The 165,633-nt window shown below is 72.1% G+C and carries 160 protein-coding genes and 3 pseudogenes (1 of these 163 running past the window's edge); 86 read left to right on the top strand and 77 right to left on the bottom strand.

All coding sequences use genetic code 11. The annotated features are described in order from the left end of the window. Nucleotides 1-311 (top strand): YkvA family protein (locus DIZ27_RS48430; RefSeq protein WP_109378735.1); only part of this gene is annotated, 311 nt, incomplete at its 5' end. 177 nt (nt 312-488) lie between these two features. On the opposite strand, the gene DIZ27_RS47040 is transcribed toward DIZ27_RS48430, so the two are convergent. The 3 genes from DIZ27_RS47040 to DIZ27_RS14195 form a co-directional block, all read right to left on the bottom strand. Continuing rightward, entirely contained in the window at nt 489-704 is a 216-nt protein-coding gene (locus tag DIZ27_RS47040; protein ID WP_258308359.1) for a hypothetical protein, read from the bottom strand. A gap of 390 nt (nt 705-1,094) precedes the next feature. Continuing rightward, complete coding sequence (locus DIZ27_RS45695; protein WP_181383517.1) at nt 1,095-1,247, bottom strand: hypothetical protein; 153 nt, start codon at nt 1,245-1,247, stop codon at nt 1,095-1,097. Between the two features lie 2 nt (nt 1,248-1,249). Continuing rightward, nucleotides 1,250-1,585 carry a helix-turn-helix transcriptional regulator gene (locus DIZ27_RS14195; protein ID WP_109378734.1) on the bottom strand — a complete coding sequence of 112 codons (336 nt, stop codon included), beginning with the start codon at nt 1,583-1,585 and terminating at the stop codon, nt 1,250-1,252. 331 nt (nt 1,586-1,916) lie between these two features. Between DIZ27_RS14195 and DIZ27_RS14190 the strand changes: the two genes are divergently transcribed. The 4 genes from DIZ27_RS14190 to DIZ27_RS14175 all read left to right on the top strand — a co-directional run bounded on the left by DIZ27_RS14190 (nt 1,917) and on the right by DIZ27_RS14175 (nt 5,313). Continuing rightward, nucleotides 1,917-2,312 carry a PepSY domain-containing protein gene (locus DIZ27_RS14190; RefSeq protein ID WP_109378733.1) on the top strand — a complete coding sequence of 132 codons (396 nt, stop codon included), beginning with the start codon at nt 1,917-1,919 and terminating at the stop codon, nt 2,310-2,312. Between the two features lie 314 nt (nt 2,313-2,626). Further along, a complete protein-coding gene (locus tag DIZ27_RS14185) occupies nt 2,627-2,956 on the top strand; it encodes a hypothetical protein (RefSeq protein ID WP_109378732.1) in 330 nt (109 codons plus the stop codon). Between the two features lie 174 nt (nt 2,957-3,130). Next, nucleotides 3,131-3,865, top strand: a complete 735-nt coding sequence (locus DIZ27_RS14180; protein ID WP_109378731.1) for a response regulator transcription factor — start codon at nt 3,131-3,133, stop codon at nt 3,863-3,865. Further along, a complete protein-coding gene (locus DIZ27_RS14175; RefSeq protein ID WP_109378730.1) occupies nt 3,862-5,313 on the top strand; it encodes a HAMP domain-containing sensor histidine kinase in 1,452 nt (483 codons plus the stop codon). The genes DIZ27_RS14180 and DIZ27_RS14175 overlap by 4 nt, the downstream gene beginning before the upstream one ends. Before the next feature lie 374 nt (nt 5,314-5,687). Here the strand turns inward: DIZ27_RS14175 and DIZ27_RS14165 are convergent, their stop codons facing one another. The 4 genes and pseudogenes from DIZ27_RS14165 to DIZ27_RS14150 form a co-directional block, all read right to left on the bottom strand. Then, nucleotides 5,688-6,149 carry a recombinase family protein gene (locus DIZ27_RS14165; protein ID WP_309074859.1) on the bottom strand — a complete coding sequence of 154 codons (462 nt, stop codon included), beginning with the start codon at nt 6,147-6,149 and terminating at the stop codon, nt 5,688-5,690. 1,097 nt (nt 6,150-7,246) lie between these two features. Then, nucleotides 7,247-7,828 carry a TMEM165/GDT1 family protein gene (locus DIZ27_RS14160; RefSeq protein WP_109378729.1) on the bottom strand — a complete coding sequence of 194 codons (582 nt, stop codon included), beginning with the start codon at nt 7,826-7,828 and terminating at the stop codon, nt 7,247-7,249. Nucleotides 7,829-8,251: 423 nt separating this feature from the next. Beyond that, a pseudogene (locus DIZ27_RS47030) lies at nt 8,252-8,531 on the bottom strand (lamin tail domain-containing protein); the annotation flags it as partial. Then, on the bottom strand, nt 8,498-8,716 hold the full coding sequence (locus DIZ27_RS14150) for a DUF2231 domain-containing protein (RefSeq protein WP_109378728.1): 219 nt from the start codon (nt 8,714-8,716) through the stop codon (nt 8,498-8,500). The gene DIZ27_RS14150 and the pseudogene DIZ27_RS47030, both read right to left, overlap by 34 nt. A 120-nt stretch (nt 8,717-8,836) precedes the next feature. On the opposite strand from DIZ27_RS14150, the gene DIZ27_RS14145 reads away from it, so the two are divergent. Together DIZ27_RS14145 and DIZ27_RS14140 are read left to right on the top strand one after the other, a co-directional pair. Continuing rightward, complete coding sequence (locus DIZ27_RS14145; RefSeq protein ID WP_109378727.1) at nt 8,837-9,589, top strand: metalloregulator ArsR/SmtB family transcription factor; 753 nt, start codon at nt 8,837-8,839, stop codon at nt 9,587-9,589. A 193-nt stretch (nt 9,590-9,782) separates the two neighbouring features. Next, nucleotides 9,783-10,331 (top strand): DoxX family membrane protein, encoded by a 549-nt coding sequence (locus tag DIZ27_RS14140; RefSeq protein WP_375231967.1) that lies wholly within the window; start codon nt 9,783-9,785, stop codon nt 10,329-10,331. A 562-nt stretch (nt 10,332-10,893) separates the two neighbouring features. Here the strand turns inward: DIZ27_RS14140 and DIZ27_RS14130 are convergent. Next, nucleotides 10,894-11,700 (bottom strand): aminoglycoside adenylyltransferase family protein, encoded by an 807-nt coding sequence (locus tag DIZ27_RS14130; protein ID WP_109378725.1) that lies wholly within the window; start codon nt 11,698-11,700, stop codon nt 10,894-10,896. Nucleotides 11,701-12,608: 908 nt separating this feature from the next. On the opposite strand from DIZ27_RS14130, the gene DIZ27_RS14120 reads away from it, so the two are divergent. Then, entirely contained in the window at nt 12,609-12,893 is a 285-nt protein-coding gene (locus DIZ27_RS14120; protein ID WP_109378723.1) for a hypothetical protein, read from the top strand. Between the two features lie 233 nt (nt 12,894-13,126). Here the strand turns inward: DIZ27_RS14120 and DIZ27_RS14115 are convergent, their stop codons facing one another. The 6 genes from DIZ27_RS14115 to DIZ27_RS14095 all read right to left on the bottom strand — a co-directional run bounded on the left by DIZ27_RS14115 (nt 13,127) and on the right by DIZ27_RS14095 (nt 19,098). Further along, nucleotides 13,127-14,869: a VanW family protein gene (locus DIZ27_RS14115; protein ID WP_109378722.1), complete on the bottom strand. Its 1,743-nt coding sequence runs from the start codon at nt 14,867-14,869 to the stop codon at nt 13,127-13,129. A gap of 217 nt (nt 14,870-15,086) precedes the next feature. After that, on the bottom strand, nt 15,087-15,224 hold the full coding sequence (locus DIZ27_RS45690) for a hypothetical protein (protein WP_181383516.1): 138 nt from the start codon (nt 15,222-15,224) through the stop codon (nt 15,087-15,089). A 111-nt stretch (nt 15,225-15,335) separates the two neighbouring features. Next, nucleotides 15,336-16,994 carry a hypothetical protein gene (locus DIZ27_RS14110; protein WP_109378721.1) on the bottom strand — a complete coding sequence of 553 codons (1,659 nt, stop codon included), beginning with the start codon at nt 16,992-16,994 and terminating at the stop codon, nt 15,336-15,338. Between the two features lie 208 nt (nt 16,995-17,202). After that, nucleotides 17,203-17,895 (bottom strand): DUF305 domain-containing protein, encoded by a 693-nt coding sequence (locus DIZ27_RS14105; protein WP_109378720.1) that lies wholly within the window; start codon nt 17,893-17,895, stop codon nt 17,203-17,205. Then, entirely contained in the window at nt 17,892-18,548 is a 657-nt protein-coding gene (locus tag DIZ27_RS14100) for a DUF3105 domain-containing protein (RefSeq protein ID WP_109378719.1), read from the bottom strand. The genes DIZ27_RS14105 and DIZ27_RS14100 overlap by 4 nt, the downstream gene beginning before the upstream one ends. A 106-nt stretch (nt 18,549-18,654) precedes the next feature. Further along, nucleotides 18,655-19,098, bottom strand: a complete 444-nt coding sequence (locus DIZ27_RS14095; RefSeq protein ID WP_258308357.1) for a hypothetical protein — start codon at nt 19,096-19,098, stop codon at nt 18,655-18,657. Nucleotides 19,099-19,379: 281 nt separating this feature from the next. Here DIZ27_RS14095 and DIZ27_RS14090 point away from each other — a divergent pair, with 281 nt between their 5' ends. From DIZ27_RS14090 to DIZ27_RS14085, 3 genes are all read left to right on the top strand, one after another. Further along, on the top strand, nt 19,380-20,747 hold the full coding sequence (locus DIZ27_RS14090) for an MBL fold metallo-hydrolase (RefSeq protein ID WP_109378717.1): 1,368 nt from the start codon (nt 19,380-19,382) through the stop codon (nt 20,745-20,747). A gap of 82 nt (nt 20,748-20,829) precedes the next feature. Beyond that, entirely contained in the window at nt 20,830-20,994 is a 165-nt protein-coding gene (locus DIZ27_RS45685; RefSeq protein WP_181383515.1) for a hypothetical protein, read from the top strand. Next, nucleotides 20,991-21,740, top strand: coding sequence for a sulfite exporter TauE/SafE family protein (locus tag DIZ27_RS14085; protein ID WP_109378716.1), 750 nt, complete (start codon nt 20,991-20,993; stop codon nt 21,738-21,740). The genes DIZ27_RS45685 and DIZ27_RS14085 overlap by 4 nt, the downstream gene beginning before the upstream one ends. Nucleotides 21,741-21,791: 51 nt before the next feature. Here the strand turns inward: DIZ27_RS14085 and DIZ27_RS14080 are convergent, their stop codons facing one another. Continuing rightward, a complete protein-coding gene (locus tag DIZ27_RS14080) occupies nt 21,792-22,079 on the bottom strand; it encodes a metal-sensitive transcriptional regulator (RefSeq protein ID WP_109378715.1) in 288 nt (95 codons plus the stop codon). Between the two features lie 81 nt (nt 22,080-22,160). On the opposite strand from DIZ27_RS14080, the gene DIZ27_RS14075 reads away from it, so the two are divergent. The 5 genes from DIZ27_RS14075 (at nt 22,161) to DIZ27_RS14055 (ending at nt 26,037) form a co-directional block, all read left to right on the top strand. Beyond that, entirely contained in the window at nt 22,161-22,748 is a 588-nt protein-coding gene (locus DIZ27_RS14075; RefSeq protein WP_109378714.1) for a rhodanese-like domain-containing protein, read from the top strand. 181 nt (nt 22,749-22,929) lie between these two features. Then, nucleotides 22,930-24,000, top strand: coding sequence for a zinc-dependent alcohol dehydrogenase family protein (locus tag DIZ27_RS14070; protein WP_109378713.1), 1,071 nt, complete (start codon nt 22,930-22,932; stop codon nt 23,998-24,000). Nucleotides 24,001-24,067: 67 nt separating this feature from the next. Next, a complete protein-coding gene (locus tag DIZ27_RS14065; protein ID WP_109378712.1) occupies nt 24,068-24,565 on the top strand; it encodes a flavodoxin domain-containing protein in 498 nt (165 codons plus the stop codon). Between the two features lie 251 nt (nt 24,566-24,816). Beyond that, a complete protein-coding gene (locus tag DIZ27_RS14060; RefSeq protein WP_109378711.1) occupies nt 24,817-25,266 on the top strand; it encodes a pyridoxamine 5'-phosphate oxidase family protein in 450 nt (149 codons plus the stop codon). Nucleotides 25,267-25,413: 147 nt separating this feature from the next. After that, nucleotides 25,414-26,037 carry a DoxX family membrane protein gene (locus tag DIZ27_RS14055; RefSeq protein ID WP_109378771.1) on the top strand — a complete coding sequence of 208 codons (624 nt, stop codon included), beginning with the start codon at nt 25,414-25,416 and terminating at the stop codon, nt 26,035-26,037. A gap of 119 nt (nt 26,038-26,156) precedes the next feature. Here the strand turns inward: DIZ27_RS14055 and DIZ27_RS14050 are convergent. The 8 genes and pseudogenes from DIZ27_RS14050 to DIZ27_RS14015 form a co-directional block, all read right to left on the bottom strand. Continuing rightward, a pseudogene (locus tag DIZ27_RS14050) lies at nt 26,157-26,399 on the bottom strand (putative PEP-binding protein); the annotation flags it as partial. A 49-nt stretch (nt 26,400-26,448) separates the two neighbouring features. Further along, entirely contained in the window at nt 26,449-27,324 is an 876-nt protein-coding gene (locus tag DIZ27_RS14045; RefSeq protein ID WP_109378710.1) for a universal stress protein, read from the bottom strand. 117 nt (nt 27,325-27,441) lie between these two features. Continuing rightward, nucleotides 27,442-28,434: an Acg family FMN-binding oxidoreductase gene (locus DIZ27_RS14040; protein ID WP_375231966.1), complete on the bottom strand. Its 993-nt coding sequence runs from the start codon at nt 28,432-28,434 to the stop codon at nt 27,442-27,444. Nucleotides 28,435-28,486: 52 nt separating this feature from the next. Further along, nucleotides 28,487-29,368 (bottom strand): DUF1918 domain-containing protein, encoded by an 882-nt coding sequence (locus DIZ27_RS14035; protein ID WP_109378769.1) that lies wholly within the window; start codon nt 29,366-29,368, stop codon nt 28,487-28,489. Nucleotides 29,369-29,379: 11 nt separating this feature from the next. Further along, nucleotides 29,380-29,853, bottom strand: coding sequence for an Hsp20/alpha crystallin family protein (locus DIZ27_RS14030; protein WP_109378709.1), 474 nt, complete (start codon nt 29,851-29,853; stop codon nt 29,380-29,382). 130 nt (nt 29,854-29,983) lie between these two features. Next, nucleotides 29,984-30,268 (bottom strand): DUF1876 domain-containing protein, encoded by a 285-nt coding sequence (locus DIZ27_RS14025; protein ID WP_109378708.1) that lies wholly within the window; start codon nt 30,266-30,268, stop codon nt 29,984-29,986. Nucleotides 30,269-30,447: 179 nt separating this feature from the next. Further along, nucleotides 30,448-30,669, bottom strand: a pseudogene (locus DIZ27_RS47025) (nicotinate phosphoribosyltransferase); the annotation flags it as partial. Nucleotides 30,670-30,865: 196 nt separating this feature from the next. Further along, nucleotides 30,866-31,744 (bottom strand): universal stress protein, encoded by an 879-nt coding sequence (locus tag DIZ27_RS14015; RefSeq protein WP_109378707.1) that lies wholly within the window; start codon nt 31,742-31,744, stop codon nt 30,866-30,868. 440 nt (nt 31,745-32,184) lie between these two features. On the opposite strand from DIZ27_RS14015, the gene DIZ27_RS14005 reads away from it, so the two are divergent. Both DIZ27_RS14005 and DIZ27_RS14000 read left to right on the top strand, forming a co-directional pair. After that, nucleotides 32,185-32,646 (top strand): Crp/Fnr family transcriptional regulator, encoded by a 462-nt coding sequence (locus DIZ27_RS14005; RefSeq protein WP_109378705.1) that lies wholly within the window; start codon nt 32,185-32,187, stop codon nt 32,644-32,646. A gap of 82 nt (nt 32,647-32,728) precedes the next feature. Beyond that, nucleotides 32,729-33,391, top strand: coding sequence for a CBS domain-containing protein (locus tag DIZ27_RS14000; protein ID WP_109378704.1), 663 nt, complete (start codon nt 32,729-32,731; stop codon nt 33,389-33,391). A gap of 30 nt (nt 33,392-33,421) precedes the next feature. Here DIZ27_RS14000 and DIZ27_RS13995 read toward each other — a convergent pair whose 3' ends face one another. Further along, entirely contained in the window at nt 33,422-34,468 is a 1,047-nt protein-coding gene (locus DIZ27_RS13995) for an alcohol dehydrogenase catalytic domain-containing protein (RefSeq protein WP_109378703.1), read from the bottom strand. Between the two features lie 604 nt (nt 34,469-35,072). On the opposite strand from DIZ27_RS13995, the gene DIZ27_RS13990 reads away from it, so the two are divergent. After that, nucleotides 35,073-35,897 carry a response regulator transcription factor gene (locus DIZ27_RS13990; protein WP_258308356.1) on the top strand — a complete coding sequence of 275 codons (825 nt, stop codon included), beginning with the start codon at nt 35,073-35,075 and terminating at the stop codon, nt 35,895-35,897. Next, nucleotides 35,894-37,423, top strand: a complete 1,530-nt coding sequence (locus tag DIZ27_RS13985) for a HAMP domain-containing sensor histidine kinase (protein WP_109378702.1) — start codon at nt 35,894-35,896, stop codon at nt 37,421-37,423. Before DIZ27_RS13990 ends, DIZ27_RS13985 begins: the two co-directional genes overlap by 4 nt. Nucleotides 37,424-37,462: 39 nt before the next feature. Here the strand turns inward: DIZ27_RS13985 and DIZ27_RS13980 are convergent, their stop codons facing one another. Next, complete coding sequence (locus tag DIZ27_RS13980) at nt 37,463-37,873, bottom strand: PepSY domain-containing protein (RefSeq protein ID WP_109378701.1); 411 nt, start codon at nt 37,871-37,873, stop codon at nt 37,463-37,465. Between the two features lie 273 nt (nt 37,874-38,146). Between DIZ27_RS13980 and DIZ27_RS13975 the strand changes: the two genes are divergently transcribed. Further along, a complete protein-coding gene (locus tag DIZ27_RS13975; RefSeq protein WP_109378700.1) occupies nt 38,147-39,289 on the top strand; it encodes a Vms1/Ankzf1 family peptidyl-tRNA hydrolase in 1,143 nt (380 codons plus the stop codon). 82 nt (nt 39,290-39,371) lie between these two features. Here DIZ27_RS13975 and DIZ27_RS13970 read toward each other — a convergent pair whose 3' ends face one another. The 3 genes from DIZ27_RS13970 to ppk2 all read right to left on the bottom strand — a co-directional run bounded on the left by DIZ27_RS13970 (nt 39,372) and on the right by ppk2 (nt 42,351). Further along, nucleotides 39,372-40,520 carry an aromatic ring-hydroxylating dioxygenase subunit alpha gene (locus DIZ27_RS13970; protein WP_109378699.1) on the bottom strand — a complete coding sequence of 383 codons (1,149 nt, stop codon included), beginning with the start codon at nt 40,518-40,520 and terminating at the stop codon, nt 39,372-39,374. Nucleotides 40,521-40,676: 156 nt separating this feature from the next. Continuing rightward, nucleotides 40,677-41,444, bottom strand: coding sequence for a sulfite exporter TauE/SafE family protein (locus tag DIZ27_RS13965; protein WP_109378698.1), 768 nt, complete (start codon nt 41,442-41,444; stop codon nt 40,677-40,679). Between the two features lie 103 nt (nt 41,445-41,547). Further along, nucleotides 41,548-42,351: a polyphosphate kinase 2 gene (gene ppk2 / locus DIZ27_RS13960; RefSeq protein WP_109378697.1), complete on the bottom strand. Its 804-nt coding sequence runs from the start codon at nt 42,349-42,351 to the stop codon at nt 41,548-41,550. 371 nt (nt 42,352-42,722) lie between these two features. On the opposite strand from ppk2, the gene DIZ27_RS13955 reads away from it, so the two are divergent. Then, nucleotides 42,723-43,361 (top strand): DUF6629 family protein, encoded by a 639-nt coding sequence (locus DIZ27_RS13955; RefSeq protein WP_109378696.1) that lies wholly within the window; start codon nt 42,723-42,725, stop codon nt 43,359-43,361. 61 nt (nt 43,362-43,422) lie between these two features. Continuing rightward, nucleotides 43,423-44,400 (top strand): pyridoxal-phosphate dependent enzyme, encoded by a 978-nt coding sequence (locus DIZ27_RS13950; RefSeq protein WP_109378695.1) that lies wholly within the window; start codon nt 43,423-43,425, stop codon nt 44,398-44,400. Between the two features lie 31 nt (nt 44,401-44,431). Here DIZ27_RS13950 and DIZ27_RS13945 read toward each other — a convergent pair whose 3' ends face one another. The 6 genes from DIZ27_RS13945 to rhaI form a co-directional block, all read right to left on the bottom strand. Further along, nucleotides 44,432-45,070: a lactate utilization protein C gene (locus DIZ27_RS13945; RefSeq protein WP_109378694.1), complete on the bottom strand. Its 639-nt coding sequence runs from the start codon at nt 45,068-45,070 to the stop codon at nt 44,432-44,434. Then, a complete protein-coding gene (locus DIZ27_RS13940) occupies nt 45,067-46,563 on the bottom strand; it encodes a LutB/LldF family L-lactate oxidation iron-sulfur protein (protein WP_109378693.1) in 1,497 nt (498 codons plus the stop codon). Before DIZ27_RS13940 ends, DIZ27_RS13945 begins: the two co-directional genes overlap by 4 nt. Next, nucleotides 46,560-47,315 carry a (Fe-S)-binding protein gene (locus DIZ27_RS13935; RefSeq protein ID WP_109378692.1) on the bottom strand — a complete coding sequence of 252 codons (756 nt, stop codon included), beginning with the start codon at nt 47,313-47,315 and terminating at the stop codon, nt 46,560-46,562. Before DIZ27_RS13935 ends, DIZ27_RS13940 begins: the two co-directional genes overlap by 4 nt. Before the next feature lie 73 nt (nt 47,316-47,388). Further along, nucleotides 47,389-48,840 (bottom strand): rhamnulokinase family protein, encoded by a 1,452-nt coding sequence (locus DIZ27_RS13930; RefSeq protein WP_109378691.1) that lies wholly within the window; start codon nt 48,838-48,840, stop codon nt 47,389-47,391. Then, a complete protein-coding gene (locus tag DIZ27_RS13925; RefSeq protein ID WP_109378690.1) occupies nt 48,837-50,876 on the bottom strand; it encodes a bifunctional aldolase/short-chain dehydrogenase in 2,040 nt (679 codons plus the stop codon). Before DIZ27_RS13925 ends, DIZ27_RS13930 begins: the two co-directional genes overlap by 4 nt. A 142-nt stretch (nt 50,877-51,018) precedes the next feature. Then, on the bottom strand, nt 51,019-52,179 hold the full coding sequence (rhaI, locus tag DIZ27_RS13920; protein ID WP_109378689.1) for an L-rhamnose isomerase: 1,161 nt from the start codon (nt 52,177-52,179) through the stop codon (nt 51,019-51,021). A 262-nt stretch (nt 52,180-52,441) separates the two neighbouring features. Between rhaI and DIZ27_RS13915 the strand changes: the two genes are divergently transcribed. From DIZ27_RS13915 to DIZ27_RS13865, 11 genes are all read left to right on the top strand, one after another. After that, complete coding sequence (locus DIZ27_RS13915; protein ID WP_109378688.1) at nt 52,442-53,956, top strand: sugar ABC transporter ATP-binding protein; 1,515 nt, start codon at nt 52,442-52,444, stop codon at nt 53,954-53,956. Continuing rightward, a complete protein-coding gene (locus tag DIZ27_RS13910) occupies nt 53,953-54,993 on the top strand; it encodes an ABC transporter permease (protein ID WP_109378687.1) in 1,041 nt (346 codons plus the stop codon). The genes DIZ27_RS13915 and DIZ27_RS13910 overlap by 4 nt, the downstream gene beginning before the upstream one ends. Then, a complete protein-coding gene (locus DIZ27_RS13905) occupies nt 54,986-56,023 on the top strand; it encodes an ABC transporter permease (RefSeq protein ID WP_109378686.1) in 1,038 nt (345 codons plus the stop codon). Before DIZ27_RS13910 ends, DIZ27_RS13905 begins: the two co-directional genes overlap by 8 nt. Nucleotides 56,024-56,059: 36 nt before the next feature. Next, nucleotides 56,060-57,145, top strand: coding sequence for a rhamnose ABC transporter substrate-binding protein (gene rhaS, locus DIZ27_RS13900; protein WP_109378685.1), 1,086 nt, complete (start codon nt 56,060-56,062; stop codon nt 57,143-57,145). Nucleotides 57,146-57,176: 31 nt separating this feature from the next. Then, nucleotides 57,177-57,497 carry an L-rhamnose mutarotase gene (locus DIZ27_RS13895; RefSeq protein WP_109378684.1) on the top strand — a complete coding sequence of 107 codons (321 nt, stop codon included), beginning with the start codon at nt 57,177-57,179 and terminating at the stop codon, nt 57,495-57,497. A gap of 17 nt (nt 57,498-57,514) precedes the next feature. Beyond that, nucleotides 57,515-57,694 (top strand): hypothetical protein, encoded by a 180-nt coding sequence (locus DIZ27_RS13890; protein ID WP_109378683.1) that lies wholly within the window; start codon nt 57,515-57,517, stop codon nt 57,692-57,694. Nucleotides 57,695-57,785: 91 nt separating this feature from the next. After that, nucleotides 57,786-58,811, top strand: coding sequence for a LacI family DNA-binding transcriptional regulator (locus tag DIZ27_RS13885; protein WP_109378682.1), 1,026 nt, complete (start codon nt 57,786-57,788; stop codon nt 58,809-58,811). A gap of 111 nt (nt 58,812-58,922) precedes the next feature. Beyond that, a complete protein-coding gene (locus DIZ27_RS13880) occupies nt 58,923-60,224 on the top strand; it encodes an alpha/beta fold hydrolase (RefSeq protein WP_109378681.1) in 1,302 nt (433 codons plus the stop codon). A 78-nt stretch (nt 60,225-60,302) separates the two neighbouring features. Continuing rightward, nucleotides 60,303-61,046: a PIG-L deacetylase family protein gene (locus DIZ27_RS13875; protein WP_109378680.1), complete on the top strand. Its 744-nt coding sequence runs from the start codon at nt 60,303-60,305 to the stop codon at nt 61,044-61,046. Nucleotides 61,047-61,057: 11 nt separating this feature from the next. Then, nucleotides 61,058-62,017, top strand: coding sequence for a sigma-70 family RNA polymerase sigma factor (locus DIZ27_RS13870; RefSeq protein ID WP_109378767.1), 960 nt, complete (start codon nt 61,058-61,060; stop codon nt 62,015-62,017). A 43-nt stretch (nt 62,018-62,060) separates the two neighbouring features. Beyond that, nucleotides 62,061-62,891: a pentapeptide repeat-containing protein gene (locus tag DIZ27_RS13865; protein ID WP_109378766.1), complete on the top strand. Its 831-nt coding sequence runs from the start codon at nt 62,061-62,063 to the stop codon at nt 62,889-62,891. Here the strand turns inward: DIZ27_RS13865 and DIZ27_RS13860 are convergent. After that, the gene (locus DIZ27_RS13860; protein ID WP_109378679.1) at nt 62,853-64,388 is read right to left on the bottom strand and encodes a cytochrome P450; all 1,536 of its coding nucleotides are present in this window, start codon (nt 64,386-64,388) and stop codon (nt 62,853-62,855) included. The genes DIZ27_RS13865 and DIZ27_RS13860 overlap by 39 nt on opposite strands. Nucleotides 64,389-64,571: 183 nt before the next feature. On the opposite strand from DIZ27_RS13860, the gene DIZ27_RS13855 reads away from it, so the two are divergent. Both DIZ27_RS13855 and DIZ27_RS13850 read left to right on the top strand, forming a co-directional pair. After that, entirely contained in the window at nt 64,572-65,186 is a 615-nt protein-coding gene (locus DIZ27_RS13855; RefSeq protein ID WP_109378678.1) for a TetR/AcrR family transcriptional regulator, read from the top strand. Between the two features lie 99 nt (nt 65,187-65,285). After that, entirely contained in the window at nt 65,286-66,014 is a 729-nt protein-coding gene (locus DIZ27_RS13850; RefSeq protein WP_109378677.1) for a DUF2470 domain-containing protein, read from the top strand. Nucleotides 66,015-66,035: 21 nt separating this feature from the next. Here the strand turns inward: DIZ27_RS13850 and DIZ27_RS13845 are convergent, their stop codons facing one another. The 3 genes from DIZ27_RS13845 to DIZ27_RS13835 form a co-directional block, all read right to left on the bottom strand. Beyond that, the gene (locus DIZ27_RS13845; RefSeq protein ID WP_109378765.1) at nt 66,036-67,094 is read right to left on the bottom strand and encodes a hypothetical protein; all 1,059 of its coding nucleotides are present in this window, start codon (nt 67,092-67,094) and stop codon (nt 66,036-66,038) included. A 56-nt stretch (nt 67,095-67,150) separates the two neighbouring features. Beyond that, the gene (locus DIZ27_RS13840) at nt 67,151-68,404 is read right to left on the bottom strand and encodes an aromatic acid exporter family protein (protein WP_109378676.1); all 1,254 of its coding nucleotides are present in this window, start codon (nt 68,402-68,404) and stop codon (nt 67,151-67,153) included. Between the two features lie 115 nt (nt 68,405-68,519). After that, nucleotides 68,520-69,014 carry an FBP domain-containing protein gene (locus DIZ27_RS13835; protein ID WP_109378675.1) on the bottom strand — a complete coding sequence of 165 codons (495 nt, stop codon included), beginning with the start codon at nt 69,012-69,014 and terminating at the stop codon, nt 68,520-68,522. Between the two features lie 260 nt (nt 69,015-69,274). On the opposite strand from DIZ27_RS13835, the gene DIZ27_RS13830 reads away from it, so the two are divergent. From DIZ27_RS13830 to DIZ27_RS13820, 3 genes are all read left to right on the top strand, one after another. Further along, the gene (locus DIZ27_RS13830; protein WP_109378674.1) at nt 69,275-70,564 is read left to right on the top strand and encodes an ROK family protein; all 1,290 of its coding nucleotides are present in this window, start codon (nt 69,275-69,277) and stop codon (nt 70,562-70,564) included. A gap of 112 nt (nt 70,565-70,676) precedes the next feature. Continuing rightward, a complete protein-coding gene (locus tag DIZ27_RS13825; RefSeq protein ID WP_109378673.1) occupies nt 70,677-70,940 on the top strand; it encodes a hypothetical protein in 264 nt (87 codons plus the stop codon). Nucleotides 70,941-71,402: 462 nt separating this feature from the next. Next, complete coding sequence (locus tag DIZ27_RS13820) at nt 71,403-71,642, top strand: hypothetical protein (protein WP_109378672.1); 240 nt, start codon at nt 71,403-71,405, stop codon at nt 71,640-71,642. Nucleotides 71,643-71,694: 52 nt separating this feature from the next. Here DIZ27_RS13820 and DIZ27_RS13815 read toward each other — a convergent pair whose 3' ends face one another. Together DIZ27_RS13815 and DIZ27_RS13810 are read right to left on the bottom strand one after the other, a co-directional pair. Continuing rightward, nucleotides 71,695-72,318: a VanZ family protein gene (locus tag DIZ27_RS13815; protein ID WP_109378671.1), complete on the bottom strand. Its 624-nt coding sequence runs from the start codon at nt 72,316-72,318 to the stop codon at nt 71,695-71,697. An 85-nt stretch (nt 72,319-72,403) separates the two neighbouring features. Then, nucleotides 72,404-73,066, bottom strand: coding sequence for a DUF4230 domain-containing protein (locus DIZ27_RS13810; RefSeq protein WP_109378670.1), 663 nt, complete (start codon nt 73,064-73,066; stop codon nt 72,404-72,406). 185 nt (nt 73,067-73,251) lie between these two features. On the opposite strand from DIZ27_RS13810, the gene DIZ27_RS13805 reads away from it, so the two are divergent. Continuing rightward, nucleotides 73,252-74,205 (top strand): ribose-phosphate pyrophosphokinase, encoded by a 954-nt coding sequence (locus DIZ27_RS13805; RefSeq protein ID WP_109378669.1) that lies wholly within the window; start codon nt 73,252-73,254, stop codon nt 74,203-74,205. A 12-nt stretch (nt 74,206-74,217) separates the two neighbouring features. On the opposite strand, the gene DIZ27_RS13800 is transcribed toward DIZ27_RS13805, so the two are convergent. Beyond that, nucleotides 74,218-74,625 carry an anti-sigma factor antagonist gene (locus DIZ27_RS13800; RefSeq protein WP_258308355.1) on the bottom strand — a complete coding sequence of 136 codons (408 nt, stop codon included), beginning with the start codon at nt 74,623-74,625 and terminating at the stop codon, nt 74,218-74,220. Between the two features lie 364 nt (nt 74,626-74,989). On the opposite strand from DIZ27_RS13800, the gene DIZ27_RS13795 reads away from it, so the two are divergent. Genes DIZ27_RS13795 through DIZ27_RS13775 form a run of 5 tightly spaced genes read left to right on the top strand, consistent with a single transcriptional unit; the run spans nt 74,990 to nt 79,400 of the window. Next, complete coding sequence (locus tag DIZ27_RS13795; protein ID WP_109378667.1) at nt 74,990-76,792, top strand: ATP-binding protein; 1,803 nt, start codon at nt 74,990-74,992, stop codon at nt 76,790-76,792. Beyond that, nucleotides 76,789-77,199, top strand: coding sequence for a roadblock/LC7 domain-containing protein (locus tag DIZ27_RS13790; protein ID WP_109378666.1), 411 nt, complete (start codon nt 76,789-76,791; stop codon nt 77,197-77,199). Before DIZ27_RS13795 ends, DIZ27_RS13790 begins: the two co-directional genes overlap by 4 nt. Next, the gene (locus DIZ27_RS13785) at nt 77,196-77,567 is read left to right on the top strand and encodes a DUF742 domain-containing protein (RefSeq protein ID WP_109378665.1); all 372 of its coding nucleotides are present in this window, start codon (nt 77,196-77,198) and stop codon (nt 77,565-77,567) included. The genes DIZ27_RS13790 and DIZ27_RS13785 overlap by 4 nt, the downstream gene beginning before the upstream one ends. After that, nucleotides 77,548-78,153 (top strand): ATP/GTP-binding protein, encoded by a 606-nt coding sequence (locus DIZ27_RS13780; protein WP_109378664.1) that lies wholly within the window; start codon nt 77,548-77,550, stop codon nt 78,151-78,153. The genes DIZ27_RS13785 and DIZ27_RS13780 overlap by 20 nt, the downstream gene beginning before the upstream one ends. Then, nucleotides 78,150-79,400: a cytochrome P450 gene (locus DIZ27_RS13775; RefSeq protein WP_109378663.1), complete on the top strand. Its 1,251-nt coding sequence runs from the start codon at nt 78,150-78,152 to the stop codon at nt 79,398-79,400. The genes DIZ27_RS13780 and DIZ27_RS13775 overlap by 4 nt, the downstream gene beginning before the upstream one ends. 99 nt (nt 79,401-79,499) lie before the next feature. On the opposite strand, the gene DIZ27_RS13770 is transcribed toward DIZ27_RS13775, so the two are convergent. Next, nucleotides 79,500-80,531: a 7-epi-alpha-eudesmol synthase gene (locus DIZ27_RS13770; protein ID WP_109378662.1), complete on the bottom strand. Its 1,032-nt coding sequence runs from the start codon at nt 80,529-80,531 to the stop codon at nt 79,500-79,502. A 329-nt stretch (nt 80,532-80,860) separates the two neighbouring features. On the opposite strand from DIZ27_RS13770, the gene DIZ27_RS13765 reads away from it, so the two are divergent. Continuing rightward, nucleotides 80,861-81,253 (top strand): VOC family protein, encoded by a 393-nt coding sequence (locus DIZ27_RS13765; protein WP_109378661.1) that lies wholly within the window; start codon nt 80,861-80,863, stop codon nt 81,251-81,253. Between the two features lie 96 nt (nt 81,254-81,349). Here DIZ27_RS13765 and DIZ27_RS13760 read toward each other — a convergent pair whose 3' ends face one another. Next, a complete protein-coding gene (locus tag DIZ27_RS13760) occupies nt 81,350-81,655 on the bottom strand; it encodes a DUF4235 domain-containing protein (protein ID WP_109378660.1) in 306 nt (101 codons plus the stop codon). A 733-nt stretch (nt 81,656-82,388) separates the two neighbouring features. Here DIZ27_RS13760 and DIZ27_RS13755 point away from each other — a divergent pair. Beyond that, nucleotides 82,389-84,224: a ricin-type beta-trefoil lectin domain protein gene (locus DIZ27_RS13755; protein WP_258308354.1), complete on the top strand. Its 1,836-nt coding sequence runs from the start codon at nt 82,389-82,391 to the stop codon at nt 84,222-84,224. 33 nt (nt 84,225-84,257) lie between these two features. On the opposite strand, the gene DIZ27_RS13750 is transcribed toward DIZ27_RS13755, so the two are convergent. Further along, nucleotides 84,258-84,872: a DUF4232 domain-containing protein gene (locus DIZ27_RS13750; protein WP_258308353.1), complete on the bottom strand. Its 615-nt coding sequence runs from the start codon at nt 84,870-84,872 to the stop codon at nt 84,258-84,260. After that, nucleotides 84,869-87,289: a SpoIIE family protein phosphatase gene (locus DIZ27_RS13745; protein WP_109378659.1), complete on the bottom strand. Its 2,421-nt coding sequence runs from the start codon at nt 87,287-87,289 to the stop codon at nt 84,869-84,871. Before DIZ27_RS13745 ends, DIZ27_RS13750 begins: the two co-directional genes overlap by 4 nt. Nucleotides 87,290-87,652: 363 nt before the next feature. Here DIZ27_RS13745 and DIZ27_RS13740 point away from each other — a divergent pair, with 363 nt between their 5' ends. From DIZ27_RS13740 to DIZ27_RS13720, 5 genes are all read left to right on the top strand, one after another. After that, a complete protein-coding gene (locus tag DIZ27_RS13740) occupies nt 87,653-89,896 on the top strand; it encodes a glycoside hydrolase family 9 protein (protein WP_109378658.1) in 2,244 nt (747 codons plus the stop codon). A gap of 175 nt (nt 89,897-90,071) precedes the next feature. Further along, nucleotides 90,072-90,317, top strand: coding sequence for a hypothetical protein (locus DIZ27_RS13735; RefSeq protein ID WP_109378762.1), 246 nt, complete (start codon nt 90,072-90,074; stop codon nt 90,315-90,317). 3 nt (nt 90,318-90,320) lie between these two features. After that, nucleotides 90,321-90,698, top strand: coding sequence for a toxin Doc (locus tag DIZ27_RS13730; RefSeq protein WP_109378657.1), 378 nt, complete (start codon nt 90,321-90,323; stop codon nt 90,696-90,698). Between the two features lie 341 nt (nt 90,699-91,039). Then, nucleotides 91,040-92,620: an RICIN domain-containing protein gene (locus tag DIZ27_RS13725; protein WP_109378656.1), complete on the top strand. Its 1,581-nt coding sequence runs from the start codon at nt 91,040-91,042 to the stop codon at nt 92,618-92,620. Between the two features lie 408 nt (nt 92,621-93,028). Then, entirely contained in the window at nt 93,029-93,463 is a 435-nt protein-coding gene (locus tag DIZ27_RS13720; protein ID WP_109378655.1) for a subtilase-type protease inhibitor, read from the top strand. 232 nt (nt 93,464-93,695) lie between these two features. Here DIZ27_RS13720 and DIZ27_RS13715 read toward each other — a convergent pair whose 3' ends face one another. The 4 genes from DIZ27_RS13715 to DIZ27_RS13700 form a co-directional block, all read right to left on the bottom strand. Then, entirely contained in the window at nt 93,696-96,524 is a 2,829-nt protein-coding gene (locus DIZ27_RS13715) for an NHLP bacteriocin export ABC transporter permease/ATPase subunit (RefSeq protein WP_109378654.1), read from the bottom strand. A 1-nt stretch (nt 96,525) separates the two neighbouring features. After that, a complete protein-coding gene (locus DIZ27_RS13710; RefSeq protein WP_109378653.1) occupies nt 96,526-98,748 on the bottom strand; it encodes an NHLP family bacteriocin export ABC transporter peptidase/permease/ATPase subunit in 2,223 nt (740 codons plus the stop codon). Then, entirely contained in the window at nt 98,745-99,551 is an 807-nt protein-coding gene (locus DIZ27_RS13705) for an HlyD family efflux transporter periplasmic adaptor subunit (RefSeq protein ID WP_109378652.1), read from the bottom strand. The genes DIZ27_RS13710 and DIZ27_RS13705 overlap by 4 nt, the downstream gene beginning before the upstream one ends. A 189-nt stretch (nt 99,552-99,740) precedes the next feature. Then, a complete protein-coding gene (locus DIZ27_RS13700) occupies nt 99,741-99,956 on the bottom strand; it encodes a type A2 lantipeptide (RefSeq protein ID WP_109378651.1) in 216 nt (71 codons plus the stop codon). A gap of 637 nt (nt 99,957-100,593) precedes the next feature. Between DIZ27_RS13700 and DIZ27_RS13695 the strand changes: the two genes are divergently transcribed. Further along, entirely contained in the window at nt 100,594-101,940 is a 1,347-nt protein-coding gene (locus DIZ27_RS13695; RefSeq protein WP_109378650.1) for a S1 family peptidase, read from the top strand. Between the two features lie 132 nt (nt 101,941-102,072). On the opposite strand, the gene DIZ27_RS13690 is transcribed toward DIZ27_RS13695, so the two are convergent. Beyond that, nucleotides 102,073-104,217 (bottom strand): SpoIIE family protein phosphatase, encoded by a 2,145-nt coding sequence (locus tag DIZ27_RS13690; protein ID WP_109378761.1) that lies wholly within the window; start codon nt 104,215-104,217, stop codon nt 102,073-102,075. A 201-nt stretch (nt 104,218-104,418) separates the two neighbouring features. Between DIZ27_RS13690 and DIZ27_RS13685 the strand changes: the two genes are divergently transcribed. The 5 genes from DIZ27_RS13685 to DIZ27_RS13665 all read left to right on the top strand — a co-directional run bounded on the left by DIZ27_RS13685 (nt 104,419) and on the right by DIZ27_RS13665 (nt 110,791). Then, entirely contained in the window at nt 104,419-106,863 is a 2,445-nt protein-coding gene (locus tag DIZ27_RS13685; protein WP_109378649.1) for a SpoIIE family protein phosphatase, read from the top strand. Between the two features lie 203 nt (nt 106,864-107,066). Further along, the gene (locus tag DIZ27_RS13680; RefSeq protein WP_109378760.1) at nt 107,067-108,134 is read left to right on the top strand and encodes a glucose-1-phosphate thymidylyltransferase; all 1,068 of its coding nucleotides are present in this window, start codon (nt 107,067-107,069) and stop codon (nt 108,132-108,134) included. Further along, the gene (gene rfbB, locus DIZ27_RS13675) at nt 108,131-109,117 is read left to right on the top strand and encodes a dTDP-glucose 4,6-dehydratase (protein WP_109378648.1); all 987 of its coding nucleotides are present in this window, start codon (nt 108,131-108,133) and stop codon (nt 109,115-109,117) included. The genes DIZ27_RS13680 and rfbB overlap by 4 nt, the downstream gene beginning before the upstream one ends. Further along, nucleotides 109,114-110,001 (top strand): dTDP-4-dehydrorhamnose reductase, encoded by an 888-nt coding sequence (rfbD, locus tag DIZ27_RS13670; protein ID WP_109378647.1) that lies wholly within the window; start codon nt 109,114-109,116, stop codon nt 109,999-110,001. The genes rfbB and rfbD overlap by 4 nt, the downstream gene beginning before the upstream one ends. Further along, nucleotides 109,988-110,791 (top strand): methyltransferase type 11, encoded by an 804-nt coding sequence (locus DIZ27_RS13665; RefSeq protein ID WP_109378646.1) that lies wholly within the window; start codon nt 109,988-109,990, stop codon nt 110,789-110,791. Before rfbD ends, DIZ27_RS13665 begins: the two co-directional genes overlap by 14 nt. Here DIZ27_RS13665 and rfbC read toward each other — a convergent pair. Continuing rightward, nucleotides 110,781-111,389: a dTDP-4-dehydrorhamnose 3,5-epimerase gene (rfbC, locus tag DIZ27_RS13660; RefSeq protein ID WP_109378759.1), complete on the bottom strand. Its 609-nt coding sequence runs from the start codon at nt 111,387-111,389 to the stop codon at nt 110,781-110,783. The genes DIZ27_RS13665 and rfbC overlap by 11 nt on opposite strands. A 2-nt stretch (nt 111,390-111,391) precedes the next feature. Then, nucleotides 111,392-113,329, bottom strand: a complete 1,938-nt coding sequence (locus DIZ27_RS13655) for a glycosyltransferase family A protein (RefSeq protein WP_109378645.1) — start codon at nt 113,327-113,329, stop codon at nt 111,392-111,394. Between the two features lie 214 nt (nt 113,330-113,543). On the opposite strand from DIZ27_RS13655, the gene DIZ27_RS13650 reads away from it, so the two are divergent. After that, nucleotides 113,544-114,047, top strand: a complete 504-nt coding sequence (locus tag DIZ27_RS13650) for a metallophosphoesterase (RefSeq protein WP_109378758.1) — start codon at nt 113,544-113,546, stop codon at nt 114,045-114,047. 240 nt (nt 114,048-114,287) lie between these two features. Here DIZ27_RS13650 and DIZ27_RS13645 read toward each other — a convergent pair whose 3' ends face one another. After that, nucleotides 114,288-114,653 carry a nuclear transport factor 2 family protein gene (locus DIZ27_RS13645; protein ID WP_109378644.1) on the bottom strand — a complete coding sequence of 122 codons (366 nt, stop codon included), beginning with the start codon at nt 114,651-114,653 and terminating at the stop codon, nt 114,288-114,290. Between the two features lie 123 nt (nt 114,654-114,776). Next, the gene (locus DIZ27_RS13640; protein ID WP_109378643.1) at nt 114,777-116,531 is read right to left on the bottom strand and encodes an ABC transporter ATP-binding protein; all 1,755 of its coding nucleotides are present in this window, start codon (nt 116,529-116,531) and stop codon (nt 114,777-114,779) included. Between the two features lie 174 nt (nt 116,532-116,705). Between DIZ27_RS13640 and DIZ27_RS13635 the strand changes: the two genes are divergently transcribed. From DIZ27_RS13635 to DIZ27_RS13620, 4 genes are all read left to right on the top strand, one after another. After that, complete coding sequence (locus tag DIZ27_RS13635; protein WP_109378642.1) at nt 116,706-117,794, top strand: S-(hydroxymethyl)mycothiol dehydrogenase; 1,089 nt, start codon at nt 116,706-116,708, stop codon at nt 117,792-117,794. Continuing rightward, on the top strand, nt 117,794-118,423 hold the full coding sequence (locus DIZ27_RS13630) for an MBL fold metallo-hydrolase (RefSeq protein WP_109378641.1): 630 nt from the start codon (nt 117,794-117,796) through the stop codon (nt 118,421-118,423). The genes DIZ27_RS13635 and DIZ27_RS13630 overlap by 1 nt, the downstream gene beginning before the upstream one ends. A 129-nt stretch (nt 118,424-118,552) precedes the next feature. Further along, complete coding sequence (locus DIZ27_RS13625) at nt 118,553-119,479, top strand: SDR family oxidoreductase (RefSeq protein WP_109378640.1); 927 nt, start codon at nt 118,553-118,555, stop codon at nt 119,477-119,479. A gap of 47 nt (nt 119,480-119,526) precedes the next feature. Beyond that, a complete protein-coding gene (locus DIZ27_RS13620) occupies nt 119,527-120,324 on the top strand; it encodes an SDR family NAD(P)-dependent oxidoreductase (RefSeq protein ID WP_109378639.1) in 798 nt (265 codons plus the stop codon). A 52-nt stretch (nt 120,325-120,376) separates the two neighbouring features. Here the strand turns inward: DIZ27_RS13620 and DIZ27_RS13615 are convergent, their stop codons facing one another. Next, nucleotides 120,377-121,579: a Gfo/Idh/MocA family protein gene (locus tag DIZ27_RS13615; RefSeq protein WP_109378757.1), complete on the bottom strand. Its 1,203-nt coding sequence runs from the start codon at nt 121,577-121,579 to the stop codon at nt 120,377-120,379. 323 nt (nt 121,580-121,902) lie between these two features. Here DIZ27_RS13615 and DIZ27_RS13610 point away from each other — a divergent pair, with 323 nt between their 5' ends. After that, entirely contained in the window at nt 121,903-122,088 is a 186-nt protein-coding gene (locus DIZ27_RS13610) for a hypothetical protein (RefSeq protein ID WP_109378756.1), read from the top strand. Between the two features lie 52 nt (nt 122,089-122,140). Here the strand turns inward: DIZ27_RS13610 and DIZ27_RS13605 are convergent, their stop codons facing one another. Beyond that, on the bottom strand, nt 122,141-123,496 hold the full coding sequence (locus DIZ27_RS13605; protein WP_109378638.1) for a S1 family peptidase: 1,356 nt from the start codon (nt 123,494-123,496) through the stop codon (nt 122,141-122,143). 203 nt (nt 123,497-123,699) lie between these two features. On the opposite strand from DIZ27_RS13605, the gene DIZ27_RS13600 reads away from it, so the two are divergent. Then, nucleotides 123,700-124,086 (top strand): PPOX class F420-dependent oxidoreductase, encoded by a 387-nt coding sequence (locus DIZ27_RS13600; protein ID WP_109378637.1) that lies wholly within the window; start codon nt 123,700-123,702, stop codon nt 124,084-124,086. Nucleotides 124,087-124,114: 28 nt separating this feature from the next. Here DIZ27_RS13600 and DIZ27_RS13595 read toward each other — a convergent pair whose 3' ends face one another. Beyond that, nucleotides 124,115-124,537 (bottom strand): Zn-ribbon domain-containing OB-fold protein, encoded by a 423-nt coding sequence (locus tag DIZ27_RS13595; protein WP_109378636.1) that lies wholly within the window; start codon nt 124,535-124,537, stop codon nt 124,115-124,117. Nucleotides 124,538-124,772: 235 nt separating this feature from the next. On the opposite strand from DIZ27_RS13595, the gene DIZ27_RS13590 reads away from it, so the two are divergent. Next, nucleotides 124,773-125,624, top strand: a complete 852-nt coding sequence (locus DIZ27_RS13590; RefSeq protein WP_109378635.1) for a hypothetical protein — start codon at nt 124,773-124,775, stop codon at nt 125,622-125,624. A gap of 73 nt (nt 125,625-125,697) precedes the next feature. After that, nucleotides 125,698-126,432, top strand: coding sequence for a peptidoglycan-binding protein (locus tag DIZ27_RS13585; protein WP_109378634.1), 735 nt, complete (start codon nt 125,698-125,700; stop codon nt 126,430-126,432). Nucleotides 126,433-126,465: 33 nt separating this feature from the next. Here DIZ27_RS13585 and DIZ27_RS13580 read toward each other — a convergent pair whose 3' ends face one another. The 5 genes from DIZ27_RS13580 to DIZ27_RS13560 form a co-directional block, all read right to left on the bottom strand. Further along, nucleotides 126,466-126,843 carry a hypothetical protein gene (locus DIZ27_RS13580; protein ID WP_181383512.1) on the bottom strand — a complete coding sequence of 126 codons (378 nt, stop codon included), beginning with the start codon at nt 126,841-126,843 and terminating at the stop codon, nt 126,466-126,468. 329 nt (nt 126,844-127,172) lie between these two features. Continuing rightward, on the bottom strand, nt 127,173-128,090 hold the full coding sequence (locus tag DIZ27_RS13575; RefSeq protein ID WP_181383511.1) for a MurR/RpiR family transcriptional regulator: 918 nt from the start codon (nt 128,088-128,090) through the stop codon (nt 127,173-127,175). A 142-nt stretch (nt 128,091-128,232) separates the two neighbouring features. Continuing rightward, entirely contained in the window at nt 128,233-129,792 is a 1,560-nt protein-coding gene (locus DIZ27_RS13570; protein ID WP_258308362.1) for a phospholipid carrier-dependent glycosyltransferase, read from the bottom strand. 230 nt (nt 129,793-130,022) lie between these two features. Further along, nucleotides 130,023-130,526, bottom strand: a complete 504-nt coding sequence (locus DIZ27_RS13565; RefSeq protein ID WP_109378631.1) for a GNAT family N-acetyltransferase — start codon at nt 130,524-130,526, stop codon at nt 130,023-130,025. Nucleotides 130,527-130,612: 86 nt separating this feature from the next. Further along, nucleotides 130,613-131,275, bottom strand: a complete 663-nt coding sequence (locus DIZ27_RS13560) for a nucleoside/nucleotide kinase family protein (protein WP_109378630.1) — start codon at nt 131,273-131,275, stop codon at nt 130,613-130,615. Nucleotides 131,276-131,335: 60 nt separating this feature from the next. On the opposite strand from DIZ27_RS13560, the gene DIZ27_RS13555 reads away from it, so the two are divergent. From DIZ27_RS13555 to DIZ27_RS13545, 3 genes are all read left to right on the top strand, one after another. Next, nucleotides 131,336-132,106 carry a beta-phosphoglucomutase family hydrolase gene (locus tag DIZ27_RS13555; protein ID WP_109378629.1) on the top strand — a complete coding sequence of 257 codons (771 nt, stop codon included), beginning with the start codon at nt 131,336-131,338 and terminating at the stop codon, nt 132,104-132,106. A gap of 113 nt (nt 132,107-132,219) precedes the next feature. Next, nucleotides 132,220-133,731 (top strand): hypothetical protein, encoded by a 1,512-nt coding sequence (locus tag DIZ27_RS13550; RefSeq protein WP_109378628.1) that lies wholly within the window; start codon nt 132,220-132,222, stop codon nt 133,729-133,731. 124 nt (nt 133,732-133,855) lie between these two features. After that, nucleotides 133,856-134,368, top strand: a complete 513-nt coding sequence (locus tag DIZ27_RS13545; protein ID WP_109378627.1) for a DUF5709 domain-containing protein — start codon at nt 133,856-133,858, stop codon at nt 134,366-134,368. 87 nt (nt 134,369-134,455) lie between these two features. Here the strand turns inward: DIZ27_RS13545 and DIZ27_RS13540 are convergent, their stop codons facing one another. The 3 genes from DIZ27_RS13540 to DIZ27_RS13530 all read right to left on the bottom strand — a co-directional run bounded on the left by DIZ27_RS13540 (nt 134,456) and on the right by DIZ27_RS13530 (nt 137,227). Next, a complete protein-coding gene (locus DIZ27_RS13540; RefSeq protein WP_109378626.1) occupies nt 134,456-134,662 on the bottom strand; it encodes a hypothetical protein in 207 nt (68 codons plus the stop codon). Between the two features lie 200 nt (nt 134,663-134,862). Beyond that, the gene (locus tag DIZ27_RS13535) at nt 134,863-136,059 is read right to left on the bottom strand and encodes a glycoside hydrolase family 64 protein (RefSeq protein WP_109378625.1); all 1,197 of its coding nucleotides are present in this window, start codon (nt 136,057-136,059) and stop codon (nt 134,863-134,865) included. A gap of 265 nt (nt 136,060-136,324) precedes the next feature. Continuing rightward, on the bottom strand, nt 136,325-137,227 hold the full coding sequence (locus tag DIZ27_RS13530; RefSeq protein WP_109378624.1) for a Gfo/Idh/MocA family protein: 903 nt from the start codon (nt 137,225-137,227) through the stop codon (nt 136,325-136,327). A gap of 200 nt (nt 137,228-137,427) precedes the next feature. Here DIZ27_RS13530 and DIZ27_RS13525 point away from each other — a divergent pair, with 200 nt between their 5' ends. After that, entirely contained in the window at nt 137,428-137,688 is a 261-nt protein-coding gene (locus DIZ27_RS13525) for a DUF5133 domain-containing protein (RefSeq protein ID WP_109378623.1), read from the top strand. A 50-nt stretch (nt 137,689-137,738) separates the two neighbouring features. On the opposite strand, the gene DIZ27_RS13520 is transcribed toward DIZ27_RS13525, so the two are convergent. Beyond that, on the bottom strand, nt 137,739-138,710 hold the full coding sequence (locus DIZ27_RS13520; protein ID WP_109378754.1) for a GlxA family transcriptional regulator: 972 nt from the start codon (nt 138,708-138,710) through the stop codon (nt 137,739-137,741). 188 nt (nt 138,711-138,898) lie between these two features. Here DIZ27_RS13520 and DIZ27_RS13515 point away from each other — a divergent pair, with 188 nt between their 5' ends. After that, nucleotides 138,899-139,381 carry a hypothetical protein gene (locus tag DIZ27_RS13515; protein WP_109378622.1) on the top strand — a complete coding sequence of 161 codons (483 nt, stop codon included), beginning with the start codon at nt 138,899-138,901 and terminating at the stop codon, nt 139,379-139,381. 172 nt (nt 139,382-139,553) lie between these two features. Then, complete coding sequence (locus DIZ27_RS13510; RefSeq protein WP_109378621.1) at nt 139,554-139,769, top strand: hypothetical protein; 216 nt, start codon at nt 139,554-139,556, stop codon at nt 139,767-139,769. A 48-nt stretch (nt 139,770-139,817) separates the two neighbouring features. Here the strand turns inward: DIZ27_RS13510 and tgmB are convergent, their stop codons facing one another. From tgmB to DIZ27_RS13495, 3 genes are all read right to left on the bottom strand, one after another. Continuing rightward, on the bottom strand, nt 139,818-140,801 hold the full coding sequence (tgmB, locus tag DIZ27_RS13505) for an ATP-grasp ribosomal peptide maturase (RefSeq protein ID WP_109378620.1): 984 nt from the start codon (nt 140,799-140,801) through the stop codon (nt 139,818-139,820). A 16-nt stretch (nt 140,802-140,817) separates the two neighbouring features. Then, complete coding sequence (gene tgmA / locus DIZ27_RS13500) at nt 140,818-141,009, bottom strand: putative ATP-grasp-modified RiPP (RefSeq protein ID WP_109378619.1); 192 nt, start codon at nt 141,007-141,009, stop codon at nt 140,818-140,820. 119 nt (nt 141,010-141,128) lie between these two features. Next, the gene (locus DIZ27_RS13495) at nt 141,129-141,452 is read right to left on the bottom strand and encodes a YkvA family protein (protein ID WP_181383510.1); all 324 of its coding nucleotides are present in this window, start codon (nt 141,450-141,452) and stop codon (nt 141,129-141,131) included. Nucleotides 141,453-141,676: 224 nt separating this feature from the next. Here DIZ27_RS13495 and DIZ27_RS13490 point away from each other — a divergent pair, with 224 nt between their 5' ends. Next, nucleotides 141,677-143,026, top strand: a complete 1,350-nt coding sequence (locus DIZ27_RS13490) for a hypothetical protein (protein ID WP_146228940.1) — start codon at nt 141,677-141,679, stop codon at nt 143,024-143,026. Between the two features lie 56 nt (nt 143,027-143,082). Here DIZ27_RS13490 and DIZ27_RS13485 read toward each other — a convergent pair whose 3' ends face one another. Beyond that, nucleotides 143,083-144,291, bottom strand: coding sequence for a hypothetical protein (locus DIZ27_RS13485; RefSeq protein ID WP_258308352.1), 1,209 nt, complete (start codon nt 144,289-144,291; stop codon nt 143,083-143,085). Nucleotides 144,292-144,741: 450 nt separating this feature from the next. On the opposite strand from DIZ27_RS13485, the gene DIZ27_RS13480 reads away from it, so the two are divergent. The 4 genes from DIZ27_RS13480 to DIZ27_RS13465 all read left to right on the top strand — a co-directional run bounded on the left by DIZ27_RS13480 (nt 144,742) and on the right by DIZ27_RS13465 (nt 146,972). After that, complete coding sequence (locus DIZ27_RS13480; protein ID WP_109378616.1) at nt 144,742-145,155, top strand: hypothetical protein; 414 nt, start codon at nt 144,742-144,744, stop codon at nt 145,153-145,155. Beyond that, the gene (locus DIZ27_RS13475) at nt 145,152-145,955 is read left to right on the top strand and encodes a hypothetical protein (RefSeq protein ID WP_109378615.1); all 804 of its coding nucleotides are present in this window, start codon (nt 145,152-145,154) and stop codon (nt 145,953-145,955) included. Before DIZ27_RS13480 ends, DIZ27_RS13475 begins: the two co-directional genes overlap by 4 nt. 38 nt (nt 145,956-145,993) lie before the next feature. Further along, entirely contained in the window at nt 145,994-146,512 is a 519-nt protein-coding gene (locus DIZ27_RS13470) for a roadblock/LC7 domain-containing protein (RefSeq protein ID WP_109378614.1), read from the top strand. 85 nt (nt 146,513-146,597) lie between these two features. After that, nucleotides 146,598-146,972: a hypothetical protein gene (locus tag DIZ27_RS13465; RefSeq protein ID WP_109378613.1), complete on the top strand. Its 375-nt coding sequence runs from the start codon at nt 146,598-146,600 to the stop codon at nt 146,970-146,972. Nucleotides 146,973-147,073: 101 nt separating this feature from the next. Here DIZ27_RS13465 and DIZ27_RS13460 read toward each other — a convergent pair whose 3' ends face one another. Together DIZ27_RS13460 and DIZ27_RS13455 are read right to left on the bottom strand one after the other, a co-directional pair. Then, nucleotides 147,074-148,276 (bottom strand): globin domain-containing protein, encoded by a 1,203-nt coding sequence (locus DIZ27_RS13460; protein WP_109378612.1) that lies wholly within the window; start codon nt 148,274-148,276, stop codon nt 147,074-147,076. Nucleotides 148,277-148,494: 218 nt separating this feature from the next. Further along, nucleotides 148,495-148,878 (bottom strand): STAS domain-containing protein, encoded by a 384-nt coding sequence (locus DIZ27_RS13455; RefSeq protein ID WP_109378611.1) that lies wholly within the window; start codon nt 148,876-148,878, stop codon nt 148,495-148,497. 481 nt (nt 148,879-149,359) lie between these two features. Here DIZ27_RS13455 and DIZ27_RS13450 point away from each other — a divergent pair, with 481 nt between their 5' ends. The 3 genes from DIZ27_RS13450 to DIZ27_RS13440 all read left to right on the top strand — a co-directional run bounded on the left by DIZ27_RS13450 (nt 149,360) and on the right by DIZ27_RS13440 (nt 154,347). Further along, nucleotides 149,360-150,055, top strand: a complete 696-nt coding sequence (locus DIZ27_RS13450) for a response regulator transcription factor (RefSeq protein WP_109378610.1) — start codon at nt 149,360-149,362, stop codon at nt 150,053-150,055. A 102-nt stretch (nt 150,056-150,157) separates the two neighbouring features. Then, nucleotides 150,158-151,882 (top strand): GAF domain-containing sensor histidine kinase, encoded by a 1,725-nt coding sequence (locus tag DIZ27_RS13445; RefSeq protein WP_109378609.1) that lies wholly within the window; start codon nt 150,158-150,160, stop codon nt 151,880-151,882. 95 nt (nt 151,883-151,977) lie between these two features. Next, complete coding sequence (locus tag DIZ27_RS13440) at nt 151,978-154,347, top strand: glycoside hydrolase family 65 protein (RefSeq protein ID WP_109378608.1); 2,370 nt, start codon at nt 151,978-151,980, stop codon at nt 154,345-154,347. Nucleotides 154,348-154,365: 18 nt separating this feature from the next. On the opposite strand, the gene DIZ27_RS13435 is transcribed toward DIZ27_RS13440, so the two are convergent. From DIZ27_RS13435 to DIZ27_RS13420, 4 genes are all read right to left on the bottom strand, one after another. Then, complete coding sequence (locus DIZ27_RS13435; protein WP_109378607.1) at nt 154,366-154,863, bottom strand: lamin tail domain-containing protein; 498 nt, start codon at nt 154,861-154,863, stop codon at nt 154,366-154,368. A gap of 218 nt (nt 154,864-155,081) precedes the next feature. Continuing rightward, complete coding sequence (locus DIZ27_RS13430; protein ID WP_109378606.1) at nt 155,082-156,446, bottom strand: FAD-dependent oxidoreductase; 1,365 nt, start codon at nt 156,444-156,446, stop codon at nt 155,082-155,084. Between the two features lie 151 nt (nt 156,447-156,597). After that, nucleotides 156,598-159,336 (bottom strand): SpoIIE family protein phosphatase/ATP-binding protein, encoded by a 2,739-nt coding sequence (locus DIZ27_RS13425; RefSeq protein WP_181383509.1) that lies wholly within the window; start codon nt 159,334-159,336, stop codon nt 156,598-156,600. Between the two features lie 254 nt (nt 159,337-159,590). Next, entirely contained in the window at nt 159,591-160,136 is a 546-nt protein-coding gene (locus tag DIZ27_RS13420; protein WP_181383508.1) for a hypothetical protein, read from the bottom strand. A 446-nt stretch (nt 160,137-160,582) separates the two neighbouring features. On the opposite strand from DIZ27_RS13420, the gene DIZ27_RS13415 reads away from it, so the two are divergent. Together DIZ27_RS13415 and DIZ27_RS13410 are read left to right on the top strand one after the other, a co-directional pair. Next, nucleotides 160,583-160,843, top strand: coding sequence for a DUF397 domain-containing protein (locus tag DIZ27_RS13415; protein ID WP_109378604.1), 261 nt, complete (start codon nt 160,583-160,585; stop codon nt 160,841-160,843). 108 nt (nt 160,844-160,951) lie between these two features. Next, on the top strand, nt 160,952-161,896 hold the full coding sequence (locus DIZ27_RS13410) for a helix-turn-helix transcriptional regulator (RefSeq protein ID WP_109378603.1): 945 nt from the start codon (nt 160,952-160,954) through the stop codon (nt 161,894-161,896). A gap of 108 nt (nt 161,897-162,004) precedes the next feature. On the opposite strand, the gene DIZ27_RS13405 is transcribed toward DIZ27_RS13410, so the two are convergent. Next, nucleotides 162,005-162,826: an SAM-dependent methyltransferase gene (locus tag DIZ27_RS13405; RefSeq protein WP_109378602.1), complete on the bottom strand. Its 822-nt coding sequence runs from the start codon at nt 162,824-162,826 to the stop codon at nt 162,005-162,007. 311 nt (nt 162,827-163,137) lie between these two features. Here DIZ27_RS13405 and DIZ27_RS13400 point away from each other — a divergent pair, with 311 nt between their 5' ends. The 3 genes in view from DIZ27_RS13400 to DIZ27_RS13390 are tightly spaced (each overlapping or abutting the next) and all read left to right on the top strand, a layout consistent with a single transcriptional unit that may run on beyond the window. Next, nucleotides 163,138-164,310: a cytochrome P450 gene (locus DIZ27_RS13400; protein ID WP_109378601.1), complete on the top strand. Its 1,173-nt coding sequence runs from the start codon at nt 163,138-163,140 to the stop codon at nt 164,308-164,310. Then, on the top strand, nt 164,307-164,495 hold the full coding sequence (locus DIZ27_RS13395) for a ferredoxin (protein WP_109378600.1): 189 nt from the start codon (nt 164,307-164,309) through the stop codon (nt 164,493-164,495). The genes DIZ27_RS13400 and DIZ27_RS13395 overlap by 4 nt, the downstream gene beginning before the upstream one ends. Next, on the top strand, nt 164,492-165,633 hold the 5' portion of the coding sequence (locus tag DIZ27_RS13390) for an NAD(P)/FAD-dependent oxidoreductase (protein WP_109378599.1). The gene runs 1 nt beyond the window's last position; the window shows 1,142 of its 1,143 coding nt (coding positions 1-1,142); the start codon lies at nt 164,492-164,494; the stop codon is cut by the window's right edge — 2 of its three bases fall inside, at nt 165,632-165,633. The genes DIZ27_RS13395 and DIZ27_RS13390 overlap by 4 nt, the downstream gene beginning before the upstream one ends.

The following is a 165,633-nucleotide window of genomic DNA, read 5'->3' as shown; positions in this document are numbered from 1 at the left end:
CCGAGGCGATCCGGCTGCTGCCCGACCTGCTGCGGCTCATCCCCCGCCTCGCCCGCGACCGGACCCTGCCGCGCGGGGTACGGGTACGGCTGTGGCTGCTGCTGGCCTACCTGGCGATGCCCATCGACCTGGTACCCGACTTCATCCCCGTCCTCGGCTACGCCGACGACGCCATCGTGGTCGCCGCCGTCCTGCGCTCCGTGGTCCGCCACGCCGGAGCCGATGCTCTGGCCCGGCACTGGCCCGGCACCGACGACGGGCTCATTGCCGTCCGCCGCCTGACCGGCCTGCCCGCCACCTCGAACCCATGAGCACAGCCGTAAAGGGTGTTCCTGACCCTCCTGGTTCTGTCCATGAGAGCGAGCAGCGTTTCGACAGCGGTGTGGGAGGCAGTCGGGCGTCAGTGTGGGCTCGAGTGTTCACGAGTTGCGACAGCGTCGAGGCGGTGGATCGTTTGCAACCGAAGGCCGGTCGTACCTCGTGGCCCCTCAGGCTGCCCGTCTCCCGATGCCTGGCAGGAAGCGTCCGGCGCGGGCCGTGTAGGCGGCGTAGTCGTCTCCGTGGGTGTTCAGCAGGTAGGGCTCTTCGACGACTCGGACCTGGAGCTGGACTGCGGCCACCAGGGCCGCCAACGCGAGGACGGCGACCAGGTTGGGCACCATCAGCGCAAGCCCGGCGCCGGTGACGATCATGGCGGTGAACACGGGGGTTGCGTGCGTGGGCGAAGAGTCCGGCGGTGACCAAGGCGGTGCGCTCACCGGCGTCCACCCCGACCCGCCAGGAGGCGCCCATGGCCAGCTGAGCGGCCGTGGTGAGTGCCATCCCGGCCAGGGTGAGGGCCAGGCCGGTGCCGTGCAGCGCCGCGCTGCTCTCCAGCGTGGGAAGCCCGGCGAGCGGAGCCGCCGGGGCGGCGGCTCCGCCCAGCAGGGCGGCAGCGAACAGCACACCGGCCCACCAGGAGGCTTCGCCGGGGCGGCCGGAGATGCCGCGAAAGCCCGCGTCGCCGGTACGGCGGCGCTGGAGTGCGGCGCGGATGCCAAAGGCGAACCCCGCCCATCCCAGGTAGAGGGCGAGCGCTGCCCAGGCCCAGGCGTTCACCGGCCGCCCTCCGCCTCTGCGGTGCAGCGGGCGCGTCCCGGGCGGCAGCCGCACACAGCGGCGCCGGTGGGCGCCGACGCCGGGGCGGCGGTGGGCGCATCGCGGCGGGCCAGGCTGGGGCCGAGGGACAGGGATCTCTCCGCGGTCATGGTCAGCAGCAGCCCTTCTCGTCGGCGTCCGGGCATGTCCGGTCGGTCTCGACGGCGACCACAGCGGTACGCAGGTCGTCCAGCGCGTGGCCTAGGCGTTCGTCGGCAAGTTCGTAGCGGGTGCGGCGCCCGTCCGGGACGGTGACCACCAGGCCACAGTCGCGCAGGCACGCCAGGTGGTTCGACAGCCGCGTGCGGGAGACACCGAGGGCGTCGGCAAGGTCGGCGGGGTAGGCGGGGGCTTCGCGCAGGGCGAGCAGGATGCGGCAGCGGATCGGGTCGGCGAGCGCACGGCCGAACCGGGCCAGCACCTCGATGTCGGAAGTAACAGTCAGCACACGACGACAGTACAGCAATAAATGAATCCACGAAACCTTGAACTATCCAGTTGCTCGAGCGACCGAGGGAAGCAGGTGCCGTCCGTTCCCGTAAACATCGAGTTGCCGACAAACCGGGTGCTGTCCAACACCGTGAACAAAGCCATGCCGTCCAGGGTGGTTCACCGCCTGCTGGCATCGGTGGCGAAACCTTGGTCGTCTGCTGGGTTCCTGCTCTCCGTTTGCTGGGCTGTCTCTAGGGGGCGTCTTTCTAGGGTCGTTGCCGTCCCCCGGAGGTCCGGCCGACGGACTTTCGAACCGCCAGCGAACTCCCCAGTGTTTGGAGACCTCGATGCGTGCACTGCCCCGCCGCGCCGCCCTCGCCGCTCCCGCCGCCGTCCTGATGTTCGCCCTCGCCGCCTGCGGTGGCGGCTCCGACTCCAGCTCCGGCAGCTCCAAGTCGGACACCCAGCAGGCCCAGAACGCGGGAGGCGCCGAGGCCGCCGGCGACACCGACGACAAGGAGGAGCCGCCGCTGACCGGTGACATCAAGCAGAAGGCCGAGGCCGCCGCGCTCGCCGCGTACCCGGGCACCGTCGTGAAGTCCGAGGAGGACGCGGAGAAGCCCGGCATGTACGGGGTGGAGGTGAAGCAGGCGGACGGCACCACGGTCGAGGTCTACCTCGACAAGTCCTTCAAGGTCACCGACACCAAGCAGGAGGGCACCGAGGAGGAGGACGCCGGCTGACGGCCGCGGGTCAATGCGCCGGAAGGGAGAAACAGGTGCCGCGCGAGCATGAGAAGGCCACCGGGTCACCCTCGGACGTCGAGGCGACGGCAATTCTGGATTCCTCGGCCTCCGCATCGTTGCGAGGAGGGTACGGGGGCCGCTTCGAGGAGGAGGCCTTCGACTATCCCTCCCCCTCTGCCTCCCACGCCTGGTCTTCCGACGAAACGCTGACCGGATCCCCCGAGGCCGCAGTCCCTGAGCCGGAGGCGTCCAGGACGCGCGGAGGTCGTCGGGGGCACTCGCGGGATGAGGGCGGCTGGCAGCAGGCGGCCGTGCGGCACAGGCCGGCCCTGCTGATCGCTGCCGCGCTGGTCCTCCTCGCAGGCTTCGGCCTGGCTCTGTCCACGGTCAGCGAGACCGTGTCCTCCACCCCCGGTCCCGGCGGCACCGCCCCGGTCTCCGCCCCGAAAACACCGGCCCTCCCACCGGACGCGACGGTCCCCGCGAAGCCGCCCGGCAACGCAGCCGGCACAAGCGCCTGGCCGGCGCAGACGTCCCCGTCGCCCAGCAGCGATGATCACCGGGACGACGAACGCGGGCAGGACGACGAGCACGGGCAGGAGGACCAGGGACGCGAGGACGATGACCGCTCCGACGGCTGACTCCCCGCAGTCGGTGCCGTCACCGCCCCGCCGCCGTCCGGCCGATCCTCACTCCCGCGCTGATCGGCCGGACGGCACCCCGTGCCCGCTCACCGTCCCGTACGCCCCCCAGGTCCCAGGCGGCTTCCCGTGAACACCCCAACTCCCCCGGCACAGCTGTGCGAACCTGTCGCCATGCGGCTTCTGCTCATCGAAGACGACGACCGGATCGCCGGGCCCCTCACCGAGGGGCTGGGACGCTACGGCTTCACCGTGGACCACGTCCGCACCGGTGCCGCGGGCCTGGCCGGCACGGCCGACTCCCCGGACCTGGTCCTGCTCGACCTCGGCCTGCCCGACATGGACGGCCTGGACGTCTGCCGCAGCCTGCGCGCCCGCTCCGCCGTCCCGATCATCATGATCACCGCGCGGGGCGAGGAGGCCGACCGCGTCGTGGGCCTGGAGCTCGGTGCCGACGACTACCTCGCCAAGCCCTTCGGCGTACGGGAGTTGATCGCCCGTATCCGCGCGGTCACCCGCCGCACCGGCGCCTCTCCCTTCCCCTCGCCGGGGCCGGCAGCCGCGCCCGAGGTTGCTCAGCCGGCGCCCGGACCCCAGCTGCTCGGCCCGCTGGAGATCAACCGCCGCACCCGCCAGGTCCGCCTGGAGGGCAGTGAAATAGCTGTTACGCCGCGGGAGTTCGATCTGCTGGCCTACCTCGCACAGGACCCCGGTACGGTCTACTCCCGGCAGCAGATCATGGACTCGGTGTGGGACCCGCACTTCTTCGGCCCCACCAAGACCCTCGACGCCCACGTCGCCGCCCTGCGCCGCAAGCTCGGCGATGCCGCGTGGATCACCACCGCCCGCGGCGTCGGCTTCCGCCTGACCATCCCCGGCGAAGACACCGCCTCCGAGAGGGCCGGATGACCCGACGCCTGCTGCTCAGCTATCTCGCCCTGGCCCTGCTGGTGCTGGCCGGCCTGGAGCTGCCGCTCGGCTACATCTACGCCCGCGGAGAGATCTCCCGCGCCTCCCAGAGCGTGGAACGCGACGCCTCCATGCTCGCCGAGGTCACCGAGGAGAACATCGAAAAAGGCAACCTCGAGGCACTGCCCGACGTGGTCGGCGACTACGCCACCCGCACCGGCGGCCGCGTCGTCGTCACCGACAAGCAGGGCATCGTCCTGGCCGACTCCCACCCGGCCGGCCGCACCGGCGGCGACCTGTCCGCCCAGCCGGACATCGCCCGCGCCCTGCGCAACCAGCCCACCGTCACCACCACCACGGACCCCGACGGCAGCGAAGTGCTCTCCGCCACCATGCCCGGCTCCTCGGGCACCACGATCCGCGGCGCCCTCCGCCTGACCTACCCCATGGCCGAGGTGACCGGCCGCATCCACCGCATCTGGGGCGCCCTCGCCCTCGCCGGAGCCTGCATCCTGGCCGCCGTCGCGCTGGCCGCCTTCACCCTCGCCCGCTGGATCACCCGCCCCCTGCGCACCCTGGAGCAGGCCACCACCCAGCTCGCCGACGGGCACCTGGCCAACCCGCCCGACAGCACCACCGGACCGCCCGAACTGCGCAGCCTCGCCGCCTCCTTCACCCGCACCGCCACCCGGCTGCAGCACCTGCTCACCTCCCAGCAGGCGTTCGCCTCGGAAGCCTCCCACCAGCTGAAAACCCCGCTGACCGCACTCCGTCTGCGCCTGGAGAACTTCGAGCCCTACCTCGACCCGCGCGCCCACGGCAGCCTGGAGGAGGCCGTCGGCGAGGTCGAACGCCTCAACCGCATGCTCCACGGCCTGCTCGCCCTGGCCCGCCTGGAGAACACCGCCACCACCCCCGAACCGGTCGACCTGGACGCCGTCATCGCCGACCGCGTCGCCGTGTGGGAGCCATTGGCGGCGGAACAGTACGTCACGCTGGCCGTCACCGGCCTCCCGGCCGGCCGGGTGTGGGCGATCCCCGGGGCTCCCGAGCAGATCATCGACAACCTCCTCGCCAACGCCCTGCGCGTCTCCCCACCCGGCACCACCATCACCCTCCACCGCGCCCCCGGCGCCGAACTGCACGTCATCGACCAGGGCCCCGGCATGACCGAGGCCGACCGGGCCCGCGCCTTCGACCGCTTCTGGCGCGCCTCCGACACCCACCACGACGGCACCGGCCTCGGCCTGCCCATCGTCCGCCACCTGGTGCACGCCTCCGGCGGCGGCATCACCCTCCACCCCGCACCCGGCATGGGCCTGGACGCCCGTGTGCGGCTGCGCCCGGCGGCCGAAACCGGAGGCTTGAGCGCCAAGGCGGCCATCACGGTGCTTCCGCAGTCAGCGCCAAGCCATGGATCGCAAAGTGGAGCTGCACGTCGTCCGTAGACTCCGCCCCAAGGTCCTCGGCGTCGAGTACCGGCGCTGCGACCATCCGTGCCTCGGCGACGAGTTCAGGGTGGTAGTTGAAGCCAGGCCACGGCAGGACGGGAAAGTCGTTCGCCTCTCCGGAGTACGGGACAGCCAGAGCGCCGACGGCGCGGCAGGTGACCGGCCGGCTCACTCGCCATCCCACGGCCCTGAGCGAGGAAGAGCGCGCCGCGCTGAAGGATGTCCTGGCCCGCTGTCCCGAACTGGACACCGCCGCCGAACATCTCCGCGACTTCGGCAAGATACTCACGGTGACCAGCGGGAAGACGGCCGGCAGTGGCCGACTACTCCCCGAGCCCCGACGCCGCATGGGAGCTGTCGACAAGACAGGGTCAGCGAGCGGGCAGTGCGACGGGCGCGTCGCTCGGCACCAGGGAGTCGCGGTCGGCGGCCGACAGCTCCGGTACGTACTTGTACAGCGTCGTACGGGAGACGCCCAGCAGCTTCGCGATCGATGTGATGGTGTTCTCCGGTTGGGCGAGCAGCGCGCGGGCGTGCCGGACCTGTTCCTCCGTCATGGCCGGCGGCCGCCCGACGCGCTCCCCGCGGGCCCGGGCCGCCACCAGGCCCTCGTGGGTGCCCTGCACGATGAGTTCCCGGATGAACTCCGCGAGCGCGGCGAACACGTGGAAGACGAGCCGGCCGCCCGGGGTCGTGGTGTCCAGCGCCTCGTGCAGCGACTGGAAGCCGATGCCGCGCTTACGCAGGTCGGCGACGATGGCGATCAAGTCTTGGATCGAGCGCCCGAGGCGGTCGAGGGAGGGCACCACGAGGGTGTCGCCGGGCTGGGGCAGAGGTCGGCTTGCCGGGGGATCGAACGGTCTGTTGCTTGGTTGCGCGTCGGCGGGGCCGCCGCGCTCACCCGGCCGGTGAGGTGCCCGGAAGGCGGGGAGGGGTGGGGCCGGTGCCCAGGGTGCGGCGTCCGGCCGGACGCCGGGGTACGGGTGCCGGCTTTGTGGTGGCCGGGACGGCGGCGGAAAGGCGTTCTGCGGTGAGTTGGGCGCGCGGCGCCGGGGGCGGGCTGTCGTCCGCGTGAGGCGGCTCGGTAGGGGCGGGTCCGGTGCCCAGCGGGCGGCGGTCGGTCATCGCCCGATTCTCCCCGCCGCCCGGAGTTTCTTCACCGCTCGGTCGGCTGCTCCGGCCCGGCCCACGGTGCGCGCGTGTCGCGGGTGTGCGAGGCGGTGAACTCCGGGCAGCGCCGGGCAGCGCCGGGCAGCGCCGCCGGGGCCCCGTACCGGGGTCTCCCAGGAAGTGGTCGGCGCGCCCGGCCCTCCTTGACCACGCCGGTGAGGTGCGGGTTTTCCCGTCCGGGCCGGGATTGGTGAGGCGCCCTGCGGAACACCCTGTGGGGCTCCCCGGAGAGTGCCGTGCCGGGCGCCTTGGGCGGCGCCTTGGCGGACGCCCTCACCGCCGGCCTCGCGCTACGCGCTCCCGGCGGCCGTGCGTTCCGCACGGATAGTCACGGATGGTAGTGGTGCAGCGGCGCGAGGCGCCGGCAGAACCCCTTGACCCCCCTGCCGGAGCCCGGGTCAAGGAGTTTCGCCGGCGCCTCGCCGCTACGGTCGGTGACGGCTGCGTGAGGGCAGTGTCCGGCGGCGGGGTGGGCAGGCACGAGGGGCCCGGCGGCACCTCCGGGCAGCCCAGCGGTTCCTGTCCGAGTTCAGTCGGATCCCACCCCCACTTCCGGCCCCGCCTCCATCTGATGGCCGCCACCGAGTACCGCACCGAGACGACCGTCCGCTTCGCCACCTGGAACGAGGTCACCGGCGCCACCGTCATGCCCACCACGGTCTGCCCCAGGGCTGGCAACCGCCCTCACCACACCCCGCCACCCGCTCAGCCAGCCATCCTCCAGGCAACTTGGCGATGCTCTGCCACGTGCCTGTATCGGTCAGCCGGTGAAGGCTTCGATCAGGGTCCAGACGGCAAGGGCCGCCATGCAGAGCGCTCCGATGCGCTGCACGGTCTTGAGCGGGACGCGCTGGGCGATGAACCGGCCCACCAGCAGGGCCAGAGCCGAGACGGACATCAGGGCGGCGGCGGAGCCGATCGCGGTCGGCAGCCAGCCGTTGGTGGCGGCCAGGTTGGCGGTGGTGATCTGGGTGAGATCGCCCCACTCGCTGATGAAGACGGTCATGAAGGCGGTGGTGTAGACGGGCCAGAACCCGGTGACCGTGCGGGCGGCCCCGTCCTCGTCGTCATCGTCTCCGCCGCGCAGCAGGACGACGGCTCCGAACGCGAACAGGGCTGCGGAGACGAGTTTGACGGCTATGTCCGGCAGCAGGCCGAGGAGGCTTCCGGCGCCCACCGCGATCGCGACGTGCACGATGAACGCAGTGGACGTGCCGAACCATACGTACAGCGGGCGCATGCGGGTGCCCATGGCCAGCGAGGCGAACATGGTCTTGTCGGGGAGTTCGGCGAGGAAGATCAGCCCGAAGGCGGTGATGATCGCCAGGGGGTCGAATGTCATTCCGGGACGGTGCTTTCTGCTGGGGCCGGGCCGCGGACTCGTACGGCACCCAGGCGGGCGACGGGAGGAACCCTTTCGGCCCGGCACGACGGAGCCGCCCGCACGGTGTGCGGGCAGGGTCATGCCTTGGCCGAAGGTCTCGTCCGCCCCGCATCGTGCGGCGGCCCGGTGGCCGGGACATCCTCGGACGTCCAGTGTGTCGACCAGCGGTTCTCGGGACTACTCCCCTTCGCGGCCCTCATGCTACACAGGCCGCCGCTTCCACAAACTCCATGGCCGGCATCCCCGCTCTCCCAGGGGCCGCCTGCTCCAGGTGCACCACGTCATCCGGCGCGCCGCCCCTCGCGGGGTGGCGCGCCGTCTTGGTGTGGCCGGCTGTACCGGTCCTGCGGGGCCTGGATCACCGGCCCGGCCGGTGCGGTGTCAGCGGTGGTCTGCGTGGCGGTGGTGGCCCCAGGAGTAGTCGTCGATGAAGCGGTTGCGCTGGTTGTGCAGGGTGGCGGTGTCGGAGCGGTTGTCCCAGCCGGAGTGGCGGCGGTCCTGGTAGCGGTCATGGCGGTTGTCGCGGTCGGTTCCAGTGTGGACGCGGACCGTGGAGCGGCCGTCCAGGCGGTAGTGGTGGAAGGTGTAGGTGGCCGTCCTCGTCCGTCAGGGTCCAGCCGTCCAGGTTCACCGCGCGGCGGGTGTCGTTGGCGGTCTCCACCGGTCCGAGGGCTGGGTCGGGAAACCCGGACGGCTGACGACGTGGGAAGCGATGTCGAACACCAGGCTGGTCACCCAGGCACCGATCGGCACCGTGACCAGGATCGGGTGGAACGGGTGGCCGTACGGGCCGGCGAGCCAGGCGCTGACCGGGCGCTTCGCCTGAAACTGTGCCTCATCAGCCATCGCGGCCTCCTCTAATTTCACCAATAAAGCTTGGTCTTATTGAGGGAGGGCGTCAAGAGATGCAGGACAAAGGGTTATGAGAACACTTGCGCCCACGCAGACGAGCGTTACCGTGGTCTTGTGGCTTCCGATCAGACAACGCAGGCCGACACGGCCGGCAGCGCCATCGACTCCGTCAGCGTCCTGAGCGAGGACTCACGGCGGCGCATGTTCGCCTTCGTCCGCCGTGCGGGCCGCGCCGTCACCCGCGACGAGGCCGCCGCCAGCGTCGGCATCTCCCGCAAGCTCGCCGCCTTCCACCTCGACAAGCTCGTCGACGCCGGCCTGCTGCGCGCCCGGTACGAGACGCCCGGCGGGATCCGCAAGGTCGGCAGGCGGCCGAAGGTGTACGAGCCCACCGACGCCCAGATCACCGTGAGCATCCCCGACCGGCGCCACGAACTCCTGGCGGACCTTCTCCTGGACGCCGTCCTGACCGAGGAGGCCGACGAAAACGCCGCGCAGGCGGCGGTGCGGACCGCCGAACAGCGCGGCCGGCAGATGGGCGAAGCCGCGCGGGAGGAAATCCGTCCAGGGCGCCTGGGCCCCGAGCGGGGGCTGACCGTCTGTGAGCGGCTGCTGGACGGGTACGGCTACGAGCCCGTCCGGGAAGGCCCGACCCGGCTCCGGCTGCGCAACTGCCCGTTCCATCCGCTGGCCGCGAAGGCCCCCGACCTGGTGTGCGGCATGAACCAGGCCTTCCTCAGCGGCTACCTCACCGGCCTGCAGGTCAACGGGGTCCAGGCTGTCCTGGCTCCCGAGCCCGGCGAATGCTGCGTGCGGCTGGGCCCGAACGACACCGATCACGATGACCCCATGGCGCGAGACCGCTGACCGGACGCTGCCCTGCCCGCGCGGGCCGCCGCCCGTGCCCGCCCCTGTCCGCCGCGCAGGGATCGGGTGAGAAGGGGCGCGCTCCGCGACCCTGTGCAGGGCTCGCTCACCCGTGACCGTCGCTCGGCGTCTGTCCGCCGAGCTGGGGGAAACGCCCGTTCCGGCTTCCTACCGGAGCATTGCCATGTTGACCATGCGTATCCTGAACCGTCCTGTTCCCTCCACCGAATCGGCAGCACCTGCGGCCGCCGTGCCGGTCGTGACCGCCGCCGACTGCGGCCTGCTGCTCCTCAGGCTGACCTTCGGGCTGCTGATGGCCGGGCACGGTGCCCAGAAAGTCTTCGGGCTGTTCGGGGGCCAGGGCCTGACGGCGACCGGCAAGGGGTTYGCGGCCCTGGGCTACCACCCGGGACAGCTGTTCGCCGCGATCGGGGGGCTGTCCGAGCTGCTGGGCGGCCTCGGCCTGGCCCTCGGCCTGCTGACGCCGCTGGCGGCCGCCGCCCTGATCGGCGTCATGATCAATGCGATGGCCACGGTCACCGGCGCCCACGGCCTGTGGGAGACGGACGGCGGCGTGGAGTACAGCGTGTGCATCGCCGTCGTCGCCCTGGCCGTCGCGGCCATCGGCCCGGGCCGGCTGGCCGTCGACCGTTTCTTCCGCTGGGGCACCGGCGGTTGGAAAGAGGCCGCCTTCGCCCTGAGCCTGGGCGGCGTCGCCGCCGCGATCACGCTCGCCCTGTAGGCGCAAAGCGCCCACCCGCGGCTCTCGCTGCGCGCCGTCGAGGGCCGCGCGCCAGGCGCTCCTGCGCCCGGCCGTGCCGTCCCCGCTGAGTGAGCAGGCCACCGGGGCACCGCGCCTGTATTGATCACGAGCGTTGTCGACATGGGCCGGGCTTGATCATGGTGAAGACCTCCGGTGCGGTGGAGGCGTCGAGTCTTCACCGCACCGGAGGTCGGGTCTTTTCCCAAGGCCGGGTGGTCAACGATCTCCGCGCTCTGTCATCCGAGCATTGACCGGACCGCAGGAACTGGCCGAGTGGTGGGGTTCTGGCGGTCTTGCCATCCCGAGTGCGGAAAGCGACCTTCGGCCGGGCGCTCGTCACTGAGTTCGGCGCTTTGAGGTGACGACGGTGGGCCGAGGGAGACGCGCGTGGCACGGCGTTCACCCCGCCATGACCTGGCCGAGGGCTGGGCGCCTTGCGACGGGTGCCGGACCAGCCTGGTCGCGTGCGGTGTGCAACGCCGTCGTCGCCGGGCTGCTCATTCCCTGCTGGAGGGTCCGGCAGGGCGCAGGTGGACCACCGTCAGGTTTGACACCCGGGACTTGAGACAGCGGCCCTCACACCCGCGGAACTGCGGGTGCGCAGCCGGTCGATCTCAGTGAGCACGCGGTCCACATGCGGACGCACCTGCGCCTGCAACGCATCGCTCCAGTTCTCTTTGGAGTAGGGGCAGTTGAGATAGAGATGCCTGGCGTGGGCGAGGGGGGCGCGGTGCTCGGGCGGGAGCTGGGCGAGGGCCCAGTCGGCGGCGGCGTCTTTCGACTCGATCCGGCCAGTGGCGAGCGTGGTCCAGATGCGGGCGAAGGTCAGCAGGACGTTGCGGGTGTCGCTGTCCAGGTCGTCGAGCAGGCCGGGGATACCCGCCAGGCTCGCCCGGACCAGGTCGGCCTGCGGGACCGGGTCGAGGACCTGTGCCGGGCGTGGGCCGACGAGGGGGTGGTCGCCGGTCAGCGCCATGGTGATCAGCAGGGCCAGATCGGACATCGGCTCCGGCCGGGGGACCTCCCCGGTCTCGTACTCGGCACGCAGCCACTCGCCGTAGAGGAAGTCGCAGGTCGGCGGGTACCGCCACGGCCGCACCTCGGACTGGACGACCACGGTGACCTCGACCGGGCGGGCCTTGTTCCGGGAGCCGGAGATCCGGAGCAGCCCACCGAGGAGCGTCCGTCGATCCTGCTCGTCCATTCGCCGCCGGGAGACGACCAGCACGTCCACGTCGCTGGCCGGCCTGAGGCCGTCGAGCACGGAGGAGCCGTGGAGGTAGGTGCCGGTGACATCTTGGCCCAGCACACCGCCGACCAGCCCCACGATCTCCTGAATCTGATGCACTGCCTCAGCGTCTCCTGTCGTCCGGCGGACTGCACAGCATTATTTGATTCCGTCTGTTCAGGGCGATGTGGGGATGTGCAGGGCGAGGCCGGTTCCGGGGACACGCGGGTGTTCAGGCGGTCTCACACCAGCACGATCGGCGCCTTGAGGAGCTGGTGGTGCCGTCGATCAGCGCGTCGAAGTCGCGTTCGCCCATACTGCGGCGCTTGCCCCTGCCCTGAAGGCCCTGTTCGCCGAGGTTGCCCGGCCGTCGGCGACGGAGCCGGAGCCGGGCGCCTTCTGCCGTCGATGGCGAGTGATGGCCATCGACGGCACGGTCTTCGACGTACCGGACAGCGAGGAGAACGCCGCGCACTTCGGGCATCCCAAGACGCACCGCACCGAACGGTGTGCGTTCCCGCAGGTTCGGGTGGTGGAGCCTGCCGAGTGCGGCACCCGTGCCATCACCTCCGCCCCCTGGGGCCGCGGACCGTGTCCGAACCCGTGCTGGTCCGGGAGGTGTCCGAGGCTCTGGGCGAGGGCGATCTCCTGCTCGCCGACCGCGGCCGCAGAGGCACAGGAGTCGGCAGCGTCCGGCCGCTCCTCCGCGACCGGGACGCAGACCTGTTGCGGCGGATCGCAAGGCCGGCGCGGCCTCTGAGGGGGGTGTACGGCTCCGGGGCCGGAGCCCCTGATCCCGGATGTCCGTCAAAGCGGATCAAGCCCATGCGGATGCTGTGCGGACAGGACGAGCACACAACTGCGAGGGGGCCCGTGTGCAGGGCCGTGTGTCCGGGCCGGAAGCCGCCGTTCGGACCACCTGTGGGGCCCTTCGGGTGATGGCCGGACGCCTCATGGGCCAGGCGGTTGCCGCAGGGGTACGAGGTCTCAGCAGAGGACGAACCCAGAACCCCGCGAGGAGTTTGACGATGTACGCAGCGGTCCGGCGGTACGAAGGAGTGACCGATCCGGCAGAGGCGGGACGCCTCGTGAATGAGGGCTTCGTGCCGCTCATGCGCCAGGTCTCCGGCTTCGTGGCCTACTACTGGGTCGATGCCGGGGACGGAGTGATGGTCTCGACCAGTGTCTTCCAGGACCGGGCCGGTGCCGAGGAATCGATCTCGAGGGCGGCGGACTTCGTGCGGGACAACCTTGCGTCCCTGCTTCCCAACCCTCCCCAGGTCACGGCCGGAGAGGTGCTGGCTTCCGCGTAGCAGCGTTCGGACCGGCCTTCTGGGTTCCCCGTGACGGGGAGCGAGGAGCGGACGTGGCGGGGAGGGCGGGGCCCGCCCCGGCGTTCGGTTTCGACGGTGTTCCTCCTGCGGGTTCGCCGCAGTCTGTCCGGCGGGCGTGAGCCGGGCGAGCCGCACGCTCGTGGTGAACGGGAGACCTGTTGTCCAAGGCCGTGGTACGGCGGCTTGTCACTGTCACCCCGACGGGGATGTCCTCAGGACTGACGCTCGTTCGGTGTCTCTGCGCAGGTGACCTCGTCACGCGGGGTGTAGTGCGTGCGGAACGGTTCCCGCCTCACTTCCCGGCCGTCGTCGTGGAAGACCCGCTCCACGGTGACGTCGAAGCCCTCGAGCGGGGTCTGCGGCACGCACTTCTCAGCGGTGCTCACCTTCTTCGCCGGCTGCTGCACGTTGGTGCGCGGCCCCTTGACCGACGTGATCTCGTCGTACTTCTTCGTGCCGAGGAAGGTGATGGTCACCGAGGTGTCTGTGGACTCGGCCTGGATGTAGACGGCCTTGCCGGAGTCGTTGGTGAACCTCAGGTCGAGGCTGCCCCAGGCGACCGTCGCCTCACGGCCCTCGGGGTAGCGCTCGATGTAGAAGGAGTGGGCGCCGTACTCGACGGGCTTGACCCCGGCGAAGAACATCGCGTTGAAGACGGTCGTGGCCACGGCGGAGACACCGCCGCCGGACGCCTTGGTGTACTGGTTGTCGAAGATCATGATGCCGTCGACGAACCCATTGGCCCGGGTGCGCTCGCCGACGGTCCGGTTGAAGCTCCAGGTCTCGTCCGGCATGACGACAGAGCCGTTGATGAGTTCCACGGCCCGGCCGATGTTCGTCGTGCGGTAGGCGGCCGGCTCGAAGGCGACGGTGAAGGAGGACATCTTCTCCGTCAGCCCCAGACGTGCCGCGTTCTCGCGGGTGACCTCCGGCTGGATCTGCTGTGTGGCCACCTCACCGGTGCGGGCGGCGCCCGACTCGGTGAGCAGGGGCAGGACGGCCTTGCTCAGGGCCTTGTCGGTGACCCTCACGCCGGGTCTGGCGTCGGCGGCCACCACGACCTTCTCGCCCTCGAGCCCCAGCCGGGCGTTCTGGGGCGTGGTGGGGAGGCCGTTCAGGGCACCGGCCACCGCGGGGGCGGCGCGCAGACCCTTACTGTCGAGCTTCGGTGTGAGCCTGCCGGTGTCGTCCGGCCGCATCGTCAGGTACTCGCCCAGCACGGCCGGGGTGATCGTGAACCGCTTGCCGCCCGCGGTGAGCGTGACCGGTGCCGACATCGCCGGCCGCGCGAACTCGCGCACGGCCCGCCGTACCTCTTCCGCCGTGACCTTCGGCCTGGTCTCACGTGCGGGCAGCACCGTGACCGGGTCCGCCGTGCCGCGCAGGAAGGGGGCGCGCAGGGCACCGGTCGCGGCGTCCACGTCCAGCGCGTACCCGGTGCGCGGGGCGACCTGCTCGACACGGCCGTCGGCGAAGGAGACGGCGCCGTCTCGGGCCTTCTGGTCGAGCGTCTTCGCGAGCTTCTCGAGGGTGGCACGGGCCTTGTCCTCGTCGATCCGCACGACCGGTTCGATGTCACCGCCCGAGCGGAACAGCCCGCCGATCACGCTGACCGGATCGGCGCCGGTGGACACCGCCCGGTCAAGGGTCTCCCGGACGTCGAAGGTGAGCCCCGCCTGCCGCGGATCGATCGTGCTCCTGCGGTCGCCGACCTGCACTGCCAGCTTCCGCGGGCCGGCCGCCGCCAGGTGCTGCTCCAGCTTCCGGGCGGCTTCCTCACGGGCCAGGCCCCCGATGTCCAGGCCGCGCACCGTCGTACCCGCCTCGATCTCACCGCCGGTGAGCAGCAGCCCGGCGAGATACAGGCCGCCGATGCCGACGGTCAGCGCACCGCCCGCCAGGGCGACGGGCGGGGACGAGGCTTTTCGAAGGACGGAGGGTATTCGGGGGTGCATGGGTCTCCTGAGCGATCGATGTATCGTACACCCGATACCTCGGCGCTGTGTGCGAGAGCAGTCGGTCAAGCTACGGGCAACCGGGCACCAAGGGTATGTCCCAGTTCGCACCGGGCGTCCCCGCTCAGCGGTCTGAGTGACGAGCGCAACGGCGCCCGGCATGCTCGGCGCCCGGCTCTTCTCCACGAGCGGGCGGCCACTTCGGGCCGTCCCTGCCTCAGTCCTTCAGCGCCTCGACTTCGACATCGATGACTTCGCCGAAGCCGAAGCCGAAGCCGAAGTTGAGGCCCGGCTGCTGTCCCGGGGCGCCCCCGCCCGGAACCCCGGCCGGACCCGACTGCTTCCTGGTCCTCACGGACCCCGCGGGCCGTCCCTTCCGCCCGGGCCCGCGGAAGCCGCACAAGAAGCCTCCGGAAGGGTCGGACGACCCGGGCCGGAATTCTCGCCCTTCAGGGCGGGGAGCACGTCAAAGCAGTCCTCCCAGCGGCAGGACCCGCTCGGTGAGTTGTCCGCGCAGCCTTCCTCCGGTGGTGTCGGCTTCGGCGAGCCAGTCGGCGGCGATCAGCAGTTCGGCGTGCCCGGTGATTTCCTCGGGCTGCAGGGCGCAGAACGCGGCGGCCTTGTCCAGATCCAGTCCGTCGTCCTCGGCGTGTCCGAGGCGGCCGTCGGGGCGGGTATGGGCGGCGCTGTACAGGGCGAGGAGCCGGGTGGCGGCGCCCAGTTTCTTCTTGCGGATCTTCCGGTCGCCCACGGCTTTCTGGGCCCAACCGGAGATCTTCGAGTGGGTGGTCTTGCCGAAGACGAACGGGCGGGGCTGTTCGGGCAGCAGCGTGGGGACGGTGACCGCGGTGGGGTCCTCGGGCCGGGAGGCCAGCGCCTCGGTGACGGTACCGGGCAGGCGCAGCCAGTCGGCGGCGACCAGCTGTTCCAGCACTCGCTCGGCATCGCCCTGCAACCAGGCGGTGAGGTCTTGTCCGGTGATGTTTCCGATGCCGGCGCGCGCGGCACGCAGGGTGAGCAGGAGCACCGCGAGGTGCACCTCGGCCTCGGGGTGCGGGGCGTGGTCCTGGACGTGGCCCAGCACGGTACGGGCGTGCACCGCCTGTTGCCGGGTCAGGAGCCGTTCCACCACCGGGCCGTTCCCGCTCGCCGTGCCGATGGGCCCGCCGACCCGGTTCTCGTGCATCTCGAGGGTGGTCTGCGCCGCCTTGCGGGCCCGGTGCGCCTCATGACGCAGGGTTCCGTCGCCGGTGACATCGGCCCACAGGGCGAACGCACGAGCCTTGCGCTCGTGGAGTTCGGCAAGGACGACGAGGTCGGGCTCGGCGCGCTGCTGATAGGCACGGAACGCATCCCCGAGCTCGGTGAGTTCCACACGCAGTACGTCGGGCTGAAGGTCGTGCGGCACGGTCCGCTGCGCGATCTTCCCCCACCGCTTCGCCCGCTGGGGCGCTCCCCCCGGTGAGGCGGTGCGGGCGCCGGGCGTCACGGCGGATCCGGCGGCCGGGGAAGAAGCGTCGGCAGAAGCAGAAGCAGAAGCAGAAGGGGGCAGAGGGGAAGGGGCGTGGTCGGAGAACACCGCCGCCACATTCCCGCCTGTCGGCTCCCGGCCCGTCTCCGGCTTTCCCGCCGCTTCCCGTCCCGCCCCGATCGGGGCCGGAGCGGGGCGTGGCGGCGGGGCGGTGTCCAGGACGCGGCAGTCGGGAATGGCGGCCGCGCAGCGCACGCACGTTTCCGCGATGCGCCACAGCCGCCCGGCACGGTTCGCGTGCACCATCAGGACCACCGGTCCCCCGCATCGCACCGTCCCCTCCGCCGGTCGCGCCCCGTCACGCCTGCCGGTGAGGACGTCGGAGGTGTGCCACGCACAGTCGGCGGCGCGGCAGCCGCACCATGCCTCGCCGCGCGGCCCGCCGTCCGCCCGGATGCGGGCCAGATGCATGTTGACGTGTTCGACCGCGGCCTTGCGTCCTGCGGGAGTGCTGGAGAAGTGCTGGTCGGCGCAGGCCGGGCGGGAGCAGGAGAGCCGGACCGTGCCGGCGGAGGGGCGGCCGTGGGCATCCAGGCGCACCGCCCACACCCTCCCCGCGACGCGCTCCTGCTGCGTACCGGCTTCCACCGTCATGTGCGTACTCCCAGCGTTGCCTGATCCGTCGTCCCGGGCGGTCCCCATCATCGGGGAAACCGGCTGACCAGTCGCTGCGAAACGGAAATTTCACCCCGGCGTGCCCTGTCCCCGTGCCGGATCGTCGGTCCACCGGACTCCGGTGCGGGAGCCGTCGCCGCGCATGCGGTCGGGCGCCGCCGCTGGGCGGCACCCGACCGGAGAGGAGTCACCTCCGGGGCGCGGCCCCGCGCTCCTTCAGCAAGGCGGTCATCAACTCCACCTCCGACTGCTGGCCCTCGACCATGCTCTGCGCCAGCTTCTGCTCGGTGTCCACCTCGCACTGCGAGACGCAGGCGCGGGCCATGTCGACGCCGCTGATGTGGTGGTCGATCATGAGCTGGAGGTAGAGGATCTCCGCCTGATCGTCCTCGAGCTCACCGAGCCGGTCGAGTTCCGCGGCCGTGGCCATGCCCGGCATCAGGGACCCGTCCTTCGACTCGTGGTTCTCGTGGCCACCGTGCATCCACGCCATGTACCCGTCGGGCGAGATCTTCGGCAGCTCCCACAGATCGAGCCAGCCGAGCATCATGCCGCGCTGGTTGGCCTGAGTCTGCGCGATGTCGTACGCGAGACGCCGGATGTCCTCGTCGGCCGTACGGTCACGGACGATGTACGACATCTCCACCGCCTGCTGGTGGTGGACGGCCATGTCGCGAGCGAACCCCGCATCGGCGGAGTCCGCGGCCGGAACGCCGACCGTCCGCTCGCTTTCCCTGCTCACCATGACCAGGACCGACAGGGCCACGACCACGGCGACGAGGGCCGCCGCGCCGACGGTCAGCCAGCGGGCGAGGCCGGGCCGCGGGCCGGGTGCCTCTCCCGGATCCGTGGCTCGTTCCGCCATGAGCGTGCCGGTCATGACGCCATCAAGCCGCCCGAGCAGGCGGCACCCGGCTCAGGGGTCTGGGGCCCCTGGACGTACTTGGTGAAGAACTGGTCGATCCGCGGATCCGATGCCTTGTCCACGGTGAGCTGGCGCCCCCAGGCCGACAGCATGATCGCTCCGGACTGGTCCGTGACCGGGCTCATCAGGCTGTACGGGGTCCTGGAAACCTTGTCCCCGAGAGCCTTGACGTCGGCGTCGGCGGCCTTGTCGTTGTAGGTGACCCAGACTGCGCCGTGCTCGAGAGAGTGGACGGCGTTCTCGTTCGGTATCGCCTCGGTGTAGACGGTGCCCTCGCAGGTCATCCACGCCTGGCTGTGGTCGCCGCCGACCGGTGGGCTCATCGCGTACTTCACGGCGCCCTGGACGTGGTTCCGGGTGAGCTTCTTCGCCTCCCAGGTCCTCTCGCCCTGTACGGGCTTCTTCGCCTCGGCCGCCTGCTGCTCGCTCTTCTCGTTGGCGCTGTTGAGGGCGTACCCGCCCCACCCGACCAGCCCCGCGACGATGACCGTGCTGAGCGTGATGGTGATGATGCGGCGACGGCGCTCCCGCGCTCTCTCGACGCGACGCATCTCTTCGACGCGGGCCTTGCGGGCAGCCGCGGCTTCCTTCTTGCTGATCTTGCTCATGACTGAGTGAGTCCTTCTCCCGCCGTTCGGCGGTGGGTGCAGGGGTGATGGACGGATACCGCTCGGCACCTGCGCGAACGTGAGCGCGGGGCGCGGCAGGGCACCGTCAGGTCCGTTGCACCTGGAGGACGTGGAGGTCGGGAGCGCTGTGCGCCGGCGGGGGCTGTGCGAGGACCGCTGGGTGCTGCGCGTGACACGGGAAGCCCGGCATGCGGGTCAGGACCAGGGGCGGAGTCTGCGGGGGCGCGCCGAGCACGACCGGTACGTCGTGGGCGACGGGGGAGCAGCAGGGATCGCCGGGGGAACAGTCGCCCTGCCGGACGAGGGACATGACGGGGTGCTCGGCCGGGGTCCCCACCGCCACCGTCTTGCCCGCGGACAGGGCAGTCGGGGGAGCGGCGTCGCCCTCGGCGCCGCTGTGCCCCGCGTACCCCAGGCACACCACCAGGGCGGCGAGCAGGACGGCAAGGGCAGGGCAGAGGACCGCGGCGCGAACAGTCCACCGCGGGCCGTGTCCTCTGTCCTGCGCCGACCGCGCACAGCTCCTCATCAAGGGTGATGTTAAGCGGTCCCTGCGGGAGACCTGACGGCCGGTCCCGGACTGTCAGTGATCGTGCCCGTTTGTGCGGAGCGGGCGGACGGAGGCGCGGGATGCCCCGTGGTGCGAACGGTCGGCGCTGCGGTCGCTCTCGAGGTGTGCGGGCCGTGCGCGAGGTACCCGTGAGGTGTGTGCGCAGGGTTTACTCCCTTCTCGAAAATACCCCCGGGGGTACCTGTGTTACTGTCGATTACATACCCCCAGGGGTAATTCTTCGCTGAAGGGAGTACCTCGTGTTCTTCGTCGACACGATCGAGGTGCAGGGGCTCGGCAACCGCGGTTATCTGGCAGGAGGCGAGCAGACGGCGGTGGCGGTCGACCCGCCGCGCGACGTCGACCGGGTGGTCGCGGCGGCCGTGCGGCGCGGGGTGCGGATCTCGCACGTCGTCGAGACGCACCTCCACAACGACTACGTCACCGGTGGTCCGGAGCTGGCCCGGATCACGGGCGCCGCCTACCTCGTGCCCGCCGGGGCCCGTGTCGCCTTCGCGCGCGTACCGGTGCACGACGGCGACCACGCGGACATCGACGCCGCTGCCGGTCTGACCCTGCGCGCCCTGGCCACGCCCGGTCACACCCCGCACCACACCTCCTACGTGCTGGAGGAGAACGACACGGCACGCGCGGTCTTCACCGGCGGCTCGCTGCTGATCGGTACCGTCGGGCGCCCGGACCTCGTGGAGCCGCGCCTGACCGAGCACCTGGCCAGGGCACAGCACGCCTCCGTGCGCCGGCTCGCCGCCGAACTGCCCGAGGAGACGGCGGTACTCCCCACGCACGGCTTCGGCAGCTTCTGCTCGTCCACCCAGGCTGAGGGCGACAGCACGACGATCGGCAAGGAGAAGGCTTCCAACGAGGCCCTCACCCGGGACGTGGACACCTTCGTCGCCGACCTGCTGGCCGGTCTGGAGGACATACCCGCCTACTACGCGCACATGGGACCGGTCAACGCCACGGGCCCCGCGCCCGTCGACCTGACCCGGCCCGCCCTCGCCGACGCCGAGGAGATCGCCGCCCGGCTGGCGGCGGGGGAGTGGGTGGTGGACCTGCGCAACCGCGTCGCCTTCGCCGACGGACACGTCTCCGGCTCGTTCAACTTCGAGGCCGAAGGGCAGCTCGCCACCTACCTGGCCTGGCTGATCCCCTGGGGCAAGCCCGTCACACTGCTCGCCGAGTCGTCCGAGCAACTCGCCGTCGCCCAGCGCGAGCTGGTTCGCGTGGGCATCGACCGCCCGGCCGCCGCGGCCACCGGAGGGCCGGCCGACTGGGTGCGCGAGGACGAGGAGCCGGCCTCCTTCCCGCGGGCGACCTTCGCCGACCTCGCCGGCCGGCACCCCGCGGAGGGCGTCGTCGTCCTCGATGTCCGGCGTGCCGCGGAGCGGGCCGGCGGACACGTCCGGGGATCGGTGCACATTCCGATACACACCCTGCACAGGCGCCTCGACGAGGTTCCCGAGGGTGAGGTGTGGGTGCACTGCGCGGGCGGTATGCGTGCCGCCGTCGCCGCCTCCCTCCTGGATGCCGCGGGGCGCGAGGTCGTCGCCGTGGACGACTCCTTCGACGCGGCCGGGCGGGCCGGACTCACCGTCCGCAGGGGCTGACGGCTGCTGACGGCACGGACGCCGCAGCGGGCCGCGCCGGCCCTTCGCGCCGGCATGGGAAACACAGGAACAGGAAACCGACATGAGCATCTTCCGGCGAGGCCGCAGCCGCCCGGACCGCGTGACCGTGCGGCAGGCGGAGCCCGCTCCCCGAGCCGTCCACCCGCCGCTGTCCACGCCGGCCGCCCGGGCCGCGGCGGGGCTGCCGGTGACGGACCCGCACGGCGCGAACGGCGCCCTCACGTGAGCGCTCTCGTCCTCGCCCTGGTGGCCGGGGCCGCGATCGGTCTGGCACTCGGTGCGCTCGGAGGCGGCGGCAGCGTGCTGGCCGTCCCGGCCCTGATCTACCTGCTCGGCTTCACCCCGGTAGAGGCCACCACCGCGAGTCTGGTCGTCGTCGCGTTCACCTCGGTCGCCGCATTGCCCGCGCACGCCCGTGACGGCCGGGTGCGGTGGTGGACGGGGATGCTGTTCGCGGCGGCCGGGACCGGCCCGGCGATGCTGGGCGGTGCGCTCGCCGGGCGCCTTCCGGAGACGGCGCTGACGGCGGGGTTCGCCGTGGTGGCGGCAGCGGCCGCGCTGCGCATGCTGCGGGCCCGGCCGCTCGCGGACACCGTCGTGCCGGTCCGGCCGGGCCGCGCGGCGGCGGCCGGCGCCGGGCTCGGCGCCGTCACCGGCGTGCTCGGCGTCGGGGGCGGCTTCCTCGCCGTACCGGCGCTGACGGGCGTGCTCGGCCTGCGCATGCGTGAGGCGGTGGGCACCAGCCTGCTGGTCATCACCGTCAACTCCCTGGCCGCGCTGGCGATGCGCGCCGGCACGCTCGACACGTTGGACTGGGCGGTCGTCGGGCCCTTCGCCGGAGCGGCGATCCTCGGCGCGTGGGACGGGAAGCGGCTGGCCGCGAAGGTATCCGGAGGCACACTCCAGCGGATCTTCGCCGTGGTGCTGTCGGCCGTGGCCGCCCTCATGCTGCTCGACGCGGTGATGACGTGACGCGCCGCGGCCCCCACACCCCGGCGAGTCCTGCGCCGGGAAGGCGAGCCCCTACGCCAGGGACAGGAACAGCTTCTCCAACCGGGCGCGCATCTGCTCGGTGTCCTCCCCGTTCTTACGACCGGACTCCATGTCCACCACGCACTGCTGCAGGCCCGTCGCGATGATCGCGAAGCCGGCCCGGTCGAGCGCGCGGGAGGCCGCGGCGAGCTGCATGACGACCTCCTCGCAGTCGCGCCCCTCCTCGATCATCCGGATCACCCCGGAGATCTGACCCTGCGCCCGGCGCAGCCGGTTCAGCACGGCCTTCAGGTCCGCACCCTCGAGCTCCAGTTCCACGACCACTCCTCGAAAAATACCCCTAGGGGTACTGTACGTCCCGATTCGGGACCACGTCGACCACCAAGGATCACACCTGACATGACCAACCCCCTCACCCCGGTCACCCTCGGCACCGACCAGGCCCGGACCCGCCTCGACGAACTCACCGTCATCGACGTGCGCACGCCCGCCGAGTACGCCTCCGGCCATCTGCCCGGCGCCCTGAACATCCCCCTGGACCAGGTCCGACGCGCCCTGCCCGAGATCCGGCACGCCGCCGAGCGGGGAGACGTGCTTCTCGTGTGCGCCTCCGGGGCCCGCTCCGGGAACGCCTGCGAAATGCTGGCCGAACAGGGCGTCCCCGCCGCCACGCTCGCCGGAGGCACCGGCGCCTGGGCCGCCGAGGGCCACGATCTGCACCGTCCCGCCGCCTGCGCCACCCAGGCCGGATGGAGCATGGAGCGCCAGGTCCGTTTCACGGCCGGCACCCTGGTGCTCCTCGGCCTCGTGCTCGGCCTGCTCGTGCACCCGGCGTTCCAGCTCCTCTCGGCCGGTGTCGCGGGCGGCCTGGTCTTCTCCGCGCTCACCGACACCTGCGGCATGGCGGTCGTGCTGGCCAGGCTGCCCCACAACCGCCCCCGCGCGGCCGACCTCGACGCCGCGCTCGCCGCCCTGCGCGGCCGCTGAGCCTTCCGGCCGCTTGGGCCGGCCGCCTCCAAGGGGCCGACCGGCCCAAGCGGATGTCCCGGTCGTCGAACAGACTGGAGGTGCGGGACCCCGGCATTGCGCCGGTGCTCGGCACACACCTTGCTGACGGCGCGCCGCCGGGTTCCTCACCCCACCGGCGAGCAAGAGAGCGAGGATCGTCATGAAGGGCTACGTCTTCCGCGGTCCCGGGCAGGCTTCCTGGGAAGAGGTCCCGGACCCCGGCATCAAGGAACCCACCGACGCGATCGTCCGGGTCGACGCCGTGACCATCTGCGGAACGGACCTGCACATCCTCAAGGGGGACGTGCCCGAAGTGCAGCCCGGCACGGTGCTGGGGCACGAGGCGGTCGGCGAGATCGTCGAGGCGGGAAGCGACGTGCGCACGGTGCGCCCCGGGGACCGGGTGCTGGTCTCCTGCATCAGCGCCTGCGGACGGTGCCGGTACTGCCGCGAGGGCATGTACGGCCAGTGCCGGGACGGCGGGGGCTGGATCCTCGGGCACCTGATCGACGGAACCCAGGCCGAGTACGTCCGTGTGCCGTACGCCGACCTGTCCGTACACCCGCTGCCCGGAGCTCTGGCCGGTCAGGACGCCGTGCTGCTGGCCGACATCTTCCCCACCGCCTACGAGGTGGGCGTGCTCAACGGAAGGGTGAGGCCCGGGGACACCGTCGTGGTCGTCGGGGCCGGCCCCATCGGGCTGGCGGCCATTGCCACCGCCCGGCTTTTCGCACCCGAGCGGATCGTCGCGGTCGACCTGGCCGACGCCCGGCTCGAGGCCGCCAGGAGCCTCGGCGCCGACGCCGTGGCCGACGCGGGGGAAGCCCCCGAGCAGCTGATCACCGACCTCACGGACGGGCTCGGCGCGGACGTCGTCATCGAGGCGGTCGGTGTGCCGGAGACCTTCGAGATGTGCACGCGCATGGTCCGGCCCGGCGGGCACGTGGCCAATGTCGGCGTGCACGGCAAGCCCGCGGCACTGCATCTGGAAGACCTGTGGATCAAGAACGTGACCATCACCACGGGCCTGGTCGACACCCGTTCCACACCGACGCTGCTGCGGATGGCGTCCGCCGGAAGGCTCCCGACCTCGCAACTGGTCACTCACACCTTCTCCCTGGACCAGATGGAGGAGGCCTACGACGTTTTCGGCAACGCCGCCGAGACCGGCGCCCTCAAGGTCGTGCTCGGCGAACCACGGCACGACGTCGTCGCCACGCGGACAACCTGACAGCCGGCAGGCCGACACGGCGTGGCCGGCGACTGGCCGCGCCGGCTGTGGGAGGAGGTGAAACGCCATGACCGGCACCGTGTTGGTCACCTACGGAACCACGAACGGATCGACGGCACGGATCGCCGAAACCGTCGCCGACGTCCTGCGAAAGGACGGGTTGACGGTCGAGACCCTGCCCGCCCGGTCCGTCGCGAGTGTGACGTCGTACGACGCCGTGGTGGTCGGCGGTGGGCTGTACGCCGGACGCTGGCACAAGGACGCCCGTCGGTTCGTCCGCCGGTACCGCCGCGACCTGGCGAAGCGCCCGGTGTGGCTGTTCAGCAGCGGCCCGCTGGACGCCACGGCCTCGGAACGGGACATCCCGCCCGTACCCGGTGTGAAGAAGGCCGTCGCCGAAATCGACGCCAGGGAGCACGTCACCTTCGGTGGTTGTCTTGAGGAGGGCGCGAAGGGATGGGTCGCCCGGATGATCCTCCGCAGCGGAAAGGGCGGGGACTTCCGCGACTTCACGGCGATCCAGACGTGGGCGGCGCACGTCGCCGACGATCTGACGCACACCTGAGAACGGGCTGGAGGACTGTGCCTGATCCCGACCCCGGTGCCCGGCACCGGGGTCGCCGCGGTACCTGTGCCGGCTACCTGTCGCCGCGCTGCCACCAGGCCGTTTTCCGGTGTGAAGGGGGACTGTTGGCCCTCACCTTCCAGCCTCGTCCCGCTCAGGGTGGAAGACGCGGAAGACGCGGAAGACGCGGAAGGCGTGAAAGACGCGGAAAGACGCAGTACCCGCTGTACCAGGAGGAGGACGGGCTGACGATGTACCCCAATGACGGTTTCCGTGAACTCGGTCGGCAGGAGTGCCTGCGGCTGATGGCCGAGGCGCCCGTCGGCCGCATCGTCTTCACGCGCCTGGCCCTGCCCGCCGTGCTGCCGGTCAACTTCTGCCTGGACGCCGACGGTGCGGTGCTGCTGCGTACCGCCGAGGCTTCGGAACTGGTCCGCGCGATCGACGGCGCGGTGGTCGCCTTCGAGGCCGACGACGTCGATGCGGCCCGGCAGGCCGGCTGGAGCGTGGTCGTCACGGGCCCGGCCGCGGTGGTGACCGACCCGGCCGAGCACGCGCGCCTGTCCCGCACCGGTCCGGTCTCCTGGGCGCCCGCGACGCGGGAGGTCTTCGTCCGTATCGAGCCCGAGCTGGTCACCGGACGTGAACTCGTCGGCGGACGCACCCTGTACGGGGTGAGCCTGGCGGCAAAGAGCGGCTGACGGTCGCCAACCAGGCTCGTACCGTGGGACGTTCGGCCCGCCCGCCGGGCCCTTCAGTCCCTCCGCAGGACGCCGGCGGCGCGGGACATTGAAGGAGCAACGAGAGTCGTCCACCTCCTGCGCCACCCTCTGGAAGGGATGAGCACCATGGCAGTTCACGACCACCCCCACCGGCGTCCGGGATTCCGCTTCCCGTCCCCGCACCGGGCCGGGACGGCTCCCGTGTCCGCCGAGCCGGTGACCGCGGCGGCGACCGAGACCCGCGCGTACGTGCTCGCCGGGCTCCGCCTGCTGACGGGTTTCGTCTTCCTGTGGGCGTTCCTGGACAAGACGTTCGGCCTCGGCTACGCGACCCCCTCCGGCAAGGGGTGGATCGACGGCGGGTCGCCGACCAGGGGATTCCTCAGCGGCGTCGCCGTCGGGCCGATGGAGTCCACCTTCCACGCCTGGGCCGGGGACGCCTGGGCCGACTGGCTGTTCATGCTCGGTCTGCTCGGCGTCGGCCTCGCGCTGATCGTAGGCATCGGCCTGCGGCTCGCCGCGGTCGCGGGCACCGTCATGACGGCGCTGATGTGGGTCGCGGAATGGCCGCCGGCCCGACACCTGTCGGACGGGTCGCCGAGCATGTCGACGAACCCGTTCGCCGATTACCACCTGGTCTACGCCGTGATCCTCGTCGCACTCGCCGCCGCGGGCGCCGGCGCCACCTGGGGCCTGGGCGAGGTCTGGGCGCGGCTCCCCTTCGTCAGCCGCAACCGCTGGCTGCTCTGACGGGCGCGGAATCGTCGGACCGGGGCACCTCCGCTCGTCGGCGGGGGTGCCCTCTCGTCCGTGTCCCCGCCGACGCCCGTACGGTGAGGCTCCGCGCGACCGGGCCCGAGGGCCTCCGGTCACCCGCTGTCGCTGACTCCGGTCCCGAGGAGCGCGGCCCGCCCGGCCTCCAGGCGGGCCACCGGGACACGGAACGGGGAGCACGAGACGGAGTCGATGCCGGCGGTGTGGAAGAAGCGCACCGGCTCCGGGGCGCCGCCGTGTCCGCCGCAGACGCCGTTCTTCAGCTCGGACCGGGCCGCGCAACCCTCGGCGACGGCGATCCCCACCAGGCGCCCCACACCGTCGCGGTCGATCGCCTTTGCCCCTCCCTGCACGACACGCGCCCGCGTGACGCCCGCACGACGGGGTTCAGGTTCGCCGGGGGACGACGGCGACCGGGCACGTGGAGTAGTGCAGCAGGGCGTGGGCGACGCGGCCGAGCTGCAGACCGAAGTGGCCGTGGCGCCGCAGAGCGCCGACGACGATCAGGTCGGCTTCGGCCGATGCGTGCAACAGGACCCGGTGGGCGGGACCTTCCACCGGCCTGCGCCGCACCTCGACCTCGGGGTGCTCCCGCATCGCCTGGTCCAGCGCGTCGGTGAGGTTGGTCGTGACGCGCTCCTCGTGGGCACTGGCGGCGTCATCGGCGAGGAGGGGACGGTCCACGCGCTCGTGAGCCGGGCTGCGCCAGGCCCGTACGGCGTCGAGGGCGGAGCCGCGCGCCTCGGCCGCACGGAAGGCGAACCGTACGACGCCCGTGCTCGTGGCCGGGTCGCCGACCCCCACCACCACCCGCCCGAAGAGGCCCTGTCGGTTCTGATCCGCACCACGGACCACGATCACCGGGCACACGGCACGGGCCGCCACGGTGAGGCTGACCGATCCCAGCAGCAGTCCGGCTATTCCGCCACGGCCGCGTGAGCCCGTGACCAAGGCGTACGACTCGCTTCCCGCCTGCAGCAGCGCGGACACGGCATCGTCGGGCTGCACGTCGCCCGACACCTTCACCTCGGGATTGCGGAGCCGGGCACGTTCGATGCCGGACGCGATGATGTGCTCCGCCATGACCTCCTCGGCGGGGCGATCGGTCCTGAGGGAGGGGCGGGCCGCCTCGTAGCGCTCCCACAGGGAGGCATGGACCAGGCGCACCGGCAACCCGTGGCGTGCCGCTTCGTCCACCGCCCAGTCCAGTGCCTGGAGGCTGGAATCCGATCCGTCGACGCCCACGACCAGCGGGAGTTGCATGGGTTCCCTCACTTTCCTACGTGGCCACTGACAGACCTCATGCCCGTACCGTCGCACTGTCCGGGGCCCGCCGCGACATGCGGACCGCACCACCGGCGCCTGGGGGCCCGCGGCGGCTCAGGGGTGGATGTCGAGTACGTCCGGCACCGGGCGTCGCGGGGTGCTGGGGCCCTTGGGGCCGTATCCCAGGCGCAGCACGATCTGGATGTGCCCGGCCCCGGACACCGGGTCGCGCAGCGGCCAGCGAAGGTCACTCCACTCCAGGGCCTGAGTGGCGAAGGAACTGGACAGGCCCTCGAGGGTGGCCAGCAGCAGGACCCGTTCCATGGCCTGGCCGGCGCGCAGCCAGTCCTCCGGGCGGTCGCGGGAGGTGCTGAGGACGACCAGCTGGGGGGTCCGTTCGAACTCGGCGGTGCCGCGGCCGGGCACCGGCCTGCTTCCGGCGAAGTCGCGCATGGGCGCCTTGCCGCCGTGCTTGCGCGGCCCGAAGGCGTAGTCGGGCACTCCGTCCGGGGCCGTGTTCCCCGCCGGAGCATCGATACGGGTCCACTCCGCCAGGTCCTTGCCGCTGCCCCGGTCCGTGAGATTGCGTGCCTCGGCCTCCTCCAGCAGTTCCAGCACCTGTTGCAGGTGCCAGGAGGACGGGAAGGTCAGTGTCGCTCCCTCACTGCGGGCGGCGTCGGCCAGGGCCGTGCGCAGCTCCTGGGGGATCTCCGTCTCCTCGAACGGGAAACGGCTGCTGTGCCGCTGGTGGATCGCCGGATACAGCGCGGGGAGGTCGCTCTGACCGCTCCCGGGAGCGGTCAGCTGTACGGCGGCGAGCAGCGCCGGGTCGGCCGGGTCGGGCAGCAGCCGGACTGCCGGGTACCACCCCTCGTGGGCCAGCGCGACCCGCAGATTCAGCAGAGCGGCGCCGCCGCCGAGGTGCAGGGCGCGATTGTCCGGGTCGACGTGCGGCAGGACGCGGTCGAGGTCCGCACGCACCTGGAAGGTACGGCTGCCCCGGAAGTAGCGGAAGTGCCACGGCTGTGCGTTGTGCATGGACGGGGCGGCGGCGGCGTCGTGCGCAAGGGCCGCCACCCGCTCGTCCGGCAGGGTCTGCTGGTTCACAGGGGCTCCTTTCGTGAAGCGGCGGAGCGCAGTGGGCACGAGCCGTGGCCGCTCACTGACCGGCCGGGGTGATGCGGCGTCCGGTCAGGCGGGTGGGCCGGATCGACACCCACATCTCGCGTTCGCCCCCGGCCCACGGCGCGGTGTGGGCGCGTTCGGTCAGCCGCCGCACCTCGTCGGGTTCGGTGGCCACCCGGGCGGGGCCGACGGCGAGCACGCTCCAGCCCCGGCTCATGGCCTCGTCCACGTGGTCGACCTCGAAGGCGATCTCCGATCCCACGGCGGCCGCGGGCACGGAGTCGGGAGCGGTCCGGAACGCGATCGCGTCGTCGACGACCTCGTAGTTCACCGGGACCACCGCCGGCCCTTCGGGCGTGGTCACCGCGATGCGCCCCACACCGTGGGTGGACAGCAGGGCGCGGCACTCCTCCGGTTTGAGGTCCCGCAGCTCGGGGTGCAGCAGCGCGGTGCCCCGGCCGGGCGGCAGATCGGCGCCGCTGCCGCGCAGTGCCTGGACGCTGGTGCCCAGCGCCGCGGCCAGCCGGATGAGGGTCGCCAGGCTCGGATCGGCCGGGTGTTCCTCGAGATAGGAGAGGTAGTCCGGCGCCATCCTGGCGCGGCGGGCCGTCTCTTCCCGGCTCAGGCCCCGCCGGGTGCGTTCGGTGGCCACCCGCCGGCCGATGTCGCCGGGGTCGGGCAGGCCGGCGGGCGGAGGCGCGCCGGCCCCGGTATCGGTCTCGGGTTCGTGTCCGAGGTGCTTGATGTGGGCGTCGGGGCCGGGGAAGACGAGGGTCACCTCCTGCGTGTCCGACCAGCGCACGTCGTAGGGAGGGGTGCCGTCCTCGTGGTGGAGCCCGACGATCTCGCCGTCGCGCCGGGGGGTGCCGGTCGCCGGGCCTTCGATGACAAGCTGATCGCCGAGGTGAGCTCGCATGATCGCCGCCCTCATCCCGTGATCTCGATACGACGCGGCTTGGCCTCCTGGGTCTTGGGAACGCGCACCGTGAGGACTCCGCCGGTCAGCTCCGCGGTGATGTGCTCGGTGTCGACGTTCGGGGGCAGACTCGTGCGGTAGTCGAACCGTCCGACGTGCCGGGTCTGCCGACGGAGCACACCCGTACGCTCCTTCTCCTTGATCTCGCCGCGGATGTCGAGCTCGCCGTCGCTGACCTCCACGCTGATCTGCTCCTTGTCCACGCCGGGAAGTTCCAGCTCCATCAGGTAGGCGTCCTGGGTGTCCTCGACGTCGGCCAACGGCGCCCATGCCCCTTCCTCGGTCCCGGCCTCGGGAAAACCGCGGCCGGGGAAGGGGAAGGTGGAGTGCATGAGCTGTTCCATGCGGGTGCGCAGCTCCTCGAGTTCCCGGAGGGGGTCCCACCCGGGGAGCGAGCCCCTGCCGCGGTGTGCTGGAAGCGTCATCGGTCGTCCTCCTTGACTCCTGGACCGGCAGTGAGCCCGCCGGTGGAGACGGATGTGCTGCCCACGGGGCCGGGTTCCCCGGCAGGTGCCGGGCTCACGAGGTTGCCCCCGGCCGGGACGCGGTCTGCGGTCACGTCGGCCAGCCGACGGGCGGGCGGGGGCGCGGCCCGGCCGCGCCCGTGCCCTCGATGTCGCGCTCGGCGATGTCCACCAGTTGTCGGCCCAGGTCCTGCAGGGCCCGGCCTGCGGCCAGTTCGTCACCGATCTCCGGCACCTCCGCGTCGGCCGGATTCCGGCGCGTGGCCCCGTGGCCGGTGAGCACCGTGGTCCCGGTGTCGACCACCGCACGGGCCCTCGTCACTCTCCCGTCCTCGAAGAGGTAGAGGCGGACCTTCCATTCCACGGTGTGCGGCATCGCTTCCTCCTCAGCTCGGTACGGACCGGTACGGCCCGGACGCGGCGCGTCCGGACATCCAGTGCCGTGCGGCGGGTGCCGCCGTCTGCTGTGCGATACGGCGCCGGACCCGGTCGGCGAGGGCGTGCAGCCGCTCGTAGCGCCCGGGGCGCTACGGGGGCCCGGATCCGGCGGGCTGTCGGCGGCAGCGCGGCGGCGAAGGCGTGGACGTCCTGGGGGCCGACCCGCCGGCCGGACAGGTGGTCCCGGGCGGACTCCGGCCCCGCCGCGACCAGGAAGCCCCGCTCGGCGGGCAGATCGCGGACGAACAGGCTGAACGTCGCCGGGCCGGTCATCTTCTCCCGCAGACAGGACACGGCCATCGTCACTTCGTACAGGTCGGTGGTCGTCGCATCGGACATCAGCGCCACCTTCTCGGTCCCGCCGGACGCGCGGTGAACTGCGCGGACTCGTCGCCGGGCCTCCAGCGGATCGCCCGCTGCTTCTCCTCCCACCATCGAACGGCGGCAGGCCTCGGGCACAGGGCCGAAGGTCCCTGATGAGCGGTTCTTCAGGTCATGGGAGCCGGCCCCCGGCGCGGTTCCCGCGGACGCACCGTCAGTCGTGCGGCACGATCGCGACCGGGCAGCCGACCCGGTGGATCACGGCATGGGTGACCGGGCCGGTGCGAGGCATCCCCCGGCGGTCGGTGAGCCGGTCTCCGACGACCAGCAGTTCCGCCCCGGACGCCGCCTTCAGCAGGGCGCCTGCGGGCTTGCCCTCGACCACGGTCTGAAGGACCTCGACCTCGGGGTACTTCTCGCGCCACACCTGGAGCACGGCGGAAAGGAAGCCCAGCCATTCCTCGGCCCGCTGCGGAGCGCCCGTCAGGCCGACTTCGCCGGGGCCCAGGGTGAGCCGGTCGGGCGCGCGCCAGGCGTGCAGGACCCTCAGCCGCGCGTGCCGCAGGCGGGCCGCCTCGAAGGCGAACGCGAGCACCTCGCCGCACGGTTCCGTGACGTCGACGCCGAGGACCACGTCCCGCCGGCCGGTGCTCTCCGCGTCCGCTTCCTCCCCGGCGGTGTCGGCCCGTACCAGGACGACGGGCCGCGTGGCCCTGGCCACGACGCCGAGCGCGACCGACCCCACGACCAGTGAGCTGAGGCGACCCAGCCCGCGCGAGCCCAGCACCAGCAGGCCGGCGTCGTCTGCCGCCCTCGCCAGGGCGGCGGTCGCCGGTCCCGCGACCTGCTGGTCGTACAGCGGCACGCCGGGGCACGCGGCGCGGACGCGTGCCGCGGCGTGCCGCAGGACGCGCCGCGCCAGGTGCCGCTCGCCCGCGGGCACGACCTCCGTTCGGTCCTGGCGCGGGTGCCAGTTGCGCGCGTGCAGCAGCCGCAGGGCCCGCCCGCGACGCACGGCCTCGTGGGCCGCCCACTCGGCGGCTGCCAGGCTTTCGGCGGAACCGTCGACGCCGACGACAACGGGCGACACCATGACATGCACCTCCAGAACAGGGCTTTCTCCCCGCTACCAGCGTCCCCCGGCGGCAGCGTGTGCGCAGGGGCTGGCCGGTCCTCACCCGGGGGCCATCAGGCCCCGTCCGGGAACGGCGGGCGGGACGGTTGCTCCGTCACCCCCGCTGCGGCACGACCGCCACCGGGCACCGACGACCGCCAGATCGGCGGCGGCCGACCGGAGCACGAGGACCTTCGGGGCCGGGCCTTCGACCGTCGCCCGGGGACTTCGACCCGCTGCGGACGCCTGGTGCCGTGGTTGCGCGCCCGGGTGGCCGATGTTTCCACCCGGTCGGGCCGAAGGGCCCTCGGACGGGGCCTGGCCGGCCCGTGGCGTCCCGCGCCGGTCGGGTACACGCTGTCTTACGGCCGACGAAGTCGCCGTTCGACTGCGGGGGCAGGCGTGAAGGGGACAAAAGGATGGCAACCGCGACGACCACCACTCTGGCCGCCGGTCTTCCGGCCGAACACCGCGAGCGGCTGATGCGGCACGCCCACGAGGTCTCCTTCGACATCGGAGCCCGTCTGTTCGAGGAGGGGCGGCGGGTCGGCCGGTTCTGGATCATCCGGACCGGGACCGTCGCCCTCGATCTGCAGGTCCCCGGCAGTCGTGCGGCCGTGATCGATTCGCTGGGCCATGGTGAACTGGTCGGCTGTTCCTGGCGCTTCCCGCCCCACCCGTGGCTCCTGGGCGCCGAGACCACCAGCCCGGTGCGGGCCTGGGAGTTCGACGCCGAGGCCGTACGGGCACTGTGCGCCGAGGACCCCGGGTTCGGCCGCGCGATCGCCGTGTGGGTCGGCCGGGTGGTCGCCCGGCGCCTGCACGCGACCCGCGTCCGGCTGCTCGATCTGTACGCCCCGTACGGCAGCGGGAGCAGGTGACGACCGGGTTCCCCGTGCCGTGTGCCCCGGCCCCAGCGGCCACGAGCTGACCCACGTACCTGACAACCCGAGAGGGAGACCCATGAACGGCAGCCCGCACACCGTGAGCGACGTGATGTCGCATACCGTCGTGGCCGTCGGTCGCGACGCCCCGTTCAAGGAGATCGTTCGGCTCATCGATCAGTGGAAGGTGAGTGCCCTGCCGGTGCTGGAAGGCGAGGGCCGGGTCGTCGGCGTCGTCTCCGAGGCCGATCTGCTGCCCAAGGAGGAGTTCCGCGACAGCGACCCCGACCGGTTCATGCAGCAGCGCCGCCTGCCCGATCTGGCCAAGGCGGGGGCACTGACCGCCGGAGAGCTGATGAGCACCCCGGCCGTCACCGTCCACGCCGACGCCCCCGTCGCGCAGGCGGCCCGCATCATGGCTCAGCGCAAGGTCAAGCGGCTGCCCGTCGTGAGCCGGAAAGGGCTGCTCGAAGGCATCGTCAGCCGGGTCGACCTGTTGAAGGTCTTTCTGCGGACGGACGAGGAGCTCGCCCAAGAAGTCCGCAGGGAGATCGTCGCTCCCCTCTTCCCGGCCCCGCTCGAGGCCATAGAGGTGGAGGTCTCCGACGGTGTCGTCACCCTCACCGGCCGTATGCGGGACACCTCGCTGGTGCCCGTCGTCGCCCGCGCGGTGCGCGCCGTCGAAGGGGTGGTGGACGTCACCTTCCAGCTGGCGAACGGGTCGTCGGGCGAACCGCGGTGAGGGAGGGGGAGCGGGACTGTCGGCCTTGCGCTACCGGGGTGGTGTCGGCGGCTCGCGGTGCAGCACGACCTTGAGGGCGCCGGTGTCCGGGCCGTGCGCGAAGACCTCGTAGGCGTCCTCCACGCGGTCGAGGCGGAACCGGTGGGTGACCAGCGGGGAGACCGCCAGGCGTTCGAAGGCCAGCAGGTCGAGCAGCCACGGCGTGGAGAAGGTGTCGACCTGCCCGGTGCTGATCGTCACGTTCTTGCGCCACAGGGCCTCCAGATGCAGGGCGGCCGGCTTGCCGTGCGTGCCGATGTTGGCGATGTGCCCGCCCGCGCGCACCACGCGGGTGGCCAGGAGGAAGCCGTCCGGGTCGCCCGCGGCCTCGATGACCACGTCGGCTCCGGGCCCCTCGGACAGCTCGGCCACCAGCCGCCCGGGCAGTTCGGCGGCGTCGGCGCCCAGCCGGGCGGCGGCGGCCAGCCGGGGGTGGGACAGGTCCACCGCGACGATCCGGCGCGGTGCGTAGAGCCGGGCGACGAGGACGGCGGCCAGCCCCACGGGGCCCGCGCCCACCACCACGACGGTGTCTCCCGGGCCCACGTGTCCGTTGCGCACCCCGACCTCGTAGGCGGTGGGCAGCAGCTCGGCGAGCAGGACCGCCTCGTCCAGCGGGAGGTCCGGGGGGCGCCGGTGCGTGGAGTGGTCGGCGAAGGGGACGCGGACGAACTCGGCCTGCGTCCCGTGGATGGTGTTGCCCAGGATCCACCCGCCGCCCCCGCGGCACTGTCCGTACAGGGTGTCGCGGCAGGGCGGGCAGTGGGCGCAGGCCGAGACGGACGACACGATCACCTGTTGTCCGGGGCGCCGGGTGTGCACGTCGCTGCCGACGGCCACCACTTCGCCGACGGCCTCGTGGCCGAGGACCGTTCCCGGCTTCACCTCGGGGAGCTCGCCCCGCCGGATGTGCAGGTCGCTTCCGCAGACGGTGGTCGCGTCGACGCGGACGAGCGCGTCGGTGCCGGCCTCGATCACGGGGTCCGGCACCGTGTCCCAGGAGGTCTGTGCAGGACCGTGGTAGACGAGTCCTCGCATGCCCGCTCCCTTTCTCGCCGTCTCCTGTCCACCGTCACCCCGGACGGGCTGCCCGGCAACACGGAACGCCCGCACCGCCCCGGCTCGTCCGGCTCAGTCATGGGGGACGGCGGCGACAGGGCAGCGTGCGTGAGGGGTGGCCGCCCGGGCGACGGGGCCCGGGCGGGATGCCGGAGCGCGGCGGTGCCGACGCCGGCCGACGATCGCGAGCGGTGGCAGGGGTGGTCGGTGGCCGAGGAGCGTCGATCACGACGGCTTCGACGGTGTTCCGGTCCCAGCATCGTGGAACCGCCCTCGACGGGCAGGGCCGAGCGGGCACCGCATCGGGCCGACCGGCCCTCAGCACCGGCACGGGGACTTCTCCTTCGGCGAAGTGGGGTGACGAATGACCCCGGTCTCGTACCGTCACGGGGCACGGTGTCCGATCGATGATCGAAGGAGCCTGAACGCGGAGCCCCCGCGGTACGTACGTGACGGTGGAAACGTCGCCCGAGGCCCGGGCCCGCCGTGCGAGTGGCTGACGGAAAGCGGCTACCCGGACGAAGGGGCGTGGCGCTGGGCAACTCTGCAAGGTCGTGTGGGGATGCACAGAGAGACAAGACGCATGGGGATGCAGGCGCTGCTCATCGAAGACGACGAGACGATCGCCGAGCCGTTGATCGAGGGGCTGCGGAACTACGGCCTGTCGGTCACCTGGGTCGCCACGGGTACGGAGGGGCTCTCGGGGCCGTTCGGGGATTCGGACCCTTTCGGGGATGTCGTCCTGCTCGACCTGGGGCTGCCGGACATGGACGGCATCGACGTCTGCCGCGGGATCCGGCAGGTCTCGGACGTTCCCGTCATCATTCTCACCGCACGCGGCGCGGAGAGCGACAAGGTGCTCGGGCTGGAGCTGGGCGCGGACGACTATCTGGCGAAACCGTTCAGCCTTCGGGAGCTGGTCGCCCGTATCCGCGCCGTCTCCCGCCGCACCGGAACCACGCCGGGAACCACGGCCGGGGCTGCCCCCGCTCGCGGCTACTCCGTCTCCGGGCCCCCCGGCCCGGCAGCGGCGGCCGAAGCCCTTCCCGCAGCCGGTGACGTGCCCGGCACGCTGGTGGTGGACCGCCGTACACGGCAGGTGTGGGTGGGCCGGTCGCAGGTCGCGCTGACCCCGAAGGAGTTCGAGCTGCTGGCGCTGCTGTGCGAGGACCCTGGGGCGGTCTGCTCGCGCCGGCGGATCCTGGAACACGTCTGGGACCCCTACTACGAGGGCGCCACCAAGACACTCGATGTCCACGTGGCCACGCTGCGCCGGAAACTGGGCCACCCGGGCTGGATCCAGACGTTGCGCGGTGTGGGGTTCCGGCTCGCGGTGCAGGCACCTCCTCCCGGGCCGACCGGCCGTTCGCGGGGTCACGCGGGTGCCTTTGAAGGTGCCTCTCCGTGACTCGCCGGCTGCTGCTCACCTACCTGAGCATCGCCGCCCTGGTGCTGCTCTGCCTGGAAATACCTCTGGGCTTCGTGTACTCCCGCGCCGAGCGGGACCGCATGATCAACGCTGCCCGTGAGGAAGCGGCTTCGTTGTCGGCCTTCGCCGAACTGTCCTTGGCTTCCGGCAGGGAGGAGCAGGACCTGCCCCGACGCGTCACGGAATGCGCCGGGCGCATCGGCGGCCAGATCGCCGTGATCAGCAGCTCCGGCAGCCTCATCGCCGCCTCCCATCCTCTGTCCGAGCAGGAGGCACGTGAGCTGATGGGGCGGCCGGACGTCGCCGCGGCCCTGAACGGCACCGGCTCCGCCGACGTGCGCACCTCCGGGATCGGCGGCGTGCAGTACCTGTCCGTCGCCGCGCCCGTCGGTCATGCCACCCCGCCCGAGGCCGCCGTCCGCATCTCCGTGCCCACCGACACCGTGCACGGCCGCGTCCACCAGGTGTGGCTGCTGCTCGCCCTGGCCGGGCTCGCCGTGCTGGCCGTCGTGGCCGGGTTCGCGTTCGCCGTCGCCCGGTGGGCCGCACGCCCCATCCGCGAACTGCAGCGGGCCACCGTTCACCTCGCCGACGGCAGCCTGCCCGGGCCGGTCGCCGTGACCGACGGGCCACCGGAGATACGCAGTCTGGCCGCCACCTTCAACCAGACCGCCGCCCGCCTGGAACACCTCCTGGCCTCCCAACGTGCGTTCGCCGGCGAAGCCTCCCACCAGCTCAAGACCCCGCTCGCCGCCCTGCGGCTGCGCCTGGACAACCTCGAGCCGGCCGTCGCGCCCTTCGGCCGGGCGTCCCTGACCGCGGCGCTCACCGAGACCGACCGCCTGGCGCGTCTGGTGGAGGGCCTGCTCACGATGGCCGGCCTGGAGGAGAAGTCCGCCACCCGGGACGTGGTCGATCCGCAACGCGTCTGCGCCGAACGGCGCCAGACGTGGGCCCCGGTCTTCGAACAGCGGAATGTGCTGCTGGCCCTCACCGGGGAGCGCACCGGGCCCGTCCTCGTCCTGCCCGGCGCCCTCGAGCAGATCCTCGACAACCTGCTCTCCAACGCGCTGTGTCACTCACCGCCCGGCAGCACCGTGACCGTTCACCTGCACGGCCGCCGTGCGTCCGAGCGCCGGCGCGCCGCTGCCGACGGCCGTATGTCGTTCGTGGACCTGCACGTCATCGACCAGGGAACCGGCCTGACGGAGGAGCAACGCCTCCGCGCCTTCGACCGTTTCTGGCGCGCCCCCGACGCCCCCAAGGGCGGCACGGGCCTCGGCCTGGCCCTGGTCCAGCGCCTCGCGCACGCCGGCGGCGGCAACGTCGCCCTGCGTGCCGCACCCCAGGGAGGACTGGACGTCGTGGTCGGCCTGCCCTACGCAGGCTCCGCCTGCCCTGGTCCCGGCCACTTTCCCGCCCCGCCGGGCGCCCGCCGTGCAGGCGGTCGCAGAATCTCTCTTCCTGCCGTCCCCGCCACGGACGACGAGTCCGCCCCGGCCTGAACGCGCCGCGTCGCGTTCAGGCCGGGGCGGGTGGCCGGATCAGTCGTCCTCGTCTTCGTCCTCATCCCCCGTCTGCTCCGAGTCCTGGCCGACGATCCGGCCGGTGAAGGCGTCGACGAGGGCCTCGAAGCCACCGCCACCGTCCCGGGCCTCCACCTCCCACACGGCCCTGCCGTCCTCCTCGTCCAGCTCCACCTTGACCACACGGGCACCGGGGCGGCTGTCGGTGACGATTCCGGCGGCCTGGACGGCGTTGACCGGTCGCGGTCCGAACCGGGCGTCCAGTTCCGGGTCGATCTCGATCTCGAAGCCGGCGGACGCGGCACGGACGGTCACCTGCTCGCCGCTCGACGCCCGCTCGGACTGCCCCGCCGAAGCAAAGGCGGCCCCCACGGTCACGGACAGCAGCACCCCGCCACCGGCCAGGGCGATCAGTTTGGCCTTGCGCATCGGTTCCTCCCTCGGAATGCGACCCGGGCGACCCGGACCGCCACAAGGAACCGCAGCACTGCGTTGCGGTTCCCGGCGGCACCGGTCTCCCCTGCATGCACCAGGACGCTAGCGAGTCGTGCGCCAAGGAAAGGTTTGAGAACCAACCCGGTCAGGCCAGGGGAACCCTAAATTTCCGGGTCCGCGGTGCGCGGTCCGGCGGAGCCTGCCGGGTGTCCCCGCCGGTCCTCCGGGCACCCGGTCCGAGAACAGGGACGAATGAGGAGAGAGAGCATGCAGTTGTCATTCCTGGCACCGCTTTTCGACCGCCCCGGCCCCTGGGCCACGGTGTACTTCGACGCCGCTCAGAACGACGAAGCGGGGGCGAAGCGGCGTGAGCTGTCCGTACGGGAAGCCTGCCGGACCCTGGAGGAGGAGGGCGCCGACACGGCCACCGTCCAGGCGGTGCGCGAGGCCCTGACCGACATCGGGCCCGCGGAGGACCCGGCGGGCCGAGTGGTCTTCGCCGCCGGAGGGGAGGTGGTGCTCAGCCATCGTCTCTCCCGGTCGCCGCAGAGCCAGATCGCCTGCTGGGCCGCGCTGCCCCGGCTGACACCGCTGCTGGAGCTGGCCGGCCAGGATCCGGACTGCCTGGTGGCCTACATCGACCGGACCGGCGCCGACTTCCAGCTGCGCGGGGACACCGGAGCACAGGATGCCGGGCAGACCGAGGGGCGGCAGTGGCCGGTTCACCGTACGGCCTCCTCGGACTGGTCCGAGCGGCACTTCCAGCTCAAGGTCGAGAACACCTGGGAGCACAACGCCGGGGAGATCGCCGAAACGCTGACCTCGGCGTACGAGGAGTGCGGCGCCGACCTGGTGGTGCTGGTCGGTGACCCCCGTGAGCGGCCCGCGGTGCACGAAAAGCTCCCTGAGGCGGTCCGCGAGGTCACGGTGGAGACGGAGCACGGCGGCAGGGCCGCCGGTTCGTCCTCCCCCGTTCTGGAGGAGGCCATCGAGCGGGCACGGCGGCAGTACACACGCCATCGCCTGGACGAGGCACTCGACCGCTTCCACGCCGGACGGGTGGGCACCGACCGGCCGACGGACGCGGTCGAAGGTGTCCCGGCCCTGGTCGAAGCCGCCCGGGAGCATCGCATCGACACACTGCTGATCCGGCCCGACGGGCCGGAGCTGGGCCGTGAGACGTGGGTGGGCGATGAGCCCGACCAGCTGGCGGTACGCCGGACCGACGCGCGCAGCCTGGGCGAGGACGCCCCGATCCCCGTACGCGCCGACGACGCGCTGCTGCGGTCGGCCGCCGTCACGGCCGCCGACGTACTGATCGTCCCGCCCTCGGACGAGGACGGCCCCGACGTACCGGCAGGCGGCCTCGGCGCCCTGTTGCGCTGGACGTACGAGCCGACCCCGGCCTGACGAGGGCCAGAGTGCCCCGGGACCCGGAGGCGTCCCGCAGGGCCGGTGTCCGCCCTTTCGCCGCCGGCTGCGTTCATCCGGTTCACCCTCCCGGGGCCGGGCCGTCGTCGGGGCGGGGCCCGCATGCGGCGGGCCGGGGCCGGAGCGGGACGCCGTTGGCGCGCAGCACCTCGCGGACGTCCAGGATCAGGGGGAAGACCTCGTGGTTGCGGTCCTCGCCCTGTTCGTCCCACGCCCGCTGCTCGGCTTCGACGGCCATGCGGTCCTCGGCGAAGACGCGTTCGGTGAAGCGCCTGATGAACGGCCAGGCCAGGTGGAGCGCGCCGGGAATCCCGGGCTTCTCGATCATGAGCAGGCCGTAGGCGTGACACGTGCGCTGCGCGGCGTCCTCGGGCACGTACGCGACCCAGAGGCGGAAGGACGGCCGCTCGGCGTCCTCCGGGACCAGGTCGAGCGTCTGGTACGGGTACTCGGTGCGGATGGTCATGAGGTCGCAGGAGTCGCGACCCGTGAAGCCCTCGGCGGCCAGCAGGTTGGCACCCCGGTTCCGCTTCCCCCCGGCGTGGCTGAACAGGTACCTGGCCTCCACCGAGCGCGCATCGGTCCGGTGGTCCAGCAGCTCGGGGCGGAGCCTGCCGACGACTCCGCGGTGGAGGAACTGGTGGTTCATGTCGAGCAGGTTCTCGTGCATGAACGAGTAGTGGCAGCGCACGGTCCGGGAGAAGGTCATGGTCCGGTACCGCGGTGAGCCGAAGGCCGGCAGCTCGGGCACCGGAGTGGCCGCCGCTTTCTCCGGGCTGCCGGGGAAGACGAACACCAGGCCGTACGCCTCGCGGACGGGGTAGCCGCGCACGCCGCGCGGCGGCCGGCCGTCACCCTTCGACAGGTACGGGATCTGCGAGATGCGGCCGTCGCCACGGTAGGCCCACGCGTGGTAGCAGCAGCGGAGTGTCTCGCCCTCCACGACGCCCATGCTCAGCGGCACCTGCCGGTGGGCGCACCGGTCCTCCAACGCGTAGACGGCACCGCTTTGCCCGCGGTAGAGCGCGATGCGCTCACCGGCGAACGAGGTCGCGGCCACCCGTCCGGCGCGCACCTTCCTGGAGAGCGCGACGGGATACCAGAAATCCGGGTTCGCCCCGACCCGCCGGAGGTCGCTCGCACCGGAGCGTGGATCGCGGTGCCCCGCGGACCGGTCGCTCCCAGCCCTGTCGAAGCCGGTGTCGGTCATACCTCTCCCTCGGACTTGGGCCATGCCATGGGGCAGCACCTCCATCCTGGTGGCGGGCCCACCCTCGGGCCCCGCCCGGCGCGTCCGGACGGGTGAGGAGGCCGACGGTCCCGGAAGAGGTGCGGGAGGCTGGCGAAGGTGCCGATGGTGGAGGGCTCAGCGCAGAAGCAGTTGGGCGATGGCGAAGGTGCCGACGACGACGATGAAGGTCCGCAGGGCGGGTGCGGGGAGCCGGCGCCCGACCTTCGCACCGATCTGCCCGCCGATCGCCGAGCCCACGGCGATGAGGAGGACGGCCGTCCAGTCGTAGTCGGCGACGAAGAGGAAGAACAGGGCCGCGATGCTGTTGACGACGGCGGCGAGGACGTTCTTGACGGCGTTCAGACGCTGGAGGGAGTCATCGAGCAGCATGCCCATCAGGGAGAGATAGATGATCCCCTGAGCCGCCGTGAAGTAGCCGCCGTAGACACTGGCGAGGAGGATCCCGCCGAGGAGGACGGAACCGCCGTCGGTCTTGGTGATCGTGCCCGTGCGCGCACGGCGCCGTTGGACGACGGCGGATATGCGGGGCTGCAGCACCACGAGGACCAGCGCCAGCGCGACGAGAACGGGGACGATCGTCTCGAAGGCGGTCGCGGGGAGGGTGAGCAGCAACACCGCTCCGGTGAACCCGCCGACCGACGCGGCGACGCCCAGCCTCAGCACGAGGCGGCGCTGGCCCTCGAGCTCCCTCCGGTAGCCTATGGCGCCGCTGATGGACCCGGGGATCAGCCCGAGGGCGTTGGACACGGTGGCGGTCACCGGTGGCAGCCCGGTGGCGAGCAGCACCGGGAACGTGATCAACGTTCCCGAGCCGACGATCGTGTTGATGGTGCCGGCGCCGACCCCGGCGACGAAGACCGCCAGCGCCTCCCAGATGGACAAGGCCGTCTCCTTCACGATCGGCGAGCCGCCTCCCCGCCCGGAAGGTCGAGGGGCCACACCGATCATGCACGAAGGGCACCCGCCCCCGGCCTACGGGGGCGGGTCAAAGGCCCGCCGCGTGATCGGGGACGTAGATCTGGAGGTCACGTGGCGGGCGTTGGTATCCGGTGGACGGCGGGCGCTCCGGCAGCTCGATGACCGGGGGCGCCACCTCCTGGTAGGGCACGGTGCTCAGCAGGTGGGCGATCATGTTCAGCCGCGCGCTGCGCTTGTCGTCGCTCTCCACGATGTACCACGGAGCCTCGGCGATGTCGGTGTGCACCAGCATCGTGTCCTTGGCACGGGAATAGGCCTCCCAGCGGGTGAGCGACTCCAGGTCCATGGGAGACAGCTTCCAGCGCCGCAGCGGATCCTCCAGCCGTTTGCGGAAGCGCGCCTGCTGCTCGGTGTCGCTCACCGAGAACCAGTACTTGCGCAGCAGGATCCCGTCCTCCACCAGCATCCGCTCGAAGATCGGGCACTGGCGGAGGAAGAGCCGGTACTCCTGCTCCGTGCAGAAGCCCATGACGTGCTCGACGCCGGCGCGGTTGTACCAGGACCGGTCGAACAGAGCGATCTCGCCGGCGGCCGGCAGATGTTCGACGTAGCGCTGGAAGTACCACTGGCCGCGCTGGCGTTCGGTCGGTTTGGGCAGGGCCGCGATCCGCGCCACGCGCGGGTTGAGGTGCTCCGATATCCGTTTGATGGTGCCGCCCTTGCCCGCCGCGTCCCGCCCCTCGAAGACGACGACCAGCCGGGCACCTTCCGCCCGCACCCACTCCTGGAGCTTGACCAGTTCCGTCTGCAGCCGCAGCAGCTCGCTCTCGTACACCGCACGGGACAGCTTCACCGTCTTCTTGTCGGCCATGCCGCCTCCACCGTCCGGTGACCCGTGCCGCCGACGGCCAGGTCACCTCGTCCAGGTCGAGCACCGGAGAACCAGAGCGCCAGAGCGCCACCGTACTGACCGTCGACGGAGCGTGCATCCGGCAGGCCGGCCCGGCTGTGGGCCGCGCCCCGTCCGGCCCGGCGTTCCCGCGCACGCGACCCGCAAGGGCTGCCGCGCTCGCGGTCCCCAGCACCGAACAGCCGCCCTCGGCACCCGCACACCACGCCGGGGCTGGGAGCGCACCGGGTAGACGTGGGCACGGGGAACGCGCACCGGTCCGTGTCGTTGCCCTCCGGTCGTTCCGGGCCCGCGAAGATGGGTTCTCCGGCGGGTGACCCGAGGGCGGAGCGATGTGCTGGAGTGCGGAGGCCGACCTCGTGGCGGGCGTCGGTGTCGCGGCGGTCGGCGCGGCCTGCGTGGCGCGGGCGGACCGCGGCCGTGACCTTCCGCTGGCCGCGCTGCCGCTGCTGCTGGGTGTGCACCAGATGATCGAGGCGGCGGTCTGGGTCTCGGAGGGAGGGACGGGTCCGGCCGTCCTGCTCTGGGCGGTCGTCGCCCTGCCGCTCCTGGCGCTCTGGGTACCGGTGGGCGTGTGGTGTGCCGCCCCGCGCCCCGCGCGGCGCGCACTGATCGTGCCGCTCGCCGCCGGTGCGGTGACGGCGCCGGCCCTCGGGTACGTACTCGTCACGCGCCCGGTGCGGGCGGAGGTCCGCGGGCACACCATCGGATACGTCCTGGACCTGCCGCACGCTCCACTGCTGTCAGTGGGCTACCTGGTGGCCACGGTCGGCGCGCTGCTGCTGTCCGGCGACCGCGGCCTGCGGATGCTGGGCGCTCTGGCCGCCGCGGGCGCGCTCGTCTGCTGGGCCCTGTGGCGGCTGGAGTTCGTCTCGACCTGGTGCGCGTTCGCCGCCCTGTGCTCGCTGGCCCTCTTCGGCTGGGTACGCGGACGCCACCCGGCGCGGACCGGCCCGGGCGGGGCCCGGTGAAGCCCACCGCGCCCGACCCCGCCCCCTCCCGTTCGACGGCGGCGGGACGTACAGTCACCGCGTGACGACCACCACCCCGCCGGTCACCCTCGACGACGTCCGTGCCGCCGCCGAACGGCTCGAAGGCGTCGCCCACCGCACGCCGGTCCTGCGCTCCCGCACCCTGGACGCGCTCGTCGGCGCCGAGGTCCACCTGAAGTGCGAGAACTTCCAGCGGGTGGGCGCCTTCAAGTTCCGCGGCGCCTACAACGCGGCCTCCCGCCTCACCCCCGAGCAGTTGTCCCGGGGCATCGCCGCCTACTCCTCGGGCAACCACGCCCAGGCCGTCGCCCTGGCAGCCCGGGAACTCGGCACCACCGCCGTCATCGTCATGCCCGAGGACGCCCCGCCCTCGAAGCGGGCGGCCACCGAGGCGTACGGCGCTCGGATCGTCACGTACGACCGGTACACCGGCGACCGTGTCGCCGTCGCCGAAGCCCTGGCCGCGGAGCGCGGCCTGGCGATCGTCCCGCCCTACGACCACCCGCACGTCATCGCGGGACAGGGCACAGCTGCACTCGAACTCATCGAAGAAGTGGGGGAGTTGGATGTGCTGCTCACGCCGGTCGGTGGCGGCGGGCTGATCGCCGGAAGCGCCACCGCACTCAAGGGCCTGTACCCCGAGGCGCGGGTGATCGGCGTGGAGCCGGAGGCGGGGGACGACACCAAGCGGTCCCTGGAGGCGGGACATCGCGTGAGCGTCCCGGTACCGCGCACCATCGCCGACGGCCAGGCGCTGCACACACCGGGTGAACTGACCTTCTCCGTCAACCGGCGGCTCCTCGACGGAATCGTCCTGGTCGACGACGACGAGATCAGGGACGCCATGCGGTTCGCCTTCGAGCGCCTGAAGATCGTTCTCGAGCCGAGCGGCGCCACCCCCCTGGCCGCACTGCTCACCGGCCGCGCGGGCCCCCTCCCGCACCGGGTCGGCCTGATCCTCTCCGGCGGAAACGTCGACACCGCGCGCTTCGCCCGGCTCTGCGGCCCTCACGCCTGACCCTCGGCGCCCGCGACCTGCCACACCGGCCTCACTCGACCAGGACGACCTCCAGGGTGCGCGGGCCGTGGACGCCCTCCACCCGGTCGAGTTCGATGTCGCTGGTCGCCGACGGGCCGGAGATCCAGGTGAGCGGGCGGGTCGGGTCGAGGCGTCCGAGGGCGTACGGGACGGAGGGGACGACCTGGGTGGCGCGGACGACGCAGATGTGGTGGTCGGGGACGAGGGTGATACGGCGACGGCCCTGGTCGGGCGAGCCGTCCAGCACGATCGTGCCGGTCTCGGCGACGGCGACCGCGCAGGCGGTGATCACGCTGTCGACCCGGTCCAGCTCGTGCGGGGTGCTCTCCGCCCGGTCCGCGACCCGCGTCACGCCGGTCCGCGCGAGCCAGGCCTCGTCCAGTCCCGGCGGGACGAGGACCGACGACGCGCCGCGCGAGGACAGGAGTCCGGCGACGACCCCGGCCAGACCGGCGGCGTCGGTGCGGTGCACGACCGCCCGGTAGTCGGCCAGGTTCTCGGCGAGGAGGTCCAGCGTCTCCGCGACGGTCCGCTGCCCGTGCTCGCGCAGATACTCCCGGGCGACCGCCTGCTCGTACGGGGTGTCGTCCTTCGGTACGTCCGCGAGGGCGCGCCGCACCCGGCCCAGAATCCGTTCCCTGCTGCTCATTCGGCGGCTCCCTTCACGTCGTTCCCGCCCCGCGTACGCTGCCACCAGTCCCGGAACGGCTCGGCGGGGACCGGTGGAAGGTCCCGTGTCCCGCTCCACGCCCGGCCGGGGCCCGGGAGGGTGCGCGGGTGGAGGCGGCGGGTGCGGGAGGCGAGGCGCTGGCCGGTGCGCAGCGCACCCGGATACGTGAACGCCCAGCGCGCCGCGCGCATCGCCGCACGCTCGGCGGCGTGCCCCTTCGCGGGCCTGAGCACCACCTTGTTGCCGCTCCGGGTGGCCTCGCCGCCCTCCACGACCCGTTCCCGCAGATGCACCAGCACCTCGGGGAGGTCGATGGCGACCGGGCACACCTCGTAGCAGGCCCCGCACAGCGACGAGGCGTACGGCAGGGACGCGTCGATCTCGCTCGCCGTGCCCCGCAGCTGGGGGCTGAGGATGGCACCGATCGGACCCGGATAGACGGAGCCGTAGGCGTGGCCGCCGGCCCGCTCGTAGACCGGGCAGACGTTGAGGCAGGCCGAGCAGCGGATGCAGCGCAGGGCCTGGCGGCCGACCTCGTCGGCGAGGGCGTCGGTGCGGCCGTTGTCCAGCAGCACCAGGTGGAAGGCGCGCGGGCCGTCCGCGTCGGTGGTACCGGTCCACATGGACGTGTACGGGTTCATCCGCTCGGCGGTCGAGGAGCGCGGGAGGGTCTGCAGGAACACCTCCAGGTCCCGCCAGGTCGGCACGACCTTCTCGATGCCGACGACCGAGATCAGCGTCTCGGGCAGGGTCAGGCACATCCGCCCGTTGCCCTCGGACTCGACCACCACCAGGGTGCCGGTCTCGGCGACCAGGAAGTTGGCGCCGGAGATGCCGACCTTGGCGCGCAGGAACTTCTCCCGCAGGTGCAGCCGCGCGGCCTCGGCCAGCTCGGCGGGTGCGTCGGTGAGGCCCTCGGGCGCCGGGCGGCCCCAGCCGCCCATCTCACGGGCGAAGACGTCCCGGATCTCACCGCGGTTGCGGTGGATCGCCGGGACGAGGATGTGCGAGGGCCGGTCCCTGCCCAACTGCACGATCAGCTCGGCCAGGTCGGTCTCGTAGGCGCGGATGCCCGCGGCCTCGAGGGCCTCGTTGAGCTCGATCTCCTGGGTGGCCATCGACTTGACCTTGACGACCTCCGACTCGCCCGTCTCCTTGACGAGTCCGGTCACGATCCGGTTGGCCTCGTCGGCGTCGGCGGCCCAGTGGACGGTGCCGCCCGCGGCGGTCACCGACTCCTCCAACCGCACGAGATGGTGGTCGAGGTGACGGAGCGTGTGGTCCTTGATCCGCTTGCCGGCCTCCCGCAGCTCCGCCCAGTCGGACACCTCCGCGACGGCCTTGGCCCGCTTGGCGCGGATGGTGTGCGTGGCGTGCCGGAGATTGCCGCGCAGGGTGGTGTCGCGCACGGCCTCCCGGGCGGCGCTCGGAAACGCGGGAAACGCGGGCATTCCGACGAACGTTCCACTCATACGGCCGGTTCCTCCTCCGTGCTCGCCAGGATCTCCGCGAGGTGCACCGGCCGCATACCGGTGCGCAGCCTGGTCATCGTCCCCCCGATGTGCATCAGGCAGGAGTTGTCCGCCGCGCACAGCACCTCGGCGCCCGTCGACTCGGCGTTGCGCACCTTGTCGGCGCCCATCGCCGCGGAGACGTCGGGGTTCTTCAGCGCGAACGTGCCGCCGAAGCCGCAGCACTCCTCCGCTCCCGGCAGCTCGACCAGCTCCAGCCCCCGTACGGCCTCCAGGAGGCGCCGGGGCCGCTCGCCGAGCCCCAGGGAGCGCAGCCCGTGGCAGGTGGGGTGATAGGTCACCGTGTGCGGGTAGTACGCGCCGACATCCGTCACATCCAGCACGTCCACGAGGAACTCCGTGAGTTCGTACGTCTTCGGCACCACGGGCGCCAGCATGGCCGCGAGGGCGTCCCCACGTCCCTCCGCACGGGCCCGCTCACCCATCCGCGGATACAGCTCCCGCACCATCGCCCCGCACGACCCGGACGGCGTCACGATCGCCTCGTAGTCCCGGAAGACGTCGGAGAAGTGCTCGGCGAGGGGTTCCGCCTCATGCCGGTATCCGGTGTTGTAGTGCGCCTGTCCGCAACAGGTCTGCGCCATCGGGAAGTCGACCTCGACGCCCAGCCTGGTCAGCAGTTTCACGACGGCGCGCCCGGTGTCCGGATACAGCGTGTCGTTGACGCAGGTCAGGAACAGGGCGACACGCATCGCGGCTCCTTGTGGATCGATCATCGGGTGGATGCAGGGTAGTGCGCGGGCACCGCTCGGGGGAGACCCCCGGTCAGCCCCGGGCGAGCCGGGCGCGAGCGGCCTCCCACCGCCGCGTTCCGCCGCGCGGTTCGTACCGCGTCAGCAGCTGGGTACGGGTGAGCAGGCGCCGCATCCCGGCCAGGTCGCCGGCCGGTCCGCGCACACCGGCCTGGACGAGGACGTTGCCCAGCGCGGCCGCCTCGGTCGGGCCGGCCACCACCGGCAGCCCGCAGGCGTCGGAGGTCAGTTGGCACAGCAGGGCGTTGCGGGTCCCGCCGCCCACGATGTGCACGACGTCGACCGACCGCCCGGCGAGCCGCTGGGCGTCCTCGACCGCGCCGCGGTGCGCGAGGGCGAGCGAGTCGAGGATGCAGCGGGTGATCTCGGCGGGGGAGCCGGGCACCGGCTGCCCCGAGACACGGCAGGCCTCGGCGATCCGCTCCGGCATCCGGCCCGGCGCCAGGAACGCCGCGTCCCCCGCGTCCACCACGGACCGCAGCGCCGGTATCTTCGCCGCTTCCAGGAGCAGAGCCCCCAGGTCCGGATCGCCCCAGGCCTGTACGCACTCCTGGAGCAGCCACAGGCCCATGATGTTGCGCAGGTACCGGACGGTGCCGTCCAGCCCCAGCTCGTTGGTGAAGTTGGCGGCGCGGCTCTTCTCGGTCAGGACCGGCGCGTCCAGTTCGAGACCGGCCAGCGACCAGGTGCCCGTGCAGATGTAGGCGAACCGCTCACCGGTGGCGGGCACGGCGGCCACCGCGGAGGCGGTGTCGTGCGAGCCGACCGCCGTCACCGGGACGGGGCCGGCCAGCCCGGTCTCCTCCAGTACCTCGGGCCGCAGCACTCCTGCTGGATCGCCGGGTTGACGCAGCGGGGCGAACAGGGAGAGATCGACACCCAGCCGCTGTGCGACTCCGTGGGACCAGTCGCGGGTGCGCGGGTCGACCAGCTGCGTGGTCGAGGCGTTGGTCAGCTCCGTGCCCTGCTCACCGGTGAGCCAGTACGTCAGCAGGTCCGGGATCAGCAACAGCCGTCTGGCCTGTGCCAGTTGGGCCGTACCGCGGGCCGCCGTCAGCTGGTACAGGGTGTTGAACGGCGCGTACTGCAGACCGGTCGCCGCGTACAGCTCCTCGGCGGGCACGCTCGCCCACACCTTCTCCGCGACCCCCTCCGTACGGCGGTCGCGGTAGTGCACCGGGTTGCCCAGCAGCGCCCCGTCCGCGTCGAGCAGGCCGTAGTCCACGGCCCAGCTGTCGATGCCGACGGACGCCGGCCCGTCGCCCGCCGCCCGCAGCCCGTCCAGCACTCCGGCGTACAGCCCGAGGATGTCCCAGCGCAGCCCCTCGGGCATACGCACGGGCCGGTTGGGGAAGCGGTGGACCTCGGTCAGCTCCAGGCTGTCGGGGCCGACGCGGCCGACCATGACACGCCCGCTGGACGCGCCGAGGTCGACCGCCGCGTACGGCCGCACGGCGGCGCTCATCGCAGGAACGCGGCGGCGACGCCGGCGTCGACCGGGACGTGCAGGCCCGTGGTGTGCGTGAGGTCCCCACCGGTCAACGCGAAGACGGCGGCCGCGACATGCTCGGGCAGCACCTCCCGCTTCAGCAGTGTGCGCTGTGCGTAGAACTCGCCCAGCTTCTCCTCGGGCACCCCGTACACGGCCGCCCGCTGTGCGCCCCAGCCGCCGGCGAAGATGCCCGAGCCGCGCACCACACCGTCCGGGTTGACCCCGTTGACGCGGATGCCGTGCTCGCCCAACTCGGCGGCGAGGAGCCGTACCTGATGGGCCTGGTCGGCCTTGGTGGCCGCATAGGCGATGTTGTTCGGACCGGCGAACACGGCGTTCTTGGACGCGATGTAGACGATGTCCCCGCCCAGCCCCTGCGCGATCATCACCCGGGCCGCCTCACGGGAGACGAGGAAGGAACCGCGGGCCATGATGTCGTGCTGGAGGTCCCAGTCGCTCGCGGACGTCTCCAGCAGCGGTTTGGAGATGGAGATCCCGGCGTTGTTCACCACCAGGTCGACTCCGCCGAAGGCGAGCACCGCCGCCCGGAAGGCCTCGGCGATCCGCTCCTCCGACGTGACGTCGACGGTCACGGCGACGGCCTTGTCGGATCCGCCCAACTCCTCTGCCACCGCAGCCGCGTTGTCCCCGTTCAGGTCCGCCACGACGACACAGGCTCCCTCGGCCGCCAGGCGTCGCGCGATCGCCTTCCCGATGCCGCTGCCGGCGCCGGTCACCAGCGCCACCCGGGTGGCGAGCGGCTTCGGCTTCGGCATCCGCCGCAACTTGGCCTCCTCCAGGGCCCAGTACTCGATGCGGAACTTCTCCGACTCCTCGATCGGCGCGTAGGCGGAGACCGCCTCGGCGCCGCGCATCACGTTGATCGCGTTGACGTAGAACTCGCCGGCCACGCGCGCGGTCTGCTTGTCCTTGCCGAAGCTGAACATGCCCACGCCGGGAACCAGCACGATCGCCGGGTCGGCCCCGCGCATGGCGGGGGAGTCGGGCAGGGCGTGGCGCGCGTAGTAGGCGGCGTACTCCTCGCGGTAGGCGGCGTGCAGTTCCGCCAGCCGGGCCACGGCCTCGTCCAGGGGGGCCGCCGGCGGCAGATCGAGGACGAGCGGCCGGACCTTGGTGCGCAGGAAGTGGTCGGGGCAGGAGGTGCCCAGCGCGGCCAGCCGCGGGTGCTCGGCACGGGCCAGGAAGTCCAGTACGGCCTCGGAGTCGTCGAAGTGCCCGACCTGCGGCCGGTCCTGCGAGGCGACGGCACGGACGTACGGCGCGAGGGCGGCGGCCCGCTCCCGCCGTTCCCCCTCGGGCAGGGCCTCGTACCCGTCGAGCACCGGCCCGAACGGCTCCGGCCCGCCACGCTCGGCGAGGAACCGTTCGGCGGTGCGGATGATGTGCAGTGAGTTGCGCTCGCACTCCTCGGAGGAGTCGCCCCACGCGGTGATCCCGTGTCCGCCGAGCACGCATCCGACGGCCTGCGGGTTGGCCTCCTTCACGGCGGCGATGTCCAGCCCGAGCTGGAAACCGGGCCGCCGCCACGGCACCCATACGACGGTGTCGCCGAAGCACTCGGCGGTCAGCTTCTCCCCGTCGGCGGCGCAGGCGAGCGCGATCCCGGAGTCGGGATGCAGATGGTCCACGTGCGGGGCCTTCACCAGTCCGTGCATCGCGGTGTCGATGGAGGGAGCCGCACCGCCCTTGCCGTGCAGGCAGTAGTCGAACGCGGCGACCATCTCGTCCTCGCGCTCGACCCCGGGGTAGACGTCGGCGAGCGCCCGCAGCCGGTCCAGCCGCAGCACGGCCAGCCCTTCCGCGGTCAGCGTCCCGAGATCCCCGCCGGACCCCTTGACCCACATCAGCTCCACATCACCCCCGGTGACGGGATCGGTTCCCGTGCCCTTGGCGGAGGTGTTCCCGCCGGCGTAGTTGGTGTTCCGAGGATCGGCACCGAGGCGGTGGGAACGGGAGAGGAGGGCGGCGGCTTCGGGATGGGGAGACATAAATCATCAGTCCTTATCGAACGAGGGGAGGCGGAGCGCCCCGACAGGGGCGCGGGGCTGTGTCGATGTGCGGCTACCGCCGCGCGGGCGCGCTCAACCACATACGGCCCGCAGTCCGCGACGCGCAGGACCAGGCGGACGCCTACGCCCCCCACCCGGCCTGCTGTCCACCAACCCGCTCGGCCACAATCCTCTCCGCCCACCCGGACCGGCGATAGGCGGAAACAGGGTCGGGGTCCAACCCCATCTCCTCCCGCACCTCACGAAGCAACGGCCGCACATCCGTGTTGTACGCGTCCATCAACACGGCATTGGCACCCAGCACATCGCCGGAGGACTGCGCCGCGGCCAACGCCCCCCGATCCACCAGCAGTGCCTTCGCCGTGGCCTCCTGGACGTTCATGACGGAACGAATGATCGCCGGGATCTTCGCCTCGATGTTGTGGCACTGGTCGAGCATGAACGCGGTCTCGGGCGTGAACCCGCCCCCGCGCACCACCTCGTACATGATCCGGAACAGCTGGAAGGGGTCGGCGGAGCCCGCCATCAGGTCGTCGTCGGCGTAGAAGCGCGAGTTGAAGTCGAACCCGCCGAGCTTCCGCTCCCGCAGCAGCGTCGTGACGATGAACTCGATGTTGGTCCCGGGCGCGTGGTGCCCCGTGTCCACCACGACCTGTGCCTTCGGTCCGAGCTTCAGGCAGTGCGCGTACGCGGTGCCCCAGTCCGGGACGTCCGTCGTGTAGAACGCCGGCTCGAAGAACTTGTACTCCAGCAGCATCCGCTGGCCCTCGCCGAGCCGCTCGTAGACCTCCGCGAGCCCCTCGGCGAGCCGGTCCTGCCGGGCACGGATGTCGTCCTGGCCCGGGTAGTTCGTACCGTCGGCGAACCACAGCTTCAGGTCCTTCGACCCGGTCGCGTCCATGATGTCGACGCACTCCAGCAGATGGTCCACGGCCTTGCGGCGCACCGACGCCCGCGGATGGCAGATGCTGCCGAGCCGGTAGTCGTCGTCCTGGAAGGTGTTGGAGTTGATCGTGCCGAGCCGCACACCGCGGTCCTCGGCGTGCTCGGCCAGCGCGGTGTAGTCGTCGACCTTGTCCCACGGGATGTGCAGTGCCACCAAGGGCGCGGCCCCCGTGAACTCGTGCACCTTGGCAGCGTCGTCCAGCTTCTCCTGCGGGGTGCGGGGCACGCCCTGCTGCGCGAACACCTTGAAGCGGGTTCCCGAGTTGCCGTACGCCCATGACGGTGTCTCGACGGCCTGTGTCTTGAGAGCGGCCTTCGCCGCGGCGAGCTCGGTCACGTCAGGGCTCCTGTGACATCGGGTCGTATCGACCACTGAGTGAAACGATTCAGGACGGGAAGCTATGACTCTCCCGAAGGGGTGTCAACCCCTGCGGCCAAGACCGTAATCAGTGATCAGGGTGTGACCTGAGGCTGTCAAAACTTTTTCGATCGGGACCCATTGACGTGACATGCGCCGCACGCCTAACGTCCCGGCAACCCAGTTGAAACCTTTCACGACGTCGCCAGGGCCGTCCCGCCGACGTCGTCGAGGAGCCCTCATGACCCACCCGTCCGACACGGGTCCGGCCCCGGTTCTCGCACTGAGGGACATCTCCAAGTCCTTCGGCGCGGTCCGCGCGCTGCGGGACGTCTCCCTGGAACTGTTCCCCGGCGAGGTGCACGCCCTCGCCGGCGAGAACGGCGCCGGAAAGTCGACCCTCATCAAGACGCTCGCCGGAGTGCACCGGCCGGACGCCGGCCAGGTGCTGCTCGACGGCGAGCCCGTCGTCTTCCACGGTCCGGGCGACGCCCGCGACGCCGGAATCGCCGTGATCTACCAGGAGCCCACGCTCTTCCCCGACCTGTCGATCGCCGAGAACATCTACATGGGCCGGCAGCCCCGACGGGCCCTCGGCCGGATCGACCACAAGGCCACCCGCACCGCGACAGCCGCCCTCATGCGGCGGCTCGGCGTCGAACTCGACCCCGACCGGCCGGCCCGCGGCCTGTCCATCGCCGACCAGCAGATCGTCGAGATCGCCAAGGCCCTCTCCTTCGACGCCCGCGTCCTGATCATGGACGAGCCGACCGCCGCCCTCACCGGCAGCGAGGTCGCCCGTCTCTTCGGCGTCGTGCGCACCCTGCGTGAACAGGGTGCGGCGGTGCTGTTCATCTCCCACCGGCTGGAGGAGATCTTCGAGATCTGCGGGCGGGTCACCACCCTGCGCGACGGCGCCTGGATCGCCAGTGAGCCGCTGGACGGCATGACCGAGGACGACCTGGTGCGCCGCATGGTCGGCCGCGACCTCGAGGAGCTGTACCCCAAGCAGGAGGTGCGCCCCGGCGAGATCGCCCTGAGCGTGCGCCGGCTGACCCGCGAGGGGGTCTTCACCGACGTCTCCTTCGACGTGCGGCGCGGTGAGATCGTCGGCCTCGCCGGACTCGTCGGCGCCGGGCGCACCGAGGTGGCCCGCGCCGTGTTCGGCGTCGACCGCTGGGACGCCGGCGAGGTCGAGGTCGACGGACGCGCGCTCACCAACGGCGCTCCGTCCACCGCCATGGCCGCGGGCCTCGCCCTGGTCCCCGAGGACCGGCGTGCCCAAGGACTGGTGATGGACATGTCCATCGAGCGCAACATCGGCCTCACCGGACTCCGTACGACGGTACGGGCCGGCCTGATGGACCGGGGCGCCGAACGCGACCGCTCCCTGGACTGGGCGGTCAGACTGCACGTCAAGTACGCCCGGATCGCCGACACCGTCAACACCCTCTCCGGCGGCAACCAGCAGAAGGTCGTCCTCGCCAAGTGGCTCGCCACCGGCCCCAAGGTGCTGATCGTGGACGAACCCACCCGCGGTATCGACGTCGGCACCAAGGCCGAGGTCCACCGCCTGCTGTCCCGACTGGCCGCCGACGGCGTCGCCGTGCTGATGATCTCCTCCGACCTGCCCGAGATCCTCGGCATGGCCGACCGCGTGCTGGTGATGCACGAGGGCCGGCTCACCGCCGAGATCCCCCGCACCGACGCCACCGAGGAAACCGTGATGGCCGCAGCCACGGGGAGGGCCGCATGACGGTCGTCAGCCCCGATCCCGCCCCCGTCGCCGAGGCGCCCAGGTCGAGCGGCACCCGGCTGGTCGACCGCGTGTTCAAGATGCGCGAACTCGCCATCCTGCTCGTCTTCCTGGTGATGATCGCCGTCACCCAGGCCGGTAACAGCGAGTTCCTGTCCGAACAGGGCGTCAAGGACCTGCTGCTGAACGCGACCATCCTGGTCTTGGTCGCCACCGGCCAGGCCCTGGTCGTCATCACGCGCAACGTCGACCTGTCCGTCGGCTCCACGCTCGGCATCAGCGCCTTCGCCGCCGGGGCCCACCTCCAGGGCGGCGGGAACCCGGTCGTCGCCGTCGCGCTGGCGGTGCTGCTCGGCATCGGCTTCGGACTGCTCAACGGGCTGCTCGTCAGCCTCGGCCAGGTGCCCGCCCTCGTCGTCACCCTCGGCACGCTCTACATCATCCGCGGCATCGACTCCGTCTGGGTCGGCTCACGCCAGATCACCGCGGCCGATCTCCCGGGCGGATTCGTCGACTTCGGCTCCGGCGGCATCTCGGCCGTGCCCTACCTGGCGCTGATCGCGCTCGCGGTGCTCGTGGCCACGGCGTACTACCTGAAGCACTTCGGCAGCGGACACGAGCTGTACGCGCTCGGCTCCAACCCCGAGGCCGCCCGGCTGGCCGGCATCCCCGTACGCAAGCGGATCCTCGCCGCGTACACCTTCTGCGGAGCCCTCGCCGGACTCGCGGGCGCCCTGTACCTGGCCCGGTTCGGCAACGTCGACTCCGGCACCGGCAGCGGTTACGAACTCACCGTCGTCAGCGCCGTCGTGGTCGGCGGCGTGGTCTTCACCGGCGGTTCCGGCAGCGTCTACGGCGCGGCGCTCGGCGCGCTGCTGCTGACCTCCGTCAACAGTGTGCTGCCCGCCCTCGGCGTCAGCTCCGTGTGGGTGCTCGCCATCAACGGCATCCTGCTCATCCTCGCCATCGCGGTCGACCGGATCGTCGCGCTGCGCGTGGCCACCGCCCTGAAGAAGAGGAACGCCCGCCATGGCTGACTCCGCTCTCGCGCGCGCCGTCCGCCGGTCCCCGTCCGTGCGGTGGGACACGGTCGTGGGCGCCCTGCTCGTCGTGGTCCTGCTGCTGTCCTTCGCGACCGTCGACGGCTTCGGCAACGCGCTCAACCTGTCGTTCCTGATCGGCAACACCCTGCCGATCGCGCTGATCGCCCTGCCCATGACCCTGCTCGTCGTCTCCGGTGAGATCGACCTCTCCGTCGCCTCCACCGCCGGCCTGTCCGGCGCGGTGATGGGTGCCCTGTGGAACCAGGGACTGGCCATCGAGACGATCATCCCGATCTGCCTGCTCATCGGCGTGGTCTGCGGACTGGTCAACGGTCTGCTCGTGACCCGGCTCGGGCTGCCCTCCCTCGCCGTCACCATCGGTACCCTCGCCGCCTACCGCGGCATCGCGCAGATCGTGCTCGGCTCCGACGCGGTGACCGACTTCCCCGCGCAGTACCTGGACTTCGCCGCCGGACGCGTCGGCGACACCTTCGTCCCGTACGCCTTCCTGCCGTTCCTGGTGCTGCTCGCGATCGCCGTGGTCGCGCTGCACGCCACCCCGTTCGGGCGGTCGCTGTTCGCCATCGGGGCCAGTGAGGAGGCCGCCCGGTTCGCCGGCATCCGGGTCAGGCGGCAGAAGCTGCTCCTGTTCACACTGACCGGCCTGATGGCCTCCCTCACCGGGGTCTTCTGGGCCCTGCACTACGCCAGCGCCCGCTACGACAACGCCACCGGCCTCGAACTCTCCGTCGTCGCGGCCGTGTTGCTCGGCGGCATCGACTTCGACGGCGGCAAGGGCACCCTCGGCGGCGCGATCGCGGGCGTCTTCCTGCTCGGCGCGCTGCAGAACGTGATGAGCCTCGTCAACGTCTCCGCCCAGTCGCAGATCGTCGTCACCGGGGTCCTGCTCGTCGTCTCCGTGCTCGGCCCGCGCGTCGCACGGCAGCTCTCCGCCGCTCGCGCCGGACGCCGGGCGGCATCCACCCCACCACCGGTGTCCAGGACACCGACTTCGGCCCCGTGAATCCCCCTCGCCCGTCTCGCCCGTAAGGAATCCACCATGCGCAAGACCTCCCTCAGCCGGACCTGCGCGGTCCTCGCCGCCGTCACCTCCCTCGCCCTGGCCGCCACCGCCTGCGGCGGCACCACCAAGGACGACGTCAAGAACCAGGGCGGCGGCTCGGCGGCCACCGCCGGCAAGGCCGACCCCGACGCGCCCACCAAGAAGGGCCTGACCGTCGGTTTCCTCCCCAAGCAGGTCAACAACCCCTACTTCACCACCGCCGACAAGGGCGGCGAGAAGGCCGTGAGGGAACTGGGCTCCACCTACAAGGAGGTCGGCCCCTCCAGCGCCACCGACACCGCCGGCCAGGTCTCCTACGTCAACACGCTCACCCAGCAGCAGGTCGACGCCATGGCCGTCTCCGCGCAGGACCCCGGCGCGCTGTGCACCGCGCTCAAGCAGGCCATGAAGAACGGCATCAAGGTCGTCACCTACGACTCCGACACCACCGCCGACTGCCGCAACGCCTTCGTCTCGCAGGCCAGCGGCGAGGACCTGGGCCGGACCGAGGTGCAACTGCTCGCCGAACAGATCGACTACAAGGGCGAGATCGCGATCCTGTCCGCCGCGCAGACCGCCACGAACCAGAACGCCTGGATCGAGTTCATGAAGGACGAACTCGAGGACCTCAAGTACAAGGACATCAAGCTGGTCAAGGTCGCCTACGGCAACGACGACGCCCAGCAGTCCTTCCAGCAGACCCAGGGACTGCTCCAGGAGTACCCGGACCTGAAGGGGATCATCTCCCCGACCACCGTCGGCATCAAGGCCGCCGCCCAGTACCTCTCCGGCTCCAAGTACAAGGGCAAGGTCAAGCTGACCGGCCTCGGCACCCCCAACGACATGCGCAAGTACGTCAAGAACGGCACCGTCGAGGCGTTCGAGCTCTGGGACCCGGCGAAGCTCGGCGAACTCGCCGCGCGCACCGCCGTCGCCCTGGCCTCCGGCCAGATCACCGGCAAGGAGGGCGAGACCTTCGAGGCCGGCGCGATGGGCGAGTACACCATCGGCAAGGACGGCGTGATCAACCTCGGCAAGCCCACCGTCTTCAACGCCGAGAACATCGACCAGTTCGACTTCTGATCAGCAACACGTAGGGAAGGAGCGGTACTTCATGCAGCGCGTCTGTTTCCTGCTCAAGGTCCGCCAAGGCAAGCTCGCCGAGTACCGCGAACGCCATGCCGCCGTGTGGCCCGAGATGCGCGAGGCGCTCTCGGCCACCGGCTGGCACAACTACTCGCTCTTCCTGCGCGACGACGGCCTCCTCGTCGGCTACCTCGAGACGGAGGACTTCGAGACCGCCAAGGCCGGCATGGAGGCCACCGACGTCAACGCCCGCTGGCAGACCGAGATGGCCCCCTTCTTCGAATCCCTCGACGGTGCCCGCCCCGACGAGGCGATGCGACCGCTCACCGAAGTCTTCCACCTCGCCTGAGAACGGAGTCCTCCGCGATGAGACGCCGCACCCTGCTGACCGGAGCCGCCCTCAGCGCCGTGACCGGCCCCTTTCCGGCCGGCGCCTTCGCGGCCTTCGGACACATCGACCGGGGGCCGCCGCACGTCGCCGGCTTCCGGCTGCCCGCCCGACCCCGCCCCGACGGCGGCCGCCGCCGGGGCGGGGTCGGGCGGTAATGTGAAGTCCCACCCGCCGCCCTGTGAAGACCCACCCGCCGCCCTGTGAATACCCACCCGCCGCCCACGTTTCCTCGGAGGTTTCTGCCCGATGGCCCAGTCGGTGGGTATCAAGGACGTCGCCCGCGTCGCCGGAGTCTCCGTCGGCACGGTCTCCAACGTGATCAACCGCCCGGACACGGTCGCCGTCGAGACCCGGGCACGGGTGCTGTCCGCCATAGACCGGCTGGGCTACGTCCGCAGCGAGTCGGCGCGGCAACTGCGTGCGGGCCGCAGCCGGATCATGGGCCTGCTCGTCCTCGACATGGGCAACCCCTTCTTCGTCGACGTGGCACGCGGCGCCGAGCGCGCCGCGCGTGCGGCCGGACTCGGCGTGATGGTCTGCAACAGCGACCAGAACGCGAGCGAGGAGGCCGAGTACCTCTCCCTGTTCGCCGAGCAGCGGGTGCGGGGCGTGCTGCTCACCCCGGCCGACGCCACCGGCCGCACCATCGAGGCCTTCCGCCGGCACGGCATCCCCTTCGTGCTGGTCGACCGGGTCGCCGAGGGCACCACCGAGTGCTCCGTCTCCGTGGACGACGTGGCGGGCGGCGCGCTGGCCGTGCGCCACCTCGTCGACGCGGGACACCGGTCCCTCGCCTACGTCAGCGGGCCGCCCGGCCTGAACCAGGTCCGGGACCGGCGCACCGGTGCCCTGAACGCCCTCGCCGAGGCCGGACTAGGCCCGGAGCGACTGCGCGAGCTGCCCACCGACCGCCTCGACGTCGCCGCCGGACGGGACGCGGGCGCCAGGCTGCTCGGCCTCGCCGACCGCCCCACCGCCGTGTTCTGCGCCAACGACCTGCTCGCCCTCGGCGTGCTCCAGGCCATGTACGCGGCCGGCGTCGGCGTCCCGGACGACCTGGCGATCGTGGGCTACGACGACATCGAGTTCGCCGCCGCCGCGGCCGTCCCCCTCACCTCGGTACGGCAGCCCGCCGTCACCATGGGCGCCCTGGCGGCGGAGCTGCTGCTGGAGGAGACGGAGGCCGGGACCGCAGCCGCGCCCCACGAGCACCGGAGGGTCGTCCTGCGCCCGGAACTCGTGGTCCGGCGTTCCAGCCTGTCGGCGCGTTGACCGATGCACGGAAAGGCGCGGAAAGAACTGCCTGATCCCGGGCTCGAAGGCCGGGCGGACATATGTTGGACTGGGTCGCGAACCGACCATTCGTTCGTCCCGGGAGTCCCGTTGACCGTCAGCTACCGCCAGCCCGGCGTCGTCCTCACCGACCGCCGCTTCACCGTGCCCCTCGATCACGACGCCCCCTCCGGGGAGACGATCGAGCTGTACGCGCGTGAGGCCGTCGCCGCGGACAAGGCGGGCCAGGACCTGCCGTGGCTGATCTACCTCCAGGGCGGCCCCGGCTTCGGGGCGAACCGTTTCATCGGGCAGCAGGCATGGCTCGGCCGGGCCCTGAAGGACTACCGCGTCCTGCTGCTCGACCAGCGCGGCACCGGCCGCTCCACCCCCGCCAACCGGCAGACGCTCCCGCTGCGCGGCGGACCCGCCGAGCAGGCCGACTACCTGGCCCGTTTCCGCGCCGACTCGATCGTCCGCGACTGCGAGGCGATCCGCCCCCAGGTCACCGGCGGCGCCCCCTGGACCGTCCTCGGCCAGAGCTTCGGCGGCTTCTGCACGGTCGCCTACCTGTCCACCGCTCCCGAGGGCCTCGCCACCGCCGTGATCACCGGCGGCCTGCCCTCTCTGGACGCCCGTCCCGAGGACGTCTACCGGGCCGCCTACCCGCGCATCGAGCGCAAGGTCGCCGCCCATTACGCCCGCTACCCGCAGGACGTCGAGCGCGCCCGCCGGATCGCCGACCACCTCCTCACCCACGAGGTCGTCCTCCCGAACGGCTACCGGCTCACCGTCGAGGCGTTCCAGTCCCTCGGCATCCTCCTCGGCAGCGGCGACGGCAGCCACCGACTGCACTACCTCCTGGAGGACGCCTTCGTCCGCACCCCGGCGGGCCCCGCGCTCTCCGACGCGTTCCAGGAGCAGGTGCAGGGACTGCTGTCGTACGCGGGGCACCCGCTGTACGCGCTCGTCCACGAGTCGATCTACGGTCAGGACGGCCGGGCCACCGCCTGGTCGGCCGATCGGGTGCGGGCCGAGTTCCCGCAGTTCGACGCGGCGAAGGCGCTCGCGGGCGACGGACCGCTGCTGTTCACCGGCGAGACCGTCCACCCCTGGATGTTCGACTGCGACCCCGCGCTGCGCCCGCTGCGCGAGACCGCCGAACTGCTCGCCGCCCGCACCGGCTGGACGCCGCTGTACGACCCGGCCCGCCTCGCCGCCAACGAGGTCCCGGTCGCGGCGGCCGTCTACCACGACGACATGTACGTCGACACGAACCACTCCCTGCGCACCGCGCGGGCGATCCGCGGCCTGCGCACCTGGGTCACCGACGAGTTCGAGCACGACGGCGTACGCGCGGGCGGCCCCCGCGTGCTGGACCGGCTCCTGGCACTGGCCCGGGGCGAGGTGTGAGCGCGGGGTGAGACGCGCCCCCGGTGCTCCCGCGTGGGCCCCGGGGGCGATGTCGGTGGTACGGGTTAGTCTGCGGACATGACCGAGGTGACGTTCGCTCAACTCGAGCCCATGCCCGACGACTGGCAGCGCGCGCTGGCGGTGGTCGCCCACCCCGACGATCTCGAGTACGGCTGCGCCGCCGCGATCGCGACCTGGACCGACGCCGGCCGTGAGGTCGCCTATGTGCTGGCGACCCGCGGCGAGGCGGGCATCGAGACCCTGGAGCCCGCCGAGGCCGGCCCGATCCGCGAGCGGGAGCAGAGGGCGGGCGCGGCCGTGGTCGGCGTGTCGACCGTGGAGTTCCTGGACCACCGGGACGGCGTCATCGAGTACGGCACCGCCCTGCGCCGGGACATCGCCGCCGCCATTCGCCGCCACCGCCCCGAACTGGTGATCACCCTGAACCACCGGGAGACCTGGGGCGAGACGTTCTGGAACACCCCGGACCACGTGGCGGTCGGCCGCGCGGTGCTCGACGCGGCCGGAGACGCCGGCAACCGGTGGATCTTCCCGGAACTGACCGAGCAGGGCCTCGAACCCTGGAACGGGGTCCGCTGGGTCGCCGTGGCAGGCTCCAGCATGCCCACCCACGCCGTGGACGCGGCCGCCGGCCGGGAGCGGGCGGTGCGCTCCCTGCTCGAACACCGCACCTACCTCGAGGCGTTGACCGACGAGGATCCCGAGGCGTATGTACGCGGCTTCCTGACGGGGGACGCCCGGGAGTCGGGCAAGCGGTTCGGGGGCCGGCCGGCGGTCACCTTCGAACTGTTCCCCCGGTGACGGGCGGCGCCATGGACGACGGAAACGCAGGGGGAGAAAAGGACGAGAAGGACGCGAAGGACGCCGAGAAGGGCGGGTTCGCCCCGGACGCGCTGGCCGGGCGCTTCGAGGTGCACCGCGGACACCTCAAGGCGGTCGCCTACCGGATGCTCGGCTCGCAGACCGAGGCGGACGACGCGGTCCAGGAGACCTGGCTGAGGCTGAGCCGGACGGAGGACGCCGCCGCCATCGGCAACCTCGGCGGCTGGCTGACCACCGTGACCGGCCGGATCTGCCTGGACCTGCTGCGGTCGCGCACCGCCCGCCGCGAGCAGCCCATCGACGAGACCTTCGTCCCGGACCCGGTGGTCAGGCCCGTCGCACCGACCGACCCGGAACAGGAGGCGCTGCGGGCCGACTCCGTCGGTGTGGCCCTGCTGGTGGTGCTCGAGTACCTGGAACCCGACGAACGCCTCGCGTTCGTGCTGCACGACATGTTCGCCGTGCCCTTCGACGACATCGCCCCGGTGGTGGAGCGCAGTCCGGCCGCCACCCGGCAGCTCGCCAGCCGCGCCCGCCGCCGGGTGCGGGACGCCGCCCCGTCGTCCGAGCCCGACCTCGGTCGGCAGAAGCAGGTCCTCGACGCCTTCATGGCGGCGGCACGCGGCGGTGACTTCGAGGCGCTCGTCGCCGTCCTGCACCCGGAGGTGACCCTCAGGGCGGACGCGGGCACCCTGGTCCGTGGCGCCGCGGGGTCGAAGGCCCTCCGAGGCGCGCGGACGGTGGCCGAGTCGGCGCTGATGTTCGCCCGGCACACCGCGGCGGCGCGTCAGGTCATGGTCAACGACTCACTGGGCCTGATCAGCGTCGTCGACGGCATACCCCGGTCGGTCATGGCCGTCACCATCACCGACGGCCGTATCACCGGCATGTACATCCTGGCCGACCCGGAGCGGCTCGACCGACTGGAGGTGCCCGGTCTCGGAGGGTGACCGCCGCACCGGCGCCGGTCTCTCGTTCCGTATGCTGAACGGCATGCCAGAGGAGAAGACCGGCCCGCCGGGACTGCGCGGCGACTGCGGGGAGTGTTTCGGGCTGTGCTGTGTCGCCCTGCCGTTCACCGCGTCCGCCGACTTCGCGGTGGACAAGCAGGCCGGCGAGCCCTGCCGGAACCTGCGGGCGGACCACCGCTGCGGCATCCACGCGCGGCTGCGGCAGGAGGGATTCAGCGGCTGCACGGTCTACGACTGCTTCGGCGCCGGTCAGAAGGTCTCGCAGGTCACCTTCGGTGGACAGGACTGGCGCACCGGGCCGCCGGAGCGGGCCCGCCGCATGTTCGACGTGTTCCCGGTCGTCCGGCAGCTGCACGAGCTGCTCTGGTACCTGACCGAGGCGCTCACCCTGCCCGCGGCGCGTCCGGTCCACGCCGAGCTGCGCCGGGCGCTGGAGAAGACCGAGCGGCTCACCCGCGGGGCCCCTGACGAACTGGGCGCGCTGGACGTGGGCGCCCACCGGCAGGACGTCAACGTGCTGCTGCTGAGGGCGAGCGAACTGGCGCGGGCCGGGGCGCGCGGGCGCAGGAAGGACCGCCGGGGCGCGGATCTGATGGGTGCCCGTCTCAAGGGGGCCGATCTGCGCGGGATCAGTCTGCGGGGCGCCTACCTCATCGCCGCCGACCTCACCGGCGCCGATCTGCGGGACGCGGACCTGATCGGCGCCGACCTGCGCGACACCGACCTCACGGACGCCGATCTGACCGGGGCGTTCTTCCTCACCCAGCCCCAGCTGAACGCGGCCCGGGGGAGCGCCGGCACCAGACTGCCCGGGTCACTCACCCGTCCCGCGCACTGGACGGCGGTGCGCTGACGGCGCGCCGGCGGAGCCGGGCGTCCCTGCCGCGTTCGACGCCCCGGACGGCGGCGCCGTCCGCCGCTCCGGGCGCAGCCGCAGTCCCTCCGGCATCAGCGTGAGCCGCTCGGTCACGCGCAGCCGGTAGTCCGGATCGGGCCGCAGTTCGTAGCGGCGCAGCAGCAGTCCGAGCACCAGCGTCGCCTCGTGCAGCGCGAACTGCCGCCCGATGCAGGCCCGCGCCCCCGTGCCGAACGGCTTGAAGGTGTGCGGGGGCCGGGACCGTACGGCCGGTGCGTCGAACCGGTCCGGGTCGAACCGCTCGGCGTCGGGTCCCCACACCCCGGGGTCCCGGTGCAGCATCGGGGTCAGCACCAGCGTCCAGGCTCCTTGCCGCATCGGGTGCTCCCCGGCCAGCACCGTGTCCGCGCGGGCCTCCCGGGCGAAGGCGGGCGCGGTGGGCCACAGCCGCAGCGACTCGTCGAGCACCCGGCGGACGTACCGCAGCCTGGCCACCTGCTCGTAGCCCGGCGCGGCCGCGGAGCCCCAGACACGGTCCACCTCGGCGCGGGCACGGGCCGCGACGTCGGGGTGCCGGGAGAGATGGTGCAGGGCGAAGGAGAGCGCGCCCGAGGTGGTCTCGTGACCGGCGATCAGGAAGGTGATGACCTGACGGCGGACGTTCTCGGGCGACAGCCGCTCGCCGGACTCAGGGTGCGCGGTGTCCAGCATCCGGTCGAGCAGATCGCCCTCCCCGCCGCCGGCGGCGCGCCTGGCCCGTACCACGTCGTCGACGATGCGGTTGAGGTGGACGATGTCGGCGGCGTTGCGCCGGCTCGCGCTCCGCAGCAGTAGCGGGGCCAGCGGCGTGGGCACGGAGTTCTGCCGCTGCGCGTAGGCGAGCGTGCCGACCATCGCGGTGACGAAGGGGTGTGGACGGGACCGTTCGAACGAGCCGAAGTCGTGCCCGAACCCGGTGCGCGCGATCGTCTCCAGCGTCAGCCTGGTCATGTCGCCGGGCACGTCCACGGTCCGGCCCGCACCGGCCGCGCGGTCCCAGTGGTCGGTCAGCCGCTCCGCCACGGCCAGCATCATCGTGTGATAGCGCGCCATGGCCTCGCGGTTGAACCCGGGGGCGAGTACGTCATGGGCGAGTTGCCAGTTGGGTTCGTGGTTGTACGCGGTGAACAGGCCGTCGCCCGCGACCGGCCGCAGATTGGCCACGCCCAGTCCCACGTGCTTGGCGAAGCGCGCCTCGTCGGCCAGATCGGCCACCAGGTCCGCGCCCCACACGAACACGAACTCCTTGCCGAAGGCGTTCCGCCGGAAGACCGGTCCCAGTCGGCGGGCGTGGCGCATCGAGTCCTGCAGAGGAGTGCGCCGGTTCGAGCCGAGGACGTCCCCGAGGAGGGGGACCCGGTGGGGAGGACGGGGGATGCGGTGCAGTTCGGGCCAGCCCCGCTCGGCGCTGCGAAACCCCTTCGGCAGTCCGGTCGGTGTCGTCGTTTCCGCCATGCGGTCTCCTTCGATCCGGCGAACGCCTGCGACGCGGCGTGGCGTGGTGCGTCGCGTCGTCCGAGGGACGGCGCGGTGCGGCGCGCCGGGAGGTGCGGGAAGCGCGAGACGTGTTGTACGCGGGTTCAATAGGACGTCCCAGTCTGGTCCGGCGGTTGAACCGGCGTCAAGTAAGGTGCGGGGATGGCCGCGAACGAGGGCGAGGGCGGGCGCACGCGCCGCCGGCTCAGCACCGAGGAGCGTCGCGAGCAGCTTCTGTCGGTCGGGGCGCGGCTGTTCTCGGAGAGTCCGTACGACGACGTATGGATCGAGCAGGTGGCCGAGATAGCCGGGGTCTCGCGCGGGCTGCTGTACCACTACTTCCCCACCAAGCGGGACTTCTTCGCGGCGGTCGTCGAGCGCGAGAGCGAGCGGATGCTGCGCATGACGGCGGCGGTGCCCGGCGCCCCGGTGCGCGGGCAGCTCGCCTCGGGACTCGACACATACCTGGAGTACGTCCAGGAGCACGCGCACGGCTACCGCGCCTTCCACCGTGCCGACGCGGCGGGGGACCAGGCGGTACGCCGGGTCTACCGGCGCGCTCTGGCCGCGCAGGAGCGGCAGATCCTTCAGGCGCTGGCGGGGGACCCCGAGTTCGGTCCGCTGCTGAGAGGGCGGCCGGACACGCGCCTGGCCGTGTGCGGCTGGCTGGCCTTCACCACGGCGGTGTGCCTGGAGTGGCTGCGCGGTTCCGAGTTGAGCCGCGAGGAGGTGCGCGATCTGTGTGCCCGCGCGCTGCTCGGTGTCCTCACGTCCTGAGAAGGTGCTGAAAGGTCTCGCACAGGTCACGCCGCCCGGTTGGCGTGCGCCTTGATCTTCGCTAGGTTAGGAAAGGCTTACCTAATGGGAGGTTCGAGGATGGGTGACGACAGGCACGTCTGGACGGCCGAGCCCGGCGCGGCGGAACGGGCCCGCTCCGTGCTCGCCGCCGCATGGTCCTGCGCGGTGACCGCGGAGGGCTTCCGGGAGGAGTTCGTCGGTGCGCACGGGGTGAGCGACGACGGCCGCGTCCTGCTGGAGGTGCCCGAGGAGAGCGCACTGCTCACCGCCGCGATCTGCGCGCCCCGCGGCGAACCGTCCGCCGTGCTGGAGTTCGCCGACCTCGCACCCGTCCCGGTACGGAAGAGGATCCGTGCCAGGCTGTGGCTCGCGGGCTGGTTCACCGCCGAGGACGGCCGGCTCGCCTTCCGGGCCACGCGTGTGGTGCTGCGGCAGGCGTCCGGAGCCGTCGTCGTCGACCCGGACGAGTTCGCCGCGGCACGCCCCGACCCGCTCGCCACCGCCGAGGCCCGGCTGCTGACCCACCTCGCCGACTGCCACGGCGACGCGGTCGAACGGCTCACCCGTCTGGTCGACCCGGGCAGTCTGCACGGCGCGGTCCGCGTGCAGCCACTCGCCGTCGACCGGCACGGACTCACGCTGCGCATCGAACGCGTCCGCACCGGCGGCGACGTACGGCTGCCGTTCCACCGGCCCGCCGACGACCTCGGCCAGCTCACCGAGCGCATGCGGGTACTCCTTGCCCAGGCGAGCGCGGTGTCCTGCCCCCGCCCGCTGCAACGACGGCGTGCCGACGGGGACGGCTGAGGAGGGCCCCCGGCCCGGCGCCTACCAGTCGCCGTCCTCGACCGGCTCGCCCTGCGCGTCCCCGAGCGGTTTCACCTGGTGCGGCGACGGGGGCTGCCAGGGCTCGTGGTCGTCCCCGAGCCAGTCGCCGACCGGTTTCACCGACCGGAGCGTGTCGGTCGGCTCGAGGTCCCGCGCGTCCTGGTCGTAGTAGTCGAACCAGGGCAGCCCCGCCCGGGTGTAGGCGGCCCGGTCCACCGGGGACGGCGGCGGTGCCTCACCCGTGATGCTCCGCCACTGAGGAGGCGTCACCAGGTGGACGAACACCCGGCCGGCGGGCCGCTCGGACCAGTCCGACAGCGGCCGGTCGTCCTGGTAGACCTCCTGCCGCATCGAACCGCCGACGCCGAGCCCCATGGCCGCGGCGGCCCGGGGTGCGCCGCCGGACGCCGCGGGGGCCGCGCCCGGCGCGGGCGGCGCCGCCATCGCCGGCGCGGCACCGAAGCCGGCGGTGTGGGCCGAGAACCGCGCCCGCTCCGCCCGCAGGCGCTCCCGCTCCCGCTCCTCCTCGCGCCACCGGGCCAGCGCCTCCGGGTTCAGCGGGAAGGACTGCAACTGGACACCGCCCCACACCTCCTCGCCGGTGACCTGGCCCTCGACGGTCGCGCCCAGACCCAGCGGCACGGCCACGAACTGGCGGACCGTGCCCTTTCCGGAGTTGATGCCGTCCAGCCAGGGCTGCCGGGGCAGCACCAGGTAGTTCTGCGGGTCGCGAGCCGGCCGGTCGCTCCACGGGCGGCCGGAGACCGCGCACACCTTGCCGACCCCCACCTGCAGCGCGGCCGGCTCCTTGGTGCCCGCGAAGCTCAGCCACATGGCCTCCCGCAGATACACCGGGAGCATCACACCTCCGCGCGCCCGCCAGGCTTCCGGCACCGACTCCGCGTAGTCCGCGACCCGCCGTACCGGGAACTCGCCCAGGCCCGGCGGCAGGGCGTGTGTTCCGGTCTCCGGCAGCCGCAGCGTACGGATGAACCGCACCGCCGTACCGCCAGGCAGCCGCAAGGTGTTCCCGTCGATCCGCACGGTGGTGTCGGTCATCCGCGCGCCCCCTTCGTCTCCGTGGCCGACGGCACGCACACCGTCGGCCGGTCCCGTCACGGAGAACGCCCGGCGGTACCCCGCTGGTTCCGGCGCAGCCGGTTCGGCACGCGCAGCCGCTCCCGCATCCGGGTGAGCCGCGGCAGGCGTTCACGCTGCTCGCGTGCGTGCCGGTCCAGCTCCTCCAGCAGCCGTTTCGAACGGTGCTCGATGTCCATCTCGTCGAGGATGCGGTTGACCTCGGTCAGCAGCGCGCCGTGCAACTGCCACTGACGGGCGTCCCGCCGCACCTCCTCCAGCAGCAGTCGGGCCAGCCGGTCGCGGGTCGTGGCGGCCTGTCGCAGTCCCGCGATGAGCCGCTCCTCCGCGGACTCCGCGCTCTCGCTGACACTCGAGGTGACCAGCACCGAGAAGCTGACCACCGCGTCGGAGATCTCTGCCAGCAGCTGTTCGACAACGGTACCTGTCTCCGGCGGGAACAGGGGGTCCGGCTCGCGTTCCTTCGCGAGGTCGGTGAAGGTGCGCGCCAGTACCCGCAGGACGACCGTGCAGATCTCCAGGGTGTCCAGGCCGGTGCGCAGCACGACCCGGTGCAGCAGACCCTCCCGCACCCGCGGGTTCAGCCGCAGGCTGTCCTCGGCCTGCCGGAGGTCCGCGTCCACCTCGGAGATGTCGTGATCGAGCTGGCGGGCCTCGTGCAGCCGGGCCGCCGCGCGGTGGTGGGGGGTGTGCTCGGAGGCCTGCTCGCCCAGGCGCAGCATCAGCTGCCGCACCCGCCGGGCCAGCGACTCGAGCGACTCACCGGCCTCCTCCACCCACACCGGAGGGGCCAGGAAGAGGTTGAAGGCGAGCCCGACGACGGCGCCGATCAGCGTCTCCACGATCCGCGCCCACGCGGTGTCCCCGTGGTGGGTCACCCCGAGCACCAGCATCGCGCTGATCGCCACCTCGGGTACGAACTCGTCCACGCGTACGAAGTGGCCGACGATCAGTGCCGCCAGGATGAGCAGGCCCAGACTCCACCAGCTCAGCCCCACCAGCAGACTGAAGAGGATGGCGACCACCACCCCGGTCACCACGGCGTTCACCCGGCGCACGCCGGTGGTGAGCGTGGAGAACAGGGTGACCTGGACCACGAGCAGAGCCGTCAGGGGAGCGGTGAGCGGGGCGGCTTCCGGGCTCAGCCGCAGCGCGATGACGTAGGCGATCGTCGCCGCCGCCGCCGAACGCAGCGTCTGCACGGCCACGGGATCGCGCCGCTGCTTGACGAACTGCCTGGCCGGCGACACCCACTCACGAACCACTCGCATCCTCCGACGGTTCCCCTTCCCCGGACGCATCGAACGTGTTCAGGGAGGACCGCAGTCGGCAGGGTGATGAACCGGGCGTTCGCCGGCCGATGCCGACCGATGCCGCGACCGGCTGTCACACCTTGTCGAGGAAGGCGTGGAGGTTGCCCAGCGTGCGGGCGATCTGCTCCTCCAGGGTGAGGGTCTCCTCGAAGCGGGGGCCCGTCTCCGGGACCTTCTTGCCGCGCAGGTAGAGGGAGCAGGCGAGGTCGGTGCACATGTAGGCGCCGACCGAGTTGCCCTCGCGCCCGGCCGTGCCCGCCCTGCGCGCGGTCATCAGGGAGACGCCTCCGCGCGGATGGGTCGTCAGGCACAGCGAGCACATGCTGCGGTGCAGGAACCCGCGCCGGGCGGGCTGGAAGCGCAGCGCCACCCCCACCAGGCGGCCCTGGTCCGCACGCTCGGTGACGAGGTAGCCGCGGTCGGGCGCACCCGGGTCCCGCCAGCCCAGGAAGTCCAGCTCGTCCCAGGTCCGCTCCCCGAGATCGTGGGGTACGAACAGGCGCTTGGCCTCACCCTTCGAACAGTTGACAAAGGAACCGCGGATGTCTTGTTCGGTGAGTGATCTCATGGGGCTCTCCCAGCCTGGCCTTTCTGAACCTGGAGGCTCTGGTTTCCGGCCCAGGGTAAGGATCCCGAAGGAGCGCGAGCCAGTGCTTTTCCCCGAGAAGGCCTCGTCGCGGGCCCGCGCGGGGCGGAGTGCGCGGGCTGTGGCGCGGTGACGGGGGCCGGCAGCGTTAGTTCACAACATTAAATAAGGATGGGGGGAAGTCGCGCCATCCGGTCCCCGACGGTATGTTGCAGGTCGGGCAGGGTTTCGGGAGGAGCCACATGGCGGGGCGGAACGGGCGCACGGTACGCGACCTCAGACGGGCCAACCGTACGGCTGTGCTGCAGCGGCTCTACTTCGACGGCCCGCTCAGCCGCTTCGAGCTCGGGCCGGCGACCGGGCTCAGTTCCGGCTCGGTGAGCAATGTCGTCGCCGACCTGATCGGCGACGGCCTGGTCGAGGAGGCAGGCAGCGTCGGCTCCGACGGCGGCCGCCCCCGCACCCTGCTGCGGGTGGCACCGGTCAGCGGCCACATGATCGGCGTCGATGTCGGCGAGACCCGGGTGCGGGTCGAACTGTTCGACCTGACCCTCACCGAACTCGCCCGGGCCGAGCGCCCGCTGGAGCAGCAGCGCTACGAGGTCGAGGTCATCGTCGACCACATCCGCGCCGGGATCGCCGAGGTGCTCGCCACCGCCGGCCTCGACCCCGAGCGGCTCCTCGGTGTCGGCATCGGCGTCCCCGGCATCGTCGAGCACACTCCCGACCGGGGCGCCGTCGTGCACGGGCAGACCATCGGCTGGGACGCCATCGAGCTGGAGTCCCTGCTGCGCGGCGGTTCGCCCCTGCCCGAGGGCGTCCGCTACTTCATCGACAACGGGGCCAAGACCCTCGGGCAGGCCGAGATGTGGTTCGGGGCCGGACGCGGAGCCCGCAACGCCCTCGTCGTCCTCTTCGGCTCCGGCGTCGGCGCCTGCCTCGTCACGCCCGAGGTGGAGCACGGCCGCGCGGTCGAGTGGGGGCACCTGACCGTACGGGTGCGGGGACGCCGTTGCCGCTGCGGCGCGCTCGGCTGCCTGGAGGCCTACGCGGGCGCCGAGTCGCTGCTCGCCCGGTGGCGGGAGGAGGGCGGCCGGGACTCCGGCGGAACCGACGAGGAGACGGCGCTGACCTCGATGCTCGCCGCCGCCTATCCCGCCGACGGCACCGCCGCCGACCCGGTCGCCCTCGCGGTGCTGGAGGAGACCGCCGAGTACCTGGGTGCCGGCCTCTCCGACCTGATCAACCTCTTCCAGCCGGAGCGCATCCTGATGGGCGGCTGGGCCGGCCTTCAGCTCGGCTCCCGCTTCCTGCCCGCCGTGCGCAGGCACGCCCTGTCGTACGCGCTGCGCCACCCCGCCGAGAACGTGACGATCGAGCTGGGCAGCCTCGGCCCCGACGCCGTCACCGTCGGCGCCGCGATCCTGCCGCTCGCCGACTTCTTCACCCGCGGCGGACGGCGCCCCGACCCGGCCCCGCAGTCCCCGCCGCCCGCCTGGCGCAGAGCGCTGCAGGAACGGACGCCGCGCTGAGGTTTCGCAGCTCACAGCGCAGGTACCCGCGCGGCAGCCGGATCGACGGAGGCGTACGGACGCCCGTACACACCGGCCGTACGTGACGGCGTGCGGAGGAAGGGAGAGGACCATGACCGACCACCGCGACGAGGGGCCGGGCGAGAGCGGCCAGAGCGTCCCCCGGGACCCGCCCGACCAGCAGGCCGGTGAGGGCGAGGACCCCTGGGAGGTCGCACCCGCCGCCGTTGAGGAGGAGTCCGCCGGACCGGACGCGCCCGGTGAGCGGCAGCCCGACGTCCCCGACACGGACGAGGCCGGGACCGGCCGCCGGGGCGCGCCGCACTCGGCCTCCGCCAACCCGGACCAGCCGGTACCGGACGAGCCCTCCGCATGAGGCGCGGCAGGTCTGCGCGGCGAACGCCGTGCGGCACGGACCGCACGGGGAAATACGAGAAGAATGGAAGCCCCGGCCGTGACGGGGGAATCACGGCCGGGGCGGTCAGGCGGTGGGCACGGACGGCGGTCGCCTCTCGGCGGACGGCTCCACAGGGCTTCAGCCGAACGATCGTCCCTGTGGGCGGAAGGTGAGGCCCGGGGACACTGTTCCCTCCGCACCCACGCCTCCTTCAACGGGGAACGGCCTTCGGGTGTTCCGTCCACATGCCCGGTTTGAGGTGATATGCATCACCTCAAACCGGGTGTGCGGGCGCGGACGCAACCGAGGATCTGCCGGTCGAGCCGTCCCGGCGCGTCGGTGCCGATACTCCAAAATTCCCGGGTCCGGCTGTCGGATCCCCGTCTGCCGGGTGATTCCCCGAGGCCGCGTTCGTCCGGTTTGCGGCCTACCCTTTGAGGCATGACGGAAAGCTGGAGCCTGTACATGACCCATCCACGGATCATGGTGCTCGGCGTACAGCCCGGTACGCCGCCGTTCCGGATCGTGGAGATCGACGGAGAAGTGATCGGTGAGGCAAGGACGATCACGGACGTGCTGCAGGCCGCCGCCGCGTTCGGGATCACGATCCATGATCTCGACGACCCGGACACGGTGCGCTGGGTGGGCGGGGACAAGTTCACCTGGACCGTTCGCCAGTAGGCGTGAGGGGAGCGATGTCCCGCGCCCCGAGGCTGTGGTGGCGCTGCCCGGGTCAGGCCTGTTTCTTGCTCCTCGGCTCGGCCTTGGACTTCGGCTTCTCCTCGGCGCTCGGCCTCGCGTCGGCCTTCGGCCTCCGTGCGTGCACGGCGCGGCTGAGCCGCCGTCCGAGCAGCAGATACCCGATCAGCGCACCGCTGGTGTTCAGGATGACGTCGTCGATGTCGAAGGCGCGTCCGGTGATCATGGCTCCCTGCGCGAACTCCACCATGAGCATCACGCTCCCGGTCAGCAGCAGCACGCGCAGGAACCCGCGGGTGCGCGGGGCCACCACCGGCGCGAGGACACCGAAGGGCATGCCCAAGAGGATGTTGCCGCCGACCTGGCGCACGGCGTCACGCAGCGCGGGCTGGTCGAGATAGGCCCGCAGGGAACGGCCGGGACGCAGATTGGTGTGGATCAGTGCCTCCGAGGCGGGGGAGGGCTGCAGGGTGAGCCGGGCCAGCATCATCGCGAAGACGACCATGAAGGTGAAGGCGCACAGCATCGCGAGCAGCCGGATCGGCAGGGGCAGCGGTCGCGGCCCGCCGTTCCCGCCCCCGGCGCCGCGCGCGGGCCCAGGACCGTTGCCCGGCGTGTGGCGCCACCCGAAGAGCCGGCGTGAGGCAGTACGGGGCATTCCGTCCTCCTGTGGTCAACTGCTGTGTTGGATCGGTCAGTTACCCGGTGATGCGACCATCACGCCGACCCTGTGCCGGTACGGCTCAGTCGCCGTAGGCGACCTCCACCTTCTTGAACCCCAGGGAACGCAGCAGCCCTTCGAGCATCCCCGTGGTGTTGCTCTCGGCGCGGGCGGTCAGCCCGCTCTCCTTCGCCGCGTCACCGATGTGCCGTACCGCGAGCTTCTGGACGGCCTGCTCGCTGTTGGGGTTGTCCGAGAAGAGGTCACCGAGGCGGTCGAGCAGCCCGCGCTGTTTGGAGACGGCGTAGGAGCGCTCGGGGTCGAGTGCCGGAGCGCCCAGGCGGGCGTGCGGCAGCCGCAGGGTGGCGGACGTACGGTCCTCATTGACCTGTACGTCGTCCTTGCCGAGCTTTCCGAGGTCGACATAGGCGTCGACGGTGCCCGCGCCCACGTACAGGGTGCGGCTGCCGCGGACCGCGTCGGGCAGGAACCTGGCGTCCTTCTCCAGATCCACCACGACCTGGAAGTTGCCGGTCGCCGCGTCGTACCGGCTGATGTCCTGGATGGACTCCAGGAGCGCGGGGCCGGAGCGGTCCTGGGTCTCCGTGCCGAACAGGTCCTTCAGGCCCGGCAGTACGCTCAGCCGGACACCGGCGAACAGCACGGCGAGCACCACCACCACCGCGGTCAGTGCCTTCGCCCAGCCCGGTATGCGCCCGGGGAGGCGCCTGATGGGAGTCGTCATGGTGACGGCCCTCCTTCCTACTGACCGAATGCCCCCCACTTCCCCTGACAGACAGGTGAGTTGAGGTGTGGAGGACAGCGCCGGGAGCACGTGGGGCGCACACCGCGGTGGCACGGCGGGCTGGGTGAGGGTTCGTGGCCAGTAGCATGAGGCTCCCGGCCGACAGATCATTCGAGGAGCCGACCGTGCGAGACATCGCCGTGTTCAGCGGCAGTGCCCATCCGGAACTGGCGGCGGAGGTGTGCGCACATCTCGGCGTACCGATCAGCCCGGTCCGGGCCAGCCGGTTCGCCAACGACTGCCTGGAGGTGCAGCTGCTGGCCAACTGCCGTGAGCGGGACGTGTTCCTGATCCAGCCACTGGTCAAACCGGTCCAGGAACACCTCGTGGAGCTCCTTCTGATGTGTGACGCGGCCCGCGGGGCGTCCGCCTCCCGGATCACCGTCGTGATGCCGCACTACTCCTACGCCCGCTCCGACAAGAAGGACGCCCCGCGCATCTCCATGGGCGGACGCCTGGTCGCGGACCTCCTGGTGGCGGCAGGCGCGAGCCGCGTCCTGGCGATGACCCTGCACGCACCACAGGTGCACGGCTTCTTCTCGGTGCCCGTGGACCACCTGCACGCACTGCGTGAACTGGCCGCGCACTTCCGCCAGTACGACCTGAGCCGCACCACCGTCGTCTCGCCCGACCTGGGCAACGCCAAGGAGGCGGCGGCGTTCGCCCGGCTGATCGGGGCGCAGGTGGCGGCCGGGGCGAAGCAGCGGTTCGCCGACGACCGGGTGCGGATCAGTTCCGTCATCGGTGAGGTGGCCGGGCGGGACGTCATCGTCCTGGACGACGAGATCGCCAAGGGCAGCACGGTGCTCGAACTGCTCGACAGGCTGAGGGAGCTGGGCCCGCGCTCCGTTCGCGTGGCCTGTACGCACGGTCTGTTCGCAGCCGGCGCGCTCAAACGCCTGAGCGAGCAGCCCGACGTGCTGGAGATCGTGTGCACCAACACCGTTCCGGTGCCCGCCGACGAGCACACGGACAAGCTGCGGGTCCTGTCCATCGCCCCGGCGCTCGCCGAGGCGGTGCGCCGCATCCACAACGGCGAGTCGGTCAGCGCCCTGTTCGACGCCCCGGCGACCGAATAGCGGCCCGGACACTCACCCCGGGCCGGGTGCGGCCCCGGGGTGTTCCAGGGCCGCGTCCAGGGTGGGCCGAGGGGGCAGCAGCCCGGCCAGGCCGGTGATCCGCAACAGGCGCAGGGTCAGCGCGTGGGTGCACACGAGGTGCAGCCGGCCGTGCTGGTCCAGCACCCGCTGCCGGGCGCGGTACAGCAGGCGCAGGCCCGAGGCGTCCAGGAACTCGACCCGGGTCAGATCGAGCACGATGCGGCACCCGGGCTCCGAGGTCGCCGCATCGAGGTGCGGGACGACCTCCGCCTCCGCGGCTATGTCGATCTCGCCGCGGAACTCCAGCACGGTGTGTCCCCGGTCCTGGTGGACGCGGAGATACCGGGTAGGCGGTGCAGGTTGGTGCCGCACCACGCCATCGCCTCCAGCCTGCTCCATGCGCGGTGGGATCGGCCCAACGCCGGTCCCTGCCTTGCAAGTTACCCTTGGGCGGGTGGATGTGGGCATGTTTGAATGTCATATGTCTTCGAATTGCGGCCAAGTTCTTCGGGGCGACGACTGCCGTCAGGCACAACTGCCAAGTTTCTACGGGGACTTGGGTACCCTCGTCTCTCCTCCGGAGCGTGACGGAACCCTCACTTCCGCCACCCCTCGAACTTGATCCTTTTGCGGTGGGAACCGATAAGCTCCTTGACAGCGCTGCGAGTTGAAGCGATCACGCCGCGCCCGTTCGCGGTCCGTACCCCTGAGTGCGATCCCTTGCACACCCCCCTGTTCGATCGTGTTGCTTCGAAGGATGCAGATGGAACTCGCCACTCCGCCACCGGCGGTGCGGCCCCCTGTCGCCTGGTACAGCTGGTGGTTGATGCCGCTGGGCCTGGGCGGCGGGACGGTTGCCGCCACGTTCATGAGCTCGGAGCGAATGACGACGGCCGTCGCCGGCGCCGCCGTCACGGCGGCCGGTGCGGTATGCGTACGGCTGTTGCTCCGCACCCGGACCCGACTGGCCCGCACGGAACACACCCTCCGTGCCGCACGGGCCGACCACGAGGAGCGGTTCGCCGAGCAGAACGCCGCACACGAACGGCTCCTCGCCGACCGGAACACGGCACACGAGGACCAACTCACCGCCCAGGCAAAGTCCTTCGAGGAACGGATCGCCGAGCAGACCGCGGACCACGACGCCCGGCTGGCCGAACAGGCCGCCGGTCACGAAGTGCGGATCGCCGAGCAGCGTGAGGTTCTGCGGGAGCAGTCGGCGCACCAACTGGCCGCGGTGACCCGGCTCGCCGACGAGCAGTTGCCGGAGGCGATCGAGCGGCTGCGCGCCGGTGACGCCATCGACGACGTGCTGCCGAGCGTCAACCGGAGCGCCGAGGCCGGTGCCGAACTCCAGACCGAACTGCGCAGGACCCTGCGGATCGCCCTGATGGCGCTCGAGGAGGAGTTCGACCGCTCCACCTCCGCCGAACAGGCCGTCATCAGCATCGGCAACCGCATCCACGTACTGACCAGCAAACTCCGGGGCCGGCTGCACGAGCTGCAGGGCGAGCACGGCCGCCTCCCGGTCGTCGCCCGAGGCCTGATGGAGCTCGACCAGGAGATCGGCCCCGCTGACTGTCTCGCAGCCAGTGTCGGCGTGCTCGGCGGTTCGGACCGGCCCGGCCGGCAGTGGCAGGAGCCGCAGCGGCTGCTGAGCGTGCTGCGCGGCGGCATCGGCCGGATCAAGGACTTCCACCGCGTCCAGCTGCGTCGGCTGCCCGAACTCGGCGTCGACGGCGGCCTGGTGGACCACCTCACGCTGATCTTCGCGCATCTGCTGGACAACGCGGCGCGCTATTCGCCGCCCACCGAGCCCGTGATCGTCTCCGGCAAGGAGGTCCCGAACGGCGTCGGCATCGAGATCCAGGACTCCGGCAAGGGCCTGAGCGAGGAGAAGAAGCGCGAGGCCGAACACGCCCTCGCGGGCACCGCGCCCGGCGCGGGAATCGGCGGCATCAGCGAGGACGCGAACATCGGCCTCAGGGTCGTCGGAGTCCTCGCCCGCCGCTACGGCATCCGCGTCACCTTCGCGGACTCGCCGTGGCTCGGCACCTCGGTGGTGGTCGTCGTACCGCACAAGTACTTCAGCCCGCTGCCCACGGCCGCCGCGGCGCCGGCCGCTTCCGTGCCGAAGGCCCCCGCCGCCCCGTCCGTCCTGCCCTGGACCGCGGTCACCGACGACGGGGAGGCCGACCGCTGGCCGACCGACTCCGCCGTGCCCCCGGAGTCCGACGGAGCACCGGCCACCACGCCCGGCGGACTGCCCCGCCGCCGCAGCGCCAGGCGGGCCGAGAAGCAGCCGCAGCCGACGGGACGGCCCGAGCACGGCGGGCCGAGCACCGTCACCCCCGTACCACCGGACGCGTCCTTCGCCGGCCTCGCCGCCTTCGCCACCGCCGGACGCGACATCGCCGGACGTGACAGCGCGGCACACGACGCGGTGGCGCACGATTCCCAAGAACGCGACACCGGCGCGGCGCCCGAAAAGGCCACCACCGGTGACACCCCCGCAGGACGCGAGTCCACCGAGCACCGCACCGAGGAGAGCGACCACACCCCATGACACAACAGGGAAACGACGTGAGCTGGGCGCTCCGCGATCTCGTCGAGAGCATCCAGGAGATCCGCTTCGCCCTCGTGGCCTCCAGCGACGGCAAGGCCATCACCTCCTTCGGGGCGGACGACCCCGACGACGTGGACCGCTTCGCGGCCGTGGTGGCCGGCCTGCAGGCGCTGGCCCAGCCGGTCGCCGAACAGTTCCCCTCCTACGCGGGGCAGCTGCGGCTGGCGATGATCGAGGTCGACGGCGGCCACCTCTTCGTGGTCCGCGCCGGTGTGGAGACCTACCTCGGCGTCCTCGCCCGGGAGGGCCTCGACCAGGGCCTGCTCGGACACCAGATGAGAGACCTCGCCCGCAGAATGGGAGAGCTCCTCGGCACCACTCCGCGCCTGGAGGAGCACTCTGGATGAGTGCTCCCCGTCGGCCGTCGGATCCGTCCGGTCTCGAGCGTTACTACGTCCTCACCGGAGGGCGCAGCGGACCGGGCGGTTCGGCGTCGAGTCTCGACGTGGCGACCCTCGTCGTCTCCCGCTCGGCTCCCCTCCCGGGGATGCAGCACGAGCACGAGGAGATCGTCCGGCACTGCCGCGATCCGCTCTCGGTCGCCGAACTCGGCGCCCACCTCGGACTGCCGTTCAACATTCTCGCCGTGCTGCTGTCGGACCTGCTGGACGAAGGCCACGTCGAAGCCCGTGACCCCATGCCGGCCCACGACGCCGGCCGCGGGCCCGACCTCGCGCTCCTTGAGGAGGTACTCAGTGGACTTGAAAGGCTTTGAGCAAGCCGGCCGGCATACGGCCGGGGACACCCGCTCGGTGAAGGTGATGATCGCCGGCGGCTTCGGTACCGGAAAGACCACGATGGTCCGGTCGGTCAGCGACATCAAGCCGCTCACCACCGAGGAGACCCTCACCCAGGCCAGCGCCGCCGTCGACCACCTCATCGGTGTGGCCGACAAGGAGGAGACCACCGTCAGCCTGGACTTCGGCAAGATCGGCATCAACGACAGCCTGGTCCTGTACCTGTTCGGCACGCCCGGCCAGGAGCGGTTCTGGTTCCTGTGGAACGGGCTGTTCAAGGGCGCGCTCGGCGCCGTCGTCCTGGTCGACACCCGGCGGCTGGCCTCCAGTTTCCGGGCGATCGAGGAGATGGAACGGCAGAAGGTGCCCTTCGTCATCGCCCTCAACGTCTTCCCCGACTCCAAGCACTACCCGGTGGACGAGATCCGGGACGCCCTGGACATCCCCGAACACATCCCGGTCGTGGCCTTCGACGCACGGGACCGGGCCGCCAGCCGCGATGTGCTCGTCACCCTCATCCATCACCTGCGGGAACGCTCGGCCGTGGCCGTGGAGTCCCGATGAGCGCCCCGACCGAGAACGCCCCCGACGCGGCCCGCGGCTGCCCCGTCGCCCACCACGGCGCGGACATCGCCCGGCTGTACGGGCAGGAAGCTGCCGGTGATCCGGGCGGCATCCACGAGCGGCTGCGCGAGGAACACGGGTCGGTCGCGCCGGTGCTCCTGGAGGGCGACGTGCCGGCCTGGCTGGTGCTCGGCTACCGGGACAACCGCCGGGTGCTCGACAACCCCCGCCAGTTCACCCGGGACGCCCGGATCTGGCGGGACCGGCGCGCCGGGCGCGTAGCGGACACCTCGCCGCTGGTCCCGATGCTCGGCTGGCGCCCCGACTGCGTCTCCCAGGACGGCGAGCCGCACCGCAGGCTGCGCGGAGCCGTCACCGACGGACTCCAGGCCGCGGCCGGCCGCGGTGTCCGACGGCACGCCACGCACTTCGCGAACAAGGAGATCGACGCCTTCGTGGATTCGGGCAGCGCCGATCTGGTGAGCGACTACGCCGACTACCTGCCGATGCTGGTACTCACCCGCGTCCTGGGGCTGCCCGAGGCGGAGGGGCGCGACCTGGTCGAGTCCTGCGCCCAGGTCCTCAAGGGCGGCGAGGACGCCGTCACGCACGACAGCCGCATCCAGGAGATCCTCGGGGCGCTCGTCGTGCGCAAGCGGTCCGAACCCGGCAGCGACCTCACCACCGCCCTGCTGGCCCACCACGCCGGGCTCGACGAGGACGAGGTGGTCAGCCATCTGCGGCTGGTGCTGATCGCCGGCCACACCACCACCAGCAACCTGCTGGCCAGGGTGCTCCAACTGGTCCTCACGGACACCGCACGGCTCTCCGGGCTGATCAGCGGCCGGCTGAACGTCTCCGCGGTCGTCGAGGAGGTCATGTGGAACAGCCCGCCGCTGGCCGTTCTGCCGGGCCGGTTCGCCACCAGCGACCTGGAACTCGGCGGTCACCGCGTCCGCGAGGGCGACCTGCTGGTGCTGGGCCTCGCGGCGGGCAACCAGGACCCCGAGATCCGCCCGGACGCCGGGGTGTCCGTGCAGGGCAACCAGTCGCACCTGGCGTTCAGCGGCGGACCGCACGAGTGCCCGGGCCAGAACATCGGCCTGGCCGTGATCGAGATCGCCGTGGACGTCCTGCTGCACCGGCTGCGGGACCTGCGCCTGGCGGTGCCGCCGGGGGAACTGTCCTCGACCGCCTCCACCTGGGAGACCCGGCTGGACCGCCTGCCCGTCGAGTTCAGTGTGTGACGTCGGCGGCGCCGTCGGCGTCGCGGCCGCCGACCGGGCCGGCCACCGTGATCGGCGGTGCTGCGCGGCCCCGCCACGGGGTCGCGCAGCACCGCCGGCTCACACGGTCAACAGGTCGTCGACCGAGCCGCGGCCCGCCTGTTCGGCCGTGGCCACCGCTCCCTCCTTCGCCGTCGCGTAGCGGCCGCTGGTCAGGGCCCACTCGTAGTTGCCCTCGATCCAGTGCTGAATGGCCTGTACACCCTTGTCCACCCGGTCGCGTTCCTCCGTGTCGAGCCCCAGCTCGTCGCACATGTCGGGCACCCGCGACTCGAGGAGGAGGTACTCGTCCAGGCAGGCGGTCGTCATGCGGTACGCCTCGGCGGCGGCCTCCTCCCAGGAGCAGCCGCGCTCCCGGTGCAGTACCGCGATCAGGTTGTGGCCGTCGCCGCGGCGACGCTCCCGCTCGAAGGAGTGGATGTCGTTCATGAACCCGATGGTGTCCGCGGCCAGATCACGCATCCGCTCCATCAGCGGATGCGCCATCGCCCGTGCCGGCACCTCGAAGCCGCGGCTGCGCTCACCGGCGTCGATGCTGTGGTGGATGCCGACGGTACGGCGCCGGAACACGGTGTACTCGTCGAGGCCGAGCGTCCCGGCCAGCCCGCGGGCCGCCAGGTCGACCTCCTCGCAGTGGGCCACCAGGAACCGCCCCCAGGACGCCGCGAACCGGGTCTGCCAGGTCAGGGACATGCCATCCGAGAGGCGTTCCCAGACCTGAGCCCAGGCCACCGTGATCGGGCAGACCACCCGAGGAGTGCTTCCCGCCGGCCGCAGCGGCGTGACGATCAGCTCCCGCGCCACGTCCGCTATCAGGTCCGCGCGGTCCGGCCGGCCGGAGTCGAACTGGTCGTCGAAGAGGAAGGCCAGGGAGAACCAGTTCATCAGAACGACCATGTCCTCGGCCGAGGCGTACGGATAGGTGCGGGCGGCGGCCTGCGGCAGGTCCCAGGAGCGGTACTCGTCGAATCCGTCCCGGCTGCGGACCAGGCCCATCTCCCACACCCAGCGCAGATGGCGCGCGCGGGCGTACTCCAGATGCTCGCTGACAGGGGTGTCGAAGGGGAGGTCGAACCGGACGTCCTGAGACATGTGCTTCCTTTCGGGAGGCGGAACGCAGAGTCCCCCAGCCCTGCGGGCGGGCCGTCTTCGCGACCGCCCGCACACTTGAACTCGGCTTCGCGGAACGAAAGTTGAACCGGGAAGCGGTACGAAGCTGCCCAGATCCCAGATGATCTACACCGGGCGTCCCTCGTGATGTCTGCTACCTCACAGGCCACTTGAGGTGCTTACCAGCCCAAACACCCCTGAAGTCAATGGACTTGTTGCGCAGATTGAAACCGTCGAGCGGGGACAGGTGCCAGGTACGGGCCGGGGTGCCGCCCCGGGCCCGGACGGACCCGGATCCCGTGGAGGAAGACATGGCACTGGTACACGCCGGAGTGGTGGTGCTCGACTGCGCCGAGCCCGAGAAACTCGCCGAGTTCTACCGGGAGCTGCTGGAGGCCGAGGTGGCCGACGCCAACGCCAACCGGGTGGAGATCCGGGCCGCCGACGGCTTCCGGCTGGCGCTGCGCCGCGACGTCAACACCACCGCCCCGAGCTGGCCGCGCCCCGAGAACTCGCTCCAGGCGCACCTGGAGTTCGTGGTCGAGGACATGGATGCCACGGAGCGCCTGATCGTGGGCCTCGGCGGGCGTGCGGTGGAGACGAAGGACGTCACCGGTTCCCGGGAGGAACGCGGCTACGCCGACCCGGCCGGGCACTCCTTCACCCTGCGCCGCGGGGTGCCGGTGGGGCCGAAACAGGGCTGACGGGCACCTCCCCCACCGAGACCCCTGCGGTCCCGGCCCCGGACGCGCCGGGCGCCGGGACCGGGGCGGGGGAGTGGAGGCAGGGCGCCGCCTCAGTCAGTCACGTCCGCCCTTGTCCGGGACCGGCCAGTAGCCCGTCGAGCGCTCGATGGCCTTGGCGCCCGCGCGGTCCACGGCGCTGCGTACCGCCGCGAAGATGGCGCCCTGGATCGCGGCGGCCAGCAGGATCTCGCCCCAGTGGCGGTCCCGGTCCAGCGCGTCAGGCGCGTTGTCCTCGTGCCGGATCAGCTTCCATGTCTTCTGGAAGGCGAGCCCCGCCAGGGTGCCGCTCGTCCAGCCCAGTGCGAACCCGATGGGCTTGTACGCCAGGGGCAGCTTCTTCTTCTTGGTCTTCTTCGCCACGTGGATCTCCCAGGTCGGTTCCAGCGTTCAAGAGTCCCTGTGACCACGTTCCCCGTTTTGCGCCGGGGGCACGGCCCCACCGCACCCGACCGGGTGCCTCGGGAGTGCGAGAGGCGTGGGAGGCAGGGCGGAGAGCCCCGCCGCGACGGGGGAACGCAGCGGGGCCCGACCTGCGGGTGCCCGTCGACCGGGCCGTCATGCGCAGCGGAGCGAGGAAAATTCCGGAGTCCCCGGGTGGGGAGCGGCCCGAAGGCCGTACGGTGCGGCGGACCGGACGAGCGACCAGGGCTCCGGGTGACCGAACAGTCCGGGAAACCCTTCCTGCACGTCGCCGTCCGCGCCGCCGCGGCCCAGGCACAGACCGGTCGGCCGTGCCCCTTTCGGGACACCGGGCATCGAACCGGATGATCGGGTACGTGAAATCAAGTACCTCGAATTCCATTGACACTTTGTCAAAAGCCAGTGGCCGTGAGAGAAATGCGCGAAACCACGGAGTCCCTTGTTCCTGCTCGTTGACCTGTGCAAAAGTGGGTCGCACCGGCGTGCGGACAATGTCTTTTGTCCTGGCGTGCGCGTGGCCGCTCCCGCAGGCCTATCGGCTCCAAAAGAGCTGTTCCGGACGGGTGTTCGAAATGCCGAATCCCGTACGGACGGGCTCCCGTCGTATCCTCGGTGAGGCTGCGGGCCCGCTGGTACGGACTTTATTCCGCGCATCCTCGAGAGGACTGCATCCGTGAAGGACACCGGTCTGTCGCATTCCCGGGTTCCGGCCCATTCGTCCGATGTGACGGACGAGCAGTTGGCCGCCGAGCTGCGGAAGTGGACGGGTGCCACACCGGCGCTGCACCCCGCCGGTGAACTGCTCGACCGGCACTGGGAGTCGGTCTTCGGCTACGCCCGACTGTGCACCGACGGCCCGCGGTCCGCCGGGATGCTCACCACCGCCGCGTTCACCCGGCTCTTCGGCGAGACCCTGAAGCACAACGGGCCGGGTTCCGCGTGGCGACCCCAACTCCTCGTCACGGTCCGCAGGATCGCCGCCGAGTGGAGCGGCGACCACCGGCGCGACATGCTCCGTCCCGATCTCACCGCCGAATCCGGTGACGACCGGCGGCCGGCCACTCGGCTGCTGCCGCTGCCCGAACGGCGCCTGCTGTCAGGGGCGTTCCAGCGACTGCCGCAGTCGGCGCGCTGCCTGCTGTGGCACGTGGAGGTCGAGTCCGAACCGCTCCGCGTCCCTGCCGGGCTGCTCGCGCTGGACGAGGAGGGCGCCCGCATCGAACTGCACCGCGCCCAGGACCGGTTGCGCGACGAAGTCCTCCAGCTCCACGGTGAACTGGCCCCCGACCAGGAGTGCCGACGCTACCTCCGCCTGCTCGAGGTGACCTACCGGCGAGCGGGCACCGAACTCGACCCGGACCTGCGCACACACCTGGACAGCTGCGTCCACTGCCGGCACGCCGCGGACCAACTCGCCTGCTTCACCACCGGACTCGGCACGGCCCTGGCGGAGGCGGTCCTCGGCTGGAGCGCACGGGAGTACGCGGAGAGCCGGGCACGGGCGGCCGACGCCACCGACGAGCCGGCGGACGGGTCCACGGACGGCGGCTCGACGGCCGAGGAACGGCCGTCGCCCGAGGGCCTCGTCGGCGCGGCCTTCCCCGGCCCCGCAGACGGGCCCTCGGGCACGGCGGACGAGCCGTTCATCGGCCCGGCGCCGATCCCGCCCCTTCCCACCGAGGAACCCCGCACCGCCCCCACCGTGCCCCCGGTCCCGAACACCGCCCCATCTCCCGCCACGCACCCGGGCCCTCGTCCCGCTTCCCGCCCCGGGCGACGTGCGGCACCCCGCACCGGTCCTCGAGGCGCCGTGCTCCGCGCCGGTTCCCGCGTCGCCCGGAAGGCCGCCCGCCGGGCCGCGCGCCGGCGCAACCTCGCCGCGGGCATCCTCACGGTCAGCGGGCTGATCGTCCTTCCGCTGGTGCTGTGGACCTCGGGCGGCTCCGACGCCTCCGCGCGGGGCGACGGCCGTCCCTCCGGAACCCCCGGTGCCGAGGAGGGCACCTCGCCGGAGCCCGGCGACCCCTCGCCCGGCTCCGGCGAGGTGGTGAAGGGTGCCCTGCGCGGGCGGCTGCACAACACCGCCTCCGGCCTGTGCGTCGGCGTGGTCGGCGACCGTGCCGTCGCGGGAGCCGAGACCGAGCTCACCGCCTGCTCGACGGGCAAGGTCCAGCAGTGGACGTACGAGACGGACGGGCTGCTGCGCAACGCCGCGGAACCGGACCTGTGCCTCGACTCCCGTCTCGGTTACTCGGTGCGGCTGGCCCGGTGCACGGGCCCGGCGCGGGCGAACGCCGACAGCGCGCGCTACGACTTCACCGTTCAAGGCAGCCTGGTGCCCCGCTCCGGCCAGGACCTGGGGCTGGCACCCGCAGCGACCGACGGCTCGGGCGCCCTCGTCCTCAAGACCCGCGACGATTCGGACACCCAGCGCTGGGCGATCCACGCCTCGGAGCCCGACCCGCGGAAGAAGGTCGTCAACTGGGGCGCCGACGGACCGCGACGGTGAGGCGTCCGCCGCGGGCGGACGCACGCACCCGTGTCAGGGGCCGGTGCCCTCGCCCAGTACCGTGACGAACACCGCGGAGAAGTCACCGGCGACGGGCACGGCACCGGCCGTCCACGGCACCTTCAGGGAGTCCCGCTCGTCCGGCGGGGTCACCCGCAGCGCCGCAGGGGTGGCCGTGCGCGCCCCGCTGATGCCGGGCGCGGAGTACCGCAGCCCCGCCCACGCGCTCTCGCCGGGCTCCAGTGCGACACGCACGGCGTCACCGGGGGAGCGCTTCGGGTCGGGGCCGAGCTGCCTGCCGGACGCGTCCACGAAGGCGGCGCCGGGATAGCCGTACAGGGTGCAGGCGTGGGAGGAGACGTTGGTCAGTACGACGGGGAAGTTGCGCTGACCCGCGCCCGGATCCACGCCGCCGACCCGGGCGCGCAACTCGGAGGTGTGGCAGCGGGCCGTGGCGAGGTCGGCCGTCCTCCCGGAGGCGGTGACGGCGGAGGCGTCACCGGCATCCGAGACCGTGGTGACGCCGGAGGCCTCGGTGCCGGTACCGGTGCCGCAGGACGCCACCGTGCCGAGTACCACCAGCGCACTCGCGAGTACAGCCGCCCGACGCACGAAGGCCCTGCCCGTGGTGGTTCGGAAAGCGCTCACAGCTCCTCCTGCTCCAGGAGTCCCAGTTCGGCCCAGATGGTCTTGCCCTCGGAGGTGTGCCTGCTGCCCCACCGCTGGGTGAGCTGGGCGACCAGGAGCAGCCCCCGTCCGCCCTCGTCCCAGGTCTTGGCGCGCCGCAGGTGCGGGGCGGTGTGGCTGGTGTCGGACACCTCGCAGATCAGCGTCGCCGCGTCGCAGATGAGCCGGAGCCGGATGGGCGGGGCGCCGTAACGGATCGCGTTGGTGACCAGCTCGCTCACCACCAGCTCGGCAGTGAACGACGCCTCGGTCAGGGACCAGATGCCCAGCTGGTCCAGGACCTGTTTGCGGATCGGTGCGACCAGCGCCGGGTCGGCAGGGATGTCCCAGGTGGCGACCTGGGAGGACGGCAGCCCGCGGGTACGGGTCAGCAGCAGGGCCGCGTCCTCCGTCCTGCTGCCCGGACCGAGCAGGGTGTCCAGGACACGGTCGCAGGCCTCGTCGAGCGACCCCGAGGCCGCGTTCGACAGGGCGTCGGTGAGCGTCAGCCGGCCGGTCTCCGTGTCGCCCGCCGGGCCTTCGGTCAGCCCGTCGGTGTAGAACGCCAGCACGGAGCCCTCGGACAACTCCAGCTCCACGGACTCGAAGGGCAGGCCGCCCAGGCCCAGCGGCGGTCCGGACGGCAGGTCGAGCACGCGGGCCGGCCCGTCCGGCGGAACCAGGACGGGCGGCGGATGCCCCGCCCGTGCCAGGGTGCAGCGCCGGGACACCGGGTCGTACACCGCGTACAGGCAGGTCGCGCCGACCTCGCCGTGACCGCTGTCGGCGGCCTCGCCACGGCCGTCGTCACCGTCGCCGGCCGCCTCGTGGGCGAGGTGCAGGACCAGGTCGTCGACGTGGGTGAGGAGTTCGTCGGGGGCCAGGTCGATGTCGGCGAGGGTACGGACGGCCGTACGCAGCCGGCTCATCGTCGCGGAGGCCTGGATGCCGCGGCCGGCGACGTCCCCCACCACGATGGCCACCCGCATCCCGGACAGCGGGATCACGTCGAACCAGTCGCCGCCCACGCCGGAGCGCGCGGCCGGCAGATACCGGGAGGCGGAGTCCACCGCGGCCGTCCGGGGCAGGCCGCGGGGGAGCAGGCTGCGCCGGAGCGTGCGGGTGGTCTCGCGTTCACGGGAGTAGCGGCGGGCGTTGTCGATGCAGACGGCGGCCCGTGCCGTGACCTCCTCGGCCAGCAGCACGTCGTCGTGGGTGAAGGACTCGGGGTGCCGGAACCGGGTGAACACCGCGACGCCGAGAGTGGTACCGCGGGCCTGGAGGGGGACGGACAGGATCGAGTGGACGCCGAGCTCCCGGACCTGCCGGGCGCGGGTCTCGTCGGCCGCGAGCCACGGATTGAGATCGCCCGAGGGCACCGAGGCGACGACGCTGTGGCCGGCGAGCAGCGAATCGGCCTGGGGTGCGGCGGCCGGGTAGACGATCACCTCGTCGGTGTCGGCGATCGACTCGAAACCACCCGGGTTGCGGGACCGGTGGGCCACCCGGCGCAGCGTGACCGGCAGGGTCGGCGGACCGGTGGCGTCGGCACCCAGGTCGCTCTGCTCGAGCAGGTCGACGCTGACGAAGTCGGCGAGCGCGGGCACACAGACCTCCGTCAGCTCCTGCGCCGTCCGGGTGACGTCGAGGGCGGTGCCGATGCGTATGCTGGCCTCGTTGACGAGTTGCAGCCGCGCCCGCGCGCTGTACTGCTCGGTGAAGTCGTGGGCCGTCACGCATACGCCGGCCACCCGGCCGCCGTCGTCGGTGAGGGGCGCGATCCGGGCCAGCCAGGTCTGTCCACCGCCCTCCCCGGCGGCACGTACGCGGATCTGCATGTCGTGGCCCCGGCCGCTCCGCAGCACCTGGCTCATGTGCCGCTCCAACTCGAAGTGCCGGGGCTGGCTGCCCAGCTCGGTGGGCCTGAGCCCGCGCAGCTGGCGGGCAGGCAGCCCGAGGAGGGCCGCCATCGCGTCGTTGACACCGCGCAGGCGCAGGTCCCGGTCGAAGACCGCGGTGGCGCACGGGGACTGGAACATGGCCGCCCGGAGCAGCGGATCCTCGGCCGGATCGGTTTCCCCGGACCCCAGCGGTGTGACGACCAGCCAGTCGCCGGTGCCGCCGTCCTCCCGCCGGACGCGGTGGGCGAGCACCCATACGGTGACGGTGCCACCGTCTTGGTGCCGAAGCGCGAGTGTGCCGCTCCAGAGCGTGCCCGAGGGCGGTGGGGGCGGTTCCGCGCCGGTGGCGAGCAGGTCGGCCGCGGCGCGGCCGACCACCTCCTCGGCGCTGTGGCCCAGCAGCAGCCGGGCGCCTTCGTTCCACCGTACGAGGGTGCCGTCGGCGGCGATGACGGCGCGGGCCGTCCCCGGATCGTCGAACGGGTCGTCCGGCCTCATCGTCGCCACTCCATCGCGCACACTCACCGTGAACTGGTGGATCGCCAGAGTTCCAGCCTAGTGCGTCGAAGCCGGACGTGGCCCGGTGCCCCGGTCGGCCCGGGACGCGAGGCTGGGGCGGCAGTGGCGGGTGCGGTGCCCGAAGCGGTCGCCGGGGCCGGCTCCCCGCAGTGTCCGCACCGCCGTCCGCCCGGCGTTCGTCACCGGTCCCGTCCCAGCCGTTGACGGAGTGTCATGTCTGCCACAACCATGGTCCCGTATTGATGGGAGCGCTCCCATTCGATGGTGCTCCCGTGCTGTCCCCAGACGCAGCGCGCCCCATGCCGTGCTGCCGCCGTGTCCTCCCCCCAGAGGAGTCCAGACGTGAACAGACGCAGAACCGCTCTGCTGTCCCTCGCCGGCCTGCTGGCGAGTGCGCTCACCGCGCTGCCCGCCGCCCCGGCCGGGGCGGCGGGGGTCGAGCAGGTCAGGAACGGCACCTTCGACACCACCACCGACCCCTGGTGGGCCTCCGCCGGGGTCACCACGGGCCTGTCCGAGGGCCGTCTGTGCGCCGACGTCCCCGGCGGCACCGCCAACCGGTGGGACGCTGCCGTCGGCCAGAACGACATCACTCTGGTGAAGGGGGAGTCGTACCGCTTCACCTTCACCGCGACCGGTTCGCCCGCGGGCCACGTGGTCCGGGCGATCGTCGGCCTGTCGGTGGCGCCGTACGACACCTACTTCGAGATGACCCCGCAGCTCGGCGTTTCCGGCGACACGTACTCCTACACTTTCACCTCCCCCGTCGACACCTCCCAGGGCCAGGTCGGCCTCCAGCTCGGCGGCAGCGCCGACCCCTGGCGCTTCTGCGTGGACGACGTCTCCCTGCTGGGTGGCGTGGCGCCCGAGCCGTACGAGCCCGACACCGGGCCTCGGGTCCGCGTCAACCAGGTCGCCTACCTGCCGGCGGGGCCGAAGAACGCCACCCTGGTCACCGAGGCGACCGGGAAGCTGCCCTGGCGGCTGAAGGACGCCGACGGCAGGGTCGTCCGGCAGGGCACGACCGTGCCGCGCGGGGTGGACGGCTCCTCCGGGCAGAACGTGCACTCCGTCGACTTCGGTGCCCACCGTCAGCGGGGCACCGGCTACACCCTGGTCGTGGACGGCGAGACCAGCCGGCCCTTCGACATCGACGCGAGCGCCTATGAGCGGCTGCGGCTGGACTCGGCGAAGTACTACTACACCCAGCGCAGCGGCATCGAGATCCGCGACGACCTGCGCCCCGGCTATGCCCGCCCCGCCGGACACGTGGACGCGGCGCCCAACCGGGGCGACGGCGAGGTGCCCTGCCAACCGGGCGTCTGCGACTACACCCTCGACGTCACCGGCGGCTGGTACGACGCCGGCGACCACGGCAAGTACGTCGTCAACGGCGGCATCAGCACCTGGGAGGTGCTCAGCACCTACGAGCGCGCCCGGCACGCCCGCACCGGACAGGCCGACAGACTCGGCGACGGCACTCTGGACATCCCGGAGAGCGGCAACGGGGTGCCCGACATCCTCGACGAGGCCCGCTGGGAACTGGAGTTCCTGCTGAAGATGCAGGTGCCCGAGGGGGAGCCGCTGGCCGGCATGGCCCACCACAAGATCCACGACGAGCAGTGGACCGGACTGCCGCTGCTGCCGAGCGACGACCCGCAGCGGCGCGAGCTGCATCCGCCGAGCACCGCGGCCACCCTGAACCTCGCGGCCACGGCCGCCCAGGCGGCACGCCTGTACCGGTCCTACGACAGGGAGTTCGCGGCGCGGACGCTGGTGGCCGCGCGCGCGGCCTGGAGGGCCGCGCTCGCCCACCCGCAGGAGTACGCGAGCCCGGACGACGGCACCGGCGGCGGAGCCTACCCGGACGACCAGGTAGGCGACGAGTTCTACTGGGCGGCGGCCGAGCTGTATCTCACCACGGGGGAGCGGCAGTTCGAGACGTACATCCTGAACTCCCCGGTGCACACCGCCGACATCTTCGGTCCCCTCGGCTTCGACTGGTCGCGCACCGCGGCGGCCGGCCGGCTCGACCTCGCGACGGTGCCGAACGCGCTGCCCGGCCGGGACAAGGTCCGAAGCTCCGTCGTCAAGGGCGCCGACCGCTACCTGGCCACGCTCAGGGCCCACCCGTACGGCATGCCGTACGCGCCCGAGGACCACGTGTACGACTGGGGCTCCAGCCACCAGGTCCTCAACAACGCGGTCGTCCTCGCCACCGCCCATGACCTCACCGGCGCCGCGAAGTACCGGGACGGCGCGCTGCAGAGCATGGACTACATCCTGGGCCGCAACGCCCTGAACATCTCCTACGTCACCGGATACGGCGAGGTCAACGCGCACAACCAGCACAGCCGCTGGTACGCCCGTCAACTCGACCCGGCGCTGCCGAACCCGCCCGTGGGAACCCTCTCCGGCGGCCCCAACTCGAGCATCCAGGACCCCTACGCGCAGTCGAAGCTCCAGGGCTGCGTCGGCCAGTTCTGCTTCATCGACGACATCCAGTCCTGGTCCACCAACGAGCACACCGTCAACTGGAACGCCGCCCTGACCCGCATGGCCTCCTTCGTGGCCGACCAGGGATAGGCGAGGCGCCGGCCCGAGGAGGCGGACCGGAGGATCCGCACCGGCGCCTGAGATGCCGCCCCGTTCCGCGGGGCAGCACCTCAGACTCGCTCCCGCCTGTCCGGTCGGTACCGGTTCACAACCGCTCTGATCTGCGCATATTTACGATCGAGTACCTGAGATGTACGGTGAGGGCATGCCTGCTCTCAATGTGGAGTTCAGTGACCGTGAACTCGAGGACCTGCGGCAGATCGCCAAGGAGCGCGGTACATCGATGAAGGCGCTCGTGCGCGAGGCGGCCGCGGCCGACATAGCGCGCCACCGGGCGCTGCAGGAGGGCGCGGAGGCGTTCCGTCGGTTCTTCGCCTCCCACGCCGACGAGTTCGCCGCCGCCTTCCCGGACGACGAACCACGCGCCAAGGGCGAGGGGCGGGCCGCCTGACCGATGGGACCCGTCCTGCACATAGACGTGCCCTGGCTGCTGCAGCGGCACGAGGAGGTCCTCCCGGACCAGCCCACCATCAACGACTTCTCGGCGCTGGTCGCGGCCGTCGCCCGGCATCGCGTCGACCCGCCCCGCCTCGGCGTGAACTCGGACCCCGCCTGGCGGGCCGCCGCCCTGCTGCACACCCTCGCCCTGCTCCGGCCACTGCCGTCGGCCAACGCCCGCTTCGCCTGCGCGACGGCCGTGGCGTACATGTTCGTCAGCGGTGCCGGCATCGACCCGCCCTACGGCGCGATCGTCGACCTGGCCCGCGATCTGATGTCCGGTACGGCGGACGTCTACGCGGCGGCGGACCGACTGCGGTCCTGGCAGATCTGACACCGCCGCCCGGAATGTGAACCGGGGGATGGCGCAGGGGAAAACGTGCAGGTGGAAAGCCGGTGCGAGGGGCGTCGGCCGGGCTTTTCGTATCGACTTTCCGTCAACGGGCGGAGGTTGCCCAAGTGCCTTGTTGGCCATGTGCGGGTGTGCGAGAGTGAGCCGCCCACGAGGGGGTAAAATCCGGGGTCGCACGCGCGTTGACGAACCGGATCCGATTTCACCGTAGGTGAATTCGCGTCCTCCCGCGCAAAGCCGCCAAGAGGTATGGACCACTCGGGGACTTTCCTTTTGGGCGTCAGAACTTCTGTGTCACCTGCGCGTGGGAAGGAACCACCTCAGTGCCCACCCCTCACCCCCGTCGGTCTCCCTATCCCCCTCCCGGCGGGGATCCGGGGGAATCCGACGAGGTCCTCGCCACGCGGCTGCGAGGCCGCCCGGAGAGCGAGGCCGCCCAGTCCGTGGCATTGCTGACGGCGCGTCACTGGGCGTCCATGCACGACTACGCGACCGTCTGCCTCGCCTCGTCGGGGCCGACGGCCGCCATGGTCACCGCGGCGGCACAGCACCGGGTCCTGGACCGGATCGCCCTCGGCGAACCGGCCGTCGCGCTGCGCCCGGTGCTGCTGGTGGCCGTGCGGGACACGGTCCGGGAATGGGCCGCCGACGACCGCACGGCGGACGCTCTGCCCGACCTGCAGAAACCCGCAGGCGGACGCGGCATGCGCGCGGCGAAGACGATGACGCCGGACAACCGCACGCTCGCCCAGCGTTCCTTCCGCTCCCTGCCCGCCCTCGCACGCTGCGTGCTCTGGCACGTGGAGGTCGAGGCGGAACCCATATCGGTCCCGGCCGGTCTGCTCGGCATCGATCCCGACATCGCGTCGGGCGCGCTCGAACAGGCGCGTGACACGTTCCGTCAGGGCTGCGTCCACGCCCATCAGGAACTCGCGCCCACGAAGGACTGCCGGTTCTACAACCGGCTCCTCGACGTGCCCATCCGCCGGGGCGGAACGCTGCTCCCCGATGTGCAGCAGCACCTGACGGACTGCCGCTACTGCCGGAACGCGGCCGAGCAGCTGAGCCATTTCGAGGGCGGTCTCGGCACGCTCCTCGCCGAGGCGGTCCTCGGCTGGGGCGCCCGCCGCTACCTCGACTCCCGCCCCGGCCGGGCGACGCCGGGCCCGCGCGGCGGCCGCGCCGCCCGCCGCGGACACCGGGGCGGCGGCGGACGGTCCGGCGGTAGCCGGCACCGCCTCCTGTCCCGGATTCCCGCACCCGCCCGCCTGACCGGCCTGGGACTCCCGGACGCGGTGCGCTCCACCCGCACCCTGCTCACCGGCCTCGGAGCCGTCTCGGCCGGCGTGCTGGTGAGTGTGCTCATCGCGGGGCCCTCCACACCCGACGGCGGCGGCACCGACCCGACGGGCGCCACCAGCGCGGCCGGCGGCGGAGGAGTCGTACCGACCGAGTCCCCGCCGGGCGTGGCCGGTCTGCCCACGGGCCCGGAGCAGACCCTCCTGCGCAACGCCGCCTCCGGCCTGTGCCTGGACACCCGGGGCGAGCCCCGGGACGGCGTCGGCACCCGGCTGGCGCCGTGCTCCGCACGGTGGAGCCAGCAGTGGACCTACGAGGACGACGGCCTGCTGCGCAGCGTGGCCGACCCCGGTCTGTGCCTGGACTCGCACAAGGACGCCGGCGTCGTCGTCCTCGCCACCTGCGCCGAGGAGAACGACGGCCGGGGCGACGACGTGCGCTACGACCTCACCGTGCAGGGCGAGTTGCTGCCCCGCTGGGACGAACAGCTGGCGCTCGCCCCGGCCGGCCCTGACGCGAACGCCGACATCGTCGTCAGGGTGCGGGACCGGGCCGAGGGCCAGCGCTGGGTGACCGAACCGGTGGAGTCGGCCGAGGACTCCTGACGTGAACCGTGTGCCGTGGCAGTCCACCGCCCCGGCACACTCCACTCCGCTCCACCGCCCCGACAGGCCGAGGGCGAGGTCCGGTTCGATGAGCGGACGGCGGAGGAATCATGAACACAAGCTGTCGCGGAATGGTCGGCCGACAGCGGAATCGGAATGTTTCAGGCCTATTGCTGAGCGGCGGGAATTCGGCCATCTGGCCACTTCGCACACGCGGCACCCCTGTGATTACAGGGTTCGCGTTTCCGCGTTCCGTGACTTCGCGCCACTGATTCAATACGCAAGGTTACCGAAACCGGCAGGGTCGACGTGTGTTTCCGCGGCGGACTCGGCAGACTCCCGCTCGCCGGTCCGGCACCACCGAGCAGGGTCCGGCACCTCGTCGAAACGAGCGGAAGGATGCACACAATGCGGAACACCGCGCGCTGGGCCGCCACCCTCGCCCTGACGGCCGCGGCCGTCTGCGCACCTCTGTCCCACGGCGCGTCGGCCGCCCCGGGCGACGCCCCGTCCGCGCTCTACGCCCCGTCGGCCCTCGTGCTCACCATGGGGCGCGGCGAGAGCGCGGCGGCCGTCACGCCGGAACGCGCCGTCACCCTGACCTGCGCCCCCGAGGCCTCGGGCACCCACCCGGCCGCGGCCGCGGCGTGCGGGGAGCTGGCCGCGGTGGGCGGGGACCTGCGCGCGCTGACTGCCGCGGAGGGTGTGTTCTGCACCAAGCAGTACGACCCGGTCGTGGTCACCGTCGACGGCGTGTGGCAGGGGCAGCGTGTGTCCTACGAGCGCACCTTCCCCAACGAATGCGTGATGAACGCCCACGGTTCGGGCGTCCTCACGTTCTGAGACCGGGACCGCACGGTTCCCGTGACCGCGCGGCGGTCGGGGTACTGGGGAGTACCGACCTCCTCGCGGAACGTGCGGTCTCGCACAAGGGGGCCGGCGGGCGGAGTGGGGCCGCCCGCCGGCCTCCGGCGTTTCCGGAGGCTTGCTCCCCTTGACGGGAACACGACTCCAGAAGCATGTCGGACTCGTGTCCGACGCTCCCCGGGACGCTCTCGCCGATCCGCGGGCCGGCTCACGTCATCTGCCGTCGCACCAGTTCGTGCAGCCGCCCGGCCGGGTCGGCGAGCAAGTGGGCCGGCGGGCCCTGCTGGACCACCTTGCCATGCTCCATCACCACCACCCGGTCAGCGTCCAGCACCGTCGACAGCCGGTGCGCGATGACGACCCGGGTGGCCCGCAGCGCCTTGGTGCTCTCGATCACCGTGCGCTGCGTCTCGTTGTCCAGGGCGCTGGTCGCCTCGTCGAAGAAGAGGATGCGCGGTCGGCGGATCAGCGCCTGGGCGATCATCAGCCGCTGCCGCTGGCCACCCGAGACCGCGCCGCTGCCCGAGACGATGGTGTGCAGACCCATCGGCATCCGCCGGATGTCCTCGGCGAGCCCCGCCATCTCGGCCGCCGCCATCGCCTCCTCGGGAGTGTACGGCTCGGTGCCGCAGATGACGTCCAGGAGGGAACCGGTGAACGGCTGGGCGTGCTGGAGCACCACACCGCACTGCCGGCGCACCGCCGACTGATCGAGCGCGGCCAGGTCCTGACCGTCGTACAGCACACTTCCCGACAGCGGCCGGTCGAAGCCGATGAGCAGCCGCAGCAGTGTGGACTTGCCGCAGCCGCTGGGGCCGACGACCGCCACGAACTCGCCCGGCCGCACCTCGAAGGAGACGTCGTCGAGGACCAGCGGACCGTCGTCCGAGTAGCGGAAGGAGACCCGCCGTGCCTCGATCGCCCCGCTCAGCGGGCCCGGCCGGGTGCTCGCCGCCCGCACCTCGGGCGTCGCGTCCAGCACCGGCCGGATCTGCTCGAACAGCGGCAGCGCGGCCACCCCGGAGACGAACGCGCCGGTCAGTTGGGTGACCGAGGTCAGCACCATCGTCACCGACGTGTTGAAGGTGAGGAACTCGGCCGCCGTCATCGAGCCGCGCGCCGGGCCCGCCAGCAGCATGAACATCGCCAGCGTGCACAGCGGCAGATAGACCGCGCCCAGCACCGCCGTCAGGTTCTTGATCCGGCCGGCCTTCTGCTGGAGCTCACGGCTGCGGGCGAACTCGGACGCCCACGCCCCGTACGCGTAGTTCTCCGCCGCCGCCACCCGCAGCTTCGGCAGGCCGCGCAGTGTCTGGAAGGCCTGGTTGTTCAGCTTGTTGGTGAGCACCACCAGACGCCGCTGCCACCGCACCTGCCACAGCCCGAGCCCCGTGAACACCGCGGCGATGACGACGAGCATCCCGATCGCGGCCAACGCCATCGGCACGCTGAACCACAGCAGCAGCCCCAGGTTCATCGCGCCGACGGTGACCGACTGGGCCACCGTCGGCCCGACCCCGGCCAGCAGCCGGCGGATCGCGCTGATGCCCATGGCCGCGCTCGCCAGCTCACCGGTCGAGCGCTCGGTGAAGAACGACGTCGGCAGCCGCAGCAGCCTGTCCCACACGGCCGGCTGGAGCGTGGCCTCCACCCGGCCCTCCAGCCGCAGCAGGGTGAGGTTCTGCAGCAGCATGAAGGCGGCGGCCACCACACTGCTGAGGATCACCGCGAGACACACCTGCACGATCAGCCCGGTCTGCGCCTTCGGCACGAACTCGCCGAGCACCTTGCCCGTGGCGATCGGCACCAGTGCCCCGATCGCCACCGTGACCAGACCGCTGAGCAGCAGCCCCGTCAGATCGCCGCGGGTGCCCGACATGCAGAACCGCATCAGCCTGAGCGGGCTGAGCCGCCGCTCGGGCAGCGGGCGGTAGAACATCACCGCCTGCGGCTCGAACTCCGCGGCGTTCGCCTTCTCCACCGGCGTCTCCCGCCCCGTCGCGGGGTGCACCGCGACGTATCCGCCGCGCCGCCACAGCAGCGCCACCGGCGCGCCGGACAACGCCCGGTGACCCACCAGCGGACCGACGTCGTCCCGCCACCAGCGGCCGTCCAGCCGTACGGCACGGGTGCGCAGACGGGACGCGACGGCGATCTGCTCGACCGGATCGAGACGATCGCTGCCGGTGCCCGACCGGGCCGGCTCGGCGAGCGTGATCCCGGCCGCCCGCGCGACCAGCTCGCAGGCCGCGTACGTGGCGTCCGCGTCGGCCGCGGTCGTTCCCTGCGCCGACCGCTTGCCGATGGCGGCGAGCAGCGTCCGGTCGGCCTGGGCGCGGACCGCCTCACCGGCCTTGATGCCCTCGGCGGTGCGTGTCTCGTGGGTGTGCTCCAACTGCTCGATCCAGCGGTCCAGCGTGGTCATCAGCCGGTACTGCTGGTCGACGAGGCTCTGCCACAGCGCCGGATCCATCAGCAGGTCCGCCGCGGCCTCGGCGCCGTACAGCGAGCCGTACTGCACGCTGCCCGGCGGCACCTGCATCCAGAACACGTCGTCGTCGCTGGGCGCGGCGGCCCGCTCGGTGGCCATCGGCGCCTGGAACAGCACCGACAGACTGCGGCCCACACCGAGGGCGAGGGCGTACTCCAGCGGACTCGTGGTCGGCGGGACGTACTGCGGATTGCCGTACTCGTCGTACGACCAGGTCTGGGTGTCCGCCGCCTGGTACAGCTCGCGCAGGCCGATACGGTGCACCACGCAGTCCCGCAGCGGCCGGGCCACCAGGGTGTGCCGCGGTCCCGTGCCGGGGCCGAGCAGCAGCGAGCCCGCCTCCAGCCGGCCCAGGTGGTGCCAGTGGCCCTGCTCCTCGGCATCGACGGCGAACAGGTCCACCGAGCCGGCCGCGATCAGCCACAGCGTCTGCGGCCCCGCCAGATCCAGCCGGTTGAACCCGGCACAGTCCATCCGCGTGCCCAGTGAACCGAGCGCACCCAGCACGAGGTCGCCCCCGTGCCCCTCCTGCACGGTCGTCGTCATCTCATCGCTCCCTGACCAGCGCGGCGTACGCGCCCCCGCGCGCCACCAGTTCCTCGTGCCGGCCGCGCTCCACGACCGTGCCGTGGTCGAGGACGACGATCTCGTCGCTGTCCCGGACCGTGCTCAGCCGGTGTGCGATCACCACACAGGCACAGCCGCGCCGGCGCAGATTGTCCATCACGACCAGCTCGGTCTCGGCGTCCAGCGCGCTGGTCACCTCGTCCAGCACCAGGATGCTCGGTCGCCGCACCAGCGCCCGTGCGATCTCCAGACGCTGGCGCTGCCCGCCGGAGAAGTTCCGGCCGTCCTGCTCGACGCGGCTCCGGATGCCGCCCGGCCGACGCGTGATCACGTCGTACAGGGCCGCGTCCCGGAGCGCCTCCTCCACCGCCTCGTCCGGGATCGACGGGTCCCACAGCGCCACGTTGTCGCGGACGGTGCCCTCGAAGAGGAACACCTCCTGGTCGACGAAGGAGACGGACGCGGCCAGCGCCCCGCGCGGAATGTCCTCGATGCGCTGCCCGTCGATCCGGATCACGCCCTCCCACGGCGTGTACAGGCCCGAGATCAGCCGGGACACCGTGGACTTGCCGCTGCCGGAACCACCGACCAGCGCCACCTGCCGGCCCGGCCCGACGGTCAGGTCGAAGCCGGTCAACAGCGGCTTGTCCAGCGGGTTGTAGCCGAAGGTGAGGTTCTGCAGCTCGACATGGCCGCGCAGCCGGCGCGTGGACTCCCCGGCGCCGGGGCGGCCGTAGAGCGGGTCGGCCCGGAAGTTCTCCACGTCCTTCAGCCGGGCCACGTCCGCCGCGAAGTCCTGGATCCGGCCCGCGACACCGTTGAGCCGGGTCAGCGGCGCGGTGAACCGGGTGACCAGTGCCTGGAAGGCGACCAGCAGACCGACCGAGATGTACCCCTCGACCGCGCGCATACCGCCGATCCACAGGATCAGCGCGCTGTTGAGCGTGGCGAGCGTCGGCGCGACCACGCCGAGCCAGGCACTCGGCACACCGAGCCGCTGCTGCTCCTCCAGCGTGGTCGCGTGCTGCCCGGCCCACTTGCGGAAGTAGCCGTCCTCACCGCCGGTCGCCTTCATCGTCTCGATCAGCTGCAGACCGGTGTACGCCGTGTTGGTGAGGCGTGCGGTGTCCGCGCGCAGTTTCGCCGTACGGGTCGCGCGCAGCCGGATGACGATCCGCATCGCCAGGACGTTGAGCAGCGCCACCCCGATCCCGACGAAGGTGAGCTGCGGATCGTATGTGTACAGCAGCACCGCGTACAGCAGGACGACGACGGCGTCCACGCCCGCCGCCGACAGGTCCCGGGACAGCGTCTCGGCCACGGCGTCGTTGGACTGCAGGCGCTGCACCAGGTCCGCCGGGCTGCGCTGGGAGAAGAACGTCACCGGCAGCCGCAGCAGATGCCGCAGGAAGCGGGCGCTGGACAGGGTGGAGGAGACGAGCCGCCCGCGCAGCAGGTTGGCCTGTTGGAGCCAGGTCAGCACCAGGGTGAGCAGCACACAGGCGCCCATCGACGTGAACAGCACGCCCAGCATCGACGTCCGGCCGCCGATCAGGAACTCGTCGATGAAGGTACGGCTGAGTCCGGGCACCGCCGCGCCGACCGCCACCAGCAGCAGGCTCGACAGCACCACGGCGGGCATGGTCCCCGCCGTGCCGCGCAGCCGGGCCGGCATCGCACCGAGGACGCCCGGCCTGCGACCGCCCCGGGTGAAGTCCGGCCCGGGTTCCAGCGTCAGGACGACACCGGTGAAACTGCCGTCGAACTCCTCCAGCGGCACGAAACGGCGGCCCTTGCCGGGGTCGTTGACGAACACCCCGCGACGGCCGAACCGGCGGCCCATGCCGTCGTAGACGACGTAGTGGTTGAACTCCCAGAACAGGATGGCCGGCGCCGTCACCTCGGCGAGGGCGGCCAGGTCCATCTGCATGCCCTTGGCGGTCAGCCCGTAACCACGGGCCGCCTTCAGCAGGTTACTGGCGCGCGAGCCGTCCCTGGAGACACCGCAGGCGATCCGCAGCTCCTCCAGCGGGACATGGCGGCCGTAGTGGCCGAGCACCATCGCCAGGGAGGCGGCGCCGCACTCCACGGCCTCCATCTGGAGCACGGTGGGCGTACGGACGGTCTTCCCGCGCGCCTTGGGCACCTTGCGCCGGGGCGGGGCGGCACGGCGCCGGCCGCGGGTCTCCTGTGCGGTGGTCACGGCAGCAGCCAGTCGACGGGACGTTCGTCGGACAGCCGGATGGAGCCCGAGGCCAGGGTCATCGAGGTCAGGGGGAACGGCGGCCCCTGGGCGGAGGACCACTGGTAACCGCTCTTCGTGGCGGACGACTTCTCCAGTTCGACCGTGACGGCCACCGGCCTTCCCTTCTTCGTGAACTGCTCGCCCAGCTGGCTGTCCCCGAGGAACGCGGTGATCTGCTGGGCGGACTGCGCGGAACGGTCCACCGACTTCACCTCGCCGCGCAGCACGCCGTACTCCTGGCTCGGCACCGACTGCACGGTGAGGTCGACCGCGGCGCGCGCGGGAATACCGGCGGCGCTTTCGGCGGGGACGTAGACGGTCGCGTACAGCGGGTCGTCGGCGTCGGCGACCTTCTCCACGGCGGCGACGTTCGCGCCGGTGGTGATGATCTGCCCGACGCTGGCGGCGAGTGCGGTGATCCGGCCGGCGTCCAGAGTGCGGACGACGGCGTCGCCCTGCTCGGTACGGACCTTCAGGACGGGGGAGTTCGCGGGCAGCCGCTCGCCCTGCTTCGCGAGGACCGCGGTGACCTGGCCGGCGAGGGGGCTCTGCAGGACGTAACTGCCCTGCCCGTGCGTCAGGACGGCGGGCGCGGCCACCGTGGAGGTCACGGACCCGGTCACCGCCCACACGGAGGCGGCCGCCATGGCGACCACGGTCACGGAGAGGACCAGCCAGCCCTGCGGCCGGGCGAAGCGCACCGGGAGATCGAGTTCCTCGGGCGACTGGAGCTTGGCGAGGGCCTGTTGGCGGAACTGCACGGTTCTTCCCTCACCTGCGTGAACTCTGCGAAGGACGGCGGGGTACGGCTCGGCTGAGCCGGCGGGGCGACCGGCCGGGGGCGCCGGGTCCTGTCGTGACGTCCCGTCCGTCGGGGCGACGGGACCTGGAGCAACGCTGAGCCCCGGAGCCGGGGGGTGGCTCCGGGACTCAGTGACACAAGGGCGCGATCAGAGACCGGCGACCAGGTTCGTGACCGGGGCGGTGTTCAGGCCGGTGACACCCTCGACGGTGCCGACGGCCGTGTTGGCCAGGCCGGAGACCGGGGCGATGCCGTCCACCGCGCCCGTGACGGTGTTCACGGCGTTCACGGACAGGCCGCCGGAGACGTTGTCGAGCTCGGCGTCGGAGATCTCGACGGTCTCGACCTGGGGGGTGGAGTTCATGATGGAACTTCCCTTCGTATGGATATGGCACAAGGGGGGAGAGCGGCTTCCTCTGGGGACAGGGGAAAGCCGCGACCGCGAGTGCCGGACCCCGGCGCCGGATGCCCGGAACGGCCCTGCGGTGCGATGGATCAAAGCACGCCCCGGCTGCGGGCTTCCAATCAAACAAACCTCCCACCAGCGAACTTGCGGCTTTGTGGCGCTCAAGAGTGCAGAGAAGGGCACGGCCCGGTGGCGACTTCTTCACATGGCTCACGGCATCGACCCGTCCCACCGCTTGCGCCCCCGGGCCGGAATCCGGCACACCGGCCCCAAAGGTGTGAGGGGGGCGGTCGGCCCGGGGGTGACTTCCGGCTCCGGTGACCGCGTTGGGAAGTCGATGTGCAGATTCACTGAAGCCGGGATTCCGCTCACCGCCCGCGACGGAGCGTGCACACTCGACCGCGGTGCGTTCCGCTGCCGGGTGGCTGCCCAAACAGTCTGCGAGGCACACGAGTTGGCCGATTTCACGGCGTGAACCCGGTGTCCGCAAAAGGATTTGAACGCCCTGCCGGACCCGTGCGTACCAACAGCCATCCAGGCGCCGACAGCCGCCGAACGGCGGCACGACTCCGGTCCCCCCAGGAGGTCGAGAAGTTTGAGTCACAAGCGAATTCCGAAGCGCAAGGCCGCGATAGCGGTGGGCGGTGTGGTGGCGCTCGGTGCCGCCGCGATCCTGCTTCCCAACGCCAACGCGTCACAGGACGGCGCGACGGACGACGCCGCGGCGGCGGCGTCGGCGCCGCCGAAGACACTGAAGGCCACGGACGCCTCGGATCTCGCCTCGCAGCTCGCCGGGCTCCTCGGCGACGCGTTCGCCGGTTCCTACTACGACGGGGGCAAGCAGCAACTCGTCGTCAACGTCGTACCGGGCGACAACAACAACGTGATCGTGCAGGCGAAGAGGGCGGGTGCGACCGTCCGCGAGGTCGACAACAGCATGACCGAGCTGGAGGCCGGCGCACAGACGCTGAAGACCGAGGCGACCATCCCCGGCACCTCGTGGGCCGTCGACCCGCGCACCAACAAGATCCTGGTCACCGCCGACTCCACGGTGACCGGCGACAAGTGGGACAGACTGGAGTCCACCGTGCGGGGCCTCGGCTCCGGCATGGCGACCATCAAGAAGTCCGCGGGCACGTTCAGGACGTTCGCCTCGGGCGGGGACGCCATCTTCGCCGCCAACTCCCGCTGCTCCCTCGGCTTCAACGTCACCGCGGGCGACGGCACCCCCGCCTTCCTGACGGCCGGTCACTGCGCGCTCGGCGGGCAGCAGTGGTCCGACCAGCAGGGCGGCGCCCCGATCGCCACCATCGACCAGGCCGTCTTCCCCGGCGAGGGCGACTTCGCGCTCGCCAAGTACGACGACCCGAACACGCAGGCGCCGAGCGACGTCGACGTCGGCGGCCAGACCGTCCAGATCACCGAGGCCGCCGAGGCCACCGTCGGCCAGGAGGTGTTCCGGATGGGCAGCACCACCGGGCTCGCCGACGGCCAGGTGCTCGGTCTCAACGCCACGGTGAACTACCCGGAGGGCACGGTCACCGGTCTCATCCAGACCGACGTCTGTGCCGAGCCCGGCGACAGCGGCGGCTCGATGTTCACCCAGGACGGCCTCGCGATCGGCCTGACCTCGGGCGGCAGCGGCGACTGCACCGTCGGCGGCGAGACGTTCTTCCAGCCGGTCACCACTGCCCTGGCCGCGGTCGGCGCGACCCTCGGCGAGGGCGGCGCGGGCGCGGGCGCCGCCGACCAGGCGGGCGGCGAGGACGCCGGTGGCGGTGAAGCCGACGGTGAAATCGGCGGTGAGGACGCCGGACAGGGGGCCGGTGACGGAGCGGGCCAGGACGCCGGACAGGGGGCCGGTGACGGAGCCGGACAGGGGGCCGGATACGGCGCCGGCCGGGATGCGGAGGACGGTGGCGGTCAGAGCGGAACCCACTGACCGGAACCCACTGACCGGGACCCGCCCGACCGCACCGGGCGGAGTGCCCACGGTGGGCCGCCGCCCCGGACCCACGCCACGCGACCGTGGCAGGGTCCGGGGCGGCACCGCGCGGGGCGGCCGAGGACGGACTCAGCCCGGAGGCAGCGCCCTGAGCAGGAGCAGCGCGACATCGTCCACCCGCCCCTCCGGGTGCGCACCGTGCTGGACCAGGGCGTCGGCGAGGTCGTCCAGGGGAAGGTCCCCGAGGCCGGTGAGACGGCGGCCCAGACCGGCCAGCGCGTCCTCGAAGTCGGTGCCGGGGGATTCCACCAGCCCGTCGGTGTAGAGGACGAGGAGCGACCCGGGGGAGAGGTCCACCTCGGTCGCCGGATACGTCGCCGAACCGTCGATGCCCAGCAGCGGGCCACCGGCCAGGTCCAGCACCCGCACCCGGCCGTCCGGCCTCCTCAGCAACGGCGGCGGATGGCCCGCCCTGGACATCACGGCCCGCCCGCGCGCGGGATCGAGCCGCAGATACAGGCAGCTCGCGAACAGATCGGAACCCAGCTCGAGCAGCAGCCGGTTGGTGCTGCGCATCACCTCCTCGGGCGGCTGCCCGACCGTCGTGTACGCGCGGACCGCGGTGCGTACCTGCCCCATCAGCCCGGCCGCCGTCACGTTGTGCCCCTGCACGTCCCCGATCACCGCCGCCGCCGTCCCCCGCGACGGCACCAGATCGTAGAAGTCGCCCCCGATCTCCATGCCCTGAGTGGCCGGCAGATAGCGGGACGCCGCCTCGATCCCGGCCAGCGACGGCAGCGTGTGCGGCAGCAGCGCCGCCTGCAGCCCGTGCGCCAGCCGGTGCTTGGCGTCGTAGAGCAACGCCCGCTCCAGGGCCTGGGCGATCAGCCCGGCCAGGCTCGTCAGCACCGCCCGCTCCTCCGTCGTGAAGTGGTGCGGCGAGGCGTAGGCCAGCACGCACGTCCCCACCGGACGCCCCGAGGCGATCAGCGGCAGATAGGCCCACGACGAGAAGCCCGAGGGGTTCACGACCAGGACCGGATACAGGCGCTCCAGTTCCTCCCGGGACTCGAAGAACGCGGGCACACCGGTGCGCAGCACCTGACTGCCGGGGGTCGGTTCGGACAGCGGCATCCCGTCGTACCGCTCGACGACGGACGGATCCGGATACCCGCGGTGCCCGAGGACGAGCAGTCGGCCCGCCCGTGAGCCGAGGATCACCAGTCCCTGACTGCCCACCGCCGGGGCGATCTGGTCCGCGACCAGTTGCACCACGTCCTGCACGCCCACCGCCTCGGTCAGCGTGCCGGCCAGGTTCAGCACCTGGGAGATGGTGACGAGCCGGGCCGGAGCGGTGCCCGGCTGTCGCGCGGCCCGGTTCGTGCCCGCCGCGGTACGGGCCCGGTTGATCCGGACACTGAGCCCCGTCGTACTCGGATACATCCGGAACGACAGCCACTCGTCGGGCGGGCGCAGCGCCACGAACGACGTGGTGTGCTGGCTGAGCAGCGCGGCCCGGTAGTGCTCCTCGTACACGGGATCGTTCAGCCACGGTACGGTCGCCCACAGCTGGGCGCCGAGCAGCCGGTCGACCGGGGTGTCCAGCAGGTTCGCCGCGGTGGCGTTGGCGAAGCCGACCCGCCCGTTCAGATCGAGCGAGCACAACCCGTACGGCAGCCGGGCCACCATCCGCGCCGCCTCCACCGTGCCGAGCGTGTCGGCCAGGCCGCTCACCAGCGGCGCGGCCAGCAGATCCGGCTCCGAAGGAAGCGGCAGACTCTCCTCGGCGGCACGCTCCAGCCGCGCCGCGAGACGGTCGCAGGCGGCGGACAGGTGATCACGCTCCCCCTCGGACAGCTCCGGCGGGTGGCCGCCGGGCCAGGTCACGAACACCGCGCCGTACGCCCTGGTCGCGGTGGCCACCGGCAGCGCGGCCAGCGAGAACTGGTACGGCAGCACCACGGCGATCCGGGGATAGCGCCGCGCCATCTCCTCCTCGCCGCCCACCCAGACCAGACGCCGCTCGCGCACCGCGTCGGCGACCGGGATCGGCGCGCTCAGCGCCACCCGCTCCCAGGGCGCCGCGAACGCCCGGGGAAGCCCCGCCACCACCGCCATCTCCAGCACCGGCCGGTCCGGCGCGACCAAGTACACCCCACCGGAGTGGGCATGCACCTCGTCCATCATCGCGGTGAGCGTCAGGGAGAGCAGCGGACGGCCGACCGGGGTCCGCGCACCCGGCCGCACCCGCGCGGAGGACTGCCCCTCGGACACGCCGACCACCTCCTCGCTCGGCCGCGTCGCCCGCCCCGAGAACCCAATCTCCCCCCTACTGGCCCGCCCCGCACGGCGAGCCGCGCGGCACCCGGTCCGCTCCGGCGCGCCCCGAGGGTCCGTCCCGGTCGGAGTCCTGCCGGACCGCCGGAACGCGACGGGGTGCCGCAGGGGCTGCGCGGGGCCCGTACAAGCGCTGTAATGGCCAACGTGGTCGGTGAGGGCGCTGCGGGACGCAGCACGAGAACGCTGCGCGCGGAAGCCGCCCTGACGGCGATCACCGCCGAACCGGAGACACCGGACCGGTTGCGCCGGCTCCTGGAACAGGCCATCGTCTTCGCCGGCGCCGTGCTCGTCGCCGTGTACACGCCCAGCGCGGAGGGCGAGCAGCTGCTCCTGGTCGAGTCGGCCGGGATCCCGCGGACCCTGTGCGGGGTGCGCGACGGCTACTCCGTCGCCGGGCGCTCCCCGGCCGCCGAGGCCGTGCGCGGCGGCCGGCCGGTGTGGCTCGGACCGACGGAGCTCGCCGCCCAGGCCCAGGCGCGGCGCGTACCCGCTCATGACTTCTCCCTCGCCGCCCTGCCCGTGCGCCACGATCCCGGGGGCTGTCTGCTCGCCGTCAGCGAGCGCCCCGGCGGCTTCGACCCCGAGGACCGTGTCTGCCTGGGGCTCGTCGCCGACTCGGTCGCCTTTCCCGGGTCGCCGGCCGCCGACGGTGAGCTGCCACCGGACACCTTCAGCCTCGCCATGGACACCGGACGGGTCCGGCTGGGCGACGAGGTCCTGAACCTGTTCGGTCTCGGCCCGGACGACTTCGACGGCCGGGTGGAGACCCTGATGGGGCTGACCGTGCCGGAGGACCTGCCCTCCGTGATGTCGGTGGTCGAGGCCGACCACCTGACCATCGGCGAGCGCGAGCTGGAGTTCCGGGTGCTGCAGCCCACCGGCCCGCCGAAGTGGCTCCGGCTCCGCGGCCGGCTGCTGCAGGGCGGAGAGGGCCGTCCGGCCCGCCTCGTGGGCTCCGTCGCCGACGCGTCCACGCTGCGCTCCGACGTCACCGAGGTGGCCCGGGTGCAGCGCCTCGCCGCCGCACTCGCCACCGCTGTCACCGTCCGCGATGTCGGCAGGGCCGTGGTCGCCGCCCTGCGCGGGCCGCTCGGAGCCGACCGGATCGCGGTCGCCGAACTGGAGGGCGACCGGCTCGTCGTCACCGTCCTCGACCCGCCGGAACCGGATGCCTGGCCGGACCTGTGGCGCACGGAGTGGCGCACCGAATGGCCCGAGGCACCGGTGCGCACCATGCCCACCCTCGCCGCCGTCCTGCGCGAGGGCCGGCCCCGGATCTGGCCCGCGGGCAGCCCGTTGGAGACCTCCCTCGCCGAGGTCGGACCCGGCGGCCTCGCCGTGCTGCCGCTGCCCGCCGGTAACCGGATGGCCGGCGCCTGCCTCATCGGCTGGGACGCCCCGCACGACTTCGGAGCCGACGAACGCGCCCTGCTCACGGCCGCCGCCGGCCTCGCCGGACAGGCCCTGATGCGGGCCCGTGCCTTCGACGCCGAGCACGAGCTGGTCGGCATGCTCCAGCGCCAGCTGCTGCCGCGCCGGCTGCCCCGGCTGCCCGGCGCGGTCGCCGTCGCCCGCTATCTGCCCAGCACGGTCGGCCTGGAACTCGGCGGCGACTGGTACGACGTGATCCCGCTGCCCGACAACCACGTCGCCCTCGTCATCGGCGACGTCCAGGGGCACAGCGCGGGCGCCGCCACCCTCATGGGACAGATGCGCACCGCGCTGCGCGCCTACGCCGTCGAGGGGCACGCGCCCGACGTGGTGGTGTCGCGCGCCAACCGGCTGCTCATCGACATGGAGAGCGACCTCTTCGCGACCTGTTGCTATGTCGACGTCGACCTGGAGGAGGGCTCCGCCTGGTGCGTACGCGCCGGGCACCTGCCGCCGGTGCTGCGGCACCCGGACGGCCGTACCGAGATCGCGGAGGCGGAGGGCGGCCCACCGCTCGGCGTCATGACACAGGCCGACTTCCCGATGAGCCCGCTCCGGCTCCAGCCCGGCACGACCGTCGCCCTCACCACGGACGGCCTGGTCGAGTCCCACGAGGCCGACATCGACGAGGGCATGGACGACTTCGCCCGCCGGCTCGCCGTCGCCGACCCGGCCCACCTCGGGCTCGTCGCCGACGCCCTGCTCGGCAGGGCCGCGCGCAGCGACGACGTCGCCCTGCTGCTGATGCGCTACGACGGCATGGCCCTGCGCCCGCTGCGGGAGAGCTGGACGGTGTGGCGGGTGCCCCAGGCGGTGGGCCACGCCCGCCGCTTCACCCGGCGCACCCTGCGCTCCTGGGGCGCGACCGAGGACCTCGACGCCGCCCTGCTCGTCGTCTCCGAACTGGTCACGAACGCCCTCGTGCACACCGAGGGACAGGTCCGTCTCGACCTCACCCTCGTCGGCGACCGGCTCCGCCTCGCGGTCGCCGACGCCTCGCCGCGCAGTCCCGTCAAGCCGAGCAGCATCGGCTGGGAGGCCACCGGAGGCCGCGGCATCCTGCTCGTCGAGGCGGTGTCGGCGGCCTGGGGGACACTCCCGGTCAGCGGCGGCAAACAGGTGTGGGCGGAACTCGTCCCGCACCGGTGAGCGCGTGGCGTCACCGACCGTCGACAACGGTCCCGACGCCCGGGTCATCCCTTCGAGTGACACGGCCGACGAGCGCGACCCGGCCCCGTGGCCACCGTCGCGGGCCGGAACCACGGCGACTGGACGGCTCTCCTTGGGAATTTCGCAATGAACCGTTAAAAGAAGTGACGTTCCATCCGCCGCGCACCACTATGGTGAGTCAGATGAAGGCTCTCGTGCTGTCCGGCGGCGCCGGAACCCGGCTGAGGCCGATCACCCACACCTCGGCCAAGCAGTTGGTGCCCGTGGCCAACAAGCCCGTGCTTTTCTACGGGTTGGAATCGATCGCGGACGCGGGTATCACCGAGGTCGGGATGATCGTCGGTGACACGGCCGCTGAGATCGAGAACGCGGTGGGCGACGGTTCGAAGTTCGGCCTGCAGATCACCTACATCCCCCAGGAGCAGCCACTGGGGCTGGCGCACGCCGTGCTGATCGCCCGCGAATGGCTCGGCGACGACGACTTCGTGATGTACCTCGGCGACAACTTCATCGTCGGTGGCATCACCGGCCTCGTCGAGGAGTTCCGCAGACACCGGCCCGACGCGCAGATCCTGCTCACCCGGGTCGCCGACCCGCGCTCCTTCGGTGTCGCCGAACTCGACGCGGGCGGGCAGGTGATCGGCCTGGAGGAGAAACCCGAGCGTCCCAAGAGCGACCTCGCCCTCGTCGGCGTCTATCTGTTCACGCCCGCCGTCCACGACGCGGTGCGCGCCATCAAGCCGTCCTGGCGCGGCGAACTCGAGATCACCCACGCCATCCAGCATCTGATCGACTCCCGCGCCGAGGTGCGCTGCACCGTCATCCAGGGCTACTGGAAGGACACCGGCAACGTCGTCGACATGCTGGAGGTCAACCGGTCCGTCCTCGAAGGGATCGAGCGCCGGATCGACGGCGACGTGGACACCGCTTCCGAGACCATCGGCCGGGTGGTGGTGGAGGAGGGGGCCCGGATCAGCAACTCGCGCGTCGTCGGGCCCGCCGTCATCGGCGCCGGCACCGTCGTCAGCGACTCCTACGTCGGACCGTTCACCTCCGTCGCGGAGAACTGCCGGATCACCGACAGCGAACTCGAGTTCTCCATCGTGCTGCGGGACTCCTCGATCGAAGGCGTCCGCCGCATCGAGTCCTCACTGATCGGCCGTCATGTCGAGGTGACCCCGGCCCCCAGCGTCCCCAGCGCCCACCGACTCGTCCTCGGAGACCACAGCAAGGTGCAGATCCATTCATGAACCTCCTCGTCACCGGAGCCGCCGGCTTCATCGGCTCCCGCTACGTCCGTACGCTGCTCGCCGCCGACGCGCCCGACGCCCCCGAGGCGCCGAGGATCACCGTGCTGGACGCGCTCACCTACGCCGGTACCCTCGACAACCTCGAACTCGACCACCCCCGGATGGAGTTCGTCCACGGCGACATCCGCGACGCCGACCTCGTCGACAAGCTGACCGCCGAGGCGGACCAGGTGGTCCACTTCGCCGCCGAGTCCCACGTCGACCGCTCCATCCTCACCGCGTCCGACTTCGTCCTCACCAACGTGGTCGGCACCCAGGTCCTCCTCGACGCCGCCCTGCGCCACGGCGTGGACACCTTCGTGCACGTCTCCACCGACGAGGTCTACGGATCGATCGCGTCCGGCTCGGCGACCGAGGAGTACCCCCTCGAACCCAGCTCGCCCTACTCCGCTTCCAAGGCGTCCTCCGACCTGCTCGCCCTGGCCTACCACCGAACCCACGGTCTGGACGTCCGCGTCACCCGCTGCTCCAACAACTACGGGCCGCACCAGTTCCCGGAGAAGGTCATCCCGCTGTTCGTCACCAACCTCCTCGACGGCGGGAAGGTCCCGCTCTACGGCGAGGGCCTCAACGTCCGCGACTGGCTGTACGTGGACGACCACTGCGCGGGCATCGACCTCGTGCGGACCGGAGGCCGGGCCGGCGAGGTCTACAACATCGGCGGCGGCACCGAACTCACCAACAGGGACCTCACCGGGCTCCTCCTCGAAGCCTGCGGGGCCGGCTGGGAGAGGGTCGAGCACGTCGAGGACCGCAAGGGCCACGACCTGCGGTACTCCGTCGACTGGAGCAAGGCCCGCGACGAACTCGGCTACCGCCCGCGCCACGACTTCACCACCGGCCTCGCCGAGACCGTCGCCTGGTACCGCGACAACCGCGCCTGGTGGGAGCCCCTCAAACGGCGTGTCACGGAGCAGTCATGAAGTGGCTGGTCACCGGGGCGGGCGGGATGCTCGGCCGGGACACCGTCGACGAACTGACCCGGCGCGGCGAGCGGGTGACCGCTCTCGACCGGGCCGCCCTCGACATCACCCGGGCCGAGGACGTCGAGCGGGCGTTCACCGAGCACCGCCCCGACATCGTGGTCAACTGCGCCGCGTACACCGCCGTCGACGACGCCGAGACCGACGAGGAACGCGCCACCCGGATCAACGGCGACGGACCCCGCCTGCTGGCCCGCGCCTGCGCCACGCACGGCGCCCGGCTGATCCATGTCTCCACCGACTACGTCTTCTCCGGTGACGCCCGCGCCACCCCCTATCCCGAGGACCACCCGACCGCCCCGCGCACCGCCTACGGCCGCTCCAAACTCGTCGGCGAGCGGGCCGTGCTGGAGGAGCTGCCCGGCGCGAGCGCCGTCGTGCGCACCGCTTGGCTGTACGGGGTCCACGGCAGAAACTTCGTGCGGACGATGATCGGTCTTGAGGCCCGTCGCCCCACCGTCGACGTCGTCGACGACCAGCGGGGGCAGCCCACCTGGAGCGTGGACGTCGCCGAACGCATAGCCGACCTCGGCCCTCGCCTCGGCGACGACGTGCACGGAGTCTTCCACGCCACCAGCTCCGGCGAGGCCACCTGGTACGAGCTGGCCGGGGAGGTGTTCCGGCTGATCGGCGCCGACCCCGAGCGGGTGCGGCCCACCACCGGCGCGGCCTTCCCCCGGCCCGCCCCGCGCCCCGCGTACAGCGCCCTCGCACACGGCCGCTGGCAGGACATCGGCCTGCCGGCACCGCGCGACTGGCGCGTCGCCCTGCACGAAGCACTGCCCCGCATCCGCAAGGAGAGTCCCCTTCGTGAAACGCCATGAGTTCCTGCGGGAACTGCACAAGGCCAGCGCCAACCGCAACTACCTGGAGATCGGCGTCAACGACGGCCGCAGCCTGCGCCTGTCACGCGTCCCCAGCATCGCGGTCGACCCCGCCTTCAAGGTCGTCTCGGAGCTGAAGTGCGACGTCCACCTGGTGAAGGCCACCAGTGACGACTTCTTCGCCCGTGACAACCCGCTGGCCCACCTCAAGGGCGGCCGCCACCCGCTGCGCAACCTCCGCCGCGGCCGCAGCCCCATCGGACACTGGCGGCGCACCACGCTCGACCTGTCGTTCATCGACGGCATGCACCTGTTCGAGTACGCCCTGCGCGACTTCATGAACGTCGAGAAGCACTCCGACTGGGCCAGCGTGATCGTCCTCGACGACATGCTGCCGCGCAGCGTCGACGAGGCGGCCCGGGACCGGCACACCACGGCCTGGACCGGTGACGTCTACAAGATCACCGAGGTGCTGACGCGCTACCGGCCCGACCTGGCCACCGTCCTGGTCGACACTCAGCCCACCGGCCAGCTCGTGGTCTTCGGCGCCGACCCGGACAACACCGTGCTGCACGACAAGTACGACGAGATCATGGCCGAGTACAAGGTGCCCGACCCGCAGAAGGTCCCCGAGACGATCCTGGAGCGGGCCGGCGCGGTGCCGCCCGAGGCACTGATCGAGGCCGGCTTCTGGCGCCCGCTCACCCAGGCCCGCAACCGCGGTCTGCCGCGGCGCCTGGGCTGGGAGCCCCTGCGCCGCGCGCTCGACCAGGTCGGCGTCAGCCGCTGAGTCCCCTGCCGCGCAGCTCTTCGTAGCGTGCGCGGCAGGCCTCGTACGAGGGCAGCAGGCCGAGGCGCTCCGCCTCGGCCAGCGTGGGCGCCTGCTCGTCCTTCGACGACAGCACCGGGTCGATGCCCTCCGGCCAGGCGATGCCCAGCGCCGGGTCCAGCGGATGCACCCCGTGCTCGCGGCCCGGTGCGTAGCCCGTCGAGCACAGGTAGACCACCGTCGCGTCGTCGGTGAGCGCCATGAAGGCGTGCCCGAGCCCTTCGGCCAGGAACACCGCGTGCCGGGTGTCGTCCTCCAGCCGCACGGCCTCCCACCGCCCGTACGACGGGGACCCCACCCGCAGGTCGACCACCACGTCGAGGACCGCGCCGCGCACGCAGGTCACGTACTTGGCCTGGCCGGGCGGCACCTCCGAGAAGTGCACCCCGCGCAGCACCCCCCGGCGCGACACCGAGCAGTTGGCCTGTGCCAGGGACAGGTCGTAGCCCGTCGCCTCGCGGAACTCCTCACCCCGGTACCACTCGTGGAAACTGCCCCGGTCGTCCGGGAAGACCTTGGGCTCCAGGACCCAGGCCCCTTCCAACTCCAGTGCGCGCACCGTCATCGCCTTCCGTCGATCAGTGGAGCCACCCTCCTCCGGGCGGCGCCGAGCATTCGCCGCGCCCCGCGCGCCAGCTTCCCTACGGCGCCGGGGCGCGGAATCGGCACCACCAGCACCCCGCCCCCGCCGGTGCGGAGCGCGAACGGCAGCCCCTCGAAGCGCGGTTCGGTGGCGTCCGGGTCCAGGCAGAGCGCGACCCGCCAGACACCCCGGGGGAGCCCCGAGGGCAACGTCGCCTCCAGCCACGTCCCCGGCCGTTCCGGTTCACCGGCCAGCGTGCCCGGCGCGTACAGGGTCCGGCCGCCGGACGAGAACCGGAGCCGCACCACGGTGCCGTCGTCGGCGTGCAGCGGCACCCGGGCGCGCAGCCGCGCCCCCGAGACCGTCACGTCCGGCCGCCGCACCCGGCCGAGACCGAGCCGCCTGCCCCGGACGGCGACGTCCAGGGAGAGATTGCCGTGCGGCTCCGTCCAGTACGGCAGGAACGCCCGGCCCGCGGCGACGCCCGCGTACGGCTCGGGGCGGGTGGCGCGCGGGGCCGGGCCCAGCCGGCACTCCTTGGTCCAGCCGCCGAGCTTGACCCGTACGACGGCGTCCCGGACCCCGTCACCGGGGAGCGTGCCCGGGGCGACCCTGGCGGTCGCACGCAGCACCAGCCGCACCCGCTCGCCGTCGTCGACGGGCACCGTCTCCCGGGTGAACTCCACGGGCTGGAAGTACTGCGCGGAGCTGGCCCGTTCACGCAGCAGCAGATCCGCCGTGGCCTGGTCGAAGCGGGCCGCGGTCTGGGCACCGACCCACGCCACCGCCTCCTCCACGTTCTTCGGCGTGTCGGTCAGCGGGGCAGGGGCGGCATCGGCGGGGAACGTCATCGGCGCGCCCGCGGAGACGTACTCGACGGTGAAGCCGAGACGCAGTGAACCGCCCTCCCACTCCACGCCCGTGGGCACAGCCGTCGGCGCGACCCCGGCCTCCCACTCGGCGAAGGCCACCACGTCGTCGTACCGGTCCGCCGCCGTCAGCGAGGCGACCACCTGCTGCGTCGGCTGGAGTCCGGCCGCGACAGCCGGGCCGAACCGCTCGACGACCACCTTGTGGATCTCCGCGAACAACTCCCTGCGGTAGTCGTCCGGCAGCCCCAGCAGCCGCCGGGCCCGCAGCCGCTCCACCATCTCCACCCGCAGCCAGCGACGGAACAGCCTGTCACGCACCGGACCGGGCTCGGTGTACCGCTCGACCACGTCGAGCGCCTCGCGGAGGTTCTTGAAGTAGCCCACCGGGTCGAAGCGCTGGAAACCGGCGTTCGAGGCGTCGTCGCGTCTGATGTGGTAGTAGCAGACGTAGTCGCTGAGCACGGAGACGTTGGCCGCCCGCAGATACGCCTCCGCGACGAAGACGTGGTCCTCCAGGCGCCGCCGCCCCTCCGGGAAACGCAGCCCGATGTCGTCGAGGAACGCCCGGCGGAACATCTTGTGCGGGGTGAGGCTGTCGATCAGCGGCGCGTTCTCCACCGTGGCGCGCGGATGGTTGCGGCGGAACAACTCCACCGGCACACCGCGGTTCTTGCCGGCCATCTTGCCGACGACGACATCCGCGCCGTTGGCCACGCCGTAGGCGTACATCCGCTCCAGGGCCTCGTCGCCCAGGTAGTCGTCGTTGTCGACGAACATCACGAACTCGCCCCGGGCGGCGGCGATCCCGACGTTGCGCGGTTTGCCGGACCAGCCGGAGTTCTCCTGGTGGATCACCCGCATCCGGGGGTCCTCGGCGGCCAGCCGGTCGAGCCGTGCCGGCGTCCCGTCGGTGGAGCCGTCGTCGACGAAGATCGCCTCGTAGGAGTCGGGTGGCAGCGACTGCCGCTGCAGGGAGGAGATGCAGTCCTCGATGTAGATTCCCGGGTTGTAGACGGGAATGATGACGCTGACCTTGACCGGCATCTGGATTTGTGGCCCTTCGGGTCGCTTGCCGTCGAACGGGCGGCTTGTCGTGCGTTGCCCGATCGTAACTCCGTGGCCACCGTGGCCCCGCCTTTCAAACGCCGTCGAGACCGTGCCGTGATCATCCCTCGGAAACCGCGCCGATCGGCTTGCCCGAGCGCCCATTTGAGCGTGGCGACACGCGCCGCCCGGGACAGGCCCTAGTGTGCTGAACGTGCGACTGCTCCTGATGTCCGACACTCACCTGCCCCTACGGGCGAAGCGGCTGCCCGCGCCCCTGCTCGACGAACTGCCGCGGGCCGACGTCGTGTTCCACGCGGGGGACTGGGTCGACACGGCCACGCTCGACCTGCTCGAGAGTCGCAGCCGCCGACTCGTCGCCGTGTACGGGAACAACGACGGACCCGAACTGCGCGCCCGTCTGCCGGAGATCGCGTACGCCGAACTCGACGGCCTGCGCTTCGGCGTGGTTCACGAGACGGGGCCCGCGCGGGGCCGGGAGGCCCGGTGCGCCGCACGCTTTCCCGACCTGGACGTACTGGTCTTCGGGCACAGCCACATCCCGTGGGACTCCACCGCCGCCACGGGGCTGCGCCTGCTCAACCCGGGTTCACCGACGGACCGCCGCCGACAGCCCCACCACACCTATCTCACCGGCACGATCACCGACGGCCGGCTCGTCGATCTGGAACTGCACCGGCTGCCACCACGCCGGTGACATCGGCTCCCGGGGCATCCGCGCCCGTCGGGCACCGGTGACCGGCGCCCGACGGGCCGGACCGCTTCGTTCCGGTGGAAGCGGCCCGGACGCTGCGAGTAGTTGCTCTGTCACGGACCTCCTTCCCGCGATCGAAGGTGATACGAGCCCGCTTACCCGCCCCAGCCGGGTTCACACACCCTATTTGTCTTATTCATCATGTTTGCCAGATCTGCTGGGTCAGGCTCCGTTTGGGGCGGATCACTCGTCCCAGGCCTGGATCATCGTCTGTTCGGTGATCTTGCCGTCCCGCAGCGAGACCATCGACTCCGAGAGCACCCGCACCCCGTCGGGATACAGGCAGCTCTCGCTGTACGCGGCATGATCGCCCTGGACGACGCACCGCTCCAGCTGGTGCGTCATGTCACGGCTGTACACGTCGTCGAGCATGGCGGCTATCTCGTCCCGGCCGTGCAGGACCTTCGGGTTGCTGGGCTGGGTGTTGCGGTCCACGATGCGCAGTTCGGCGTCGTCCGCGTAGAGCGAGACCATGGGCGCCGACGTCTGCGCCTCGATGCCCCGGCGCAGTGTGTCGGTGCCGAAACCGGCTCCTGCCGAGGTTGTCATGACGGCCTCCTTGGGGGCCTCGGCCCGGTCCCGAGCGGGCCACGCCGGGCCTCTCCTACGAGACTCCTCCGGCCCGGTGGGCGCCGCAAGCCCGGCTGGCGCGCGGCGCACCCCCGGGAGGGATCACCCGCTCGTCGCCAGGAATTGCGTCGCCGCCAGCTCCGCGTACAGCGGATCGGCGGTCACCAGCTCACGGTGGGTCCCGACCGCGCGGACCCGGCCGGCGTCCATCACCACGATCCGGTCGGCCATCGTCACCGTCGACAGCCGGTGCGCGACGACCAGCACCGTCGTCGTACGGGCCACGTCGGCGACGGTGTCGCGCAGCGCCGCCTCGTTCACCGCGTCGAGCTGCGAGGTGGCCTCGTCGAGCAGCAGCAGCCGAGGGCTGCGCAGCAGAGCGCGGGCGATGGCGACCCGCTGGCGTTCCCCGCCGGACAGCTTGGTGCCGCGGTGCCCGACCAGGGTGTCGAGCCCGTCCGGGAGCCTGGCCACCAGCCCGCCGAGCCGGGTCGTCTTCACCACTCGCGTCACGGCGTCGTCGTCCGCCTCCGGGTTCCCGAGCAGCAGGTTGTCGCGGAGGGAGCCCGACAGCACCGGAGCGTCCTGCTCCACATAGCCGATCGAGGACCGCAGCTCCGACAGCTCCCAGTCGGCCAGATCGCGTCCGTCGAGCGTGATCACGCCCGCGTCGGGGTCGTAGAAGCGTTCGATGAGGGAGAAGACGGTGGTCTTGCCCGCGCCGGACGGGCCCACGAACGCGGTCATGCCCTGAGCGGGCACGGTGAACGTCACCCCGTGGTGGACGTACGGCAGATCGTCGGCGTAACGGAAACGCACGTCCTCGAAGGCGAGCGCGGCGGGAGCGGTGCCCGGTGCCGGCAGGGGCGCGGTACCGGCCGCCGGCTCGGCGGGCAGCCGCAGCGCCTCCTGGATGCGCGCCAGCGCGGCGCTGCCCGTCTGGTACTGCGTGATCGCGGCGACGACACTCTGGATCGGAGCCATGAGATAGAAGACGAACAACAGGAACGCCACCAGCGTGCCGATGTCGATGGCGTCCGTCGCCACCCGCGCGCCCCCCACCGCGAGCACCGTGATGAACGCGACCTGCATCGCGAGCCCGGCCGTGTTGCCCGCCGCGGCCGACCACCTGGCGGCGCGTACGCTCTGCCGCCACGACTCCTCGGCGGCCTCGTGCAGCGCGCGCTCCTCCCGCGGCTCGGCTCCGGACGCCTTCACCGTGCGCAGCGCGCCCAGGACCCGCTCCAGCGAGGCGCCCATCACGCCGACCGAGTCCTGCGCCCGCCGGCTGGCCCGGCTGATGTGGGGCACGATCACGCCGAGTATCGTCCCCGCGCCCACGATCACGGCGAGGGTGACCGCCAGCAGCACGGGGTCGACGAAGCCCATCAGGACGATGGTCGCGATCAGCGTGAGGCCGCCCGTGCCGAGGCCCACCAGTGAGTCGGTGGTGACCTGGCGCAGCAGTGTGGTGTCGGAGGTGATGCGGGCCATCAGGTCGCCGGGCTCGCTGCGGTCCACGGCCGTGATGCGCAGCCGCAGCAGATACGACGACAGCGAGCGCCGCGCCCCGAGCACCACCGACTCCGCGGTGTGCCGCAGTACGTACGACCCCAGCGCGCCCAGCACGGCGTTGGCGACGACGAGCGCCGACATCAGCAGCAGCGCGCCGGTGATGGCCCGGTCGGCCGACAGGTCGTCGATCAGCTCCCGGGCGACCAGCGGCAGCATCAGCCCGGTCGCCCCCGTCAGCAGGGACAGCGCGGCCCCGCCCAGCAGGGCCCACCGGTGCGGTCGTACGTATCCGAGGAGCGCCCGCCAGGCGGGCGGACCGGTCTTCTGCGCTGCGATGCTCACGTCGCTCCCTGGGCGTCGGGCGGAAGGCTCAGGCTACGCCGCGGGGGCCGGGCCGTGACCCGGCGGACGGCCCCGCACAGGCGCCGCGACCTGCCACGGAGCCCACAGGCCGAGTCACCGGCAGGTCGCGTAGGGTCTCAAGTACCTACACCGGAAGATGAAGGAGCCAGCATCATGGCGCAGGAAGTGCGCGGCGTGATCGCACCGGGCAAGGACGAGCCGGTACGCATCGAGACGATCGTCGTACCCGACCCGGGGCCGGGCGAGGCGGTCGTCCGCATCCAGGCCTGCGGTGTGTGCCACACCGACCTCCACTACAAGCAGGGCGGCATCAGCGACGACTTCCCCTTCCTGCTCGGCCACGAGGCCGCGGGTGTGGTGGAGGCGGTGGGCGACGACGTCACCGACGTCGCACCCGGTGACTTCGTCGTCCTCAACTGGCGTGCGGTGTGCGGCAAGTGCCGCGCCTGTCTGCGCGGACGCCCCTGGTACTGCTTCGACACGCACAACGCCAAGCAGAAGATGACCCTCGCCTCGACGGGCCAGGAACTCTCCCCGGCCCTGGGCATCGGAGCCTTCGCCGAGAAGACCCTCGTCGCCGCCGGACAGTGCACCAAGGTCGACCCCGAGGTCGCCCCGGAGGTCGCCGGCCTGCTGGGCTGCGGCGTGATGGCCGGCATCGGCGCCGCGATCAACACCGGCAACGTCGGCCGCGGCGACAGCGTCGCCGTCATCGGCTGCGGCGGCGTCGGCGACGCGGCCATCGCCGGGGCCCGGCTCGCCGGAGCGGCGAAGATCATCGCCGTCGACATCGACGACCGCAAGCTGGAGACCGCCCGCTCCATGGGCGCCACCCACACCGTCAACTCCCGTACGTCCGACCCCGTCGAGGCGATCCGCGGACTCACCGGCGGCTTCGGTGCCGACGTGGTCATCGAGGCCGTCGGCCGCCCCGAGACGTACCAGCAGGCCTTCTACGCCCGCGACCTGGCCGGCACGGTCGTCCTCGTCGGCGTGCCCACCCCGGAGATGAAGCTCGAACTGCCCCTGCTCGACGTGTTCGGCCGCGGCGGCTCCCTGAAGTCGTCCTGGTACGGCGACTGCCTGCCCTCGCGGGACTTCCCGATGCTCATCGACCTGCATCAGCAGGGCCGCCTGGACCTCGGCGCGTTCGTCACCGAGACCATCCAGCTCGACGAGGTGGAGAAGGCCTTCGAGCGGATGCACAAGGGCGACGTCCTGCGCTCGGTGGTGGTGCTCTGATGGCCGCCCGCATCGAACACCTCGTCACCTCGGGCCAGTTCAGCCTCGACGGCGGAACCTGGGACGTCGACAACAACGTGTGGATCGTCGGCGACGACCACGAGGTGATCGTCATCGACGCCGCGCACGACGCCGACGCCATCGCCGAGGCGGTGGGCGACCGCCGGTTGAAGGCGATCGTGTGCACCCACGCGCACAACGACCACATCGACGCCGCTCCCGCCCTCGCCGAGCGCACCGGGGCCAAGATCTGGCTGCACCACGACGACCTGCCGCTGTGGAAGCAGACCCACCCCGACCGCGACCCCGACGCCTGGCTGGTCGACGGCCAGGTGATCGAGGCGGCCGGTGCCGACCTCACGGTGCTGCACACCCCCGGGCACGCGCCGGGCGCGGTCTGCCTGTACGACCCCGGCCTGGCCACCGTGTTCACCGGAGACACCCTCTTCCAGGGCGGCCCCGGTGCCACCGGCCGTTCGTTCTCCCACTTCCCGACGATCATCGACTCGATCCGCGACCGACTGCTGACGCTCCCGCCGGAGACCGAGGTCCGCACCGGTCACGGCGACTCGACCACCATCGGCGCGGAGGCGCCGCACCTCGAGGAGTGGATCGCCCGCGGCCACTGACGCCCCCGGCGCCGGCGCCTCGCGGAAGACTCGCCGGGAAACCGGGAAACCGGAAAAGGCGACAGAGGATGTCCGGCTTACCCGTCACTCTCGTAGCGACAGCAGATCGCTGATGACGGGAGGCCGGACATGCCGGGGCAGTGGGCAGCATCGTTGAAGGACAAGGTGGCGTTGGTCGCCGGGGCGACCCGGGGAGCCGGACGGGGCATCGCCGTCGAACTGGGCGCGGCGGGTGCCACCGTCTACGTCACCGGACGCAGCACCCGCGAGCGGCGCTCCGAGTACGGCCGCCCCGAGACCATCGAGGACACCGCCGACCTGGTCACCGAGGCCGGCGGCCGGGGCATCGCCGTCCCCACCGACCACCTGGACCCCGACCGGGTCAAGGCCCTCGTCGACCGCATCGCCGACGAGCAGGGCCGCCTCGACGTCCTCGTCAACGACATCTGGGGCGGCGAGCACCTCTTCGCGTGGGACACCCCCGTCTGGGAGCACGACCTCGACAAGGGGCTGCGCCTGCTCCGGCTCGCGGTGGAGACCCACGCCGTCACCAGTCACCACGCCCTGCCGCTGCTGCTGAGCCACCCCGGTGGGCTGGTCGTCGAGGTCACCGACGGCACCGCGGACTACAACCGCGACACCTACCGCGTCTCCTTCTTCTACGACCTCGCCAAGACGTCCGTCCTGCGCATGGCCTTCGCCCTCGGCCACGAACTCGGTCCGCGCGGCGCCACCGCGGTCGCGCTCACCCCGGGCTGGCTCCGCTCCGAGATCATGCTCGACGAGTTCGGCGTACGGGAGGACAACTGGCAAGACGCCCTGACCCGCGTCCCCCACTTCGCCATCTCGGAGACCCCGCGCTACGTGGGCCGGGCCGTCACCGCCCTCGCCGCCGACCCGCGGGTGTCCCGCTTCAACGGCACCTCCCTCTCCAGCGGCGGCCTCGCCCGGGAGTACGGCTTCACCGACCTCGACGGCAGCCGCCCGGACGCCTGGCGTTACCTGGTCGAGGTCCAGGACCAGGGCAAACCCGCGGACACCACCGGCTACCGCTGACGTCCCGCCCCTACCAGGGTGATCGTCCGGCGCAGTAGCGTTCCCGCATGACGACGGACACAGGGCGCTTCGCGGGATACGGCATTCTGATCACGGGCGCGGCCCGTGGCATCGGGGCGGCGACCGCCCTGCGGTTCGCACAGGAGGGGGCGCGTGTCCTGGTCGCCGACGTGGACGGCGCCGAGGCCGGGCGCACCGCGTCGGCGCTGTGCGAGCGAGGCCTGGCGGCCGAGGGCGTCACCTGCGACGTGGCGGAGCGCGAGTCGGTCGAGGCAGCCGTCGCGCATGCGGTGGACGCCTTCGGCTCGCTCGACGTCCTGGTCAACAACGCCGCCCACTGCACACCGGACGCCCCTCTCTTCGAGGACGAGCCGGACGAGGTCTGGGCCCGCGACCTCGACATCACCCTCACCGGCGCGTACCGCTGCTGCCGTGCCGCGCTCCCGCATCTCGCCGCCTCCGGCCGGGGCGCCGTCGTCACCATCGGTTCCGTCAACGGCGTCCAGGACTTCGGCAACCACGGTTACAGTGCGGCCAAGGCGGGTCTGGCGTCCCTCACCCGTACCCTCGCCGGTCACGCCGGGCCCCGGGGCGTCCGGGTCAACCTCGTCGCTCCGGGCACGGTGCGCACCAGGGCGTGGGCGGGCCGGGACGAGTCCCTCGCGGCGGTGCGCGGGCTCTACCCACTGGGCCGGGTGGGCGAACCGGAGGACATCGCGGCCGCCGTGGCCTTCCTCGCCTCCCGCGACGCGTCGTGGATCACCGGCACCACCCTGGTGGTCGACGGCGGTGTCACGGCGGTCAACTCGGGATTCCGTCAGGCGCTGGCGGGGCCGGAGAGCTGAGCCGGGCACCCGGTGCGGCGGGGCCCGGCTCACGGGCCGAAGGTCCGGGAGGTCAGAGGGGCGGGGCGTCGCCGAAGTCCGGGATCTCCAGCCTGGCGCCGCCCTGCAGTGCGGACTGGTGGGCGATGATGCCGGGCAGCGTGTAGCGGGCGGCGACCCAGGCGTTCACCGGCGGCAGGGTGCGGGTGTTCACCGCGGTCACGAAGTCGTCCGCGAGGAAGTGGTGGCTGCCCTCGTGGCCGTTGGCCAGGTGGTCGAACGCGCGCGGGAGCCGGGCGCGGTCGTGCACCGCCGCCGAACCGGAGGTGAAGGCGGCGCGCAGTTCCGGCGCGATGTGCTCGAGGGAGGGATCGTCGGGGGACAGCGCCGGCTTGGGCTCCAGCAGCCCGGTGATGTCCTGGACCCCGCTCTTGTCCTGCCACAGCGCGACCGTGGCGAGCTGCTCCATGCTCGCCTCCGTGCCGAAGAACCGGAACCGCGATTCCCTGATGTGCGAGGGATAGCCGACCCGCCGGAACTCGTTGGTGCGGAACGCGCCGCCGCCCGCCACCTCGAACAGGGCGGTGGCGTTGGAGAAGTCGTTGTCGAACTGGCTGATCTCCCTCTCGAAGACGCCGTCCCCGCGGTCGTCCCTGACCCCGATCGCGCAGACCCCGACCGCGTGCGTCCGCCAGGCCCCCAGCACCCCGCCCACCGCGTGCGTCGGGTACAGCATCGGGGGATAGCTGGCGGTGGCCTTCCAGTTGTCGCCGCCGCTGTACCGGTACGCCTCGTAGAAGCCCAGGTCCATGTCGTGGACGTAGTCGCCCTCGGCGTAGAACAGCCGCCCGAAGGCACCGGCGGCGATCCGGTCGCGGGCGTGGACCGTGGCCGGGTGGTACTGGCTGGTCTCGCCCATCATGTACGTCAGCCCGGTCGTCTCGACCGCGTCGATGATCGCCGCGATCTCCTCCGTACGGATCGCCATGGGGACCGCGGAGTACACGTGCTTGCCCGCGTTCAGGCCCTGGAGCACCAGGGGCCCGTGGGTCCAGCGCTGGGTGAAGATCGCGACCGCGTCGATCCGCGGGGACTCCAGCATGGCCTCGTACGACGGGAAGGTGCCGGCGAGGCCCTGCGCGGTGACGAGCCGCTGGGCCCGTTCGGGCAGCAGGTCGGTGACGTGGATGTCGCCGACGCCGGGGTGCGCCTGGAACAGGGCGGCGAACCGGCCCGAGAACTGGCCGGCGCCGACGATACCGAGCGAGAACGTCATGGCGAGCGTGCCCTTCACTGGGAGTGAATGAGGTCGATCCGCGACGCGTGAGTGGTGATCGAGACCGCGGTGCCGTGCGGAGTGCCGGAGAACACGATGCCGTAACGGCCCTCTTCTTGTGGGCACTTGTCCGACGCCGACCCGTTCACGCAAGTCGCCGGAAGAAGTGGGGCGGGGTGGGCCGCGAAGGGCGGGCGGCTGTCCGGGATGTGAACTCCCCCAGGTTGCACGGCAGATGGACGTGATCAGCAACACTGTCCGTCATGTCCGATGTGCCGGGCCTGCTCGTCGTTACTCACGCGGCTTTCACATCCGGGGGTCGTATGCTTCACAGCATGTCCACCACTCTTGAACCCTCCTCCGAGCGATCGGCTGCCGAGGTCAACGAGGAGATTCGGGCCCTGTGGCTCCGGTCGGGCGGGACACTGAGCGGCGAGCAGCGCGCGGAGTACCAGCGGCTCGTCCAGGAGTGGGCCTCGGCCCTTCCGCGGCGGGCCGAGGCGGCCTGAGCGCCGCACGGGCCCGCTGCTCCTCGCCCACGCTCCTTCCCCCGGACGGGCCCTAGCCCCACGTCGCCGAGTAGTAGCGCCGGTACGCCTTGCGGTCCTGTTCCGTGCGGATCCAGCGGGTTGCCACCAGCGCCGCCAGACTGCCCCCGATGACCAGCGTGCCGGGGCCGACCGCACGCGGGTCGGCCAGGCGGGACAGCACGGTCGAGGCGGCGCCCTCCGTCGCCGACGAGCCCGGTGACGCGGCGTCCGGCGCCACCGCGCCCTGCGTCGCCGGCGGAGCCACCGTGTCCGAGTCGTCGCCGGCCTTCGGGGCCACGATGAGATCCACCTTGAGCTGTGACAACGCCTTCGTGACCGGCTGGAAGAACGTCGTACCGCCCGCCTGCCGACAGTCGCCGCTGCCGCCCGAGGTCACACCGAGCGCGATGCCCTCGGAGAACATCGGGCCGCCGCTGTCACCGGGCTCGGCGCACACATTGGTCTCGATGAGCCCGCTGACCGTGCCCTCCGGGTAGTTCACCGTCGCGTTGAGCGCGGTCACCTCCCCGTCGCGCAGCCCGCTGGTGCTGCCGCTGCGGAAGATCCGCTGGCCGACCTCGGGATCTCCCACCCCCGTGATCCGTACGCCCCGTCCGTCACCGATCGCCACCACGCCCGCGCCCTCGCCCGCCCGGCCGCCGTCGTACTCGATCAGGGAGTAGTCGTCGCCGGGGAAGCTGCCGCCGACCGTGGTCCCGACCTTCTGTCTGCCCTGGTCGTCGGCGAACCAGACGGAACCGTCGGGTCCGCAGTGTCCCGCCGTGAGGATGAAGTCACGTTTGCCGTCGGTCACGTTGAAGCCCGCGGAACAGCGCCCGGCGGTCGACAGGATGGGCACCGCCCCGTTGAGCCGGGTGGTGAAGGTGCCCCCGGTGCGCTCCATGCGGACGAATCCGCCCACCCCCTCCGCGACCCGGGTCAGCTCGGACCAGTCGTCCGCGGACACCGTGCTGTCGCCGCGGACCACCACCTCGTTGGACCGGTAGTCCATGGACCAGGCCGTTCCGGGTACGCGCGGTGCCGAACGCAGAGTCCGCGTGGCCGACTTCAGGTCGCGCATGCTGTGGCGCACCATCTTGGGGTCGGCGCCGGCCTTCCGTACCTCGGCCGCCGCCTTCTCGTCGGTGACCGCGACGACCGTCCGCCCCTCGGCGTCGAGCCAGCTGCCCGCGGTGCGGGAGGCGCCGAGCCGGGAGACGAGTTCGGAGCCGGGGCCGGTGGCCTCCTCGGCGGCGTAGGGAACCGTGTCCGGCTCCGGTGGCTCACTCGCGACGGCACGGGTCACCATCGTTCCTCCGAGGAGGAGTCCGCCGACGGCTGCCAGCCGTGTCACTCGCCGGACGACCCGTCGTCGTGCGTGCCTCATGCATGACTCCCGAACCAGAACAGCGCGGTGCGAACACCGCGGGGCCTCCCCTGAGTCGAGCGCCCTCTCTCCATACGCGCGCGGGCCCCGCCGTGTTCACCGCCGAGGTGATCCGAAAATATGCGGCCGCGTCGGCCGGGCGTATGCCGCCGGACAGGCCCTGGGCGGGCGGGAGGGCGTGGGCAGGTTCTAGACTGCCGGGTATGGGCGACACGTCGTGGGAGCGGCTCGGAGCGGGAAAGTACCTGTTGGTCACCAGCTACCGGCGCAACGGAACGCCGGTGGCCACCCCGGTATGGGTGGTGCGGGACGGGGAGGCGCTCGGGGTCTGGACCGTCGCCGACTCCTGGAAGGTGAAGCGCGTCCGCGCCCGCGCCGACGTCCTGGTCGGCCCCTGCGACATACGGGGCAACCCGACCGGCGACCAGCTCCCGGCCACCGCGGAGATCTGCGATCGGGCCACCACCGCCCGCTATCGCGAGCTGATCGCCCGCAAGTACGGTCTGACGGGGCGGCTGACGCTGCTCGGCAGCCGCCTGCGCCGGGGCCGGGACGGCACCGTCGGAATCCGCATCACCCCGACTGCCTGAGCGGTTCCGAACGGTGCCCGGTGGGGCGTCAGGTCCAGGCCCGGTAGGGCTCGTCGACCAACTGGAAGACCGGTTCGCCCCGTACGGGGTCCTTGGCCGTGGACAGCCGTACCCGGTCGCCGCCGTGGATGCCGATGGGCGGGCCCATGACCCGGCCGCGCACGACGAAGCCCTCGGCCATCTCGATCAGGGACACGTTCCGGGCCGCCGGCGTGTTGCGGTGCACCACCGTGGAGTGGCGGACCATTCCGACGCCCGTGCTGCGCTCCGTGCGCAGGTCGCTGCCCTGGCAGACGGGGCAGAGCAGCCGTTGGTACACGGCGGTGCCGCACCAGGTGCACCGCTGGAAGGTCATGGCCTCGATGGAGGCGGAGGTACCGCTCTGGGGTTCGAGCAGATCCGTCGCGGAGCCGGCTGCCTGCTGAGCCACGTTTCCTGAGTGGTGATACACGCTGGTCAACTCCCTGCACTCGGCCGGAAATCCCGCGTGCGCGGTCGCCCGGCACGCTCGTGCCGGTCTGTCGCAGCACCGCGCACGGCCACAGCGTATGGCACTCAGTGCCACCCGTAAAGGCACTCGGTACCACAATCTCTGCATGTGGACGTGCCCTGTGTGCCCCGGCGCCGTACCGAGGAGCGGGTGCCGTTCATATGATCAGGGCGCCGTCGTCCCCGAGGAGCCCCGCATGGCACCCGCGCGTCCCCACCTTCGATCCCGCCCCCGTCTCCTGTACGTCACCGACCTGGCCTACCCGGCCCGTGGGCGCCGCTACGGGGACGAGGACGTCTTCCTCACCTCCCGGCTGCGCGAGGACTTCGACCTGGCGCTGTGTCACCCGCGGGACGCCGTCGCGCTGCTGGACGGCTTCGACGCCGTCGTGGTCCGCAACAGCGGTCCCGTGCTGTCGTACCAGGACGCCTACCGGGCCTTCCGCGAACGGGCCACGGCGACCGGCACGCCGGTCTACAACCCGCTCACCGGCCGGGGCGACATGGCCGGCAAGCGGTACCTGCTCGAACTGAGCGCCGCAGGCCGCCCGGTGATCCCCACCGTCGACCGGACGGAGGACCTCGACCGGCTGCCCGCGGCGGACCGGTACGTGGTCAAACCCCGGCTCGGCGCCGACTCCATGGGGCTGCGCATCGTCGGCCGGGACGCCGTGGGCGACCTGGTCGACGGCAGTGTCCTGGTGCAGCCGCACATCGACTTCGCCTACGAGGTCTCCTTCTACTTCGTCGACCACGACTTCCAGTACGCCCTGTACGCCCCGCGCACCGACCGGCGCTGGCAGTTGGAGCCGTACCGGGCCGGCCCCGGCGACCTGGAGTTCGCCCGGCGGTTCGTCGAATGGAACGCCCTCGACCACGGCATCCAGCGGGTCGACGCATGCCGCGCCCCGGACGGTGAACTGCTGCTGGTCGAGCTGGAGGACCTCAACCCGTACCTGTCCCTCGACGCCCTGGACGAGGCGTCCCGGGAGGCGTTCGTGTCCGCCGTGACGGCCTCCCTGCACCGCTTTCTGCGCGCCGCGGGCTGAACCTCCGCCGCTTGCCTCCCGTATCCCTCCCCGTGGGCGGCTCCGCCCTCGTGCGGAACGGAAGGAGAGCGGCATGCCGACGCAGTCCGGCCCAGGGCAGTCGCACGACGGCCCGCCCCTGGAACCCGTCCGCGTCCTGCGCCTCCGCCGCACGGACGCGCTCGCGGAGATGTTCCGGGAGTTCGAACGGGAGAAACGGGAGAGGCTGGGTGACGGGGGAGACTACGAGTCCGTCACCCTGCCCCGGCCGCCGGCCGGTGCGGAGGACGAGACACAGGAACTCCCGCCGGTCGCCCCCGAGCCGACCGGTCGACCGCCGGCACCCGCGTCCGGCCCGGTGCGCGGCCCTGCACGGAGCCCCGGCCCCGGGCCGGCGGCGCGGCGTGCCGCTGTGGCCGCGGCGGCGGTGCTCGGGTTCGGCGGCGCTGTCCTGTTTCTCGGCGTTCTCGGCGTTCTAGGTGTTCTCGGTGTTCTGGACCCTCTGGGCCACGACGCCGGCGACCGTGCCGCTTCCGGCGCCCGCCCCTCCGCGAGCCCTCCGGTGAGCGCGCCCGCCACGCCGCCCGAACCGGCCCCGACGGGACCCGGATTCCTCAGCGAGGGCGATGTCGGGCCCGAGGTGACCGAACTCCAGGAACGGCTCCTGCGCATCCCGGACGTCTACCGCGACGGTGCCACCAGCGGCCGCTACGACGCCACCCTGACGGCGGCCGTCGCCCGTTTCCAGCTCTGGTACGGCATCCAGGGCGACGAGACCGGCGTCTACGGAGACGACACCCGCCTCGCGCTGGAGTCCCGCACGGGGTGACGCAGGACGCCGGCCCCGCACGTTCCGTCGTGGTCAGCGGCCCGATTCCAGCAGGGCCCGGGTGACCGCGCGCACGCTGCGCGCGATGTGCTGCAACTGCATGACCTCGGCCGCGTACAGCTTGATCGTGTGCTCGATGACCCCCTCGTGCAGGCCCAGCCGGGGCAGGTCGGCCCGTGCGGTCTGCAGGGCGGTGCGTGCCACCCGGATCTCGTGCTCGACCTGGATCTGGGCGTGCCGGGCCAGCAGGACGGGGTGCCGGATGAACGCGGGATAGCTCGCGTAGCGTGCCGGCACCAGCTCGCGCAGCCACTTGGCCGCCGAGCGTTCCCAGTCGTAGCTGCCGGGTGTCTTGACCTGGCAGGGCCAGTCCGGACTGCTGAGGCGCGTGGACGTCACGGTCATGATCATCGCTTCCGGGTGTGCGGCGTCGTAGGGGTGCACGACGGGGCGGGGCGGCCCCGGGCCAGGGGAAGGCCGGGGCCGCCACGGGGCGGCCGGGCAGGGGCTGCCCGGCCGGACCCCCTGGCCGTCGGAGCGGGTAGGGCCCGGCGACCACGGGCGTTCGGGGCGCGGATCGCGGTCCGGAGTGGACGCGTCGCGACCCGGGAGCAGTATTTATATATGCCATCTGCTTTGCAAGGCGTATGAAAACATTCATGCGTGCTTCGAAGGGAAGGCGCGCTTGTCGGCCGCGTCCGTCCGTGGCCCGCGGTGAGGGGTCGGTGACCGGCCGCCGCTCAGTCCCTGAGGAAGAACTGGTGCTGGTCGGCGACCTGTTCGTACTCCTCGAGCCGGGCCTGGGTCCGCTCCGGGTCCGCGTCCGTCATGGCCTGGAGCAGCGCCGCGCACACCACGCCCGGAGCGGCGTAGGAGTCGAACACCAGGCGCGACCCGGTGCCGGTGGCGAAGGTGACGTCGGCTTCGTCGGCGAGGGGACCCAGCGCCAGATCGGTGATCAGCGCGACCTTCAGCCCGGCGTCCCGGGCGACCCGCATCGCCGTCAGGGTCTCCTGGGCGTGCCGGGGCATGGAGAACGCCAGCACCCAGGTGCCGCCTGCCTCCCGTGACTGCAGGAGCGCGTCGTAGGCGACGCTGCCGCCCCGGGTCACCACCCGGACGTCCGGGTGGATACGGCGGGCGGCGTAGGCGAAGTACTCGGCCAGCGAGACGGAGATGCGCAGCCCGAGCACGGTCAGGGGAGTGGACGCCGACAGCGTGCGGCCGATCTCGATGACCCGGTCGGCGTCGGCGAGGTCCCGCCGCAGGTTCTCCAGGTTCTCGATCTCGACGTCCACCGCCGCCTGCAACTCGTTGCCCCGGTACTCCTCCGCCGGTCCGCCGGGGAGCGTGCCGAGGGCGATCGCCTGGAGCTTCTCCCGCAGCGCGGGGTACCCGCTGAACCCGACGACCGACGCGAACCGGGTCACCGAGGGCTGGCTCACCCCGACCCGCTCGGCGAGGTCCGTGATCGACAGGAACGCCGCCTCGGTGATGTGCTCGATCAGGTACTGGGCGATGCGCCGCTGCCCCGGGGACAGCCGGGGCCGGTCGAACAGCGTGCGGAGTTGGGACGTCGGGGACACCTCCGTGTTCCGGCCCGCCTTCCCCGAGGTGATCGCGGATGCCTGGGCGCGTGCCTGCTGCGGCGATGGCACCGGGGCGCCTCCTTCGTCTCCCACGAATGTTCAATTTAGCTCACGCACGGTGGCGACCAGGCTTGAGCGATACCGAGCGATACCGAGCGGTACCGAGCGATGCCGAGGGCTGCCGGGTGGCCGATGTGCGCACGGGCCCGCGTCACCGCCGGTAGAGGGTGATGGAGTGGCCGACGTCGTCGACCGGGCGGCTGCTGTCGATCAACTCGGCCAACCTGCCGGTCGCCTTGGCCGCCGCCGAGTCCGACACGGCCAGCACCCCGTGCACCCGGCCCGGTGGCACCCGCAGCGGATCGGCGGCGCGGATGCCGTAGTAAGACGGCACCCCGCTGCCCTTGTACACCAGCCAGATCCGCTCGCCCCGGTACCGCTCGCGCAGCCGGTCGGCGAGCCGGCCGAGGTCCTGGCCCCAGTCCACATTGGAGTCGTGCAGCCGCAGCCGGGTCTTCGCCGGGCCGCCGAAGGCCTCGTTGGAGTACGGCAGACAGTACGGATACGCCCGCAGCGAGCCGGCCGCGACGAACGCCACCAGCACCGCGGTGACCACCGGCGCCCACCGCCACCGCAGGACGAGCACGCACCCCGCCGCCACCGCGAGGAACATCGGCAGGAACAGGGCGTACCGCGTGCCGAAGTCCCGGCTGCCGTACATGGCGGCGGTCAGCAGCACCGCCGGGGCCGCCGTCAGGTAAGGCGCCGCGGGCCGCAACCCCCGCACCGCCACCACCACGACAGTTCCGGCGGTCCACAGCGCGAGCGCGCCGAGCGGCGTTTTCACCAGCAGCGCGGCCGGCAGGTAGTACCAGAGGGAGCCGGTGTAGAGCCGGCCGAACAGAAAGCCCTCCCAGGGGCGGTTCTCGAGGGCGAACTGGATGCGCATGCCGTCCCGGTAGGGCTCGGGGAACGGCATCAACTCCACGGCCAGACCCCGCAGTCCGTGCACCACGGGCACCTGCTGCGGAGCCCAGCGCAGTCGCGGATCGACGGCCAGATACGTGGCCCAGACGACGGCGACCGCGACCAGCCCGACGACGGACGCCCCGGCGAGCGCCCGCAACAGCCTGCGCCCCGGCGTGCCCCCGGACGCGCACCGGACCGACACCGCGGCGAGTGCGAGCAGCACCGGGATCACGGGCAGCGTGCTCATCTTCGTCGCCAGCGCCGCCCCCGCCGCCGCACCGGCGAGCGGCAGGTGGAGCCGGGGCCGCAGCCGGGCCCGCCACAGCAGCCACACCGAGGTCAGGACGAACCCGGCGGCCGGTACGTCGAGCGTCGCCAGCGAACCGTGGGCGATCACGTCGGGGGAGAGGCAGTACAGCGCGAGCGCGACCACAGCGCCCGCGTCACCGGTGAGTTCGCGGGCGAAGGCGAACACCACGAGCCCGAACAGCAGCGTCAGCGCGATCACCGGAAGGCGGGCCCACAGCATCAGCCGCCAGGGATCGTTGCCCGACTCGTACAGCAGATGCCGCCCCAACTCGCCCTGGCTGCCGCGGAAGCCGGGATCGAGGTGCGGATCCGCGACCGCGACCCCGGCGGCGACCACCAGCTTCCCGAGCGGTGGATGCTCGGGGTTGTACCGCAGGCTGTGCTCCTCCAGATACACGGCGGCGGTGCCCACGTACACCGGCTCGTCGATCGTCGGAGTCTGCCGCACGGCGGCGGTCACCATCACGACGGCCATCTGCCCGAGCAGCACCATCGCCACGGCCACCAGCCACCGCCGCCCCGGGCCGGCCGGGCGGACCACGGCCGCCACCGCGGGCACGGAGCCCCGCTCACCCCCGCCGGGCAACGCCCGCTGCTGCCCGCGCCCCACCGGAAGACGGCTCATACCGCCCCACTCTCGCACCGCCGCACCCCGGCCGGGTGCCGAGCGGCCGGTGAGGCGCGCCGCTCCTTCGGGCAGCCCCGGGGCGCGCCCGACGAGTGTCAGTCAGTGCGCCCCACGAGGGCCGGCGCGTGAGCGGCGAGGTCCGCCAGCGGGGCGCCGCTCAGCCGGCACACCGTCCAGTTGTTCAGGAACTTCGCCCCGAGTGACCGGTAGAAGCCGATCGCCGGCTCGTTCCAGTCCAGCACCACCCACTCGAAGCGCTCGAAACCGTTCTCCCGGCAGATCGCCGCGAGGGCGGCCAGCAGTGCCTTGCCGTGCCCGGCGCCCCGGGTGTGCGGGCGTACGAAGAGGTCCTCCAGATGCATCCCCCGGGTGCCGGTCCAGGTGGAGAAACGCGGGAACCACAGGGCGAAGCCCACGATCCGGCCATCGGCGTCGTCCTCGGCGATCAGGACGGACGCGGCGGGGTGCGCGCCGAACAGCGCCTCGCGCAGCTGCTCCTCGGTGGTGCGGGACTGCTCGGCGGCCTTCTCGTAGGCGGCGAGTTCGTGGATCATCGCACGGATCTCGGGGACGTCGTGCTCGGTGGCGGTTCGAATCATGGGCCGGAGCATGAACCACCGGGCCGTTCCGTGTCCATCGGGAGTGGCTCGGTGGGCGGCCCGAGCCGGTCAGGGCGGCAGCGCACTCATGCCGCGGTGCCCACGCGCGGCACCGCGGCCGCCGGCACCACGAGGTCGGCGCGGCGCCGGGTCAGGGCGACGAGTTCGGCGTTGGGCTGGTCCGAGCGAAGGGTCCAGGCCACCGCCTCGTCGTGGCGCTTGCCGAACTCCTCGTGGCGGGCCACCAGCCGGCGCAGCCGCTCCTCCTCGTCCAGCTCGCAGAACCACACCTCGTCGAGCTGCGGCCGGACCCGGGCCCAGGCGCCGGTGTCCAGCAGCAGGTAGTTCCCCTCCGTGACCACCAGCCGGGCCGTCGGCGGCACCGGCACGGCCCCCGCGATCGGCTGCTCCAGCACCCGTTCGAAGCCGGGCGCGTACACGACGTCGTCGTGCGTCTCCTCGCGCAGGCGTCGCAGCAGCTCCGCGTACCCGGCGGCGTCGAAGGTGTCCGGGGCGCCCTTGCGGTCCCGGCGGCCGAGCCGGTCCAGTTCGGCGTCGGCGAGGTGGAAGCCGTCCATGGGGACGTGCGCGACCCACGGCTCCCCGGCGCCGTTCAACTCCCGCACCAAGTGCCCGGCGAGCGTGGACTTGCCGGAGCCCGGGCTGCCGGCGATGCCGAGCACCGCGCGCCGGCCGGCCCCGGTGAGGGCGCGGGCACGGCTGAGGAGATCGTCGAAGGTCGGTGTCACACGGACGAGTGTGTCACCCGCGCTCCCCGTGTTCGCCGCCGAGCGGGGAAGGTGTCCGGTATGACGGATCTGGGTCTGCCCGAGAACATCCTGGCCTGCCTCTTCGATCTCGACGGCGTCATCACCAGGACGGCCGTCGTCCACGCGGCGGCCTGGAAGGAGATGTTCGACGCCTTCCTGCGCGAGCGGGGCGGCGCCGGCTTCCGGCCCTTCGACGCAGGCGCCGGTGACTACGCCAGGCACGTCGACGGCCGTCCGCGTGCCGACGGCGTACGCACCTTCCTCGCCTCCCGCGCCATCGAACTGCCCGAGGGGGAACCCGGGGACCCGCCCGACGCCCCGACCGTGCACGGGCTCGGCAACCGCAAGAACGAGCTGCTCCTCGAGCGGATCCGCACCGGCGGTGTCGACGCCTACGACGGCACCCTGCGTTACATCGAGGCGGCCCGCGCCCGCCGGCTGCGCACCGCTGTCGTCTCCGCCAGCGCCAACTGCCTCGACGTGCTGCGCGCCATCGGTGCCGAGCACCTCTTCGACGTCCGCGTCGACGGCGTGGTCGCCGCCGAACGCGGCCTCCCGGGCAAGCCGCGCCCCGACACCTTCCTCGCCGCGGCCCGGGACCTCGGCGTGCCTCCCGGCCGGGCCGCCGTGTTCGAGGACGCGCTGGCCGGCATGGACGCGGGCCGCGCCGGTCACTTCGGTTACGTGGTCGGCGTGGACCGCGTCGGACGGCCGGACGCGCTGTACGCCCACGGCGCCGACCGGGTCGTGACGGACCTCGAGGAGCTCCTCGGGGAACCGGGGGAACGGCGGCCCTCATGGACGGTATGAGGCGAACGGCCGTACTCCGCTCCATCTGCCTGTACCTTGCGGGGTAATTTGTCATTGTTTGCACGGTTCGCATGCCGGCGTCTCGCCGGAGCAAGGGACGCAAGGGGCGGACGATGGCCGACGGAAGCGGTCGCCTCCTCACCGGAGGACGGCGACGCGCACACACGTCCGCGGGCGTGCCCCGTCCGGCCGCCGGCACCGCACCGCTCGTGGCCCTGGCCGCCGTCTTCATCCTCGCCCAACTCGTCCTCGTCCGACCGAACATGGGACTCGGCTGGGACGAGGTCGTCTACGTCAGCCAGGTCACGTCCCACCGCCCGGCCGCCTTCTTCAGCGCCCCGCGCTCCCGCGGCGTCTCGCTCCTGGTGGCGCCCGTCGCGTCCTGGTCCTCGTCCACCGTCCTGCTGCGCGTCCACCTCGCCCTGCTGTCCGGCCTCGCCCTGTACCTGGCGCTGCGCGCCTGGCGCGGTCTGTTCCCCACCCGCGTCCTGGTCACCGCCGGAGCCTTCTACACCTCCCTGTGGGTGACCCTCTTCTACGGCCCCCAGGCCATGCCCAACCACTGGGTCGCGATCGGCGCCCTGATCACGGTCGGCTCCTTCCTGCGGTACCGCGCCGACCGATCGGCGCGCGGCGCGCTGTGGGGCGTCGTGGCGGGGGCCGCGCTGATGGCGTGGATGCGGCCCACCGACGCCGTCTGGGTGACGGTCCCCCTGTTCGTCCTCGCCCTGGCCGGCCGTCACTGGCGGCTTCTGCTCGCGTCGGCGGCGGGTCTCGCGGTGGGCGCGGTCGATTGGGTGGTCGAGGCCTACGCGGGATACAGCGGCCTGGGGGAGCGGCTGGCCGAGGCCTCCCGCGTCCAGGGCGGGCTCGGCTGGCACATGGCCGTCGACGACCAGCTGCGCAGCCTGGGCGGACGCGGCCTGTGCCGCCCCTGCACCGGGCCGATGCCCCACCCGGTGATCACCCTCTGGTGGTTCGCCCTGCCCCTGCTCGTCGCCGTCGGAGTGGTCGTCGCCGTACGGGCCCGGCGTGTCCTGCGTACCGTGATGCCGCTGGCCTGCGCCACCACGGCCGCCCTCCCGTACCTGTTCATGATCGGGTACGCGGCACCCCGCTTCCTCCAGCCCGCCTACGCCCTGCTCGCGGTTCCCGTCGCCGACGGACTGTGGCACCTGGCCAGAGAACCGGCCGGAAAGCGGCGCCCGGGAGGGAGCCGACGGCCGGTCGCGACGGCGCTGGTCGCGCTCGCCCTGACCGGCCATCTGGCGGTACAGCTGGCCGTCCTGGTGCACACCGTCGACCGCAGCACCGAAATCCGCCGGGACTGGGCCCGCGCCGCCGGCGAGCTGCACCGGCTCGGCGTCCGCCCGCCCTGTCTGATCACCGGCCACGAGGCCGTCCCCGTCGGCTACTACACCGGCTGCTCCTCCGGCGAGACCAGCGGGAACAACGAGAACATCACGGTGGCGGAGATCCTGCGCACCGCGGACCGCGTCCCCGTGGCCGCGCTCACCGGCCCCGGCGGTGTCCCGCCCGACTACGCGCGGCCCTGGCCGGTCCACCGGATCAGCCACCTCGAGGCCCGCATCGCCCCGGCACCCCGGCAGGACGCCTCCGGCTGACGCCCGGACCCCCGGGACGCGGCAGGGACCCGCACGCCGAATCGGGGTGTGGGCGGCGCACAACGGGAAACGCGGATCAACACCTGAGAGGAACGAGTCGACACAGCGTGACAGGGAGGAAACCATGGGTACCGATCCGATGGCGGACGACGTGTACCAGCCCACCGGAGGCAACGAGGAGCAGGAGGACGCCGCGCCCCTCGACCGGCAGGACGCCGTCGACGAACGGACCTATGACGACATCCTGGACGAGGGCTACTCCCCGCCGGAGAAGCCGCTCGGCGTGACCCGGCACGGCACCACGGCCGCCGAACAGCACGAGGGCGAGACCCTGGACGAACGGCTGGCCCAGGAAGTGCCCGACACGTCCGCGCCCGGCGGGGACGACGTGGGCGACCTCCCCGGGGGCGAGGGCGAACCGGTCGACCCGGAGGCCGGCACCGAGCGCGCCGGACGCCTGGTCGCCCCGGACGAGGGCGTCCGTGCCGACAGCACGAAGGAGAGCGTCGCCGAGGACGTCGGCATCGACGCAGGGGCCGCCGGCGCGGAAGAGGCCGCCGTGCACGTCGTGGAGGACGAAACGGCGTTGCCGGAGGGCCGGGACGGGGATCGGGGACAGAGCCAGGACAGGACCTGACCCGGTCTGCTCCGCCCCGGCCCGATCGGGCCCGGCCAGCTCCGTCCCGGCCGGTCGGGACGGGCATGACGGAGCCGGTCCCGGGGTTCAGGGAAGCAGCTTGTCCAGTGCGGCGGGTCCCTCCTCCGCCAGCTTGCGCTTGGCCCATTCGAGATTCTGCGGGGTGAGGTCCTTGCCGGAGGCAAGGACGAGGTCCTCCGGCGACACGTCGGTGCCGGTACGGGCGTGGAGCAGGCCGTCCGGGGTGGTGCGGTCCTCGGACGGCCTGGACTCCTCGGGCTGTGACGTCGACATCTTCTGGCTCCTCGGGTCCGGACGTTGTAGCGGCCCCGGTGCGGTCATCGGGTCCGATATCACCATTCAACGCGGGGGCCCGCCGTGCATCCGGAACACACGGGGCACCGCCTCGAAGGGCCGCTCCTCAGGTGCAGGAGTACCTTCCCCGGCCCGCGGAAAACACTGCGAAGACCGCCGTCCGGGCTGCTCCGAGGCGTCTAGAAGGGCGACAGCGTCAGGCGCAGGCCGGTGGGGGCCGTGTCCTGGATGTAGGAGGCGAAGCCGGCGACGTCGTCGAAGGCGAAGCCGTACGCCTTTCCGTCCTCCGTGGCCGTGTGCACGGCCTTGGAGTAGTGGTTGGTGAGCTCGGTCCGGTAGAAGGCCGAGGCGTCGGTGGTCGGCTGGTCGGGGTGGCTGAGCAGCGTCGAGCGGTTGAAGCCGGCGCCGAGCACGGCGGCGACCGGGCCGGTCGTACCGTCGTTGGGGGCGGCGAGCGCTCCGTCGCAGAAGAGCACGTCCCGCGTGGACGGCTTGCCGAAGGAGACCTGGGCGGGCCCGTCGAAGGTGAACCGCTCGCCGCGCACCCGGCCGGTGAAGGTTCCGGCGTTGGTGGTGACCTTCAGGTCCCGGCCGGTGTAGGTGCTCCACACCTCGTCGATGTACGGGGCGAGGTAGTCCTCGGCGAACAGACCCGAATCCAGTCCGTGTCCCGGCGCGATGATCCGGGTGTCGTCCACGACGAGCAGCGAGAACGCCTCCACCTGCCTGATGGCGCCGAACACGGCGCGGCGGCCCCCCTCGCGGAAGGCGCCCGCGGTCTGGTCCTCGGAGCCGGTGAGCCGGATGCCGAGCGGCACGCTGAACATGTCGACCATCGTGGTGTTGCAGAACATGCCTGCGGAGTTGTAGGTGAACTCGGCGCAGTCGTGCAGCACACCGTAGTTGGGGTCCGAGGTGACCCAGCCCGCCGGGTACTGCAGCGCCGCGTCGCCGTTGCCGTCCGTGACGGCCTTGAACTTGAGCTTCGCACCGAGGGCCACGTAGACACGGCCGGACATGTACGGCAGGGACAGCCTGGTCTCGCCGCTGCCGGCCAGGCTGATCGCGTAGTCGGTGAAGCCGTCGGCGCCGTTGTCCGACAGGGCGATCGGGGCCAGGGTGCCGTCGGGGGTGACCCGTACCTGACGGCCGTCCTGGTTGCCCACGATGTAGAGGTGCACGCTCGCGTTGTCGAAGGAACCGCTGTTGTTGACGATCGTCAGCGGGAGGGGGCCCGCGGCGGCCTTCGTGTCGGCAGGCGTCTTCGCGAGGGCGTGGGGGGCGAACGCGGCGACGGCGGGCGCGGTCACGGCTGCCCCACCGAGAGCGAAGAGGACCTTCCGGCGGCCGAGGGAACGCTGGTGACGGAGAGTCATGTGGGGGTCTCCTGAGGTGGTCGTGGGGGTTGTGGGCGGCGTCGACCCGGCCTGGAGTCTTGGGGCGTGGAGCGCTCCAGGGGGTGAGAGCGCTCTCAGGCCGTGCATCGGCACCGGCGCGTGGTTTTGATGGTACGGACCGGAACGATCCCCGCCAACGGGTCCGGCTGCCCCTCAACCCGCCCTGATCGGCGGTCACTTGAACAGCGTACGAGGACCCCACGATTGCTTGAGCGCTTCTTGGGCGCCGTTTGAGCCGGAGACGTCAGAGGCCGGACCGGGTCGTTCCGCTGTCGAGCAGGTGCTCCGCGCCGGCCAGGATCTCGGTGACGCGGAGCGCGAACGCGGCGTCGCAGGGGTGCGGCCTGCCGGTGTCCGCGGCGGTGAGGAGCGCGTCGACGGCCCGTCCGAGGGCGGGAACCGCCCCGTGGGCCGTCTTCGGCAGGACGGTGACGCCGGACTTGCCGCGGAGCTCCACGGTGGCGCCGGCGGCGGCCGGGGGAGCGGTCAGGCTCAGGGTGATGGCGCTCGAAGCGTCGCTCGTGTGCTCCAGTACGAGATGGACGGTGTCGCCGGGGCCGTGCGCCGCCGCCGACACCTGCCGGGCGTCGCCCAGCAGGGGCAGCAGTACGGACAGGGCGTGCGGGCCGACGTCCCACAGCGCGCCCTTCTCCCGCCGCCAGGGCGAGGCCGCGAACGGGCTGTCGCCGGAGGTGAACACCGACCCGAGCCACTCCGCCCGCGCGGTGAACCAACCGCCCACGCCGGCCTGTTCACTGATCCACGCCGCCGGTTCGGGCTGGAAGCGGGTGGTGAAGAAGACCACGGAGGCGACCCGCGCCTCCTCGACCGCCTCCGCCACCGCCCGCCCCTGCGCCACCGTCGGGGCGAGCGGCTTGTCGAGCAGCAGATGGCGTCCCGCCCGCGCCGCACGGACCGCGAGGCCGGCCTGCACGTCCGGCGGCAGGGCCACGGCGACGGCGTCCACGTCGGCGATCAGCGCGTCGACGTCGTCGTACGCGCGCGTGCCGTGCCGGTCGGCCAGTTCCTCGGCGGCGTCGAAGCGGCGGCCCCACACGCCGGTGAAGTCGAGGTCCTGGTGCCCGCTCAGCGCGGGGGCGTGTGCCGCCTGTGCCCAGGGACCGGTGCCGAGCAGTCCGATACGCATGCCGTCGCTTCTCCCGTGCCGTGCGTCCGCCACCGGCCGGTGGTGCCCGGCCCCCTGTCGGGCCCGAGCGTGCCATACCGACCGGGGCGGCGGGGTGCCGAGTTCTCGCCAATTCCGACCAGTTGAGCAAATGGGATGAATGTTTCGGTGTGATCCGGGTAGGCGCCCGTCACACTCAGAGATCAGAGAGAGGCGCTTTCGTGCTGGTACCGGATCCCAAGAGGGTCAGACAGTTGCTGACGCGTTACGCGACGCTGCGGATCGCGCAGGCGGAGCGGTACTCGCCCGTCGCGGCGCGCGAGTTGGAGGACATCACGTACACGCTCTGCGTCATGACGGGAACAGCCGGCATCCGTGAGGCCGTGGCCCGCGCGGACGCGCTGCTCACCGGGGAGCGGAGCGCGGCGGACATCCGGACCACGGGCGCGGACGAGGAGAGCGGCCGGTCGCTGGTCGGGTGACGGCTCCCGGGCTGTGTTCCGCCGTTCCGCCGAAGCAGGCAGGTCTCCGGCTACGAGCCGGTGCTCGCGACGGGCCGTCGCCCGTGGAACGCCGACCGATACGCATACGGTGTGGTGCCCACCACCTTGCGGAACCGCTCACGGAACGCCGTGGGCGAGCCGAACCCCGACTGCTGGGCGATCCGTTCGACGGTGTAGTCGCTGTTCTCCAGCAGGTACTGCGCCCGCCGCACCCGCGCCCGCAGCAGCCACTGCACCGGCGTGGTACCCGTCTGCTCACGGAACCGGCGGCCGAAGGTGCGCTCGCTCATCCCGGCGCGCGCCGCCATCGCCCCGAGGGTGACCTCGTGTGCCAGATTGTCCTCGAGCCACTCCAGAAGCGGCTCCAGGGCCGACCCACGGGGCACGGGCGGGTACTGGTGCACGATGAACTGGGCCTGCCCGCCCTCCCGTTCCAGCGGCATGACGGACATCCGGGCCGTGTTCGCGGCCACGGCCGAGCCGAGGTCCCGGCGGATCATGTGCAGGCACATGTCCAGCGCGGCGGCGGCGCCGGCCGAGGTGAGGATCTGCCCGTTGTCGACGTAGAGCACGTCGGGCTTCACCTCGACGCGAGGAAAGTCACGGGCCAGCTGGTCCGCGGCCACCCAGTGCGTGGTGGCGCGCAGCCCGTCCAGCAACCCGGCCTCCGCCAGGACGAACGCGCCCACGCACACCGAGGCGATCCGGGTGCCCGCCTCGGCCGCCCGGCGCAGCGCCGCGCGGACGGCGGGGGAGAGCGGCGCGGCACCCTCGGCGCAACCCGGGACGATGATCGTGTCGGCGTCCGCCAGGGCCTCCAGTCCGCGGTCGACACGCAGGACCAGCCCGCCGTCCGCCACCACCTCGGGTGTCTCCGCGCACGGGCGCACCCGGTAGGCGGGCCGGCCGTCGGGCAGCTGCGTCCAGTCGAAGGTCTGCATGGGGGCCGCCATGTCGAACGGGATGACCCGGTCGAGCAGCAGAATCGCCACGGAGTGCATGAAAGCCACGATAGACGGGTTCCCGCCAGCGACAAGAGACGGGGCGACGGTACGGCGACGGCCGGGAGGGCAGCTCGGCGGTGTTGGCGGGAATCCGTTGGAAGCTGTCGGTCCGGCCCCTGGGTGATCGTCCCCCGGGCTCCTAACGTGGGCCCGGCACCGCTGACCACACCAAGGAAAGAGCCCCGGTGACCAAGTTCCTGCTGTCCGTCCACGTCCTCGCCGCCATCGTCGCCGTCGGTCCCGTGACCGTCGCGGCGAGCATGTTCCCGCCGGCCGTGCGCCGGGCCGCCGCCGGGGGCGGCGGGCCCGCGGCGGCGGCGGTGACGGTGACGGTGACCACGGTTGGAGTGCTGCACCGCATCTGCGGGGTCTACGCCCGGATAGGAATCGCGGTGCCCGTTCTCGGGCTCGCCACCGCTCTCGCCATGGGGGTCCTGGGCGATGGCTGGCTCATCACCTCCATCGCCCTGACGGCGGCCGCCGCGGGCGTCCTGATCGCCTTCGTCCTGCCCGGTCAGGAGGAGTTCGTCGAGCAGGTGGCGGAGGGCCGCTCCGTCGACCGGCAGGCCACGGTGCGACTGGCCATGTCCACCGGTGTGTTCAACCTGCTGTGGGCGACGGTGACGATCCTCATGATCGTTCGCCCCGGCTCCACGACGGGAGCCTGACCGGGCCGGACCGCGCCGGGCCCGGCCGGACCGGGGCTCGCGCCGGCTGCCCCTCCTGTCCCGGTCTGCGTCAAGTCGTACGGGTGAATTCCCACTTCATGGTGTCCGGGCGCCTACACTCGGCAGTCGCGCCCCCGCTCCGGGGGCGACGAGCAGAGAGGCGCGTTGCCGGGTGTTCCAGGATTCCCCCATCTACGACCGACTCATCGCGGAGCGCGGCGATGTGCCCGCGCAGGTCCGCAGGGAGGCCGAACGAGTGAGCAGGGAAATGGAGCTGGTCATGCGGCCCCTGCAGTCGTCCGGGTACACCCCGGGCCTCGACCGTCCGCAGTCCCCGGGCAACGGCTGGCAGCGCACCGCCCTGTTGCCCGGCCCCCGGCCGCACTGACCCGGAGGAAGGGCCCGTACCACCGCGCCCAGGCGTGGTGACGGGCCCTCAGTGCGCCGTGGTGCGCACCCCGTTGACCCCCGGAGTCTCTTTGGGAGCGGGCCGGGCCAGCCACTCGGCGACGGCGCGGGCGATCGGCTGTCCCGTCTCCACCTCGACGAATCCGAACTGACCCGATTGATTGCACTCCAGGAACCACCACGTTCCGTCCGCGGCCTCGACGAAGTCGAAGGCTCCGTACGCCAGTTCGGCCTCACGCAGATAGGCGTGGACGGCGTCGGCGGTGCGTGGCGGCACGTCGACCGGCTCCCAGGGGGAGGGGGATGTGGCGAAACGCACATCGACCTCCGCCGGTTCCGCGTCCGGGGCCGTCGCCTTGCGGGCGGCGAGCAGACGCTCGCCCACGACGGTGAGCCGGATGTCGGCCCGCTTCGCGATGCGCCGCTGGAGCAGTGTCGGTCCGAACGCCACGGCGGCGAAGTCGGTGTCCGGCGCCACCCGGCTGGTCGGAACGGCCCGCGGCGGATCCTGCGGATGTGCTCCGGAGACCGGCTTGACCACCAGGTCCGGGAAGCGCTCCGCGAACTCCCGGGCGGCGCGCGGGAAGGTCGTGATCACCGTGGCGGGCACGGGCAGGCCGCAGCGCTGGGCCAGTCGTAGCTGCCATGGCTTGTGGCGGGCCTGCCGGGCCGCGTCCGGATGGTTCATCCAGCGGGCGTCCGAGCCGCGCAGCATGCCGTAGAGAGCCTGGGCGGCCTCCTCGGTCAGCCACGGCGACGGCCGGGCCGCCCGCCCGGCCGGGGTGCCCGGCCTGCGCACCCACACGGACCGCAGCCCGCCGATGCTCACCAGTCGCCCCCCGGCGGAGAGATGGCCGCGGAAGCGGCCGTGGACGTATTCACCCGAGAGCGAGACCCCGCCGGTCAGATCTGCCGGGTCGAGGCGCACCACCGGCACCCCGGAACCGTGCAGATGCACGATCACCATGTCGGCGGTCACGTCCTCTTCACAGGTGAGGATCAGTACGGTCATCGTCTGCGGTCCATGGTCAGTCGTCGAAGTGGGTCTTGGACCCCGCGGTGGACGTGGTGGTGCCCACCTCCCGCAACAGTGCGTGATCGCAGGCCGCCACCCGTCCGTCGACGAGTACGTTCAACTGCAGCCCAGAGTCGTACACATACGGAGTGGTTACGACCAACTCCGGTGCCGGACGTGCGTAGTTGAGCGCGAACGGTTGCATCGTCTCTCCCTCGTCGGTACCGCGCCGACCAGCGACGGGCCACTGCGCGCCGCCGCTTGGTCCGCCGACTTGTTTTGGCTTCCAGAGACTTATACGAATCGAACGGGTGGTTGGTTTCCTTACGGAGCGTAGTCATCGGCGGGTTCACGGTCCGGTCGCCGGGGCACCGCCCCGAGGGAACGTGCGCCGAGGGAGCCGCGCATGGTGCGCAGGGCGAGCAGCAGGACGCCGATGTCGTCCAGATAGACCGGGTCGGGCAACAGATCGGCCGGCAGCACCAGGTAGAGGACCGCACCCCAGAACACCCAACGTGGGCCCGTGGGCAGACCGGCGTCCCGCAACGCCCGCCGGGTGCGGACCAGCCGCACCAGGACGGCCACGGCGCAGGCCAGCACGGCGGCTGCGACGACGGCGGCGACGATTACCACGGTGGTGGTGTCCACGGGGTGTCCTCCTCCAAGCGCGGCGAGGCAACGGTCTCTCTGTCTGGATGCCCGGTAACGGCCCCGGCTATGGCATCCGCCGGACGCATGGAGCATTACAGGTCATACCCATGGCCCAGCCGAGTGGCCGTGCGGGGCGAGGGCGCCTAGTAATGGTCCACGTAACGTCGCTCTTCGTACGTCCGGGGCGAGGAGCGGCCTCCGCCTTCTTCATGGAGCCGAGCATGACCACCTGCTCTTCATCACCCTCCTCGAACACCTCGAACGGATCCGCGATACCCGCCGGGACGGACCCGGCCCTCCCGCCGGCACCGCCGACGATGCCCCCTCCGTCCGCCCCGACGGTCTCCGCCACCGGCACCGGCCTGCTGGACCCGGCCCCGCTCAGCACCGGGGACGCCGTCGGCGGCCTGATGTGCGCGGTGGTGTCGGACCGCCCCCTGGAGGAGGTCGCCGACCTCATCACGTCGCTGGCACGCTCGCCCGAGCACACGCCGGCCGTGGTCGACGCCCTGCGCGCCGTCGGAGTGAGCCGGTCCGTGGAGGACGTCGCCCGTCTGGTCGCCCTGCTGACCCGGCCGCCCCGCGACGCCGACAGCGCCGACGAGGTGATCCGGGCCGCGGCGGCGCACCGTCCCGTGGCGGACGTGACCCGGCTGGTGGCGCTGCTGCAGAACGAGGAACTGGCGCCCCACTGCCGTGAGGAGGCGCTGCGGGCCGCAGCCTCCGGCCGCTCCGTCGAGGAACTGATCGAGCTGATAGACCGGCTGGCCGCGCAGGAGCCACCGGAACGCTCCGGCAGCCCGACGACGGTCCCGCCGGCCCCGTCCCGCTCCGAGGACGACCACGGCGACCAGGACGACGACGCGTACGGAGACCGGCACCGAGCCCCGTACCGAGCCGGGAACAGCGGCCGGGACGGGGGCGGGACCCGGAGGAGCATCCGGGACGACGAGGAAGCCGGGGACGGGCGCGGAACGACGCCGGAGGCCGGATACCGGACCGTCCACCGCGGTGCCCGGGGCGCGGCGGCCCTGCGCTCGAGACACCGGATCAGGCACCACCGGCCCCGCGCGCGAACGGGGCAGGGCACGCGGCCCGGCCGGAGACCCGCCGGCGCCGCCCCCGAGCGTCCGCCCGAACAGGCGGGCCGGTCCCTGACCTGGTCCAGCTGGCTCGCCGCGGTGGCTCTCGCCCTGTGCGCGGTGGCCCACTTCCCCCCGCACTGCGACGGTTCCGCACTGGGCCTGCACGCCCTCACCGTCGGCCTGTCGGTGCTCTGCACGGCGCTGGCCCTGGTCCTGGTGGTGCGCCCCGGCGCACTGGTGCTCGCGCCGGCGGTCGTCGTACCCGCGGCCCTGGTCGGGGCGCACGCCTACGGCCCGTCCTTCCCGTCCGTCTTCCTGTCCCGAGCCGTCCGCCTCGCGCTCGCCCCGCAGTGGCTGGCCAGCGCGACGGCCGTCACCGCCGCGCTGCTGGCACTCACGGCCCTGCTCGTCCGGGTGGCGTCCCCGTTCCCCGGCAGGCACTGGGCGGTGTGGCCGGCGCCCGGGACACACCGGATGCCGGACTGAGCGCGTGCCGACCGAGGAGGGACGCCGGGTTCACCGGGCACGGACCGGGAAAGGCCCTACGGACCCGAAGCCGCCGACTGCCTGTCGGTGGCGGGCGGGGCCCCGCGCTCCTCCTCGTCGGCCGACGGGCGACGCGCCGCCCTGGGACCGAACTTCAGGCGCTCCAGCGTGCGCGTCAGCTGCCGCACGGGCGACGGAGCCGGCGTACCGCCGGGCGGCAGGGCACGGGGTCCGGAGGCCGCGGCGGACTCCCGGTAGGCGGCCAGCGCCTCGTGCGCGCTCTCGGCCGCCTCGCGGTACAGGTCGCGGGACTTCGTCATGGCCTCCAGCGCGTCGGCGTACATGGCGACCAGTCGGCGCTCGCGGGCGAGCTCCTCCTCCAGGGTCAGCAGACGCCAGTCCTCCCGCAGCGCGGTCAGGGCGGCCTCGGCGCCGTCCGGCAGCGGACGCGGCAGCGCCGCGAACCGGCTCACCGCGTCGACCAGCTCGGCGGGGCGGGTGCCGTCCAGGAACACCGCACGCACCGAGAACTCCCCGGCGTCGTAGCCGTCCGGGACCGGCCCGCCGGGCAGGACCACCGCACCGCCGCGCGGCACCTCGGCACCGGAGTCCCGCAGTGCCCAGTTCACGACCCGCAGCTGGTGGGGCGCGGCCCGGTGCTCCACCACGCGATGCCGCAGCCCCGACGGCAGCCAGTGGGCGAGCGGCAGCCGGCCGCGGTCGTCCGTGGTCATCGCCTCGTGGACGACCACGTGGATGTTCCACCCGTTCCCGTCGGCGCTCCGCGCGCAGTCACGCAGCAGCCGCCGTACGGCCTTGTCGTCCTCGGGCAGTGGATTGATCTCTCCCAGCCGCAGTCCCGTGGCTGCGTCGTGGTTCCAGCCCGGGTCCGGGTCGTCCAGGGGCCAGAACATACCTGCGGGGGACGGCCATGTGTGGTCCCAGGGCCGCTCGGCCTCGGCGACCAGGATCCAGCGCTGCCCGTCCCCCTCGGCGGGGCCGACGCTCAGTCGGGCGCGCACGGTCACCGCCCCGGCGACCCGGACACGGGCCTGGAACACCCGGTCCGGCGTGTCGTGCCGCGTCTCGTGCCCCGCTCCGGGCACGTCGTCGGGCACTTCCAGGAAGGCGTCGATGCCCCCGCCGCCCTCCAGCCGGGGCAGGGTGCGTCGGAGCACGTCCAGCGCTGAGGCGCCGGTGTGCCGGCCGGCGGTCAGCCAGACGGACGGAGGGACCGTGGGGCGGGCTGTGCGTGAGGTAGGCATGGATCCAGGGGTGAACGGGGGCACGTGTTCCTGTCATTGTCGTCGCTGTCGGACGGCGAACTGACGCGGGCTCCGCCGGGCGGCGGTCCTCGTCCGCGGCTACCCGCGCGGTGGGGTTCTCATGTGCCACGTGTCATCCCCGCACGCGGGTCCCGCGCACGGGGTGTGCGGGGCGCACACATGGCGGAAGGCTTTCACTCGTGGTCGCGACAGTACCCGGTCCCCACAATGGAATCCGGTGAGCAGGGCCGACCCGCCATCCGCACAGGGGAAGGCCCTGCTCGCACCCCGCCGCCCACCGGACCGGGAAAATCGCCGACGTTATCAGTGCCGGGGCGCCCTTGTCGCATATTCCAAGGGAAAACACCAAAGCCCTCACCCCGGTCGAGCACACACCGTAGCGTCGACGTCACGTTCGCGGTACAGCCGTGCGATGAGGGGGGATCCGGCGTGCCCGGAATCGACGAGAGTCTGCTGGAAGCCATGCGACTGCCTGGTGCGCGGGGTGCACTGGTGGTCGACTGGATCAGCGGACTCGCGCTGGGCGCGGTGGGCGACGCGCCGGGTGACGACCCGGAGGCGACAGCGGCGGAGACCGCCGAACTCGCCCGCCTCGCCATGGAGAGCGGCACACTCGCACCGGCCGACGGCGGCCTGTCCGTCGCCTCCGTAGCCTCCGGCAAGGAACCACCCGTCCAGGACCTCATCCTCACCACCGTCGACGCGTACCACCTGCTCCGGTTCGTCATCACGACCTTCGACAGCACCGTGTTCCTGTACCTGTGGCTCGACCGCCGTGACGGCAACCTGGCCCTGGCCCGCATCCGGCTGGCCGAGATGGCGGACCGGCTGGTGCTCGGATGACCACGGCGGCGCCCATCGAGGGATCGGCACCCACCGGCGGATCGGCGCCGGCCGTGCTCGGCAGCCTCGCGGCGGACCGCGCCACCGGGGCCCTCTCCACCGAGTCCGGGGTCTTCTACCTGGCGGCGGGGCACATCGTCCACGTCGAATCCGTGTACAGCCCCGACCTCGGCGATCTGCTCACCGGCAGCGGTGCCCTCCCGGCCGACGGCTGGTGGGAGGCGGTCGAGCGGGCCGGGGCCCGCCACCGCGTCGGCCGCCAGCTGGTCGACAGCGGCCGTCTCAGCGCGGGAGCGCTGGAACTGTGCCACACGGGCGCGCTGTTCGACGCGGCGTACTTCGCGCTGGCCCAGGACACCGCCGCGCTCCGCTTCCGCCCGGAAGCAGCGCACTGGCTCGGCGCGGTCCGCCCCGTTCCGGTGCACAGCGTGCTGCGCGAGTCGCGGCGCCGCCGCGATCTGCTGCACCGCATCTGGCCCGACCCCGCCGTCGACACCGCCCCGCTCACCCGCGCGCCCGGCGCCGACCCGGCGGACCTGCCGCCCCGCCGCGGCCGGACCCTCGCCCGGGTCGACGGGGCCAGCACCGCCGCGCAGATCGCCTCGGCCCTGGCGTGCCGCACCTTCCACACCCTCGTCGAACTGCGCCGTCTGGCCGCCGCCGGACTGATCGCCCCCGCACCGCCCCCGCCCCCGCCCGTCGCCACCGTCCCCCACGGCACCGGCGAAGCCGGCTCCGCGTGGGACGAGCCCGACACAGCGCTGCTGCGACGGCTCCTGGACGCCTTGGAGGCCCTGTGATCCGCGCGCGTCGACAGCGTGCCGAAAGGAGACTGCTCATGGCCGTCGAGACCGACGTGCTGGACGAACTGCGTCGGCTCCGTACCCGGGTCCCCCGGCTGGCGGGATCGCTCGCGGCCACCGTCGACGGACTCGTCCTCGCCCACGACGTGCCCGACACCGAACCGGAGGGGCTGGCCGCGCTCACCGCCGCCGCGCTCGGTGTCGCGTACCGCGTGACGGACGCCACCGCCCGCGGTGAGTTCCGCGAACTGCTGGTGCGCGGGACGCGGGGATACGTGGCGACCTACGCCGCGGGAAGCACCGCCGTGCTCACCCTGCTCGCCGACGACCGGGTCAACGTGGGCCGGCTGCACCTGGAGGGCCGGCGCAGCGGGGCCCGCATCGCGGACCTGGTCGCCACCGGAGCCGGCCCCGGAGTGGGCCGGCACGCCGACCGTGCGGCGCCCGAACGAGGCCCCGCACCCGCCTCGGACGCGGACCGCCGGATCGGCACCCTCCCGGTGCGTGCCCCGCAGCGGCCCGCACACCGGCCCCGGCCCCAGGCCGGCGGCTGAATCCAGGCTCTTCCTCCCGGCCTGCCGCCGCGGCACGACCCGGCGACCGGCCAGAACAACGATCACGACCGAAGGGAAACCTCTCATGGCCAACACCGAGACCGCGCTCAAGGACTGCCTCGGCTCCATCGACGGCGCGACGGCCGCCGCACTCGTCGACTACACCAGCGGCATGGCGCTCGGCACGATGGGCGGTGGCAAGGACTTCAACCTGGAGGTCGCCGCCGCGGGCAACACCGACGTCATGCGCTCGAAACTGCGCACCATGGAACTCCTGGGGCTGAAGGACGAGATCGACGACATCCTGATCACCCTGGGCAGCCAGTACCACCTGATCCGCCCGCTCAAGGGGCGCGGCGGCAACGGCCTGTTCCTGTACCTGGTCCTGGACAAGGCTCGCGCCAACCTGGCGATGGCGCGCCACCAGCTGCGCCGGATCGAGACCGACCTGGAGGTCTGAGCCGGGACCGGACCGGTTCCGGAGCGGCGCAACGGGCGTGTGCCCTTCGCGAGTGGTACGCGCGAAGGGCACACGCCCGTTGCGGTGTCAGCCGGTCGCGGTCAGGCCGCGTCGGGGAGCCACAGATCGGGGCCGAAGACCTCGTAGCTGATCTGCCGGGCGGGGACGCCGGCGCCCAGGAGCCCGCCACGCACCGTGCGCATGAACGGCAGCGGGCCGCACAGGTACACCGACGCGTCCGCCGGGACGTCGATCCCGGCGAGGTCCATCAGGCCGCCGAGCGCGTCAGGCTCCTCGGTGCCCGGCCGCTCGTACCAGAAGACCGCGCGGGCGTCCGGCAGTTGCTCCACCAGGGACCGCATCTCGGCGCGCAGGGCGTGCTCGTCGGGCGAGGTGTCGGCGTGCAGCACCAGGACCCGGCGGGCCGAGCCCGTCGCGGCGAGCCTGGCGAGCATGCCCACCATGGGGGTGCAGCCGATACCGGCCGAGACCAGCACCAGCGGGGTGTCGGCCTCGTCCAGGGCCACGTCGCCGGCCGGCACGGACAGCGCGAGTTCGTCCCCCACGCCGGTCTGCGCGTGCAGCAGGTCGGACACCTCGCCGTCCGGTGCCCCCGCCTCGCCGGTGACGCGTTTGACGGTGATGCGGCGCAGGTCGCCCCCGGGGTCCGAGGACAGGCTGTACTGACGCAGCTGGTGCATCCCGTCGGGCATCCGCAGCCGCACGCTCACGTACTGCCCGGCCCGTGCGGGCGGGGCGGGCTCGCCGTCGGCCGGGCGCAGCAGGAACGACACCACGTCGGGGGTCTCCTCGTGCCGTTCGACGACCGTCCACCGCCGCCATATCGCGCCCGGTTCGACCCCCGCCTCCTGGTAGAGACGGGCCTCCTGCCCGATGAGGGCACCGGCCATCAGCCAGTACACCTCGTCCCAGGCGGCGGCCACCTCGGGGGTGACGGCCTCGCCGAGCACCTCCGCGATCGCGACGAATAGGTATTTGTGCACGATCGTGTACTGGTCGTCGGTGACCCCGACCGCGATGTGCTTGTGCGCGATCCGCGCCAGCAGGGCGTCCGGCCGGGTGTCCGGGGCGGCGAGCAGCGCCTGCGCGAAACCGGCGATGGAACCGGCCAGCGCCCGGCGCTGAGCCCCACTGGCCTGATTGCCCCGGTTGAACATGCCGTCCAGCAGCTCGGGGCGATCGCGGAACATCGCGCCGTAGAAACGTGCGGTGATCTCGTCGAGCGCTCCGGCCACGGCGGGAAGGGTGACCCGGACCACTGCGGCAGATTCTTCGGACAGCATGAGGTCTCCCAACAGCGCGACGGAGTAAGGGGGTTGGGCCGCCGTTCCGGACCGGCGGCACCACCTGTATAGCAATCCGGCATGAGGGTTTCCGTCGGTAACCGGCGAGGGCGGGGCACTGTGGGCCCATCGGCCCGGGAGAAGGGGACCTTCGGTCCCGGGCCGATGGGCACCCAGCAGGGCCGATCGGCCCGGTCGCGGGGGACTCACGACGCTGTTCAGCGGCTTGCGCGCACCGTGGGGGCGGCCGCGTCGAGCTCCGCGGGCAGCCGGGGAAACAGTTCGAAGACGCCGGTGAGCCGGACGTGGTGGAGGACGCGCAGGAAGGAGGGCCTGTCCGTGATCAGCCGCAGCCGCCCGCCGCGGGCCAGCACCCGGTTGCGGGCGCGGCACAGCACGCCCAGCCCCGAGCAGTCGATGAAGGTCACGGCGCGCAGATCGAGCACCAGGTCGGGAACGGCGCGGGCGGTCAGTGCGTCCAGGCGCCGCGACAGAACGGGCGCGGTGCGCAGGTCGAGTTCACCGCGCGGGGTGACGACCGTCGTTCCGGCGACGATCCGTTCGGGTGGCTCCGCCACGGACCGGCTGGGGTTCTGGGGCATACCGTCCAGACAACCCGGAGCGGCGAGCCCGCCGGTAGGGCCGGCCGGCCCCAGCCGCAGCGGTCCACCAGGGCCGACCGGCACTGACCGGTGAGTACGGCACCCGGTGTGAGGACGGGGCGAGCACCGGAACCGTCGGTATCGTGAGCGGAGCGACACCGCGGGGGATCGATGCCGCTCCTGCCCCCGAGGATGGCCCGGCCGCGCGCCGTGGCACAGGTGCCGATGGTCCCGGTGTCCCGGACCGACCGGCCTCGGCCGCGTCGCGCAGGACAGCGGGTGACCCGGGACGAAACGGGTCGCCCGAGGAAAGCAGGGCCGGTCGGCCCTGGCCGTCCGGCCCGTAATCGAGAAGGATCTCCCTGTGGAGGACCGGCCGGCCGACAGCCGGCGGCCGGTGGACGAGGACCTGCAAGGACCTACAAGGGCCTGTAAGGGCCTGTAAGGGCCTGCAAGGACCGACAAGGACAAGGAGCGTCAGATGGCGGACAGCGAGCAGCCCGGACCCGACCGGCCCGTCCGGGTCTTCCTGCTGGACGACCACGAGGTGGTCCGCCGCGGAGTGCACGACCTGCTCAACGACGAACCGGACATCACCGTGGTCGGCGAGGCCGCCACCGTGGAGCAGGCCCTGGTCCGCGTCCCCGCGCTCCGCCCCGACGTGGCGGTCCTCGACGTCCGCCTGCCCGACGGCGACGGTGTGACCGTCTGCCGCGAGCTGCGCTCGAAGATGCCCGACCTGGCCTGCCTGATGCTCACCTCGTTCGACGACGAGGAGGCCCTGCTGGACTCGATCATGGCGGGTGCCTCCGGCTATGTGCTGAAGCAGATCCAGGGCTCGGACCTGGTCGCGGCCGTGCGGACGGTCGCCTCGGGACAGTCCCTGCTCGACCCGAGCGCCACCACCCGCCTGATGGCCCGGCTGCGGCAGCAACAGGAGGAGCCGGAGGAGGAGCAGGACGCCCTGCCGGGACTGACCGAACGCGAGCGGGAGATCCTCGCGCTGATCGGTGAGGGGCTGACCAACCGGCAGATCGGCCAGCGGCTGTATCTCGCGGAGAAGACGGTGAAGAACCACATCTCCCGGCTGCTGGCCAAGCTCGGGGTGGAACGCCGTATCCAGGCCGCCGTGATCGCCACCCAGGCCCAGGACCGGCTGCGGCGCACGGACCGCTGACGCCGGGTGCGGCATCGGTGGGACGCGACCGTGCCGGGCCCGTTACCGTGGCACCTGCCGGGGGCACATTCCCGGTGGGGCGAGCGAACGGGAGGACCACGGGTGGAGAGCTCCGAGCGGGACGGGGACGCCCGTCTTCGGCTGCCGCAGCTGCGGCTGGACGAGTTGCTGGAGGAGCTCCAGGCCCGGATCGACGCGGCCCGCGGCACGCGTGACCGGGTGCACAGCCTGCTGGAGGCCGTCCTCGAGGTGGGGCGCGAGCTCGACCTGAAGCAGGTCCTGCACAGCATCGTCGACGCCGCGGCGGTGCTGGTGGACGCGGAGTACGCCGCCCTCGGCGTGATCGGCCCCGACGGCAAACGCCTGTCGGCCTTCCACACCGTCGGCGTCAGCGACGAAGCGATCGCCCGCATCGGCCACTTCCCCGAGGGGCACGGCATCCTCGGGGAACTGATCCGCCACCCCGAGCCGCTGCGGCTGGCCAAGCTCTCCGACCACCCCGCCTCCTACGGGTTCCCGCCCCATCACCCGCCGATGAACAGCTTTCTCGGCGTCCCCATCCGGGTCCGTGACCAGATCTTCGGCAACCTGTACCTCACCGAGAAGCGCGCCGGGGCGAAGTTCGACGAGGAGGACGAGTCGGTCCTGTCGACCCTGGCCGTCGCCGCCGGCGTGGCCATCGACAACGCCCGGCTCTACGAGGAGTCCCGGCTGCGGGAGCGGTGGCTGCAGGCGAACACGGAGATCACCCACGCCCTGATGTCCGGCAGCGGCGGCAGCGAGGCCCTCCTGCTGATCGCCGAACGCGCCAGGGAGATCACCGGCGCCGCGCTCGCCGAGGTGGCGGTGCCGATGGAGGGCACCGGATCACTGACCGTGGAACTCGCCATCGGCCAGGAGGCGGACGCCCACCGCGGGCTCGTCGTCCCCGTCGACGACAGTCTGCTGGGCCGGGCGTTCACCAGCGCCGCCCCCGTCACCAGCCCGGACGTCTCCAGCGACGAGCGGGTCTCGTCCGGACCACCGCGCTTCGCCGGACTCGGCCCGGCGGTGGCGGTGCCCGTCGGATCGGGCGACGGTGTCCGGGGCATCGTCCTGCTGGTGCGGGCCACCGGCGCCGGCGAGTTCTCCGAGAAGGAGATCGAGCCACTGCAGGGCTTCGCCGCGCAGGCGGCCGTGGCGATGGAACTGGCGGAGCGGCGCCGCGACGCCGAGCAGATCGCCGTGCTCGAGGACCGGGACCGGATCGCCCGGGACCTGCACGACCTGGCGATCCAGCGGCTGTTCGCCACCGGGATGACGCTGCAGAGCGCCGGCCGCTTCATCGAGCACAAGGAGGCCTCGGAGCGGGTCGCCCGGGCGGTGGACGACCTGGACGAGACCATAAAGATCATCAGGTCGACCATCTTCGGTCTGCGCGCGCACGACACCGCGTCCGGGACCGGTCTGCGGGCCCGCGTCGTGCGGGTGGTCGGCGAGGCGGTTCCCCTGCTCGGCTTCGCCCCCAGCGTACGGATGGAGGGCCTGGTCGACACCCATGTGTCGAAGGAGACCGCCGACCATGTGGTGGCCGTCCTGTCCGAGTCCCTGACCAACATCGCCCGGCACGCGCGCGCCGACCGTGCCCAGGTGGCCCTCGAGACCGACGGCCGCGAGGTACGGCTGACGGTCTCCGACAACGGTGTGGGCATCCCGGCCGGCGGCCGCCGCAGCGGACTGCGCAACATGGCCGAGCGCGCCGCGCAACTCGGGGGCGAGCTGGAGATCGACAGTTCCGCGGGCCGGGGCACCACCCTGGTGTGGCGCGCGCCCGTACGGGAGAGTTAGGACCTGTCCGGCCGTGTGTGGCCGGCCCGGGGCTGGGTACCCCGTGCCGAACCACCGGGGCTCTCCGCTGGGCCGACCGCGGAAGGAGCGTCGTTGTGACGGGCTGGACCTGGGAGTACGAGGGGTACGACGCCGCCGAGGCGCGCCTGCGGGAGTCGCTGTGCACGCTCGGCAACGGCTACTTCGCCACCCGGGGAGCGCTGCCGGAGTGTACCGCCGACGAGGTGCACTACCCGGGCACCTACAAGGCCGGCTGCTACGACCGGCTCACCTCGGAGGTCGCCGGGCGGCAGGTGGAGAACGAGGACCTCGTCAACCTCCCCAACTGGCTGCCGCTGCGCTTCCGGCTGCCCGGCGGCACCTGGCTCACCCCCGACACCGCGACCGTGCTCGACCACCACGAGACCCTGCGGATGGCCTCCGGGCTGCTGGAGCGGCTGACCCGGTACGACCTGGGCGGCGGCCGGGTACTGAGGGTCCACCAGGAACGGCTGGTGCACATGGCCGACCCCCATCTGGCCGCGCTGCGCACCGAGTTCACGGGGGAGCAGCACTCCGGCGCCCTCGAGGTCGAGGCGGCGCTCGACGGCGGCGTCACCAACACGGGAGTGGCACGCTACCGGGACCTGGACGGCCGGCATCTGACCCATCTGCACAGCGGCAGCTCGGCGCCGGACACGGTGTGGCTGTCCTGCCGCACCCGTACCTCGGACATCCTGATCGCCTTCGCCTCCCGGCTGCTGTCCGAGGCGCCCACCGCGATCCGCAGGGAGGACCGACGTGCCGTCCAGTCGACCCGTCTGCACCTGGCCCCGGGCCACACGGCGACCGTGGACAAGATCGTCGCCCTCCACACCTCGCGCGACCCGGCCATCAGCGACCCCTTGCACGCCGCCGTCGACCGGGTGGACCGCGTCCCCGCCTACGACGAACTGCTGGAGTCCCACCGGACGGCCTGGGGCCAGCTGTGGCGCCGGGGCGAACTGGACGTCCCCGGCGAGGCCGGCAGCATTCTGCGTCTGCACCTCTTCCATGTGCTCCAGACACTCTCCCCGCACACCGCCGACCTGGACGTCGGGGTGCCGGCCAGGGGACTGCACGGCGAGGCCTACCGCGGACACGTCTTCTGGGACGAGCTGTTCGTGCTGCCCTACCTCAACCTGCACTTCCCCGAGGTCTCCCACGCCCTGCTGCACTACCGGCACCGCCGACTGGGCCGGGCCCTCAACGCTGCCCGGGACGTCGGACGCAGAGGGGCGATGTTCCCCTGGCAGAGCGGCAGCGACGGCCGGGAGGAGGCCCAACGGCTCCACCTCAACCCGCGGTCGGGCCGCTGGGTACCCGACCACTCCCACCTTCAGCACCATGTGGGCTCGGCGATCGCGTACAACGTGTGGCAGTACTGCGAGGCCAGCGGCGACACCGAGTTCCTGCACACCAAAGGCGCCGAACTGCTGCTGCAGATCTCCCGCTTCTGGGCGGACGCCGCCGCCTGGGACCCGCTGCTGGGCCGGCACCGGATCAAGGGTGTGGTCGGCCCCGACGAGTACCACGACGCCTATCCCGACGCGGCCGAGCCCGGACTGGACGACAACGCTTACACGAACGTGACCGCTGCCTGGGTGCTCGCCCACACCCTCGACGTGCTGCGCGACCTGCCCGAGCCGCGACGGCGGGAACTCGACGAGCGCACGGGTCTGGACGGAAGCGAACTCGAGAAGTGGGAGGAGGTCTCCCGCACCCTGCACGTGCCCTTCCACGACGGGGTCATCAGCCAGTTCGAGGGGTACGGAAAGCTCGCCGAGCTCGACTGGCAGGACTACCGGCGGCGTTACGACGACATCCGGCGGCTGGACCGGATCCTGGAGGCCGAGGGCGACAGCGTCAACCGCTACCGGGCCTCGAAGCAGGCGGACGTCCTGATGCTCGGCTATCTGTTCGCCCCGGCCGAACTACAGGGCCTGTTCCGCCGGTTGGGGCATGAGTTGGACGAGGCGACCTGGCGGCTCACGGTGGACCACTACCTGCACCGCACCAGCCACGGCTCCACCCTCAGCGGCCTCGTCCACGGCTGGGTGCTGGCCCGGGAGCGGCGCGCCGAGGCCTGGACGTTCTGCCAGGAGGCACTTCGCGGGGACATCGCCGACATCCAGGGCGGCACCACCGGTGAGGGCATTCACCTCGGAGCCATGGCCGGCACCCTCGACCTGGTCCAGCGCGGACTGCCCGGGTTGGAGACCCGGGGCGGCGCCCTGCGGCTGGACCCGGTACCCCTGCCGGAGCTGTCCTCCTACGGCTTCACCCTGCGCTACCACGGCCACTGGGGTGTCCGGCTGAGGCTGGAACGCGGCCTGCTGGAGATCACCGTGCCGGCCTCCGGCCCCGCCCCGATCGACGTGCGCCTCCCGGACCGCACGGCCCGCCTCCACCCGGGGGAGACGGGCCACCTACCGCTCATGGAATGACGGTCCGGCGGGGGTCGGTCACTTGTGGAAGCTGATGTACCCGTCGCCGTCCCGGTCGGAGCCGCGCTTCGTGTACGAGTGCACGTCGGCGCGGCTGCCCGTGGGCTTGACCAGGTAGATCGTGTCCTTGTCGTTGTTCCAGATGAAGTTGCAGTTGTCGCGGTAGACGACGTTGTTCTTGTCGGAGTCGGTGCCGTGGCCGCCGCGCAGCTTCACGTAGTCGCGGGGCTCGAGGTAGTGGTTGGCGGTGAAGACGAACCGGTTCCCGGCGGCGTCCTTGACCAGGTACCCCTTGAGGTTCACGGTCTTCGTCGACGAGTAGTTCTTGATCGTCAGGTACTCCTGGTGCGTGTTGCCCGTGGAGCACTTGTTGGAGTCGCGCCCCGGAGCGTCGTACTGGACGCCGCGCACCTTGAGCGCGGAGGTGTACTCGGCGGCGTGCGCCGGAACGGCCGTCAGCATGGCCAGGGCGCTCGCGGCGGCGGTGGTGGCGACGGCAGCAGTGCGTATGCGCATGAACTCATCCCCCCTGCATGACCTTTGTGTGAAGGTCATATGGTGATCCAGTGGAGGCTGGATCGTACACAACTTCGATTGCTGTCACGTCAGGGGGGTGCCGGTGGGCGCCGGCGGCCGCTCGCCGACCGCGCGGAAAGCGGAGCGCCCGTCCGGTCCCTCGAGGGACCGGACGGGCGCTCCGCGGTACGTTCGGTGCCGGTCGCCCGGCCCTCAGCTCATGCGCCGCTCTCCCGCAGCATGTCCTCACGCTCCACGAGCTTCACCCGCTCGCGTCCCTGCGGCTCGCCCAGCGCCTTCTCCGCGGCGTCCAGCCGGTACCAGCCGTCCCAGGTGGTGTGGCGGACGGCGCGCTCGGCGAGGAACGCGTCCACGGCCTCCGGGGCGGGCGACGCCGGCGCCGACAGCCGGCCGTTGGCGAAGTCGTCCAGCAGGTTCGCCACCGTCTCGTTGGCGTCGCCCTTGGTGTGGCCGATCAGGCCCACCGGGCCGCGACGGATCCACCCGGTGACGTAGGTGGACGTCAGGTGCTCGCCGTTCTCCTGCATGACCCGGCCGCCCTCGTCCGGAACGGTGCCGGAGTCGATGTCCCAGGGCAGCTTGGGGAGCTTGTCGGACAGGTAGCCCACCGCGCGGTAGACCGCGCTGACGTCCCAGTCCTTGAACTCGCCGGTGCCCTTGACGTTGCCGGTGCCGTCCAGCTCCGTGCGCTCGGTGCGCAGGCCGACCACCTTGCCGTCCTCGCCGAGGATCTCGGACGGCGACTCGAAGAAGTGCAGGAACAGCTTGTGCGGACGGTCGCCCGCGTCGCGGATCGCCCACTTCTCCAGGGTTTTGGCGACCATGTCGGCCTGCTTGTTGCCGCGCCGGGTCGCGATCGAGCCCTCGTCGTAGTCGATGTCCTCGGGGTCGACGATCACCTCGATGCTGGGGGAGTGGTCCAGCTCCCTCAGCTCCATCGGGCTGAACTTCGCCTGCGCCGGGCCGCGACGGCCGAAGACGTGGATCTCCCGTGCCCTGTTGGCCTTCAGCCCTTCGTGGACGTTCGGCGGGATCTCCGTCGGCAGCAGTTCGTCCGCCGTCTTGGCCAGGATGCGGGCGACGTCGAGGGCGACGTTGCCGACGCCGAGCACGGCGACCTTCTCCGCCTCGAGCGGCCAGGTGCGCGGCACGTCCGGGTGACCGTCGTACCAGGAGACGAAGTCGGCCGCGCCGTACGAGCCGTCGAGGTCGATCCCCGGGACGGACATCGCCCGGTCGGCGGTCGCGCCGGTGGCGAAGATCACAGCGTCGTAGAACGCGCGCAGGTCGTCGAGATGGATGTCCGCGCCGTAGTCCACATTGCCGAACAGCCGGATCTGCGGCTTGTCGAGCACCTGGTGCAGGGCCGTGATGATGCCCTTGATCCGCGGGTGGTCGGGAGCGACGCCGTACCGGATCAGACCGAACGGCGCCGGCATGCGCTCGAAGATGTCGATGGAGACGCCCGGTTCGGCGGCCACGTCGGACTTGAGCAGGGCGTCGGCGGCGTAGATCCCGGCGGGGCCGGATCCTACGACGGCTACCCGCAGGGGGCGGGGCATGGGCAGGTTCCCTTCGAGCGATGACAAGAGCCTCACTCGATCCTAAACAAAGGCTTGCCTTACCTGGTACGCGGGTCCGGTCTATGGGCACATAAGTGGCCCTTATGGCTTCTCGAGGCCTCTCACGTGGTTTCCGGCACGGACCCCGTGGTCACGGGATGGACTGCTCCGCCCAGATGACCTTACCGGTCGGCAGATAGCGGGTGCCCCAGCGCTCCGCCAGCTGCGCCACCAGGAACAGGCCGCGCCCGCCCTCGTCGGTCATGGTCGCGTACCGCAGATGCGGCGAGGTGCTGCTGCTGTCGAAGACCTCGCAGATCAGATGGCGGTCCCGCAGCATCCGCACCTCGATGGGACCGCCGCCGTAACGGATCGCGTTGGTGACCAGCTCGCTCAGGATCAGCTCCGTGCTGAAGGAGAGGTCCTCCAGTCCCCATTCGGTCAGCTTCCGGGTGACCGCGGCGCGCACCTCGGCGACGGCCGCCGGTTCGGAGGGCACCGGCCACTGGGCGATCCGGTCCGCGGCGAGCGCCCGGGTACGGGCCACCAGCAGGGCGATGTCGTCCCGTGCCCTGGCCGGACTCCGGGACTCCAGCACGGCCCGGCAGGTGTCCTCGGGGGAGTCCCCGGCCCGCGCCAGCGCCTCGCGCAGCAGCTCCAGACCGACGTCGATGTCGTGCTGCCGGTCCTCGACCAGCCCGTCGGTGTACAGGACGAGACGACTGCCCTCCGCCGGCTCCAGCTCGACCGTCTCGAACGGCAGCCCGCCCAGTCCCAAGGGCGGGCCGGCGGGCACGTCCAAGAATTCCACGGTGCCGTCCGGATGGATCAGCGCGGGCGGCGGATGGCCCGCGCGGGCGACCTCGCACTTGCGGGTGACCGGGTCGTAGACGGCGTACAGACAGGTCGCCCCGGTCACCGGGGCGCTGTGCGCGTCCTCCGTCTCGTCCGAGTCGATGCGGCCGACCAACTCGTCCAGCAGGCCCAGCAGCTCGTCGGGCGGCAGGTCGAGCGCGGAGAAGTTGTGCACCGCCGTGCGCAGTCGCCCCATGGTGGCCGCGGCGTGCAGCCCGTGCCCGACGACATCGCCGACCACCAGCGCGACCCGCGCCCCGGACAGCGGCAGGACGTCGAACCAGTCACCGCCCACCCCGGCCTGGGCGGGCAGATAGCGGTAGGCGATGTCCAGGGCGCTCTGCTCGGGCAGGCTGCGGGGCAGCAGGCTGCGCTGGAGCGTGACCGCCATGCCGTGCTCGCGCGTGTAGCGGCGGGCGTTGTCGATGGACACCGCGGCCCGCGCGACCAGTTCCTCCGCCAGGGCCAGCTCGTCCTCGTCGAACGGCTCGGGCTTCTCGGAACGCCAGAAGCCGACCACGCCCAACAGCAGGGAACCGGCTCGCAGCGGCACGGTGATCAGCGAGTGGATGCCGTACTCCACGACCTGCCCGGAGCGCTCCGTGTCCTGCGCCCGCCACCCCGGGGCCTCACTCAGCCGGGGCACGACGATCGGCCGGCCGGTGGCGAGGCTGCGGCCCTGCGGGGACGACCCGACGAACCCGGTCCGGGTGCCCACCGGGTAGAGCGGGGCGTCCTCGCGGACGCCGGCCATCGCCGTGCGGCGCACCGGGCCCGCCCCGTCCGGCTGACCGCCGTCCAGCACCGCCTCGAACAGGTCCACCGTGGTGAAGTCCGCGAACCGCGGTACGGCGAGTTCCGTCAGTTCCTCGGCCGTGCGGGTGATGTCCAGGCTGGTCCCGATGCCCACACCGGCGTCGTAGAGCATGTCGAGCCGCTCCCGCGCGGCTTCGGCCCGGCCGGACAGGGCACGCAGTTCGGTGGAGTCGCGGACCGTGGCGACGCTGCCGGGCGGCCCCCCGGCGCGGTCGGTGGAGCGCTGGTTGACGGCCAGCAGCCGGCCGCCGACCCGATGCACCTCGTCCGTGGCGACGCGCCCCGAGGACAGCAGGTCGGCGGTGCCGGGGTCGAGGGGGAGGTCGCGCACATGGCGGCCCTCCGCGTCCTCGGGCAGACCGAGCAGCCGGTGCGCCTCGTCATTGGCGAGCAGCAGGGTGCCGTCGCCGGCGAGGATGACCACGCCTTCCCGCACCGCGTGCAGCACCGCGTCGTGATGTTCGTACATCCGGGTCATCTCGTGCGGGCCCAGTCCGTGGGTCTGCCGCAGCAGGCGCCTGCTGATCAGGGCCGCGCCCGCGGTGGCCAGCACGAGCGCGGCGCCCCCGGTGGCCAGCACCAGCGGCAGCTGGTCGTCGACGGCGCCCCCGACGTGCTCGATCGTGATCCCCGCCGAGACCAGGCCCACGACGATGCCGTCGGGGCCGGTCACCGGCACCACGGCCTGGACGAGGGGACCGAGGGTGCCCGTGATCTCCTCGGTGACCGGCCGTCCGGCCAGCGCGGGCTGCAGGGCGCCGACGAACTTCTTGCCGATACGGTCCGTCTGGGGGTGCGTGTAGCGGATGCCCTCGGTGTTCATGACGACGACGAAGTCGACCTTCGCCTGCTTGCGGATGGCTTCCGCACGCGGCTGGAGCAGGGGAGTGGGGTCGGGGGACCTGAGCGCGTCGACGATGCCGGGGGAGTGGGCGAGTGTCTCCGCGACGGCGAGCGAACGACTGCGGGCCTCCTGAGTGCTGTCGTGTTTCACCTGCAGCACCAGGGCGATCACGGCCGACACGACCAGCAGCAGCACGATCACGACATGCAGGATGAACACCTGCCCCGCGACGCTGCGTACGCTCAGCACCGGCCGGAGCCACGCCGGTGGGTGCCACCGCGAACCGTCGTCTGCCTGCCGTTGCCGACGTATGGGGGCCGTGGTGCTGGGCCGCTGGGGCGACCGGGCCTGGGATCGACCCATCAGTCGGACCATGTGCCGAGTTTAACTACAGGCCCCGATGGCGTGTCTTGGACGGGCAACGGCCGTTCGTGGCGGGACCGCCGCGCGCCGCCACCCGCCTGAAGTGCCGCTTCTTGAGGCGGACCGGCACTGACGCGGTCCGGCTCCGGCAGCCCGCCGCCGGATGTGCCCGAGGGCCGCGCGACCGGCGGTGCGTTTCCGGTCGCGCGGCCCTCTCCCCGTGCCACTCACCCCTCGGCGCTCGTCCCCCAGGCGCTCGGAGGGGCTCATTCGGCCAGCGCGCGGGCCAGCTCGGTAGTGGCACGGGCGATCTTGGTGTCCTGGTCGGCCATCAGACGGTTCAGGTCGCCCCGCCGGGCACGCACCGCCTGCCGGGCGGCCCGCTCCCACACGACCGGGTTCTCGCGGTGATTGAGCAGCTTGGGATACGCGGCGGCGGTGCTCTCCCACTGCCGGGCATCGGCGATCGCCTTGAGCAGCCGGATGATCTCGGCGCGGCAGGTGACGCGCGGCAGCTGCGCCAGCTCCCAGAGGAAGGGGACGGTGGCGGCCGTCGCCTGCTCCACCACGAAGCCGTACTGGCAGATCCGTTTCCGCAGATCGGCCAGAGCGGACCGGGCCGTGTCGGCGTCTCCCCAGGCGATGCCGTTGAGCAGCAGGGGGATGGCCGCCGCCGACCCGGTGGAGTCCTGGATGTCGCGCCACGGCACCCGGGACAGTGACATGAGTGGTGCCGTACGTGCCATTCCGGTCGGGGACGTCTGGCGCACAGGGCGCTCGCTGCCCGGGTGTTCCGTCGAAGCGCTGCGCATCGCGTGGGTGCCTTTCCGCGGCGGTCGTGTCGAGTGGGGGGGGCTGGTCAGAGGGGCGACCGGGCCGACAACCGGGCTCGGACCGCCTTGCCCGTCGAAGGAGCGGGAGCCCGACTCCACGCCTCGGACAGGCCGTCGTCGCAGCGCCCGCTCACGGTGGCCGGACAGCGGCCACCCGCCCGAACCGCGATCCCGGTGCTTGACCCGATCACTTGGTGCACAGGTGATGACATGCCATCTCCCCGATGCGACGTCAGGACAGGGCGTCGACAAGGGGGTTGACGCCACAGCTATTATCCACGCTGAGAGTGATCGTGTGCAATTGCACGAGAAATTGCGTGAAGTTTTTTGCGGCGTGGCGGATCGGGCGGCGACCGGGCTCGGCCCGTCCCGCGTGAACGGCCGGCCCCCGTCCGGCGATACCCGTGAACAGCGAGGAGGCTGCGGTGCCAGGAGTGCGGAACGGAGTGCGGGCGAGTTCCTTGGACGCCTGCTGGATCAAGAGTCGGCACAGCAACGCCGAGGGCAACTGCGTCGAGGTGGCCCCGCTGAGCGACGGTGACGTCGCGATGCGCAACTCCCGCGACCCCGACGGGCCCGCGCTGGTCTACACGGCCGCGGAACTGGCGGCATTCCTGGCCGGGGCGAGGGACGGCGAGTTCGACCACCTGGTCCGAGCGCTTCGAGGCCCGGCGCCGGGGCAGTGAAGCGGAGCCCAACTCCCCACTTCCGCAGGGCTTCTGCGGGTGGAGGCGCTGGGCAGAGTTAGGTGCGATAGTGTGAATCGCCCTTGTGTCGGTCTGCTGGGAGTCAGGATGTCCGCCGCCTCGCATCGCGTCTCCCGTCTGGAACCCTATCTGGACCGCCCCGAGCCGGCCCCGACCCTGCTGAAGATGCTGGTCGGTGTGCAGCTGGCGGGTTTCCGCGAGGACGCCGGGCTGGCCCAGGACCAGGCGGCGCGCTCCGTCGGCTTCAGTGCGGCGAAGTTGTCCCGCATCGAGTCCGGCAAGGGGCGCCGCCCGCCCACCGAGAGCGACGTCCGGGCGCTGCTGGAGCTGTACGGCACCGACGACTACGAGATCTCGGTGCTCCTCAAACTGCTCCGGCGGGCCGGGGATCCGGGCTGGTGGCAGCGGTACGACAAGCGGCTGATGCCCGAGTGGTTCGACCGGCTGGTCGGACTGCAGGAGGCTGCCGCCACCATCCGTACCTTCGAGATCCAGTACGTTCCCGGCCTGTTGCAGACGGCCGCCTACACCCGCGCGGTGGTGGAGCGCGGTCTGCCCAACGCCCCGGCCGAAGAGGTGCGGCGCCGTGTGGAGCTGCGCATGCGGCGGGCGGAGTTGCTGCTGCGCGAGGGGGCCCCGCAGCTGTGGGCGGTCATCGACGAGTCGGTTCTGCTGCGTGTGCTGGGCAGCGTCGAGGTGATGCGCGAGCAGCTCGAACACCTCGCGCGGATGGCGGAGCGCCCCAACGTCACGGTGCAGATCGTACCGTTGGACGTGACCAACGCGTCGGCTCCCGCCATCCCGGTGACGTATCTGCGCTTCGACGGTCTGGACCTGCCCGACGTGGTCTACCTGGAGCACATCAAGAGCGCCAACTTCCTCGAGGACCGCGACGAGACGGAGGAGTACCGGATCGCGCTGGACCGCCTCGCCGACGAGGCCCTGCGGCCCCGTGAGTCGCTGGACCTGCTGCGCACCACGATGGAGGACCGCTACCCCTCGCCCCGCTCCGCCCCGCACGCCGGGGCATAGCGGTCCCGCACGGCGCGGCCGACGCGGAACGCACGACGCCCCTCGCGTGATCCCGGTGATCCGAGTCCGGCGAGGGGCGTCGACGTGCCGGGGCCGACGTGCCGTGGCCTACAGCGGGATCCGGCCCACGCCCCCGAACTCGATCCACTCCTGCGTGAGTTGACGAGGCGCCACCTCCGTGTCCGGACGCCAGGTGGAGACCTCCACCAGGCCCGGCTCCAGGATCTCCAGGCCTTCGAAGTACGACTCGACGTCGCTCTCCTGCCGCACCCGGCCCCAGTGCCCCTGGGTCACCTGGTCCATGAACTCCGTGACGGACTTGCGGACTTCGGCGTCCTCGCTGACCAGCTGGCACATCACCAGGAAGCTGCCCGGTGCGAGCCGCTCACGGACCCGGCGGGCCACGGCGAGCGGGCCGTCGGTGTCGCTGTCCGGGATGCAGTGGAACACGGAGTTGAACAGCACGCAGACCGGCTGCGAGAAGTCGATCAGGCGCTGCGTCTCGGCGTGGCCGAAGATCTCGTCGGTCTCCCGCATGTCGGCCTGTATGACCACAGTGCGCTCGTCCTGCTCCAGCAGGGCGCGCCCGTGCACCAGCACCATCGGGTCGTTGTCGACGTACACCACGTGGGTGGTCGGGTCGATGCGCTGGGCGACCTGGTGGACGTTCTCCTGGGTGGGCAGACCGGAACCGTGGTCGAGGTACTGCCGGATCCCGTACTTCTGCGTGAGGACCCGGACCACGCGCTGGAGGAAGCGCCGGTTGTTCAGGGCCAGGCGGCGCGTGCTGGGCACCACCTTGTCGAGCTCTTCCACGGCGGCACGGTCGGCCGAGTAGTTGTCCTTGCCGCCCAGGTAGTAGTCGTACATGCGTGCGGCTGTTGGCACTGTTGCGTCGATCTCGGTGGACAACTGCTTACCGGCGTGCATCGTTCCCCCTGCGGAGTGCCAACTGGACTGGCTGGACAGGGAGTCATCCTAGGGAGCGCCGCGCGGCTCGGACCACCCCATGGGCGAACAAGACCCCGAAGGAATGGTGGAGTTGCCCCTGCCGATGCCCGGAGTCACCGCGCGTGTGCCGGTATCACATGTTTCCTCCCGCCGTTGTGGCGTGGGGGAGGCGGCCGACCGCCCCGGCGCGGGCCTGCCGGGGCGCCGCAGGAGAAGTATGAATTGCATGCATCTTACGGCATGTAAAACATTCACTTGCTGGATGTGAAGGCGAACACTTCACTGGGGGCATGGCCACTCCACCCACCTCCGGTATCGACCTCTTCGCCGACGAGGTCGTGCTCGATCCCTACCCCGCTTACGCCGAACTGCGGGAGCAGGGCCCTGTCGTTCACCTCCGGAAGAACGATGTCTACGCGCTGACACGGTATGACGTCATCCGTGACGCCCTCGCGGACTGGGAGTCGTTCTCCTCGACCTCGATCGCCTTCAACCCGATGGCCAACGAGGCGCTCACCGGCACCTCGCTCGCGTCCGACCCGCCGGCGCACACCCAGCTGCGCGCCACGCTCACCGAGAACCTCTCCCCGCGGGCGCTGCGTGGTCTCAAGGGCGGGATCGAGAAGAAGGCGGACGCTCTCGTCGCCGAGCTCGTCGAGACGGGTTCCTTCGAGGCGATCGACGCCCTCGCCCGTGCCTTCCCGCTGGAGGTCGTCGCGGACCTGATCGGCTTCACGGGCCACGTGCGCGACAACATGCTGCGCTGGGGACAGGCCGCCATGCAGGTCCTCGGCCCGATGAACCAGCGCACGGCCGAGAACTTCCCCATCGCCGGCGAGCTCTACGGATGGTGCTCCGCGGTCAAGGCCGGCGACCTGGCCGAGGGCTCCGTGGGCCGCGGCATCTTCGAGGCCGAGGCGCGCGGCGCCATTCCGCCGGACACGGCCGGCCACATCATCCACCAGTACCTCGGCGCCGGTGTCGACACCACCATCGCGGCGATCGGCAACATCGTCGCCCTCTTCGCCGAGCACCCCGACCAGCTCGCCCTGGTCCGCGCGAACCCGTCGCTGATACCGGCGGCGTTCAACGAGGTGCTGCGCTTCTGGCCTCCCATCAACGCCTGGGGACGGCGCGCCACCAAGGACGTCGAGATCGACGGGACCGTCATCCCCGCGGGCGCGCAGATCGCCGTCCTGCTCGGCGCCGGCAACCGCGACCCCCGGCACTACGAGAACCCGGACGCCTTCCTCGTCGAGCGCAACCCGGTCGACCACCTGGCGTTCGGCTACGGACCGCACGGCTGCGCGGGCCAGGGACTCGCCCGCCTGGAGGCCCATGCGGTGATCGACGCGCTGTCCCGGCGCGTCGAGCGCCTCGTCGTCGGACCCGAGGTCCGCGTTCCCAGTAACACCACCCGGAGCATCGAGGAGCTCCCCGTCCTGGAGGTGATCCCCGCATGAAGATCGTTCTCGACCGCCCCCGCTGCGAGGGCCACGGCCTGTGCGAGGAGGCCGCCCCGCAGCTCATGCACCTCGACGACGAGGGCGAGCTCGTGCTCGACCGCGAGGAGGTCGAGGGGGCCGACGTCGCCCTGGCGAACGCCGCCGCCCGGGTGTGCCCGGTCGCCGCGCTGAGGGTCATATGAGCACCGGCACCCTGAACCGCGTCGTCGTCGTCGGCAACGGGATCGCCGGACTCACCGCGGCCGACACGCTCCGTGAGACCGGCTTCGACGGCGAGCTGACCATCGTCGGCGACGAACCGCGCCCGGCGTACAGCCGTCCGGCCCTGTCGAAGGCGCTTCTGCTCGACAGTGACGACGTGTCGTCGCACGAGCTTCCACCGGCCGGTCACGGAGCGACCGAACTGCTCGGTGTGCGCGCGACCGGACTCGACCTCGACCGTCGGCGCGTCACGCTCGACGACGGTACGGAGCTGCCGTACGACCGCGTCGTCCTGGCCACCGGCTCCCGGGCACGGCGGCTGTCCGACCTGCCCGAAGAGCTCACTCTGCGCGGACTCGACGACGCACTGTCCCTGCGCGAGCGGCTGGCGGACAAGCCGTCGGTCGTCGTGGTCGGCGGCGGCCCGCTCGGAATGGAGATCGCCTCCGGGTGCCTGGCCGCCGGCTGCCGGGTCACCGTCGTCTCCCAGGGCGTGCCCCTCATCCTCCAGCTCGGCCCCTACCTCGCCGACGTCTTCGTCAAGACCGCGCTGGACCGGGGGCTCACCGTCGTCGAGACCGCGGCGGCACGGCTCGACCAGCAAGGCGGAAGCACTCGGGTCGTCCTCGACGAGGGCGCGGTCCTCGACGCGGAGTTGATCATCACCGCCGCCGGCGACGTGCCCAACACGGAGTGGCTCGCGGACTCGGGCCTCGCTGCGAAGGGTGCCGTCCCGGTCGACGAGCGCGGACTCGTCCGCCCCGACGTCGCGGCCGTCGGTGATCTCGCGGCCTTCCCCACTCAGCACGGCCTGCGACGCGTCCCCCTGTGGAGCAGCGCGATCGAGCAGGCGAAGGTCGCTGCCACGGCGCTCGTCCGCGGCGACGAGTCGCCGCCGCTCCGGTTCCAGCCGTACTTCTGGACCGAGCAGTTCGGACTGAGCCTGAAGGCGGTGGGCCACCTTCCGGTGGAGGGGGAGCCGACGTACGTCGACGGGCGGCCGGGGGGCGGGCCGGCGTTGATGCGCTGGCCGCACGAGGACGGCACCGGTGACGTCGTGGCGCTCAACTACCGGATCCCGATTCCGCGGCTGCGCCGTATGACCCGGGCAGCCGCGTA

Source organism: Streptomyces sp. NWU339 (assembly GCF_003143855.1).
GTDB lineage: Bacteria > Actinomycetota > Actinomycetes > Streptomycetales > Streptomycetaceae > Streptomyces.
This window is presented reverse-complemented; position numbering and strand designations above follow the sequence as displayed.

Coding starts and splice junctions, on each gene's coding strand:
- DIZ27_RS14065 (WP_109378712.1), top strand. CDS start 24,068: ATGACCGGCACCGTGTTGGTCACCTACGGAACCACGAACGGATCGACG.
- DIZ27_RS13830 (WP_109378674.1), top strand. CDS start 69,275: ATGGCGGGGCGGAACGGGCGCACGGTACGCGACCTCAGACGGGCCAAC.
- DIZ27_RS13940 (WP_109378693.1), bottom strand. CDS start 46,563: ATGAGTGGAACGTTCGTCGGAATGCCCGCGTTTCCCGCGTTTCCGAGC.
- DIZ27_RS13545 (WP_109378627.1), top strand. CDS start 133,856: ATGGGTACCGATCCGATGGCGGACGACGTGTACCAGCCCACCGGAGGC.
- DIZ27_RS13970 (WP_109378699.1), bottom strand. CDS start 40,520: ATGACCGACACCGGCTTCGACAGGGCTGGGAGCGACCGGTCCGCGGGG.
- DIZ27_RS14110 (WP_109378721.1), bottom strand. CDS start 16,994: ATGACGGTGGAAGCCGGTACGCAGCAGGAGCGCGTCGCGGGGAGGGTG.
- DIZ27_RS13430 (WP_109378606.1), bottom strand. CDS start 156,446: ATGCCCCGCCCCCTGCGGGTAGCCGTCGTAGGATCCGGCCCCGCCGGG.
- DIZ27_RS13625 (WP_109378640.1), top strand. CDS start 118,553: ATGCCGGGGCAGTGGGCAGCATCGTTGAAGGACAAGGTGGCGTTGGTC.
- DIZ27_RS13800 (WP_258308355.1), bottom strand. CDS start 74,625: ATGGAGCAGGCTGGAGGCGATGGCGTGGTGCGGCACCAACCTGCACCG.
- DIZ27_RS14030 (WP_109378709.1), bottom strand. CDS start 29,853: ATGACGCTTCCAGCACACCGCGGCAGGGGCTCGCTCCCCGGGTGGGAC.
- tgmA (WP_109378619.1), bottom strand. CDS start 141,009: ATGCAACCGTTCGCGCTCAACTACGCACGTCCGGCACCGGAGTTGGTC.
- DIZ27_RS13730 (WP_109378657.1), top strand. CDS start 90,321: ATGGGACCCGTCCTGCACATAGACGTGCCCTGGCTGCTGCAGCGGCAC.
- DIZ27_RS13620 (WP_109378639.1), top strand. CDS start 119,527: ATGACGACGGACACAGGGCGCTTCGCGGGATACGGCATTCTGATCACG.
- rhaS (WP_109378685.1), top strand. CDS start 56,060: ATGCGCAAGACCTCCCTCAGCCGGACCTGCGCGGTCCTCGCCGCCGTC.
- DIZ27_RS13600 (WP_109378637.1), top strand. CDS start 123,700: ATGGGCGACACGTCGTGGGAGCGGCTCGGAGCGGGAAAGTACCTGTTG.
- DIZ27_RS13890 (WP_109378683.1), top strand. CDS start 57,515: ATGAGACGCCGCACCCTGCTGACCGGAGCCGCCCTCAGCGCCGTGACC.
- DIZ27_RS13530 (WP_109378624.1), bottom strand. CDS start 137,227: ATGCGTATCGGACTGCTCGGCACCGGTCCCTGGGCACAGGCGGCACAC.
- DIZ27_RS13910 (WP_109378687.1), top strand. CDS start 53,953: ATGACGGTCGTCAGCCCCGATCCCGCCCCCGTCGCCGAGGCGCCCAGG.
- DIZ27_RS14045 (WP_109378710.1), bottom strand. CDS start 27,324: ATGCAACTCCCGCTGGTCGTGGGCGTCGACGGATCGGATTCCAGCCTC.
- DIZ27_RS14000 (WP_109378704.1), top strand. CDS start 32,729: ATGAACGGCAGCCCGCACACCGTGAGCGACGTGATGTCGCATACCGTC.
- DIZ27_RS13795 (WP_109378667.1), top strand. CDS start 74,990: ATGGAACTCGCCACTCCGCCACCGGCGGTGCGGCCCCCTGTCGCCTGG.
- DIZ27_RS13845 (WP_109378765.1), bottom strand. CDS start 67,094: ATGACCGACACCACCGTGCGGATCGACGGGAACACCTTGCGGCTGCCT.
- DIZ27_RS14015 (WP_109378707.1), bottom strand. CDS start 31,744: ATGGTGTCGCCCGTTGTCGTCGGCGTCGACGGTTCCGCCGAAAGCCTG.
- DIZ27_RS13925 (WP_109378690.1), bottom strand. CDS start 50,876: ATGTCTCCCCATCCCGAAGCCGCCGCCCTCCTCTCCCGTTCCCACCGC.
- DIZ27_RS13630 (WP_109378641.1), top strand. CDS start 117,794: ATGGCCGCCCGCATCGAACACCTCGTCACCTCGGGCCAGTTCAGCCTC.
- DIZ27_RS13435 (WP_109378607.1), bottom strand. CDS start 154,863: ATGCGCATACGCACTGCTGCCGTCGCCACCACCGCCGCCGCGAGCGCC.
- DIZ27_RS13490 (WP_146228940.1), top strand. CDS start 141,677: ATGACCACCTGCTCTTCATCACCCTCCTCGAACACCTCGAACGGATCC.
- DIZ27_RS13785 (WP_109378665.1), top strand. CDS start 77,196: ATGAGTGCTCCCCGTCGGCCGTCGGATCCGTCCGGTCTCGAGCGTTAC.
- DIZ27_RS14150 (WP_109378728.1), bottom strand. CDS start 8,716: ATGGCTGATGAGGCACAGTTTCAGGCGAAGCGCCCGGTCAGCGCCTGG.
- DIZ27_RS13825 (WP_109378673.1), top strand. CDS start 70,677: ATGACCGACCACCGCGACGAGGGGCCGGGCGAGAGCGGCCAGAGCGTC.
- DIZ27_RS13980 (WP_109378701.1), bottom strand. CDS start 37,873: ATGCGCAAGGCCAAACTGATCGCCCTGGCCGGTGGCGGGGTGCTGCTG.
- DIZ27_RS13815 (WP_109378671.1), bottom strand. CDS start 72,318: ATGCCCCGTACTGCCTCACGCCGGCTCTTCGGGTGGCGCCACACGCCG.
- DIZ27_RS13610 (WP_109378756.1), top strand. CDS start 121,903: ATGCTTCACAGCATGTCCACCACTCTTGAACCCTCCTCCGAGCGATCG.
- rfbB (WP_109378648.1), top strand. CDS start 108,131: ATGAACCTCCTCGTCACCGGAGCCGCCGGCTTCATCGGCTCCCGCTAC.
- DIZ27_RS13995 (WP_109378703.1), bottom strand. CDS start 34,468: ATGCGAGGACTCGTCTACCACGGTCCTGCACAGACCTCCTGGGACACG.
- DIZ27_RS14180 (WP_109378731.1), top strand. CDS start 3,131: ATGCGGCTTCTGCTCATCGAAGACGACGACCGGATCGCCGGGCCCCTC.
- DIZ27_RS13410 (WP_109378603.1), top strand. CDS start 160,952: ATGTCCGCCGCCTCGCATCGCGTCTCCCGTCTGGAACCCTATCTGGAC.
- DIZ27_RS13680 (WP_109378760.1), top strand. CDS start 107,067: ATGAAGGCTCTCGTGCTGTCCGGCGGCGCCGGAACCCGGCTGAGGCCG.
- DIZ27_RS13470 (WP_109378614.1), top strand. CDS start 145,994: ATGGCCGTCGAGACCGACGTGCTGGACGAACTGCGTCGGCTCCGTACC.
- DIZ27_RS13465 (WP_109378613.1), top strand. CDS start 146,598: ATGGCCAACACCGAGACCGCGCTCAAGGACTGCCTCGGCTCCATCGAC.
- DIZ27_RS13820 (WP_109378672.1), top strand. CDS start 71,403: ATGACGGAAAGCTGGAGCCTGTACATGACCCATCCACGGATCATGGTG.
- DIZ27_RS14120 (WP_109378723.1), top strand. CDS start 12,609: ATGTACGCAGCGGTCCGGCGGTACGAAGGAGTGACCGATCCGGCAGAG.
- DIZ27_RS13865 (WP_109378766.1), top strand. CDS start 62,061: ATGCCAGAGGAGAAGACCGGCCCGCCGGGACTGCGCGGCGACTGCGGG.
- DIZ27_RS13990 (WP_258308356.1), top strand. CDS start 35,073: ATGGGGATGCAGGCGCTGCTCATCGAAGACGACGAGACGATCGCCGAG.
- DIZ27_RS13585 (WP_109378634.1), top strand. CDS start 125,698: ATGCCGACGCAGTCCGGCCCAGGGCAGTCGCACGACGGCCCGCCCCTG.
- DIZ27_RS14070 (WP_109378713.1), top strand. CDS start 22,930: ATGAAGGGCTACGTCTTCCGCGGTCCCGGGCAGGCTTCCTGGGAAGAG.
- DIZ27_RS13840 (WP_109378676.1), bottom strand. CDS start 68,404: ATGCGAGTGGTTCGTGAGTGGGTGTCGCCGGCCAGGCAGTTCGTCAAG.
- DIZ27_RS13395 (WP_109378600.1), top strand. CDS start 164,307: ATGAAGATCGTTCTCGACCGCCCCCGCTGCGAGGGCCACGGCCTGTGC.
- DIZ27_RS13520 (WP_109378754.1), bottom strand. CDS start 138,710: ATGCACTCCGTGGCGATTCTGCTGCTCGACCGGGTCATCCCGTTCGAC.
- DIZ27_RS14190 (WP_109378733.1), top strand. CDS start 1,917: ATGCGTGCACTGCCCCGCCGCGCCGCCCTCGCCGCTCCCGCCGCCGTC.
- DIZ27_RS13645 (WP_109378644.1), bottom strand. CDS start 114,653: ATGACAACCTCGGCAGGAGCCGGTTTCGGCACCGACACACTGCGCCGG.
- DIZ27_RS13715 (WP_109378654.1), bottom strand. CDS start 96,524: ATGACGACGACCGTGCAGGAGGGGCACGGGGGCGACCTCGTGCTGGGT.
- DIZ27_RS45695 (WP_181383517.1), bottom strand. CDS start 1,247: ATGACCGCGGAGAGATCCCTGTCCCTCGGCCCCAGCCTGGCCCGCCGC.
- DIZ27_RS13860 (WP_109378679.1), bottom strand. CDS start 64,388: ATGGCGGAAACGACGACACCGACCGGACTGCCGAAGGGGTTTCGCAGC.
- DIZ27_RS13765 (WP_109378661.1), top strand. CDS start 80,861: ATGGCACTGGTACACGCCGGAGTGGTGGTGCTCGACTGCGCCGAGCCC.
- DIZ27_RS13735 (WP_109378762.1), top strand. CDS start 90,072: ATGCCTGCTCTCAATGTGGAGTTCAGTGACCGTGAACTCGAGGACCTG.
- DIZ27_RS13720 (WP_109378655.1), top strand. CDS start 93,029: ATGCGGAACACCGCGCGCTGGGCCGCCACCCTCGCCCTGACGGCCGCG.
- DIZ27_RS14105 (WP_109378720.1), bottom strand. CDS start 17,895: ATGACCGGCACGCTCATGGCGGAACGAGCCACGGATCCGGGAGAGGCA.
- DIZ27_RS14160 (WP_109378729.1), bottom strand. CDS start 7,828: ATGACATTCGACCCCCTGGCGATCATCACCGCCTTCGGGCTGATCTTC.
- DIZ27_RS13635 (WP_109378642.1), top strand. CDS start 116,706: ATGGCGCAGGAAGTGCGCGGCGTGATCGCACCGGGCAAGGACGAGCCG.
- DIZ27_RS13885 (WP_109378682.1), top strand. CDS start 57,786: ATGGCCCAGTCGGTGGGTATCAAGGACGTCGCCCGCGTCGCCGGAGTC.
- DIZ27_RS13655 (WP_109378645.1), bottom strand. CDS start 113,329: ATGCCGGTCAAGGTCAGCGTCATCATTCCCGTCTACAACCCGGGAATC.
- DIZ27_RS14005 (WP_109378705.1), top strand. CDS start 32,185: ATGGCAACCGCGACGACCACCACTCTGGCCGCCGGTCTTCCGGCCGAA.
- DIZ27_RS14075 (WP_109378714.1), top strand. CDS start 22,161: ATGACCAACCCCCTCACCCCGGTCACCCTCGGCACCGACCAGGCCCGG.
- DIZ27_RS14055 (WP_109378771.1), top strand. CDS start 25,414: ATGGCAGTTCACGACCACCCCCACCGGCGTCCGGGATTCCGCTTCCCG.
- rfbD (WP_109378647.1), top strand. CDS start 109,114: ATGAAGTGGCTGGTCACCGGGGCGGGCGGGATGCTCGGCCGGGACACC.
- DIZ27_RS13450 (WP_109378610.1), top strand. CDS start 149,360: ATGGCGGACAGCGAGCAGCCCGGACCCGACCGGCCCGTCCGGGTCTTC.
- DIZ27_RS13775 (WP_109378663.1), top strand. CDS start 78,150: ATGAGCGCCCCGACCGAGAACGCCCCCGACGCGGCCCGCGGCTGCCCC.
- DIZ27_RS13895 (WP_109378684.1), top strand. CDS start 57,177: ATGCAGCGCGTCTGTTTCCTGCTCAAGGTCCGCCAAGGCAAGCTCGCC.
- DIZ27_RS13790 (WP_109378666.1), top strand. CDS start 76,789: ATGACACAACAGGGAAACGACGTGAGCTGGGCGCTCCGCGATCTCGTC.
- DIZ27_RS13540 (WP_109378626.1), bottom strand. CDS start 134,662: ATGTCGACGTCACAGCCCGAGGAGTCCAGGCCGTCCGAGGACCGCACC.
- DIZ27_RS13555 (WP_109378629.1), top strand. CDS start 131,336: ATGACGGATCTGGGTCTGCCCGAGAACATCCTGGCCTGCCTCTTCGAT.
- DIZ27_RS13400 (WP_109378601.1), top strand. CDS start 163,138: ATGGCCACTCCACCCACCTCCGGTATCGACCTCTTCGCCGACGAGGTC.
- DIZ27_RS13770 (WP_109378662.1), bottom strand. CDS start 80,531: ATGTCTCAGGACGTCCGGTTCGACCTCCCCTTCGACACCCCTGTCAGC.
- DIZ27_RS13475 (WP_109378615.1), top strand. CDS start 145,152: ATGACCACGGCGGCGCCCATCGAGGGATCGGCACCCACCGGCGGATCG.
- DIZ27_RS13455 (WP_109378611.1), bottom strand. CDS start 148,878: ATGCCCCAGAACCCCAGCCGGTCCGTGGCGGAGCCACCCGAACGGATC.
- DIZ27_RS13935 (WP_109378692.1), bottom strand. CDS start 47,315: ATGCGTGTCGCCCTGTTCCTGACCTGCGTCAACGACACGCTGTATCCG.
- DIZ27_RS13975 (WP_109378700.1), top strand. CDS start 38,147: ATGCAGTTGTCATTCCTGGCACCGCTTTTCGACCGCCCCGGCCCCTGG.
- DIZ27_RS13590 (WP_109378635.1), top strand. CDS start 124,773: ATGGCACCCGCGCGTCCCCACCTTCGATCCCGCCCCCGTCTCCTGTAC.
- DIZ27_RS13835 (WP_109378675.1), bottom strand. CDS start 69,014: ATGAGATCACTCACCGAACAAGACATCCGCGGTTCCTTTGTCAACTGT.
- DIZ27_RS45685 (WP_181383515.1), top strand. CDS start 20,830: ATGAGCATCTTCCGGCGAGGCCGCAGCCGCCCGGACCGCGTGACCGTG.
- DIZ27_RS14100 (WP_109378719.1), bottom strand. CDS start 18,548: ATGAGCAAGATCAGCAAGAAGGAAGCCGCGGCTGCCCGCAAGGCCCGC.
- DIZ27_RS13485 (WP_258308352.1), bottom strand. CDS start 144,291: ATGCCTACCTCACGCACAGCCCGCCCCACGGTCCCTCCGTCCGTCTGG.
- DIZ27_RS13745 (WP_109378659.1), bottom strand. CDS start 87,289: ATGAGGCCGGACGACCCGTTCGACGATCCGGGGACGGCCCGCGCCGTC.
- DIZ27_RS14115 (WP_109378722.1), bottom strand. CDS start 14,869: ATGCACCCCCGAATACCCTCCGTCCTTCGAAAAGCCTCGTCCCCGCCC.
- DIZ27_RS13535 (WP_109378625.1), bottom strand. CDS start 136,059: ATGACTCTCCGTCACCAGCGTTCCCTCGGCCGCCGGAAGGTCCTCTTC.
- DIZ27_RS13905 (WP_109378686.1), top strand. CDS start 54,986: ATGGCTGACTCCGCTCTCGCGCGCGCCGTCCGCCGGTCCCCGTCCGTG.
- DIZ27_RS14035 (WP_109378769.1), bottom strand. CDS start 29,368: ATGCGAGCTCACCTCGGCGATCAGCTTGTCATCGAAGGCCCGGCGACC.
- DIZ27_RS13615 (WP_109378757.1), bottom strand. CDS start 121,579: ATGACGTTCTCGCTCGGTATCGTCGGCGCCGGCCAGTTCTCGGGCCGG.
- DIZ27_RS13420 (WP_181383508.1), bottom strand. CDS start 160,136: ATGCGCAGCGCTTCGACGGAACACCCGGGCAGCGAGCGCCCTGTGCGC.
- tgmB (WP_109378620.1), bottom strand. CDS start 140,801: ATGACCGTACTGATCCTCACCTGTGAAGAGGACGTGACCGCCGACATG.
- DIZ27_RS13855 (WP_109378678.1), top strand. CDS start 64,572: ATGGCCGCGAACGAGGGCGAGGGCGGGCGCACGCGCCGCCGGCTCAGC.
- DIZ27_RS14095 (WP_258308357.1), bottom strand. CDS start 19,098: ATGAGGAGCTGTGCGCGGTCGGCGCAGGACAGAGGACACGGCCCGCGG.
- DIZ27_RS13580 (WP_181383512.1), bottom strand. CDS start 126,843: ATGATCATGACCGTGACGTCCACGCGCCTCAGCAGTCCGGACTGGCCC.
- DIZ27_RS13605 (WP_109378638.1), bottom strand. CDS start 123,496: ATGAGGCACGCACGACGACGGGTCGTCCGGCGAGTGACACGGCTGGCA.
- DIZ27_RS14060 (WP_109378711.1), top strand. CDS start 24,817: ATGTACCCCAATGACGGTTTCCGTGAACTCGGTCGGCAGGAGTGCCTG.
- DIZ27_RS13810 (WP_109378670.1), bottom strand. CDS start 73,066: ATGACGACTCCCATCAGGCGCCTCCCCGGGCGCATACCGGGCTGGGCG.
- DIZ27_RS13875 (WP_109378680.1), top strand. CDS start 60,303: ATGACCGAGGTGACGTTCGCTCAACTCGAGCCCATGCCCGACGACTGG.
- DIZ27_RS13550 (WP_109378628.1), top strand. CDS start 132,220: ATGGCCGACGGAAGCGGTCGCCTCCTCACCGGAGGACGGCGACGCGCA.
- DIZ27_RS13955 (WP_109378696.1), top strand. CDS start 42,723: ATGTGCTGGAGTGCGGAGGCCGACCTCGTGGCGGGCGTCGGTGTCGCG.
- DIZ27_RS13565 (WP_109378631.1), bottom strand. CDS start 130,526: ATGATTCGAACCGCCACCGAGCACGACGTCCCCGAGATCCGTGCGATG.
- DIZ27_RS14175 (WP_109378730.1), top strand. CDS start 3,862: ATGACCCGACGCCTGCTGCTCAGCTATCTCGCCCTGGCCCTGCTGGTG.
- DIZ27_RS13870 (WP_109378767.1), top strand. CDS start 61,058: ATGGACGACGGAAACGCAGGGGGAGAAAAGGACGAGAAGGACGCGAAG.
- ppk2 (WP_109378697.1), bottom strand. CDS start 42,351: ATGGCCGACAAGAAGACGGTGAAGCTGTCCCGTGCGGTGTACGAGAGC.
- DIZ27_RS13915 (WP_109378688.1), top strand. CDS start 52,442: ATGACCCACCCGTCCGACACGGGTCCGGCCCCGGTTCTCGCACTGAGG.
- DIZ27_RS14025 (WP_109378708.1), bottom strand. CDS start 30,268: ATGCCGCACACCGTGGAATGGAAGGTCCGCCTCTACCTCTTCGAGGAC.
- DIZ27_RS13945 (WP_109378694.1), bottom strand. CDS start 45,070: ATGAGCAGCAGGGAACGGATTCTGGGCCGGGTGCGGCGCGCCCTCGCG.
- DIZ27_RS13930 (WP_109378691.1), bottom strand. CDS start 48,840: ATGAGCGCCGCCGTGCGGCCGTACGCGGCGGTCGACCTCGGCGCGTCC.
- DIZ27_RS13425 (WP_181383509.1), bottom strand. CDS start 159,336: ATGGTCCGACTGATGGGTCGATCCCAGGCCCGGTCGCCCCAGCGGCCC.
- DIZ27_RS13850 (WP_109378677.1), top strand. CDS start 65,286: ATGGGTGACGACAGGCACGTCTGGACGGCCGAGCCCGGCGCGGCGGAA.
- DIZ27_RS13405 (WP_109378602.1), bottom strand. CDS start 162,826: ATGCACGCCGGTAAGCAGTTGTCCACCGAGATCGACGCAACAGTGCCA.
- DIZ27_RS13570 (WP_258308362.1), bottom strand. CDS start 129,792: ATGGTGCTGCTCGGGCAGATGGCCGTCGTGATGGTGACCGCCGCCGTG.
- DIZ27_RS13700 (WP_109378651.1), bottom strand. CDS start 99,956: ATGAACTCCACCCCCCAGGTCGAGACCGTCGAGATCTCCGACGCCGAG.
- DIZ27_RS13685 (WP_109378649.1), top strand. CDS start 104,419: ATGGCCAACGTGGTCGGTGAGGGCGCTGCGGGACGCAGCACGAGAACG.
- DIZ27_RS13460 (WP_109378612.1), bottom strand. CDS start 148,276: ATGCTGTCCGAAGAATCTGCCGCAGTGGTCCGGGTCACCCTTCCCGCC.